At 66.3% G+C, this 223,863-nt stretch carries 215 protein-coding genes, 5 tRNA genes, 1 pseudogene and 1 riboswitch (2 of these 222 running past the window's edge); of the genes and pseudogenes, 108 read left to right on the top strand and 113 right to left on the bottom strand.

All coding sequences use genetic code 11. From position 1 onward, the window contains the following. The 3 genes from AC1RP5_RS10850 to gltX form a co-directional block, all read right to left on the bottom strand. Positions 1–872 carry the 5' portion of a DMT family transporter gene (locus AC1RP5_RS10850; RefSeq protein ID WP_493110651.1) on the bottom strand. 28 nt of this gene lie to the left of the window's left edge, so only the first 872 of its 900 coding nucleotides appear in the window; the start codon lies at positions 870–872; the stop codon falls past the left edge of the window. An 82-nt stretch (positions 873–954) separates the two neighbouring features. Next, the gene (locus tag AC1RP5_RS10855) at positions 955–2,652 is read right to left on the bottom strand and encodes a glutamine--tRNA ligase/YqeY domain fusion protein (protein WP_493110652.1); all 1,698 of its coding nucleotides are present in this window, start codon (positions 2,650–2,652) and stop codon (positions 955–957) included. 14 nt (positions 2,653–2,666) lie between these two features. After that, on the bottom strand, positions 2,667–4,070 hold the full coding sequence (gltX, locus tag AC1RP5_RS10860) for a glutamate--tRNA ligase (RefSeq protein ID WP_493110653.1): 1,404 nt from the start codon (positions 4,068–4,070) through the stop codon (positions 2,667–2,669). 86 nt (positions 4,071–4,156) lie between these two features. Between gltX and AC1RP5_RS10865 the strand changes: the two genes are divergently transcribed. The 3 genes from AC1RP5_RS10865 to AC1RP5_RS10875 all read left to right on the top strand — a co-directional run bounded on the left by AC1RP5_RS10865 (position 4,157) and on the right by AC1RP5_RS10875 (position 8,187). Continuing rightward, positions 4,157–6,286, top strand: a complete 2,130-nt coding sequence (locus tag AC1RP5_RS10865; protein ID WP_493110654.1) for a ComEC/Rec2 family competence protein — start codon at positions 4,157–4,159, stop codon at positions 6,284–6,286. Positions 6,287–6,361: 75 nt separating this feature from the next. Further along, positions 6,362–6,808, top strand: a complete 447-nt coding sequence (locus AC1RP5_RS10870) for a hypothetical protein (protein ID WP_493110655.1) — start codon at positions 6,362–6,364, stop codon at positions 6,806–6,808. Between the two features lie 110 nt (positions 6,809–6,918). Then, positions 6,919–8,187 carry a dipeptidase gene (locus AC1RP5_RS10875; RefSeq protein WP_493110656.1) on the top strand — a complete coding sequence of 423 codons (1,269 nt, stop codon included), beginning with the start codon at positions 6,919–6,921 and terminating at the stop codon, positions 8,185–8,187. A 6-nt stretch (positions 8,188–8,193) separates the two neighbouring features. Here the strand turns inward: AC1RP5_RS10875 and AC1RP5_RS10880 are convergent, their stop codons facing one another. The 7 genes from AC1RP5_RS10880 to trpD form a co-directional block, all read right to left on the bottom strand. Further along, complete coding sequence (locus AC1RP5_RS10880; protein ID WP_493110657.1) at positions 8,194–8,943, bottom strand: LexA family protein; 750 nt, start codon at positions 8,941–8,943, stop codon at positions 8,194–8,196. Positions 8,944–9,008: 65 nt separating this feature from the next. Continuing rightward, the gene (locus AC1RP5_RS10885) at positions 9,009–9,929 is read right to left on the bottom strand and encodes a sterol desaturase family protein (RefSeq protein WP_493110658.1); all 921 of its coding nucleotides are present in this window, start codon (positions 9,927–9,929) and stop codon (positions 9,009–9,011) included. Between the two features lie 91 nt (positions 9,930–10,020). After that, a complete protein-coding gene (locus tag AC1RP5_RS10890; protein WP_493110659.1) occupies positions 10,021–11,073 on the bottom strand; it encodes an AraC family transcriptional regulator in 1,053 nt (350 codons plus the stop codon). A gap of 30 nt (positions 11,074–11,103) precedes the next feature. Further along, a complete protein-coding gene (locus tag AC1RP5_RS10895) occupies positions 11,104–12,318 on the bottom strand; it encodes a molybdopterin molybdotransferase MoeA (RefSeq protein ID WP_493110660.1) in 1,215 nt (404 codons plus the stop codon). An 8-nt stretch (positions 12,319–12,326) separates the two neighbouring features. Beyond that, a complete protein-coding gene (moaC, locus tag AC1RP5_RS10900) occupies positions 12,327–12,827 on the bottom strand; it encodes a cyclic pyranopterin monophosphate synthase MoaC (protein ID WP_493110661.1) in 501 nt (166 codons plus the stop codon). Further along, on the bottom strand, positions 12,824–13,624 hold the full coding sequence (trpC, locus tag AC1RP5_RS10905) for an indole-3-glycerol phosphate synthase TrpC (RefSeq protein ID WP_493110662.1): 801 nt from the start codon (positions 13,622–13,624) through the stop codon (positions 12,824–12,826). Before trpC ends, moaC begins: the two co-directional genes overlap by 4 nt. Continuing rightward, positions 13,621–14,634, bottom strand: a complete 1,014-nt coding sequence (trpD, locus tag AC1RP5_RS10910) for an anthranilate phosphoribosyltransferase (RefSeq protein WP_493113343.1) — start codon at positions 14,632–14,634, stop codon at positions 13,621–13,623. Before trpD ends, trpC begins: the two co-directional genes overlap by 4 nt. A gap of 71 nt (positions 14,635–14,705) precedes the next feature. Between trpD and AC1RP5_RS10915 the strand changes: the two genes are divergently transcribed. The 4 genes from AC1RP5_RS10915 (at position 14,706) to AC1RP5_RS10930 (ending at position 18,297) form a co-directional block, all read left to right on the top strand. Then, the gene (locus AC1RP5_RS10915; RefSeq protein WP_493110663.1) at positions 14,706–14,906 is read left to right on the top strand and encodes a heavy-metal-associated domain-containing protein; all 201 of its coding nucleotides are present in this window, start codon (positions 14,706–14,708) and stop codon (positions 14,904–14,906) included. A 168-nt stretch (positions 14,907–15,074) separates the two neighbouring features. Further along, a complete protein-coding gene (locus tag AC1RP5_RS10920) occupies positions 15,075–15,542 on the top strand; it encodes a MarR family winged helix-turn-helix transcriptional regulator (RefSeq protein WP_493110664.1) in 468 nt (155 codons plus the stop codon). Beyond that, positions 15,535–16,746 carry an HlyD family secretion protein gene (locus AC1RP5_RS10925; RefSeq protein ID WP_493110665.1) on the top strand — a complete coding sequence of 404 codons (1,212 nt, stop codon included), beginning with the start codon at positions 15,535–15,537 and terminating at the stop codon, positions 16,744–16,746. Before AC1RP5_RS10920 ends, AC1RP5_RS10925 begins: the two co-directional genes overlap by 8 nt. Positions 16,747–16,764: 18 nt before the next feature. Next, positions 16,765–18,297, top strand: a complete 1,533-nt coding sequence (locus AC1RP5_RS10930; protein WP_493110666.1) for a DHA2 family efflux MFS transporter permease subunit — start codon at positions 16,765–16,767, stop codon at positions 18,295–18,297. 3 nt (positions 18,298–18,300) lie between these two features. Here the strand turns inward: AC1RP5_RS10930 and AC1RP5_RS10935 are convergent, their stop codons facing one another. The 4 genes from AC1RP5_RS10935 to AC1RP5_RS10950 form a co-directional block, all read right to left on the bottom strand. After that, positions 18,301–19,278 (bottom strand): Bug family tripartite tricarboxylate transporter substrate binding protein, encoded by a 978-nt coding sequence (locus tag AC1RP5_RS10935; RefSeq protein ID WP_493110667.1) that lies wholly within the window; start codon positions 19,276–19,278, stop codon positions 18,301–18,303. Between the two features lie 19 nt (positions 19,279–19,297). Beyond that, on the bottom strand, positions 19,298–19,903 hold the full coding sequence (locus tag AC1RP5_RS10940) for an anthranilate synthase component II (protein WP_493110668.1): 606 nt from the start codon (positions 19,901–19,903) through the stop codon (positions 19,298–19,300). Positions 19,904–19,990: 87 nt separating this feature from the next. Then, positions 19,991–20,977 (bottom strand): hypothetical protein, encoded by a 987-nt coding sequence (locus AC1RP5_RS10945; RefSeq protein WP_493110669.1) that lies wholly within the window; start codon positions 20,975–20,977, stop codon positions 19,991–19,993. Between the two features lie 65 nt (positions 20,978–21,042). Continuing rightward, positions 21,043–22,731, bottom strand: coding sequence for an AMP-binding protein (locus tag AC1RP5_RS10950; RefSeq protein ID WP_493110670.1), 1,689 nt, complete (start codon positions 22,729–22,731; stop codon positions 21,043–21,045). Between the two features lie 82 nt (positions 22,732–22,813). On the opposite strand from AC1RP5_RS10950, the gene AC1RP5_RS10955 reads away from it, so the two are divergent. The 4 genes from AC1RP5_RS10955 (at position 22,814) to ggt (ending at position 29,256) form a co-directional block, all read left to right on the top strand. Next, positions 22,814–23,698 carry an EamA family transporter gene (locus AC1RP5_RS10955; protein ID WP_493110671.1) on the top strand — a complete coding sequence of 295 codons (885 nt, stop codon included), beginning with the start codon at positions 22,814–22,816 and terminating at the stop codon, positions 23,696–23,698. A 4-nt stretch (positions 23,699–23,702) separates the two neighbouring features. Further along, positions 23,703–26,381, top strand: a complete 2,679-nt coding sequence (locus AC1RP5_RS10960) for a bifunctional acetate--CoA ligase family protein/GNAT family N-acetyltransferase (RefSeq protein ID WP_493110672.1) — start codon at positions 23,703–23,705, stop codon at positions 26,379–26,381. A gap of 219 nt (positions 26,382–26,600) precedes the next feature. Continuing rightward, on the top strand, positions 26,601–27,608 hold the full coding sequence (locus AC1RP5_RS10965; RefSeq protein WP_493110673.1) for a divergent polysaccharide deacetylase family protein: 1,008 nt from the start codon (positions 26,601–26,603) through the stop codon (positions 27,606–27,608). Between the two features lie 52 nt (positions 27,609–27,660). After that, on the top strand, positions 27,661–29,256 hold the full coding sequence (gene ggt / locus AC1RP5_RS10970) for a gamma-glutamyltransferase (RefSeq protein WP_493113344.1): 1,596 nt from the start codon (positions 27,661–27,663) through the stop codon (positions 29,254–29,256). A gap of 1 nt (position 29,257) precedes the next feature. Here ggt and AC1RP5_RS10975 read toward each other — a convergent pair whose 3' ends face one another. Then, a complete protein-coding gene (locus AC1RP5_RS10975) occupies positions 29,258–29,617 on the bottom strand; it encodes a TfoX/Sxy family protein (protein ID WP_493110674.1) in 360 nt (119 codons plus the stop codon). A gap of 3 nt (positions 29,618–29,620) precedes the next feature. After that, positions 29,621–31,312, bottom strand: coding sequence for an amidase family protein (locus AC1RP5_RS10980; protein WP_493110675.1), 1,692 nt, complete (start codon positions 31,310–31,312; stop codon positions 29,621–29,623). Between the two features lie 174 nt (positions 31,313–31,486). On the opposite strand from AC1RP5_RS10980, the gene AC1RP5_RS10985 reads away from it, so the two are divergent. The 6 genes from AC1RP5_RS10985 to AC1RP5_RS11010 are packed head-to-tail and all read left to right on the top strand — an operon-like array spanning position 31,487 to position 35,430. Beyond that, positions 31,487–32,464, top strand: coding sequence for a Bug family tripartite tricarboxylate transporter substrate binding protein (locus tag AC1RP5_RS10985; RefSeq protein ID WP_493110676.1), 978 nt, complete (start codon positions 31,487–31,489; stop codon positions 32,462–32,464). 30 nt (positions 32,465–32,494) lie between these two features. Beyond that, positions 32,495–33,166 carry a glutathione S-transferase family protein gene (locus AC1RP5_RS10990; RefSeq protein ID WP_493110677.1) on the top strand — a complete coding sequence of 224 codons (672 nt, stop codon included), beginning with the start codon at positions 32,495–32,497 and terminating at the stop codon, positions 33,164–33,166. A gap of 49 nt (positions 33,167–33,215) precedes the next feature. Continuing rightward, positions 33,216–34,076, top strand: a complete 861-nt coding sequence (locus AC1RP5_RS10995; RefSeq protein ID WP_493110678.1) for an alpha/beta fold hydrolase — start codon at positions 33,216–33,218, stop codon at positions 34,074–34,076. Next, positions 34,073–34,519, top strand: coding sequence for a cupin domain-containing protein (locus tag AC1RP5_RS11000; RefSeq protein ID WP_493110679.1), 447 nt, complete (start codon positions 34,073–34,075; stop codon positions 34,517–34,519). Before AC1RP5_RS10995 ends, AC1RP5_RS11000 begins: the two co-directional genes overlap by 4 nt. 37 nt (positions 34,520–34,556) lie before the next feature. Continuing rightward, on the top strand, positions 34,557–34,928 hold the full coding sequence (locus AC1RP5_RS11005) for an ArsR/SmtB family transcription factor (RefSeq protein WP_493110680.1): 372 nt from the start codon (positions 34,557–34,559) through the stop codon (positions 34,926–34,928). Between the two features lie 4 nt (positions 34,929–34,932). Next, positions 34,933–35,430: an SRPBCC family protein gene (locus AC1RP5_RS11010; protein WP_493110681.1), complete on the top strand. Its 498-nt coding sequence runs from the start codon at positions 34,933–34,935 to the stop codon at positions 35,428–35,430. Positions 35,431–35,437: 7 nt separating this feature from the next. Here AC1RP5_RS11010 and AC1RP5_RS11015 read toward each other — a convergent pair whose 3' ends face one another. Continuing rightward, the gene (locus AC1RP5_RS11015; RefSeq protein ID WP_493110682.1) at positions 35,438–36,766 is read right to left on the bottom strand and encodes an NAD(P)/FAD-dependent oxidoreductase; all 1,329 of its coding nucleotides are present in this window, start codon (positions 36,764–36,766) and stop codon (positions 35,438–35,440) included. Positions 36,767–36,866: 100 nt separating this feature from the next. Here AC1RP5_RS11015 and AC1RP5_RS11020 point away from each other — a divergent pair, with 100 nt between their 5' ends. Then, positions 36,867–38,078 (top strand): acyl-CoA dehydrogenase family protein, encoded by a 1,212-nt coding sequence (locus AC1RP5_RS11020; RefSeq protein ID WP_493110683.1) that lies wholly within the window; start codon positions 36,867–36,869, stop codon positions 38,076–38,078. Between the two features lie 93 nt (positions 38,079–38,171). After that, positions 38,172–39,386: an acyl-CoA dehydrogenase family protein gene (locus AC1RP5_RS11025; protein WP_493110684.1), complete on the top strand. Its 1,215-nt coding sequence runs from the start codon at positions 38,172–38,174 to the stop codon at positions 39,384–39,386. A 6-nt stretch (positions 39,387–39,392) separates the two neighbouring features. Here the strand turns inward: AC1RP5_RS11025 and AC1RP5_RS11030 are convergent, their stop codons facing one another. Then, positions 39,393–40,382, bottom strand: a complete 990-nt coding sequence (locus tag AC1RP5_RS11030; protein WP_493110685.1) for a MerR family transcriptional regulator — start codon at positions 40,380–40,382, stop codon at positions 39,393–39,395. 153 nt (positions 40,383–40,535) lie between these two features. Between AC1RP5_RS11030 and AC1RP5_RS11035 the strand changes: the two genes are divergently transcribed. Then, entirely contained in the window at positions 40,536–41,558 is a 1,023-nt protein-coding gene (locus AC1RP5_RS11035) for an aldo/keto reductase (RefSeq protein WP_493110686.1), read from the top strand. A gap of 30 nt (positions 41,559–41,588) precedes the next feature. Here AC1RP5_RS11035 and AC1RP5_RS11040 read toward each other — a convergent pair whose 3' ends face one another. Beyond that, positions 41,589–41,816, bottom strand: a complete 228-nt coding sequence (locus AC1RP5_RS11040) for a hypothetical protein (RefSeq protein WP_493110687.1) — start codon at positions 41,814–41,816, stop codon at positions 41,589–41,591. 220 nt (positions 41,817–42,036) lie between these two features. Here AC1RP5_RS11040 and AC1RP5_RS11045 point away from each other — a divergent pair, with 220 nt between their 5' ends. Further along, positions 42,037–42,867, top strand: coding sequence for a hypothetical protein (locus tag AC1RP5_RS11045; protein ID WP_493110688.1), 831 nt, complete (start codon positions 42,037–42,039; stop codon positions 42,865–42,867). 35 nt (positions 42,868–42,902) lie between these two features. Here AC1RP5_RS11045 and AC1RP5_RS11050 read toward each other — a convergent pair whose 3' ends face one another. Genes AC1RP5_RS11050 through AC1RP5_RS11080 form a run of 7 tightly spaced genes read right to left on the bottom strand, consistent with a single transcriptional unit; the run spans position 42,903 to position 48,585 of the window. Further along, complete coding sequence (locus tag AC1RP5_RS11050; protein WP_493110689.1) at positions 42,903–44,189, bottom strand: hypothetical protein; 1,287 nt, start codon at positions 44,187–44,189, stop codon at positions 42,903–42,905. 5 nt (positions 44,190–44,194) lie between these two features. After that, positions 44,195–45,073 (bottom strand): TauD/TfdA dioxygenase family protein, encoded by an 879-nt coding sequence (locus AC1RP5_RS11055; RefSeq protein ID WP_493110690.1) that lies wholly within the window; start codon positions 45,071–45,073, stop codon positions 44,195–44,197. A 14-nt stretch (positions 45,074–45,087) separates the two neighbouring features. Then, a complete protein-coding gene (locus AC1RP5_RS11060; protein WP_493110691.1) occupies positions 45,088–46,218 on the bottom strand; it encodes a glutathionylspermidine synthase family protein in 1,131 nt (376 codons plus the stop codon). After that, positions 46,218–46,535, bottom strand: coding sequence for a hypothetical protein (locus AC1RP5_RS11065; protein WP_493110692.1), 318 nt, complete (start codon positions 46,533–46,535; stop codon positions 46,218–46,220). Before AC1RP5_RS11065 ends, AC1RP5_RS11060 begins: the two co-directional genes overlap by 1 nt. A gap of 46 nt (positions 46,536–46,581) precedes the next feature. Continuing rightward, on the bottom strand, positions 46,582–46,992 hold the full coding sequence (locus tag AC1RP5_RS11070; protein WP_493110693.1) for a DUF350 domain-containing protein: 411 nt from the start codon (positions 46,990–46,992) through the stop codon (positions 46,582–46,584). A gap of 13 nt (positions 46,993–47,005) precedes the next feature. Then, positions 47,006–47,758, bottom strand: a complete 753-nt coding sequence (locus tag AC1RP5_RS11075; RefSeq protein WP_493110694.1) for an SDR family oxidoreductase — start codon at positions 47,756–47,758, stop codon at positions 47,006–47,008. Positions 47,759–47,772: 14 nt separating this feature from the next. Beyond that, the gene (locus AC1RP5_RS11080; protein WP_493110695.1) at positions 47,773–48,585 is read right to left on the bottom strand and encodes an enoyl-CoA hydratase/isomerase family protein; all 813 of its coding nucleotides are present in this window, start codon (positions 48,583–48,585) and stop codon (positions 47,773–47,775) included. 124 nt (positions 48,586–48,709) lie between these two features. On the opposite strand from AC1RP5_RS11080, the gene AC1RP5_RS11085 reads away from it, so the two are divergent. Next, positions 48,710–50,284, top strand: coding sequence for an ABC transporter substrate-binding protein (locus AC1RP5_RS11085; protein ID WP_493110696.1), 1,575 nt, complete (start codon positions 48,710–48,712; stop codon positions 50,282–50,284). Between the two features lie 42 nt (positions 50,285–50,326). Beyond that, positions 50,327–51,712 (top strand): amidohydrolase family protein, encoded by a 1,386-nt coding sequence (locus tag AC1RP5_RS11090; protein ID WP_493110697.1) that lies wholly within the window; start codon positions 50,327–50,329, stop codon positions 51,710–51,712. A gap of 157 nt (positions 51,713–51,869) precedes the next feature. Here the strand turns inward: AC1RP5_RS11090 and trpE are convergent, their stop codons facing one another. Continuing rightward, a complete protein-coding gene (trpE, locus tag AC1RP5_RS11095; RefSeq protein WP_493110698.1) occupies positions 51,870–53,402 on the bottom strand; it encodes an anthranilate synthase component I in 1,533 nt (510 codons plus the stop codon). A gap of 11 nt (positions 53,403–53,413) precedes the next feature. Further along, positions 53,414–55,375, bottom strand: coding sequence for a peptidylprolyl isomerase (locus AC1RP5_RS11100; protein ID WP_493110699.1), 1,962 nt, complete (start codon positions 55,373–55,375; stop codon positions 53,414–53,416). Positions 55,376–55,469: 94 nt separating this feature from the next. Between AC1RP5_RS11100 and tpiA the strand changes: the two genes are divergently transcribed. The 5 genes from tpiA (at position 55,470) to AC1RP5_RS11125 (ending at position 60,155) form a co-directional block, all read left to right on the top strand. Further along, positions 55,470–56,225, top strand: a complete 756-nt coding sequence (gene tpiA / locus AC1RP5_RS11105; RefSeq protein ID WP_493110700.1) for a triose-phosphate isomerase — start codon at positions 55,470–55,472, stop codon at positions 56,223–56,225. A 52-nt stretch (positions 56,226–56,277) separates the two neighbouring features. Beyond that, positions 56,278–56,667 (top strand): preprotein translocase subunit SecG, encoded by a 390-nt coding sequence (secG, locus tag AC1RP5_RS11110; protein ID WP_493110701.1) that lies wholly within the window; start codon positions 56,278–56,280, stop codon positions 56,665–56,667. 99 nt (positions 56,668–56,766) lie between these two features. After that, on the top strand, positions 56,767–58,398 hold the full coding sequence (pyrG, locus tag AC1RP5_RS11115) for a CTP synthase (RefSeq protein WP_493110702.1): 1,632 nt from the start codon (positions 56,767–56,769) through the stop codon (positions 58,396–58,398). 61 nt (positions 58,399–58,459) lie between these two features. Beyond that, the gene (locus AC1RP5_RS11120) at positions 58,460–59,224 is read left to right on the top strand and encodes a hypothetical protein (protein WP_493110703.1); all 765 of its coding nucleotides are present in this window, start codon (positions 58,460–58,462) and stop codon (positions 59,222–59,224) included. Position 59,225: 1 nt separating this feature from the next. After that, positions 59,226–60,155: a hypothetical protein gene (locus tag AC1RP5_RS11125; RefSeq protein ID WP_493110704.1), complete on the top strand. Its 930-nt coding sequence runs from the start codon at positions 59,226–59,228 to the stop codon at positions 60,153–60,155. 98 nt (positions 60,156–60,253) lie between these two features. On the opposite strand, the gene AC1RP5_RS11130 is transcribed toward AC1RP5_RS11125, so the two are convergent. After that, positions 60,254–61,330: a tartrate dehydrogenase gene (locus tag AC1RP5_RS11130; RefSeq protein WP_493110705.1), complete on the bottom strand. Its 1,077-nt coding sequence runs from the start codon at positions 61,328–61,330 to the stop codon at positions 60,254–60,256. 13 nt (positions 61,331–61,343) lie between these two features. Beyond that, the gene (locus tag AC1RP5_RS11135) at positions 61,344–62,348 is read right to left on the bottom strand and encodes a tripartite tricarboxylate transporter substrate-binding protein (protein ID WP_493110706.1); all 1,005 of its coding nucleotides are present in this window, start codon (positions 62,346–62,348) and stop codon (positions 61,344–61,346) included. Between the two features lie 102 nt (positions 62,349–62,450). Between AC1RP5_RS11135 and AC1RP5_RS11140 the strand changes: the two genes are divergently transcribed. Continuing rightward, complete coding sequence (locus tag AC1RP5_RS11140; protein WP_493110707.1) at positions 62,451–63,368, top strand: LysR family transcriptional regulator; 918 nt, start codon at positions 62,451–62,453, stop codon at positions 63,366–63,368. A 22-nt stretch (positions 63,369–63,390) separates the two neighbouring features. Here AC1RP5_RS11140 and nthB read toward each other — a convergent pair whose 3' ends face one another. Together nthB and nthA are read right to left on the bottom strand one after the other, a co-directional pair. After that, positions 63,391–64,008, bottom strand: a complete 618-nt coding sequence (nthB, locus tag AC1RP5_RS11145; protein ID WP_493110708.1) for a nitrile hydratase subunit beta — start codon at positions 64,006–64,008, stop codon at positions 63,391–63,393. 16 nt (positions 64,009–64,024) lie between these two features. Then, on the bottom strand, positions 64,025–64,621 hold the full coding sequence (gene nthA, locus AC1RP5_RS11150; protein ID WP_493110709.1) for a nitrile hydratase subunit alpha: 597 nt from the start codon (positions 64,619–64,621) through the stop codon (positions 64,025–64,027). Between the two features lie 122 nt (positions 64,622–64,743). Here nthA and eno point away from each other — a divergent pair, with 122 nt between their 5' ends. The 3 genes from eno (at position 64,744) to AC1RP5_RS11165 (ending at position 67,961) form a co-directional block, all read left to right on the top strand. After that, a complete protein-coding gene (gene eno, locus AC1RP5_RS11155) occupies positions 64,744–66,018 on the top strand; it encodes a phosphopyruvate hydratase (RefSeq protein ID WP_493110710.1) in 1,275 nt (424 codons plus the stop codon). 129 nt (positions 66,019–66,147) lie between these two features. After that, positions 66,148–67,077 (top strand): bifunctional helix-turn-helix transcriptional regulator/GNAT family N-acetyltransferase, encoded by a 930-nt coding sequence (locus AC1RP5_RS11160; RefSeq protein WP_493110711.1) that lies wholly within the window; start codon positions 66,148–66,150, stop codon positions 67,075–67,077. Then, entirely contained in the window at positions 67,074–67,961 is an 888-nt protein-coding gene (locus tag AC1RP5_RS11165; protein ID WP_493110712.1) for a DMT family transporter, read from the top strand. Before AC1RP5_RS11160 ends, AC1RP5_RS11165 begins: the two co-directional genes overlap by 4 nt. Here AC1RP5_RS11165 and AC1RP5_RS11170 read toward each other — a convergent pair. After that, positions 67,958–68,605 carry a glutathione S-transferase family protein gene (locus tag AC1RP5_RS11170; protein WP_493110713.1) on the bottom strand — a complete coding sequence of 216 codons (648 nt, stop codon included), beginning with the start codon at positions 68,603–68,605 and terminating at the stop codon, positions 67,958–67,960. The genes AC1RP5_RS11165 and AC1RP5_RS11170 overlap by 4 nt on opposite strands. A 130-nt stretch (positions 68,606–68,735) precedes the next feature. Here AC1RP5_RS11170 and AC1RP5_RS11175 point away from each other — a divergent pair, with 130 nt between their 5' ends. The 7 genes from AC1RP5_RS11175 to AC1RP5_RS11205 all read left to right on the top strand — a co-directional run bounded on the left by AC1RP5_RS11175 (position 68,736) and on the right by AC1RP5_RS11205 (position 75,855). Beyond that, positions 68,736–69,035 (top strand): FtsB family cell division protein, encoded by a 300-nt coding sequence (locus AC1RP5_RS11175; protein ID WP_493110714.1) that lies wholly within the window; start codon positions 68,736–68,738, stop codon positions 69,033–69,035. Between the two features lie 212 nt (positions 69,036–69,247). Continuing rightward, a complete protein-coding gene (gene pdhA / locus AC1RP5_RS11180) occupies positions 69,248–70,303 on the top strand; it encodes a pyruvate dehydrogenase (acetyl-transferring) E1 component subunit alpha (RefSeq protein ID WP_493110715.1) in 1,056 nt (351 codons plus the stop codon). Positions 70,304–70,307: 4 nt separating this feature from the next. Next, a complete protein-coding gene (locus tag AC1RP5_RS11185; protein WP_493110716.1) occupies positions 70,308–71,687 on the top strand; it encodes a pyruvate dehydrogenase complex E1 component subunit beta in 1,380 nt (459 codons plus the stop codon). 15 nt (positions 71,688–71,702) lie between these two features. Beyond that, positions 71,703–72,995 carry a pyruvate dehydrogenase complex dihydrolipoamide acetyltransferase gene (locus AC1RP5_RS11190; RefSeq protein WP_493110717.1) on the top strand — a complete coding sequence of 431 codons (1,293 nt, stop codon included), beginning with the start codon at positions 71,703–71,705 and terminating at the stop codon, positions 72,993–72,995. A gap of 9 nt (positions 72,996–73,004) precedes the next feature. Continuing rightward, positions 73,005–74,405, top strand: coding sequence for a dihydrolipoyl dehydrogenase (gene lpdA, locus AC1RP5_RS11195; RefSeq protein WP_493110718.1), 1,401 nt, complete (start codon positions 73,005–73,007; stop codon positions 74,403–74,405). Positions 74,406–74,411: 6 nt separating this feature from the next. Next, the gene (gene lipA, locus AC1RP5_RS11200) at positions 74,412–75,371 is read left to right on the top strand and encodes a lipoyl synthase (protein ID WP_493110719.1); all 960 of its coding nucleotides are present in this window, start codon (positions 74,412–74,414) and stop codon (positions 75,369–75,371) included. A 7-nt stretch (positions 75,372–75,378) separates the two neighbouring features. Beyond that, entirely contained in the window at positions 75,379–75,855 is a 477-nt protein-coding gene (locus tag AC1RP5_RS11205) for a type II toxin-antitoxin system RatA family toxin (RefSeq protein WP_493110720.1), read from the top strand. 82 nt (positions 75,856–75,937) lie between these two features. On the opposite strand, the gene AC1RP5_RS11210 is transcribed toward AC1RP5_RS11205, so the two are convergent. Then, positions 75,938–76,429 carry a CinA family protein gene (locus AC1RP5_RS11210; RefSeq protein ID WP_493110721.1) on the bottom strand — a complete coding sequence of 164 codons (492 nt, stop codon included), beginning with the start codon at positions 76,427–76,429 and terminating at the stop codon, positions 75,938–75,940. 7 nt (positions 76,430–76,436) lie between these two features. Then, on the bottom strand, positions 76,437–77,600 hold the full coding sequence (locus AC1RP5_RS11215) for a bifunctional 2-C-methyl-D-erythritol 4-phosphate cytidylyltransferase/2-C-methyl-D-erythritol 2,4-cyclodiphosphate synthase (protein WP_493110722.1): 1,164 nt from the start codon (positions 77,598–77,600) through the stop codon (positions 76,437–76,439). Positions 77,601–77,722: 122 nt separating this feature from the next. Here AC1RP5_RS11215 and dusB point away from each other — a divergent pair, with 122 nt between their 5' ends. The 11 genes from dusB (at position 77,723) to AC1RP5_RS11270 (ending at position 89,439) form a co-directional block, all read left to right on the top strand. Beyond that, positions 77,723–78,730: a tRNA dihydrouridine synthase DusB gene (dusB, locus tag AC1RP5_RS11220; protein WP_493110723.1), complete on the top strand. Its 1,008-nt coding sequence runs from the start codon at positions 77,723–77,725 to the stop codon at positions 78,728–78,730. Further along, positions 78,730–79,839 (top strand): two-component system sensor histidine kinase NtrB, encoded by a 1,110-nt coding sequence (locus AC1RP5_RS11225; RefSeq protein ID WP_493110724.1) that lies wholly within the window; start codon positions 78,730–78,732, stop codon positions 79,837–79,839. Before dusB ends, AC1RP5_RS11225 begins: the two co-directional genes overlap by 1 nt. Then, positions 79,836–81,311, top strand: a complete 1,476-nt coding sequence (gene ntrC / locus AC1RP5_RS11230; protein WP_493110725.1) for a nitrogen regulation protein NR(I) — start codon at positions 79,836–79,838, stop codon at positions 81,309–81,311. The genes AC1RP5_RS11225 and ntrC overlap by 4 nt, the downstream gene beginning before the upstream one ends. A gap of 4 nt (positions 81,312–81,315) precedes the next feature. Beyond that, the gene (locus AC1RP5_RS11235; protein ID WP_493110726.1) at positions 81,316–83,547 is read left to right on the top strand and encodes a sensor histidine kinase; all 2,232 of its coding nucleotides are present in this window, start codon (positions 81,316–81,318) and stop codon (positions 83,545–83,547) included. 31 nt (positions 83,548–83,578) lie between these two features. After that, positions 83,579–84,991 (top strand): nitrogen assimilation response regulator NtrX, encoded by a 1,413-nt coding sequence (ntrX, locus tag AC1RP5_RS11240; protein WP_493110727.1) that lies wholly within the window; start codon positions 83,579–83,581, stop codon positions 84,989–84,991. An 18-nt stretch (positions 84,992–85,009) separates the two neighbouring features. Next, on the top strand, positions 85,010–85,873 hold the full coding sequence (dat, locus tag AC1RP5_RS11245) for a D-amino-acid transaminase (protein ID WP_493110728.1): 864 nt from the start codon (positions 85,010–85,012) through the stop codon (positions 85,871–85,873). Continuing rightward, positions 85,870–86,526, top strand: a complete 657-nt coding sequence (locus AC1RP5_RS11250; protein ID WP_493110729.1) for an HAD family hydrolase — start codon at positions 85,870–85,872, stop codon at positions 86,524–86,526. The genes dat and AC1RP5_RS11250 overlap by 4 nt, the downstream gene beginning before the upstream one ends. A 106-nt stretch (positions 86,527–86,632) precedes the next feature. After that, the gene (gene hfq, locus AC1RP5_RS11255) at positions 86,633–86,881 is read left to right on the top strand and encodes an RNA chaperone Hfq (RefSeq protein ID WP_020696000.1); all 249 of its coding nucleotides are present in this window, start codon (positions 86,633–86,635) and stop codon (positions 86,879–86,881) included. Positions 86,882–86,885: 4 nt separating this feature from the next. Continuing rightward, positions 86,886–88,241 carry a GTPase HflX gene (gene hflX / locus AC1RP5_RS11260; RefSeq protein ID WP_493113346.1) on the top strand — a complete coding sequence of 452 codons (1,356 nt, stop codon included), beginning with the start codon at positions 86,886–86,888 and terminating at the stop codon, positions 88,239–88,241. Positions 88,242–88,312: 71 nt separating this feature from the next. Further along, entirely contained in the window at positions 88,313–88,600 is a 288-nt protein-coding gene (locus tag AC1RP5_RS11265) for a co-chaperone GroES (protein WP_493110730.1), read from the top strand. Positions 88,601–88,605: 5 nt separating this feature from the next. Further along, complete coding sequence (locus AC1RP5_RS11270) at positions 88,606–89,439, top strand: inositol monophosphatase family protein (protein WP_493110731.1); 834 nt, start codon at positions 88,606–88,608, stop codon at positions 89,437–89,439. Positions 89,440–89,509: 70 nt separating this feature from the next. Here AC1RP5_RS11270 and AC1RP5_RS11275 read toward each other — a convergent pair whose 3' ends face one another. The 13 genes from AC1RP5_RS11275 to AC1RP5_RS11335 form a co-directional block, all read right to left on the bottom strand. Further along, the gene (locus AC1RP5_RS11275) at positions 89,510–89,905 is read right to left on the bottom strand and encodes a VOC family protein (RefSeq protein WP_493110732.1); all 396 of its coding nucleotides are present in this window, start codon (positions 89,903–89,905) and stop codon (positions 89,510–89,512) included. Positions 89,906–89,940: 35 nt separating this feature from the next. Beyond that, on the bottom strand, positions 89,941–90,783 hold the full coding sequence (gene mazG / locus AC1RP5_RS11280) for a nucleoside triphosphate pyrophosphohydrolase (protein WP_493110733.1): 843 nt from the start codon (positions 90,781–90,783) through the stop codon (positions 89,941–89,943). Between the two features lie 71 nt (positions 90,784–90,854). Beyond that, positions 90,855–91,457, bottom strand: coding sequence for a hypothetical protein (locus AC1RP5_RS11285; protein ID WP_493110734.1), 603 nt, complete (start codon positions 91,455–91,457; stop codon positions 90,855–90,857). 146 nt (positions 91,458–91,603) lie between these two features. Then, a complete protein-coding gene (locus AC1RP5_RS11290; protein WP_493110735.1) occupies positions 91,604–92,374 on the bottom strand; it encodes an MBL fold metallo-hydrolase in 771 nt (256 codons plus the stop codon). Further along, positions 92,365–93,153, bottom strand: coding sequence for a TatD family hydrolase (locus AC1RP5_RS11295; RefSeq protein WP_493110736.1), 789 nt, complete (start codon positions 93,151–93,153; stop codon positions 92,365–92,367). The genes AC1RP5_RS11290 and AC1RP5_RS11295 overlap by 10 nt, the downstream gene beginning before the upstream one ends. 1 nt (position 93,154) lies before the next feature. Then, on the bottom strand, positions 93,155–94,765 hold the full coding sequence (metG, locus tag AC1RP5_RS11300) for a methionine--tRNA ligase (protein WP_493110737.1): 1,611 nt from the start codon (positions 94,763–94,765) through the stop codon (positions 93,155–93,157). Between the two features lie 174 nt (positions 94,766–94,939). Further along, a complete protein-coding gene (locus AC1RP5_RS11305) occupies positions 94,940–96,070 on the bottom strand; it encodes a DNA polymerase III subunit delta' (protein WP_493110738.1) in 1,131 nt (376 codons plus the stop codon). A gap of 3 nt (positions 96,071–96,073) precedes the next feature. Then, a complete protein-coding gene (gene tmk, locus AC1RP5_RS11310; protein WP_493110739.1) occupies positions 96,074–96,712 on the bottom strand; it encodes a dTMP kinase in 639 nt (212 codons plus the stop codon). Continuing rightward, positions 96,709–97,983 (bottom strand): D-alanyl-D-alanine carboxypeptidase family protein, encoded by a 1,275-nt coding sequence (locus AC1RP5_RS11315; protein ID WP_493110740.1) that lies wholly within the window; start codon positions 97,981–97,983, stop codon positions 96,709–96,711. Before AC1RP5_RS11315 ends, tmk begins: the two co-directional genes overlap by 4 nt. 13 nt (positions 97,984–97,996) lie before the next feature. Next, positions 97,997–99,046: a septal ring lytic transglycosylase RlpA family protein gene (locus tag AC1RP5_RS11320; protein ID WP_493110741.1), complete on the bottom strand. Its 1,050-nt coding sequence runs from the start codon at positions 99,044–99,046 to the stop codon at positions 97,997–97,999. Between the two features lie 59 nt (positions 99,047–99,105). Next, entirely contained in the window at positions 99,106–99,981 is an 876-nt protein-coding gene (locus AC1RP5_RS11325; protein WP_493110742.1) for a lytic murein transglycosylase, read from the bottom strand. A gap of 59 nt (positions 99,982–100,040) precedes the next feature. Then, entirely contained in the window at positions 100,041–101,015 is a 975-nt protein-coding gene (locus AC1RP5_RS11330) for a Bug family tripartite tricarboxylate transporter substrate binding protein (protein WP_493110743.1), read from the bottom strand. 110 nt (positions 101,016–101,125) lie between these two features. After that, positions 101,126–102,268 carry an acyl-CoA dehydrogenase family protein gene (locus AC1RP5_RS11335; protein ID WP_493110744.1) on the bottom strand — a complete coding sequence of 381 codons (1,143 nt, stop codon included), beginning with the start codon at positions 102,266–102,268 and terminating at the stop codon, positions 101,126–101,128. A gap of 131 nt (positions 102,269–102,399) precedes the next feature. Between AC1RP5_RS11335 and AC1RP5_RS11340 the strand changes: the two genes are divergently transcribed. After that, positions 102,400–102,933, top strand: a complete 534-nt coding sequence (locus AC1RP5_RS11340) for a thermonuclease family protein (RefSeq protein ID WP_493110745.1) — start codon at positions 102,400–102,402, stop codon at positions 102,931–102,933. 19 nt (positions 102,934–102,952) lie between these two features. Here AC1RP5_RS11340 and AC1RP5_RS11345 read toward each other — a convergent pair whose 3' ends face one another. The 4 genes from AC1RP5_RS11345 to AC1RP5_RS11360 all read right to left on the bottom strand — a co-directional run bounded on the left by AC1RP5_RS11345 (position 102,953) and on the right by AC1RP5_RS11360 (position 108,282). Then, positions 102,953–105,901: a DUF4114 domain-containing protein gene (locus tag AC1RP5_RS11345; RefSeq protein ID WP_493110746.1), complete on the bottom strand. Its 2,949-nt coding sequence runs from the start codon at positions 105,899–105,901 to the stop codon at positions 102,953–102,955. 94 nt (positions 105,902–105,995) lie between these two features. Further along, positions 105,996–106,940, bottom strand: coding sequence for an amidohydrolase family protein (locus AC1RP5_RS11350; protein ID WP_493110747.1), 945 nt, complete (start codon positions 106,938–106,940; stop codon positions 105,996–105,998). 12 nt (positions 106,941–106,952) lie between these two features. Then, on the bottom strand, positions 106,953–107,924 hold the full coding sequence (locus AC1RP5_RS11355) for a Bug family tripartite tricarboxylate transporter substrate binding protein (RefSeq protein WP_493110748.1): 972 nt from the start codon (positions 107,922–107,924) through the stop codon (positions 106,953–106,955). Positions 107,925–108,039: 115 nt separating this feature from the next. Continuing rightward, positions 108,040–108,282: a hypothetical protein gene (locus AC1RP5_RS11360; RefSeq protein ID WP_493110749.1), complete on the bottom strand. Its 243-nt coding sequence runs from the start codon at positions 108,280–108,282 to the stop codon at positions 108,040–108,042. A 98-nt stretch (positions 108,283–108,380) separates the two neighbouring features. On the opposite strand from AC1RP5_RS11360, the gene AC1RP5_RS11365 reads away from it, so the two are divergent. Beyond that, entirely contained in the window at positions 108,381–109,796 is a 1,416-nt protein-coding gene (locus tag AC1RP5_RS11365) for a DUF1254 domain-containing protein (protein WP_493110750.1), read from the top strand. A gap of 6 nt (positions 109,797–109,802) precedes the next feature. Here AC1RP5_RS11365 and AC1RP5_RS11370 read toward each other — a convergent pair whose 3' ends face one another. The 4 genes and pseudogenes from AC1RP5_RS11370 to AC1RP5_RS11385 form a co-directional block, all read right to left on the bottom strand. Beyond that, positions 109,803–110,234, bottom strand: a complete 432-nt coding sequence (locus AC1RP5_RS11370; protein ID WP_493110751.1) for a hypothetical protein — start codon at positions 110,232–110,234, stop codon at positions 109,803–109,805. A gap of 89 nt (positions 110,235–110,323) precedes the next feature. Then, on the bottom strand, positions 110,324–111,385 hold the full coding sequence (locus tag AC1RP5_RS11375) for an SGNH/GDSL hydrolase family protein (protein WP_493110752.1): 1,062 nt from the start codon (positions 111,383–111,385) through the stop codon (positions 110,324–110,326). A gap of 157 nt (positions 111,386–111,542) precedes the next feature. Further along, entirely contained in the window at positions 111,543–116,906 is a 5,364-nt protein-coding gene (locus AC1RP5_RS11380) for a hypothetical protein (RefSeq protein WP_493113348.1), read from the bottom strand. A gap of 399 nt (positions 116,907–117,305) precedes the next feature. Continuing rightward, positions 117,306–117,563, bottom strand: a pseudogene (locus AC1RP5_RS11385) (hypothetical protein); the annotation flags it as partial. Between the two features lie 253 nt (positions 117,564–117,816). Here AC1RP5_RS11385 and AC1RP5_RS11390 point away from each other — a divergent pair. After that, positions 117,817–119,025, top strand: a complete 1,209-nt coding sequence (locus AC1RP5_RS11390) for a helix-turn-helix transcriptional regulator (RefSeq protein WP_493110753.1) — start codon at positions 117,817–117,819, stop codon at positions 119,023–119,025. Positions 119,026–119,031: 6 nt separating this feature from the next. Here AC1RP5_RS11390 and AC1RP5_RS11395 read toward each other — a convergent pair whose 3' ends face one another. Then, positions 119,032–120,159, bottom strand: coding sequence for a helix-turn-helix transcriptional regulator (locus tag AC1RP5_RS11395; RefSeq protein WP_493110754.1), 1,128 nt, complete (start codon positions 120,157–120,159; stop codon positions 119,032–119,034). A 193-nt stretch (positions 120,160–120,352) separates the two neighbouring features. On the opposite strand from AC1RP5_RS11395, the gene AC1RP5_RS11400 reads away from it, so the two are divergent. The 4 genes from AC1RP5_RS11400 (at position 120,353) to AC1RP5_RS11415 (ending at position 122,804) form a co-directional block, all read left to right on the top strand. After that, positions 120,353–120,442 (top strand) — tRNA-Ser (locus tag AC1RP5_RS11400). Between the two features lie 75 nt (positions 120,443–120,517). Beyond that, positions 120,518–120,715 carry a hypothetical protein gene (locus AC1RP5_RS11405; RefSeq protein ID WP_493110755.1) on the top strand — a complete coding sequence of 66 codons (198 nt, stop codon included), beginning with the start codon at positions 120,518–120,520 and terminating at the stop codon, positions 120,713–120,715. 78 nt (positions 120,716–120,793) lie between these two features. Further along, positions 120,794–121,783, top strand: coding sequence for a Bug family tripartite tricarboxylate transporter substrate binding protein (locus tag AC1RP5_RS11410; RefSeq protein WP_493110756.1), 990 nt, complete (start codon positions 120,794–120,796; stop codon positions 121,781–121,783). A 34-nt stretch (positions 121,784–121,817) separates the two neighbouring features. After that, a complete protein-coding gene (locus tag AC1RP5_RS11415) occupies positions 121,818–122,804 on the top strand; it encodes a Bug family tripartite tricarboxylate transporter substrate binding protein (RefSeq protein ID WP_493110757.1) in 987 nt (328 codons plus the stop codon). Between the two features lie 4 nt (positions 122,805–122,808). On the opposite strand, the gene AC1RP5_RS11420 is transcribed toward AC1RP5_RS11415, so the two are convergent. Both AC1RP5_RS11420 and AC1RP5_RS11425 read right to left on the bottom strand, forming a co-directional pair. Then, on the bottom strand, positions 122,809–122,970 hold the full coding sequence (locus tag AC1RP5_RS11420) for a hypothetical protein (RefSeq protein ID WP_493110758.1): 162 nt from the start codon (positions 122,968–122,970) through the stop codon (positions 122,809–122,811). Positions 122,971–123,098: 128 nt separating this feature from the next. Beyond that, on the bottom strand, positions 123,099–125,765 hold the full coding sequence (locus tag AC1RP5_RS11425) for a tetratricopeptide repeat protein (RefSeq protein ID WP_493110759.1): 2,667 nt from the start codon (positions 125,763–125,765) through the stop codon (positions 123,099–123,101). A 269-nt stretch (positions 125,766–126,034) separates the two neighbouring features. Between AC1RP5_RS11425 and AC1RP5_RS11430 the strand changes: the two genes are divergently transcribed. Together AC1RP5_RS11430 and AC1RP5_RS11435 are read left to right on the top strand one after the other, a co-directional pair. After that, positions 126,035–126,988 carry a Bug family tripartite tricarboxylate transporter substrate binding protein gene (locus tag AC1RP5_RS11430; protein WP_493110760.1) on the top strand — a complete coding sequence of 318 codons (954 nt, stop codon included), beginning with the start codon at positions 126,035–126,037 and terminating at the stop codon, positions 126,986–126,988. A gap of 20 nt (positions 126,989–127,008) precedes the next feature. Then, positions 127,009–128,646 carry a thiamine pyrophosphate-dependent enzyme gene (locus AC1RP5_RS11435; protein WP_493110761.1) on the top strand — a complete coding sequence of 546 codons (1,638 nt, stop codon included), beginning with the start codon at positions 127,009–127,011 and terminating at the stop codon, positions 128,644–128,646. Between the two features lie 12 nt (positions 128,647–128,658). Here the strand turns inward: AC1RP5_RS11435 and AC1RP5_RS11440 are convergent, their stop codons facing one another. From AC1RP5_RS11440 to AC1RP5_RS11455, 4 genes are all read right to left on the bottom strand, one after another. Further along, entirely contained in the window at positions 128,659–129,486 is an 828-nt protein-coding gene (locus AC1RP5_RS11440) for a VOC family protein (protein ID WP_493110762.1), read from the bottom strand. Positions 129,487–129,525: 39 nt separating this feature from the next. After that, positions 129,526–130,071 (bottom strand): hypothetical protein, encoded by a 546-nt coding sequence (locus tag AC1RP5_RS11445; protein WP_493110763.1) that lies wholly within the window; start codon positions 130,069–130,071, stop codon positions 129,526–129,528. A gap of 20 nt (positions 130,072–130,091) precedes the next feature. Then, entirely contained in the window at positions 130,092–131,207 is a 1,116-nt protein-coding gene (locus AC1RP5_RS11450) for an SMP-30/gluconolactonase/LRE family protein (RefSeq protein WP_493110764.1), read from the bottom strand. A 90-nt stretch (positions 131,208–131,297) separates the two neighbouring features. Further along, the gene (locus AC1RP5_RS11455) at positions 131,298–131,840 is read right to left on the bottom strand and encodes a CYTH domain-containing protein (protein ID WP_493110765.1); all 543 of its coding nucleotides are present in this window, start codon (positions 131,838–131,840) and stop codon (positions 131,298–131,300) included. 15 nt (positions 131,841–131,855) lie between these two features. Between AC1RP5_RS11455 and AC1RP5_RS11460 the strand changes: the two genes are divergently transcribed. After that, positions 131,856–132,995: an alanine racemase gene (locus AC1RP5_RS11460; RefSeq protein WP_493110766.1), complete on the top strand. Its 1,140-nt coding sequence runs from the start codon at positions 131,856–131,858 to the stop codon at positions 132,993–132,995. A gap of 1 nt (position 132,996) precedes the next feature. Here the strand turns inward: AC1RP5_RS11460 and AC1RP5_RS11465 are convergent, their stop codons facing one another. Beyond that, positions 132,997–133,764: an SDR family NAD(P)-dependent oxidoreductase gene (locus tag AC1RP5_RS11465; RefSeq protein WP_493110767.1), complete on the bottom strand. Its 768-nt coding sequence runs from the start codon at positions 133,762–133,764 to the stop codon at positions 132,997–132,999. A gap of 59 nt (positions 133,765–133,823) precedes the next feature. Between AC1RP5_RS11465 and AC1RP5_RS11470 the strand changes: the two genes are divergently transcribed. The 4 genes from AC1RP5_RS11470 (at position 133,824) to AC1RP5_RS11485 (ending at position 137,269) form a co-directional block, all read left to right on the top strand. Beyond that, on the top strand, positions 133,824–134,585 hold the full coding sequence (locus AC1RP5_RS11470; RefSeq protein ID WP_493110768.1) for an SDR family NAD(P)-dependent oxidoreductase: 762 nt from the start codon (positions 133,824–133,826) through the stop codon (positions 134,583–134,585). Between the two features lie 50 nt (positions 134,586–134,635). After that, positions 134,636–135,781, top strand: a complete 1,146-nt coding sequence (locus tag AC1RP5_RS11475; protein ID WP_493110769.1) for an MFS transporter — start codon at positions 134,636–134,638, stop codon at positions 135,779–135,781. Further along, entirely contained in the window at positions 135,778–136,437 is a 660-nt protein-coding gene (locus AC1RP5_RS11480; RefSeq protein WP_493110770.1) for a DsbA family oxidoreductase, read from the top strand. Before AC1RP5_RS11475 ends, AC1RP5_RS11480 begins: the two co-directional genes overlap by 4 nt. A gap of 160 nt (positions 136,438–136,597) precedes the next feature. After that, entirely contained in the window at positions 136,598–137,269 is a 672-nt protein-coding gene (locus tag AC1RP5_RS11485) for a TetR/AcrR family transcriptional regulator (RefSeq protein WP_493110771.1), read from the top strand. Here AC1RP5_RS11485 and mfd read toward each other — a convergent pair. Next, positions 137,163–140,660 (bottom strand): transcription-repair coupling factor, encoded by a 3,498-nt coding sequence (gene mfd, locus AC1RP5_RS11490; protein ID WP_493110772.1) that lies wholly within the window; start codon positions 140,658–140,660, stop codon positions 137,163–137,165. The genes AC1RP5_RS11485 and mfd overlap by 107 nt on opposite strands. Then, positions 140,661–140,930 (bottom strand): FAD assembly factor SdhE, encoded by a 270-nt coding sequence (locus tag AC1RP5_RS11495; RefSeq protein ID WP_493110773.1) that lies wholly within the window; start codon positions 140,928–140,930, stop codon positions 140,661–140,663. 99 nt (positions 140,931–141,029) lie between these two features. On the opposite strand from AC1RP5_RS11495, the gene recG reads away from it, so the two are divergent. Beyond that, the gene (recG, locus tag AC1RP5_RS11500) at positions 141,030–143,111 is read left to right on the top strand and encodes an ATP-dependent DNA helicase RecG (RefSeq protein ID WP_493110774.1); all 2,082 of its coding nucleotides are present in this window, start codon (positions 141,030–141,032) and stop codon (positions 143,109–143,111) included. 3 nt (positions 143,112–143,114) lie between these two features. On the opposite strand, the gene AC1RP5_RS11505 is transcribed toward recG, so the two are convergent. From AC1RP5_RS11505 to AC1RP5_RS11540, 8 genes are all read right to left on the bottom strand, one after another. Continuing rightward, complete coding sequence (locus AC1RP5_RS11505) at positions 143,115–145,148, bottom strand: DUF4139 domain-containing protein (RefSeq protein WP_493110775.1); 2,034 nt, start codon at positions 145,146–145,148, stop codon at positions 143,115–143,117. Between the two features lie 92 nt (positions 145,149–145,240). Next, on the bottom strand, positions 145,241–145,648 hold the full coding sequence (locus AC1RP5_RS11510) for an iron-sulfur cluster assembly scaffold protein (protein WP_493110776.1): 408 nt from the start codon (positions 145,646–145,648) through the stop codon (positions 145,241–145,243). Beyond that, positions 145,645–146,865: an aminotransferase class V-fold PLP-dependent enzyme gene (locus tag AC1RP5_RS11515; protein WP_493110777.1), complete on the bottom strand. Its 1,221-nt coding sequence runs from the start codon at positions 146,863–146,865 to the stop codon at positions 145,645–145,647. Before AC1RP5_RS11515 ends, AC1RP5_RS11510 begins: the two co-directional genes overlap by 4 nt. After that, entirely contained in the window at positions 146,862–148,514 is a 1,653-nt protein-coding gene (locus AC1RP5_RS11520; RefSeq protein WP_493110778.1) for an NTP transferase domain-containing protein, read from the bottom strand. The genes AC1RP5_RS11515 and AC1RP5_RS11520 overlap by 4 nt, the downstream gene beginning before the upstream one ends. After that, positions 148,511–149,239, bottom strand: a complete 729-nt coding sequence (locus AC1RP5_RS11525; protein WP_493110779.1) for an XdhC family protein — start codon at positions 149,237–149,239, stop codon at positions 148,511–148,513. The genes AC1RP5_RS11520 and AC1RP5_RS11525 overlap by 4 nt, the downstream gene beginning before the upstream one ends. Further along, complete coding sequence (locus tag AC1RP5_RS11530) at positions 149,239–149,559, bottom strand: XdhC family protein (RefSeq protein ID WP_493110780.1); 321 nt, start codon at positions 149,557–149,559, stop codon at positions 149,239–149,241. The genes AC1RP5_RS11525 and AC1RP5_RS11530 overlap by 1 nt, the downstream gene beginning before the upstream one ends. A gap of 3 nt (positions 149,560–149,562) precedes the next feature. Further along, positions 149,563–150,828, bottom strand: coding sequence for a vWA domain-containing protein (locus AC1RP5_RS11535; protein WP_493110781.1), 1,266 nt, complete (start codon positions 150,826–150,828; stop codon positions 149,563–149,565). Positions 150,829–150,836: 8 nt separating this feature from the next. Beyond that, positions 150,837–151,760 (bottom strand): AAA family ATPase, encoded by a 924-nt coding sequence (locus AC1RP5_RS11540; protein WP_493110782.1) that lies wholly within the window; start codon positions 151,758–151,760, stop codon positions 150,837–150,839. A gap of 118 nt (positions 151,761–151,878) precedes the next feature. Between AC1RP5_RS11540 and AC1RP5_RS11545 the strand changes: the two genes are divergently transcribed. Together AC1RP5_RS11545 and AC1RP5_RS11550 are read left to right on the top strand one after the other, a co-directional pair. Beyond that, a complete protein-coding gene (locus AC1RP5_RS11545; RefSeq protein WP_493110783.1) occupies positions 151,879–152,622 on the top strand; it encodes an SDR family NAD(P)-dependent oxidoreductase in 744 nt (247 codons plus the stop codon). Further along, the gene (locus AC1RP5_RS11550) at positions 152,622–154,025 is read left to right on the top strand and encodes an amidase (RefSeq protein WP_493110784.1); all 1,404 of its coding nucleotides are present in this window, start codon (positions 152,622–152,624) and stop codon (positions 154,023–154,025) included. The genes AC1RP5_RS11545 and AC1RP5_RS11550 overlap by 1 nt, the downstream gene beginning before the upstream one ends. 15 nt (positions 154,026–154,040) lie before the next feature. Here the strand turns inward: AC1RP5_RS11550 and AC1RP5_RS11555 are convergent, their stop codons facing one another. Genes AC1RP5_RS11555 through AC1RP5_RS11570 form a run of 4 tightly spaced genes read right to left on the bottom strand, consistent with a single transcriptional unit; the run spans position 154,041 to position 156,917 of the window. Further along, positions 154,041–154,931, bottom strand: a complete 891-nt coding sequence (locus tag AC1RP5_RS11555) for a DMT family transporter (protein ID WP_493110785.1) — start codon at positions 154,929–154,931, stop codon at positions 154,041–154,043. Positions 154,932–154,939: 8 nt separating this feature from the next. Further along, positions 154,940–155,860 carry a HoxN/HupN/NixA family nickel/cobalt transporter gene (locus AC1RP5_RS11560; RefSeq protein WP_493110786.1) on the bottom strand — a complete coding sequence of 307 codons (921 nt, stop codon included), beginning with the start codon at positions 155,858–155,860 and terminating at the stop codon, positions 154,940–154,942. After that, on the bottom strand, positions 155,845–156,519 hold the full coding sequence (locus AC1RP5_RS11565; RefSeq protein ID WP_493110787.1) for a DUF1007 family protein: 675 nt from the start codon (positions 156,517–156,519) through the stop codon (positions 155,845–155,847). The genes AC1RP5_RS11560 and AC1RP5_RS11565 overlap by 16 nt, the downstream gene beginning before the upstream one ends. Beyond that, on the bottom strand, positions 156,516–156,917 hold the full coding sequence (locus AC1RP5_RS11570; protein ID WP_493110788.1) for an acyl-CoA thioesterase: 402 nt from the start codon (positions 156,915–156,917) through the stop codon (positions 156,516–156,518). Before AC1RP5_RS11570 ends, AC1RP5_RS11565 begins: the two co-directional genes overlap by 4 nt. A gap of 16 nt (positions 156,918–156,933) precedes the next feature. Here AC1RP5_RS11570 and parE point away from each other — a divergent pair, with 16 nt between their 5' ends. From parE to AC1RP5_RS11610, 8 genes are all read left to right on the top strand, one after another. Then, positions 156,934–159,039 carry a DNA topoisomerase IV subunit B gene (gene parE / locus AC1RP5_RS11575; RefSeq protein WP_493110789.1) on the top strand — a complete coding sequence of 702 codons (2,106 nt, stop codon included), beginning with the start codon at positions 156,934–156,936 and terminating at the stop codon, positions 159,037–159,039. Positions 159,040–159,141: 102 nt separating this feature from the next. Next, on the top strand, positions 159,142–159,705 hold the full coding sequence (locus tag AC1RP5_RS11580; RefSeq protein WP_493110790.1) for a hypothetical protein: 564 nt from the start codon (positions 159,142–159,144) through the stop codon (positions 159,703–159,705). 44 nt (positions 159,706–159,749) lie between these two features. Next, complete coding sequence (locus tag AC1RP5_RS11585; protein WP_493110791.1) at positions 159,750–160,793, top strand: quinone-dependent dihydroorotate dehydrogenase; 1,044 nt, start codon at positions 159,750–159,752, stop codon at positions 160,791–160,793. Positions 160,794–160,941: 148 nt separating this feature from the next. Beyond that, a complete protein-coding gene (locus AC1RP5_RS11590) occupies positions 160,942–161,847 on the top strand; it encodes a DMT family transporter (RefSeq protein WP_493110792.1) in 906 nt (301 codons plus the stop codon). A gap of 4 nt (positions 161,848–161,851) precedes the next feature. Continuing rightward, positions 161,852–163,012, top strand: a complete 1,161-nt coding sequence (locus tag AC1RP5_RS11595; protein WP_493110793.1) for a CaiB/BaiF CoA transferase family protein — start codon at positions 161,852–161,854, stop codon at positions 163,010–163,012. Next, positions 163,009–164,556, top strand: coding sequence for an acetyl-CoA acetyltransferase (locus AC1RP5_RS11600; RefSeq protein WP_493110794.1), 1,548 nt, complete (start codon positions 163,009–163,011; stop codon positions 164,554–164,556). Before AC1RP5_RS11595 ends, AC1RP5_RS11600 begins: the two co-directional genes overlap by 4 nt. Before the next feature lie 12 nt (positions 164,557–164,568). After that, complete coding sequence (locus AC1RP5_RS11605) at positions 164,569–165,402, top strand: phytanoyl-CoA dioxygenase family protein (protein WP_493110795.1); 834 nt, start codon at positions 164,569–164,571, stop codon at positions 165,400–165,402. Positions 165,403–165,406: 4 nt separating this feature from the next. After that, on the top strand, positions 165,407–166,843 hold the full coding sequence (locus AC1RP5_RS11610) for a coniferyl aldehyde dehydrogenase (protein WP_493110796.1): 1,437 nt from the start codon (positions 165,407–165,409) through the stop codon (positions 166,841–166,843). An 11-nt stretch (positions 166,844–166,854) separates the two neighbouring features. Here the strand turns inward: AC1RP5_RS11610 and AC1RP5_RS11615 are convergent, their stop codons facing one another. The 5 genes from AC1RP5_RS11615 to AC1RP5_RS11635 all read right to left on the bottom strand — a co-directional run bounded on the left by AC1RP5_RS11615 (position 166,855) and on the right by AC1RP5_RS11635 (position 172,961). Beyond that, positions 166,855–167,358, bottom strand: coding sequence for a hypothetical protein (locus AC1RP5_RS11615; RefSeq protein ID WP_493110797.1), 504 nt, complete (start codon positions 167,356–167,358; stop codon positions 166,855–166,857). 55 nt (positions 167,359–167,413) lie between these two features. Then, positions 167,414–170,095, bottom strand: coding sequence for a valine--tRNA ligase (locus tag AC1RP5_RS11620; RefSeq protein ID WP_493110798.1), 2,682 nt, complete (start codon positions 170,093–170,095; stop codon positions 167,414–167,416). A 70-nt stretch (positions 170,096–170,165) separates the two neighbouring features. Continuing rightward, entirely contained in the window at positions 170,166–170,756 is a 591-nt protein-coding gene (locus AC1RP5_RS11625; RefSeq protein ID WP_493110799.1) for a DUF2497 domain-containing protein, read from the bottom strand. Beyond that, positions 170,753–172,216, bottom strand: a complete 1,464-nt coding sequence (locus AC1RP5_RS11630) for a TolC family outer membrane protein (RefSeq protein WP_493110800.1) — start codon at positions 172,214–172,216, stop codon at positions 170,753–170,755. Before AC1RP5_RS11630 ends, AC1RP5_RS11625 begins: the two co-directional genes overlap by 4 nt. Before the next feature lie 85 nt (positions 172,217–172,301). Further along, complete coding sequence (locus AC1RP5_RS11635) at positions 172,302–172,961, bottom strand: protein-L-isoaspartate O-methyltransferase family protein (protein WP_493110801.1); 660 nt, start codon at positions 172,959–172,961, stop codon at positions 172,302–172,304. A gap of 127 nt (positions 172,962–173,088) precedes the next feature. Between AC1RP5_RS11635 and AC1RP5_RS11640 the strand changes: the two genes are divergently transcribed. The 8 genes from AC1RP5_RS11640 to metC all read left to right on the top strand — a co-directional run bounded on the left by AC1RP5_RS11640 (position 173,089) and on the right by metC (position 178,883). Then, a tRNA-Cys gene (locus AC1RP5_RS11640) sits at positions 173,089–173,162 on the top strand. Positions 173,163–173,257: 95 nt separating this feature from the next. After that, positions 173,258–173,332, top strand: a tRNA-Asn gene (locus AC1RP5_RS11645). A 53-nt stretch (positions 173,333–173,385) separates the two neighbouring features. Next, positions 173,386–174,000: an NUDIX domain-containing protein gene (locus AC1RP5_RS11650; protein WP_493110802.1), complete on the top strand. Its 615-nt coding sequence runs from the start codon at positions 173,386–173,388 to the stop codon at positions 173,998–174,000. An 87-nt stretch (positions 174,001–174,087) separates the two neighbouring features. Further along, on the top strand, positions 174,088–175,089 hold the full coding sequence (locus tag AC1RP5_RS11655) for a cysteine synthase A (protein ID WP_493110803.1): 1,002 nt from the start codon (positions 174,088–174,090) through the stop codon (positions 175,087–175,089). Between the two features lie 10 nt (positions 175,090–175,099). Next, positions 175,100–176,014, top strand: a complete 915-nt coding sequence (locus AC1RP5_RS11660) for a ribokinase (RefSeq protein ID WP_493110804.1) — start codon at positions 175,100–175,102, stop codon at positions 176,012–176,014. Positions 176,015–176,023: 9 nt separating this feature from the next. Further along, positions 176,024–176,725, top strand: a complete 702-nt coding sequence (locus AC1RP5_RS11665) for an alanyl-tRNA editing protein (RefSeq protein WP_493110805.1) — start codon at positions 176,024–176,026, stop codon at positions 176,723–176,725. Positions 176,726–176,748: 23 nt separating this feature from the next. Then, on the top strand, positions 176,749–177,606 hold the full coding sequence (sseA, locus tag AC1RP5_RS11670) for a 3-mercaptopyruvate sulfurtransferase (protein ID WP_493110806.1): 858 nt from the start codon (positions 176,749–176,751) through the stop codon (positions 177,604–177,606). A gap of 119 nt (positions 177,607–177,725) precedes the next feature. Further along, complete coding sequence (gene metC, locus AC1RP5_RS11675) at positions 177,726–178,883, top strand: cystathionine beta-lyase (protein ID WP_493110807.1); 1,158 nt, start codon at positions 177,726–177,728, stop codon at positions 178,881–178,883. 63 nt (positions 178,884–178,946) lie between these two features. Here the strand turns inward: metC and AC1RP5_RS11680 are convergent, their stop codons facing one another. Beyond that, positions 178,947–179,366, bottom strand: a complete 420-nt coding sequence (locus AC1RP5_RS11680) for a Fur family transcriptional regulator (protein WP_493110808.1) — start codon at positions 179,364–179,366, stop codon at positions 178,947–178,949. A gap of 161 nt (positions 179,367–179,527) precedes the next feature. Between AC1RP5_RS11680 and hisI the strand changes: the two genes are divergently transcribed. The 3 genes from hisI to AC1RP5_RS11695 are packed head-to-tail and all read left to right on the top strand — an operon-like array spanning position 179,528 to position 181,599. Further along, positions 179,528–179,941 carry a phosphoribosyl-AMP cyclohydrolase gene (hisI, locus tag AC1RP5_RS11685; RefSeq protein WP_493110809.1) on the top strand — a complete coding sequence of 138 codons (414 nt, stop codon included), beginning with the start codon at positions 179,528–179,530 and terminating at the stop codon, positions 179,939–179,941. After that, on the top strand, positions 179,938–180,411 hold the full coding sequence (locus AC1RP5_RS11690) for a hypothetical protein (RefSeq protein ID WP_493110810.1): 474 nt from the start codon (positions 179,938–179,940) through the stop codon (positions 180,409–180,411). The genes hisI and AC1RP5_RS11690 overlap by 4 nt, the downstream gene beginning before the upstream one ends. 15 nt (positions 180,412–180,426) lie before the next feature. Then, positions 180,427–181,599 (top strand): MFS transporter, encoded by a 1,173-nt coding sequence (locus tag AC1RP5_RS11695; RefSeq protein ID WP_493110811.1) that lies wholly within the window; start codon positions 180,427–180,429, stop codon positions 181,597–181,599. Between the two features lie 7 nt (positions 181,600–181,606). Here the strand turns inward: AC1RP5_RS11695 and AC1RP5_RS11700 are convergent, their stop codons facing one another. Both AC1RP5_RS11700 and AC1RP5_RS11705 read right to left on the bottom strand, forming a co-directional pair. Next, positions 181,607–182,194, bottom strand: a complete 588-nt coding sequence (locus AC1RP5_RS11700) for a cupin domain-containing protein (protein ID WP_493110812.1) — start codon at positions 182,192–182,194, stop codon at positions 181,607–181,609. Positions 182,195–182,447: 253 nt separating this feature from the next. Continuing rightward, on the bottom strand, positions 182,448–183,974 hold the full coding sequence (locus AC1RP5_RS11705) for a M81 family metallopeptidase (RefSeq protein ID WP_493110813.1): 1,527 nt from the start codon (positions 183,972–183,974) through the stop codon (positions 182,448–182,450). 110 nt (positions 183,975–184,084) lie between these two features. Here AC1RP5_RS11705 and AC1RP5_RS11710 point away from each other — a divergent pair, with 110 nt between their 5' ends. The 5 genes from AC1RP5_RS11710 (at position 184,085) to AC1RP5_RS11730 (ending at position 188,138) form a co-directional block, all read left to right on the top strand. Beyond that, entirely contained in the window at positions 184,085–184,465 is a 381-nt protein-coding gene (locus AC1RP5_RS11710; RefSeq protein WP_493110814.1) for a hypothetical protein, read from the top strand. Positions 184,466–184,643: 178 nt separating this feature from the next. Beyond that, positions 184,644–186,065: a sensor histidine kinase gene (locus tag AC1RP5_RS11715; RefSeq protein ID WP_493110815.1), complete on the top strand. Its 1,422-nt coding sequence runs from the start codon at positions 184,644–184,646 to the stop codon at positions 186,063–186,065. Positions 186,066–186,074: 9 nt separating this feature from the next. Continuing rightward, a complete protein-coding gene (locus tag AC1RP5_RS11720; protein ID WP_493110816.1) occupies positions 186,075–186,515 on the top strand; it encodes a response regulator in 441 nt (146 codons plus the stop codon). Between the two features lie 2 nt (positions 186,516–186,517). Next, a complete protein-coding gene (locus AC1RP5_RS11725; RefSeq protein WP_493110817.1) occupies positions 186,518–187,552 on the top strand; it encodes a histidine kinase dimerization/phosphoacceptor domain -containing protein in 1,035 nt (344 codons plus the stop codon). Between the two features lie 307 nt (positions 187,553–187,859). After that, entirely contained in the window at positions 187,860–188,138 is a 279-nt protein-coding gene (locus AC1RP5_RS11730; protein WP_493110818.1) for a hypothetical protein, read from the top strand. Between the two features lie 58 nt (positions 188,139–188,196). Here AC1RP5_RS11730 and AC1RP5_RS11735 read toward each other — a convergent pair whose 3' ends face one another. Together AC1RP5_RS11735 and AC1RP5_RS11740 are read right to left on the bottom strand one after the other, a co-directional pair. Continuing rightward, positions 188,197–189,084: an NAD(P)-dependent oxidoreductase gene (locus tag AC1RP5_RS11735; RefSeq protein WP_493110819.1), complete on the bottom strand. Its 888-nt coding sequence runs from the start codon at positions 189,082–189,084 to the stop codon at positions 188,197–188,199. A 1-nt stretch (position 189,085) separates the two neighbouring features. After that, positions 189,086–189,415, bottom strand: a complete 330-nt coding sequence (locus AC1RP5_RS11740) for a DHCW motif cupin fold protein (RefSeq protein WP_493110820.1) — start codon at positions 189,413–189,415, stop codon at positions 189,086–189,088. A 111-nt stretch (positions 189,416–189,526) separates the two neighbouring features. Between AC1RP5_RS11740 and mdcA the strand changes: the two genes are divergently transcribed. From mdcA to mdcB, 6 genes are read left to right on the top strand one after another with little or no spacing between them, the layout of a single operon-like run. Next, a complete protein-coding gene (gene mdcA, locus AC1RP5_RS11745) occupies positions 189,527–191,176 on the top strand; it encodes a malonate decarboxylase subunit alpha (protein WP_493110821.1) in 1,650 nt (549 codons plus the stop codon). A 10-nt stretch (positions 191,177–191,186) separates the two neighbouring features. Next, complete coding sequence (locus AC1RP5_RS11750) at positions 191,187–191,510, top strand: malonate decarboxylase acyl carrier protein (RefSeq protein WP_493110822.1); 324 nt, start codon at positions 191,187–191,189, stop codon at positions 191,508–191,510. Further along, the gene (locus AC1RP5_RS11755) at positions 191,507–192,382 is read left to right on the top strand and encodes a biotin-independent malonate decarboxylase subunit beta (protein ID WP_493110823.1); all 876 of its coding nucleotides are present in this window, start codon (positions 191,507–191,509) and stop codon (positions 192,380–192,382) included. The genes AC1RP5_RS11750 and AC1RP5_RS11755 overlap by 4 nt, the downstream gene beginning before the upstream one ends. Positions 192,383–192,385: 3 nt before the next feature. After that, positions 192,386–193,126: a biotin-independent malonate decarboxylase subunit gamma gene (locus AC1RP5_RS11760; RefSeq protein ID WP_493110824.1), complete on the top strand. Its 741-nt coding sequence runs from the start codon at positions 192,386–192,388 to the stop codon at positions 193,124–193,126. Beyond that, on the top strand, positions 193,123–193,758 hold the full coding sequence (gene mdcG / locus AC1RP5_RS11765; protein WP_493110825.1) for a malonate decarboxylase holo-[acyl-carrier-protein] synthase: 636 nt from the start codon (positions 193,123–193,125) through the stop codon (positions 193,756–193,758). The genes AC1RP5_RS11760 and mdcG overlap by 4 nt, the downstream gene beginning before the upstream one ends. Beyond that, positions 193,755–194,588 carry a triphosphoribosyl-dephospho-CoA synthase MdcB gene (gene mdcB / locus AC1RP5_RS11770; RefSeq protein WP_493110826.1) on the top strand — a complete coding sequence of 278 codons (834 nt, stop codon included), beginning with the start codon at positions 193,755–193,757 and terminating at the stop codon, positions 194,586–194,588. The genes mdcG and mdcB overlap by 4 nt, the downstream gene beginning before the upstream one ends. On the opposite strand, the gene AC1RP5_RS11775 is transcribed toward mdcB, so the two are convergent. Continuing rightward, positions 194,585–195,208: an HAD-IA family hydrolase gene (locus AC1RP5_RS11775; RefSeq protein ID WP_493110827.1), complete on the bottom strand. Its 624-nt coding sequence runs from the start codon at positions 195,206–195,208 to the stop codon at positions 194,585–194,587. The two genes, mdcB and AC1RP5_RS11775, sit on opposite strands and share 4 nt — an antisense overlap. A gap of 8 nt (positions 195,209–195,216) precedes the next feature. Between AC1RP5_RS11775 and AC1RP5_RS11780 the strand changes: the two genes are divergently transcribed. Further along, on the top strand, positions 195,217–195,807 hold the full coding sequence (locus AC1RP5_RS11780) for a GNAT family N-acetyltransferase (RefSeq protein WP_493110828.1): 591 nt from the start codon (positions 195,217–195,219) through the stop codon (positions 195,805–195,807). Between the two features lie 13 nt (positions 195,808–195,820). On the opposite strand, the gene AC1RP5_RS11785 is transcribed toward AC1RP5_RS11780, so the two are convergent. After that, positions 195,821–196,438, bottom strand: a complete 618-nt coding sequence (locus AC1RP5_RS11785) for a TetR/AcrR family transcriptional regulator (protein ID WP_493110829.1) — start codon at positions 196,436–196,438, stop codon at positions 195,821–195,823. Between the two features lie 115 nt (positions 196,439–196,553). On the opposite strand from AC1RP5_RS11785, the gene AC1RP5_RS11790 reads away from it, so the two are divergent. Continuing rightward, complete coding sequence (locus AC1RP5_RS11790) at positions 196,554–197,180, top strand: LysE family translocator (RefSeq protein WP_493110830.1); 627 nt, start codon at positions 196,554–196,556, stop codon at positions 197,178–197,180. A gap of 4 nt (positions 197,181–197,184) precedes the next feature. Here AC1RP5_RS11790 and AC1RP5_RS11795 read toward each other — a convergent pair whose 3' ends face one another. The 9 genes from AC1RP5_RS11795 to AC1RP5_RS11835 all read right to left on the bottom strand — a co-directional run bounded on the left by AC1RP5_RS11795 (position 197,185) and on the right by AC1RP5_RS11835 (position 203,614). Continuing rightward, complete coding sequence (locus tag AC1RP5_RS11795; protein WP_493110831.1) at positions 197,185–197,601, bottom strand: ExbD/TolR family protein; 417 nt, start codon at positions 197,599–197,601, stop codon at positions 197,185–197,187. 12 nt (positions 197,602–197,613) lie between these two features. Continuing rightward, positions 197,614–198,342 (bottom strand): MotA/TolQ/ExbB proton channel family protein, encoded by a 729-nt coding sequence (locus tag AC1RP5_RS11800; RefSeq protein ID WP_493110209.1) that lies wholly within the window; start codon positions 198,340–198,342, stop codon positions 197,614–197,616. A gap of 10 nt (positions 198,343–198,352) precedes the next feature. Continuing rightward, entirely contained in the window at positions 198,353–199,159 is an 807-nt protein-coding gene (locus AC1RP5_RS11805; RefSeq protein WP_493110832.1) for an energy transducer TonB, read from the bottom strand. A 9-nt stretch (positions 199,160–199,168) separates the two neighbouring features. Further along, positions 199,169–199,945: a PepSY-associated TM helix domain-containing protein gene (locus tag AC1RP5_RS11810; protein ID WP_493110833.1), complete on the bottom strand. Its 777-nt coding sequence runs from the start codon at positions 199,943–199,945 to the stop codon at positions 199,169–199,171. Further along, complete coding sequence (locus AC1RP5_RS11815) at positions 199,945–200,628, bottom strand: Fe2+-dependent dioxygenase (RefSeq protein ID WP_493110834.1); 684 nt, start codon at positions 200,626–200,628, stop codon at positions 199,945–199,947. Before AC1RP5_RS11815 ends, AC1RP5_RS11810 begins: the two co-directional genes overlap by 1 nt. Before the next feature lie 21 nt (positions 200,629–200,649). Then, positions 200,650–202,881 carry a TonB-dependent receptor gene (locus AC1RP5_RS11820; RefSeq protein WP_493110835.1) on the bottom strand — a complete coding sequence of 744 codons (2,232 nt, stop codon included), beginning with the start codon at positions 202,879–202,881 and terminating at the stop codon, positions 200,650–200,652. A gap of 215 nt (positions 202,882–203,096) precedes the next feature. Next, positions 203,097–203,173: transfer RNA gene (locus tag AC1RP5_RS11825), tRNA-Arg, on the bottom strand. Between the two features lie 35 nt (positions 203,174–203,208). Further along, positions 203,209–203,511 (bottom strand): ETC complex I subunit, encoded by a 303-nt coding sequence (locus AC1RP5_RS11830; protein WP_493110836.1) that lies wholly within the window; start codon positions 203,509–203,511, stop codon positions 203,209–203,211. A gap of 26 nt (positions 203,512–203,537) precedes the next feature. After that, positions 203,538–203,614: transfer RNA gene (locus AC1RP5_RS11835), tRNA-Pro, on the bottom strand. A gap of 83 nt (positions 203,615–203,697) precedes the next feature. On the opposite strand from AC1RP5_RS11835, the gene AC1RP5_RS11840 reads away from it, so the two are divergent. Then, complete coding sequence (locus AC1RP5_RS11840; protein WP_493110837.1) at positions 203,698–204,105, top strand: DUF2237 family protein; 408 nt, start codon at positions 203,698–203,700, stop codon at positions 204,103–204,105. A 15-nt stretch (positions 204,106–204,120) separates the two neighbouring features. Here the strand turns inward: AC1RP5_RS11840 and AC1RP5_RS11845 are convergent, their stop codons facing one another. Further along, positions 204,121–205,011, bottom strand: a complete 891-nt coding sequence (locus tag AC1RP5_RS11845) for a PhzF family phenazine biosynthesis protein (protein WP_493113350.1) — start codon at positions 205,009–205,011, stop codon at positions 204,121–204,123. A gap of 1 nt (position 205,012) precedes the next feature. Beyond that, positions 205,013–206,680: a formate--tetrahydrofolate ligase gene (locus AC1RP5_RS11850; RefSeq protein WP_493110838.1), complete on the bottom strand. Its 1,668-nt coding sequence runs from the start codon at positions 206,678–206,680 to the stop codon at positions 205,013–205,015. A 74-nt stretch (positions 206,681–206,754) separates the two neighbouring features. Between AC1RP5_RS11850 and AC1RP5_RS11855 the strand changes: the two genes are divergently transcribed. Beyond that, positions 206,755–207,414, top strand: coding sequence for an O-methyltransferase (locus AC1RP5_RS11855; RefSeq protein WP_493110839.1), 660 nt, complete (start codon positions 206,755–206,757; stop codon positions 207,412–207,414). Between the two features lie 12 nt (positions 207,415–207,426). Here the strand turns inward: AC1RP5_RS11855 and AC1RP5_RS11860 are convergent, their stop codons facing one another. Then, complete coding sequence (locus AC1RP5_RS11860) at positions 207,427–207,945, bottom strand: DUF192 domain-containing protein (protein ID WP_493110840.1); 519 nt, start codon at positions 207,943–207,945, stop codon at positions 207,427–207,429. 82 nt (positions 207,946–208,027) lie between these two features. Further along, positions 208,028–208,129: riboswitch (TPP riboswitch) on the top strand. Between AC1RP5_RS11860 and AC1RP5_RS11865 the strand changes: the two genes are divergently transcribed. The 3 genes from AC1RP5_RS11865 (at position 208,127) to AC1RP5_RS11875 (ending at position 210,512) form a co-directional block, all read left to right on the top strand. Next, a complete protein-coding gene (locus AC1RP5_RS11865; protein WP_493110841.1) occupies positions 208,127–208,834 on the top strand; it encodes an ABC transporter ATP-binding protein in 708 nt (235 codons plus the stop codon). It overlaps the preceding riboswitch by 3 nt. Beyond that, the gene (locus tag AC1RP5_RS11870; RefSeq protein WP_493110842.1) at positions 208,831–209,568 is read left to right on the top strand and encodes an ABC transporter permease; all 738 of its coding nucleotides are present in this window, start codon (positions 208,831–208,833) and stop codon (positions 209,566–209,568) included. The genes AC1RP5_RS11865 and AC1RP5_RS11870 overlap by 4 nt, the downstream gene beginning before the upstream one ends. Before the next feature lie 2 nt (positions 209,569–209,570). Then, entirely contained in the window at positions 209,571–210,512 is a 942-nt protein-coding gene (locus tag AC1RP5_RS11875; protein WP_493110843.1) for an ABC transporter substrate-binding protein, read from the top strand. Positions 210,513–210,525: 13 nt separating this feature from the next. Here AC1RP5_RS11875 and AC1RP5_RS11880 read toward each other — a convergent pair whose 3' ends face one another. Then, positions 210,526–211,044 (bottom strand): cold-shock protein, encoded by a 519-nt coding sequence (locus AC1RP5_RS11880; protein ID WP_493110844.1) that lies wholly within the window; start codon positions 211,042–211,044, stop codon positions 210,526–210,528. Positions 211,045–211,169: 125 nt separating this feature from the next. On the opposite strand from AC1RP5_RS11880, the gene AC1RP5_RS11885 reads away from it, so the two are divergent. Next, complete coding sequence (locus AC1RP5_RS11885) at positions 211,170–212,048, top strand: SDR family oxidoreductase (RefSeq protein ID WP_493110845.1); 879 nt, start codon at positions 211,170–211,172, stop codon at positions 212,046–212,048. 193 nt (positions 212,049–212,241) lie between these two features. After that, entirely contained in the window at positions 212,242–212,874 is a 633-nt protein-coding gene (locus AC1RP5_RS11890) for a hypothetical protein (protein WP_493110846.1), read from the top strand. Between the two features lie 23 nt (positions 212,875–212,897). Here AC1RP5_RS11890 and AC1RP5_RS11895 read toward each other — a convergent pair whose 3' ends face one another. Next, on the bottom strand, positions 212,898–214,688 hold the full coding sequence (locus tag AC1RP5_RS11895) for an IlvD/Edd family dehydratase (RefSeq protein ID WP_493110847.1): 1,791 nt from the start codon (positions 214,686–214,688) through the stop codon (positions 212,898–212,900). Positions 214,689–214,801: 113 nt separating this feature from the next. On the opposite strand from AC1RP5_RS11895, the gene AC1RP5_RS11900 reads away from it, so the two are divergent. After that, complete coding sequence (locus AC1RP5_RS11900; protein WP_493110848.1) at positions 214,802–215,734, top strand: sugar kinase; 933 nt, start codon at positions 214,802–214,804, stop codon at positions 215,732–215,734. On the opposite strand, the gene AC1RP5_RS11905 is transcribed toward AC1RP5_RS11900, so the two are convergent. The 7 genes from AC1RP5_RS11905 to AC1RP5_RS11935 all read right to left on the bottom strand — a co-directional run bounded on the left by AC1RP5_RS11905 (position 215,709) and on the right by AC1RP5_RS11935 (position 222,001). Then, positions 215,709–216,686 (bottom strand): sterol desaturase family protein, encoded by a 978-nt coding sequence (locus tag AC1RP5_RS11905; RefSeq protein WP_493110849.1) that lies wholly within the window; start codon positions 216,684–216,686, stop codon positions 215,709–215,711. The genes AC1RP5_RS11900 and AC1RP5_RS11905 overlap by 26 nt on opposite strands. Positions 216,687–216,693: 7 nt before the next feature. Continuing rightward, entirely contained in the window at positions 216,694–217,701 is a 1,008-nt protein-coding gene (locus tag AC1RP5_RS11910) for a YncE family protein (protein ID WP_493110850.1), read from the bottom strand. 54 nt (positions 217,702–217,755) lie between these two features. Continuing rightward, on the bottom strand, positions 217,756–218,388 hold the full coding sequence (gene eda, locus AC1RP5_RS11915) for a bifunctional 4-hydroxy-2-oxoglutarate aldolase/2-dehydro-3-deoxy-phosphogluconate aldolase (protein WP_493110851.1): 633 nt from the start codon (positions 218,386–218,388) through the stop codon (positions 217,756–217,758). Beyond that, on the bottom strand, positions 218,385–219,125 hold the full coding sequence (locus AC1RP5_RS11920; protein WP_493113352.1) for an SDR family oxidoreductase: 741 nt from the start codon (positions 219,123–219,125) through the stop codon (positions 218,385–218,387). Before AC1RP5_RS11920 ends, eda begins: the two co-directional genes overlap by 4 nt. A 16-nt stretch (positions 219,126–219,141) precedes the next feature. Next, entirely contained in the window at positions 219,142–220,149 is a 1,008-nt protein-coding gene (locus AC1RP5_RS11925) for a TAXI family TRAP transporter solute-binding subunit (protein WP_493110852.1), read from the bottom strand. A 62-nt stretch (positions 220,150–220,211) separates the two neighbouring features. Then, complete coding sequence (locus AC1RP5_RS11930; RefSeq protein ID WP_493110853.1) at positions 220,212–220,958, bottom strand: SIR2 family NAD-dependent protein deacylase; 747 nt, start codon at positions 220,956–220,958, stop codon at positions 220,212–220,214. 11 nt (positions 220,959–220,969) lie between these two features. Next, positions 220,970–222,001, bottom strand: a complete 1,032-nt coding sequence (locus tag AC1RP5_RS11935) for a hypothetical protein (RefSeq protein ID WP_493110854.1) — start codon at positions 221,999–222,001, stop codon at positions 220,970–220,972. Between the two features lie 78 nt (positions 222,002–222,079). Between AC1RP5_RS11935 and AC1RP5_RS11940 the strand changes: the two genes are divergently transcribed. Further along, a complete protein-coding gene (locus AC1RP5_RS11940; RefSeq protein WP_493110855.1) occupies positions 222,080–222,937 on the top strand; it encodes a polysaccharide deacetylase family protein in 858 nt (285 codons plus the stop codon). Here AC1RP5_RS11940 and AC1RP5_RS11945 read toward each other — a convergent pair whose 3' ends face one another. Beyond that, on the bottom strand, positions 222,938–223,729 hold the full coding sequence (locus AC1RP5_RS11945) for a hypothetical protein (protein ID WP_493110856.1): 792 nt from the start codon (positions 223,727–223,729) through the stop codon (positions 222,938–222,940). Further along, positions 223,726–223,863 carry the final stretch of a phytanoyl-CoA dioxygenase family protein gene (locus tag AC1RP5_RS11950; RefSeq protein WP_493110857.1) on the bottom strand. Its footprint extends 744 nt past the window's final position, so the window shows 138 of its 882 coding nt (coding positions 745–882); its start codon lies beyond the right edge, outside the window; it ends in the stop codon at positions 223,726–223,728. Before AC1RP5_RS11950 ends, AC1RP5_RS11945 begins: the two co-directional genes overlap by 4 nt.

Genomic DNA, 223,863 nt, shown 5'->3' on the forward strand with positions numbered 1-223,863 from the left:
ATTCGGCCGTCGATTACCGCGAGGGAGAGGCCGATCAGCACCATCCCCGCGAATTGTCGCGGCTCCAGCCGCTCGCCGAGGATCAGTGCACCGAGCAGGATAGCCGTCACCGGTATCAGGAATGTGACAAGCAACAAGTTGGTCGCCCCGGCCACCGCAAGAATGCGGAAATACAGGAAGTAGGCGAGAGCCGTCGAAAGCAGCGCGAGGCCTGCAAGCGCACTCCAGGTGACCATCGTCGGAAAGGCACCAAGCGACCATGGCTGGTCGACCACCAGCATGATCGGCAGAATCAACATGGCGCTCGCGGTGACCTGTCCCGTGGCGGCATCGAGAGGCGCCACGCCCATCGTCCGGAAGCGGCGCCCATAGACGCCGGCCAAGGCGTAGGAGAGTGCCGCGCCGAGGCAGGCCAGCTGGCCGGCCATGCCCTGGCTCTTCGAGATCACCTCCGGTCCCACCAGCACCGCGACGCCGGCAATACCGATCAGCAGCGCGCCGAGCTTGCGGCCGTCGATCCGTTCGTCGTCCGTGATGAAATGCGCGACGACCAGGGTGAAGAGCGGCGTGGTCGCGTTCAGGATCGACGCCAGCCCGGAATGGATCTGCGTCTGCCCCCAGAAGATCAGTCCGAAGGGGACGAGGTTGTTCAGCAGTCCCATCGTGGCGTAGCTGCGCCATGGCGTGCTGGGCCGGAACAGGCCCTTGCCCGCCAGGGCCAGCGCCAGGTTCAGGGCGAGGGCCGCCAGCGCCACGCGACAGAACACCACCGTGAGCGGCGCCAGTTCGGCCAGAGCCACCTTGGCGAAGAAGAACGAGCCGCCCCACAGGACGGACAGCGACAGCAGCCAGATCCAGACGCGTGTTGTCATCGCCGCAGCGTGATCGCTGCGGCTGGATCATTCTATCCGGCAGCCGCCAGCAATCGCGCCTCGTCTCGGGGCACCGCTGTCCTTAACTCTGGACCTGCACCTTTGCCCAGGTATCCCGCAGATCGATCGTGCGGTTGAACACCAGAGTCCCCGAGCGGCTCGCGAGATCCGGGCAGAAATAGCCCAGCCGCTCGAACTGCACGGCTTGCCCTTCAGGTGCTTCTGCCAATGAAGGCTCCAGCAGTGCGCCCGATACGACTTCGAGCGAGCCTGGATTCAGGTCGGCATCGAGATCGCCACCGAGGCCCGGGTCAGGGCGGCTAAAGAGCGTGCTGTACAATCGGACTTCGGCGGGAAGCGCATCCCGGGCGGATACCCAGTGCAGGGTGGCCTTTACCTTTCGACCGTCCGGCGCGTTGCCGCCGCGGCTCGCGGGATCGTAGGTGCAGCGAAGTTCGACCACGTTGCCGTCTGCATCCTTGATCACCTCGCGGCAGGTGACGAGATAGGCGTAGCGCAGCCTGACTTCCCGCCCCACCGCCAGCCGGAAGAATTTGTTCGTCGGATTCTCCATGAAGTCGTCGCGCTCGACGAAGACTTCTCTGCTGAATCGAAGCGTACGCGTGCCGGCGCCCGGATCTCCCGGGTGATTGACGGCCTCCAGCTCTTCGACGTGGTCTTCGGGAAAGTTCTCGATCACGAGCTTGAGCGGCCGCAGGACCGCCATGCGCCGCGGCGCTGCTCGATTGAGATGGTCACGGATCGAGTGATCGAACATGGCGAGATCGACGACGCTGTTGGCCTTGGACATGCCGATGCGCCGAACGAAGTCGCGGATCGCCTCCGGTGGCACGCCGCGACGGCGCAGCCCTGCCAGCGTCGGCATGCGCGGATCGTCCCATCCACTTACGATGCCGCGTCGCACCAGATCCGTCAGGTAGCGTTTGGAAAGGACCGTGTACCCGATATTGAGGCGGGCAAATTCGGTCTGGCGCGGGCGCGCTGGCACCGGCAGGTGATCGAGGAACCACTCGTAGAGCGGACGATGGTCCTCGAACTCCAGGGTGCAGAGTGAATGCGTGACGTGTTCGATGGCGTCGGACTGGCCATGCGCGAAGTCATAGTTCGGGTAGATGCACCACTGCGTGCCGGTGCGCGGGTGAGCCACGTGCAGGATGCGATACAGGACGGGGTCGCGCAGGTTCATGTTGCCGGAAGCAAGGTCGATTTTCGCCCGCAGCACACAGGCACCGTTCGGAAACTTGCCGGCGCGCATGTCTCGAAACAGGCCGAGATTGGTTTCCACCGAGCGGTCGCGGTACGGCGAAGCGCGACCCGGTTCGGTCAGCGTGCCGCGCATTGCCCGCATCTCGTCGGGCGGGGTGTCGTCTACATAGGCGAGGCCGGCGCGGATAAGGTGCTCGGCCCAATCGTACAACGTCTGGAAATAGTCCGACGCATGGTACAGATGCTCGCCCCAGTCGAAGCCGAGCCAATGTACGTCCCGCTTGATGGCGTCGATGTACTCCTGCTCCTCCTTCGCGGGGTTGGTGTCGTCGAAGCGAAGGTGGCAGCGGCCGCCAAATTCGTTCGCAACTCCGAAATTCAAGCAGATGGATTTTGCGTGGCCGAGATGCAGATAGCCGTTCGGCTCCGGTGGAAAGCGCGTAACGAGACTCTGCACTTTTCCGCTGGCGAGATCCGACTGAACCAGGTCGCGAATGAAATCCCGCGCCTCTTCGTTCGCAGCGGCCTCCGGCATCGGCTTCTTGTCATCCATTACCTGTCTCCCGTTCAAGCGGCGGCCGCCAGCAAACGAACCTTGCTCTCGGCAGGCCCCAGCACGGCCAGCACTTCGAAGATGCCAGGCGAGGCGGTCGAGCCCGTCAGCGCAACTCGGAGCGGCTGAGCGACCTGGCCGAGCTTCAGCCCGTTCGCCTCGGCGAACTTGCGCACGGCTTCTTCCAGCGCCTTTTCGCTCCAGTCGCCCGCCTGCGGCTCCAGCGCCGGCGCGAGCTTTGCCATCACGGCACGGGCGTCGGGTGTCAGCAGCGCCCGGGCCTTGTCGTCGGTGATCGGCGGCGCGCCAGCGCGGGCGTAGAAGGCAAGACTGTCCGCAAGTTCGATCAGGGTGCGCGCGCGCTGCTTTATGCCGGACAGGCCGCGCACGATGCGCTCTCGGCCAGCGGCATCGACGGTGCCGAGCTTCTCCTCGATGCGCGGCAGCACCAGCGGCAGCAATTCGGCATCCGGCGTCTCGCGCAGATAGTGCGCGTTGAGGTTGGTGAGCTTGGCCATGTCGAAGCGCGAGGCCGAACGACCGACACCGTCGAGATCGAACCACTCGATCGCCTGCGCCGTCGAGATGATCTCGTCGTCGCCATGCCCCCAGCCGAGACGCAGCAGGTAGTTGCGCAACGCCGCCGGCAGGAAGCCCATGTCGCGATAGGCATCGACGCCCAGTGCGCCGTGACGCTTGCTGAGCTTGGCGCCGTCCGGGCCATGGATCAGCGGGATGTGGGCATAGACCGGCTCGGGCCAGCCCATCGCACGGATGATCTGGAGCTGGCGGAAGGCATTGTTCAGATGGTCGTCGCCGCGGATCACGTGCGTCACGCCCATGTCGTGGTCGTCGACGACGACGGCCAGCATGTAGGTCGGCGTGCCGTCGGCGCGCAGCAGGATCATGTCGTCGAGCTGGGCGTTCTCGACCGTGACCTCGCCCTGGACGGCGTCCTTGATGATCGTCTGGCCGGTCTGCGGCGCCCTGAGGCGCACGACCGGCTTCACGTCGGCGGGAGCTTCCTTCGGGTCGCGGTCGCGCCAGCGTCCGTCGTAGCGCATCGGCTTGCCGGCGGCCTTCTGCTCCGCGCGCATCTCGTCGAGCTCCTGCGGCGAGGCATAGCAGTGATAGGCGTGGCCCTTGGCCAGCATCTCGTGCGCGACCTCGGCATGGCGGGCAGCGCGGGCGAACTGATAGGTGACCTCGCCATCCCACGGCAGACCGAGCCAGGACAGGCCGTCGAGGATCGCGTCGATCGCGGGCTCGGTCGAGCGGGCGCGGTCGGTGTCCTCGATGCGCAGCAGGTACTTGCCGCCGTGATGCTTGGCGAACAGCCAGTTGAACAGGGCGGTACGTGCGCCGCCGATATGGAGGTAGCCGGTCGGCGAGGGGGCGAAGCGGGTTACGACGGTCATCGGCCTGGGAACTTGTGCTCGGTAAGCGCGGGTTTTGCCGCAATTTTGGCGGAAAAGCGCGCCGTAGGTAGGGGAGCGTCCGGGTAGTGTCAAACCCGCGCGCCTGGATTCTACAGCAGCTGGACGCCGAGCGCGGCCGCTGGATGCTATGGCTGCCCGTGGCGCTGGGACTGGGCATTGCGATCTACTTCGAGCTGCCGAGCGAGCCCGCGCTCTGGGTCGGCCCGGCGCTGGCGGCAAGCGCGCTGGGCGTTGCCGTGCTGGCGCCTGCAGGAAGCCTCGCCCGGGCGCTGGCCATCGGCGCGGTCGCGGCCTCCACCGGCTTTGGCCTGGTCGCCTGGCGCACCGCCAGCCTCGCTGCGCCGACCCTCAGCCGCCCGCTCTTCAGCCTCAACGTCGAGGGCAGGGTGGCCGACATCCAGCGCCTGCCCGACGGCGTGCGCGTCGTGCTTGAGGCGGTCCGGCTGCGCGGCAACGGCGTGCCGCCGCCCGAGATGATGCCAGCCAAGGTCCGCGTCACGCTGAGCCGGGGTGCGCCGCCGCTCGTGATCGGCGACCGGCTGCTGGTGCTGGCCAACCTGTCGCCGCCGGCGGGACCGGCGTCGCCCGGCGCCTTCGATTTCCAGCGGGTGGCCTGGTACCAGCAGCTCGGCGCCGTCGGCTATGCGCTGGCGCCTGCGACGGTGATCGAGCCCGGCAAGCCCGACGGTTTCGTGCGCACCCTCGACGCGCTGCGCGCCGACGTGGCCGCCCGCATCATGAAGGTGCTGCCGGGACCGGAAGGCGGCGTGATCGCCTCGCTGCTGGTCGGCGAACAGACCGCCGTCGACAAGGACGTGGCCCAGGCGATGCGCGATTCCGGCCTGGCGCACATCCTGTCGATCTCGGGCCTGCACATCGTGTTCGTGGTCGGGCTGGTAATGGGGCTCGTGCGCTACGGCATCGCGCTGATCCCGCCGCTGGCCCTCCGCATCGACGCCAAGAAGGTGGCCGCCGTGCTCGCGCTGATGGCGGCGCTCTTCTACACCGCGCTCGCCGGCGCGCCGGTACCGGCACAGCGCGCCTGCGCGATGGCGGCCTTCGCGCTGCTCGCAATCCTGCTCGACCGCACGGCACTGTCGTTGCGCCTCGTGGCATGGTCGGCGGTGATCGTGCTCCTGATCGCGCCGGAGTCCCTGACGGGCGCATCGTTCCAGATGTCCTTTGCCGCGGTGGTCGCGCTGATCGCGGGCTGGGAATCCGCGGCGCCGTTGCGCCGGCGCCTGCACGAGCGCGCCGAACTCGCGCGGCATCGCTGGTTGTGGCGTGTCGGGGCCGCGCTCGGCGCCAGCCTGCTGACGACCCTGATCGCCTCGATCGCCACCGGCGCCTTCGCGGCCTATCATTTCAACCGGCTCTCGCTGCTCGGCGTCGTCGCCAACCTTCTGGGCGTGCCGCTGACCGGCTTCTGGATCATGCCATGGGGCCTTCTGGCCATGCTGCTGATGCCGTTCGGGCTGGAAGCGGTCGCGCTGGTGCCGATGGGCTGGGGCGTCGACTGGCTGAACGCCATCGCCTTCCACGTCGCGGCCTGGCCCGAAGCCGCGATGCTCGTGCCGTCGCTGCCCGGCGCCAGCCTGTGGCTTCTCACCGCCGGCGGGCTCTGGCTCTGCCTGTGGCGGCGGCGTTGGCGCTATGCCGGGCTGCCGGTCATCGTCGCCGGGCTGATGCTCGGCCCGCCACCGCCGCCCGACCTGCTGATGAGCGAGGATGGTCGCGTGCTCGGCCTGCGCGACGAGAAGGGCGTGGTCCACGTCGCCTCGGCGCGCACCGACCGGTTCGTCAGCGACTCCTGGGCGCGCCGGCAGGGGCAGGAGGGCGCCAAACGCTGGACCGTGAGCGCCGACCAGCAGGCCTTGGGGCTAGGCTGCAGCACGGGCCTCTGCCGCTGGCGCAAGGGACCCTGGCGCATCGCGATGGTGAGCGACGAGAAACGGCTCGCCGAAGCCTGCGGCTCGGCCGATATCGTGCTCTCCACGGTCGACGCCCAGGCGCGCTGCCGCGGCCCGCGCCTCGTCATCGACCGCCGCGACGCCTGGAAGGACGGCGCACACGCGCTGTGGCTTGACGATCTCGGCGTGCGGCGCGAGACCGCCAATGCCCGGCGCGGCGATCGTCCCTGGGTGCCCAACAGTTCGATGCGCCAGACCGCGCCGGTGAAAGCGCCGGGCGCCTAGAAGTTTCCGTTTGCGGGCATTTTGAAACGCATCTGCTCAATGCTAGTTGTATCGGCAATGAGGGAGGCGAGACGAATGAAGTGGTTTGTGTTGGCGTTGGTCCTGCTGCTCGCGGCGTGCAATTCGGCAGAGCGGATGAGTTATCAGGTCAAGGGTGTCGGGACGGGCTACGACACGATCAAGGAAGACAAGGTTCCCGGCGCCTTCCGCGCCCAAGGCGTTTACGATCCGAAGGACCCGAAGGCCAGCGCCGACGAAGTGAAATGGCGGACGCTCTGGAACGGGCTGCAGAGCGCCCAGAATGCCGGCTATGAATTGGCCACCTACAGCGGCCCCTCAACGGCGATGCTCACGATCACCCGAACGAGTGGCGGATACAGCTCGGTCGATGCCCGCTTTCCCGGTTTCGTCTACATCGTGCGCGGATACAAATCGGCCGATGAGCACCCCGCCAATGCCCAGTCGATCACTGTGTTGATGGAGGAGGCAAATCGCCGGGCGTTCGCCGCCAAGAAGCCGTAACACTCTAGGCTTCGCCCTGCGGTGCCTCGCACCGATCGGGGGATAGAAGCCGTGGCGCACCGACCCTAGGATTCACTTTCCTGAAAAGTGGATCCCCGGAGGATCGCGCCATGGCCGACAAGAGCATCAACCCGTCCCGCCGCCACGCGCTGAAGCTGCTGGGCGCGGGCGCGCTCCTCGCTTCGACGAAGAGCTGGGCGCAGACGCCGGCACCTGCGCTGGCGCCAAAGCTGCTGATGGATGGGCACGTCCACGTCACCAATCGCGTCTATTGGGAGCTGATCGATCCGTGGCAGCCGCAGACCTACGAGGCCGGCTGGGATTACATGCGCGCGCGTGCTGCGGGCGTAAACTGCATCATCGATAACCTCGGCACCTACGGTTACTGGAACTACAACTACACGCCCAAGCAGGCGATGCGCCTGATCGAGACGGCACACCGCTTTGCCGAACAGCACTCCGACAAAATGGCCATTGCGCTCAGCACCGCCGACGCGCGGCGCATCATCGCCAGCGGTCGCATGGCCGTGTTCCTCGGCAGCGAATCGGGCTGGGATCACGAGGGCGATCTCGACGTGCTGCGCGCGCTCTATCGGCTGGGGCTGCGCACCATCCAGTTCGCGAGCCAGAGCGGCTACAACGCCTTCGCCGACAGCGCGCTGGCGCAATCGCAGGGCGGCCAGCCGCCCGATCATTTCCACGGGCTGAACGATCGCGGCCGCGCGCTGGTCGCGGAGATGAACCGGCTCGGCATCCTGATAGACGTCACGCACGGCACCGAGGAGACCCAGAAACAGATTGTCGCCGCGAGCCGCGTGGCCGTCGTCGCCAGTCACGAGACGCTGAAGTCGGTGTCCGGTACCGGCATGTCCGATGAGATGCTGAAGGCGATCGCGACCAAGGGCGGTTTGGTCGGTATCCATGGCGGCGCGGCCGTGGTCGGCAAGCGTTACCGCAAATGGCTGGCGGACAATCCCGAAAAAGCCGCGGCGGCGGCCAAGGCGCTGCCCAACATGCTGGGCTACAAGCCGGACTTCCCGCGGCCGCCGGGCGATCATGGCGAATATATCCAGCGCTTCGACCGCGAGTTCGGCGAGATCTGGCGAGCCCGTGGCGGCTGGAAGGAATTGCCCGAGCTGGAGCCGCTGATCCCGACGGCCGACGAATGGGCCGAGCAGATCGACTATGCGATCAAGCTGGTGGGAGCGGACCACATCGCCATCGGCCTCGACATGGCTGGCGGCCGTAGCGGTGTGCCGAAGGATGCCAGCGGCTATCCCGACATCGTGGCCGCACTCAATCGCATCACCACGCCGGCAAACGTCGCGAAGATCACCGGCGAGAACTGGTTCCGCGTGTTCGATCAGGCCAGGGCCTGATCGGTCTCAGTGATAGCGGCGATAGAGGCCGGCGAGGCGGCCCTGGATCTTCACGCGATCCGGTCCGAAGATCCGTGTCTCGTAGGCGGCATTGGCGGGCTCGAGGGCGATCGACGCGCCCTTCTTGCGCAGCCGCTTCAGCGTGGCTTCGGTGTCGTCGATCAGGGCCACGACGATCTCGCCAGTCTCGGCGGTGTCGGAGCTCTTGATGATCGCGATATCGCCGTTCTGGATACCGGCCTCGATCATCGAATCGCCCTGGACCTCGAGGCAGTAGTGCGCGCCCGACCCCAGCAGGGAGACGGGGACGTCGACGGTCGTCGAATTGTCGCGCAGCGCCTCGATCGGCGTACCGGCGGCGATCCGGCCATAGAGGGGAAGGCTGAGCGCCTGCGCTTCGTTGGCGGCCTGGATGGCGCCGGCCAGCGGCACGCGGTCGGCGCGTACGATCTGCGGCACGAAGCCTTCGCGGCCTTCGGAGAAACCGGCGCGGCGGGCGTCGGCGAGAAGAGGGGTCACGTTCGGCGCCGGCAGGGCGGCGCTGTCGGGCAGCTTCACGACCTGCAGCGCGCGTGCGCGATGGGGCAGGCGGCGCAGGAAACCACGCTCTTCGAGGCCGGTGATCAGGCGATGAATGCCTGACTTGGACTTCAGCCGCAGCGCTTCCTTCATCTCGTCGAAGGAGGGCGACACGCCGTCGTCGTTCAGCCGCTTGTTGATGAACAGGAGCAGTTCGTTTTGCTTGCGGGTTAGCACCGTCTTCTCCCCAGAACGCCTACCGGATTTAGGAACAAATCCTGAAACCCGACACATGTTCTAGTTTAGTTCCGCCAAAAGGTCAACTTATCCCGAGGCGAACGGGGATCAGTGCCCGTCTGAGAGGCTCGTCCCGCCGCCAATTTGCATGCAGCAGGCCGCCAGTCGGGAGGTCCAAACAGGTAACCAAGAGCATCACGCCAGGAACGGGCGCCACGCAGGTCGTCGAGCAGGTTGAACCACTCGTGGAAGGCAATCCGTATCGGGTTATGAGAAATCAGGGGCTTCACCAGCCCATAGCGGCAGGGCAGATCGGCCCGCTCGATGACGAAGGTGCCGAAGAGCCGGTCGAAGATGATCAGCACGCCGCCATAATTGGCGTCGATGTATTCGCTGTTCGAGGCGTGGTGGACGCGGTGGTGGGAGGGCGTGTTGAGCACGTATTCCAGCCACCCGAGCTTCGGCACCCATTCGGTGTGCAGCCAGAACTGGTAGAGGAGATTGAGCGCCAGCGCCGCGAACACCGCCGGCGGGGCGAAGCCCAGCCAGATCATCGGCACGAAGAAGATGGCATTGCCGGCAAGCCTGCCGGTCCAGCCGAAGCGATAGGCGATACCCAGGTTGAACTCGCTGGGCGAGTGATGCACCGCGTGCGTCGCCCAGAACCAGCGCACCCGATGCGCCGCGCGATGGAACCAGTAGTAGGCGAACTCCTGCCCGAGAAAGAGCAGGGCGAAGCTGGCGAAGCCGTTCAGTTCGACTGTCGCCAGCCGATTCTTCCAGGCGAATCCGATCAGAGGGCCGACGATGCTGATGCCCACGAATGCATAGACGACATACTCCCGCACGAGCACATCGGTGAGCGACGCCGCAAAGGATCGCCAGTCATAGGGGCGTCGGGCGACGAAGGTCAGAACAAGGCCTTCGAGGGTCGCCAGGGCAATCACCACGGGCAACGACCAGGTGAGAACGGTGGACAGGTTCACAGGTGATCCTTCCTGGAGGGAAATGCCTGCTCAAATTGCGTCGCGCTCTCTCTCGGGTCTCGCCGATTTCGGTGATGCGCTGGCCGATTCCTTAAATTGGCCTGTCCGTTCGGGATTCGGCCTGCTTGCGGAAGGCCGTCGGCGTCATGCCGGTATGCGCCTTGAAGGCCCGGTTGAACGGTCCGATCGACTGAAAGCCCGAATCGAGGGCAATGGTCAGGATGGGCACCTCGGCCTGCGCGGGATCGGCCAGCGCAGTCATCGCTTCAGCCAGTCTGTAGCCGTTCACGAAGCTGCTGAAGTTGCGATGACCGAGTCGCTGGTTGATCAGCCGACGCAGCCGGTATTCCGGCGCCCCCAGGAGAGAGACCAGCATGTCCATGCCGAACCCTTCCTGACGATAGGCCTTCTCCTTTTCCATGAGATGGCGCAACCCGGCCATCAGGGCCTCTTCCTGGTCATCGACGGCGCCTGCGGGGATAGCGGCATCTTCGCGGGGCGAAAGTTCAGCTGGAACAGGCGCGGCCTCGAGCAGGGAACGGCTCGCCCGCAGCCCGACCAGAGCAAAGGCGACGGCGAGTGCCGCCAGCACCGACGCCTCGACGATACGGCTGGTCGGATCGAGGGGCTGACCTCTGCCCAGCATGTTCATCAGCAGCACGCCGCCTGCGTAGAGCACCGCCAGGATCACCAGCACCGGACGCAGACGGCGACGCCTCTCCACCAGGTCGTCGCGCAGGCCCGCCAGCACGCGCCAGGCCGTCAGGAAGACGAACGACAGGCCAATCACATCTTCCGCCGTGCCCATCCACGGCCGCCATTGGTAGATGCCCAGAGCTCCAACGACCGGCAGAAGCGCCCATGCGACCGCGTCGCGCCACGACAGTCGAAAATCGTCGACGAATTGAGCGCCCGCCCAGATCCACAGCAGCGCGGGCGTACCCATCGCCATCAGCATGATCGGCCAGAGCCAGGGAGAACGGGCACCGGCAACCGACACGACAGCGGCGGCGGCCACGCTGAGCGCCAGGAGGCTGCCCAGTGGCCCCGTCGTCATGTGCCGGCGATCGCGTAACAGCAAAAGGCCCGTCAGCAGCAGGATCGCCGCCGTTCCGCTCTTGAGGACGAGTTCGATGGGCGGCATCAGCGTATTCGCCCCTCCGAGCCGCCGGCGTCAGTAGCCGCCGGGCAAGCCCTGCAGATCGACGACCTGCACGGTGTCTCCCGCCTTGCGCGCGGGATCGTGGGCGGGGCGGATCATCAGCCCGTTGCAGGCCGCCAGCACCGACAGCATCGAACTGTCCTGCACCGGATGCGGATCGACCGTGAGTGACCCGTCGGCGGCACGGGCGAGACGCGAGCGGACATAGTCCTCGCGCTGGTCGTTCGCCTTCACGTCGACGGCGAGGCGGGCCGGCACGGTCCGCACGAGAGCACCCGACTGACCCAGCATCCGCTCCAGCGCGGGCTTCATGAAGAGGAGCGAGCAGACCATTGTCGAGACGGGATTGCCCGGCAGGCCGAGCACGCGCGCGCGATCCCTGGCCGCGAACATCAGCGGCTTGCCGGGGCGCATGGCGATCTTCCAGAAATCCATGTCGAAGCCCTGGGCCTTCAGTGCACCCTGCACGAGATCGTGGTCGCCCACGGAGGCGCCACCCAGGGTGATGAGCAGGTCGTGCTGTGCGCCGGCGGCGATGCAGCTCTCGATCAGCTTCGCATCGTCGCGCGCGATGTCGAACAGGGTGGGCTCGCCACCCCAGCCGCGAATGAGCGCCGCGACCGCAATGCCCGATGAGGAGACGATCTGGTTCCGCCCGACCGGTTCGCCTGGCATGACGAGTTCGTCGCCGGTCGAGAGGATGGCAACCCGCGGCTTGCGATAGACCGAAAGCCACGGATGGTTCATCGCGGCGGCCAGGGCGACGTCGCGGGTGGTGAGCGTGCGGCCCACCTCGAGCGGCATGTCGCCCACGGAAAAGTCGAGGCCAGCCTTGCGGACGTGCCGACCGAGCCGCGGCGCTTCGAGGATCGTGATCTTCGCGCCATCGGCCTTGGTGTCTTCCTGGATCACGATCGAATCGGCGCCCATCGGCAACGGGCCGCCGGTGAAGATGCGCACGGCCTCACCGGGCTTCAGCGCGTGATCGTAGGAGCCGCCGGCCGGCGCCTGGCCCACGAGTGTCAGGGTCGTCGGCGCGGCGGGCACATCCTCCGCGCGCACGGCATAGCCGTCCATCGCCGAGAGATCCGACGGCGGTTGCGTCAGTCGCGCCTTGGGCGAGACGGCGAGCACGCGACCAGCCGCCTCCGCGACGGAGACGGTCTCAGAGGGAAGCGGCTCGAACGCCGCGATCACGCGGGCGTGGGCATCACGAACCGAAAGCATTCCTGGCTTCATCGTGCTTCCCATGTCCCCGACTTGCCGCCGGACTTGTGGAGGAGCTTCACCTCGGAGATCACCATGCCGCGATCGACCGCCTTGCACATGTCGTAGACGGTGAGGGCGGCGACGGAGGCGGCGGTCAACGCTTCCATCTCGACGCCGGTCTTGCCCTTCAGCTTGCAGGTCGCCTCGATGTCGACCGCCTTGCGCTTAGGATCCAGCGACAGCTTCACGTCGACCGAGGACAGCGACAGCGGATGGCAGAGCGGGATCAGGTCGGGCGTCTTCTTCGCCGCCATGATGCCGGCGAGCTGCGCCACCGCGAGCACGTCGCCCTTCTTGGCCTTCTTGTCGCGGATCAGTTTTAGCGTCGCGGCCTGCATGGTGACGCTCGCGCGGGCGACGGCGACACGTTCGGTAATCTCCTTGCCGCCGACATCGACCATGCGGGCATTGCCGCCCTCGTCGAAATGAGTGAGCGCGGCCGCTTGCTTCTTGCCGGCTCGCTTCATGCCGCCTCGCGCACCAGGATCTCGCGCACCGCCGCTTCGACGTCGGGCTTGCGCATGAAACTCTCGCCGATCAGGAACGCCGAGGCGCCGACCTTGGCCATGCGCGCTAGATCGGCCGGGGAGCCGAGGCCGCTCTCGGCCACCAGCACGCGGTCCTTCGGCACCATCGGCGCCAGCTTCTCGGTCGTGGCGAGATCGACAGCCAGCGTCTTGAGGTTGCGATTGTTCACACCGAACAGGTCGGCATCGATCTTCAGGGCGCGCTGCAACTCCTCGGCGTCGTGCACCTCGACCAGCACGTCCATGCCCCAGTCGTGCGCCAGCTTCGCCAGTTCGGCGGCCAGCGCATCGTCGAGACAGGCCATGATCAGCAGGATGCAGTCGGCGCCCAGCGCGCGCGCTTCCGGCACCTGGTAGGGATCGATCATGAAATCCTTGCGCAGCGCCGGCAGCTTCACCGCCGAACGGGCCTGCACCAGGAACTCGTCCTTGCCCTCGAAGTAGGGCTCGTCGGTCAGGATCGAGAGACAGGTCGCGCCACCGCGCTCATAGGCGCGGGCGAGGGAGGGCGGGTCGAAGTCGGGACGGATCAGGCCCTTGCTGGGCGACGCCTTCTTGATCTCCGCGATCAGCCCGTATCGGCCGTCGGCGATAGTGGCCTTCAGCGCCTTCGCGAAACCGCGCGGCTTGTCGGCCGAGCGGGCGAGGGCTTCTACGTCCGCCAGCGAGCGGCGCGCCTTGCACGCGGCCACATGGACCTTCTTGTCCGCGACGATCTTGTCGAGCGTGTCGCTCATGCGCAAATCCTCTTCAACGTCGCCAGCGCTTCCTTTGCCTTGCCGCTGTCGATCGACTGGGCGGCCATGGCGGCGCCTTCCTTCAAATCCTTTGCCTTGCCCGCGACCATGAGCGCGGCGGCACTGTTCAGCAGCACGATATCGCGGAAGGCGTTCTTCTCGCCGCCCAGCAGCGCGTGGATCGCCTCGGCATTGTGCGCCGCGTCGCCGCCCTTCAGCTGGTCGAGCGTGGCGCGCTTCACGCCAATCTCCTCGGGCGCGATCTCGATCTCGGTCACCTTGCCGTTCTCGAGCGAGGCGGCCCAGCTCGCGGTCGTCGTGGTGAGCTCGTCCATGCCGTCCTGGCCGTTCACGACCAGGGCGCGCTCGAGACCGAGCTGGCCCAGCGCCTCGGCGACCGGCCGCAGCCAGCGGCGGTCGAACACACCCACCAGCTGACGCTTCACCAGTGCAGGGTTCGACATGGGGCCGAGCAAGTTGAAGATGGTGCGCGAGGGCGCGAGCTCCACACGAGGACCGGCCACGTTGCGCATGGCGCTGTGATGGCGCGGCGCCATCAGGAAGCAGACCTTGGCCTCGACCAGCGCCTGCTCCAACGCCTCGATCGGCACTTCCATGCCGATTCCCAAGGCGGACAGCACGTCGGCCGCGCCGGATTTGGAGGTGAAGGCGCGGTTGCCGTGCTTGGCCACCGGGACGCCGGCACCTGCCACGACGAAGGCCGAGCAGGAGGAGACGTTGTAGGTGCCGTGATGGTCGCCGCCGGTGCCCACGATGTCGATCGTGCCCTCGGGCGCTTTCACGCGCAGGACTTTGGCTCGCAGCGCGCGAGATCCGCCGGCCAGTTCCTCGGCCGTCTCGCCGCGGACCTTCAGGCCCATCAGGAACGCGCCCATCTGGGCCGGAGTGGCGTCGCCCGAGGTCATGATCCCGAAGGCCCGCTCGGCCTCGTCGATCCCGAGGGTCTCGCCGTTGCCCACCTTGGCCAGAAGGCCACGAAAATCGTCGATGTCGCCGCTCACCAGAACCCCGTACTTTTTGCCTCTTGCCGGTTCGGCCGGCGGGCGCGAAGCTATATCACATGGCTCAAGAACTCATCCTCAAGGTCACCGGCATGGATTGCGACGGCTGCGTAAAGGCCGTCACCCGTGCCGCCACCGGCGCGGGCACCGCGCCTCTCTCCGTCGATCTCAAGAGCGGGGAGATGCGTCTCCCGGCCGAGGCCGACGTCCCGGCGATCACCAAGGCGATCCAGCGCGCGGGCTTCGGCGTCGCGCCCTGAGCGACCGGAAACAGGCTATTCAACCGCCACCTGCGGCCGATTTCGCATGAGGAATCGGCCGTAATAGGTTGATTGAACACGCTTTCTTCAAAATCCGGATCAAACCCCATGGCATCTCTTGTCAAATTAATAAGCTAGCTTATCTTAAGCTAACCTAGGAAAGAGCCCATGGAACTTCCCGAACGAAATCTCGGCTTCCTGTTGCACGACGTGGCCCGGCTGATGCGCAAGCGCTTCGAACAGAATGCGCGGGGCCTCGGCCTGACGCGCTCCCAGTGTCAGGTGCTCGCGCATCTCGCGCGCAACGAAGGCATCCAGCAGAGCGGCCTGGCCGACATCCTCGAAGTCGAGCCGATCACGCTGACGCGGCTGCTCGACCGGCTGGAGGAGGCGGGCCTCGTCGAGCGCCGTGCCCATCCGACCGACCGGCGCATCCGCCAGCTTCACCTGACCGCCAAGGCGCATCCGTTGATCGCCGACATTTTCACGATCGGAGCCGCGACCCGGGGCGAGGCGTTGGAGGGCGTGGCCGAGGAAGACCGCGACCGGCTGTTCGGCGTGCTGAGCAGCATGAAGGCGAATTTGCTGGCCAAGGCGACCGTGCCGGCCAGCGAGAGGAGTGTGAGTAATGGCTAACCGGAGTATTTTCCGTCGCAGTGAATTGGCCGACGAAGTCGAAGCGCCCGCGACTCCTCAAGTGGGCCCACAGCTCGTTCCCGCCGACGCCGATCAGGCCGCGGCCGAAAAGCTGCTGCAGCGCTTCGAGGTCTCCGCGCCGCCCAAGGCGAAGCTGAAGCCGCGACGCAAGCCCGGCAACCTGCGCCGCATCCTGCTCATTCTCGGACCCGCCGTCGTCCTGGCCGGCAGCCTGTTCGCCTACATGACGGGCGGCCGATACGTCTCGACCGACAATGCCTATGTCCATGCCGGTAAGCTGACCGTGGCAACCGACGTGTCGGGCATCGTGGCCAATGTCGCGGTGCGCGAGAGCCAGGTGGTCGAGAAGGGGCAGGTCCTGTTCACCCTCGATCAGGAGCCGTTCAAGATCGCGCTCGCAGGCGCCGAGGCCAATCTCGGCGCGGTCCGCAACCAGATCGTGACGCAGCAGGCGACCTATCGCCAGAAGCTCGCGCAGATCGAGCAGGCCAAGACCGATATCGGCTTCTACGAGACGACAGCGCAGCGCCAGCAGGACCTGCTGAAGCGCGGCGTCGCGGCCCAGGCGACTTTCGACCAGGCCAAGCGCGACCTCGACACGGCGCGCGAGCGGCTGCTCGTGGCGCAGCACGATGCCGAAGCGGCGTTGGCGCAGCTCGGCGGCAAGGCCGATGCGCCGATCGAGCAGAACGCGAACTATCTCGCCGCGCAGGCGCAGGTCGACAAGGCGCGCCGCGATCTCACACGCACGACCGTGCTGGCGCCAATCCCCGGCATCGTGACCAACGTCGATGCGCTGCAAGTCGGCGAATATCTGCCGGCGGCGCAGGCGGCGTTCAGCCTCGTCTCGACGGCCGACGTATGGGTCGAGGCGAACCCCAAGGAGTCCGATCTCACCAACCTCCACCCCGGCGACAAGGCGACGGTGTCGATCGACGCCTATCCCGGCCGCGAATGGAAGGCGACGGTGACCAGTCTCGCCCCGGCGACGGGTGCGGAGTTCTCGGTGCTGCCGGCGCAAAACGCCACTGGCAACTGGGTGAAGGTCGTGCAGAGGGTGCCGATCCGCCTCAAGGTCGAGATGCCCGAAGGCGCGCCGCCGCTGCGCACCGGCATGAGCGCCTACGTCGAGATCGACACCGGCCATCAACGCCAGCTTGCCGACCTGTTCAGCGGACTCTGATCCGCTGGGCCTCCAGCCATGAGTAACGCCACCTCCAAACCTCTCCCGCAGCACATCGTCCCGCTGACGCTCTGCGTCATGCTCGCGACGATCATGCAGGCGCTGGACACGACCATCGCCAACGTGGCGCTGCCCTACATGCAGGGCTCGCTATCGGCGACGACCGACCAGATCAACTGGGTGCTGACCTCGTACATCGTGGCCGCCGCCATCGCGACGCCGGTCACCGGCTTCCTCGAGGCGCGCCTGGGTCGCAAGAGGCTGTTCCAGATTGCCGTCGCGGGCTTCACGGGCGCCTCGGTTCTGTGCGGCCTCGCGGTGTCGTTGCCGGAGATGGTGTTGTTCCGCCTGATGCAGGGCCTGTTCGGCGCTTCATTGGTGCCGCTGTCGCAGGCGGTGCTGCTCGATTCCTATCCGAAGGAGAGGCACGGCTCGGCGATGGCACTGTGGGGCATGGGCGTCATGGTGGGCCCGATCCTGGGTCCGACGCTCGGCGGCTGGCTGACCGACGTCTACAACTGGCGCTGGGTCTTCTACATCAATGTGCCGATCGGCGTGATCACCTTCCTCGGCCTCTCCGCCTATCTGGAGGAGACGAAGACCCGCCGCGATTCGTTCGACTGGTTCGGCTTCGCGATGCTCAGCATCGCCATCGGCTCGTTCCAGATGATGCTCGACCGCGGCGAGCAGATCGACTGGTTCTCCTCGACCGAGATCGTGATCGAGACCGTGCTGGCCGCGCTCGCCTTCTACCTGTTCCTCGTCCAGACCTTCACCGTGAAGCAGCCCTTCATCGATCCCAGCATCTTCAAGGACCGCAATTTCTCGGTCGGCCTCTGCTTCATCTTCGTGGTCGGCATCATCCTGCTGGCCTCGCTGGCGCTGATCACGCCCTACCTGCAGAACCTGATGGGCTATCCGGTGGTGACCGCCGGCCTCATCCTGGCGCCGCGCGGCATGGGCACGATGGTGGCCATGATGGTCGTCGGCCGCATCATCAACCGCGTCGATCCGCGCATCCTGCTGGCCGCCGGCCTGCTGATCACCGCCGAGGTGCTGTGGGAGATGACGGGCTTCACGCCCAACGTCTCGGAATGGACCTTGATCCGCACCGGCGTGATGCAGGGTATGGGCCTCGGCTTCATGTTCGTGCCGCTCTCGACCATCACCTTCGCAACTCTGCCGGGCCGCCTGCGCACCCAGGGCACCGCGCTCTACAGCCTGATGCGCAACATCGGCTCGAGCATCGGCATCTCGATGGTGATCTTCCTGCTGACGCGCAACACCCAACTCGTGCACGCTGAACTGGCCGGCCACGTGACGCCGTTCAACGATGCGCTGGGGCAGGCGGGGGCCGCGCAGTTCTGGAACATGGCCACGACCGTCGGCCGCGCGGCGCTCAACGCCGAGGTGACCAAGCAGGCCGCCGTCATTGCCTACGCCAACGACTTCAAGCTGATGATGCTGGTGGCGCTGCTGGCCCTGCCGCTGATCCTGCTGCTGCGCAAGGCCAAGGCGCAGGGTGGTGCCGCGCACGCCGTGCTGGAATAGGCGCTATTCGATCTTCACGCCGGCATCGTTGATGATCTTGCGCCACTTGGTGTTCTCGATGGCGATATAGGCCTCGAATTCCTGGCGCGATTCCTTGGCCGGCACGAAGGACAGGCCTTTCATCTTCTCCAGCACCTCGGGATCCTTGAGGATGCGCATGACCTCGGCGCTGATCTTGTCGAGGATCGGCTCGGGCGTCTTGGCGGGCGCCGACAAGCCAATCCAGCCGACGGCGACGACGCCGTAAATGCCTTGTTCCGCGACCGTCGGCAGATCGGGCAGGAAGGGCGAGCGGCGCTCATCGGCAATGCCGATGGCCTTCACCTTGCCAGACTTCACTGGGCCGACCGCACCAGGCACGGCGTCGGACAGGAGCTGGATGTCGCCACTCTGCAGCGCGAGCTGCGCCTCGGCATTGCCCTTGAACGGCACGTGCGTGAGCTTGATGCCAGCCGCGCTTTTCAGCATCTCGACCGCGAGATGGCTGGCCGAGCCGTTGCCGGAGGAGCCGTAGTTGAGATCAGCGCCGGCCTTCGCCTTGGTGACGAGATCGGGGACCGAGTTGATACCGCTCTTCAGGCTGGTCATCAGCACCTGCGGCGTCAGCCCGATATTGGCGATCGGCGCGAAATCTTTCTGCGGGTCGTAGGGCAGCTTCGGATAGAGCGCCGGGCTGATCCCGTGCGTCGAGATCGTCACCATCAACAAGGTGTAACCGTCGGGCGGTGCCTTGGCCGCGACGTCGGCCCCGATCTGTCCGCCCGCGCCGGGGCGATTCTCGGCGATGACCTGCTGGCCCAGAGCCTTGGTGAGCTGGTCGGCCATCATGCGCGCCAGGATGTCGGTCGCCTGGCCGGCCGGAAACGGCACGATGATGCGGATCGGCTTGGCCGGCCATGCCTGCGCGAAGGCCGTCGACGTTGCGAGCGGCGACGCGGCGGTCGCCGCAAGCGAGAGGACAAGCGTGCGGCGATCGATCATGGCGTTTCCTTTCGGCGGATCAGGCCGCCTTTTTCTTGTTCTGCTGGCTGGGGTGATCCCCGGCGATCTTCAGGAAATTCTCGAGGATCTTGTGGCCGTGCTCCGAGGCGATGCTCTCGGGGTGGAACTGCACGCCGTGGATCGGCAGTGTCTTGTGGCGCAGGCCCATGATGATCTCACCGGTCTCGGCGGTGACTTCCAGATCCTTGGGGAAGTCCTTCCGGTCGACGATCAGCGAATGGTAGCGCGTCGCCTGGAAGGGCGAGGGCACGTCCTCGAAGACGCTCTGGTTCTTGTGGGCGACGCCCGACAGCTTGCCGTGCATCGGCTCCGGGGCGCGGACGACATGCCCGCCGAACACCTGGCCGATCGCCTGGTGGCCGAGGCAGACGCCGAACAGCGGCACCTGTTCCTTCGCCGCCGCGCGGATCAAGTCCATGCAGATACCGGCTTCGTTGGGCGTGCAGGGGCCGGGCGAAAGCACGATGCCGGCTGGCTTCAGCGCCAGCGCCTCGTCGACCGTGATCTGGTCGTTGCGATGCACGACGCAGCGCGCGCCGAGGTCGCCCAGGAAGTGGACGAGGTTGTAGGTGAAGCTATCGTAGTTATCGATCAGGAGAAGCATAGCCGGATAATAGCGGTCCGGCGTGCGTTCTCATAGGCCCCTGGAGCTTCCTGCAGGCCGCGGGCAGCGCCGTCAGCCGACGGTCGTTCACTGTGTGGTGGTCGGCGGTCCCTGGTCGAAGCTCTGGGTGTCCTTGTTCCAGATCAGCGGAACCTGACACGTCTTCGTTGGCGCGGGGGCAACGGCGGCGGAGCCGCGGCATTGGTCGCCGCTGCTTCCCAGCCAGACCGTGCTGCCGCGGATTTCCGCCCCGAGGGCGTAACGCGCAAAGACCTTGCGGGCGTGGCCGTTCGGCAGCCCGATGAAAATCTCGACCATGGCGCCGCCACCACCGCCACCGGTCATTCCGGCACAAGCAATACCGCCGGTATTGATCAGCCAGTCGTCGATGCCGCTGCCCGTTAGCCCGATACGGGTGACGTAGTCACCCACTGGTGGCGGCGTCTTGTTCATCACCTGGCAATTGCTCTGCAGGTTGGAAATCTCCTGCGCGACCTCGGGCGGCATCCCGCCCGGTGCGGGAGGTGCTGCGGGAGCAGCAGGCACCGCCGGCGGCTGCGCCGCGGCTTGTGGCGACGGGGGCGGCGATACGGGTGACGCTGCAGGCGGCGGCGCAGCGCTCGCGGCGTAACCCTGCTGGCACAAGGCGGTCGCATTGATCGCAGCCGCACTGCCGTCGAGAGAAAAGGTCGTATAGACGGCGCCGAGCTGAAGGGTGAGCATGTTTCCCTGGCGCAAGGCGTCGACCAAGCTGGTGTCCGGCAGCGGCGTCGAGAACGTCGTGGGACTCGATGTACGAAGCACGAGCGGATAGGGCACGCGATCGATGAACAGCGTCACGGTGACGTCCTGCCCCACGGCGAACTGCCAGCTGGTATTGGTAAAGCCGATCTGCCAGTTGCCCGATGCGGCCTGGCCGATATGCACCAGGGCGCCGCCGCCGTCGCGGGTCGCGTCGCAATAGGCGAACTTGCCGCTGGCGTCGTTGTCCGCCTGTACGATCCAGCTCCCCAATATCTGAACGGATCCGGGAATGGGCGCGGCGTTCGCGGCCCATCCGATCAGCGCCAGCACAGCGGCACTCAGCCCGATCCGTCCAAACATCCTGGCCCCTCTCGCAGTAGCCTCCACACCCGATCCTACTTCGCCAACTCCGGGAAATCCTCTTCACGGAATTCGCCGGCGCCGCGCTGGTTTTCGGCGGCGCGCTTTTCCTCGTCACGGCGCAGTTCGACCCGACGGATCTTGCCGGAAATGGTTTTCGGCAGCTCGGCGAACTCCAGTCGGCGGACGCGCTTGAAGGGGGCCAGCCGGCCACGCAGAAGCTGGAAGATCGACAGCGCCGTGGCGCGATCCGGTTTGCCGCTGGCGGTCAGTGTTATGTAGGCCTTCGGCACGGCCAGACGCATCGCGTCGGGCGCCGGCACGACGGCGGCTTCAGCGACCGCGGGATGCTCGATCAGTACGCTTTCCAGCTCGAACGGGCTGATCCGGTAGTCCGACGCTTTGAACACATCATCGGCACGGCCGACGTAGGTCAGGTAGCCGTCGGCATCACGCGAGGCGACGTCGCCAGTGCGATAGACCGCGCCGGTCAGCGGCGTGATCGAGCCGTCATCCTGTTGGTAGCCCTGCATCAGGGCGGCGGGACGGTGCGCGAGATCGATGCAGATCTCGCCTTCCTCGGCGTCCTTGTCGTCGGCATCGAGCAGGCGGATTTTGTAGCCGGGCAGGGGACGCCCCATCGAGCCGGGCTTGATCGGCTGGCCGGGCGGATTGCCGACCTGCGTCGTGGTCTCGGTCTGGCCGTAGAAGTCACGGATCGTGAGGCCCCAGGCCTTCTCGACCTGCTCGATTACCTCCGGGTTCAGCGGCTCGCCGGCGGCCAGCACCTCGCGCAGCGAGGTCTTGCACGACTTCAGGTCTTCCTGGATCAGCATGCGCCACACGGTCGGCGGGGCGCAGAGCGTCGTCACGTTGTTGGCGACGACTGCGTCCAGCAGATAGCGCGCATTGAAGCGCGGCTGGTTGGCGATGAAGATCGTGGCGCCCGCGATCCACGGCGCGAAGAAGCAGCTCCACGCATGCTTGGCCCAGCCCGGCGAGGAGATGTTGAGATGCACGTCGCCGGGCTTGAGGCCCAGCACGAAGATCGAGCTGAGATGGCCCACCGGATAGCTGCGATGGGAATGCAGCACGAGCTTGGGCTTCGCCGTGGTGCCCGACGTGAAATAGAGCAGCATCGGATCGTCGGCCTGCGTGGGGCCGTCCGGCGTGAACTCAGCCGGATGATCGAGCAGCTTCGCGTAAGCATGCCAGCCGGCCGGCGCATCGCCCACGACGATTCGCGTCAGGTTCTTGTCGAAGCCCTCGAACTTGGCGGCCTCGCCAGCGGCGGCCACGACATGACGCGCGCGGCCACGCTCGAAACGGTCGGCGAGATCGACCGGCGTCAGGAGGGTCGTGGCGGGAATGACGACGGCGCCCAGCTTCATGGCGGCCAGCATCACTTCCCAGAGCGGCGCCACGTTGCCCAGCATCAGCAGCATGCGGTCGCCACGCTTGACACCCAGTGCCCGCAGTCCGTTGGCGACACGGTTGGAGCGTTCCGACAGCTCTGCGAAGGTGAGGCTCGCGGCGCCATCGCCGACGATCGTCAGCGCGGGCTGGTGGGCGAGTGGCCCGCGCGCCAGTTCGGCGTCGAACCAGTCGAGCGCCCAGTTGAAGCGATCCATCTCGGGCCAGCGGAAGTCGCGATAGGCTTTCTCGTAGTCGCCGCGGCTGGCCAGCAGGAATTCACGCGCCGCTTTGTACGCCTCAACCGTCATCGCATGCCTCGCATCTTGTTTCCGCCCTTCTGCGATCTTGGGCACGGGCGTAAGGTGAGGGCAACAAGAAGAAAGTGCCCCCTTGGTCGTCGAGCCCCTGATCGTCGCGTTGCTACTGGCCGCGGCGTTGATGCATGCCACCTGGAACGCCATCCTGAAGTCCGACCAGTCGGACAGGCTGGCGACGTTTGGCCTGATCATGACGACCGGCACCGTGATGGGCCTCTGCATCGTGCCGTTCGTGCCGATGATCGAAGGCGCTGCATGGAAGTACCTGCTTCTCTCGGTCGCGATCCACGTCGCCTATTATTTCTTCCTGCTGAAGGCCTATTCCTACGGCGATCTCAGCCACACCTATCCGATCGCGCGTGGCCTCGGCCCGCTGCTGGTCGCCCTGGTGTCGGGCCGCGTGATCGGCGAGCACCTGCGGACGCAGGACATCATCGGCGTGTTCCTGCTGAGCTTCGGCCTCGTGGCGCTGGCCATCCCGCTGAAGAATGTCGTGCCGCGCCCCGGCAGCCGGCACGGACTTGCAACCTTGTTCGCGGTGCTGACCGGCATCACCATCGCGGGCTACATCATCTCCGACGGTATGGGCGTGCGCGCCGCCGGCGAGACCATCCAGCATCGCATCTCCTACATCGCCTGGCTGGCGGTGCTCGAAGGGCCGTGGCTGCTGGTGCTGGCCTTCTGGAAGCGGCCGGCGACCGTCTGGACCCACATGAAGAAGACCTGGTATCGCGGTGTCGGCGGCGGCCTGATCGCCAATACCGGTTACGGTATCGCGATCTACGCGCTGGCACTGGGGCCGATGGCCCATATCGCCGCCTTGCGCGAGACGTCGGTGCTGTTCGGTGCGCTGATCGGCACCTTGATCCTGGGCGAGCCGTTCGGTGGCCGTCGTGTGGCTGCGGCGTTCGTGATCGTTTCCGGACTTGTGCTGATGAACGGTCCGGCGCTCTTCTAGCGCCATGTCGACCCGCAATCTCGATAGGCTGATGGCGCCGCGCTCGGTCGTGGCGATCGGCGCCAGCGAACGCCCCGGCTCGGTGGGCGCGGCGGTCACGCACAATCTGCTGGCCGGCGGTTTCCAGGGCGATATCCATTTCGTGAACCTGAAGGGCGGCACGATCGCGGGCCGCACGGTGTTCCGCCGGGTTTCCGATCTACCCGCGCCCGCCGATCTCGCCGTGATCATGACGCCGGCCGAGACGATCCCCGGCCTGATCGTGGCGTTGGGCGAGGCGGGCACGCCGGCGGCCGTGGTGATCAGCGCGGGCCCCGGCAACGGGCCCGATGCGGCTTCGGTCAATGCGCGCTGGCGGCAGCGGATCCTGCGGGCGGCGAAACCTTATTTGCTGCGCATCATCGGTCCCAACTGCATCGGCTACGCCGCCCCGCGTCTCGGTCTCAACGCGAGCTTCGGGCCGACGCGCCTCAAGGGCGGCCGCATCGCGGCGGTGGCGCAGTCGGGCGCGGTGCTGGCGGGCCTCGCCGACTGGGGCGTGGCGCAGGGCATCGGCTTCTCGCACCTGATCTCGATGGGCGACATGGCCGATGTCGATTTCGGCGACGTGCTCGACGTGCTGGCGCGCGACTACGAGACCCGCGCCGTGCTGATGTACGTCGAGGGCATCACCCAGGCGCGCAAGTTCATGTCGGCGGCGAGGGGCGTGGCCCGCATCAAGCCTGTCATCGTCCTGAAAGGCGGCCGTCATGCTGCCGCCGCCCAGGCGACGGCGTCTCACACCGGATCGATGGCGGGCTCGGCCGCGGTCTACGACGCGGCTTTCGCGCGCGCGGGCCTCGTGAGGGTCACCGGGCTGGGCGAGTTGTTCGACGCGGCCGAGACGCTGGGACACGGCATCGCGCCGCGCAACGAGCGGCTGGCGATCCTGACCAACGGCGGTGGCGCGGGCATCGTGGCCACCGACCTGCTGATTGACGAGGGCGGCGAGCTGGCGACCCTGCTGGCCCGCACCGTCGCGCAGCTCGACAAGGCGATGTCGCGCGGCTGGTCGCGCGCCAATCCCGTGGACATCGTGGGCGATGCCGACGGAGCCCGTTATGCCGCCGCGCTGAACGGGCTGGCCGACGATCGCGGTGTCGGCGCGGTGTTGGCGATGAATGTGCCGACGGCACTGACCTCGTCGGTCGAAGCGGCGCGCGCCATCGCGGGCGCTGCCGGCGCCAAGGTCGTGCCGGTGATCGGCTGCTGGATCGGCGGCCCGGAGGCACAGGCCGGCCGCCACGTACTGCACGAGGCTGGCATCCCGGCCTACGACACGCCGCTGCGCGCCGTGCGCGGCTTCATGCACATCGTCGAGTACCGCCGCGGCCAGCGCGCGCTGCAGCGCACGCCGCCGTCGGTGCCGGAAGCCCGCTCCGACACCAACCTCGTGCGCTCGATCGTGCAGGGAGCCCTCAACGAGAAGCGCACGGTCCTGACCGAGCCCGAGGCCAAGCGCGTGCTGGCGGCCTACGGCATTCCCGTCGTGCCGACCGAGGTCGTACTCGATGCCGCGGAGGCTGCGGCCGCCGCCGTGCGAATCGGCTTCCCGGTCGCCGCAAAGGTCCTGTCACGCAACATCACGCACAAGACCGATGTAGGTGGCGTGGCGCTCGACCTGATGTCCGAGCAGGCCGTGCTCGACGCGGTGCGCGAGATGACCGGCAAGGTGCTGGTGATGGCCAACAAGGCCAAGATCGACGGCTTCGTGGTCCAGCCGATGATCCGCCGGCCTCACGCCGTCGAGCTGATCCTCGGTGCGGCCGAGGATGCCGTGTTCGGGCCGATCATCCTGGTCGGCCACGGTGGCGTGGCGGCCGAGGTGATCGACGACAAGGCGCTGGCGCTGCCGCCGCTCGATCCGGTGCTGGCCGAGGATGCGCTGAGCCGTACCCGTGTGGACCGGCTGCTGCGCGGCTATCGCGACCGCGCACCCGCGAACCGTGCAGCCGTCGGCGACGCGATGGTGCGCCTGTCGCAGCTCATCGCCGATGTCGGCGAGATCGCCGAACTCGACATCAATCCGCTGCTGGCGGACGCCGACGGCGTGATCGCGCTCGATGCCCGCATCGTCGTGCATCATCCGAAGAAAGGGCAGGAGCGGGCGGCGCGCTTCTCCATCCGCCCCTATCCGGTCGAACTCGAGACCGAGATCGAGCATCGCGGCGAGAAGCTGCGCCTGCGACCGATCCGGCCCGACGACGAGCCGATGCTGCTCGACTTCACGCGGCGCATGACGCCCGAGGACGTGCGCCTGCGCTTCTTCGGGCCCATACGCGAGATGAGCCACGAGCTCGCCGCGCGCCTGACGCAGATCGACTACGACCGCGAGATGGCGTTCGTGCTGCTCGATGGCAAGGAGATGATCGGCGTCGGCCGTCTCGTTGCCGACCCGGATTTCCAGCAGGCCGAGTTCGCACTGACAGTCGCGTCGGACCGACAGGGCCACGGCTACGGTGAGCTTCTGCTGCGGCACGTGCTGCTCTACGGCAAGGCGCGCGGCGTGAAGCGTGTGGTCGGCCATGTGCTGCGTGAGAATCGCAAGATGCTCGACCTCGCCAAGAACCTCGGTTTTCGCCGTGAAAGCGGCCGTTCGGGCGAACCGGACATCCGGGTTTTGAAGTCGCTGGCGGGGCTGTAGCTTTTTTTCGCAGGCGCCCGCCCGGAATTGAGGCGAATAGTGGCCTAGGCCAATAGGTTAGGGCATAACGCTAAGATGGCGTCGAGGAAGAACAGAAGCGGGAAGACGAACAGAAGGAGTCCGAGGCGAGGGCCCGGCTTCGTTGATCGTCTGCTGTTCCGTTACGACGCCCTCGTTGCCTGGATCTCCAGGCATCGTTGGCATTCGATCGCCGTCGCCGTGATCGTACTGTTCTTCGGCAGTCTGTTCGGTGGTTACTGGATCGCCGAGCGCCTCGATCTGCGCGGCAGCGATCGCGTTGCACGCGACACGATCGAGGACATGAAGCGCAGCGCCTCGTCGCAATCGCAGACACCGTCGCTACCTTCGCCGCCCGAAACGAAATACTCGCGCATTGAGGATCTGCCCGGTTTTCCGAAATACACCGAAGCCGAACCCGGCAAACCGACGCCGACGCTCGAAGAGAAGCCGCGCGTCAAACAAGTCGCCGCCGCGATGTCGGCCGAGCAGACCTGGCGTCGCAATGCCGTGCCGTTCCGCGATCTCAACAGCAAGCCGCTGGTGGCGATCGTGATCGACGATGTCGGCCTCGACCGGGCGCGCTCGAAGCGCGCGTGGGAACTGCCGGGGCCGATGACCATGTCGTTCCTTCCCTATGCGAAGGATTTGCCCGAGCAGAGCCGGGCGGCGCGGGCGCGCGGGCATGAGTTGATGCTGCACATGCCGATGGAGCCCAACGGCCGCAATGATCCCGGCCCGGGCGCCCTGATGGTGTCGATGTCCGATGCCGAATTGCGCCAGCGCCTGCTGATCGCGCTGGAGAGCTTCGGCGGGTATGTCGGCATCAATAATCACATGGGCAGCCGCTTCACCGCCGTGAAGCCCGACATGGAACTGGTGATGCGTCAGCTCAAGCCGCGCGGCCTGATGTTCCTCGATTCGCGCACCAGCCCGCAGTCGGTCGGCGACCAGACGGCGCAGGAGATGGGCGTGCCCTCGATCGTGCGCCACGTCTTCCTCGACGACGAGGAGAGCGTCGATGCGGTCCGCCGCAAGCTCGCCGAGACCGAGGCGGTGGCCCGCCGCCAGGGCTTCGTGGTCGCCATCGGCCATCCGCACGACGCTACGATCCAGGCGCTCGCCGAATGGCTGCCCACGGTGCAGGGCAAGGGCCTGGCACTCGCGCCCTCGACCGCGATATTGCGCAAGCGCAACGGTTGGGATTGAGTCGCGCCAACGAAGAGTTGGAGGAAGCGACGTGCGGTACAACAAGCAGGCGATGATCGTGGCCCCGCAGCCCGAGCCGACGGAGGCCGGGGCCGACGTGCTGCGCGAGGGCGGCAATGCCGTCGATGCCGGCATTGCCTGCGCACTGGTGCAGGGCGTGGTCGATCCGCAGATGTGCGGCATCGCGGGCTTCGGTTCCTGTGGCATCTACATGCCGGGCAAGAACTTCCACGGCTACATCGATGCCCACGCGCCGGCGCCGCTCGCCGCGCGGCCCGACATGTGGGCCAACCTGATCGAGAGCGAGGCGCGCGACGGCTACGGCTTCATCCTGAAAGGCCGAGTGAACGACATCGGCTACAAGTCGATCTGCGCGCCGGCCAATCTCAAGATGTACTACGACGCGCACAAGGAGCACGGCAGCCTGCCCTGGTCGCGCATCGTCGAACCGGCGATCGCCTGGGCCGAGAGCGGTTGGACCGTGCGGCCGCACGTGCATTTCTGGTGGGCCGACGATGGCGCCTTCGGCCGCGCCCCGAACTTCGAGCGCACCGGCTTCACGCCGGCGGCACGCGCGCTCTACTGCCGGCCTGACGGCGTGCCGAAGCGGGTGGGCGACCGGGTCGTCAATCGCGACTACGGCCAGACCCTGCGCGCGATCGCCAAGGGCGGCGCCGACGTCTTCTATTCCGGCGAGATCGCGCAGGCGATCGCCGAGGACATGAAGAAGAACGACGCGCTGCTGTCGATCGAGGATCTGAAAGCCTGGAAGACCGTGCGCAACGCGCCGCTGTGGGGCGACTATCGCGGCTACAAGGTCTCGACCAACCAGCCGCCGGGCGGCGGCGTGATGCTGATCGAGATGCTGAACATTCTCGAGAACTTCGACATCGGTGCATTGGAACACGGCTCGACCGAACACTTGCGCATCGTGGCCGAAGCGATGAAGCGGGCGACGATCGACAAGGATGCCAAGGTCGGCGATCCGAAGTTCGTCACCGTGCCGGTCGAGGAGCTGACCTCGAAGGCCTACGCCAAGGCCATGGCGGGCGAGATTGCGCGCGGCGAGAAGGCGAGCGTGACGCGCTTCAATTCGGGCGCAGTCTCGAAGGACACGACGCACATCTCCGTCCTCGACAAGGACGGAAACTGTTTCACCATGACCCATTCGCTGGGCATGCCCTCGGGCGTGATCACGCCGGGCCTGGGCTTCATGTACAACGGCTGCATGGGCGTGTTCGATCCACGCCCGGGTCGTGCCGGCTCGATCGCGCCGGGCAAGGCCCGCTTCAGCTCGGTCGTGCCCTCGATCATCTTCAAGGACGGCAAGCCGCACCTGATCATCGGCGCGCCGGGCGCCACGCAGATCGCCATGGGCGTGCTGCATGTCATCCTGAACGCGCTCGACTTCAACATGACGATGGTCGAGGCGGTCAGCGCGCCGCGCTTCTCCGCGACCTCCGACACGATCGACATCTCCAACCGTATCCAGGGCCGGGTCGAACGCGAGTTGCAGGGGCAGGGCTATCCGGTCGTCCGCAGCCCCTACGGCTTCGGCTTCGCCGCGGTGCACGGCATCCGCATCCACGAGGACGGCCTCGACGGCGGCGCCGATCCCGGTCACGACGGCGTGGTGATCGCGGTCTAGGTTACTTTTTGCCGGACTTCTCCCGCCTCACGGCGACCCGTCGTGCCGCCGCCAGCGCGGCACGGGCCCAGGCCAAAAACTCGTCGGGCTCGTCGAGCAGGCGGTCGGGCAGGGGCCAGTAGGAGAGATCGATGGTGACGCCCTTCTTCACGTAGCTGAGTGGCGGCGCGGCCTCGGCTTCCTTGAACAAGGTGCGGTTCTGGTCGTCGATCCGCAGATAGAGCGTGTCGTCGCTGACGATCCCCAGCATCAGCCCGCGACAGAACACGCCGGTCTTGCCGAACATGCGCCGCGTGGTGATGCGGCCGAGCGGCGCCAGTTGCTCGCGCAGGAACTCCGCGAAGCCGTCGCTCGCCACCATCCGCTACAGCGCCGGCAGGTCCGGCGGCGGGCGGCGCACCTGCGTCGCCTGTTCGTAAGCATAGGCGAGGCGCAGCAGCTTGGCCTCGGTCCAGGCGCGTCCTGCGAAGGTGAGGCCGAGCGGGTAGTCGGGCGTCTCGGTCTTGCCGACGCCTGAGATGAAGCCGGCCGGCACCTGTACACTGGGATAGCCCGGCTTGGCCGCGATGCCTGATCCGCTGGCGCCGGGAAACACCACGGCGTCGAGCCGATGCTGGCTCATATAGGCGTCCATGCCGCGCTCCTTGGCGGCCATCAGGTCCATCGCGCGCGCGGATTTGTATTCCAGCTCCGAGAGATCGCCGCGCGTCGCCTGGGCCGCCAGGAACAGGTCCTGCCCATAGCGCAGCGCCTTGTCGGCGTTGGCCTCGTTGAAGGCAATGACGTCGGCCATCGTCTTGATCTGCGTCCGGGTCGCCCAGTCACGCAGGTAGAGATTGAGGTCGCGCTTCAGCTCGTAGAGGAAGACGACGGAGGCGGTGCCCGGCGTGCCCTTGTTTATTCCGAGCGGATTGCGATTGAGCACCGCCATGGTCGTGCCCGGCCCGCCGATCCAGCCGATTGCCGGGATCGCCGCGCGGATGACCGTGGCGCCGAGGTCCTCCAACACCTTGATCGCCTGCGCCATCACCTCCTTTCCGCGCGACGAGAGCGGGCCATAGAAGGGATCGTTGAGCGGATCGTCCGGATCGCTCGGCACACCGATGCGCGCACCCTTCAGGCCATCCTTGTCCAGGTCCGTGGTGTAGTCCGCCGGCCGCTGCAGAAGGTGGGTCGCCGGATCGTCCGGATCGCGCGCCGCCAGCACGTTCAGCAGGATCGCGGAGTCGCGCACGGTGCGGGTCAGGGGACCGGCCGTGTCCTGGCTGTGCGAGATCGGGATGATGCCGCTGCGGCTGATCAGGCCCACGGTCGGCTTCACCGTGACGAGGCCGTTCTGGGTGGCGGGGCTGAGCAGCGAGCCCGAGGTCTCGGTGCCAATCGAGGCGGCGCAGAGACCGGCCGCGACGGCGACGGCGGAACCGGCGCTCGAGCCGCCCGGCAGGACGACCGGCGCTCCGTCGATCATCAGCCGGGGCGAGTAGGGGTTGCGAACATAGCCGGCGATCGAGCTGTAACCCGACGGCATGCCGATCGCGAGGATGTTCGCGAACTCGGTGAGGTTCGCCTTGCCCAGCAGCACCGCGCCGGCCTCGCGCAGTCGCTTGACCACGGGCGCATCGGCTTTGGCATGGGCGCCGTCGAGGGCCAGCGAGCCTGCGGTCGTCGGCTGCTTGTCGCCGGTGGCGATATTGTCTTTGACCAGGATCGGCAGGCCCGCAAGCGGCTGTTTGGCCGAGGGCTTCACGGCGTCGAGGCCGGCCGCGATCGACAGGACGTCGGGATTGGTCACCCGCACGGAGTTGAGGCCCGGCCCGTTCCGGTCATATGCCTCGATGCGGGCGAGATAGGCGCGGGTCAGGTCGCTCGCCGTGACGCGGCCCTGCGCCAGTGCCTCCTGCAACTCCGACATCGAGGCATTGTCCACGGCGATCGCGGACTGTGCCGATGCCGTGCCTGCCCCTACGGCGCCCAGCACGACCGGCATCATCGCCAACTCGCGGCGGCCGAGGCCGCCGTCGTGGGAAATTCCAGTGCCCTTGGTCGGTTTGGTCACGGCAATCACCTGTGGTTTTCGCTGCCAAGATTTACGGCCCGGCCATCTTTACATGACGAAGATGATCTCACGTAGCGGCTCTCGGGCTCCAATTGCGGTTTCCCTGAAGCCGCCAACACATAGAATGCGGAAAGTCGCCAACCAATGAAACGACCACGAACAGGAAGGAAACAGATGGCCATCGTACTGGGCCGCCGCGCCGCTCTGGCCGGCGCCGCCGCACTCGCCGCCGCTCCGCAGGCTTTCGCGCAAGCCGGATACCCCGACAAGCCGATCCGCATGGTCATTCCGTTCGCCGCAGGCGGGCCGACCGACGTTGTGGGCCGCCTGCTGGCGCCGCGCGTCTCTGAGATCCTGGGCCAGCAGGTCGTGGTCGAGAACAAGCCAGGTGCCACCGGCAATATCGGCACGGCCATGGTCGCCGACGCCAAGCCCGACGGCTACACGATCTGCTTCAGCGCCTCGACCATGGCGATGGCGCCGGCGCTCTATGGCAAGACGCTGGGCTACGATCCGGTGAACGGGCTGGCGGCGATCGCCTATGTCGCGAGCGTGCCGCTGATCCTGCTGGCACCGATGGATGGCGCCAAGACCACGCCGGAACTGGTCAGCATGCTGCGCAAGGATCCCGGCAAGTATTCCTACGCCTCGTCGGGCAATGGCGGGATGATCCATCTCGCGAGCTACCTGTTCGCCAGCCGGGCCGGCGGCGATGCGCTGCATGTGCCGTATCGCGGCTCGGCGCCCGGCATGGTCGACATGATCGCCGGCCGCCACGGCTTCCAGATCGACACGCTGCAGTCGAGCAAGGGCTTCATCGATGGCGGCAAGGTGAGGGTGCTGGGCGTCGCGTCCGACAAGCGCCTGCCGCAGCTTCCCGACGTGCCGACGATCAAGGAGTCGACCGGCTTCGATTACGCCATCAACACCTGGTACGCGGTCTATGCGCCGGCCAAGACGCCGCGCCCGATCATCGACAAGCTGAATGCCGCCTTCAACCAGGCCCTGAAGCAGCCCGACATGATCAAGAAGGCCGACGAGCTGGCCATCGAGCTGGTCGATTCGACGCCCGAGCAGGCCAAGAAGTTCTACGACGACCAGATGGCCTTCTGGGATCCCATCATCAAGCAGTCCGGCGCCAAGCCGGAATAGCGCCCGGCATCGCGAACGACGGAGGAAATCATGATCAAGTTCTATTGGAACACCGCGCCGAACCCGACCAAGGTCGCGCTCTGCCTCGAAGAGATGGGCCTGCAGTACGAGCTGGTCCCGGTCGACACGCGCAAGGGCGAGCAGCACGCGCCGGCATTCCTGGCGATCAATCCCAACGCCAAGGTTCCGGCCATCGTCGACGAGGGCCAGACCGTGTTCGACAGCAACGCGATCCTGCTCTACCTCGCCGAGAAGACTGACAAATTCCTGCCGGCCAATCGCGGCGAGATGCTGTCGTGGCTGATGTTCGTGGCGTCGGGCATCGGCCCTTACTCCGGCCAGTCCGTGCACTTCCGCAACTTCGCACCCGAGCCCAAGGAGTACGCCGTCAACCGCTACACCTTCGAGGCGCAGCGCCACTGGGGCATCCTGGAAGCTCGTCTCGGCAAGCAGCAATTCATGTGCGGCGACTACAGCATCGTCGACATGGCGGTGTGGGGCTGGTCGAGGCTGATCCCGTTCGTGCTGGGCCCCGAGGCACCCAAGCAGTTTCCCAACCTGCAACGCCATCTCGCCGAGATCAGCGCGCGACCGGCTGCGGTCCGTGCACTTGCTCTGAAGGACCGGCACACTTTCAAGACGGAGATGGACGAGGCGGCGAAGCTCGCGATGTTCCCGCATCTCGGCAAGAAGGTCGCCTGAAACCCGATTGTCGCTCGACATCGGCACGTGACGAGCGCAAATCGGTTTCATGACTGAATCGAGCGTACCGGCGCTGCCGGCCGGGTTTCGTGCGCAGCAGATTGCGACGAAGGGTGCAGACATCCATGTCTGGGTAGGCGGCAAGGGACCTGCGGTCCTGCTGCTCCACGGCTATGGCGAGACCAGCGAGATGTGGGGGCCAATGGCCTCTGCTCTCATGGCAAAGCGAACCGTGATTGCGCCCGACCTGCGCGGGCTTGGCCTCTCGTCCAAGCCCGACACGGGTTATGACAAGGCGACGCAAGCGCAGGACATCCGGACCGTCCTCCAGACGCTCGGCGCCGGCCGCGCCGCGATCGTGGCGCACGACATCGGCAACATGGTCGCCTATGCCTATGCCGCGCAGTACCGCAACGACGTCGAGAAGCTCGTCGTGATCGACGCGCCGCTGCCCGGCATCGGCCCGTGGGAGCAGATCCTGCGCAGTCCGCTGCTCTGGCACTTCAATTTCCGCGGTCCCGACGCGGAGCGTCTGGTGGCGGGGCGGGAACGCATCTACCTCGATCGCTTCTGGAATGAATTTTCCGCCGATCCCGCCAAGTTCGGCGAGGCGGCGCGCGAATTCTATGCCGCGCGCTACGCCCAGCCCGGCGGCATGCGCGCCGGCTTCGCCCAGTTCGCGGCCTTCGCCCAGGACGAGATCGACAACAAGCGCTTCGCCGAGACCAAGCTCGCGATGCCGGTGCTGGCGCTGGGCGGCGAGAAGTCGTTCGGCCCGACGATGGCGGCGGTCATGCGCTTCGCCGCCAGCGACGTCACCGAAGGGATCGTACCCAACGCCGGCCACTGGATCATGGAAGAGAACCCCGAGGCGACCGTCGCCCTCGTGGCGAAGTTCCTCGGCGTATGAAGCGCGCCGTTCTCGCCACACTGCTGACGCTGGTGGCGACGGCCGCGCTGGCCGATCCGCCGACCCAGCAGCGTAAGCCGCCCGCCGAATTCGACTTTTCGAGCGCCGCTTCGGCCGGGGCAGGAACGTCGGGCATCGCCGCGATCCAGACGATCGTGCTCAAGGGCGATCCGACCAAGCCCGGCCTCTACACGATCATGCTGCGCATTCCGGCCAACACGCGGATCGCCGCGCATACCCATCCCGACGACCGCATCGGCACGGTGATCTCCGGCACCTGGTACTTCGGCTACGGCAAGGTGTTCGACGCCGCCGCGCTGAAGGCACTGCCGCCCGGCAGCTTCTACACCGAACCGCCGTCCGATCCGCACTTCGCCGAGACGCGCGACACACCGGTCGTGCTGCAGATCACGGGCTACGGGCCGACCGGGACGACGTATTAGGCCCCTCGGAATAGTTAGCCAATACTGAAAGTTTTCCTTGATCGGCATCACGCGTCGATCAATACTTTCCTTTATGGCTAAGTATTCAACAGACCTGGACAGGGCCTTTTCAGCCCTCGCGGATCCGACCCGGCGGGCGATCGTCAGCCTGCTGTGTGACGGGCCGAAATCCGTCAGCGAACTTTCCGAGCCGTTCGAGATGGCGCTGCCGTCGTTGCTTAAGCACGTGCATGTGCTCGAACAGAGCGGGCTCGTCAGCTCCGAGAAAACCGGGCGCGTCCGAACCTGCAGGATCGAGCCGCACGCGCTCCAGGCCACTGAAGCCTGGATCCACCAGCATGTTTCCACGTGGGAGAGACGCCTCGACCGTATGGAGGCCCACATCATGCGCATGAAGAGGAAGAACTAGGACCATGAGCACCTCCAACGCCGCTTCGCCCTGGCAGGACTGGCCTCTCGACCGCGAAATCGTCCTGGGACGCGTGATCGATGCACCCCGCAGCCTCGTCTACGCCGCCTGGACCGACCCGGAGCAAATTCAGGTGTGGTTCGGTCCTGAAGGCTTTGCGATCGAGACCAGGGAGATCGATATCAGGCCGGGCGGCGTCTGGCGTTTCGACATGATCGCGCCCGATGGCACGCGCTACGGCAACCGGATGGTGTTCCTCCGCCTGGAGGCGCCGTCACTCATCGAGGTCGAGCACGGGCCGGATGAGGAAGACGATTCCGGCAAGTTCAGGATGCTCCTGACCTTCGACGAGCAGAGAAACGGCAAGACCGCGCTCACGCTGCGCCAGATGCATCCGTCTGCGGAGCAACGCAAAGGCGCAATCGGCTTCGGAGCGGTGGAGTATGGCGGCCAGACCTTGGCGAAGCTGGCTCACCATGTGGAGAGCTTAAGGAGCCGGTAGACGCTGGCTACATCATCCCCGGTTCGCCGAGATCGGTGCCGTCGATCATGCGGCTGTATCGGAACGGCTTCGGATCGACGATCGGCGGATCGCCGCCGATGAGGTCGGCCGCGAGTCTGCCGGCGCCGGGACCGATGCCGAAACCGTGGCCGGTGTAGCCGGTCGAGAGGAAGAGGCCGGGCAGGGGATCGACCGCCGAGATCACCGGAATGCCGTCGGGCGTCGAATCGATCATGCCGCCCCAGGCATGCGCCACCTTCAGCCCCTTGAGCGCTGGATAGTGCTCGCCGAGGCGCGTGAGGCCGCGCTGGACCAGCACCGGATCGGCGGCGGGATCGAGCGTGCGCTGGCGCTCGAAAGGCGATTCGAGGTCGAACGACCAGTTGGCGAATGATTCGGGCCCTTCGAGGAAGGAGCGGCCGATGCCAAACGTGAGGCCGGCACGGCGCTTCTTGAAGGTCGGCCAGAACTGGCGGGCGTAGAGCAGGCCCTGCGGCGACAGTTCGACGAGGCCGCGCCCGCCCAGTCCGACTGTGTAGCCGCCATCGAGCCGGCGGCGGATCGTGACGTCCGGCATCGACAGGCCGCCATCCGTCACCTCGGGCGCCGCGGTGGTGGCGAAGGAGGTCGAGCGTACGCCGGCCTGGGCCAGCCGCAGATCGTGCCGCCGGCAGAAGAGGGAACTCCAGGCGCCGCCGGCCAGCAGAACGGTCTGGGTGCGGATGATGCCGTGTTCGGTGATCACGCCCGCGACCTTGCCTCCCGCGATGTCGAGGCCGCGCGCGGCGCAGTTCTGGTGAAGCGTGGCGCCGAGCTTGCGCGCGCCCTCGGCGATGGCGGGGCCGGCCAGCGAAGGCTCCGCACGCCCGTCGGTCGGAGAATGCACCCCGCCGATCCAGTTGCCGGTGCTGCCGGGCGTCAGTTCCTTGGCTTCGGCGCCGCTCAGCACGCGGCTGTGCATCTGGTATTCGCGCGCCTTGAGCGTCCACGCCTCCCACTGCGCGAAATCTTCTCGGCGCGTGGTGACATAGAGGAGCCCCGTGCGGCGGAAACCGGTCTCGGCGCCCAGTTCGCGAGAGAGATCGCCCCAGATTTCCAGGCTCTTCATGGCCAGCGGCAGTTCGCGCAGGTCGCGGTGCTGCTGACGGCACCAGCCCCAGTTCCGGCTGGTCTGCTCGCCGCCGATCACGCCCTTGTCGAGCAGGGCGACCTTGTGACCTTTCTTCGAGAGCCAGTAGGCCGCGGTCGTGCCCGCGATACCGGCGCCGATGACCACGATTTCGGCCGATGACGGGAGCTTCTCGTCGCTGACGACGGGCTGGACGGGTGGGGACATCGACCTTCCTGGGGACTGCACGCGTTGCGGAACAGTGTATCGCACGCTTTACGCGCCGGAACCCGGCGCGGTACTTTCCGGACCCTAAAAGGAGCCCCCAATGGACCTGACGTTCGGCAAGGAAGAACTCGCCTTCCAGAGTGAAGTGCGCGACTGGCTGAAGGAGAACCTGACGCCCGAGATCGTGGGCGAGATCAAGGTCGGCCGGAACGCCTATCTGCCGAAGGAGCGCCTGATCGACTGGCAGAAGCGCCTGGCGAAGAAGGGCTGGCTCTGCACCGGGTGGCCGAAGGAATTCGGCGGCCCGGGCTTCACCACGACGCAGAAGTACATCTTCGAGATGGAGCTGGCGAAGGCCGGCGCGCCGGGCACCTCGCCGTTCGGTCCCAAGATGTGCGCCCCGGTGATCATGAAGTATGGCTCGGCCGAGCAGAAGGCGCGCCACCTGCCGCCGATGCTGAACTCCGACCTGATCTGGTGCCAAGGCTACTCCGAGCCGGGCTCGGGCTCCGACCTCGCGTCGCTCCGCACCAAGGCAGTGCGTGAGGGCGACTTCTACATCGTGAACGGTCAGAAGACCTGGACGACGCTGGCGCAGACCGCCGACTGGATCTTCTGCCTGGTGCGCACCTCGAACGAGGGCAAGCCGCAGGAAGGTATCTCCTTCCTGTTGATCGACATGAAGACGCCGGGCATCTCGGTCGAGCCGATCATCACCGCCGACGGCAACCGCGCCGGCACGCAGGAAGTGAACTCGGTGTTCCTCACCGACGTGAAGGTGCCGGTCGAGAATCGCGTGGGCGAGGAGAACAAGGGCTGGACCTACGCCAAGTACCTGCTCGAGTTCGAGCGTGGCGGCAATCCCTACAGCCCGCGCCTGCGCTCGGGCTTCGAGCGACTGAGGCGTCTGGCGCAGTCGATGCCGGAAGGCGAGGACTCGATCATGGCCGACGCGGCGTGGCGCGAGAAGCTCGCCCGCATGGATATCGAGATCTCGGGCCTCGAGATGTTCGAGCAGGAGTTCTACTCGAAGCTCGCGGCGGGCCAGAATCCGGGCCCGCTCTCGTCGATGATCAAGCTGCGCGGCACCGAGGTGATGCAGCAGGTTCAGGAATACGCCGTCGAGGCGGCGGGTTACTACAGCCAGCCGTTCCCCGAGCAGCGCGCCTGGAACGCCAATGTCGAACCGATCGGCCCCGAGGGCGCCGACGTTCTGGCACCGCGCTACTTCAACGGCCGTAAGATGACGATCTACGGCGGCTCATCCGAAGTGCAGCGCGGGATCATGTCGAAGGTGATGCTGGGGCTCTGACCCCTCTGTCGCCAACGCACCAATGAAGCTTACCCACCTCCCCATTCAATTGGGGAGGTGCCCCGAAGGGGCGGAGGGGTCAGGAGAGGAACCATGCGTCTAGCCTTCAACGATCAGGAACTGGCCTTCCAGCAGGAAGTGCGCGACTGGATCAGCGCCAACATGCCGGCGGAAGTGGCCGAGGAAAGCCGCCGCAGCCGCACCAGCCACGTCTCCAAGGAGCGGTTGGTCCAGTGGCAGAAGAAGCTGGCCGGCAAGGGCTGGCTCTGCCCCAACTGGCCCAAGGAATATGGCGGCACGGGCTGGACCTCGACGCAGAAGTTCATCTTTGAGATGGAGATGGCGCGCGCCGACTCGCCCTACCTGTCGTCCTTCAGCATCAAGATGGTCGCGCCGGTCCTGATGAAGTTCGGCAGCGACGCGCAGAAGAAGCGTTTCCTGCCCAAGATCGCCGCCGCCGAGGAGCTGTGGTGCCAGGGCTATTCCGAGCCGGGCTCGGGCTCCGACCTCGCCAGTTTGCGCACCAAGGCGGAGCGGCAGGGTGACCATTACGTGGTGAACGGCCAGAAGATCTGGACGACCAACGCCCATTTCGCCGACTGGATCTTCTGCCTCGTGCGCACCTCGAACGAGGGCAAGCGCCAGGAGGGCATCTCCTTCCTGCTGATCGACATGAAGACGCCGGGCATCACGCTCGATCCGATCTACATGGTCGACGGCACGCGCACGCCGATGCGCCACGAGATCAACCAGGTCTTCTTCAGCGACGTGAAGGTGCCGGTCGAGAACCTGGTCGGTGAGGAGAACAAGGGCTGGACCTACGCCAAGTACCTGCTCGAGTTCGAGCGCGGCGGCCAGGCCTTCGGACCGCGCCTGCGCAAGGCGTTCCGCCATCTCCAGACACTCTCGAAGACACAAATGACCGGTGGCGAGCCGCTGTCGGCCAATCCGAACTGGCGCGAGAAGATGGCCGCGGTCGAAATGGAGATCGACGCCGTCGAGATGAACGAGCTGATGTTCTATTCGAGCCTCAAGACCGGCGACGCGCCCGGCAACATGGGCTCGGTCGTGAAGATGCGCGGCACCGAGGTCGGCCAGAAGGTGACCGAACTCGCGGTCGAGGCGGTCGGCTGGTACGGCACGCCCTTCACCGAGCTGCGCAACTACGACAGCAACATCGTCCCGGTGGGCGGCGAGTATGTCGACGACGTTTCACCGCGCTACTTCAACACCCGCAAGACCACGATCTATGGCGGCTCGTCGGAAGTGCAGCGCAACGTGCTGGCAAAGGCGATGCTCGGCCTTTAGGGGCCGTCAGACAGTCTGCGGCCGCATCGCGACCACGCCCTCCGTGCGCGCCCTGACTTCGGGCGTCGCAAGGCACGAGGCCAGCGCTTCGTAGCCCGGCGTGCCGGGCTGCGCCGCAACGCGCAGCGGTGGGCTGTGATTAGCCGGGCAGAAGAGGATCGTCTCGTCCGGGCCGACGGCATCGAGATCCAGGATCGAACTGGAACGGGTCATCACGAAGAGGGGTGGCGCGCCCGGTGCACGGCGGCGCAGATGGGCGATCAGCGCCTCCTGCGTGGCGCGGTCGAGCCCTTGCTCGATCAGGTCCACGACGACCGGCCCCGGTGTTTCGAGCCCGGTGAGAAGCGCCCGGAGCGACGGCGAGTCGATGGCGCCGTCCTGCACGAGCAAAGCTACCGCCGGTTCAATCTTGGGCTGCAGCGACGGATCGGCCGCTCGATCGAGTCCGAGGAAGACACCGTCGAGTGCTTCAGCGATCTGCATTGCCAGCCGCGTCTTGCCGCTCCCCAGGGGGCCGGTGATGTAGGTGAGGGGACGCACGTCCCGCAGTTCGAAGCGCTCGCCGCCCCATGGCCAGGGAAGATCGAAGGCGAGGCTTGGCCCCGGCGTCGCCGCCAGCAGGCGCGCCAGTTCGGCCGCCGTCGGTGCGCGACCTCGCGCAAGATCGCTGCGCAGCGCCCGCAGCCTGTCGAGCGTATCGGCGAGCTCGCGCAGCCGTCCTTCGAGAGTCGCCTGATGGGCCGCGAGCGCTGGCTCGAGGCCGCGCGCATCGCCGGTCAGCACGCGCGCCACCTGGGCGAGGCTGAAGCCCAGTGCCCGCAGCGCCACGATCTCGGAGGCGCGCTCCATGTCCTTCTGACCATAGGCTCGCCAACCCGCGTCCGAGCGCAGCGGCGCCAGCAGACCGCGCTGCTCGTAGAGCCGCAGCGCCTTGGCGGAGATGCCGAGACGCCGCGCCGCATCGGATGCGTTCAGGAATTCGCCGGAGACAGTCACGATCCACCTCATTCGTCGATCGCAGCCTTATGAAGGCAGCCCCAAGGGCCGGGTCAACAGGCTTTTATGCAGGAGCGGCACGGACCGCTTTTCCGTCCACAGCGGACCGTCATCTGGGGCACAATCGGTGAAACCAATCGAGGATACTCCCATATGGACTATCGCAATCTCGGCCGCGCCGGCCTGAAAGTCTCCGAGATCTGTCTCGGGACGATGACCTTCGGCAACGGCGCGGACCAGGACGGCTCTACGAAGATGGTGAACGCCGCGCTCGATGCCGGCGTCAACTTCTTCGACACCGCGAACTCCTATGTTGGCGGCACCTCGGAGACGATGCTGGGCGTGGCGCTGAAGGGTCGGCGCGAGGAGGCCATCATCGCCTCGAAATTCTTCAATCCGATGGGTGGGCGACCCAACGATTCCGGCATGTCGCGGCTGCACATCAAGCAGCAGATCGAAGGCTCGCTGAAGCGGCTGCAGACCGACTATATCGACGTCTATTACATCCATCACGTCGACCACCACACGCCGCTCGAGGAGATGCTGCGCGCGCTCGACGACCTCGTGCGCGACGGCAAGATCCTCTACACGGCCTGCTCCAACTTCGAGGCCTGGCGCCTGATGGAAGCGCTGTGGATCAGCGACACCAAGGGCTGGGAGCGGTTCGCGGCGTACCAGCCGCAATACAGCCTCGTGGTTCGCGACATCGACGAGGAGATCGTGCCGGTGATCCAGCTCAAGGGGCTGGGCTGCGTGGCCTGGTCGCCGCTCGGCAGCGGCTATCTCGCCGGCAAGTACACGCCGGGCAATCTCAAGGTGCAGGGCAGCCGCTCGGCCGAGGGCTGGGGCTTCCAGAGCAAGTTCTTCGCGCCCAACCACGGCGACATCCTGCAGACCTTGCTCGACACGGCGAAGGAGCTCGGCAAGCCGCCGGCCGAAGTAGCGCTGCGCTGGGTGATGGACCAGCCCTTCATGACCAGCGCCATCGTCGGCGCCCGCAACGCCGAGCAGCTCGGCGAGACGCTGAAGGCCGGCGGCTGGCGCCTTCCGACGGAGGCGCTGGCGAAGCTGAACAAGGTCTCGGCCCAGCCGAACAAGTATCCGCGCGCCTTCGAGGACCCCATGCCCCAGCGGCGTGCAGGCGCGGTGAAGATGCCGGGCGGCATGAAGACTTGATCCCAGGACTTCGACCGGCCCTGTACGACGTCAGCGAAGCTGTGTGTCGTGCAGGCGCCGCCCGTCGCCGCGTCCGTGCCGCTGTTCGTTCAACCAACGCCGTGCTTCATGGATGCTCTTGATGACCTTGCCATAGCCCGGCACGTTTGCCGCGATAAGGGCTTTGGTCGTCTTCATGATCTGGTCAGCCGTCTCCTGACCGCGCGAGACGATCACGACGATCCGGTCGAGAGCCGAAGATTCCATATGGAGAGGCATGGTTCGCTCCCGCACGGCAGGACGATCCGCCTTGCGTTCGGTTCACCCCCCTCGGAGCGAGCGAAGTTGCAACGTTGTGCGTGCAATGTCCGCAATCGGCCAATCGCGATCTTGCAGCGGTATCGACTTGCCGCGTCACCATGCTTGTCGCGCTGCAACAGTCGCGCTAACGCAAAGGAAGGCGGGGTGTTCGTGACTCAATTCGAGAGGCAGGAGCCTGATGGAATTCGTTTTTCTGGGTGTAACGATGGCTGCCGCCGCTGCCGCCGCCGGTATCGTGGCGTTTCTGACGAAGAACCGGACGGGCAGGAACCGCACGCTGCTGGCGGCCCTCGCCGCGGTGATCGTGGGTGGAGCCGCCATCGCCGCAAGGCCGGCTATCGAGCTGCACTTCTTCAACAGCAATGACGACTACGCCTGGTCGCAAATTCGCCAGGAAATCTTCAAGCGCTATCCGCCGGTCAAGGACATGTTCGCGCTCGACCCCAGCATCGAGCCGGACCTTCGGGCGCACCTCGTGCCGGTCCTCCGCGAGCATCGAGCGAACATGCGCGATTCTTCGACCCTCCAGGACGTCGCGAAGGCCACCATGGCGGTCTTTCGCGCGAAGATCGTACCGGTCGCGGTGAAGGGGTCCGACGAGGCGATCGTTGCCTGGGGCGACAGGACGGCGCCGACGCTGCAGGCCTTCAAGAACGCCTCGCCCGATGCATGCGGCGACTACGCCATGACCGGCGTCAATCGCGTCTCGAACAATCCGGCGATCGACAACGCGCTCGCCGACGGCCAGCGCGCCGTGATCGTCGCCTACAAGTCGAGCAACCCCGCCACCACCATGCCGACGGCGGAAGAGCTGGGCGCAGCCTACGAGCAGTCGCGCACGTTGGCGCAGCCACCGTTCAGCGACGCCGACCTGCGCGCTTTCCAGGACCTGAAGAGCCTCTCGAAGGCCCAGCAGTGCGATATGATGATACGCCTGTTCGCTGCCATCGATCGCCTCCCTGTGAAGCAGAAGGCCGCGATCTATCGATCGATCATGCTGGAGAGCTGAGGCGGATCGCCCCATAACCGGACTGCGGCAAGGGTCTACTCGATCGCCACCAACAGCCCATCGCGAACACGGCACAGCCCGCCGTCGGACGTGGAGGGCCGTCCCGTGAGCGCCAGGATGTCGGGCACATAGATCGGCCGGTTGTTGGCGAAGCCGGCGGTCGCGACGAGGCGGGCCTGTTTGCCGGCCTCGGCCTGCGAATAGACCACCGTGACGCCGTTCAGGAGGGCGTACTCTTCCGGCCAGACCAGGCGCAGGACCGTGACCGGGCGGCCGCGCTCGTCGCGGGCGGTCCAGTGTTCGACCGTGGGCGGCGGGCTCGTCTTGCCCACGCCGCGATGAACGGCGCCGTCGAGCGTGATGCCGATCTGGGTCATCTGACCGAGCGACAGCATCGTGTTGATGTCCTCGCCGTTCTGGCCGACCCAGATCTCAAGATGCGGCTGATGGATCCATGATCCGCCAGAAGGGGATGCGGCGGGAACGGGATCGAAGACCTGGACGATCAGCGTGTTGTTGCCGACACCGATCGTCCGGATCTCGGCCGTCTGTTCTGCGGGGGCAAGCTTGCCCCAGATGACGAAGCCGTTGTCGCCGGCGGTCGTCATGCCGGGGATACAATTGCCGAGTGCCGTGCCGGTCGGGATCGTGGCCTGATCGGGAAGGGCCGGGGCCACCACCGGATAGGCGCCGACCGTCTCGGCGTCGATCCTCGCGGCGAATGCCTCCGGCGCTTTGGGCCACAGGGGGCATCCCATGCCGATGTCGCGCTGCGTGCTGTCCTTGCCCAGCACCCGCACGAGCCGCGTGCGATAATCGATGTCGGTCAGCGTACCGCTCTGCTCGGAGACATTGTGGTAGCTGCAATCCTGTTCGGTCACGGCACGGAAGGGCGACAGCGAATAGGTCACGTCCATCGACCAGCGCCATGATGAGCCACCATACTGGTGATGGACAAGGCGATTGGGACCCACCTCGACTTCGTCCTCGCCGACACCGGCCATGCCGTAGCCATCGTTGCAGAGCTGCAGGATTTTCTGGGGGGACATCGTGCCCTCCAATAGCCAGTATTCCTGGCCGCCGTCGCGCTCGTTGCCGTTGATGCAGCCTTCGTCCTGGTCCTTCGGCTTGTCAGCCAGACCGAGTCGTATTTCCACGACGGAGAGCGGCGTGCCGCCCGGCGACTTGCCCGCATCGTAGGTCTTCACGACCTTGCAACTCGCGCGTTGCCCGCAGATCGCGGCGGTTTGCGTAGCATCCGGTGCCGCCGACGCGGCAATGGGAACGGCGAGAAGGAACAACGCCAGCAGAACGCGAAGCATGAGGTTCAGCCTGCCAGCACGGTCTCGCCGACGATCTGCGTGCGATGCATCAGGCGACGCAGGCTCTCGTCGAAGGCGTCGCGGCGATGCATGACGCAGCGATTGTCCCACATCACCAGATCGCCGGCCCGCCACTTCTGGTACCAGGCGAACTTCTCCTGCGAGGCATGTGCCCAGATCGCATCGAGAAGCGCCTCGCTTTCCTCGACCTCGAGCCCGTGGATGTAGGCGCCCGGCCGGCGGCCGAGGAACAGCGCCTTGCGGCCGGTGACGGGATGCAGGCGGACGAGAGGGTGCACGGCGCCCGGCGTGTGGCGAACGTCGATCGTGCGCTGGAATCCCTTGCGCAGTTCGCCGGCCGAGTTGCGGCTGGAATCGTGGATGCAGGTCTTGCCCTCGATCGCGCGCTTCAGTTCGGGCGACAGCGTCTCGTAGGCCGCGTACATGTTGAGAAAGCCGGTATTGCCGCCGTCGGCTGGCACCTCCAGCGCATAGAGCAGCGAGGCGCGCGGCGGCAGCGGGTTGTAGGACATGTCGGTGTGCCAGACGAGTTCGTAGCTGCCGAGGCTGCCCACCGCCTTGCCGTCCTTCTTGACGCTAGCGATCACCGCCACCCATTCGCGCGCCTCGGCCACTACATCCGAATCGGCACGGTCGAGACTGGCCGCCGAGATCGGGACGCGGTCGAGCTCGCCGAAGCGGGCACTGAATTCCATCAGCATCCGGTCGTCGAGCTTCTGGCCGGAAAAACGCAGCACCAGATGCTGGGCCCACGCCTCGGCGATGCGGGTAAAGACCTCGTCGCTGACCGGCTTCGAAAGATCGACGCCATGCACGTCTGCGGCAAGAGCGGCGCCGGTCGGCTGGATCCACAGTTCACTCATCGGAGATACCCTCTCTACTCGAAATAGTGCGGCACGAAGCGGCTGCTGTTGTGCGTGATGCGCCGCTCGTCCTCGCGCATGCCGACGCCGGCCGCCTTGCCGCCGATCACCCATGAACCGACCAGCGCATGATTGCCGTCGAACACCGGCAAGGGCTCGTAGGCCTGCCAGACATAGCCTTCGGCACCGTAGCTGCCGCCCGCGGTATCGAACACACCCGGACCGGTCACCATCACATTGTGCCCCTCGCGACCAAAGATCGGCTTTTTAACAAAGGCGCGACCGAGATCGGGATGTTCGCTGTCGAAGCTCGGCAGCAGATGGGCGTGATTGGGGAAACCTTCCCACAGCAACGGCAGGATCATCTTGTTCGACAGGATCAGCTTCCAGACCGGCTCGATGAAGGCGGTGCCATCCTTTGGTACGAAGGCGCCGAACGCTTCGCGCATCATCCATTCCCACGGGTAGAGCTTGGACAGGACCTGGATCGGGATCTCGTCGAGGTCGGTGAAGCGCTGGCCGTTCCAGCCGATCTCGGCCACGGGGAGCGTCTTGGTGGTCAGGCCGGCCTGCACCGCCGTGTCGCGCAGATATTCCGAGGTCGCGAGGTCCTCGGGATGATCCTCGAAGCGCGCGAAGTGCACGATCGACTGCGGCGAGAGCTTGCCGCCGACGGTCTTCCAGGCCTCGATCAGCTTCTCGTGGATCGAATTGAACTGGTCGGCGGCGGGCTTCACGTCCTTCAGCCAGTACCACTGCACGACCGCGGCCTCATACAGCGACGTCGGCGTATCGGCATTGTACTCCAGCATCTTCGGCGGATTGCGGCCGTCATAGGCGAGATCGAAGCGGCCGGTGATGGTCGGATCCGAACGCCGCCATACCTCGGTGATGTAATCACCCCAGGCAGGCGGGATCTTCATGCGATCCCAGAGCTTGTTGGTGACGACATGCTCAACGGCCTTCAGGCAGAGGGCATGCAACTCTTCGGTCGCGGCTTCGAGTTCGTCGATCTGGTCGGCGGTGAAAGCGTAGCAGGCCTGCTCGGTCCAGTAGGCCTTGCCGTCGAGCGTGTAGAAATCGAAGCCAAGCGCCTCGATCTTGCCCTGCCATCCCGGCCTCGGTGTGACGGTCTCGCGGCGCATCAGCTCGAACTGCTCGAGCTGGAGGTGCCGAAACCGCCGCGCTGACTGGTGCTGCTCGAACTAGCCGCCGGTGCATCCGCCGTGCTCGACGAGCTACCGCTTCGAAAACTGCTGCCACTGCTGCTGGAGCCAGTGGCCTGCTGCTGGCAGGTCGGATTGCCCGGAGGACAGGTCGTCGTTACCTGCTGGCGGTTGAAGGGATTGCCGAGGAACCACAGGAAGGGCAGGCCGCCTACACCGCCTGTCGCAGACGTGCAGGAATAGAGGACGGCCGCGGCGCCGGCGCCCATCAGCGCGAGCTTCACCGTGCGCGACATGCGCGGGGGGCGGGGATCCGGTGGAGGCTCGGACGGCATGGCCATTTCAGGAAGTCAGGCAGGCGGCATTGATCAGCCCGAAGCAGACCGCGAAGCCGCCGGCGGTGACGCCCGAGGCCATCTTGTCCGCTTCGATCGACTGCATCAGGTTCGGCAGCAGGACGCGCAGGCCGACATGGACCAGCGCCTGCACGATCAGCGCCACGCTAGCCCACAACACGAGATCGGTCAGACTTGCCGAGTGCGCGATGGTGTTCGCCAGCGGCAGGCAGAAGCCGAGCATCGCACCGACGAGAGCGATCGCGGCGGAGGTATTGCCCTGGCGGATCAGCACGAACTCTCGCCACGGCGTCAGCAGCGTATAGACCCAGATGAACACGAAGATGAGCGCGAAGCTCACCACGATGTAGCGCGCGAAGTTCGGGAAGGCAGCCAGCAGCCATTGCAGCTCGGGCATCGATTCCTCTCCGTCAGCCGTGCATGGTCAGGCCGCCCGAAACACTGAGGGTCTGTCCGGTGATGAAGGACGCATCATCGCTCGCCAGGAAACAGACCGCACCCGGAATATCCTCTGGCTGGCCGACCCGCTTCATCGGGATCGCGCCGACAAGGGCGGCGCGCACCTTCTGGCCGCGTTCGTCGTCTCCCGCGACAGCAGCGAGCAGCGGCGTGTCGGTCGGGCCGGGACAGACGGCGTTCAGGGTGATGCCCTTGCGGGCGACCTCGCGCGCCACGGTCTTGGTGAAGGCGATGATGCCGCCCTTGCAGGCGGAATAGACCGCTTCCTGCGAGGAGCCGACCCGGCCGGCATCGGAGGCGATGTTGACGATGCGGCCGCTGCCGCGCGTCACCATGCCCTTCAGAACGACATGGCTCATGTTGAGCGGGCCGCGCAGATTGATGGCGATGAGCTGATCCCAGAGGTCGGGCGTCGTGTCGACGAAATTGACGAAGCGATCCCAGCCGGCGTTGTTCACCAGGATGTCCGTCGGCCCGACCTTCTGTTCGAAATCGGCGATCGCCGTGCCGACGGCCGCGTAGTCGGCGATGTCGACGCCCAAAGCGTAGCCACCGATCTCCGCGGCAATCTTCTTCGCGCCGTCGAGGTTCTTGTCGAACACGCCGACACGGGCGCCGTAGCCCGCAAAGCGTCGGCAGATCGCCCCGCCGATCGCACCGGCGCCGCCGGTGACGATGACGCTCTTCCCATCCAGTCCGCGCATCGCATTTCTCCGGATCAAAGCGGCGAATACGGGTCGAATTTCGGCTTGCGCTTCTCGAGGTGCGAGGCGAGGCCTTCCTTCACATCGGGACCGACGAAGCCCAGCATTTCGAGCCCGAGCGAGGTGTCGAAGGTCGGGCCCATCATGCGCAGCCAGTTGTTCAGCGCGTACTTGGTGAAGCGGATCGAGGTCTGCGCGCCTTCCGCAAGCTTGGTCGCGACCTCCAGCCCCTTGGCTTCGAGCTGGTCGTCCTCGACGCAGAGCGACACGAGACCGATGCGCTCGGCTTCCTCACCATCCACGGCTTCGCAAAGCAGCAGATAATATTTGGCCTTGGCCATGCCGCAGAGCAGGGGCCAGACGATGCAGGCATGGTCGCCGGCGGCGACGCCGAGCCGGGTATGGCCGTCGATGATCTTGGCCTTCTTCGAGGCGATCGAGACGTCGGCCAGGATGCCGGCGACGAGCCCTGCGCCGACGGCCGGACCGCGGATGGTGCTGACGATCGGCTTGGAGCAGTTGATCACGTTGTAGACGATGTCGCGCGCTTCCTTCCATGTCCGAAGCAGCGCGTTGTGATCCTTCATGTTCTTTTCGATGATGTCGAAATCACCGCCGGCCGAGAACACCTTGCCGCCGGCGCCCTGGATGATGACGCAGTTCACCGTGTCGTCGCCGTCGATGTCGCGCCACACGTCGACCAGCTCGCGATGCATGATCGCGTCCGTCGCGTTGTACTTCTCGGGCCGGTTCATGGTGACCCGCAGCACCTTGGGGTGCGGGCGGTCGAACAGCAGGCGCTGATAGCGATTTTGCCAGTCGGACATGGGCTTTCCTCCGTTGCCCGGAGGTTAGCACCGCTGGCGCACCCCAAGGAACTCGCACGGCAGAAATGGCATGCCGATTGCGTTCTGGATGCGGGGTGAACCGGGACGAGACAGGGGGGCGGCCATGCGGGCGATGACGTGGGCAATCGGTGCGGCGGCGACGGCGCTGCTGTCGCTTTCCGCTCAGGGGCAGGCACAGGCGCAGACGATCCGTGCGGTCATGCATGCCGACATCAAGATCATCGATCCGATCTGGACCTCGGCCTACAACGTCCGCAACTACGGCTACATGGTCTACGACACTTTGCTGGCCATGGACGAGAAGCTTGCCGTCCAGCCGCAGATGCTCGAAGGCTGGAAGATCAGCGACGACAAGCTCACTTACACCTTCACCCTGCGCGACGGTCTCAAGTTCCACGACGGCGCGCCGGTCACCTCGGCCGACTGCATCGCCTCGCTGCAGCGCTGGGCGCCCAAGGATGCGATGGGCCAGAAGCTCTTCTCGCTCGTGAAGGAGCTGAAGCCGGTCGACAACAAGACTTTTACGATGGTGCTGACGGAGCCCTACGGCCTCGTGCTGGAGTCGCTTGGCAAGCCCAGCTCGACGGTGCCGTTCATCATGCCGAAGCGGGTCGCCGACACGCCGAACAACGTGCAGATCACCGATACCACGGGTTCCGGTCCCTTCGTCTTCCGCAAGGACCTGTGGCGGCCGGGTGAGAAGACCGTCTACGACAAGTTCAAGGACTACAAGCCGCGGTCGGAGCCGGCGTCCGGCCTGGCCGGTGGCAAGGTCGTCAATGTCGACCGGGTCGAGTGGCTCAACATCACCGACGCCCAGACCGCGGTGAACGCGCTTCTGACTGGCGAGATCGATTACATCGACCAGCCTGAGATCGAACTGCTGCCGCTGCTCGCCAAGGACAAGAACATCGTCATCGGCAATTACAACGAGTTGGGCGGGCAGATGAACCTGCGCTTCAACACGCTGCACAAGCCGTTCGATAACGCGAAGATCCGCCAGGCCGCGCTCTATGCGCTGAACCAGAAGGACTTCCTGGTCGCGGGCTTCGGCGACCCGAAATATTTCAAGGAGTGCAAGGCGCTGTTCATCTGCGGCACCACCTATGCCACGGACAAGGGCTTCGAGGACAAGATGAACTCCGACTTCGCGAAGTCGAAGGAGATCCTGAAGCAGGAAAACTATGACGGCACGCCGGTCGTGCTGCTCTACCCGACCGACACGCAGACCGGCCGCCTGACGCCGATCGTGAAGTCGCTGCTGGAGAAGGGCGGATTCGTCGTCGACATGCAGGCGATGGATTGGCAGACCGTGCTGTCGCGGCGCACGCGCAAGGAACCACCGGACAAGGGCGGCTGGCACGCCTTCATCACCACCTGGGTGTCGGCCGATCTGCTCGACCCGATCATGATGTCCTACATCGCCGCGACCTGCGAGAAGGCCAATGTCGGCTGGCCCTGCGACCCGCAGATGGAGAAGCTGCGCGACGCCTTTTCGCGCGCCTCCACCGACGCCCAGCGCAAGGAGCTGGCCGTTGCCATCCAGGTGCGAGCGTCGGAGTATCCGATGTACGCCAATCTCGGCCAGTACATCATGCCCGTCGCCATGCGCAATACGATCAGCGGTCAGCTCACCGGGCCGGTGCCGATGTTCTGGAACATGAAGAAGAAGCAGTAGGCGGTCCGCCACAAGAGCGACCGTCGGTCCAAGGGGGAAACAGTGACCACAGTGATTCACAACGCCGCCATCGTCACCGTCGACGATGCGGACAGCGTCCATTACAACGCGGCCATCGCCATCGAAGGCGACCGCATCGCCGCCATCGGACCCAGCGCCGAAGTGCTGGCGAGCTATCCCGGCGCCGAGAAGATCGACGGCAGCGGCAAGCTCGTCATGCCGGGCTTCGCCAACATCCACACGCATTTCACCATGACCCTGGCGCGCGGCGTGTTCGAGGACCTGTCGCCGTCGCACAAGCCGCCCTTCACCGGCGGCCTGTCGCCGATCCCGCTGCCGGAGATGACGCCCGACGAACGCAAGGCCTTTGCGCTGCTGGGCGCGTTGGAGGCGCTGCGCAGCGGCACCACGCACGTGCTCGAGGATTCCAACGACGTCGATCATTACGCGGGCGCCCTGGCCGATACCGGCATGCGCTTCCTGCTGGCCGAGCGCGCCTACGACCGCATCGGCACGTCGATCGGCGATCCCGCGCCGTACCAGCTCGACCGCGCACTGGGAAAGACGCACATCAAGAACATCGAGCGGAACCATCGAGACTGGAACGGCAAAGCCGACGGTCGGATGCGTATCGCCATCTCGGCCTGGGCGCCCGACATGTGCTCGCCCGAGCTGCTGCAGGACCTGAGCGCGCTGCAGAAGCAGCTCGACACACGCATCACCATCCATCTCAACCAGATCTGGGGCGAGGTGGCCGCCGTGCGCGCTCATCGAAATCGCCTGCCGACCGAGTATCTCGCAGATCTCGACTTCCTGAATGACCGCATCATCTGCGCCCACTGCCGCTGCATGGAACCGTCGGAGGAGAAGCTGCTCGGGCAGGCGAAGGTCAACGTCTCCTTCAACTCCGCCATTGCGGCGCGCCGTGGCCTCAGTCCCCGCGTCGCCGATCTCGAAAAGTACGGCTGCAACGTCGGCATGGGCTCCGACAATATGGCCGAGGACATGGTCGAGGTGATGCGCACCGGCCTGTTCATGGAGCGCGTGCGCCGCGAGGACGGCCGCGAGCCGACGCCCGAGCAGGCGATGCGCTGGGCTTCTCGCAACGGCTACCGGGCACTGGGCGTTTCCGACGGCGGCTGGCTGGCGCCCGGCAACAAGGCCGATCTCATCATGATCGACCTGCAGCGCGCCCACCTGATCCCGGTGCTCCGCGTGGTCTCCGACTTCGTGCACAACGGCCAGGCGCGCGACGTGCAGTCGGTGATGGTCGACGGCAAGTGGCTGATGAAGGATGGTGCGGTGCTGACGATGGACGAGGAGAAGATCCTCCACGATGCCCAGCGCATCGCCAACGAGGCCTGGTCTCGAACCTTCAAGACACGCTTCAAGCCGCCGGCGGGTTTTTCACCGGATGCGCTGCCTTAGCAACCCACAGACCCGTCGTCTCGACCGAAGCTTCGCGAAGCGAAGCGTAGCGGAGAGATCTTCTCTCCACGATTAGCCGGCTATTTGTTGAGAGAAGGTCTCTCCGCTACGCGCCTTCGGCGCTTCGGTCGAGACGACGGGTATTATTGGGTTGGGCTCAACGCCGTGTGTTGCCGGCGGACCATTGGCCGGCGTTGGCGAAACGGACGGCTTCTTCCGCTGCATCGACCAGGGCGCGCGCCTTGAGCACGCTTTCCTGATACTCGGCTTCGAGATCGGAGTCGGCCACGACGCCGACACCGGCCTGGACGTACATCATGTCGTCCTTCACCAGCGCCGTGCGCAGCAGGATGCAGGTGTCCATCGAGCCGTTGGCGGCGAAGTAGCCGGCGCAGCCGGCGTACATGCCACGCCGCACGGGCTCCACCTCGTCGATGATCTGCATGGCGCGCACCTTGGGAGCGCCCGACAGCGTGCCGGCCGGGAAGCCCGCCTTCAGCACGTCGATCGCATCCAGCCCGTCCTCGATCGTGCCTTCCACATGGCTGCTGATGTGCTGGAGGCGGCTGTACTTCTCGATGGTGAACTGCTCGACGACGCGCACCGAGCCGATCTTCGAGACGCGGCCGACATCGTTGCGCGCCAGGTCGACCAGCATCAGGTGCTCGGCATGCTCCTTGGGGTCGGCCAGGAGCTTTTCGGCGAGCTGCTTGTCTTCCTCCGGCGTGGCGCCGCGGCGGATCGTGCCGGCGAGCGGGCGGATGGTGACGGTGTTGTCGCGCAGCCGGACCAGGATCTCGGGCGAAGAGCCCACGATCTGGAAGTCGCCATACTCGAAGAAGATCAGGAACGGCGAGGGGTTGATGCGGCGCAGCGCCCGGTAGAGCGACAGCGGCGGCAGCTTGAACGGCAGCGAGAAGCGCTGCGACGGCACGATCTGGAAGGCGTCGCCCGCGCGGATGTACTCCTTGCAGGTTTCGACCATCTGCTTGAAATCTTCCTTCGACATGTTCGCCTGCGGCTTGGGCAGGGCGTCGAGCATGTCGTCGCTGTCGCGGCGGAAGGGCAGGGTGCGTTCGAAGTCGGAGACGGCGTCGCCCAACCGTTCCTGGGCGGCCTCGTAGGCGGCGCGGGCGCTGATGCCCTTCTGCGGCCAGGCCGGCGTCACCAGGGTCACATTGTCTTCAAGACGGTCGAAGATGCAGATCAGGGTCGGCCGCACCATGATCGCGTCGGGCAGGCCGATCGGATCGGGATTGTTGTCGGGCAGCCGCTCCATGTCGCGGACCATGTCGTAGCCCAGGAAGCCGAACAGGCCGGATGCCATCGGCGGCAAGCCGGCCGGCAGCTCCATCTGGCATTCCTTGATCAGCGCCCGCAGCGTGTCGAGCGGGCGGCCGTCGAGAGTCTCGAAGGCCTGCGCATCAGTGCGGGCCTGGCGGTTGATCTCGACCTGGCCCTTGCGGCAGCGCCAGATGACATCGGGCTTGAAGCCGATGATCGAATAGCGGCCGCGCACCGAACCGCCTTCGACCGATTCGAGGAGGAACGAGTTGGCGCGGCCGTCGGCCAGCTTGAGATAGGCCGAGACCGGGGTCTCGAGGTCGGCGACGAGCTTGGTCGAGACGACCTGGGGCGTGCCGGAATCGTAGCGCGCCGCGAAGGCGTCGAAGTCGGGCGAGATCGACATGGAAGCGTCTTCTATTGCTGGGGCGCGAAGGTCGCCTGGAAGGCTGCTTCGTCGACGGTCACGCCGTACTTGGCGCGGAGCGCCGCCACGAGTTGGAGGATCAGGTCGTTGGCGACCATCGTGTCGAGCTGCTTGCCGAACCGGTCGAGCTGCTCCTTGTCCTTGGTGAGATCAGGCGCCTCGATCGACTTCACGCGCACCAGCACGGACCCTTCGGCCGTGCGCACCGACTGCGTCTTGTCGGCCGGCAACTTGAAGAGTTCCTGCACCACCGGCTGGCTGAGATAGTTGCCGGCATCGGCCTCGAAGCGGGTGACCGGCTTGGCGATGCGCGACTCGAGGCCCAGCTCCTTGGCGAGCGCCACGAAATCGGTGCCGGCGTTGGACTTCTCGACCGCTTCCTTGACCTTCGCGTCCGCGAGCTTGCGACGCTCCTCGCCCTGCCAGGCCTCGACCACCCTGGCCTCAACCTCGGCCAGGGTCGGCGCGCGGGCAGGGGTGATGCGGTCGGTGCGGACGATGAAGTATTCGCCGCGCGGCGTCTCCAGCAGGTCGCTCTCCGCGTTCTCGCGGGTGGCGAAGGCCGCCTGGACCAGCTCGGCCGAAGCCGGCCCGATCACGACCTGCTTGCCGGAGCCGTCCTGGCCGCGCGCATCGACGTTCTCGTAGGCCTTCACCTTGAGGCCGAGATCCTCGGCGGCGGCCTTCATCGACTGCGTCTTGCTCAGCGTGCGCTCGAAGTCGGTGATCAGCTTGATGAGGAGGTCGGGCGCCTGCTGCGCCTTCAGGTCCTTCTCCAGCTTCTCCTTGACCTCGTCGAACGGCACCGACTTGCCGGCCTCGATCTTGTTGATGCGCACGATATGCCAGCCGAGCGGTGACTGGATCGGCGCGGCGGCGATGCCTTCGGGCAGACCGAAGACGCCGTCGGCCAGCGGGCCGGGCGGCAGCTCCTTCTTCGTCACGGAGCCGAGCTTGATGACGCCATCGGCGTTGCCGGTCACTTCCTTGGCCGCGTCCTCCAGCGACTTGCCGCCCTTGGCGGCCGCGATGATCGCCTTGGCCTTGTCCTCGGTGTCGGTCATCGCCTGGTCGACGTCGCGCTTCTCGGGCGTGCCGTACTCGGCGGCGCGTGCGTCATATTCCTGGCGCACCGCGTCGGCGGTGACAGCCACCTGGTTCTGCACGTCGTCGACGGTGATCATGACGTAGGAGAAGTTGCGGAACTCCGGCACCTGGAACTTGGCCTTGTTGGCCTCGAAATAGGTGTTGAGCTGTTCCGGTGTCGGCTTCGGCACGTCGGTGATGATCGCGTCGGGCACATAGATCGTCTCGGCGGTGCGCTTCTCGCTCTCCAGCTTGAAGATGTCGTTGCGCAGCGAGGCCGGCGCGAGCCCGTCCGCGCGCACGACACCGAACAACTGGCTGGCCGCGATCTCGCGGCGCATGTCGATGACGAACTGCTGCTCGCTGATGCGGGCCTGCTGCAGGCGGTTGCGATAGAGCAGGGGATCGAACGAACCGCTGGAGCCCAGGAAGGCCGGGTTGCGCGCGATCGTCGCGCGCACTTCCTCGTCGCTCACGATCAGGCCGAACTCGCCGATGGCGTAGTCAAGGACGGCGCGCTGGATCACTTCTTCGAGGGCGCGCACATGCAGCCCGTAGCGCAGCGCCTGCTCGTTCTCGGGACGCTGGCCAGTCTGGCGCTGGATCGCCTCGAGCTGGCGGTTGAACTGTTCGCGGACCTCGGTGGCGTAGACCGGCGCGCCGCCGACCCAGCCATAGAGGGGAATCTTGGTGCCGCCGACATGCGCCACCTCGGAACTGCGGCCGACCGCCTTCAGCATGTCACCGACACCCCACAGGCCGAAGCTGACGATCAGCATGCCGAAGAGGATGAAAAGGACGAGGAAGCGGGCGTACTTGCGGAACTGATTCACGGGGCCGGACAGGGTTTCTTGAAGGGGCGCCATGCCTACCACCCGTCCCATGCACAGGCAACCAAGCGGCCCTTTGACCGTGAACGCCACCACCTTTAGATACGCCTCAAACAGAATGGGGAATTCGATGGCGCGTTCGAGGCGGCCGCTGATCGCGGGCAATTGGAAGATGAACGGTCTGCGGGCCGATGCCCTTGCGCTCGCCAAGGATGTTGCCGCCGGCGTGAAGCAGGCCGGGTGGACCGACCGTGAGCTGCTGGTCTGCCCGCCGTCGACACTCGTGGCCGCCGTGGCCGAAGCCGCGAAGGGAAGCGGCCTCCTGGTGGGCGGACAGAACTGCCATGCCAAGGCGAGCGGCGCCCATACCGGCGACGTATCTGCCGAGATGCTGAAGGATGCGGGCGCCAGCCACGTGATCGTCGGCCATTCCGAGCGCCGTGCCGACTGCGGCGAGACCGACGCGATCGTGAAGGCCAAGGCCGAGGCCGCCTGGCGTGCGGGCCTGCGGCCGATCGTGTGCATCGGCGAGACCCTGGCCGAGCGCGAGGCCGGCAAGACGCTGCAGGTGCTCGAGACCCAACTGAAGGGCAGCGTGCCGTCCGGCTCGACCGCCGCCAACCTGGTCGTGGCCTACGAGCCGGTCTGGGCGATCGGCACCGGCAAGACGCCGACCGTGGCCGAGGTCGCCGCAGCCCACGCGCACATTCGCAAGGTGCTGGGCGGGCTGACGGGCGAGGCGGCGGGCGTCCGACTGCTGTATGGCGGCTCGGTCAAGGGCAGCAACGCCGCCGAGCTGCTGGCGGCGGGCGACGTCGACGGCGCCCTGGTCGGCGGCGCCAGCCTCAATGCCGCGGAATTTTTGGCTATCGCCAAGGCCGCCTAAAGCGGCTAGAAGCGCCCGCTTGGCGAAGATGCCCCTTTAAGCCCGGAAGAAAATGGACGCCGTAAGACACTTCCTCCACGAATGGCGCCTCGTGCTGCTCGTCATCCATGTCGGTGTGACGGCCGCGATGATCGTCGTGATCCTCCTGCAGCGCAGCGAGGGTGGCGGCTTGGGCATGGGCGGCCGCTCGGACGCGCTGTTCTCGGTGCGTGGCCAGGCCAACATCCTGTCGCGGATGACCGCGATCTTTGCCTCGATCTTCTTCTTCCTGAGCCTCGTGATGGCCTGGAGCATGACCGATCCGGTCCGTGCCACTCGGTCGATCATGGATCGCGCACCGGTCGGGCAGGGCGCACCTGCCGCGCCCGCGGGCAGTGGCGGCATGGCTCCGGCGCCGGGCGCGCCTGCCGCGCCGGCGCAACCCGCCGCTCCCACCCGCTAGGGCTCCCCATGAAATCAGCTTTCTCCCCCCGCCGAAATGTCTCCGGCGGGGTGATATCCCCATGGCTGCACGCCACAACCACTTGTATGCTGTAAGCCCATGACGCGCTTTATCTTCATAACGGGCGGCGTGGTTTCCTCGCTTGGCAAGGGGCTTTCCTCGGCGGCGCTCGGCGCCCTGCTGCAGGCCCGTGGCTACAAGGTCCGGCTGCGCAAGCTCGACCCCTATCTGAACGTCGATCCGGGCACGATGAGCCCCTACCAGCACGGCGAGGTCTTCGTGACCGACGACGGCGCTGAAACCGATCTCGACCTCGGCCATTACGAGCGCTTCACCGGCGTCGACGCCCGGCAGAGCGACAACATCACCACCGGCCGCATCTATTCGACCGTGATCGCGCGCGAGCGCCGCGGTGAGTATCTCGGCGCAACCGTCCAGGTGATCCCGCACGTCACCGACGCGATCCGCGAATTCGTCCTGGCCGATACCGACAAGGAAGACTTCGTCCTGGTCGAGGTCGGCGGCACGGTCGGTGACATCGAGAGCCTGCCGTTCCTCGAAGCCATCCGCCAGGTCGGCAACGAACTCGGCCGCGAGCGCACGATGTACGTGCACCTCACCCTGCTGCCATGGGTGCCGACAGCGGGCGAGCTCAAGACCAAACCGACCCAGCATTCGGTGAAGGAGCTTCTCAGTGTCGGTATCCAGCCCGACCTGCTGGTCTGCCGCAGCGGCGACAAGGAGATCCCGGCCAACGAGCAGCGCAAGATCGCGCTGTTCTGCAACGTGAAGCCGGAGAGGGTCATCGAGGCGCGCGACGTCGACACGATCTACCAGGTGCCGATCGCCTATCACGACCGTGGTTTCGACCGCGAGGTCTGCCGCTACTTCAATCTCCCGGCCGAAGCCGAGCCCAATCTCGACCGCTGGCGTGGCGTCGTGCGCTCGGTGCGCGAGCCCGAGGGCAAGGTGACCATCGCGGTGGTCGGCAAGTACACGGTGCTGCTCGACGCCTACAAGTCGCTGTCCGAGGCGCTGACCCATGGCGGCTTCGGCAGCAATGTGAAGGTCGGCCTGGAGTGGATGGACTCCGAGATCTTCGAGCGCGACGACGCCGTCGCCCGGCTCGAGCACGTCCATGGCATCCTGGTGCCCGGCGGCTTCGGCGAGCGCGGCACCGAGGGCAAGATCCACGCGGTGAAGTTTGCCCGCGAGCGCAAGGTGCCGTTCTTCGGCATCTGCTTCGGCATGCAGATGGCGGTGATTGAAGCGGCGCGGAACCTGCTCGGCATCGAGCACGCTTCGTCGAGCGAATTCGGCCCGACCGACCATGCGGTGGTCGGCCTGATGACAGAGTGGATGAAGGGCAACCAGGTCGAGAAGCGCTCGGCCGAGGGCGACCTCGGCGGCACGATGCGGCTGGGTGCGTACCCGGCCCATCTGCGTCCGGGCACCAAGGTCCACGAGATCTACGGCCAGGACATCATCAGCGAGCGGCATCGCCATCGCTACGAGGTCAACGTCAACTACAAGGACCGGCTGGAGCAGGTGGGCCTGCGCTTCTCGGGCATGTCGCCCGACGGCATCCTGCCCGAGATCGTCGAGATCCCCGACCATCCCTGGTTCATCGGCGTCCAGTACCATCCCGAACTGAAGTCGCGGCCCTTCGCACCGCATCCGCTGTTCACCTCGTTCATCGGCGCGGCCAAGACACAGAGTCGCCTCGTCTAGGAAGCGACGGGGCCGCCGCCAGGTCGCATTTCGGTCACCTTTTTCAGGTGAATTAGGCGTCATGTTCCGCATTGCCGCCCTCATCACGCTCGCCGTCCTGACACTCGGCTCAACGGCCTGGGCGCAGCCTGCCTCGCAGTCGTCCTACGGCAAGGCGGAGCGGCGCGATCCGATCTTCCTGCGCTTCAGCGACATGGCGAACCGCTATTGGGTGAACACCGAGACCAACGCCGCCAGCCATAAGGTCGTGGCGATCCCGATGCCCAAGCAGTGCTCCTTCCTCTATGCCGACGCCTACACGCGCGGCCAGCAGAGCGAGCACGAGGTCCAGCAGACGGCGCTGTCGAACTGCAACCGGCGTCTTCAGGAGCTGGGCCCGCTCGGCGAGAATTACGGCGTCGACTGCCGCTGCCAGGTGGTGATCAGCGACGAGACCTATGTCGTGCCGAAATCGTCCATGCCGGACGACGCCTACGGTCCGGCCTCGATCTTCTATCGCGACGATCGCGGCAACGTCGCGCGTCTGAACGGCCAGGTCCGCTACGGCGCGCTGATCGGCCGGGACCGCTCGGTCACCTTCACCGTCGAAAATCCGCGCGGCGAGCAGGTGTGCAACGGCACGATGACCAACGAGAATCCCGGCAGCGGCCAGTTCTCGCTGTCCTGCTTCGGCGGCAAGTTCGGCGGCCGTGGTTCCTATGAGAGCAAGAACGGCGCGCCCAACGATCACATCATCGCCCGCGGCCAGACCGGACGCGGCCAGCCGGTGACCATGGTGATCGGCCTGCCGGCACAGCTCGCGGCCAACACCTATGGCGGCATGTAAGATGCGCCTCGCCGCAGCCTTCGTCTCCCTCGCGCTGCTGGCGCCTGTCGTAGCCGTCGCGCAGAGTGCGGGCGAGGTCGAGCGCTGCTTCCAGAATCCCGGCGCCTGCGCCGGTGGAAGTGGCGGAGGAGGCGGGGGCGCCGCACCGCCGGCCCACGCGCCCGCACCGCCGCCAGCCCCCATCGCGGCCCGCCCAGCACCCGCGCCCGATTACACGACGGTGCTGAACAGCCCCGAGCCGGACCGCAAGAAGATCCAGGAATCGCTGCGCACGCTCGACAAGTACAACGGCCCGATCGACGGCAACCTGCAGTCCGAAGCCTCGATGAAGGCGATCGGCGACTGGCAGAAGGGCCGCAACACGCCGGTCGTCGGCAAGCTGACGCCGCAGGAAGCAGCCCAGCTCAATGCCGAGGCGAACCGCGCCCCGATCCGCCGTCTCGAATCGCCACCGCCGCAGACCGCCCAGCCGGTGCCTCTGGCACCTCCCAAGCCGTCCAATGCCGACGCGCTCAAGGCCCTGCAGGACAGGCTCGCCGAGCGCCGCAAGGCGGCCGAGCCCAAGGCCAATGCCGCTGCGCAGGCGCTGGTGCACGATCTCAAGGCCTACGTGGCCGCCGATGGCAAGGGCATCGCAGGCGACCAGTTCACCGGCTTCGCCAAATGGTACGCCGACAACAAGACCGCTGGCCGTGCCATTGGTGAGATCACACCGGCGATCGACGACTACGGCGACGCCAAGGCCGGAGCCGCGACCACGGCCGAGATCAAGTTCGAGACCAAGCAGGGCGACAAGACCTACGGCCAGTGCCTGGTCTTCGCCTGGATCGAAGGCACCCCGCGCAAGAACCCGCAGACCTTCGGCTGCGATGACGTCGCCGCGGTCGAGAAGTGGAAGACCGATCAGGCGCTTAAGAGCGCCTGGCGTTAAGTAGGTCCCGTCGCCTCATTGGAGCGGGCCACTCCAGTGGCGCTCATGATCTTGATTGCGCCACTGGAGTGGCGCGCTCCATTGTAACCGCTTCACGCCTAAACGTTCGCCCCCTGGATCGCCTCGATCACGGCTTTCGTGACGTCCACGGTTCTTGCCGTGCCGCCAAGGTCCGGCGTGTGGAAGCGCTTGTCGGCAGTCACACGCTCGATCGCCTTCATCAGGCGCCCGGCGGCGGCCGGCTCGCCGAGATGTTCCAGCATCATCACAGCCGACCAGAAGGTGCCGACGGGATTGGCCACGCCCTTGCCCATGATGTCGAAGGCCGAGCCGTGGATCGGCTCGAACATCGAGGGGAAGGCGCGCTCGGGATTGAGGTTCGCGGTCGGTGCGATACCGAGCGAGCCCGCAAGTGCTGCCGCAAGGTCCGAGAGGATGTCGGCATGCAGATTGGTCGCCACCACCGTGTCGATGCTGCCGGGCTTCATGACCATGCGCATGGTCATGGCATCGACCAGCATCTTGTCCCAGGTCACGTCCTTGAAGTCGGCGGCGACTTCATTGGCGATCTCGTCCCACATCACCATGGCGTGGCGCTGGGCGTTGGACTTGGTGACGACTGTGAGGAGCTTGCGCGGCCGCGACTGCGCCAGCTTGAAGGCGAAACGCAGGATGCGCTCGACGCCGGCGCGCGTGAACATCGACACGTCGGTCGCGGCTTCGATCGGCGAGCCCTGGTGGACGCGGCCGCCGACGCCGGAATACTCACCCTCGGAGTTCTCGCGCACGATCACCCAGTCGAGCTCGTTGCCGTTCACGTGGCGCAGCGGCGAGGTGATGCCCGGAAGCACGCGCGTCGGGCGGACGTTGGCGTACTGGTCGAAAGGCTGGCAGATCGCCAACCGCAGGCCCCACAGCGTCACATGGTCGGGGATGTCGGGATGGCCGGCCGAGCCGAACAGGATCGCGTCGTGCTTGGCGATCTGCTCGCGCCCGTCCACTGGCATCATGCGGCCGTGCTTCTTGTAGTAATCGCCGCCCCAGTCGAAGTGGTCGATCTTGAAGGCGAAGCTGCCCTCGCGCTTGGCAATGGCCTCCAGCACCTCGACTCCCGCCGACACCACCTCGGTGCCGATGCCGTCGCCGGGAATGGCTGCGATCTTGTAGCTCTTCATCACGATCTCCGGATCAATTGGTGCCTTTGACGCCGGCCGCCTTGATCACGGCGTCCCAGCGCTTCACTTCCGCTTCGAGATAGCTCTTGAGCGCCGCCGGGCTGACCTGCGCCTCGGCGACGGGTTCGGTGCCGAGGCCGGCGAAGCGCTCGACCACCTTCGGGTCCTTCAGCGCGACCTTCAGTGCGGCCACGAGCTTGTCGGTGACGTCCTTCGGCAGGCCCTTGGGCGCCCACAGCGCGTGCCAGGCCGAGACCTCGAAGCCGGGAAGGGTGCCGCTGTCGAAGGTCGGCAGGTCGGGCACCGACGAGACCTTGAACTTGGTGGTGACGGCGTAGCCCTTGATGCGGCCGTCCTTGATATGGCCGGTCGTGTTGGTGGTCTGGTCGCACATCACGTCGAACGTGCCGCTGATCAGGTCGTTCATCGCGGGGCCGGTGCCGCGATAGCCGACGCCTTCCATCTTGATGCCCAGCTCCTTCATCAGCATCAGCATGCAGAGATGCGAGGCCGAGCCGATGCCGGCGTGGCCGTAGGTCGCCTTGCCCTGGTTGGCCTTCATCCACGCCACGATCTCGGCGATGTCCTTGGGCGGCAGGCCGGCCTTGGAGACGAGGGTCATCGGCACGTCGGTGATGCGGCCGAGATGATCGAAGTCACTCACCACGTCGTACTTCAGCCCGTCATAGAGGGCAGGGGCCGTGGCCTGCGCGATGTGCCAGACGGCGATCGTGTAGCCGTCTGGGGCCGCGCGGGCGACCTTGGCCATGCCGATGGTGCCGCCGGCGCCGCCGACATTCTCGACCACGACCGTCTGTCCGAAGGTCTTGGTCATCGATTCCGCGATCAGCCGAGCGACCGTGTCGGTCGGGCCGCCGGCCGCAGCCGGCACGATCAGGGTGATCGGCTTGTTGGGGTAGGCGCCTTGCGCCGCGGCGGGGCCGGCCATCGCCAGCGAAGCCAGGCAGGCGGAGGCGGCAACGGCGCTAGTCAGCAGAGTACGACGAAGAAAGCTCATGGTTCACTCCCTTGGGATTCTTGATTTGCTCCTTCCTTACGGCCCCGGCGCGCGGCGGGCAATTGGCGCTAGATTATACAAATTTCTGATATAATCGCCGCCGTGGACCTGCATCAGCTTCGCTGCTTCGTGGCGGTCGCCGAGGAGCTGCATTTCGGCCGGGCGGCGCGCCGGCTCGACATGCTGCCGTCGGCGCTCAGCCGCGACATTCGCCTGCTCGAGACCTCGCTCGGCACGCCGTTGCTGCTGCGCACCACGCGCAACGTGATGCTGTCGCAGGACGGCGCGGCCTTCGTCGACGATGCACGCGCCCTGCTGGCGCGAGCCGATGCGCTGGCGGCCGAAGTCCGCGAGCGCGGTCGGCGACGCTCGCGCAGTCTCATCCGGGTGGGTGCGATCGACACCGCAGCGGCCGGTCTGGTGCCGCCGCTGCTGCACGATTTCCGCGAACTACGCTCGGCCGTCTCCGTCCAGCTGCTCGAGGACAAGACCGTCCGGCTCGTCCCGAAGCTGCTGTCGGGCCGGCTCGACATCGCTTTCATCCGGCCGCCGGCGCGGCTCGACCGACGCATCGAGACCATGATGCTGTTCCACGAGACGCCGGTCGTCGCCGTGCCCACGCGTCATCGCCTCGCGAGCCGGCGCCGGCTGTCGATCGAAGCACTGGCCGACGAACCGATGATCGTGCCCGACCGCAGCTCGCGGCCGCACAGTCACGACCTCACGATCAAGCTGTTTCAGCGTGCCGGCCTGCGTCCCCATCTGTCGCAGATCGCCGAGGAGAAACAGACCATCGTCCAGCTCGTCGCGGCGGGATTGGGCCTGGCCATCGTGCCGCGCTGGGCCTCGCGCCTCGGCATGACCGGCGTCCGCTTCGTGCCGCTGGCTTCCCGCGATGTGGCCGCCCTCGATCTCCTGCCGATGGCCGCCGCCTGGCTACGCAACGCCCGCGACCCGCTACGCGACGAGATGCTCGACCTGCTCCGCCTGCGCCTGCCACGCTACGCGGCGGGGGCGTGATTTCCGTCCAGGGACGCCGACGCTACTCCGCGCGCTCGAGATAGCTCTCGAAGACGCCGACATGGACGAAGGCCTGATCGGCCGTGTCCGACCACAGGTCGCGCGAATCGAAGCGGACGTCGTAGGTCGGCTCGTCCTGGGCCTCGATGCCGTGGCCATGGGCGTCAGGGAACGGATAGGCCGGCGAGATGCCGACCACGACGCCGCTCTTGCCGCGGATATAGCCCGGCATGCGGACATGGCCCGGCACGTAGTCGGTCTTCACCGTGACCTTGTCACCGACCTTCAGCGTCTGGCGCGTGGCGACGTTGCCGCGGCCGGGAGCGCTGGGCGAGGAGAGGGGGAAGGCGCCCTGGGCGCGGCGCTCCAGTTCCTCCTGAGTGAGGATGCCCTTCTCGACGCAGAGCGTCGCGAGGCTGGTCAGCGAGCGCTCGTAGTAGCTGGCCGACAGGTAGTGCCGCGGCTCCATGCGCTCGATGGCGTGGCGGTACTCGTCCATGTTGAAGATGCCGAGCTTCACCGCCAGCGAGTAGAGCGCGTTGACGCGCTTCTCCCACGGCTCATGAAAGGTCTCCGCGCGCAGCGAATAGCGGACGCGGCCGAAGCCCTGCTTGCCGCCGAGATCGTGCATGCCGTCCATGATGATCTCCGCTCTCTTACAGACGCGAGACGCCGATCATGGCGTCCTTGGTGACGAGGCCGGCAAGCTTCTCCTCGGACCAGCCTTCGGTGCCGGCGGGGCGAATCGGCAGCACCATGTAGCGGGTGTCGGCCGTCGTATCCCAGACGCGGATTTCCATGTCTGCCGGTAGCTCCAGGCCCATCTCCTTCAGCACGGTGCGCGACTGGCGCACGACGCGGGCGCGGTATTCCAGATCCTTGTACCAGTCCGGCGGCAGGCCGATGATCGAGAACGCCGTGCACGAGCAGAGGGTGCAGCAGATCACGTTGTGGACCTTTGGCGTGTTCTCCAGCACGACCAGGTGCCGGTGATGCGGCGGCATCGACAGGCCGAGTTCGGTCACCGCCTCGCGGCCATTGGCGAACAGGCGCTCCCGGAACGCCGGATCCGTCCAGGCCTTGGCGACCACGCGGGCGCCGTTCTCCGGGACCCATTCCTCCTCGGCGAGGTGCTTGAATTCGCGGATGAAGTTGGCGGGCTCCATGCCGCGCTCATGGAAGGCGGCCTCGACGGCGTCGGTGCGCGCTTCGACGGAGGCGAGTTCCTTGTGATGGTGGGTCTGATCGGGCATGTCGTTTTCTCCCAGGAGGCGGCAATTCTGGCCTGCAAGTATAGGAAGCGCGTGCCATCGCGTCACTTGCTCCCCGCCGTCCGAGCGGGCTAGACAGGCCGCGCCCAACAGGAGTTTTTCTCATGAGCGCCATAGCTGAAGTCCGCGGCCGCGAAATCCTCGACAGCCGTGGCAATCCCACCGTCGAAGTCGAGGTCGAACTCGACAGCGGCGCGATCGGCCGCGCAGCCGTCCCGTCCGGCGCTTCGACCGGCGCGCACGAGGCGGTCGAACTGCGCGACGGCGACAAGAAGCGCTACGGCGGCAAGGGCGTACTGAAGGCGGTCGCGGCGGTGAACGGCGAGATCATGGATCTGCTGTCCGGCCTCGACGCGCTGGAGCAGATCAAGATCGACCGCGCCATGATCGAACTCGACGGCACCCCGAACAAGGGCCGCCTCGGCGCCAACGCGATCCTCGGCGCCTCGCTCGCGGTTGCTAAGGCCGCCGCCATGGAAAGCGGTTTGCCGCTCTATCGCTATGTCGGTGGCAGCCAGGCCTCGGTGCTGCCGGTGCCGCTGATGAACATCATCAACGGCGGCGCGCATGCCGACAATCCGATCGACATCCAGGAATTCATGATCATGCCGGTGAAGGCGGATCGCTTCGCCGACGCGCTGCGCATGGGCGCAGAAGTGTTCCACGCGCTGCGCGGCCAGCTCCACGACGCCGGCCACAACACCAACGTGGGCGACGAGGGCGGCTTCGCGCCGAACCTCGCGACGGCCGACGAGGCGCTGGCCTTCGTCATGAAGGCGATCGAGAAGGCCGGCTACAAGCCCGGCGAGGATGTCATGCTGGCGCTCGACCCGGCGTCGACCGAGTTCTTCAAGAAGGGCAAGTACGAGATGGAAGGCGAGGGCAAGTCGTTCGATGCCGCCGGCATGGTCGACTACTACGCCGATCTCGTGAAGCGCTACCCGATCGTGTCGATCGAAGACGGCATGGCCGAGGACGACATGAAGGGCTGGAAGGCCATCACCGACAAGCTCGGCAAGAAGATCCAGCTCGTGGGCGACGACCTGTTCGTCACCAACCCGAAGCGGCTGGAGCAGGGCATCAAGGACGGTCTGGCCAACGCCATCCTGGTCAAGGTGAACCAGATCGGCACGCTGACCGAGACGATGGACGCGGTCTCCATGGCGCGCAACGCCAGCTACGGCGCTGTCATGTCCCACCGTTCGGGCGAGACCGAGGACTCGACCATCGCCGACCTCGCCGTCGCCACCAACTGCGGCCAGATCAAGACCGGCTCGCTGTCGCGCTCGGATCGCCTCGCCAAGTACAACCAGCTCCTGCGCATCGAGGAGCAGCTCGGCACCCAGGCGCGCTACGCCGGCACGTCGATCCTGCGCTAGGTCGCGGGGCCGACCGGAATGATCAAGGGTCGCTGAGGCGGCCCTTTTTCATGTCCGGCCTTTGGCTGGACAAATAGTTGACGAAGTCAAACAACTGATTGACCATGGCAACTGTCTTCGGAGGCTGCCATGGCAACGTCGTCGCTCGCGTCCCGCATCGAGGCGGTGCGTCGTTTCTCGCGTTTCTATACCCGCCGCATCGGCGTGCTGGAGGAGACCCTCCTTCACAGCCCGTTCACCCTGCCCGAGGGCCGGCTGGTCTACGAAATCGCCAACCGCGACAAGCCCACCGCGCAGGAGCTTTGCCGCGACCTAGGCCTCGACCCGGGTTATGTCAGCCGCCTACTGCAGGGGCTGGAGAAGAGGGGTTGCCTCGCCCGCACACGCTCGCAGACCGACAAGCGCCAGACCGAGCTCGCCCTGACGGCAAAGGGGCAGAAGCTCTGGGGTGCGATGAACGAGCAGTCGCGGCAGGACATCGCGAAGCTGTTGGCTGAACTGCCGGTCGAGCGGCAGGACAAGCTCGTGAAGGCGCTGGAGACCGTCGAGAAACTGCTCGACGAGCCGCCGGAGAAGCGTACGCCCTTCACCCTGCGGCCACATCAGCCGGGCGACATGGGCTGGATCATTCGCCGTCAGACCCAGCTCTATGCCAACGAGTTCGGATGGGACGGCACTTTCGAGGCGATGCTCGCGGAGATCTCCGCCAAGTTCATCAAGAAGTTCGATCCCAAGTCCGACAATTGCTGGATCGCCGAACGCAATGGCGAGATCGTGGGCTCGGTGTTCCTGGTGCGCGCCAGCAAGACGACGGGCCAGTTGCGCATGCTCTACGTCGAGAGCACGGCGCGAGGCCTCGGCATCGGCCAAAGCCTCGTCGCGGCCTGCATCGAGGACGCCCGCGCCAAGGGCTACAAAAAGCTGATGCTGTGGACCAACGACATCCTCGTGTCGGCCCGCAAGATCTACATCGCCGCCGGTTTCCGGCTCATCAAGGAGGAGACGCACGACAGCTTCGGCAAGAAGCTGGTCGGGCAGTTCTGGTCGATGGACCTGTGAAGCGGCCAGGCCCGCTCTGGGCCGCCGCCGGCACCGGAATCCAGGTCGGCGCCGCCATGGTGGCGACGCGCTACGTCGTCGACGCCGCCGGACCGGGCTCGCTGGGCTTCCTGCGTTACCTCATCGGGCTGATCTGTCTTTTGCCGGCGCTGTGGCTCCGGCCGTGGCGCACCATCGCCGCGCGCGATCTCCTGCCGATCGGCCTACTGGGTATCGGCCAATTCGCAGCGCTGATGGTGCTGCTGAACTACTCGCTGCTGCACATCCCGGCGGCCCGCGCCTCGCTGCTGTTCTCGACCTTCCCGTTGATGACCATGATCCTGTCGGCGCTGCTCGGCCGCGAGCACTTCACGCCGGCCAAGGTCGGCGGCTCGCTGCTCACGTTCGCCGGTGTCGCCATCGCGCTGGGAGGGGCTGCGATGACGGCACAGCCGCAGCATGGATCGGTCTGGCTCGGCACCGCAGCGGCGCTGGGCTCTGCCCTGTGCGGCGCCGTCTGCTCGATTTTCTATGGGCCCTATGTCGCGCGTTACTCCGCCCTCCACGTGACGGCCTTCGCGATGTTCGTGGCGGTGCTGGCGCTCGCCGGTATCGCCACTACCGAAGGCTTCTTCCTCGCCTGGCCGCGGTTCACCGCCGGCGAGGTGGCGGCCATCGTCTTCATCGGCATATCGAGCGGCATCGGCTTCTTCCTCTGGGTCTATGCACTGGGCAATGCACCGCCGACCCTGGTCACGATCTTCCTGGGGCTGGGACCTGTGACGGCGGCGCTGGGCGGCACGTTGCTGCTGGGCGAGCCGCTGCCCATCGCCGCGTTGCTGGGGCTGGCCTGTGTCCTCGCGGGCCTGTGGGTGGCGCTGAAGCCGAGGCCGCGCACCGGTTAGGCGCTAGCCGCCGCTCGCTTCAGATCGGCAGCCGCGAAATGCGCCATCTGGTCGGCATGCGCCTTCCTGAAGGCAGGCCGGTCGGTGACGCGCTTCACATAGGCTTCGCTCGCCGGGCGATTGCCGAGGGTCCGGATCTTGCCGACCCGCAGTACGTCCGCCATCAGCAGATCCGCCGCGGTGAAGCGATCGACTGCCAGCCATTCCCTCTCGGCCAAAACCTTCTCGAGCTGGTCGAGGCGCTTGCCCGTCCAATCTGAAAAACCATTGTCCTTGGCACCGGTGATATCGAGGAACCACCAGGGAAGGGTCACGATCTCGATGGAGTTGAGCGCAGCCAGCATCCACTGGATGGTCTTCGCTTCGCCCACAGCATCTCGCGGCATCAGCGTCTCGCTCTTGCGGGCGATATGCATCAGGCCGGCGCCACTCTCGAACATTTCCAGGTCACCGTCGGTCAGGAAGGGCACCTGCCCGAACGGCTGTTGCGACAAGTGGTTGGTCTCGCGTCCATCGAACGGCACGGTCCGCACCGTGTAGGGAAGGCCTGCTTCCTCGCACGCCCAGCGGAGCCTCAGATCGCGTACGAAGCCGCGCGGCCCCTTCGGCACCCAGTCCAGCGTCCAGATGGTGACGTCACTCATCGTGTCAGGCCTTTCTTCTTGTTTTCCAGTCCTGGTGAACGTCCGGAAGGCCGCTAAAGCCCTCCAATTAAACGAAAAATCTTGACGGAAGGCCACAATATGTTGCCATATGCCTGCAGGAAAGCCGCATATGTTGTTGAGACCACGTCAGATTCTCGCCCCTGTCATCTTCGCCACGGTGTTCGGATATTTCGGATACCACCTGGTGAACGGTGACCGTGGCCTGCTGGCGATGGCTCACCTGCAGCGCGAAGTGCTGATCGCCGAACAGAACCTCGCCGAAGCGGAGACGACCCGGAAGATCTGGGAGCGGCGCGTCTCGGCGTTGCGCAACCAGAGCCTCGATCCCGACATGCTGGACGAGCGCGCGCGCATCCTCCTGAACTTCGCCCGCAAGGACGACGTCATCGTCTTCATGCCGACTCGCTGACGGCCTTCTTTTGATGACGCCTTGATCAATGACGCGTTGATCAAGGTTCGCCTCGCGGTCATCTGAAAGAAACTGTCCGGTGCGATCCACCGTTTGCAAACAATCGCTCAATTGCTGCGCCGCACTCGCGGCGAGTCTGTTTTTTCCTGCTAGATCAACCACATCGCCCTGAGCGATGCTATAAGCCGAGTGCGCTCACGAGGGGATTTGCCATGGCGAAGCCGGCGACAAAGCCGAAAGTCGATACTTCACCCGCCAAGGCGAAGTCGCCGTCCAGTAAGTCGTCCGGGCCGGGCGACAACAGCGTGAGCCCCGACGAGCTCAAGGCCTACTACCGCGACATGCTTCTGATCCGCCGCTTCGAGGAGCGCGCGGGCCAGCTCTACGGCATGGGTCTGATCGGCGGCTTCTGCCACCTCTATATCGGCCAGGAAGCGGTCGTCGTCGGCATGCAGTCGAGCGTGCGCGACAAGGACGCCGTCATCACCTCCTACCGAGACCACGGTCACATGCTGGCCTGTGGCATGGACCCCAAGGGCGTCATGGCCGAGCTGACGGGCCGCAGCGGCGGCTACTCCAAGGGCAAGGGCGGCTCGATGCACATGTTCAGCCGCGAGAAGAGCTTTTACGGCGGCCACGGCATTGTCGGCGCGCAGGTGCCAATCGGTACGGGTCTCGCCTTCGCGCACAAGTACAACGGCGACAAGAACGTCTCGCTGACCTACTTCGGCGACGGCAGCGCCAACCAGGGCCAGGTCTACGAGGCCATGAACATGGCCGCGCTCTGGAAGCTCCCGGTGGTCTACATCATCGAGAACAATCGCTACGGCATGGGCACTTCGGTCGAGCGCGCCTCGGCCACCACCGAGCTCTATCGCCACGGCGAGGCATTCGGCATCCCGGGCGAGCGGGTCGACGGCATGGACGTGCTGGCAGTGCGGGCGGCGGGCGAGAAGGCCATCGAGCACGCGCGCAGCGGGCAGGGGCCGTACATCCTCGAGATGCAGACCTATCGCTATCGCGGCCATTCGATGAGCGATCCGGCCAAGTACCGGACCAAGGAAGAGGTCGACAAGTTCCGCAACGAGCGCGACCCGATCGAGCAGGTCCGCAAGCGCCTGATCGACGGCAAGATCATCGACGAGGCCGGCCTCAAGGCGGTCGACGCGGAGATCCGCAAGATCGTGAGCGATGCCGCCGAGTTCTCGCAACACAGTCCCGAGCCCGATCCTTCGGAGCTGTGGACCGACATTCTGGTTGAGGCCTGATCCCATGAGCATTCAGGTTCTTATGCCTGCCCTGTCTCCCACGATGACCGAGGGCAAGCTTGCGAAGTGGCACGTCAAGGTCGGCGATGCCGTGAAGTCGGGCCAGGTGATCTGCGAGATCGAGACCGACAAGGCGACCATGGAAGTCGAGGCGGTCGACGAAGGCACCGTCGCCAAGATCCTCATCGAGGAAGGCACCGAAGGCGTCGCCGTGAACACGCCGATCTGCGTGCTGGCCGGCGAGGGCGAGAGCGCCGCCGATGCCGAGACGCCGGCGCCTGCCGCCAAGGCGGAAGCCCCCAAGGAAGAAGCGCCCAAGGCTGAAGAGAAGCCGAAGACCGAGGCCGCTCCCGCAGCGCCCGCGATCGCCGCACCGGCGCCCGAGCCGGAATGGAAGGGCGGCACGCAGCACATCACCGTGCGCGAGGCGCTGCGCGATGCGATGGCGGCCGAGATGCGCGCCGACAAGTCGGTGTTCCTGATGGGCGAGGAAGTCGCCCAGTACCAGGGCGCCTACAAGATCAGCCAAGGCCTGCTGGAGGAGTTCGGCGAGAAGCGCGTCATCGACACGCCGATCACCGAGCACGGCTTTGCCGGCCTGGGCGTCGGCGCCGCGTTTGGCGGCCTGAAGCCGATCGTCGAGTTCATGACCTTCAACTTCGCCATGCAGGCGATCGACCAGATCATCAACTCGGCGGCCAAGACGCATTACATGTCGGGCGGCCAGATGACCTGCCCGATCGTGTTCCGTGGCCCCAACGGCGCCGCCTCGCGCGTCGCCGCCCAGCATTCGCAGTGCTACGCGAGCTGGTATGCCCACGTGCCGGGCCTGCGGGTGGTGGCGCCGTGGAGCGCCGCCGACGCCAAGGGCCTGCTGCGGGCTGCGATTCGCGATCCCAACCCGGTGATCTTCCTCGAGAACGAGATCCTCTACGGCCAGTCGTTCGACGTGCCGGAAGATCCCGACTTCGTGTTGCCGATCGGCAAGGCCAAGATCGAGCGCACCGGCAAGGACGTCACGATCGTCGCCTTCTCGATCATGGTCGGCAAGGCGCTGCAGGCGGCCGAGGAACTGGCCAAGGTCGGCATCGATGCCGAAGTCATCAACCTGCGCTCGCTGCGCCCGTTCGACACCGAGACCATCGTGCAGTCGGTCAAGAAGACCAACCGACTCGTGTCGGTGGAAGAGGGCTGGCCGTTCGCCGGCATCGGCTCCGAACTCTCGGCGCTGATGATGGAGCATGCGTTCGACTATCTCGATGCGCCGGTGAAGCGCGTCGCCGGCCTCGACGTGCCGCTGCCCTACGCCGCGAACCTCGAGAAGCTGGCGCTGCCGCAATCGACCCACATCGTCGAGGCCGCTCGCGCGGTCTGCAATCGCTGAGGCGGGAGAGCCGGCATGTCCATCAACATCCTGATGCCCGCGCTGTCGCCCACCATGACGGAGGGCAAGCTTGCGAAGTGGCACGTAAAGGTCGGTGACTCGGTCAAGTCCGGTCAGGTGATCTGCGAGATCGAGACCGACAAGGCCACGATGGAAGTCGAGGCCGTGGACGAGGGCAAGGTCGGCCAGATCCTCGTCGAGGAAGGCACCGAGGGCGTGAAGGTGAACGCCGTCATCGCCGTCCTGCTCGAAGACGGCGAGAAGGACGTCGCCAAGCCGGCGGCGCCTGCGGCTGCCGCACCGGCGCCCAAGGCTGAAGCGAAGCCGGCGGCACCGGCTCCTGCCGTGGCTCCCGCGCCGGCTGCGGCGCCCAAGCCGACCGCACCCGCTGCTTCGAGCGGTGGCACCCGCATCTTCGCCTCGCCGCTGGCCAAGCGCATCGCAGCGGAGAAGGGCATCGACCTCGCCGGCCTCAAGGGCTCCGGCCCGAACGGCCGCATCGTCAAAGCCGACGTCGAGAACGCCAAGCCAGGTGCCGCGCCGGCAGCCACAGCTCCGAAGGCGGCACCGAAGGCTGCGGCACCGGCTCCCGCCGGCGGCCAGCCGGTGTTCGTGGCCCCGGGCGACAGCCGCGTGCCGCACACCAGCATCCGCAAGGTCATCGCGCGGCGCATGCTCGAGTCCAAGCAGACGGTCCCGCACTTCTACCTGACGGTGGATTTCGAGATCGACGCACTTCTCACGGCGCGCACGGCGATCAACGCCGTCGTCGAGAAGAAGGGCACCAAGGTCTCGGTCAACGACATGGTGATCAAGGCCTGTGCCAAGGCGCTGCGCGACCATCCGGAGTGCAACGCCTCGTGGACCGAGGACGAGATGATCCAGTACGGCGCGGTCGATATCTCCGTCGCCGTGGCCACGGATCGCGGCCTCATCACGCCGATCGTGCGCAATGCGGACATGAAGGGCCTGGCCCAGATCTCGATCGAGATGAAGGACCTCGCCAGCCGCGCCAAGAGCGGCAAGCTGAAGCTCGAGGAGTTCCAGGGCGGCGGCTTCACCATCTCGAACCTCGGCATGTTCGGCATCCGCGACTTCGGCGCCATCATCAACACCCCGCAGGCGATGATCCTGGCGGTCGGTGCGGGTGAGGAACGCGTCGTCGTCCGCAAGGGTGAGATGGTCGTCCGCAACATCATGAGCTGCACGCTCGCCGTCGATCACCGGGTGGTGGACGGCGCCATGGGCGCGCAGTTCCTGCAGACGCTCAAGGCGTATGTCGAGCAACCCGCCGCGATGCTGGCCTAGGAGAGAGACATGGCCGAGACCAGTTTCGACCTGATCGTGGTGGGCGGCGGACCGGGCGGCTACGTCGCGGCCATCCGCGCCGCGCAGCTCGGCATGAAGACAGCCGTCGTCGAGCGCGAGAACATGGGCGGCATCTGCCTCAACTGGGGCTGCATCCCGACCAAGGCATTGCTGCGCACATCGGAGGTCTATGGCCTCATCAAGCATGCCGAGGCCTATGGCCTGTCGGTGAAGGACGTCTCCTACGATCACAAGAAGATCGTCGAGCGGTCGCGCAAGGTCGCGGGCCAGCTCAGCAACGGCGTCAAGGGCCTGATGAAGAAGAACAAGATCACGGTCTTCGACGGCACGGCGAAGCTTGCCGGCGCCGGCAAGCTCGCGGTCGCGATGAACGACAAGAGCAACGTGACGCTGGCCTACAAGCACGTGATCCTGGCGACCGGCGCGCGGGCGCGCCAGCTTCCGGGCCTCGAGACCGACGGCAAGCTGGTCTGGAGCTATCGCGAGGCGATGGTGCCGGAGGAAATGCCGAAGTCGTTGCTGGTCATCGGCTCGGGCGCGATCGGCATCGAGTTCGCGAGCTTCTATCGCACCATGGGCGCCGAAGTGACCGTGTGCGAGGTGCTGGACCGTATCCTCCCCGTCGAGGACGCCGAGGTCTCGACCTTCGCCAAGCGTGCCTTCGAGAAGCAGGGCATGAAGATCCTGACCAGCGCCACCGTGTCGAACCTGAAGAAGGGCGCCAACAACGTCACGGCCACCATCACGGTCGGCGGCAAGGCGCAGGAGATCACGGTCGACCGCGTCATCAGCGCCGTCGGCATCGTGGGCAATGTCGAGAACCTGGGCCTCGAAGGCACTAAGGTGAAGGTCGAGAAGACCCACATCGTGATCGACCAGTGGGGCTTCACCGGCGAACCCAACGTCTATGCGCTGGGCGACGTCGCGGGCCCGCCGTGGCTCGCGCACAAGGCGATGCACGAGGGCGTGCTGGTGGTCGAGAAGATCGCCGGCGTGAAGGGCGTGCACCCGATGAAGACCGAGAACATCCCGGGCTGCACCTACTGCCAGCCACAGGTCGCGAGCATCGGTCTCACCGAGGCCGCCGCCAAGGCCAAGGGCCTGGAGCTCAAGGTCGGGAAATTCCCCTTCATCGGTAATGGCAAGGCGATTGCCCTTGGCGAGCCTGAGGGCTTCATCAAGACGATCTTCGACGCCAAGACCGGCGAGCTTTTGGGCGCCCATATGATCGGCGCCGAGGTCACCGAACTGATCCAGGGCTACAGCATCGCCAAGACGCTGGAGACGACCGAGGCCGAGCTGCTGGCCACGGTGTTCCCGCATCCCACCCTTTCGGAGATGATGCACGAGTCGGTACTGGCGGCGTACGGCCGGACGCTCCATATCTAGCCCGTCATGGACGGAACACTCGACAAGCTCTCGCTCACCCGGGCGGAACGCCACCCGGAAAAGGCGCATCGGCCGGATAATCCGATTCAACGGAAGCCCGATTGGATCAGGGTGCGTGCGCCCAACTCGCCGGAATATGCCGAGACGAAGCGGCTGATGCGTGAGCTCAAGCTCACGACCGTCTGCGAGGAAGCCGCCTGTCCGAACATCGGCGAGTGCTGGAAGCAGAAGCACGCGACCTTCATGATCATGGGCGAGACCTGCACCCGGGCCTGCGCCTTCTGCAACGTGGCGACCGGCAAGCCCGGCGCACTGAACCCGCACGAGCCGGCCAATATCGCCGAGGCCGTCGGCAAGCTCGGCCTAGGCCATGTCGTGGTGACCTCGGTCGACCGCGACGACCTGGACGATGGTGGGGCAGGGCACTTCGCCGAGGTGATCACGGCGCTGCACAAGTCGGCACCGACGACCACGGTCGAGATCCTGACGCCCGACTTCATGCGCAAGCCCGGCGCCATCGAGACGGTGGTCGCGTCGCGGCCCGACGTCTTCAACCACAATCTTGAGACCGTGCCGCGCCTCTATCCGACCATCCGGCCGGGCGCCCGCTACTTCACCTCGCTGCGGCTGCTCTCGCGCGTGAAGGAGATCGATCCCGCGATGTTCACCAAGTCCGGCCTGATGGTCGGGCTGGGCGAGACGCGCGAGGAGATCCTGCAGGTTATGGACGACCTGCGCGCCGCCGACGTCGATTTCCTCACGATCGGGCAGTACCTGCAGCCGACGCCAAAGCACGCCGCGCTCGACCGTTTCTGGACGCCGGCCGAGTTCTCGGAGCTTGCCCAAATGGCGCGCGCCAAGGGCTTCCTGATGGTCTCGTCCTCGCCGCTGACGCGCTCGAGCTATCACGCGGGCGACGACTTCGCGCGCCTCAAGGCGGCGCGTCTGGCTCAGCTCAAAGGCTGACGGCTTCTTGGCTACCCGTCACCAGGAACGGCGCGTCGTCCCTTATCAGCCGCTCCAGCTCTTCGACCTGGTGGCCGACGTGGCGCGCTACCCGGAGTTCCTGCCCTGGTGCTTCGCCGGCCGCATCCGCCGCCGCGAGAGCCCGACCGTCGAGATCGCCGAACTGGCGATCGGCTTCGGACCGTTCCACGAGAAGTTCGTCTCCCGGGTCGTGCGCGCACCCGACGATCCCGAGGGCCCGCGCATCGACACGACCGGCATAGAAGGCCCGTTCCGGCTGCTGAAGAGCCGCTGGATCTTCCGGCCCCATCCGGAGGGCACGCAGATCGACTTCGAACTGGAGTTCGATTTCCGCTCGCTGCTACTGCAGAAGACGGTCCAGCTCCTGTTCGCCGAAGCCGTCCGCCGCATGGTCTCGGCCTTCGAGGCGCGGGCGGCGCAGCTCTACGGAAAGCCCGGAGCTGCCAAGGAAGTCCCGGCTTAAGCTCATGCGGACCGCGGGCCTCCCGGCCCGCCTCATGATCATGATAATGAGCGGGCCGGGAGGCCCGCGGTCCGTATGAGGACTATCGCTCCGCCAGTTTGGCCAGCATCGTGAGCGCGGTGATGACCGTGAGGCGGCGGATGCCGTCGCGGTCACCCGGGAAGACGTGATGCTCGGCGATCGTCTCGAAGCCGGTGCGCGCGGCGCCGAAATGGACGAGGCCGACCGGCTTTTCGGGCGACCCGCCGCCGGGACCGGCGACACCCGTCACCGAGACCGAGAGCTGCGCGCCGGAGCGGGCGAGGGCGCCCGTGGCCATGGCGCGCGCCACCGGCTCGCTGACCGCGCCGTGCCCCAGGATCGCGTCCCACGGCACGCCCAGCATCTCGCGCTTGGCCTCGTTGGAATAGGTGACGAAGCCGCGGTCCACCACGTCGGACGAACCGGCGATGGCCGTCAGCGCTGCAGCGATGAGACCGCCGGTACAGGACTCGGCCGTCACGACCTTGAAGCCGTGCTTGCGGCAGGTGAACAGGACGTGCTCCGCAGCTTCCCGCATCTCTACATCGAACATCGCCGCCTCAGCTCCTTGGCAGTTCCACGGTCGCAATGGCTTGGGCCGCGATTCCTTCGCGCCGGCCGGTGAAGCCCAATCCCTCGGTCGTCGTCGCCTTCACGCTAACGCGCTCCGCCGAGATGCCCGCAATGGCCGCGATGCTCTTCACCATGGCGTCGCGATGCGGCCCGACCTTGGGGGCTTCGCAGACGATCGTGACATCGAGGTGAACGATGCGGCCCCCACGCCCGGTCACGAGATCGATCGCGTGGCGCAGGAAGCGGTCGGAGGAGGCGCCGCGCCATTGCGGATCGGACGGCGGGAAATGCTTGCCGATGTCGCCGGCGCCGATCGTACCCAGCACGGCATCGGTCAGCGCGTGCAGCGCCACGTCGGCGTCGGAGTGTCCCGCCAGCGCCTGGCTGTGTGGGACCGCGACGCCGCCGAGCATGACGGCATTGCCCGGTGCGAAGCCATGCACGTCGAAGCCGGAGGCGGTGCGGGTTTCCATGAGATCGGAGTCGAGGTCGCTCGTGGTGGTGATCTTGCGGTTATCTCCGCTGCCCGCGACCATGACAACCTTGAGCCCGGCGCGCTCGGCGACGGCGGCATCGTCTGTCAGTGCGGTCGCTTCCGCATCACCGAGCGACGCGGCCGCGCGGTGAGCGGCGAGTAGTGCGTCGAAGCGGAAGACCTGCGGCGTCTGCGCCCGCCACAAGTGCTGGCGCGGCACCGTCTCCGTGATGGCGTTGCCGTCGCTCACGCGCTTCAGCGTGTCGGCGAGCGGGATGCCCAGGATGGCGCCGTCGATGCCATCGGCTGAGACGGCGGCCATGCAGGCAGCGATATCTGCCTGACGGACGAAGGGGCGGGCGGCGTCGTGGATCGCGACCAGATCAGGCGGTGTCGCGGCCAGCGCCTCAAGGCCGTTCAGCACCGATCGCTGGCGGCTGGCGCCTCCCGGCACGGGTGCGGGCAGTCCCAGGCCCGCAGTCGCGGCCTCATAGTGAGCGTCATCTCCCGGACCGATCACGACCTGGACCCTGTCGATCCCGGGGGCCGCCTGAAAGGCGGCGATGGTCCGGCGCAGGACCGGCTGGCCAGCCAGAAGCGCATATTGCTTGGGCAGTGGGCCGCCGAAACGGCTGCCGCGGCCCGCCGCGACGATCAGGGCAGTGACTCTACGCATTATGCGTAATCTAGCAGGCTTTGACGGGTGCGCACTTGGGCCCCTTGCGCCGGCCGACAGGACCCGCTATTGCTCGCTCAATTATTGTGCACTGCACAAGATGCCTAATAACTGAACAAAGAATGCAAAACGCACACCGCCTCAAACCCGTCGATATCGGCCCCGTTCGCATCGAGGATCCCGTGATCCTGGCGCCCCTGTCGGGTGTCAGCGACTTGCCCTTCCGCCAGATGGTGAAGCGGCGCGGGGCAGGGCTCGTCGTGTCGGAGATGATCGCTTCGGTCGCGATGGTCCGCGAGAACCGCAAGACCTTGCTGATGGCCAAGACCACGCCGGAAGAGTTCCCGATGTCGGTGCAGCTCGCCGGCTGCGAGCCCGAGGTGATGGCCGAGGCGGCGAAGCTCAACGAGGATCGTGGCGCCGCGCTCATCGACATCAACTTCGGCTGCCCGGTGAAGAAGGTCGTGAACGGCCATGCCGGCTCGGCGCTGATGCGCGACGAGGTGCACGCCGCGAAGATCCTCGAAGCCACGGTGAAGGCGGTGAAGCTGCCGGTGACGCTGAAGATGCGCACCGGCTGGGACTCGACCAACCGCAACGCTCCGAACCTCGCGCGCATTGCCGAGGAGTGCGGCATCAAGATGCTGACGGTGCACGGTCGCACGCGCTGCGATTTCTACGACGGTCATGCCGACTGGGCCTTCGTCCGCACCGTCAAGGAAGCGACGAAGCTGCCGGTCATCGTCAACGGCGACATCACCACGCTCGACGATATCGACCAGGCACTCGAACAGTCGGGCGCCGACGGCATCATGATCGGCCGTGGTGCCTATGGCCGCCCGTGGTTCCTCAATCAGGCAATGCAGTATCTGCGCACCAGCGAGCGTCTGCCCGATCCGTCGATGGCCGAGCAGTATGCGGCGGTGCGCACGCATTTCGAGGCGATGCTCGAACACTATGGCATCGAGACGGGCGTGCGCATGGCGCGCAAGCATCTCGGTTGGTACTCCAAGGGCCTGAACGCCTCGGCCGACTTCCGCGCCGCCGTGAACCGCGAGACCGAAGCGGACAAGGTGCGCAGCCTGCTGGCCTCTTTCTTCCTGCCGGCGCTCGAGCGGCAGGCCGCCTGATGTCCGTGCGTCCCCTCAAGCGAAACGGCATGAGCGAACAGTTCCCGACGGCTCTCCTCGACTCGCTCTCCGAGGCGATCATCGTCGTCGAAGCGAGCGGCCTGATCCACTACGCCAATCTCTCGGCCGAGCAGTTCTTCGGCGTCGGCCGCGCGCGCCTGGTCGGCCATCCGCTGACCGAGTTCATTCCCGAGGATGCGCCGCTCTTCTCGCTTCTCGAACAGGTGTTGGTCACTGGTGGCGCCGTCGCCGAGAACGGCGTCACCTTGGCCTCGCCGCGCATCGGCACGCGCTTCTGCGCGCTCCGGCTCTCGCCGATCGTCGACAGCGAGGGGCTGGTCGCCATCTCGCTCGTCGAGCAGACGATCGCCCGCAACATCGACCGCCAGATGTCGCATCGCAGCGCCGCCCGCTCGGTGAGCGCGCTGGCTGCCATGCTGGCGCACGAGGTCAAGAACCCGCTGTCGGGCATCCGCGGCGCCGCGCAGCTCCTGGAACAGTCGGTGCCCGATTCCGAGCGCGAGCTGACCGAGCTGATCTGCGAGGAGACCGACCGCATCGTGGCGCTGGTCGACCGCATGGAAGCCTTCGCCGACGGCCGTCCCATCGAGCGCGGACCGATCAACATCCACCAGGTCCTCAATCACGTCCGCCGCCTGTCGCAGAACGGCTTCGGCAAGGGCGTGCGCTTCGTCGAGACCTACGATCCCTCGCTGCCGGACGTGCACGGCGACCGCGACCAGCTCATCCAGGTGTTTCTCAACCTGGTGAAAAACGCCTGCGAGGTCCCAGGCGACGTCGACCGCGAGATCGAGCTGTCGACCGCCTACAAGCATGGCCTGCGGCTGGCGGTGCCCGGACAGCAGGCGAGGGTGAACCTGCCGCTGGTCGTGTCGGTGCGGGACAACGGCCGCGGCGTGTCGGACGAGATCCGCAGCCACCTCTTTGACGCGTTCGTGACCAACAAGCCCACCGGAACTGGCCTGGGTCTTGCTTTGGTCGCCAAGATCATCAACGACCATGGCGGTGCGATCGAGTTCGATAGCGAGCCGGGGCGCACATCATTCAGGGTCATGTTGCCGTTGCAGTTCCCACAGGCCGCGCCATGAGCGAGGGCACCACGATCCTCGTCGCCGACGACGACCGCGCCATCCGCACCGTCCTGCACCAGGCTCTCGGCCGGCAGGGCCACACCGTCCGCAGCACCGGCACCGCCTCCACGCTCTGGCAGTGGGTCCAGGAAGGCGAGGGCCAGCTGGTCATCACCGACGTGGTGATGCCCGACGAGAACGGGCTCGACCTGGTGCCGCGCATCCGCAAGCTGCGTCCCGACCTGCGCATCATCGTCATGAGCGCGCAGTCGACACTCCTGACCGCGGTCCGCGCGACCGAGCGCGGCGCGTTCGAATACCTGCCCAAGCCCTTCGACCTGAACGAACTGATCTCGGTGGTGAACCGTGCGCTGTCGGCGCCGGCCGCCACCATGGCCCGCTCGCCGTCGCTGCCGGAAGAGGGCGAGCGCCTGCCGCTGATCGGCCGGTCGCCCGCGATGCAGGAGATCTACCGTGCATTGGCCCGCCTGATGGCGACCGACCTCACGGTCATGGTCACCGGCGAATCGGGTGCCGGCAAGGAACTGGTCGCGCGCGCGCTTCACGACTACGGCAAGCGCCGCAAGGGGCCGTTCATCGCCCTCAACATGGCCGCGATCCCGCGTGAGCTGATCGAGAGCGAGCTGTTCGGCCACGAGCGCGGCGCCTTCACCGGCGCGGTGCAGCGTTCGGCCGGCAAGTTCGAGCAGGCCTCGGGCGGCACGCTGTTCCTCGACGAGATCGGCGACATGCCGCCGGAGGCCCAGACCCGCCTGCTGCGCGTGCTGCAGGAAGGCGAGTACATGACGGTCGGCGGCCGCACGCCGATCAAGGCCAACGTACGCATCGTGGCCGCGACCCATCGCGACCTGCGCCGGCACATCCAGCAGGGCCTATTCCGCGAGGATCTGTTCTACCGCCTCAACGTCGTGCCGATCCGCCTGCCGCCACTGCGCGAGCGCCTCGACGACATTCCCGAACTCGCCAACCACTATCTGCAGGCGGCCACCGCCGACGGATTGCCGACCAAGGTCCTGTCGCCCGAGGCGATGGCGCGCCTGAAGCAGCACCGGTGGCCGGGCAATGTGCGCGAGCTCGTGAACCTGGTCCGCCGCCTCTCCGCGCTCTACTCCGAGGAGATCATCGGCGTGGAGACGATCGAGGCCGAGCTGGCTGATGCCGTGTCGGCGATGGAGCCGGGGCAGGCCTCGCACGAACCGTCGGACGACATCTCGCTGGCCGATGCGGTCGACCGCCACCTGCAGGCGATGTTCGCCGCGCATGGCGACCGGCTGCCGCCGGACGGTATGTACGATCGTGTCATTTCCGAGGTCGAGCGCCCCTTGCTCGCTTTGGCGCTGGGGGCTACTCGCGGGAATCAGTTGCGCGCGGCCCGCCTCCTGGGGCTCAATCGCAACACGTTGCGCAAGAAGATAAAGGACCTCGACGTCCCCGTGGTTCGCACGCCGCAGGTCCGCCGAGGCGGGTGATTTCGTGACAGCTGCGCTGGGCGGTTCCCGCTTGGGCGACAAGATGAGCGTGGCGCTGCGCAGCCTCAGTGGCCGCGTCGCCGCCGTCTCCCTGGCCATCCTCGCCATCGCCGCGGGCACGGCGACCTATGCCTGGCTCGCGGGCTTCGTCCCGGAGTCCTTCAGCACACGCGGCTGGATGACGGGTCTTCTCGTCGCCGACCTCGTGATCGCCATCGCGCTCGTCTCGGTGCTCGCCGTCCGCCTGACACAACTCTGGCTCGACCGGCGGCGAGGAGCGGCAGGCTCGCGCCTGCACATGCGGCTGGTGCTGGTGTGCAGCGTCTTCACCATCACGCCGACCGTCATCGTCACCATCATCCTGTCGATGCTGGTCATCAGCCTCACCGACTTCGTGGTGAAACCCTCGCAGGCTTCCTACGAGGCCGCCCGCGCGATCGGCGAGCCGGTCCGGCGTGCCCGCGAGCAGGAGATCCTGAACGACATCGAGGCGATCTCGGGCCCGCTGCAAGCCGAGGGCGTCGACGGCGTGCGCGACCCGGCTGCGACCAAGGCGATGCTGGAGCGCCTGATCGAGGGCCGCCCGATCATCGAGGCGACCGTACTCGATGCCGACAAGGGCGTGATCGCACAGGCACAGGCGCCTGACGCCAAGGGAATGCCCAACCCGGTACCGCCGGCGCAGTTCCTCTGGCAGGCGGTCAACCAGGCTCGGCCCGTGCAGTTCGAATCGCCCAACGGCGCCTACTTCGTGATGCAGCTCTTCGTCGGCGAGCCGCTGTTCCTGGCGACCGGCCACGCCGTCGACCTCAGGGTCGTCGACTACATCAAGAGCATCGAGTTCGCGGGCTCGTTCTATTCGCAGATCGAATCGGCGCTGCGGCGCAGCCAGCTCATCCTGTTCGTGGTCTGCGGCGCCATCGCCTTCCTGATGCTGCTGGCGGCGGTGTGGCTCGCCATCCTGTTCGCGACGCGCCTCACCGAACCAATCGGCGGGTTGATGCAGGCAGCCGAGCGGGTGCGCGGCGGCGACCTCAGCGCCCGTGTGGAGGAGGGACCGCCCAACGACGAGCTGGGCCAGCTCGCGCGCTCGTTCAATCGCATGGCCAGCCAGATCGAGCAGCAACGCGGCGAACTCGTGCATGCCAACACTGAACTCGACACCCGCCGCCGCCTCACCGACGCGGTGCTGGCGGGCGTCTCTGCCGGTGTGCTGAGCGTCGACGGCGAGGGCATCGTCATGCGCTCCAACCGCTCGGCACTGAGCCTGCTGGCGCTGCCCGAAGATGGCGTGCTCGGCCGGCCGCTGATCGCGGTCATGCCCGAGCTCGAGCCGCTGGTCGCGCAGGCCGCCGAACGGCCCGACCGCATGACCCAGGGCCAGGTCGAGATCCTGCAGCGCGGCTCGCGGCAGATCCTGCTGGTCCGCATCAGCGCCGCCTCGGGCGCGGGCTACGTCGTCACCTTCGACGACGTAACCGACCTGATGTCGGCGCAGCGCATGGCGGCGTGGGGCGACGTCGCGCGTCGCATCGCGCACGAGATCAAGAACCCGCTGACGCCGATCCAGCTCTCGGCCGAGCGATTGAAGCGCCGCTACCTGAAGCAGATCAAGGAGGACCCCGAGACCTTCACGATGTGCACCGAGACCATCATCCGGCAGGTCGGCGACATCGGCCGCATGGTCGACGAGTTCTCGTCGTTTGCCCGCATGCCGCGGCCGACGGTGAAGGCGGAAGACGCCAAGGAACTCTGCCAGCAGGCGGTGTTCCTGCAACGCAACGGCAACCCCGACATCCGCTACGTCTCGAACGTGCCCAACCATGCCGTGGCGTTGGATTGCGACCGCCGCCAGGTCTCGCAGGTGTTGACCAACATCCTGAAGAACTCGGCCGAGGCGATCGAGGGCAGGGACGAAACTCCGGACACGCCTTTACCACAGGGCGAGATCACGCTGTCCTTGCGCGAGGACCGCACGGGTGTGCAGATCGTCGTCGAGGACAACGGCCGCGGGCTGCCGAAGGAAGGGCGCGAGCGGCTGACCGAGCCGTACATGACGACGCGCAGCAAGGGCACCGGCCTTGGCCTCGCGATCGTGAAGAAGATCATGGAAGACCATGGTGGCTTCCTGAAGCTGGAGGATCGCGAGGGTGGCGGCGCGCGCATCAGTCTGGTATTCCGGCGAGACGCGAAGGAAATCGCGTCGGCTCCACCGCACGTGACAGCCGCACAATGACCCGCCGTTCCATGCGGGCTGCTTGAGTGTCATGGCCCACGATATTCTGATCGTCGACGACGAACGCGATATCTGCACGCTGATCGCCGGCATCCTCGAGGACGAGGGCCACACCGCGCGCCGTGCCCATAACAGCACCGAAGCGATCGACGCCGTGCGGCAACGCCGGCCGGCGCTGGTCATCCTCGACGTGTGGCTGCAGGGCAGCGAACTCGACGGCCTGCAGATCCTCGAAGTCATCCGCCGCGAGGATCCGCCGATCCCGGTCGTGATGATCAGCGGTCACGGCACGATCGACACCGCCGTGTCGGCCATCAAGACCGGCGCCTACGATTTCGTCGAGAAGCCCTTCAAGGCCGACCGCCTGCTGCTGGTCGTCGACCGCGCCATCGAGGCCGACAAGTTGAAGCGCGAGAACGTGGCGCTGCGCCGGCGCGCCGGCGGCGAGGTCACCTTCGTCGGCTCCTCCGGCGACGCCGGCAATGTGCGCTCCCAGATCGAGCGCGTGGCGCCGACCGGCAGCCGCGTCCTGATCACCGGCGCGTCCGGCTCCGGCAAGGAGACGGTCGCCCGGCTGATCCACCAGGGCTCCAAGCGCTCCGAGGGCCCGTTCGTCGTGGTCAACTGCTCGACGCTGCCGGCCGAACGCCTCGAGATCGAACTGTTCGGCACTGACGGCGACACCGACGCCGATACGCTGCGCGTGTCAGGCGCCTTCGAGATGGCGCATGGCGGCACCCTGGTGCTGAAGGAAGTGGCCGACTTGCCGTTGCCGCTGCAGAGCCGGCTGGCCCGCGTGCTGCAGGAACAGTCCTACGCGCGCGACGGCGGCAAGACCAAGGTCGAGGTCGACGTGCGCGTGCTGGCGACCACGGCGCGCGACCTGCAGGCGGAGATCGCCGCGGGCGCCTTCCGGGAAGAGCTGTTCCATCGCCTCAACGTCGTGAGCCTGCGGGTGCCGCCGCTCAGCGAGCGCCGCGAGGACATTCCCGAACTGGCGCTCGACCTGCTGAAGCGCGTTGCCGACGCGACCGGACTGCCGTCGCGCTCGATCGGCGAGGACACGCAGGCGGCGCTGCAGGGTCACGACTGGCCGGGCAACGTGCGCCAGTTGCGCAACGTCATCGAGCGGCTGCTGATCCTGGCCCCGCCGGGCGGCGCGCCGATCCGTGCCGACGTCCTGCCCAACGACGTGAGCGAGGATGCGCCGTCGGTGCTGCGCTGGGAGAAGGGCGGCGAGATCATGCAGCTGCCGCTGCGCGACGCCCGAGAGGTCTTCGAGCGCGAATACCTGCTGGCCCAGGTGACGCGCTTCGGCGGCAATATTTCGAGGACGGCGACCTTCGTCGGCATGGAGCGCTCGGCGCTGCATCGCAAGCTGAAGTCGCTCGGCCTGCACGGGGGAGCGCTCGACGACCGCAACGGTGTCGAACCGGCGGCCTGAGGAGCGGAGGAGAGCGTTATGGCGCGTTATGCCTATGTAAACGGTCGCTACGTCGACCATCGCGAAGCCAGCGTCCACATCGAGGATCGCGGCTATCAGCTCGCCGACGGCGTCTACGAGGTCGTGGGCGTGCGCGACGGCAAGCTGATCGACGAGAAGCCGCACATCGACCGGCTCGACCGTTCGCTGAAGGAGCTGCGCATCGACTGGCCGGTGTCGCGCAACACGCTGGGCTTCATCCTGCGCGAGCTGATGCGCAAGAACCGCCTGCGCGACGGGCTGGTCTACATGCAGGTGACGCGCGGCGTGTCACGGCGCGACCACGGTTTTCCGACCACGCCGGTCAAGCCCGCCCTGGTGATGACGACCAAGGCCACCAAGCACATCGTGGCCGATGCCGGTCCCGGTGTCGCGGTGAAGAGCATGCCCGACATCCGCTGGGAACGTTGCGACATCAAGACCGTGGCGCTGCTCGCCAACGTGCTGGCCAAGCAGGCCGCCCGCGAGGCCGGTGCCTACGAGGCCTGGCTGGTCGACGCCAAGGGCTGCGTCACCGAGGGCGCCTCGACCAACGCCTGGATCGTGACCCACGATGGCGAGCTGGTGACGCGCCAGACCGACAACGGCATCCTGGCCGGCATCACGCGTCATACGCTGAAGTCGATCTGCAACGCGCTGCAGCTCAAGTTCGTCGAGCGGCCATTCACGGTGGAAGAGGCGAAGAAGGCCAAGGAAGCCTTCATCACCAGCGCCACCTCGTTCGTGACGCCGGTCGTGAAGATCGACGGCGAGACGGTGGGCGACGGCAAGGTCGGCGCCACGGCGCGCCGCCTGCGCGAGGAATATGTCCGTTTCTCGGAGGCGGGCGAGGCCGTGACGTGAGCCTGCCGGACGGTTTGAAGCCGCCGCGCGCCATCCTGTTCGACTGGGACAACACGCTGGTCAACACTTGGCCGACGATCGTCGAGTGTTACCAGGATACCTTCAAGGCCCTGGGCCAGACGCCATGGACCGCGACCGAGGTGCAGGACCGCGCCCATGGCTCGTTGCGCGAGATCTTTCCCGGCCTGTTCGGTCCGCGCGCCGGCGAGGCGGAGAAGGTGTTCTATGAAACCTTCCTGCGCATCCATCTCGAACGGCTGGAGTCGCTGCCCGACGCCGACACCCTGCTGGCGCATTGCCACGCCAGGGGCCTCTACGTCGCGATCGTCAGCAACAAGGTCGGCGACAATCTGCGGGCCGAGGTCGCCCATCTCGGCTGGGGCAAGTGGATCGCCCGCTCGGTTGGCGCGCGTGACGCCGCCCGCGACAAACCAGCACCAGACCCTATCTACCTGGCGCTCGACGGCACGGGAATTGCCCCTGACGACAGCGTGTGGATGGTGGGAGACACCCCGGCCGACCTGAAAAGTGCGCATGCGGCGGGGTGTCTGCCGGTTCTGGTAGGTGGTGCAGAGCAATTGTCTGCAGCACTCCTGGAGCATCCACCGCGGTTGCGAGTGCGTAATTGTCACGAGCTCGTGGCATTGCTTTGAGAAGAAGCTCCCCTATATTTGAGGCAACTCGGTAGCGGGGAGAGACCCCGTACCCCCTAAACCGGCGACCTTGCGGGAGCCGGCCGCCCACCAAGAGGCCAAGAATATGAGCGAAAAGGCACAAAACGTTCAGGACGTCTTCCTGAACCACCTTCGGAAGAACAAGACCCCGGTCACGATCTTCCTCGTAAACGGCGTGAAGTTGCAGGGCATCGTCACGTGGTTCGACAATTTCTCGGTGCTGCTGCGCCGCGACGGTCACTCGCAGCTTGTCTACAAGCACGCGATCTCGACCATCATGCCGGTCACGCCGGTGCAGCTGTTCGACGGCGACAAGGCCGACGCAGCGGGTTGATTTGATCGACGATCCCGAGCAGGACGACTCCGAAAAGCGCATCCGCAAACCGTTGGACACCGTGCGCCCCGCGACGGTGGCCGCGGTCGTGTGTCCCTACACTGCCGGCCCGAGAGGGCGCGGCAGCGATCGCGACAGTGACGCCAAGCTCGAGGAGGCGGTGGGCCTTGCCCGCGCCATCGACCTCGACGTGCGCCTGGCGCAGGTCGCGCCGCTGCGCCAGGTCACGCCCGCGACCCTGCTCGGCAAGGGCGTCGTTGCGCGCATCGCCGCCGCGGTCGAGGAACTGGGCATCGGACTGGTCGTCGTCGACGACAAGCTGACCCCGGTCCAGCAGCGCAACCTCGAAAAGGCCTGGCAGACCAAGGTCATCGACCGCACCGGCCTCATCCTGGAGATCTTCGGCGCGCGGGCCCGCACGCATGAAGGCCGCCTGCAGGTTGAGCTGGCCGCGCTCGACTACCAGCGCGGCCGCCTCGTTCGATCGTGGACCCATCTCGAGCGCCAGCGCGGCGGCTTCGGCTTCATGGGTGGCCCGGGTGAATCGCAGATCGAGATCGACCGCCGCCTGATCGGCGAACGCATCGTGCGGATCAAGCGCGACCTCGAAAGCGTGCGCAAGACGCGCGCCGTCAATCGCGCCGGCCGCAAGAAGGCGCGGCTGCCGACGGTGGCGCTGGTCGGCTACACCAACGCTGGCAAGTCGACCCTCTTCAACCGCATGTCGGGCGCCGAGGTCATGGCCAAGGACCTGCTGTTCGCCACGCTCGACCCGACCATGCGGTCGATCAAGCTGCCGAACGGCAAGGGCTGCGTGCTGTCCGATACGGTGGGCTTCGTCTCCGACCTGCCGACCCATCTGGTAGCCGCCTTCCGCGCCACCCTGGAAGAGGTCATCGAGGCCGACCTGATCGTGCACGTGCGCGACATTTCCCATCCCGACAGCGAACAGCAACGCGCCGACGTCGAGGACGTACTGCGCGAGCTGGGCGCGCTGGACGAGGGGGAAGGGCGCCCGTTTATCGAAGCGCTGAACAAGGTCGATGCGCTGCCCGAGGACGTGCGGCAGGTGCTGCAGACGCGTACCGCCACCGGCGCCGCCCGCGCGCGCCAGTACCCGGTCTCGGCCCTGACCGGCGAAGGCGTCGACGCCCTGCTGGACGCCATCGCCGATCTGCTGAGCGGCGCCGGCGAGGCGCGCGAAGTTTCCGTGCCGCTGGCCGACGGGGCGACAATCGCCTGGCTCTACCGCCACGGCGAGGTCCGCAGCCGCCGCGACGAGGGCGAGACGGCCTGGCTGACGGTCGCGCTGGACGAGGCGGCGGCTGCCCAGTTCGAGCGCCGCCAGCAGGTGCGTTGACACCCCGCGGGCGCACTTCCTATAAGCGCCCAAACACCGGAATGCTCACCACCAAGACGAAGGAAAAGACCATGGGTTTCAAGCCCTTGCACGACCGACTGCTGCTGAAGCCCGTCGCCGCCGAGACCCGCACCAAGTCGGGCCTGATCATTCCCGACACGGCCCAGGAAAAGCCGATGCAGGGCAAGGTCGTCGCGGTCGGCAAGGGCCGCCGCCTTGAGGACGGCCGCCTGCAGGAGCTGGGCGTGAAGGTCGGCGACACCGTCCTGTACGGAAAGTGGTCCGGCACCGAGGTGAAGCTCGGCGGCGAGGATCACGTGATCCTGAAGGAAGAGGACCTCTTCGGCGTCGTCGGCTGAGGCCGATGCTCGACGCCGGCGGCTCGCAACGGGTCGCCGAACTCATGCGCGAGACCGCGGCAGCCGAGCTGCTGCCGCGTTTCCGCAATCTCTCCAAGGACGACGTCCGGCAGAAACGGCCGGGCGACATCGTGACGGTGGCCGACGTCGCGTCCGAGCTGCGTCTGGCGACCAGCCTCGCCAAGATCCTGCCCGGCGTGCCGGTGGTGGGCGAGGAGGCCGTCGAGAAGGACGCGAGCCTTCTCGACCTGATCGCCCGCCCGGGCGAGGCCTGCTGGATCGTCGACCCGCTCGACGGCACCTCGAACTTCGCAGCCGGCCGCGACCGCTTCGCCATGATCGTCTGCCTGGTGCAAGACACAAAGGCGATCGCCGGCTGGATCCTCGACGTGCCGCGCAACCGCATGGCCGTGGCCCATCTCGGCGGTGGGGTGACGTTCGACGGCGCTGCCGTCCAGGTCAAGCCGACCGCCGAACCTCTGAACGGCTTCGTCGGCTACAAGATCGCCAAGGCCTTCGACGAGCAGCTGAGCCCGCAGCATCGCGCACGGCTCGGCCAGATCACGACTCTGCGCTGCGCCGGCGCCGAATATCTCGAAATCCTCGCGGGCCACGCCAATTTCAGCCTCTACCGTATGACCAAGCCATGGGACCACGCGGCCGGCACGCTGATGATGCGCGAAGCCGGCGGCGGCGCCGTGCAGTTCGGTGGTGATCCGTACATGCCGGCACAGGCCCTCAACGCCGGCCTGATCGCAGCCTCGACGACCGAGGCGCTGGACGAGGCGAGGGCGCTCCTCGAAGCGTCCCAGATGCCGCTCCTCACTCCAAAGTCTTAGCCGGACCGCGGGCCTCCAGGCCCGCATCATGATCATGAGCGGGCCTGGAGGCCCGCGGTCCAGATGAGCCTCAGCAGTCCCGACTGCCTTCCGCAGGATCGTTGCAGAAGAGGGCGATCTTGTTGCCCAGCGGGTCGCGCAGGTACGCGACGTAGAAGTGCTTGGTGTATTGCGCGCGGAAGCCTGGCGCGCCCTCGTCGCTGCCGCCCGCCGCGAGGCCGGCCGCATGCAGGCTGCCCACCAGCGCATGGGTTGGCGCACGGAAGGCCGCCATCGAGCCATTGCCGGCGGTCGCGGCGCGGCCGTCATAGGGCGTGATGACATAGACGTCTGGCGTGCCGGGCTTCGAGAAGACCGCGGCATTGCCGTCGTCCTTCCGGGCGTAGCCCAGCGGTTCCAGGATCGCGGCGTAGAAACGGCCCGAGCCTGCGAGGTCGTTGGCGCCGATCATGATGTAGCCCAGCATTCCAGACGCTCCCTGCCGGCGGTTGAGAACGGGCCTCAGGCCTTCGTCTTGGCTTCCTGCCAAAGGGTTTCCATCTCCTCGAGGCTGGCCTCGGCGGGTTTGCGGCCTTGCTCGCCCAGTCGGCGCTCGATGTAGCGGAAACGCTTCTCGAACTTGTCGTTGGTGGCTCTCAAGGCGACCTCGGGGTCGACCTTGCAGTGCCGCGCGAGATTGGCGACGGCGAACAGGACATCGCCAAGTTCATCGGCGACCTTTTCCTGCTCGACCTTTCCGGCCTCCAGTTCGGCCCGCAGTTCGGCCAGCTCTTCCTCGATCTTGTCGATGACAGGCCCGATCGTAGCCCAGTCGAAACCGACCCGGGCGGCCCGCTTCTGGATCTTCTCGGCGCGCATCAGGGCGGGAAGGGCGCGGGCCACCCCGTCCAAGGCGCCGGCCGGCGCCTTGGCGGCTCCCTCGGTGGCTGCCTTGGCTGCCCGCTCGGCAGCCTTCCGGGCCTCCCAGGAGACGGTCTGGGCATCGGCGGTCTTGATATCGAGGTCGCCGAAGACGTGCGGATGCCGGTCGACCATCTTGTCGGCAATGGCGGCCGCCACGTCGTCGAAGTCGAAGGCCTTGGCCTCGCTGGCGATCTGGCTGTGATAGACGACCTGCAGCAGCAGGTCGCCGAGCTCTTCCTTGAGGGCTGGCATGTCGTCGCGCTCGATCGCGTCGGCGACCTCGTAGGCTTCCTCGATCGTATACGGCGCGATGGTCCGGAAGGTCTGGTCGATGTCCCAGGGGCAGCCGTGCTGGCGGTCGCGCAGCCAGGCCATGACGGAGAGGAGCCGCTGGAGCGGTTCCTTGGGCAGCGATTCCGGAGTTGGCCGTCCTGAGCTCATGCCGCGTAACCCATTTCCGATTATCGTATAATATATATTATGACAAATATTGGTTAGTTAGTAATTACCGGCTATTGCCAGTCGATCCGCATGTTCTGGGTGATGAGCGCCAAGAGCGCCAATCCGCGGCCGGCCTCGTTCGCCGGCATGCCCAGGGTCACCAGCAGGCCGAACTTGGCATTCCGGGGATTGGGAATGATCAGGTCGAACACCGTGCGCGGACCGCTACTGTCGTTCGGGCCCTTGGGCACATTCTCGTAGACGATGACGAAGCTGCCGTCGCTGAGCTTGCGGGCCTGGGCCTGGACACCGGGACGGTGCGCCTTGATCGAGCCGGCCTTGGTGGCGGCGTAGTGCTCGGCGTTCTTCACGCCCTCGTAGTCGAAGTCGACCCGCCAGACGATCAGCCGGAAGCGCTTGTCGATCGTGTAGGCGACGCCCCGCTCCCCGTCCTCGCTGGCCTGCCATCCCATGGGCAGCAGAAGTTCGACCTTTACCGAGTTGAAGCGCAGGCGGACCGCTTGGTTGGCCTGATCGATGCCCAGGACACGCGAGAAGCTCTGGCTGGTGCCGCCGCCGACGCTCTGCTCGCCGTGGCTGAAGCTGGCGCCGTTGTCGGGCGTACCGAAATCCCGGAACGTGAGCCCGCCGGTCTCGAGTTTATCCGCCGCCAAGGCTGCAAACGGGCTCGCAAACGAGGCCAAACCGGCCGCCGCGGCCGTCACCAGGAACATCCGGCGACCGGACTCTTTTTGTCCACCATCAGGTGTCAGTTGAGAATTCGTCCGTATCTCACTGATATTTTTCAATAATCTGGCCTTTACAGGTCGATCTGGAGACCATCATGGCACGGCGTTACGTGAGCCGGTGTCGTCCGGTCGAGTTCCGCATAGTCCATATCGACATGGAGGTTGGTCAAGAAGGCCCGGCGCGGCTTCAACCGATCTATCCACTGTAGCGCGCGATCGAGATGGGCGTGCGTGGGGTGCGGGCGGTAACGCATGGCGTCGACGATCAGCACCTCTACGCCCTCCAGGGCCACGAGAGCTTCCTCGGGCAGCTCCACCACGTCGTTGGCGTAGCCGATGCCGCCGAAACGGAAGCCCAGCGACGGGATGGTGCCGTGGTCCTGCAGGAACGGCACCACGGGAACGCCGGCGGCCGTGAAGGGCCCGTCGATCACGCTGTGCCGGTAGATCGGATTGTAGAAACCGCTGCCCTCGGCCTGGAAACAGTAGCCGAAGCGCCGGCTGAGCACGTTGAACGTCCGCTCGTCGGACCAGGATTCGATCTGGCCCTGGCGCAGCGCATAGGGCCGCAGGTCGTCGATCCCGTGGCACTGGTCGGCATGGTCGTGTGTCCAGATCACCGCGTCGACCCGCTCGACCTCGGCGGCCAGCAACTGGGCGCGGACATCGGGTGAGGTGTCGACGAGAAGGGTCTTGCCCCGGTCCTGGACGAGGATCGAGCAGCGGCTTCGGCGGTTACGGCCATCGGCCGGATTGGCCGCCCCCCACTCGCCCTTCCCGCCCGGCCCGCCGGGCCGGGGAACGCCGGCCGAGGTTCCGCAGCCCAGGATCGTCACCCGCACCGGGAACGCTCCGCCTTGGTGAACAGCCGGAAGAAATTGTCCGTCGTCGCGGCCTCGAGCTCGGCCAGGCTGACGCCCTTGAGCTCGGCGACCTTGGCGGCGGTGTGGGCCACGTAGGCCGGCTCGTTGGTCTTGCCGCGCTTGGGGATCGGCGCCAGGTACGGCGCGTCGGTCTCGACCAGCAGCCGGTCGAGCGGCAGGTCGCGCACGATGGTGCGCAGCTCCTCGGCCGCCTTGAAGGTCACGATCCCGGAGATCGAGATGTACAGGCCCAGCGCCAGCGCGCGTTCGGCGACGCCACGGCCCGAGCTGAAACAGTGGATCAGACCGGGGAAGGCGCCCTTCCCGTACTCGTCTTCGAGGATGTCGCCGGTCTCGGCATCGGCGTCACGGGTATGGACGATCAGGGGCAGGCCAGTCTGGCGGGACGCCGCGATATGGGCGCGGAAGCTCTCGGCCTGCTCCTCGCGCGGGCTGTGCTCGTAATAGAAGTCGAGACCCGTCTCGCCGATACCGACCACCTTTGGATGGCGCGTCGCCTCGATCAGCCGGTCGGGCGTGCGCTGGCCCTCCTCCTTCGCCTCGTGCGGATGGACGCCGACCGAGCACCAGACATTGTCGTGGCGCTCGGCGATCGCCCTCACCCGCTCGAACTGGTCGAGCCGCGTGCCGATCGTCAGCATGCCCGCGACGCCGGCCGTGCGGGCGCGCGCGAGCACACCCGCCTCGTCCGTCGTCAGCTCCGGAAAATCCAGATGGCAGTGGCTGTCGATAAGCATGTCAGCCCGCGGCCTTCGGTTGCTTGGGCGCCTTGGGCTGCTTCGGCGGCTTGGCCGGCGCGGCGGCAGGCGCCACCGGCTCGACGAAGCGCGGGAAGACGCCCTGCGGCACGGGCAGCGCCGTGCCGGACACCAGCTCCCGGTCGAACGCCGCATAGACGCGATCGGCCGGCGTCACCGCGAGCTGGTCGAGAATCTTCGCCGTCGAGTCGGGCATGAACGGCTGGATGAGCAGCGTGATCCGCCGGATCGCCTCGGCCAGCACCCACAGGACCGTGTCGCGCCGCACAGGATCGGTCTTGGCCAATGCCCACGGCGCCTGCGCATCGACATAACGGTTGGCATCGGCGATCACTTCCCAAATCGCAGTCAGCGCCTTGTGGAAGGCCTGCTCGTCGAGCTCGGCGCGCACGACGGCCAGCAGGCCCTTCGCACGGTCGAGCAACACGGTGTCGGCTTCGACGAGATCTCCCTTGGGAGGGACCTTCTCGCCGCAATTCTTGGCGACGATCGACAGCACCCGCTGGCAGAGATTGCCATAGGCGTTGGCGAGGTCGGCGTTCATGCGGCCGATCAGGGCGCGGCGCGAGAAGTCGCCGTCGTTGCCGAACGGCACCTCGCGCAGCAGGAAGTAGCGCACCGGATCGAGGCCGAAGGTCTTCACCAGCTCGACCGGGTCGATCACGTTGCCCAGCGACTTCGAGATCTTCTGGCCTTCGTTGGTCCACCAGCCGTGAGCGAACACGCGCCTGGGCGGCGCGACGTCGGCGGCCATCAGGAAGGCCGGCCAGAACACGCAATGGAAGCGGATGATGTCCTTGCCGACCATGTGGAGGTCGGCCGGCCAGTACTTCCACAGCGGATTGGCCTGGTCGGGATAGCCTACCTCGGTGATGTAGTTGGTGAGCGCATCCAGCCACACGTACATGATGTGCTTCTCGTCGCCGGGCACGGGAATGCCCCACGAGAAGCTGGTGCGGGAGACCGAGAGATCCTGCAGCCCGCCCTTCACGAAGCTCAGCACCTCGTTGCGCCGGCTGTCGGGACCGATGAACGAGGGATTCTTCTCGTAGAACTCGATCAGCCGGTCGGCCCAGGCGGAGAGCTTGAAGAAGTACGACGGCTCCTCGACCCACTGCACCTCGGCGCCGGTCGACGTTGCGCGGCGCTTGTTGTCGGGGCCGACCTCGGTCTCGCCCTCGACGAAGTAGGTTTCGTCGCGCACCGAGTACCAGCCGGCATACTTGCCTTCGTAGATGTCGCCAGCCTCGACCAGCTTCTTCCACAGCGCCTGGCAGGCCGCGTAGTGGCGCGGCTCGGTCGTGCGGATGAAGTTGTCGGGGCTGTAGTTCATCACGCCGATCAGGTCGCGGAACGACTGGCTCACCTTGTCGGTGAAGGCCTGCGGCGGCAGGCCTGCGGCAGCGGCGGCCGTCTCGATCTTCTGGCCATGCTCGTCGGTGCCGGTCAGGAAGTGGACGTCGTAGCCATCGAGGCGCTTGAAGCGCGCCAGCACATCGCAGGAAAGCGTGGTGTAGGCATGCCCGACATGGGGCACGTCGTTGACGTAGTAGATCGGCGTGGTGATGTAATAGGTACTACGGCCAGACATGGCGACTGAACTCCGGACTGACATGACGCCCCTACCGGGGCACGAGACTCAAGCGCGATCAGCCCCGCATTCGTTCGCAGGGCAGCGAGTCTCTGATGTCGGACCGGGGCAACATGGGCGGTCTTTTCTCACGCCTAACCCCTTGGATCAAGACTTGGGCCGCTGCGGCGGCGTTCAGCGCGTCGCCGATTGCAGCGCCAGGAAGCTGCCCAGGACCGTCTGCTTGCGGTCGAGATTGACTGCGTCGGCGCGCGAAAAGAGCAGCGCGACCTGCTCCGAAGCCGCCATCCAGCGATCGAGGCTCGCGACCTCCAGCAGCCTCGCCCGGAGCCCCTTCTCCATCGGCACGACGGGTGCAGCTTCCGTGGCAAGGGCTGCCTGCCGCATCAGCCCTTTCAGCCAGCCGTCGAACAGATAGTTGAGCGCGCGCCAGTCGGCGTTGGCCTCCTCGCCGCGTTTCGCAAAACGTTCGCCGAAGGCGTGCAGCCGCGGCATGTCGAGGTCGGGCAGGGTCGCCAGCACTTCGACCATCTCGCGATAGAGATCGAGGCTGCCCGCACCCGACAGTTCCAGCGCGCGGCCGATGCTGCCCTCGGCGAGACGGGCGAGCGCCCTTCTCTCCTCGTCCTTGGTCTCGGGCGCGTAGTCACCCAGCAGCTTCACCACCGTGTCGTCGACCAGCGGCTGCAGCGCGAGGCGCCGGCAGCGCGAGCGGATGGTCGGCAGCAGCCGCCCCGGCGCGTGCGAGACGATCAGCAGCACGGCGTTGGGCGGCGGCTCCTCGAGGATCTTCAGCACCGCGTTGGCGCTGTTGCGGTTCATCTCGTCGGCCGAATCGACGATGGCCACGCGCCACTTTCCCATGGCGGGCGTCATGTGCATGAACTCGCCCAGCCCGCGCACGTCGTCGACGGCGATCTCGGCGCGGATGCGGCCGGTGTCGTGGTTGAGCGAGCGGCGCAGATGGAAGAGATCTGGATGCGAGCGCGCGTCGATCAGGTGCCGACCCGGTGCGTCCATCGGCACGTCGAGGTTCTCAGGGCCACCGCCGAACAGTCCGCCCTGGTCCTGGCCCGCCAGCAGGAAGCGTGCGAAGCGCCACGCCAAGGTCGCCTTGCCGATGCCGCGCGGTCCGGTCAGCAGCCAGGCATGATGCAGCCGGCCGCTCTGCTGCGCCGCCAGCATCGTCTTCTCCGCCTGGTCATGGCCGATCAGCCGATCGTTGCGCCACGGCGGCGGCCAGTCGTAGGGCCATTCGAGCTTCTCGATCGCAGCCGGATCGGACGGCGTCTTGCCGCGCGCCACGTCTCAGGCCTCGGTGTGCTTGGTCACTGCGTCGGCGATCGCCTGGGCAATCTCGTCGATGCCCGCGGTGGCATCGATCACGACGCAGCGTTCGGGATCGGCCGTGGCGATGTCCAGGAAGCCCGCTCTCACCCGTTCATGGAAATCGACGGGCAGCGATTCGTAGCGTGTCTCCGTGCCCCGACGCGCCGCGGCGCGCTTCAGCCCGGTCTCGACCGGCAGGTCGAGGATCAGCGTCAGGTCGGGCCGGAAGTCGCCGACGGCAATGTCGTAGAGCGTGCCCAGCATGGCGCGGTCGGCACCGTGGCCGTAACCCTGATAGGCCATGGTCGAATCGGCGAAGCGGTCGGAAACGACCCAGGTGCCGCTCTTGATGGCCGGCAGCACCGTCGTGCGCAGATGCTCGCGGCGGGCCGCGAAATGCAGCAGCGCTTCCGTCACACCGTCCCAGCGTTCCACCGGCCCTTCGACCAGAAGCTTGCGCACCATCTCCGCGCCCGGCGCGCCGCCAGGCTCGCGGGTGGCGATGCATTTGTGGCCGAGCTTCTCGATCCACTCCTTGAGGCGGGTGACCTGGGTCGACTTGCCGGCCCCCTCCCCACCTTCCAGCGTGATGAAGAGGCCTCCGGATCTTTCCGTCACGAGAGCCAGCCGAACATGTAGTGCTGGATCATCGTGGTCATGCGGCCGAACACGCCCATGCGCGCGACGTCGGCGCCGGCTTCGAGCGGATACTCGACCGTGCGGTTGTCCGGCAGGGTGACGACGGCGGTACCGATCTTGGTGCCCTTGACGATGGGCGCGGCGATCGGCCCGTCGAAGCGCGCGACGACGCGCGGGTTCGCGGTCTGGCCGGCCGGCATGGTGATCTGCACGGTCTTCGGGATGACCAACGGCACCTTGTCCTGCGCCCCCAGCCACACCGGTGCCTCGACCACCATGTCGCCGGCGCGGAACACCGTCGTGTTGGTCGATTCGCGGAAGCCCCACTCCATCAGGCGCGCCGTCTCCTGCGCGCGCTCGGCCATCGAGTTGAGGCCGTTGACGACGAGGATCAGGCGGCGGCCATCACGCACCGCCGAGGTGGTCTGGCCGTAGCCGCCCTCTTCCGTGTGGCCGGTCTTGAGACCGTCGGTGCCCGCCGTGGTCGTGAGCAGCCGGTTGCGGTTCTCCTGGCGGATGTTGTTGTAGGTCCAGCCCTTCTCCGAATAGTACTTGTAGTACTGCGGGTAGTCGTCGATCGTCTGCCACGCCAGCACCGCGAGATCGCGCGCCGTCGTGTACTGGCCCTCGTGCGGCCAGCCCGACGCATTCTTGAACACCGTCTTGGTCATGCCGATCTCGCGCGCCCGCTTGGTCATGCGTTCGGCGAAGGCATCCTCGGAACCGGCCAGCCCCTCGGCGATCGTCACGCAGGCGTCGTTGCCCGACAGGATAATGATGCCCTTGATCAGGTCCTCGACCGTAGCCTCGCTGCCGAGTTCGAGGAACATGCGCGAGCCGCCCATGTTGCGGGCCCGCTCACTGACGCGGAAACGCGTGTCGAGCTTGAGGCGTCCGGCCGCCAGTTCGTCGAAGATGATGAAGATGGTCATCATCTTCGACATCGACGACGGCGGCATCGGCGTCTCGGCGTCCTTGAACAGGAGTACCGTCGAGGTCTGCGGATCGACCATGAAGGCGTGACGCGCCAGGGTGCCGATGCCGACTTGCGATGGCGGCAGCGACTCGGGCTTGGGCGCGGCGGCAGCCGCAGCCGGCGCGGCGGGCTTGGCTGTCGACGCAGCGGGCGCCCTGGGCTTGGCCGGCGGCTTCTGCTGCTGCGCCGGCTTCTTCGGCGGATCCTGCGCCTGGGCGTTGAGCGTCAGGCCGGCGATGCCGGCGGCGGCGACGAGCGCGATAGCTGCGCCCACGGAAACCTTGAGTTTATTCCGCAACGACACGGGCATCCCCATAGCCAGAACGCTTGAGCCGGTCGGCGACAATGCCGGCCGCATCGGAAGTGGTATAGGGCCCCAACCGCACGCGATAAACATCGCGACCGTTGGCCGAGCCCTGTGAAACCTCGGGGTTGCCATAACTGCGTACCGCACCGCGCTGGCGTTCGGCATTTTCAGCCGTCGAGAAGGCACCGACCTGCACGAAGAAGCCGCTGGCGGCCGACGACGGCGCCGCCGTCGAGAGCGAGGCGATGGTGGGCGGAACGGCGCCCGACGCCGACTGCGGCGCACCGAACGGCGTGCCGTTGCTGCGTGGTGGCGTCGCATACACGGTCTGTGCGGGTGCCGCGGGCGGAGGCGGCGGTGGCGGCTCATAGACCGCCTGCGCGACCGGCGGCGGCGCCTGTACGGGCACGGGCGCAGGCGCTGGAGCGGCGGCGGGTGCGCGGTTGCCGCTGGCGAGTTGGGCCAGTGCCGCGTGCTGCTCGGCGGGACCGCCGCCACTCAGCGCCACTTCCTTCACCGTCATGCTCTCGGTCGAAAGCTGGTCGATGCGGACGCGGGCCGTGCCCTTGCCCACCATGTCGATTTCCTGCGCCGCGGTGCGCGACAGGTCGATGACGCGGCTGCGCGCGAAGGGCCCGCGATCATTGACGCGGACCACGGTGCTGAGCCCGTTGTCGAGATTGGTGACCCGCACGACGGCGGGCATCTGCAGGGTGCGGTGGGCGGCCGTGCGGTCGGCCTGGTCATAGCGCTCGCCGTTGGCGGTCGACTTGCCGTGGAAGCCCGGCCCGTACCACGAGGCGACGCCCGTCTCTGTCAGGGTGAAGGTCTCTTGCGGCGTATAGGTGACGCCCTCGATCTTGTAGGGCTGGCCGATCTTATAGGTGCCGCGCTGGGCAACGCTGCCGCTCGCCCCGCCGCCTTTGCTGGACGACCCGCAGGCCGCCAGGCTCGCCAGAAGGGCGACGGCTCCGCACAGGCGGAGGGTCTGAAAGGCAGGAAATCGCTGAATTACCAACGCTAGCGGCATGATGTTCACATCATACATCATCTTGGGCGGCTGGAGGAGCGGCCTCGTTGGCTTTTGGCTCAGGCCGATATCCGGTCCGACAGCAGACCCACTGCGAGGGCGAAAAAATCGCTCTGGTTCCAGCGCAGGATCACCTTGAAGTTCTCGGTGGTCCGGTAGGCCGGGCCCCCGGCTCCCGACGGCCGGACGATGCGCTGGCCCGCCCCCGCCTGGGCGCCGGCGGAAACCTCCTCGCCCCACTTCACCCCCGGCTTCCAGCCAACCTTGCGAAGGTAGTTCACGATCGAGGCGAAGACGTCGACCTTGTTGGTCCAGATATCCTTGCGCCCGTCGCCGTCGCCATCGGCGGCGTAGGCGATGAAGCTGGTCGGGATGAACTGGCACTGGCCCATCGCGCCGGCCCACGACCCCTTCATCGCGTGCAGGCCGACATGGCCCTGCGACACGATCTTCAGCGCCGCGATCAACTGCTCGCGGAAGAACTTGGCGCGGAAGTTGTTGTGGACCAGCGTCGCCAGCGCCTCGACCACCTCGAAATCGCCGAGCCGCGTGCCGTAGTTGCTCTCGATGCCCCACAGCGCGACCGCGACCGAGGGCGGCAACCCGGCCGGCCCCGCGAAGCGTTCGATCGCCGCGCGGTTCTCGGCCAGCAGCGCCTTGCCGCGCGCCACCCTTTCGTTGGAGACGACGCGCTCCTGATAAGTTTCCCACGTCATCTTGAATTCGGGCTGGTTGCGCGCCTGCTCCATCACCTTCGGGACTTCGCGGATGTCGGCCAGCGCCGCATCGAGCGTCGCACGATCGACGCCCGCCCTCAGCGCCTCGTCCCGTATCCCCTGCAGAAACGCCGGCGGGAATTTCGAGCCGCCGCCCTGGGCCAGAACGGGAAGAGGTGCGAGGGCCGCGCCGGCACAGAGAAGTCTGCGTGTGATCATCAACGACCTTTGCCGGTCAATCTTGCAGACACTATGGCGACCTCGCAGGACTTCGCCTCTCAGTCGGCCTTGAGGTCGAGGTCCTTGACGATGGTCTTCCACACCACGAACTGCTCCTTCTGGTACTGAACCGCCTGCTGCCGCGTCGACGGCATCGGCACGAGGCCGTTCTGCAGCATCTTCGCCCGCACCGATTCCGTTTCGAGGATCTTGACCAGTTCCTTGTTCAGCCGGTCGAGGATGTCGTCGGGCGTCCCTGCGGGTGCGACGGCGCACCACCAGCCGCCCATGTCGGGCGGCGTGGCCAGCCCCTGCTCCGAGAAGGTCGCCACGTCGGGCAGCAGCGCGTGGCGCTGGGCCGTCGTCATACCGACCGCCCTCACCTTGCCGGCCCGGATCATGCTCAGCGACGAGGGTACGTCGCCAACCATGATCTGGACATGCCCACTGATCAGGTCGGCCAGCGCGGGCGGCGTCGACTTATAGGGTACGTGCGTGACATCGAGCTGATAGGCGTTCTTGACGTGGCCGCCATAGGCGATCCCGCCGGTGTTGCCGCTCGCGTAATTGTACTTCCCGGGATTGGCCTTGATCAGCTTGATCAACTCGGGCGCCGTCTTCGCGCTGACGTCGTTGTTGACGAGCCAGACATAGGAAACCGACGCCACCAGCGAGATGTAGCTTAGCTCCTTGGCCGGATCGTAGCGCACGCCGCTGGTCAGGCCGGCCGGGCTCGCGACCAGACCTGAATTGGTCAGGAGCCCGAACGTGTATCCGTCTGGCGGCGCCGTCACGACCATCTCGGTGCCCAGCGTCGTGTTGTTGCCCGGCTTGTTCTCGATGACGATCGGCTGGCCCAGCGCCTGGCCGAGTGGCTCGGAAAGGATACGGGCGAGGATGTCGCTGGCCGAGCCCGCTCCGAAGGGAACGATCAGCCTTATCGGTTTGTTCGGATAGAATTGCGCCATGACGGGCGCGGCAACCAAGAGACTGACGGCGGTAGCTACTCCGCTGAGCCAACGAGCGATCTTCATGAGCTTCCTCCATACTCCGCGAATGTTTCGCGATTATTTTTCTTGATGCAGTTCGAGACGCCTCTTGCTCCTTGGGCTGGCCTTTCAACCGGTGAAGGGGAACGGATAATTCAGAACCTGAACCCGAGATCGCGGGCGATCAGGTTCTTCTGGATTTCGCTGGTGCCCTCGCCGATCACGTAGACCAGCGCGTCGCGATGGATGCGGCCAACCGGATACTCGCGCATGATCCCGGCGCCGCCGTGAATCCGGATTGCCTGTTCGCTGACGGACACGGCGGTCTCGCTCGCAACCAGCTTCACCCTCGCGGCGGTGGCCGAATCGAGCGTGTTCTGGTCGACGCGCCAGGCGCCGTAATAGACGAGCCACTTCGCCGCCTCGATCTGGGCCGACATCTCCGCAAGCTTGTGGCCGATCGCCTGGTAGTCGCCGATCCGCTTGTTCGCGACCATCCGGTCGCGCGCGTAGGCCGTGGCCGCGTCGAAGGCGGCCCGCGCCATGCCGAGGGCATTGGCCGCGACCCCGACGCGGTTTTCGCTGAGCGAGTCCAGTATCACCGGATAGGTGCCCAAACGGTCGCCCAGAACGCAGTCATCCGGAACGAACACATCGTCGATGTGGATCAGGCCGGTCTCGGAGGCGCGGATGCCCTCCTTCTTCAGCTTCTCGATGTTCATGCCCTTGGCAGGCAATTCGACGATGAACAGGCTGATGGCGTCGCCGCTCAGTTCCGGCGCGGTGCGCGCTGCGACCAGCAGGAAATCCGCAATCGGCGAATTCGTGATGTAGAGCTTGCTGCCCTTCAGCTTCCAGCCCCCGTCGACCCTTTCGGCGCGGGTCTTGAGGGCGCGAATATTCGAGCCGCCGTCGGGTTCGCTGAGGGCGAATCCAGCAATCTTCTTTCCCTGCACGGCAGGCCGGAAGAACCGTCGGCGCTGCGCCTCCGTGCCGGCCTTCCAGATCGGCCAGATGCCGAGGTGACTGTGCGCCGACCAGCTCGAGGCGAAGCCCTGGCTCATGTAGCTCAGCTCTTCGCGCACGATGCAGTCGCTGATCTTGTCGAGGCCGCTGCCGCCATCGCTTTCGGGATAACGGACACCCAGCAGGCCGAGTTCGCCCCAGCGTGCAAAGACCTCGCGCGGCAGTACCTCGTGTTCCTCCGCGTCCCTCACCAGCTTCTGATGTTCCGACTGACACAGGCGCCTGACGGTATCGCGTACCGCCTCATGCTGTTCCGAAAAGGAGAAATCCATGATCGACAGCCACTCTCTCTTGCCGGTGATTCCCTTGTCGCAGAGACACTGCCAACGAACGAAATTCCGGTCAAACGGCCGCCGCCGATGGTATAAGCCATCGGCTTGGAAAACCCCGCAGGTCCACCTCGTTGAAAACCCTCACCCGGTCGCTCATCGCACTCGCAGCACTTGCGATCACCACGGGCGCCCTCGCCCAGTCCGCGGACGACGACACCGTGCTGCCGGCGGTGCCGAAGCCGCGCTTCACCGTCGTCGACGGCGACACGGTGAAGTTCGGCCCGCAGACCGTGCGCCTGTTCGGCATCGACGCACCTGAACGCAGCCAGACCTGCGACGACGGCCAGTGGCGCGCCGGCGCCCTTGCGCGCAAGGCACTCGAGGATTTCATCTCCGGCCGCCCGGTCAACTGCAAGCTGGTCGACACCGAACGCAAGAGCAACCCGCCGGTCGCGCAATGCTTCGCGGGCGAAGATGACCTGCAGGAAAAGATGGTTTCGGCCGGCTGGGCCTGGGCCCTGCCCAACAGCAAGGACCGCTACGTGCCCGAGGAGCGCGAGGCCGCCCAGCGCAAGCTCGGAGTGCACGGCCACAAGTGCGTCTCACCCGCCGAATGGCGCGCCATCCTCCGCCGCGAGGCACTCAGGAAAGAACAGGGCGGCTGAGGGGGCGATCGGCGGGTCGCTACACCAGCCACCCGTGACCGGACGCGCTCGTGAAGTCGAGCTGGACGACCAGGTCGTTGAAATCGTGATCGCCACCGCCCTTGGTGTCCTCCCAGCCCCAGGTGTTGAGGCCGTAGCTCCACAGGTGTCCCTGCCCGTCCGGGTTGGCCTGCGAGAAGGCGTAGTAGGTGTCGCCCCGGCTCATGTTCGAGAGCGCCATGGCGACGTGATCGCCGGCATCGACACCCTGGATCATCGCTTGCCCGTAATAGCCGTAGCCTGGGCCGCCAAGCAGCGTGCCGCCCGTCGTCAGTTGGTAGGCATTGGCCTGCGCGGCCGCGGCGTAACCCGCTTGGCCCGGCGCGATGCCGTTGATGGTGCCTGCCAGATCGTCGACCTTGTAGAAAGTGACCGCGAGCGAATCCTGACCGTTCTGGCGCAGGCGCACGACGGCCAATTGGTCGTCGGCGCCCAGCGCCGTCTCGGCCACCGCCACCGCGCGCGCCACCCGCACGACGCCGCTCTCGGTCATGAAGTCGGCAAAGCCGAAGGCGTTGCTCAAGGTCGCCTGGATGGCGGCGCCCGCCGCGCCGTTCACCGACACCGACAGGTCGTCGCCCGTCAGCGCGAGCGACTGCACGACCGCGCCTTGCCCGAACTTGTCGAACAGGCGCACGAGATCGGGGTCGAAATCCGACTGCAGTGACTGGCCGGCGAACTGGTTCGTCCAGGCGAAGGTCGCCGACGCGCCGCTCGTGAAGTCGAAGCCGCCGCTACCGAGATGGACATCGATCGCGGCGCCGCCGCCGGACATGGTCTGGAACAGCAGGACCTGGTTGGCGCCGCTGGTCCAGCCGCCACTGCCGTCGGTGTCGAGCATGTCGGGGCTGGAGCTGAAATACATCTGCGAATGGGCGATGGCGCTGAGCGTCCGTGCCAGCACCGTGGCGTTGGGCGAACCCAGGCCGGAGACGAGATCGTAGCCCGGCCCGGCATAGTAGCCGAAGCCGGTCGGTGTCACGTCCACGGTCTCCGCGTCGCCGCGCCGGTCGTAGCCGGTGACGCTGAGATAATCTCCACCCAGAAAGTACGAACCGATATTGTTGCCCATCGACACGTCGTTGAACGACGCTGGCGCGATGGCCGAGGCCGTGTAGAGCAGGTCGTGGGCGTAGCCGAGATCCGGCAGGCCCTGATCATCGAAGATCGTGTCGATCTGCACGATCAGCGAAGCCCATAGCGGCGCGGCAGCGCTGGTGCCGTAATAGAAGCCGCTGGTGAACGACATGTCGGCGTTGGCGAGCATGTAATAGGCGTTGCCGCCGGCATTGGCCGTCACGTCGGGCGCGCCACGGCCGACCTCGTGCAGCGGATCGCTCGTCGTCGGCGTGAGGCCGTAGGCCACCTGATAGCTCGGCGTCGGCTGGGTCGGATCGACGCCGCCGTTGGTCGCGGAGTTGACCGTGTAGCCGGCGGTGACCTGGTAGCCGTCGAGGCCGGCTGGCCCCTGGATGTATCTGGTCCGCTCGCTCGCCGGCACGACGTTGTAGTAATTCCAGGCCGCCTCGACGAAGAAGTCGCTGCCGACGAGATTGTTCGGGAGCTTGGACATGCCGCCGGCCACGAGCTGCCAGATCATTGCGAGATCGCCCGCCATCGCCGGCGCCAGCACCGTGTCGCGCAGCGTCAGGTCTTGCTCGGCCGCCACCAGCAGCGACAGCGAGCTGCCGCCGACCAGCAGGCTGTAGGGCTGCGTGCAGTTGTATTCGAGGTTGGTGAGGCCGTTGGCGATCTCCTCGCTCGCACCGCCGTCGCCCAGCGCCGTGACGGCGGTCTGGTTGGCCAGCACCGTGTCGACATAGAGCTCCTTGTAGGCTTTGTAGAACAGCGAGTCGGGATGCATGCTCTGTTCGTCGCCGAACGAGTCCGACCAGGCCGACACACGCTGCTCGTTCTCCGGAGGGAAGGTCGCGCTCTGGATGGCGGTGTAGGTCGTTCCCTGTCCCAGCCCGTTGCCGCCGGCGCCGTTGAACAGGACGATGTTGCTGTTGGGATTGACGCCTGCCACGACGCTGACGTCGAGCGAGCGCTCGGGAGCGCGGCCGTAAAAGTCGTCGTAGTTCTGCCCGGTGAGACCCTGGACGGACACCTCGCCGCTCCCGCTCGTCCCGATCGCCGTTCGGTAGTCGTTCACGAGTTCGTTGAATTCGCGCAGGCCCTCGCCGCTGGGCAGCGCCGCGCCGATCGCCGGCTCGAGCAATCCGACCGACTTGGTTTGCACCGCAGCCCCGTCGAGCGGGAAATTGTACTGCGCCCCCATGTCTTGCGGCGCGAGGTTGACCGACCGACCATCCCACGGGCGGCTGTTGCCGATGCTCTGCGCCCCCGACGGAAGCACGACCGGCGGCGTGACGTTGGTCATGTTCGTCGCGTTCGGTATCACCGAGGTGTCGACCCAGAGGCCGGCGAGATCGAGTTCGGTGGGCAGCGACAGTTGCCCGTCCCAGAAATAGATTCCGGCCGAGTCCGAGTATTTCAGGTTTGTATTGAACAGCGCCTGGAAGTCGGCCTGGCTTTCGATGGCGACCCAGATCGTGCGCGATTCGGCCGAGGTTACGTAGTTGCTGTTCTGGGCATCAAGGACGGTGAGGCCGAGTGTTCCGGTGACATAGGCCTTGGCGGTGTCGAATACCGTCGGATCGGTGCCGTAGGTCCGCCACAGCGTGTTGCTGGCGTTGAGATCGGCGATCTCCTTCTGGCGGCTGCCCCAATCGCCAGACAGCAGGTTGGTCGGATCGTTGGCGCGCTGCAGCACCAGGGCGACGGCAATACCCGGCGTGTCGGTGGTGGGCGCGAAGAGCCTTCCGTCGTCGAAACCGTAGGCGTTCGCGACGTCCGTCAGACTGGTGACGCGATAGCCGCTGAAATCGAGAAAGGACGAGTTATCGATCTGCTGATAGTCAGGCACCGAACACACCCCAAAGCGCCACTCCCGCAACATCGTAGGCGAGGCGCCCTACCCCGTCATGCCCGACAAATTGCAGCTGATGATGGCTCTGGCTTTACGGAATCCGGTAGAGCGCCCGCGCATTGTCGTGGAACAGCGCGCGGATCTCGACGCGCGGGCGATCGGCCACGGCCTTCTTGAAGGCGGAGAAGATCGTGTGGAAGGAAGCGCACAGGCCGTCGACCGGAAAGTTGCTGGCGAACAGGCACCGCTGCCAGCCGATGATGCCGATGGCGTCACGCACGATCTCGATATTCTCCTCGACCGGCCAGATGCCCGGCGGCACGCCGATGCCGGACACTTTCAGATGAACGTTGGACAGCGGCGCCACCAGCTCGAGCGCACGTCGCCATGCAGCGAGGCCTTCGGGCGAGCGGTCGGACGGCAGGGCCGAATGATTGATGGCGATCGGCGTGCCCGGATGATCGCGCGCGAGGTCGGCGATCTCGGGCAGGTACCAGAACGGCACCTGGACGTCGCAGACGAACCTGTGCCTCGCCAGATGCTCGAAGCCGCGCCGCCAGGCCGGATCGTCCATCGAGCCGGGCTGATTGCGCTGCGCATCGCGCGGATCCTCGCTTTGGCGCGGCTTGGTCCGTACGCCCCGCATGAAATCCTCGCGCGCATGCCCTGCCAGCACCTCGGCGACGTCGGGCTCCTGCAGCTCGGCCTGGCCCAATCCCACGCTCGGCAGCCCCTCCTGCTTGCGCAAGCCCGCGAGCCACGCCGTCTCCCCCAGCGGATTTCCCGGCCAGCCCACCTGCACGTGCACCGTGGCCACGACATTGTGGGCCGCGACGTTGCGCCGGTAATCCGGCGGCATGTAATCGCGCCGCAGCTTCGCCTTGTCGCCGTACCGGAACTGCTGCTGGCTGGGCTCCGTCAGGTTGGGATAGGGATTGCCCGTCGTCAGGTCCCAGAAATGCTGGTGCGCGTCGACGATCGGCACCTCGCGCAGGAAGGTGGTGAGATCGGGATCGCGCTCTTCGGTCGATGTCATGTCACTCCCTGCTCAGTCGATCTGCGCGCCGCTCTTGCGCACCGCGGGCGCCCATTTCTCCACCTCGGCCTTGAGGAACGCGCCGGTCTGGGACGGCGTCATCGGCCGCGTGCGGGCGCCGGCCTGCTCGATGCGCTCCTTCACGCCGAGATCGGCGAGCACCTTGTTGGTCGTTTCGTTGAGCTTGGCCACGATCGCGGCGGGCGTGCCCACGGGAGCCAGCAGGCAATTCCAGCCGAGCGCCTCGTAACCAGGGACGCCCTGCTCCGCGATGGTCGGCACATCGGGCAATTCCGGGCTCCGCTCCAAGCCGGTCACGGCGATCGCGCGCAGCTTGCCCGAGCGAATCTGCGGCAGGAGGCTGGGCGGACTGTCGAGCGTGAACTGGACCGATCCCGCGATCAGGTCGGCGATCGCCGGGCCGCTGCCACGATAAGGTACGTGGGTCATCTGCACGTTCGTCAGACTGCCCAGCAGTGACGTGCCGACATGGGGCACCGAGCCGTTGCCCGAACTCGCATAGTTGAGCGGGCGCTGACGGGCGAGCGCCACAAGCTCCTGGAAGGTCTTCACCGGCAGGTCCGTGTTCACGACCATGATGAACGCGTAATACGAAAGCATCGCGACCGGCGCGAAGCCGCCGATCAGGTCGTAGCCGGGCTTGCGGAACAGGGTCATGTTGATCGCCTGCGCCACGGTCGGCATGACCAGCGTGTAGCCGTCGGGCGCGGCCTGCCCCGCCGCCTCCATCCCGATGTTGCCACTGCCGCCGGATTTGTTGTCGATCACCACGGTCTGGCCAAGCTCGGTGCCCAATGCCGCGCCCACGATGCGCGCGATGATGTCGGTCGCGCCGCCCGGCGCATAGGGCACGATGACCCTGAGGGGCCGCGAAGGAAATGCCTGCGCGCGCACTGAAGGTGCGACGAACATCGAGGCACCCAAGGCAGGCGCGAACCCGATCAACCGGCGACGTGTTGTCATCCGTTGCTTCCTTCCCTTCAATGCTGGCCTTCTCGCAGCGGCATTTTTCGCCGTGCGGCCATCACCTTGTTGTTGGGAAGCACGCTACGCAGCGCAGGCTGCTTCGGCAATGCGCCTACTTTTCGTCGGGATCGTCTTCCGGCTCCCGGATCGCGATGGCATCCGCGAACCGTCTGGCGACGTCGTGCAGGCCTGCCTCCTCCGCCGCCCGCAAGCCTTCCCTGTTGGCGTCGGCCCGGAGAAAATCGTTCGGAGCGGCTGCGGCCAGCGCCTTTTCGATCAGGTCGATAGCCTCGCGGTACTTCTTCTGGCCGCGCAAGGCGGTCGAAACCTTGATGGCGTCCTGCAGGCTGCTCATGATCTCACCTTCTCCAATGCACGAATCCGGACCGTCGGAAACGCGCCAACCGGCTCATTGTTTCGTGTAGGCTCAACCGGAAGCTGGAGGACTGAGCGATGACCCGACTTGCAGCAGGTCTGAGCGTCGTAAGCGGCGCGCTCCTGATGATCTCGAACGTGCATGCGCAGTCCCCGTCGGTCGAGGATTTGCAGCGTCGAGCGGTCGAACGGCGCGCCACCGAGGCGATGATCTGGGGCATGCCGGCGGTGAATGCCGATCTGATGCTGCAGGAGATGTTCGCCAAGACGAGCGCGAAGCAGAACGACGTGCTCTTCTGGTCACGGCCGGCCGACCCGAAGAACCAGACGCTGACGCCCAATCCGGATTCGATCTACTTCATGTCGTTCTGGAACGTGAAGAACGGTCCGGTCGTGATCGACGTGCCGCCCGCCACCGGCGGCTCGATCGCGGGCAACATCGTCAACGCCTGGCAGATGCCGCTCGAGGATGCCGGGCCCGAAGGCGCCGACAAGGGCAAGGGTGGCAAGTATCTGATACTGCCGCCCGGCTACAAGGGCACGGTCCCGCAAGGCTACATCGTGCTGCGCTCCGACACTTTCACCGGGTTCGCGCTGCTGCGCTCTAACCTCGCCAGCCACGGCGACGCCGACGTTGCCAAGTCCGTGGCCTACGGCAAGCGGATCAAGGTCTATCCACTGACGCAGGCCGCCAACCCGCCGCCGACGCGCTTCGTCGATGCCGCCGGGACGCTGTTCGACTCGACGATCCGCTACGACGCAAGCTTCTATCGCAACCTCGACCGCATCGTGCAGACCGAGCCGTGGCTGGCGCGCGACAGAGCGATGATCGACCAGCTCAGGACGCTCGGTATCGAGAAGGGCAAGCCCTATCAGGCCGATGCGACGCGAGAGGCGGCGCTGAACTCCGGTGCGCGCGAGGCGCAGGCCCTGATGGAGCGGCGTTACGACGAGGGCTTCCCGCCGATGGTGCCGGGCAGCCGCTGGTTTCCGGCGGCGATGGTCGACGTGGTCAAGGCAGTCTCGGGCGGCTACGCCGACCCCGACGCCTATCCGGTCGATGCGCGTGGCGTCACCTACACGCTGGGCTTCACCGGCATCAAGCGCCTTGGCACCGCGCAGTTCTACCTGATGTCCAACAAGGACAAGGCCGGCAACGCGTTCGACGGAGCGAAGGCCTACAAGCTCGTCGTGCCCGCCAACGCGCCGGTGAAGCAGTATTGGTCGGTCACCGCCTACGACCGCGAGACGCATGCGCTGATCAAGGAGATGCCGCGCGCCAGCCTGGCGTCGATCACGTCGGGCGTACAGAAGAACGTCGACGGTTCGGTCGATGTCTATTTCGGCCCCAAGGCGCCCGCCGGCAAGGAGGCCAACTGGGTGCCGACCGATCCGAACCGCAAATTCGAACTGCTGTTCCGGCTCTACGGACCGCAGAAGCCGTTCTTCGACAAGGAGTGGAAGCTTCCCGACGTGGAGCGCTTCGAGGGCTGAGGCGCGCTACTTCCCGTTGGCATGACAGAAATCCGCCTTGTCGGAGGAACTGACCACCGTCTTTGCCTTGAAGTCGTAGGTCTCCGTGAAAGCCGGCTTCATCGCGGCGGCGCCCTTCTTCCAGAAGACCGTTCGCTCCAGCGTGGTGCCGTTCAGCGTATGGGAGGCGAAGGACTCGGTCACCGTACCGTCGGCCTCCTTCGAGGTCCCGAGCGTTACCGGTGTGCCGGCCTGCGAGAGCTTCGTCTTGATCGGGCCGCTGATGCCGTAGAGTTCGTTGCCGATCACCTGGTAGGAGGTTGCCTCCTTCATTGGCACGCCGCGATAGAGGAGATGGCAATCCAGCGACAGCGTCGGAGTTTGCGCACGCACGGGCGCCTGCGCCGCAACGGCCATTACCGAAACCAGGGCGATGCCGCCCCACACTCCCAGCTTCATCCGAACCTCCTGAAAACTTCGTCAGGAGTTAATCCGCGAGGCGCACGAAGGTTGCAGTGGGTGGGAAAACCGCTTCTGGCGCGAACCCGCTATTTGCTGGCGTGTCCGGTGGCGAGGTCTTTCCTGACGGCATCGGCGATGGCGGCGGCGATGCGTCGGTTACCGGCGGCGGAGACGTGGAAATTGAAGAAAAATTCGCCCTTCTCTGAACCTTTCACGGCACGGTCGATCGTGTCGTAGGTGTCGAGGGTCGCCATGCCCGCCTTGCTTGCGCAGGCGAGCACCTCGCGGGTCACGCGAATCTCGTCGACCACCCACTGCGGCCGCGGCTCCAGTCGCCACGCTGGCGGCGCATAGAGGCCGACCACGAGCGTGGGAATGCCGAGGTCCGACAAGCGCCGCATCAAGGGACAGGCGAGTGCCTCCCCTGCTCCCCATGGCAAGACGCGCACGCCGGCCGCCTGCCACTCATAAGGATCGCCCACGCGCCGCATGATGGTTTCGAACAGGGCGGACCAACCCAGGAGCGCACGCGTCACGCTCAGTCGCCAGGGGATCACCGCGTCCTGCGGAGCCGGAATGTTTCGCGCGACGAGTTTGCCGCCGGCGAGGTCGAAGTACGGCTTCTCCTTGCCCCACAGGCGGCGATACTCGGTGCGCCGCACGTCGTCGGCAATGAACCCTACGACGAGGAACGCCGGCTTGTATTTTGCCGCCTGCCGCTCGGTGTAAAGCACGATCTGGTCGAGGCCGTAGCCCTCCACTCCGCCGTTCAGCACCCTCTGCTTGAGATCGGCCTGCAACAACGCGGGCCAGGTTTCAGCGTCGGCGACCTCGGAGCCATAGGTGAACGAATCGCCCGTCACCAGGATCGGCGCACCGGTCGTCGAGGGCGAATCGCTTCCCGTCACGCGGAAGCCGTTGGCGTCGTGATTGACCTTGGTCGACCGGAAGTTCGGCCTCGAGACGAAACCCAGATCCGGATCGAAGGCGAACTGGGCCTGCATCTCGCCTTCGAAGAGAGCCTGCTGGTTCATCACGAAATTCGGCCAGCGCACCAGCCATTCGCTTCCCCGATTGAAACGGGTCACGATCTCCAGGCCGCCAAGGGCGATGACGACTGATACCGTCACTAAAACGACCCTGCCCACCCACTCCGCGGCAGGTGACAATCGGCGCTTCGCAGAGGCAGGTGGCATCAGTTCCCGCAGCCCCGTTGACGGTGGGGCCTTATTGCATTTCTGCGGGAATATTAGCGCAGAGCCTCGCGCGTCGCCAGATCGTTCACCCGACCGGCCCTGATCGTCTCTAGACGATCAGGAAGTCCGTGTGGTTCAGCGGTCCGTTCGGCAGCGACTGCATTGTTGCAATGACGACTGGCGCGGCGGCGCCGGAGCCGTCGGAGTCGTACATCACGTTGCCCGTGCTGCTGTCGAAGATGATGCGATCATTCGCGTCCAGAGCCGCGGGTCCGTTGACGAAGGCTGCCGCGGCAAGCGGGCCTTCGGCGCCGAGCTGCGTGAAGATGGCGTTGTCCAAGTTGATGTGATCCTGGCCGTGCGCGAAGTCGACGATCGTTGACACGTTGCCGGCACCGATCGCGGTGTCGAACACGAACACATCCCCGCCGCCATTGCCGGTCAGCCTGTTGAGGCCCGTCCCGCCGTTCAGGATGTCGGCACCCGCGCCGCCGATCAGGACATCGTCGCCGTCCCCGCCGATCAGCGTGTCGTTGCCGTCATTGCCGAACAGAGTGTCGTTGCCGCCGAGACCAGTCAGCGTATCGCCGGAAGCCCCTCCGCTGATCGTGTTGGAAAGCTCATTGCCGGTACCGGAGAAGGACCCGCTGCCGGTGAAGGATAGGTTGGTCGAACCGGCGTCGAGCGTGTAGCTCGCCGCGGAGGTCTCGACCGTTCCCGCGCCTGCAACGCGGACCAGGTCGATGCCCTTCGTGTCGAGCGCGGCGGTCTCGGTCGGCGTCAGCGTCGCGAGCGCGTCGGAAGTGTCGACGAGCTCGACATGATCGGCAGCGGTCAGCGTCACCGTGCCGAGAGCGCGATACTGCGCCAGCGACAGGGTCATCGCATCGTCCGTTGCATCGATCTTGTCGATCCCCTTGCCCGCGAGGGATGCGATGCCCGAGTCGGTGAGCGCATCGATGTGCGCGCCCGTATCGGCCAGGGTCACCACATCGGCACTCGTCAGCATGCCGGTGGCGACTCCGGAGGCCTGGGTCACCGTCAGCGACAGGAGATTGTCGGTGGCATCGATCTTGTCGACGCCCTTGGCGACCAGCGACTGGAAGTCCGGTGTCGAAAGGGCCGCGATATTCGCCCCGATGTCGCGCAGAGTGACGGTATCGTCCGGCGTGAGGACCATGCCATCCAGCGCATGGTACTGGGCGGCGGTGAGGACGAGGGCATCGTTCGTCGCGTCGAGCCGGTCGATGCCCTTGGCGGCCAGATCGCCGATCTGCGCCGGCGTCAATTCACCCAGGCGGCCTCCCGCGTCGGCCAGCACGACGGTGTCGCTGGCGGCGAACGTCAACGTGCTCAGTGCCAGGGCCTGCGCCCTGTTCAGCAGGATCGAATCGTCGGTCGCATCGAGCCGGTCGATGCCCTTGGTCGCAAAGGCCATGAGCTGGGCCGCCGTGAGGGCCGCGATCTCCGCGCCGGTGCCGGTCACCGTGACGACGTCCGCCGGCGTGAGGCTGACCGCGCCCAGGGCCTGCGCCTGCGCGATCGACAGTGCGAGCGTGTTGTTGGTCGAATCGAGCCGGTCGATGCCCCTGCCCGCCAGGCCCGCGATGTCGGTCGCAGACAGCCCAGCCAGCGTCGTGGTGGCATCCGTCAGCGTCACCACATCGCCGCTGTTCAGGGTCACCGCGCCCAACGCCTGCAGTTTCGCCAGCGAAAGAGAAAAGACATTGTCCGTCGCGTTGATCGTGTCGACGCCCTTGCCGGCCAGCGCCATGAGCTGAGCCAGCGTCAGGGTCGCGAGATTGGCGCCGGTATCCGCAAGGATGACCGTATCCTCGGTGGTCAGGGTGACGGTGCTCAGCGCCTGATACTGCGCCACCGAGAAGGTCAGCGAACCGTTCGAACTGTCGATCTTGTCGATGCCCTTGCCCGCCAGCCCCGCGATCGTGGCCGCCGTCATGGCGCCCAGGACGGTGCTGGTGTCGGTGAGCGTGATCACGTCGGCAAGCGTCAGCACGCCCGCGGGCAATCCCGCCAACCTCGAAGCGCTGAGGGAGAGGACATTGTCGGTGGCGTCGATCTTGTCGATGCCCTTGCCGACCAGTGCCTGGAAGTCGGCTAGCGACAGGGCGCCGATATTGGCCCCGGTGTCGCGCATGAACACGAAATCGTCGGCCGCGAGGGAGATATTGCCCAATGCGCCGTACTGGGCGGTCGTCAGGACCAGCGAATCGTTGGTCGAGTCGATCTGGTCGAAGCCCTTGCTCGAGAGCGAGGCAATCTCGGCTGCTGTCAGTTCGTTCAGGCGCCCACCGGCATCCGCCAGCACGGCATGATCGTCCGCCGCCAGCTTGATGGCTCCCATGGCCAGGAATTGCGCCCGGCTCAGGGAAATCGAATCGTCGGAAGCGTCCAGCCTGTCGACGCCGCGGCTTGCCAGGTTCGCGATCTGCACCGAGGTGAGCGCCGCGATCTCCGCGCCGGTCCCGACGACCGTCACGACGTCCGAAGCCGTCAGGTTGGCCGCCCCCAGCGCCTGCGCGACCGACAGGGTCAGGGCGTTGTCGGTGGCGTCGAGCCTGTCGACATAGTTTGCCGCCAGCGCCGCGATCTCGGCCGGTGACAAGCTGCCCAGGTTGGCGCCGGTGTCGGCCAGGACCACCGTGTCCTGCGCCGTGAGACCGATCGAACCGGCGATTGCGCGATACTGCTCTACACTCAGAGACAGCGCGTTGCTGCTCGAGTTGATCTTGTCGACACCGGAAGCCGCCGCTGCGGTCAGTTCCGCCGCAGTCAGGGTCGCGAGGTTGATGCCGGTATCGGTAAGAGTGACCACGTCGCCCGCCGCCACGACGATCGACCCGAGAGCGCGGACCTGCGCCACGGTGAGCGCCAGCACGTCGTCCGTGGCGTCGAGCACGTCGATCTTGCCCGCCATGTCGGTGAGCTGCGCCGGCGTGTAGACCTTGAGATGCGCATTCGTGTCGGCCAGCGTCACCGCGAGGCTGCTCGCGACCGAGGTGAACTTGGCGAACTGGGCCGCGTTCATCCGCACCGAGCCCGTGCCGCTGAGGTTCAGGCTCTCGACGCTGGTCAGGGTCGGGAATACCGCCGCCGCGAAATCGACGGCGCCATTCGCCACCACATTAAGCGTGTCGGTGCCGGTCGAGAGCGAGAAGTTGCCGATGCGGAGGAACTGGTCGGCGTTCACGGTCAGCGTATCGTTGCCGGCCCCGCCCAATGCCTGAAGGCTCTCGACACCCGCCAGGACGGGGGCACCGCCTGCTGAAATATCCACCGCGCCATCGACCTTCAGCTTGATCGCGTCGGTCCCCGCGCCGCCGTCGATCATAGCGAAAGAAGCGAACTGGGCGGCCGTCATGGTGACGGTGTCAGCCCCGGCGCTGCCGACGAAGGCCTCCACACTGGTCACGCTGGACTGCGTGAGATCGAGCGTCGTCGTATCGTACAGCCCCAGCGTATCGTTGCCATTGCCGCCATCGATGACGTAGCCGACCACCGTGCCACCGATATTGATGCGGTCGTTGCCATCACCGCCCAGCAGCGTCTTTACGCCGGTCCCGACAGCGGCCACGTTCAACGTGTCGTTGCCGTCGCCACCGGATGCCGTGCTGGTGCCGTTGGCGGCGAGCAGCAACGTGTCATCGCCGGCATTGCCGTTGAGCTGGTCGTTGCCGCCCCCGCCGCTCAGCGTGTCGTTGTATTGCGTGCCGGAAACCTTGTCGCCGTTCACCGATCCGGTCAGGGTGAGCGCGCCTGCCATTCCATCGGCAAAGGCGAAGACAGAGTGCGATCCGGTGACGCGGGTCGACAGATCGAGGGTACCGCCCGCACCCGACAGCGTCAGGAAAAACTGGCTGTTCGCGTTCTGGCTGTCGGTGATCGTGCTGAAAGCCGCGAATTGCGCGACGGTTCCGGCCATGCCGTCAGGTGCATCGAGAATTTCGACATTGCTGAAGACGATGCTGCCCAGTGAAGCACCACCGCTCACCACCCGAACCGTGTCGATGCCGGCGCCGCCATCGACGGTGCCGCTCGCCGGCAGCCCATACTGGGGGTAGTGCGTGAGGCCGATGAAGTCGTTCCCATCGCCACCCGAGATGCTGTCGACTCCGCCGTTGCTGTAGATCGTATCGTCGCCGCTGCCACCGTCGAGCACGTCGGAGCCTTCCGCTCCGTTGAGCACGTCGTTGCCGGCGCCGCCTCTCAGGGTATCGTTGCCCGCTCCGCCACTGATCGTGTCATTGCCATCGCCGCCGTCGATCGTGTCGTTGTTGACCGAGCCGTGGAGATAGTCGCCATTGGCTGTACCCGTCAGGACGATGGCGCTCGTGAGACTCCCCGCCTCCACAGAGACCGAATGTGCGCCCGTTACCCGGGTCGAAAGGTCGAGAGTACCGCCGGCGCCTCTCAGATTCAGAGCGAGCTGGATGTTCGCATCGCTGCTTTGGGTGATGCTGCTGAAGGCCGTGAGTTGCGCGATTGTGCCTGAGATGCTGTTCGATATGTCCAGAATTTCGACAGTACTGAAGGCAACATCGCCAAGGTCGTTGTTGTTGGCCACGACGGTATCGATGCCCGCCCCGCCATCGATTGTGCCGCTCGCGAAATACCCGAACCGGGGCAAATGATCGATTTTGATGAGGTCGTTGCCCTCGCCGCCGGTGATCGTGTCGTTGCCACTGCCACCGTAGATCGTGTCATCGCCCGCGCCGCCGTCCAGGATATCGTCACCGCCGCCGCCCTGGATCGTATCGTTGCCGCCTGCCCCGTAAATCGTGTCGTTATAGGACGCGCCATTCAACAGATCGCCGTTGTCCGTGCCGGTCACGACGGCCGCGCCCGTCATGTCGTTAGTATAGACGGCGACGGAATGAGTGCCCGTCACGCGCGTCGACAGATCGAGCGTGCCGGCCTCACCTTTCAGGCCGATCTGGATCTGGCTGTTCGCATTTGAACTCTGGGTTATCGTGCTGAAGGCGCCGATTTGGGCGATGGTGCCGTTGATCATTCCGGCCGTGTCGAGAATTTCGACATTACTGAAGCTGACAGTGCCGAAGCCGGCCGCTTCCACCTTGACGGTATCCGTGCCGGCACCGCCGTCGACCGTGCCACTTGCGAAAAAACCGAACGAGGGAGCATGTGTGATCGAAATGGTGTCGTTGCCATCACCGGCAATGATCGTGTCGTTACCGCCGCCGCCATCGATATCGTCGTTGCCGTCGCCACCGTCCAGCACATCGTCGCCATAGCTGCCGCGCAGCCTGTCGTCGCCTGCGCCGCCCTTCAGGAAATCGTCGCCCACGCTGCCGTCGATGATGTCATTGCCATCTCCGCCGTCGATCGTGTCGCCGTAATTCGATCCCGAGATGCTGTCGGCATAGGCGGTGCCTGTCAGGGTGAGGCCACCCGTCATTCCAGTAACGGTGACCGAGAGGGAGTGATCACCCATGCGCGTCGAGAGATCGAGTGTGCCGGCCGGACCTCCCAGGAAAAAGGTAATGGTGCTGTCGCTCGACGTGGTGGAGGAGATGATGGAGCCGAACGAATTCAACTGGTCGACGGTGGCGTTTACGATCCTGTCAATCGTGTCGAGAGTTTCGACGTTAGTGAAAGTGACAGTGCCGAGTCCGCTTGGGCCCGTCTGGACTATGTCGATGCCATCGCCGCCGTCGACGGTGCCGCTCGCGAAGCGACTATTAAAGGGATCGTGATTCACAAGGATGCGATCGTCGCCATCCCCGGCGGTAACCGTGTCGAAACCGCCTCCCGTATCGATCTTGTCGTCACCATTGCCACCGTCGATGACGTCGTCGCCAAACCCGCCATCCAACAGGTCGTTTCCGTCTCCGCCGGTCAGCGTGTCGTCACCGCCCTCGCCATAAAGCTGGTCGGCCAGCACGCCGCCTTGCAGGCTGTCGTTTCCGTGGCCGCCGTAGAGAAAGTTCGAATAGTCGTTCGCAAAGCCGATGAGCACGTCGTCGCCACCCAGGCCCATGAGCGCGACGTAGATATGGAGAACGTCGTGATCTCCATCATAGCTGGTGGAACCAGTGAGGTGGTTGTCGCTGTCGTCGCCATAAAGCGTGTCAAGAACTGACGTCGTCATAGTTCCTCACTGAAAACAATGCTCACTACACATCCAAGAGCTCCCGATTCGGGAATCCGCTGGCAAACCCGATCGTCCCGACACGCCGTTCACGGCGCATTGGCTTCTCCAGGATTCCAACGAGCGGACTCTGTTCCCCAAGAACGGCGCTCCAACCCGGATGCACCATGCGCGACTCTCGCAGAGTCTCTGTCACCCAATTGGGTGACACTTCGCTACACACTGACTGTCGTCTTTTGGTTCGCAACCAAACATGCCGGCAAACTGCGCCACCAAACACGATCTCGTTCGTTCATCTCGTGCGCGTCGTTCTGTTACAACGGCCGCGCTGTTGCGTGCGTATGCTTTGCCTTTTCGAAAATCGGGATTGGCCGTGACGGATCGTGACCTTCTCATTCAGCGCATCTACGAAGCAGCGGTTACGCCGCAAATCTGGCCAAACGTACTGGAGGAATTGGGAAGGACCGTGGGAACACCCGGCCTCGTCCTGCTCACGCGCCGCAGCGATGCCTGGACGGGCTTCTCCGTTTCAAAACCGATGGAGCAGGACTTCCTGCAGTATCTGGCGACCGACATCGTCGGCCGCTCGGCGACCACGTCCCGCCTTCTCGCCAAGGATCATGCCGGCTTCCTCTCCGATGACGATCTCTTCTCGCCGGCCGAGTGGGAGCGGGAGCCCTTTCGCAACGAATGGGGCCGCAAATGGGGCTGGAATCACGCCGCTGCCAGTGCCGTTCACGTTCCCTCCGGTGACTTCCTCGTCTTCCACGCCCAGCGCCGTGAGAACGAGCCGAGCTTCTCGGCGCGCGACATCGCTGCGCTCGATTCCTACCGGCCGCATCTGGCCCGCTCCGGATTGCTCGCTGCGCGCTGGCGCCTGCAGCAGCTGCGCGCCGCCACGGAAGCCCTCGCCATGGTCGGCTTGCCGGCCACGATCCTCGACCAGGATTGTCGGGCACTCGCGGCAAACACCCTGATCGAGGCGATGACGGGCCACGTGCAGTGGCGGGCGCGCGACCGGATCAGGCTGATCGATGCCCAGGCGCACGCCCTTCTCATCCAGGCCATCAAGGACCTGCCGGCACCGCACGACCGGCACGCCTATTCGTTTGCCGCGCGCGCCAAGGCCGGCCCCGCCGTCGTCGCCCACGTCGTGCCGACGACGGGACAGGCACGCGATCTTTTCGGCGGCGGTCTCGCGGTTCTCGTGTTGACGCCGGTGAGTGCCCCCGAAGCACCGGACCTTGCGCTCGTGCGTGGCCTGTTCGACCTGTCACCCAACGAAGCCCGAGTGGCAGGCGCCCTCACCCGTGGCCAGAGACTGAAGGACATTGCCGCGGCGTCAGGAACGAGCGTCGAAACCGTTCGCTCGCAAGTGAAGTCGGTCATGTCGAAGACCGGCACCAGTTGCCAGTCGGAGATTGCCGCCCTGCTCGCCGGCCTGCCGAAACTGAGACCGTGAACGGCGCTACCTGATCCCGCCGATCGCCCCCGCGACGCGCAGCACCAACTCGAGCTGCGTGCGGCACTCCGCCCGCGCCATTGCCCGCGCTAGAAGCGTCCGTACGGTGTTGTGCGTCACGCCGACCTGTCGCGCGAAATTGGGCACGGAGACGCCGGACAGCAAAGCGAGGACCAGTCGCCCTTCCGCCGGCGGAAAACCGAACAGGTCCGTGAGGATGCCCCGGTCGGAGGTAATCTTCGCACCCGGATTGGCGACAAAGATCAGGATGGCCGGAGACGCCAGCCCGCTCATGCCCAGACCAGGCGCCGCGGGCGCCAGCATCACGGCATAAGCGGGCAGGCCGGAGGGCCGCCGGATGCGGACATGACCGCCGGCCGAGCGGACTTCCGGCGAGGCCTGGCCAAGCCTGCCGATCACGTTCTGCAGGCGCCGATCGTCGTCTTTCTGGGCGGCCCGCAGTCCGCCCGGCGTTCTCACGAGGCCGTCGCCTTCGTGCAAGATCGCCTCCGCCGCCACGTTGGCATGCAGGAGTTGTCCCTTGGCGCTGAGGATGATGACGCCGAGACTCAACCGATCGAGGATGGAATGGAGCGACCGGTTCATCTGCTCGGCGAGATCGAGCTTGCGCCTTATCTCCAGGGAGCGTCGCAGATGAGGCAGGAGCAGTTCCAGGCGCCGAGCTTCGTCGGATGAGAAATCCTGCGCGTCGCGCGGACGATGGATGCCCACCACGCCGATATGTCCCTCGTCGAGCTGGAGGACCGATCCGGCGATGTAGTGAAGGTTCATCTTGGGGCGCAGATATTCGTTGTAGATGTAGCTGTTCTCCAGCGTGCGCTCGTCGACGAACTGCGACCCCGCCAGCGCCCTGCCGAACAGGCGCTTCTCCATGAAGCCCGACACCCAGAGATCGTGCGGAGCGAAGTGTGCGTATTCCTGGAGATGGACCTGGCTCATCCCCTGCGTCGCAACGACGTCGACCGAGGGCGACCGCGTATGGAGCACCGACAACAAAAGCGTCGAGCCCTCCATGTGGTTCATCAGGTCGGCGGTGACCGTCTCCCATGAACGATGCCCGACCGCCGCATCGTAGAGGCCATCGATCAGATCGCTGTTGTCTCTAGACGGCATGCTTACTCATTGACTTCACACGCGACGGAACCATGCTACGCGATACATGCGTAAATCTATTGTCACGCACGATTGCGTGGCAACAGGGACCTGCACGCGACGGTGTGGGAAGTCCTGCCCCCGCCCCGTCTCGACGGCGCGTCGGGCGATGCTATAAGGGCCGCCTGCGCGTGATGGCGCAGATGCTGCATATGGATGGGTGGCCGAGCGGTTTAAGGCACCGGTCTTGAAAACCGGCGTGGGTTCACGCCCACCGTGGGTTCGAATCCCACCCCCTCCGCCAGCGACACATTGTTTCAATTGGTTTTTGCCGTCTGGCGATATTCGCCTGCGAGCCAGGCGATGTAGGAGCGTGGCAATGCAGTTCGACCTCTATCGCAGCGATGAAGACCGAAACACCTACCTTGCAACCGAGCCCGGCGCCGGGCTGCCGTCCAGCCCAATTGGTCCAAACGACTGGCGCTTGCTGCCGCCCCTGTCAGGCGCCTACCCGTTCGATGAAGAACTCATCGAAGCCGATATCGCCGACCATGGATTTTGCTTCTTCAAGACTTAGCCGGTCTGCTGCCGCGAGGGATTCAGGATTGGCATCGTGCTAGCCTGACGGCAAAAGCAAAGTCGGGAAGGAAACGAAATGACCAAAACGACCCGCCGCGGGGCGCTCGGAGCGATCGGTGCATTCGCCGCTGCCGGCGCCTGGTCGGCCAACGCCCAGACGGCGCCCTTTCCGTCCCGCACGATCCGGTTGATCGCGCCGCATGCGCCGGGCGGCAACTCCGACACCTTCGCCCGCATCCTCGCGCAGAAGCTCGGCGAGCGGATCGGCCAGCAGGTCGTGGTCGAGAACCGCACCGGCGCTGGCGGCACGGTGGGCAGCGCCCTGGTCTCCAAGGCCGCACCCGATGGCTATACCTTGATGGTGGCCGACAACGGCACGCACGCCATCGCGCCGACTCTGTACGGCAGCAAACTCTCTTACGACGTCTTCAAGGACTTCACGCCGATCATGCTGGCGGCGACCTTCCCGACAGTGATCATGATCCACCCCTCGGTGGCGGCGCAGACACCTAAGGAGTTCGTGGCGCTGGTGAAGAGCCAGCCGGGCAAGCTCACCTATTCGTCGGCGGGCACCGGCAACGGCTCGCATCTCACCATCGAACTGTTCCGGACCGCGGCCGGCGGGCTCGACATGGTGCATGTCCCCTACAAGGGCGGCGCGCCGGCCGTGCAGGCGCTGCTGGCGGGCGAAGTGCAGATGACGGCGGTCAGCGTCAACACATCGCTGCCGCACATCCAGTCGGGCAAGGTGCGCGCGCTGGGCGTCGCTTCCTCGAAGCGCTCGCCGGCGATGCCCAACGTACCGACCTTCACCGAGAGCGGCATTCCCTTCGAAGGCGACAGCTGGCTCGCGATCATGGGCCCGCCGGGGATTCCGGCCGACATCGTGGCCAAGCTCAACCAGGAGATCGCCGCCACCTTGCGCGAGCCCGACACGCGCGAGCGCCTGGCCAAGATCGGCCTCGAAGTGGTGGCCTCCTCGCCAGCCGGCCTCACCGAGGTTCTGCAGCGCGACGTGCCGAAATGGGGCAAGGCCGTGAAGGACTCCGGCGCCGTCGCCGACTAGTCTTCCTTCCAAGGAAAACCGGAGGAGACGAACGATGACCGCAACGACGCGCCGCCGCGCGCTGGCGCTTGGCCTCGCAACACCGCTGCTCGCCTCGGGCGCCGTCCGTGCCCAGACCGCGTGGCCGTCCAGGCCGGTGCGCATCATCGTGCCGTTCCCGCCGGGCCAGGCCGCCGACATCTTCATGCGTATCCTCGCCGAACGCCTGACCGAGATGTGGAAGCAACAGGTGATCGTCGACAATAAGGGCGGCGGTGGCGGCATTCCCGGCACCGAAACCGGGAAGGCGGCCGCGCCCGACGGCTACACGCTGCTGGTCGCGACCAGCGGTACCTTCGGCGTCAATCCCGGCCTCTACCTCGACCTGCCCTACAAGCCGCTGGTCGACTTCAAGCCGATCGCCAAGTTCATCGCGGGGCCGCTGGTGATCGTGGCCCATCCCTCCTTCCCCGCGAACACGCTCGCCGAGCTGATCGCGCTCGCGAAGAAGGAACCCGGCAAGCTCTCCTATGCTTCGGCCGGTCCCGGCACGGCCCAGCATCTCAGCATGGAGCTGTTCAAGCTGAAGGCCGGCGTCGACATCGAGCATATTCCCTACAAGGGTAGCGGACCCGCCATGGCCGATCTTCTGGGGGGCCACGTGAAGCTGATGATGGACAGCACCGCCTCCTCGCTCACCGCGATCAAGGATGCGCGCATCAAGCCGCTGGCGGTCACCACGGCACGGCGCGCGCCGGCGCCGCTCGGTTTCATTCCGAGCATTGCCGAGACCGTGCCGGGCTACGATTCGGCGGGCTGGGTCGGCCTCGCCGCGCCCGCCAAAGTGCCGGACGAGATCGTCATCAGGGTGAACGCCGATGTGAATAGCCTGCTGCGCGACCCCGCCATCGCGCGCCAGTTCGAGGAACGCGCCAGCGTCCCCACACCGGCGACGCCCGCCGAGTTCGTCGAGTTCATCGCCAGGGACATGGCGACCTGGGCGGATGTCGTGAAGGCGACGGGCACGAAGCCCGGCAACTGACGCCTCAGAACGGGCGGATGAAGCGGACCACCGCCCAGATCACCAGCACGATCGTCGCCGCGGCCAGCCACAGGCGCTGGCGCCGCACCAGCCCGAGCAGGCCGAAGATCACCACGAGCGCGATGGCGATGAGGTCGGTAGAGGCGATGTATCCGTTGAAGAACATTCGTTTCCCCCGGTTGGGTTGGGAGGACGCGCGACGGCACGCCGCTCCGGCTCCCTTCATAGGGCCGAATGAAGTCCGGGTTCAATCTATCGGGCGGCGGGATCTGAGGCTCGCGACCCGCCCGAGGCTCAGTTCACGCCGTAGCGTTTGAACTCTTCGGCGATGTTCGGCTGGATTCCGCTGGCAGTCGACATGTCGGAGATGCCGGCCGGGCCCTGGCCATTGCGCGAGCGCGCAAGGCCGCGGCCGTAGAGGGCGCGGGCGCGGTCGGGATCGACCTTGAGCGACATATTGTACTGGGCGATCGCCTTGTCGAACTGCTTCTGCTTCAGATAGATCAGCCCGATATTGTCGTGCGCGTACGGATCGTCCGGCACGAGCTTCAGCACCTCGTTGCAGTCGGCCAGCGCCGCCTCGAGGCTGGAGCCCATCACGGCCCGCGTCAGGCAACGGTTGTTCAGCGCCGGCGCCATCTTCGGATCGAGCTTCAGTGTCTCGTCGTAGTCCGAGACCGCCTTGGCGTATTCGGCCCTGTTGAAGTAGGCGATGCCGCGGTTGAGGAACAGGTTCGGGTCGCGCGGACGCAGGCGGATCGACTGGTTGAGGTCCTCGATCGCGTTCTCGTATTCGCCGAGGTTGCTGTAGAGATTGGCGCGGCTGGCATAGATGCGCGGGTTCTTCTGGTCGGTCTTCAGCGCCTGCGTGTAATCCTCGACCGCGCGAACGGCGTCGCCGCGGAAGGCCATGACCTGGGCGCGATAGTACAGCGCCGTCGGATTGCCCGGCGACAGGCGCAGCGCGTCGTCGATGTCGGTCAGCGCCCGCGCGAAGTCCTTCTTCAGGCCGTAGGCGAAGCCACGCTGGATCAAGGCATTGATGTCGTCCGGGCTGATCTGGAGCGCGGCATCGAAATCGACGATCGCCTCGTCGACCTTGTCCTTGAAGATCTGCGCCATGCCACGGTTGATGTAGGCCAGCGGCTCCTTCGGATCGATCTCGATCGACGAGGTATAGTCGGCGATGGCGTTGTCGTAGTTGTCGATACGGTGATAGGCGGCGCCGCGCTCGAAATAGGCGAAAGCCATACCCGGTGCGAGCTTGATGGCAAGATCGAGATCGGCGACAGCCTCCTTCGTCTTGTCCATCTTGAGGTAGGCGGCGCCGCGGCCGAGATAGGCGCGCGGTTCCTTCTCGTTGATCTCGAGCGCGGCCTCGAAGTCCTTAACGGCGGCCTCGTATTCCTGCTTGTCGATCATCGCCATGCCGCGCTGGTAGTAGGCATTGGCCACCTGGTCGGCGGTCTGCGCCGCAGCCGGGTCCTTCTTCCCGTCCTTGTCCTTCTGCGTCAGCTTCAGGATGTCGGAGGTCTGCAAGCCGAGGCGGACGGCCTCGGTGAAGTCGGTGATGGCGCGGTCGGGATCGTTGCGCTGGCGCCAGGTCACGCCGCGGTTGATGAGGGCGTTCACTTCCTTCGGATTGAGCTTCAGCGCCAGGTCGAAGTCGGCAACGGCTTCGTCGAACTTGCCCTTCTTCGTGTAGTAGACGATGCCACGGTTGACGAGCGGGCCCGGGTCCTTCGGCGTCAGCTCATGGGCGATCGTATAGTCCTCGAGCGCATGCTCGGAATCGCCGATGCGGTGATAGGCGATGCCGCGCTGCATGTGGGCGAAAGCCTGGCCCGGCGCCAGCTTGATGCTCTCCGTGAAGTCGGCGATCGCCTGCTTCAGGTCGTTCTTGTACATGTACGACGCGCCGCGACCGACCCAGGGCGAGCCGTCGCGCGGGTTGAGGCGGATCGATTCCGAGAAGTCGGCGATCGCCTTGTCGTAGTCGTTCTTGTCGTACCAGGCGAGGCCGCGCTGGAAGTGCACGAAGGCGGCCTGCAGCGCGATGCGGTTGGCTTCCTGCTGCGGTGACTTGGCGAGCTGGCTGGTGATCGAATCGGGCACGATCTTGAGCGACACCGGCTCGATCTTCTCCGGCAGGATCTTGATGGCCGTGGTGAAGTCGGCGATCGCCTGGTTAACGTCGCCCTTCTTGCGATAGACGATGCCGCGGTTGGTCCAGGCGCTGATTTCCTTGTTGTTGATCTTGAGTGCCGCGTTGAAGTCGGCGATCGCGCCCTCGTTGTTGTCCTTGCGCGTGTAGAGCACGACGCCACGGTTGATCAGCGGCAGCGTATCGCGCGGAGCCAGGCGGATCGCATCGCTGTAGTCGATGATCGCGCGGTCGGCCTCGCCGATCGTCTGATGCACGACGCCACGCTGGATATAGAGATGCGGGTTCAGCGGCTGCGCCATGATGGCGTCGTTGTACATGCGCACCGCCGTCCGGAAATCGGACTTGGAGCGCTTGTCGCTCTCCGGGCCGCTCCACGACATGCCGCGATGGAGGTAGGCCAGCGCCAGCGCGCCGCCCGAGGCCAGGCTCTTGTCGATGACCTCGGTGCAGGCCTCGATCTTGCCGGCGGCGTCGGCGCCGGTCATGCCGTAGCAAATGTCGAGTTCCGAGGGCTCGCCCGGCTTCTTCTTCGCGGCGGCCGCCTGCTGCTGGCCCTGCGATGCCGGCTGGCTCTGGGCCGGTGGCTTCGCGGCGGTCGAATTGGCAGGCGCGGGCTGAGCGGGAGCGGTTTGGGCCGGCGCGGCGGGCGCCGCCTGGGACGGTCCCTGTGTTGCAGGCCTCTGCTGTGCCGAGACCGGTGTCACGGCAACCGAACATAGCGCGCCCAGGGCGGCGCCCACGGAAGCGCCACGCGCGGCAAGGCGCACTGCGGCCCAACGCTCAAAACCCCACATATCCCAATCCTCTTGCCAGTTGCGGACGGCCCCCAAAGCCATTCGCACCCGATAGGCGAAAGTACCCAATACCGCGCCTTTTCAGATATTTGGAAGGCAGTGGCAAGGCCGCCTGTGCCTAAAACCGGACACAATTCCGGGACTTTCAGGGGCACCGCCACCGACGGCCATCGACGGCAGGTCGCCTTTTTGGCACCCTCCCTGCGCTAATAATGGGACCAAAATATAAAATGACACATGCTATGCGCCCCATCGGGCGCCGTACCCTCATGGGCGGAATCGCCGCGGCCACCCTCGCCGCTCCGGCGATCGTCTCCGCCCAGGGGACCTACCCGAACAAGTCCATCCGCTACATCAACCCGTTCCCGGCAGGCGGCGGCACCGACACGCTCTCCCGCATCTTCTGCGCCAAGATGGCCGAGATCACCGGCCAGCAATGGATCGTCGAGAACAAGGGCGGCTCGGGCGGCAATGTCGGCATGGACACGCTCGCGCAGTCGGCTCCCGACGGCTACACGCTGGGCCTCGGCGGCATCGCCAGCCACGCCATCTCGCCGACGCTTTATGCCAAGCTGCCGTTCAACGCGAGGACCGACTTCACCTTCGTCTCCACGATCTGGGAGCTTCCCAACCTGCTGGTGGTCAACCTCGACCTGCCGGCGAAGTCGGTGCCGGAACTGATCGAGCTGCTGCGCAAGAATCCCGGTAAGTATTCTTACGGCTCGGCCGGTTCGGGCACGACGCTTCACCTCTCCGGTGAGCTGTTCAAGATCATGGCCAAGGTCGACATGGTGCACGTCCCTTATCGTGGCGGTGCACCCGCGATGCAGGACCTGCTGGCCGGGCAGATCAACATGATGTTCGACAACATTCCCAGTGCGCTCGGCCAGGCGAAGTCCGGCAAGGTGCGCGCCCTCGCGGTAACGTCCGCGAAGCGCTCGCCCGTCCTGCCGGATATCCCGACCATCGCGGAGACGCTGCCGGGCTTCGACATCACCTCCTGGACCACCCTTACCGGCCCGGCGAAGCTCCCGCCCGACATCATCGCGCGGCTGTCGGAACTGTCGAAGAAGGCGCTCGAGAGCGACGATCTCAAGGCCAAGTTCCTCGAGCATGCCTCGGTCGCGATCTGGCGCACGCCAGCCGATACCCTGGCCTTCCGCGATGCCGAGGAAGCCCGCCTCGCGCCGATCATCAAGGCGTCGGGCGCGCGCGTCGACTAAAGACGTGTAGACTGGAGGGCATGAAAACGCTCTCGACTGCCCAAACCGTCGTGTCGATGCTGGAAGTGAACGGCATCGACACCCTCTTCTGCCTGCCCGGCGTCCAGAACGATCCGTTCTTCGATGCCCTCTACGACCGCACCAACGCCATTCGGCCGATCCATGCGCGTCACGAGCAGGCCTGCGCCTACATGGCGCTGGGCTATGCGATGGCTGCCGGCAAACCCTCGGCCTATGTGGTCGTGCCCGGTCCCGGCTTCCTCAACACGACGGCCGCGCTTTCGACCGCCTATGCCGTCAACGCGCCGGTGCTGGCGCTCACGGGCCAGATTCAGCAGTCGATGATCGGCCGCAATGTCGGCCTCCTGCATGAATTGCCCGACCAGCTCGCGATTATGCGCGGCCTCACCAAATGGGCCGACCGCATCCCCTCTCCCGCCGCCGCGCCCGGCCTGGTGAACGAAGCCTTCCGTCGGCTGCTGTCGGGGCGCCAGCGTCCCGTGGCGCTCGAATGCGCGATGGATACCTGGGCGCGTCGCTCGCCGGTCGAGTTGATCGCCACGGCGGCGATCGCTGATCCCTGCCCGGTCGACGAGGAGGCCGTCGAGCGCGCCGCGAAGCTGCTGGGCAGCGCCCAGCGTCCGATGATCGTCGTGGGCGGCGGCGCCCAGGGTGCGGGTGAATACGTCCAGCGCATCGCCGAGATGCTCGACGCGCCGGTGATGACCGGCCGCATGGGCCAGGGCGTGATCGACGGGCGGCATCGTCTCTCGATCACGGCGCCGGCCGGTTACCAGTTCTGGGGCGAGGCCGATGTCGTGCTCGCGGTCGGCACGCGCCTGCAGCCGCAGCAGCAGAACTGGGGCATCGACGATACGCTCAAGATCATCCGCATCGATGCCGACAGCGAGGAACTCGATCGCCAGCGCAAGCCCGAGATCGGCATCGTGGGCGATGCGACTGCGACCCTCAAGGTGCTGGCCGATCGCCTGGCCGGCCACAACACGAAGCGCAACGGCCGCGCCGACCATGTCGCCGGGATCAAGGCCGCGGCCAACAAGAAGATCCATGAGACCCTGGCGCCGCAAATCGCCTACCTCGAGGCGATCCGCAAGGCATTGCCCGACGACGGCATCCTGGTCGATGAGCTGACGCAGATGGGCTACGCCGCCCGCTTCGCCTACCCGACCTACAAGCCGCGCACCTTCCTGTCGCCCGGCTACCAGGGCACGCTCGGCTGGGGCTACGCCACCTCGCTCGGCGCCAAGATCGCCAAACCCGACACGGCCGTCGTGTCGATCAGCGGCGACGGCGGCTTCATGTTCACCGCCATGGAGATGGCGACGGCGGCCCAGCACGGGATCGGCGTCGTGGCGGTCGTGTTCAGCGACGGCGCCTTCGGCAACGTGCGCCGCATCCAGCAGCAGTCGTTCAACAACCGCACCATCGCCACCGAGCTGCGCAACCCCGACTTCGTGAAGATGGCCGACAGCTTCGGCATCGATGCCGTGAGGGTCAGCTCGCCCGAGGAGCTGGGCACGGCGATCTCGCGTGGCATCGCCAAGGGTGCGCCGCTCCTGATCGACTGCCCCGTCGGCCAGTTCCCCGACCCGTGGCCGCTGGTCACGCTGCCGCGGATCAGGCCGCCCAGGGGCTGATCCGCCGCCGGCTCATCGGCTGGCGACCAGCTTGGCCCTGGCCTCGCGCGCGCCGTCGAAGACCTGCTTCACCGGGCCGAGCGCCTGTACGAACTCGAGCTGCTCCCCCTCGCAGCCCTTGCAGTAGATCAGCCGCCAGCCGTTCGATTTGCCCTCGGTGATGCCGTTGCTGTTGGCGTCGATCGGCGTCGCCAGCCGCTCTTTCTCGGTCGTGACCGTGACCACGCGGTTGGCGCGGACCTGGGGCATGCCCCGCCGCGCCGATTCCGCCTCGAGATCGGCGATGAACTTGTTGAAGTCCACGTCGTCGCGGATATGGAAGCAGATGTGCATCATGCGCGGAAAGGCCGGGCTCATATGGTCGAGCGGCTCGGCGAAGGAGCCGGCATTGGCTGCCTGCCCGGCGTCGCGGTATTGCAGAAGCTCGATCACGACATTGTCGAACTGGATGAAGCGCACGTCGAGGCGCTGCGCCCCGCCCTTGAGGTCCGGCACGCCCATCGAGCGCGGATTGACCCGGCGTTCGCGCGCTTCAATCTCCTGGTCCGTCAGCAAGGTGTTGTGGATGCGCTCGCCCTGGAAGTCGCCGTCGCGCATCACCTCGGTGCCGCCCAGCACCTCGGTATAGAACTCGTAGGCACGGTCCATGTTCTGCACCGTCAGCCCAAAATGCTGCACGCCGCGCAGCCGCGCGCCCAGCGGCGCGCTGTTGACGCTGCCCTGTGCCAAAGCCGGCGTGGCGGCGGCCGAAGCCACCAGGCCGCCGATCATCGCCGCTCCGGTCGCCACGAGAACATCCCGCCGCGGGAGGCCGGTTTCGTCCCTGTCCTGATTGCTCATGATTGCCTCTTCGTTTTGGTTGTTGTTTGCAGTCCCGGCCTATCGCGGCCTCGCCTTCCACAATCGGATCGTCGCGATCGACGCCTGGGTGTAGCCGGCCGGATCGGTGGCTCCGCCGAAGGCCGCGCGCGACGTCATCGTGTTGGTCGTCAGCAGTCCACCGACATAAGGTGCCGGCAGGCCGCTCAGCACGAGCTGGCAGCGGACGGGAAAGAGGCCGGGCTCGGGGAAGTCGATCATCAGCGCCTGGCATTCGCCGACGCCGCGGAAGGAAACCGATCCCAGCCGCACCTCCGCATAGAAATTCTGCCGCGCCCGGTCGCTGGTCGGACCGAAACACCCCCGTAGCTCGGCGACCTTTTCGCTTTGGGCATCCACAACTTTGCCGGACGCGGCCTGCGAGCTGACGCTCCAGAACGAGAAATGACGCTCCGCGTCGGTCGGATAGGGTTCGAAACCTGTCGTCGACGAACCGCACGAACCGGCCAGCGAAGACTGGTGTTCGCGGATACTGCGCAGGACGTAGATTTCCTCCAGAGCCGCGTCGTCCGCCATGGCCGGCGCAGCGCAGGCCGACAGCATCATCGCCGCGCTCAGCCAGCGCTTCATCGCGGCAGCCATCCGATCGCGTGCGCGTGCAGGCTATGGATGTAGAGGCGATCCGCCGTCTCGGTCGCGCCGGTCGTCTCGGGATAGGCGCCACTGGGATCCTGCAGGTCCTCGACGACCTTGCCGGTCTCGTCGAAGGCGAAGACGTGGCCGTAGGGCTTGCCCAGCGGCAGCAGGAAACGTGGCAGCCGCAGCAGGATCTTGCGCACGAACGGCTTATCGGAGAGCCCGTCCGCGGCTGGATTGCGCGGCCTGAACAGCCCGACCCAGATACGTCCGTCGCGGCCTCGCATCAGGTTGTCGGGATAGCCCGGCAGATTGTCGATCAGCACGCTGGCCTGCGGCGAGCCGCTGCGAATATCGAGATTGCGTGCGCCGCCATCGACTTTCCAGATCCGGTAGCGGCCTGTCTCCGTCACGAACAGCGTCTTGCCATCCGACGAAAGGGCGATCCCGTTGGCGAAGGAAAAGCCGTGCGCCACGATTCGCGTGGTCTTCGTTGCAGGATCGTAGGCCAGCACGCGACCGGTGCTGGACTGCTCCATGATGTCGAGTACGCTGGCGGGATAGGTGCCGCCCCATGCCACCGGCGCAAAGCGCGCCGACGCATCGGTGAAGTAGACCGTGCCGTCCGGCGCCACGACGATCGAGTTGGCATAGCGGACCGGATCGCCTTCACTCACGCGATCGATCAGCAGGGTTACCCGCCCATCGGTGGCGATGGCGAGCAATCCGCGCATCGGATCGGCCGCGATCGTCCGCCCGCTGGCGTCGAAATCGAACCCGAGGACCCGCCCGCCGGTGTTGACGAAGACCCCATGCTTCGCCCCGTCGAGCTCCATACGCAGGATGTCGCCGTTCTCCATTGCGGCATAAAGCTTGCCGTCCGGCCCGATCGCGATGTGTTCGGGGCCGATCTCCGTGCCGATGGCGATCGGGCGCAGGTTCGCCAGGCGCGTGTTGACGGCAAATGGTCCGGTGAAACCAGGCGGCGTCGGCGCCACCCACGACACAGGCTCGGCAGGTACAGGCCAGAAGCAGAGATAAGCAGCCGTGACGGCCAGCAGTACCGCCACCGTGCCGGCGAACCATCGAAGTACTGAAGCAAACACGTCGGGCGTCCCGGGGTGAAATGCGCGAGGGCACTGCAAACTGCCCCCGTATCCGGAACTTCACGAGTTAATTGCGGTGAAACCGCCCCTTTAGACGATCCCGCCCTTTGCCCTGATGTCGGCCAGCAGGCTCGTGGCGTGGACCTGATCGGCGATACGCTTGGAGGTGAAGCGCTGGTCGAAGGCAGGTGCGGCCGCCAGCAGGTACCGGCCCAGGAAATCCGGCAGCGGCGGCGGGTCGGTCTCTGTCTCCGGCATCTCGACCTCGGCCATCGCGAAATACGTCGAACCGTCGTCGCGTTTGAAGAAATCCACGTCCCAGTGATAGCGGCCCTCGGTCCACGAGTAGCGGACCTTCACCAGCGTCTCCTTGCGCTGGGTCCACAGCCTTGCGAAGTCGACGGCGCTGAGGTCGGTCTCGATCTCGACGACCTGCCCCTCGATGGTTCGCTTGTAGGTGAAGACATGGTCGATCTTGCCGTCGCCCTCGAGCGAGCGGATGCGCAGGCCCGGCGCATCGAGATAGGCCTGCCGCAACAGGTGGCGCGCGACGCCCGGCCTGGCGCCAAGCTCGGCTTCCAGCCCCGTGGCCTGTTCGTTCAGGACAAACTTGCGCTCGTTTTCGATCGGCATGCTAGAATCGTCACCATGGCCACACAGACAATCGACGACCTGCCGACTCCCGCCCTCATTCTCGACCGGGCGATCCTGCGCCGCAACCTCAAGCGCATGAGCGAACGCCTGCGTAACGCAGGTGTCATGCTTCGCCCGCACCTCAAGACCGCCAAGTCGGTCGAGATCGGCCGCATGGCCGTCGAGGGCCATGACGGGCGCATCACCGTCTCGACGCTCGCGGAGGCACGCTACTTCGCCGATGGCGGCTTCAAGGACATCCTCTATGGCGTCGGGGTGATCCCGTCCAAGTTGGGCGCGGTGACCGAGCTGCGGCGACGCGGTGTGAACCTGCGGGTCGTCACCGACAACCTAATCGTCGCCAAGGCTATCGCCGCCGCGGCCAAGGATGGCGACACCTTCTCGGTATTCATCGAGATCGACAGCGGCGGTGGTCGCGCCGGTCTTCCCTATCCAGCCCTGCCCGGTCTTCTGGACATCGCCCGCGTCCTGCACGAGGCGCCGGGCGTCGATCTCGCCGGCGTCATGACCCATGCCGGCCATTCCTATCACCAGAGCACTCCCGACGGGATCGCGGGTGTCGCCGAGCAGGAGCGCCTCGCCATCGTGACCGCGGCCGAGAAGCTTCGCGCCGCCGGCATTCCCTGCCCCATCGTGTCCGGCGGCTCGACGCCGACGGCGATGCATTCGCGCGACTTCACCGGCATCACCGAGATGCGGCCGGGCGTCTATGTCTTCAACGACCTCGACCAGGAATACATCGGCGCGTGCGGCGCGGGAGACATCGCGCTCTCGGTGCTGGCCTCGGTAATCGGCCACTATCCGCACCGCAACCAGATGCTGGTCGATGCCGGTGCGCTGGCTCTCTCCAAGGACATCAGCGCCCAGGAGTTCCAGCCCAAGGTCGGCTACGGCACCATCGCCAATCCGCCGGCCGCCGGCATGGCCGTGATCGAATGCTCGCAGGAGCACGGCTTCGTCGCCGCCGATGATCCGCTGCCGTACGGCAACCTGCCCGTGGGTGCGCGCGTCCGCATCCTGCCCAACCACGCCTGCATCACCGCGGCCGCCTACGATCGCTATTACGTCGTCGACAGCGACCTCGACGGCGGCAAGTCGGTCGTAGACGTCTACGACCGCATCAACGGGTGGTGAGCTAGAGCGAACTCACCGTGTGACCGCCGTCGACGGTGATCACGCTGCCAGTCATGAACGCACCCGCCTCGGACGCGAGCAGCAGCAGCGCGCCGTCGAGGTGTTCGGGCTGACCGATGCGGCGCTGCGGGATGCGGTCGATCAGGCGTTGACCGCCGGGCGTCTTCCAGAAGTCGCCGTTCATCTCGGTCTCGATGTAGCCGGGGCAAATCGCATTGACCCGGATCTGGTAGCGCGCCCACTCCATGGCGAGCGCGCGGGTGAGATGGATCAGGCCGGCCTTAGAAGCGTTGTACGGCGCGACCTGGCCGATGGTACGCAGGCCCAGGATCGAAGCGATGTTGACGATCGAGCCCGGCCGCTTCGACGTGACCCAGCGCTTGCCCGCGGTCTGCGTCATCAGCCAGGCGCCACGCAGATTGGTGTCGACCACCGAGTCCCAGTCCGCTTCCGGCATGTCGAGCGCAGGCTTCACGATCGAGATGCCGGCATTGTTCACGAGAACGTCGACCGGACCCAGCGTCGCCTCGACCTTGTCGAAGGCCGCTGCGATCGATTCTGCCGACTGTACGTCGAGATCAACGGCGACCGCCTTGGCGCCGCCCTTCTCCAGTTCCGCCTGTAGAGAGGCGAGCCGGTCAGCGCGCCGCGCCGCGATGGCGATCGAGGCGCCCGCTTCGGCCAGCGTCCGCGCGAAGTGCACGCCGAGGCCCGACGAGGCGCCGGTCACCAGGGCCACCTTGCCGCTAAGGTCGAATCGCTTGGACATGCCGGACGCTCCACTGTTTCATGCCGGCCTTATAGGCGAGCGACCCGTTTGGAGGAAACATGGACCTCGGTCTCAAAGGCAAGCGCGTGATGGTGACCGGCGGCACCAAGAGCATCGGCCGCGCCATCGTCGATACATTCCTGGCCGAGGGCGCCGTCGTGGGCTTCTGCGCCCGCGATGCGGCTCTGGTTAAGGAGCGCGAGGCGGACTGGAGCTCCAAGCAGGGTCGCGTCAGCGGCACTGCGCTCGACGTTACCGACAACAATGCACTCAAGGCCTGGATCGACGGGTTCGCGGCCGACGGCGGCATCGACCATTTCGTCGCCAATGTCAGCGCCCTCGGCACCGACAACACGCAGGAAGGCTGGCGCAAGGCGATCGAGATCGACCTGGTCGCCACGGTGAACGCGGTGCTGGCCGTGCGGCCGCACCTCGAAGCCCGCGGCAAGGGAGCGACGCTCACCATCATCGGTACGACCTCGCTGGTCGAGGTCGCAGGTCCGACGCAGCCCTACCGCTCGGTGAAGGCGGCGCTCGTACCCATGATCAAGTCGATGGCGATCGAACTCGCGCCCAAGGGCGTGCGCGCCAACATGGTCTCGCCCGGCACGATCCTCGAGGATGGCAACACCTGGGGTCGCCAGCGCGACGCCGGCACCGAGCGCTACAAGCGCTCGATGGCGCGCAATCCGATGGGTCGCATGGGCACGCCGCAGGAAGTGGCCAGCGCCGTGGTATTCCTTACCGGTGAGCCCGCCTCGTTCATCACCGGCATCAACATGGTGGTCGACGGCGCCATCACCTCGCGGGTGCAGTACTGACGCCAGCGCGCACGCCGTGGCCGCTGGCCGCCCTGCTGGTGGCGTCCGGCATGGTCGCGGCCTTCCAGGTCGGCAAAGCGCCGCCCGCCCTGCCGTCGATCCGCGAAAGTCTTGGCGCGACGCTGGAACAGGCAGGCTGGCTGCTGTCGGTCATCAACCTGATGACGGCGCTGGGCGGCATGGCGATCGCCCTGACGGCGGATCGCGTGGGCCACCGCAGGCTGGCGATCTTCGGCACGCTGTTGGCCGCCGGTGCGAGCTTCGCTGGTGCTTTCGCGCCCAACGTTGAAACGCTGCTAATCGGCCGCATCTTCGAGGGGCTGGGCTTCATCACCGTTGTCGTGGCGGTGCCGACCATGCTGCTGCGCCTGACGCAGCCTGCCGACCAGCGCCTCGCCATGGCGATCTGGAGCACTTATATGCCGGCCGGGTCAGGCACGATGATGGTGATCGCGGCCATCGTGCTGCCCGCCACCTCGTGGCGCGCTGTCTGGCTGGTTGCCGCCGCCGCTGCCGCTCTGATGGCCGTTGCTCTGCTGTTGCGGGCCGTGCCGCGACGCGAGCTCGATCCGCTGCCGGTCCCGCAACGTTCGGTCCTGTCGGAAATGAAGGAGGTCGGGACCAGCGGCGGACCACTCGCCATCGGCCTCTGCTTCGGCGCCTATGCCTGCTGCTGGTTCGCCATCATCGGCTTCCTGCCGACGCTCCTGATCGAGCGGCTGGGCTATTCGACCTCGACCGCCGCCATCGTCACCGCCGTGGTCGCCATGCTGAACGTGACCGGCAATCTCGGTGCAGGCTGGCTGCTGCATCGTCGCGTGCAGCGGGTCACGGTGATCGTCGGTGCCTGCCTGTCGATGAGCCTGTGCGCCGCTGGCATTTTCGTGAGCGGCGTGCCCGATCTCGCGCGGCTGGTTCTGGCCGGCGTCTACTCCGCGGTGATCGGAGTCGTGCCGGGCGCACTGTTCACGGCTATCCCCAATCACGCCCCGCGAAGGGAATTGGCCGGTGCCTCGACGGGGCTGCTCATGCAAGGCTCAAACATCGGCGGACTTTTGGGGCCGCCGATCACCGGCGCCCTGGTGGCGGCCGGCGGCTGGCCGAGTGCAGCCTGGCTGACCTCGGGGGCGCTCTGCGTGGCGGCCATGGCGGGCCTCTTCCTGCACTGGCGGGAAAGGCATAAGCTTCGCCCATGATCTACGTCGACATCGTCTCCGATACGATCTGCCCCTGGTGCTACATCGGCAAACGCCGCTTCGAACGCGCGCTGCAGCAGAGCGGCCGCACCGACGTCGCGGTCGCCTGGCGTCCCTTCCAGCTCAATCCCGACATGCCGGCCGAGGGCATGACGCGCGACGACTATGTCCGCGCTAAGTTCGGCGGCGGCGACCGGCCGCGCCAGATTTACCAGGCGATCGCCGAGAGCGGCCGCGAGGCCGGCATCGAGTTCCAGTTCTCGCGCATCAAGCGCACGCCCAACACCGTGCTGTCGCACCGTCTCGTGCACTGGAGCGCCAAGAGCGAGCTGCAGGACGAGGTCGTGGCCGAGCTGTTCAAGGCCTATTTCGAGGAAGGCCTCGACATCGGCGATCTCGACACGCTGATCGAAGTCGCCGTCCGCGCCGGCATCGGTGAGGACCTGGCCCGCCATTATCTCTCGGGCGACGAAGGCCGCCAGGAGGTCGTCGCGTCCGACGTCTATGCCCGCCGCCTCGGCATCAACGGCGTCCCCTGCTTCATCGTGAACCGCAAATACGCCGTCTCCGGCGCCCAGCCCCCACCCGCCTTCGTCGAGGTCTTCAACCTCGCCGAACGCGACGCCGCCACCAGCGCGGCGCAGTCGACGGCCTGACACGAGCCACCCGCTACAGTCTCTTTTGTCATCCCGAGCGTAGCGAGGGACCCTTAGGCTGCCCGCAAAGGTCCCTCGTTACGCTCGGGATGACAAGGTGCGCGTGGCGCGCTTCGACGATGATATGTTGATTAACCTATGATATGATAGTCGACATATCATGCCCATCAGCGCCACCCGAAAGGCCGCCATCCGGGCCGAGATCGTCGAGCATGCCGCGCGGCTGTTCCGGTTGCGCGGCCATGCCGGGACGAACATCGACGACATCATGTTGGCGGCCGGCCTGACGCGCGGCGCGTTCTATGCGCATTTCACCTCGAAGGACGACCTGTTCGCCGAGATCGTGCGCATGGGACACGGACTGCTCCCGAAGCTCCGCGCGGCCGAAAAGGTGGATGCCGTGCTGGGTGCTTATCTGGACCGGGAGGGGCTTGCCGCCACCGCCCAGGGCTGCGCCCTCGCCTCCCTCGTGGGCGACGTGGCGAGATCGCCGCTGTCGGCTCGGCTGGCCTATGCCAACGTGCTCCATGGCGTCATTGCCGAGCTGGCGCGCGGGAAGAAGCGGACACTGGATGCCGACGCGACTGCCACGGCGATCCTCGCAGTGGGCGCCGTCACTCTCGCCCGCGCCTCGGGCGACACGCGGCTCAGCGACTGGCTGCTGCGCTGCGCCCGTCGTGCGGCGAAGACCTTGATGAAGCCGAAGCCCCGGCCGAAGAAAGCGCCTAAGCGGCGAGCTTCGCCAAAGAAGAAACGATCGACGTCACGCCGGAAAGCCGCTGGCGCTCGTCCTTCCAGACCCGCTGCACGATCACGCGCTGGTCGGGCCTGACCTTCACCAGCGGCGCGTTCTTCTGGATCCAGCCGATCAGCCGGTCGGGCCGTGCAAACTTGTTGTCGTGGAAAGTGAAGACGACGGCCTTCTCGCCCGCATCGATCTTCTCGACCTGCGCGGCGCGGCACAGAAGCTTCAGCGCCACCGTGTTCAGCAGGAACTCCGCCTCCACCGGCATGCGGCCGAACCGGTCGACCAGCTCGGCGGCGAAGGAATCGATCTCCGCCTGGTTGGTCAGGCTGCCCAGCCGCCGATAGAGGCCCATACGCACCGAAAGATCGGACACGTATTCCTCGGGAATCAGAACCGGGATGCCGAGGTTGATCTGCGGCGACCATTCCGACTTCTCCGCCTCCTGCGAGCGCCCGCGCGCAGCCGCGACGGCCTCTTCAAGGAGTTGCTGGTAGAGTTCGATACCGACCTCGCGAATATGGCCCGACTGCTCGTCGCCTAAAAGGTTGCCGGCGCCGCGGATGTCGAGGTCGTGGCTGGCGAGCTGGAAGCCCGCACCCAGCGTGTCGAGCGTCTGCATCACTTCGAGCCGCTTGGCCGCCGATTCGTTCAGCGCCTTGCCCGGCGGAACGGTCAGATAGGCGTAGGCGCGCGTCTTGCCACGACCGACCCGGCCGCGCAGCTGGTAGAGCTGGGCCAGGCCGAACATGTCGGCGCGATGGATGATCATCGTGTTGGCGTTGCGGATATCGAGGCCGCTTTCCACGATGTTGGTCGAGAGCAGGACGTCGAACTTGCCCTCGACGAAATCCTGCATGGTGTTCTCGATGGCGGTCGGCGGCATGCGCCCGTGCGCCATGCCGAGACGCATCTCCGGCACCAGCTCGCGAATCTCGGCCGCCACCTCCGCCAGGTCCTCGATGCGCGGGCAGACATAGAAGGTCTGGCCACCACGGAACTGCTCGCGCAGCAACGCCTCGCGGATGGTGACGCCGTCGAACGGCGTGATGAAGGTGCGCACGGCCAGGCGATCGACCGGCGGCGTGGCGATCAGGCTCATGTCGCGCACACCGGTCAGGGCAAGCTGGAGCGTGCGCGGGATCGGTGTCGCGGTGAGCGTCAGCACATGGACGTCGGAACGCAGCTCCTTCAGACGCTCCTTGTGGCTGACGCCGAAATGCTGCTCCTCGTCTACGATCAGCAGGCCGAGATCCTTGAACTCGATGCTCTTGGACAGCAGCGCATGCGTGCCACACACGATATTGACCGTGCCGTCCTTCACCCCTTCCTTGGTGGCCTTGGCCTCCTTGGGCGGCACAAGGCGCGACAGGCGGCCGATGTTGAGCGGCATGCCCTGGAAGCGCTCGACGAAGGTGCGATGATGCTGGCGTGCCAGCAGGGTCGTGGGACCGATCACCGCCACCTGCTTGCCCGACATCGCCGCCACGAAGGCCGCACGGAGCGCCACCTCGGTCTTGCCGAAGCCGACGTCGCCACAGATCAGCCGGTCCATCGGCTTGCCCGACGACAGGTCGTCGACCACGTCGGAGATCGCCTGGAGCTGGTCCTCGGTCTCGGCATAGGGGAAGCGCGCGCAGAATTCGTCGTAGAGGCCCTCGGGCGGGCTCAGCGTCTCGCCACGCCGGATCGCGCGCTCGGCCGCGATCTGGATCAGCCGGTCGGCCATGTCGGCGATGCGCTGCTTCAGCTTCGCCTTGCGCGATTGCCAGGCGACGCCGCCCAGGCGATCGAGGACGGCGCCCTCTTCTCCGGCGCCGTAGCGGCTCAGCACGTCGATGTTCTCGACCGGCAGGAAGAGCTTGTCGCCGCCTTCGTAGGTCAGCCGCAGGCAGTCATGGCGTGCATTCTGGATTTCCAGCGTGACCAGGCCTTCGTAGCGGCCGACGCCATGCTCGCGATGCACGACCAGATCGCCGTCGCTGAGCGCCGAAGCCTCGGCGATGAAACGCTCCGACGGGCGACGCTTCTTGGCGGGGCGCGACAGGCGGTCGCCTAAAATGTCCTCCTCGCCGATCACTTCCAGCCCGTCGAGCACGAAGCCGTGCTCCAGCGGCCAGATCGCGATCGCCAGCACGCCGGCCGGCATTGCCTGCACCATCGCGTAGTCGGTGGCGAGCACCGGCGTCGTCGCGCCATGCTCCTGCAGGAGATGTTGTAAGCGTGTGGTCGAGCCGTCGGTGTAGCCCGCGATCACCACGCGACGACCGGCGGCGTTGGCCGCCTTCACATGCTCGGCCACGCGGTCGAACAGGTTCACGCCCTGCGCCGTGCGCGCCTGGGCAAAACCCTCGTGGCGGCGGCCGCCGAGCTCGATCGTGTTCACCGCACCCGGCGCGGCATCGAAGGTCATGAACTGCGCAACGGTGCGGCCGTCCAACAACGCATCCCATTGCGACGGCTTCAGATAGAGTCGTTCCGGCGGGACGGGTTTGTAGTCGGCGCCGCCGGTCATGCCGCCCTTGGCGCCGGTCTTCTGACGCGCGTCGTAGTAATCGGTGATCAGCTCGTAGCGCGCCGCAAAGGCCTCGGCCGCCTCGTGGTCCGACGTCACCAGCGCGCCGGGGCAATAGTCGAGCAGCGTCTCCATATGGTCGTGGAACAGCGGCAGCCAGTGTTCGACGCCGACATGGCGCTGGCCGGCCGACACCGATTCGTAGAGCAGGTCTTCGCCCGAGACATTGCCGAACAGGTCACGATAGCCGGTCCGGAAGCGCTCGATGCTCTCGGGCGTCAGCAGCACTTCGCTGACCGGCAGCAGCACGACCTCGTCGCGATTGCCGGTCGAGCGCTGGCTCATCGGATCGAAGGAACGGATGGCCTCCAGCGTGTCGCCGAACAGGTCGAGGCGCAGCGGTTCGGTCGTGCCCGGCGGAAAGAGATCGAACAGGCCACCGCGCACGGCGAACTCGCCCGGCTCCATGACCGTCTCGGCGCGACCGTAGCCGTTCTCGGACAGGAACTTCGTGAGCCAGGCCACGTCGACCGTCTGGCCCTTGCGCAGGATGGTCGCCGCCTCGGCGTAGAGACTCCGGGGCGGCACGCGCTGCAGCGCCGCGCCGACCGAGGCCAGGATGATGCGGGCCGGCGATCCTGGCGCTTTGGGCGCGGCGAGCCGGCTCAGCGTCTCCAGCCGCTCGGCCACGATGTCGGGATGAGGCGATAGCCGGTCGTAGGGCAGGCAGTCCCAGGCCGGGAAGACCAGCACCTCGCGATCCGGACTGAAGAAGCGCAAGCCATCCTGCAGGCGCTCCAGCCGCTGCCCGTCGCGCGCCACATGCAGAATGTCCGCGCCGCCGGTCGCCCGCGCCAGCTCGGAGAGGATCATCGCATCGGCGCCCTCGGGCAGGCCCGCGATCGTCCACCTGCCGGCCTTGCGCGCGATGGCTGCGAGGGAGTTCACGAGCGGCAGGGCCACCTAGAACCTCACGCGAAACGCCAGCAGCTTGCGCACCACCGATGAATCCTGGTCGGCCGGGACTTCCGTCTTGCCCGAGACCCAGTCGTAGATGTCGTTGTCGCCGACCGCGAGCAGGCGCTCGTACTGATCGAGCTCGGCGGCGCCGAACTCTCCGAGATGGGCGCGCGCGAACTGGCCAAGGAGGATGTCGTTCTCCTTGTTGCCGCGATAGGTGCTGCGGTAGAGCAAACGCTTCCGGCGCGTCTCCAGATCCGTGTCGGTACTCATGTTTTCCCGGCCATGTTTTCCCCAGTACCGGAACAAAAAGGGGCGTAGCATATAGGCGGCGGCGATGGCGAAGTCACGCAGCCCCTGATCAAGCCAACCATGCGCCCGCAAAGCCTCACGCCCCTTTTCGCCCATGTCACGTCCCTGCCCGGCATCGGCCCGCGGCTGGGTACGCTCGTGGAGAAACTGGCGGGCCCGCTGGTCGTCGACCTGCTGTGGCACCTGCCCCTGGGGGTTATCGACCGGCGCAACGCCCCCGACATCGCCCAGGCACGCGGCGGCGAGGTCGCGACGCTTACCGTGACGGTCGACGAGCATCAGGTCCCGCACAGCCCGCGCCAGCCCTACAAGGTCTGGTGCAGCGACGAGACCGGTCGGGTCTGCCTCACCTACTTCAACGGCCGCGAGGACTATCTCAAGAAACTGCTGCCGCCCGGCGAGACGCGGGTGATCAGCGGCAAGGTCGAGATCTACCAGGGCGAGGTGCAGATGACGCACCCCGACCATGTCGTGCCGCTCGAGGAGCGCGAGTCGATCCTGAGGGTCGAACCGGTCTACGGGCTCACGGCGGGGCTCACCCAGAAGCCGGTGCAGAAGGCGATCACGGCCGCCGTCGAGCGCGCGCCCGAATTGCCCGAATGGCAGGACACGGCCTTCCACAAGAAACAAGGCTGGAGCGACTGGAAGATGGCGATCGCGCGCGCCCACGCGCCGGAGGAGCTGGGCGATCTGTCGCCCTCGCGCCCTGCCCGCGCCCGCCTCGCCTTCGACGAGCTGCTGGCGAGCCAGCTCGCCATCGCCTTGGTCCGCCATCACAACCGCACCCTGGCGGGTCATGCCATCAAGGGTGACGGCCGCCTGCGCAAGGCCGTCCTCGCCTCCCTCTCTTTCGAGCTGACGGCCAGCCAGGCGCAGGCCATCGCCGAGATCGCCGAGGATCTCGCCAAGGAAGAGCGCATGGTGCGGCTGCTGCAGGGTGACGTCGGCAGCGGCAAGACGCTGGTGGCGCTGCTCGCCATGCTGATCTGCGTCGAGGCCGGCGCGCAGGCCGCGATGATGGCGCCGACGGAACTTCTGGCGCGCCAGCATTTCGCGACCATCGCACCACTGGCAGAAGCCGCCGGGGTAAAGGTCGCTCTCCTGACCGGTCGCGACGGCCAGCGCGCGAAGAAGCAGACCCTGCAGGGCCTGGCCGACGGCACGATCCAGCTCGTGGTCGGCACGCACGCGCTGGTGCAGGAGGATGTCGAGTTTGCCGACCTCGCCATGGCCGTGGTCGACGAACAGCACCGGTTCGGCGTCCACCAGCGCATGGCGCTCTCGTCCAAGGGACACGCCGTCGACTTCCTCGTCATGACGGCGACACCGATCCCGCGCACCCTGATGCTGGCGGCCTATGGCGACCTCGACGTCTCCAAGCTCACCGAGAAGCCGAAGGGTCGCCAGCCGATCGACACGCGCGCCCTGCCGCTGGAGCGCATCGGCGAGGTGGCCCAGGGCATCGGGCGCCAAATCTCGGCCGGCGCACGCGTCTACTGGGTCTGTCCGTTGATCGAGGAATCCGAGGAGATCGACCTCGCCAACGTGACCGAACGCTTCCAGCTTCTGAGCGACCGCTTTCCCGGCAAGGTCGGCCTGCTGCATGGCCGGCTGAAGAGCGCGGAGCGCGAGGCCGCGATGGCGGCCTTCGCCGACGGGCGGCTGTCGATCCTCGTGGCCACGACCGTGATCGAGGTCGGGGTCGACGTGCCAGCGGCTACCGTCATGGTGATCGAGCATGCCGAGCGCTTCGGCCTGGCGCAGCTCCATCAGTTGCGCGGCCGCGTGGGCCGCGGCAGCGCCAAGTCGACCTGCCTGCTGCTCTACGCAATGCCACTCGGTGAGACAGCCAAGGCGCGCCTCGCGATCATGCGCGAGACCGAGGATGGCTTCCGCATCGCCGAAGAGGACCTGAAACTGCGCGGCGCCGGCGAGCTTTTGGGCACCCGCCAGAGCGGCTTGCCCGACATGCGGCTGGCCGACCTCTCGGTCCACAACGAGCTGCTGGAAGCCGCTCGCGACGATGCACGACTGGTGATCTCGCGCGATCCCGATCTGCAGACGGAGCGCGGCAAGGCCTTGCGCGCGCTCCTCTACCTGTTCCGCCGCGACGACGCCGTCAGGACGTTGCGAGCGGGCTGATCGCTAGCCGAGCTGCCTCACATAGGTGCGCAGCGCGGCGCGAGCCTCGTCCGCGGCCTTCTCGGCGTCGGTGCGCCGCTTGGCGATCGCTTCGAGATCGGTCTCCTGCTTGTCGAGCGTCGCGAGGTAGCGGCGCTGAAGATCGCTGTTGGCCGGCACGCGCGCCAGGTTGTCGCGCAGGCGCGACTGCTCCTCCACGATCGCCTTCCGCTCGGCATCGATCTGAGTCACCTTGCGCTGGGCCTCCGCCGCCGCGTCCTGCAATTGCAGCACGCGGGTGAGCGCCTCGCGGGTCTTGGCGTCGAACTCGCGGGCCTGGGCATAGACCCGGATCTGCTCGGCCGCGCTCTCGACCAGCCGCACTTCCTGCTGCTGCGTCTGCTCCTGCACGACGTCGAAGCTCTGTGTCTGGTCGCCGCCCGGAAGCTGGAACGGGATGCGGTAGTTGCCCTCGCTCAGCTCGACGTCTTTCGCCTCGGGCTTGGTCAGGGTCCAGCCCGGCAGGCGGCGCTGCACGACGACGAGCTGGCGCGGCTCCTTGGCCGGACCGCGCACGCGATAAGTCGTGGTCTGTCGAATGACCTTCGACAGCCGCAGCACACCGTTGGAAATGGCGCCCGTCGCCAGCCGCTCGGTCTGGGCCGTGTCGCGCTCGATGACGATCTTCTCGTCGAGTGCATAGGCGAGAATGCGGGTCTCACCGACCGGGAAACCGGAGAGGCGCGCGTCGCCGACGTAGGAGACGTAAGACGCCTTGTCGCGCTCGTAGAGCGTGATGATGCCCGGCGGCAGGCCCGACTCACCGTCGTTGGTCAGGCGGATCGCGGCCAGTGGATTACGCGCGGCGGTATCGGCCTGATAGAGAGCGAGCCGCTGTGCCGGCACCTGGCGATCGACGATCGGGATCGAGAGCGTGCGGCCGTTCTCGACACTGACGGCGCGCGGGAACTTGAAGATCACCTGCGTGGCAGCGTCGCTCGCTTCGATCGGCTCGGCGGCGGCCGCGACCGTGGGCGGCGGGGGCGGCGGAGCTGCTGGCATTCCCGTGCTAACCGATCGCTCCTGCTGCGCCCGGTACGGCGCAGGCGCCGGCATCACCTGCGCGGCTTTGGGACGCTGCACGTCGGCCGCGACGCCGCCGCGATCGACGCCCGGCATCAGGCGACCGGCGATCTCGACCGGCACTTCGGGCCGCGTCACGTAGTAGGCATTGTAGAGCGCCTGCCGGAAGGCGACCGGACGACCCGACACGAGGGTCAGTTCGACATCCTTCCAATCCTGGCCGCTCATGTTCTCGACGACGGCCCAGCCCTGTAGCGCCGAGCGCGCGGCGGCGGGATCGGCGCCGAGAGTCAGGCGATAGGATGCCTTCCAGACCGGCGCTTCGACGATGTAGGCGACGCGCACCGTGCGCTTGCCCTGCCCGCGCATCGACAGGTCGATGGTGCGGGCATCCTTGGCGCGGTTGCCCTGGATGGCGACCAGCGCCTGCCCGACCTTGTCGCGCAGTGCCGGATCGGTGAACTGGAGGTTCTCGGCTTCCTCCAGAATGAACTGCTGCAGGCCGCGGTCGGTGTAGAGCGTGACCCGCGTGCGCTTCATCGTGCCCTTGTTCTCGGGCAACAGCAGCGTGTCTTCCTCGACCGAAACGACGCGGCCGGTCAACGAGCGGCTACCACCCACGGTGACCTGCGCGCCCTTCAAGGTCTGGAGCAGCTCCGCGGGCGAGCCCAGCGACCCTTGATCGAACGGCAGGTCCTTGAAGGCCTGTGCCAGCGGTTCGCGGCCTGGCAGGCTCAAGCCGCCGACGCCGCCCTTGTCGTCATAGACGACGAGGCTTTTCAGAACGTCGTCGACCTGGCCCAGCGACACCGTGAGCTTCAGGGACGCGTCGCCATCGACGGTCGCTTCGTATTCGAAATAGCCGAGACCGCCCGACGACAGCATGACCCGCTTCAGCGTGAGGTCCTGGGCATAAGCGAGGGTGGGCAACGCAATCAGGCCCAGCAGGGCCACGACGTTCATCAAAAGGCGCATGGTCTCTCCCGGACGTTGCCCGCGTACCGTGCACAGCGACTGTGACACAAGCGCGGCGGAGGCGAGACGAAAGTACGGGTGCGCCTGCCTGCTTACGTCAGCGCATCCTTGAGGGCTTCGAGCGGAAGCAGCACGCAGTCCTGACGCGACTTGTGCGCTGCGACGGGCGCAAAAGCATCGAACGGCTCGTGCGTCTCGCCGGGCTCCCGGCCGAGGGCGCGTTCGGCATCGTGGCGCAGCTCGGCGATGCCCGCCGCGTCGCGACCGATCGCGACTGACGACAAGGCCGAGGCCGAGGCCTGGCACAGGAGGCAGCCACGCACCTGATGGCCGATCTCCGCGATGCGTCCCGCGCCGTCCAGCTTCACGTCGAGGATCACGCGATCGCCGCACAGCGGGTTGTCGCGGCGTGCCGTCTTGGTCGGGTTCTCCAGCTTGCCGGCACCGGTCTTGGCCTTGGCGAGCGCGACGATACGCTCTTGATAGAGTTGGTCGCTCATCGCAGGGTCTTCGCAGCGTGCGCGACGCCGGCCAGCAGCGCGTCGATGTCGCTGTTGTCGTTGTACGGCGCCATGGAGACGCGTGTCGTGCCGTCGAGGTCGAAGCGGTCCATCAAAGGCTGCGCGCAGTGATGGCCGGCACGCACCGCGACGCCGAACGAATCGAGCGTCTGCGCCACGTCGTGCGGATGCACGCCGTCCAGCATGAAGGACACGACCGGGTAGCGGTTCTGCAGGCTCGCCGGCCCGAAGAGCTGCGTGCCGTCGATCTTCTGCAGGCCGTCCATCAGTCGCTGCACCAGCGCCATCTCATGATCGTGAGCGCCCGCCCAGTCGAGCGCCTGCATCCAGGCGCAGGCCGCGCCGAGCCCGATCGCCGGACCGATCGCCGGCGTGCCCGCCTCGAAGCGCCGCGGCGACGGCGCCCATGTGGTCTCGGCCAGGGTCACGCGGCCGATCATCGAACCGCCGCCCATGAACGGCGGCATCGCATCGAGAAGCTCCGGCCGGCCCCATAGCGCACCGATGCCGTTGGGACCGTAGGCCTTGTGGCCGGCGAAGGCGTAGAAATCGATGCCGAGCGACGGCAGGTCGAGCGGCCCGTGCGGCGCACGCTGCGCGCCGTCGAGCATCACCTTGGCTCCAACCGACTTCGCCGCCTCGACGACGGCGCGCACGTCGAGCAGCGCGCCGGTGACGTTCGAAACATGCGCCAGCGACACCAGCCTGGTCTTCGGTGTGAGAAGACGCGGCAGGGCCGAAAGATCGATGCGGCCGTCGGTCGTGACCGGCAGCATGTCGAGCTCGATGCCGGAGCGTGATCGCAGCAGCTGCCACGGCACGATGTTCGAGTGATGCTCGATCTCGGAGATCAGGATGCGGTCGCCGGGCTTCAGCATCGAGCCATAGGAATAGGCCACGAGATTGATCGCCGCCGTGCAGCCGCCAGTAAAGATGACTTCCATCGTCGGCACGCCGAGGAACGCCGCGACCTGGGCGCGGGCGTTCTCATAGGCCTCGGTCGCCCGCTCGGCCAGGCGATGGACACCGCGCAGCACGTTGGCGCGGCTGGTCGTCTCGTAGTGGCGCACCGCGTCGATCACCGTGAGCGGCGTCTGCGCCGAAGCACCGTTGTCGAGATAGTGGACGGGCAAGCCGTCGATGATCTCGGAGAGGATCGGGAACTGGCCGCGGACGGCGGCGACATCAAAACTCATGCCGGTATCCTTGCCCGCCACGCCGCCAGCGCCTCGGGCGTGTCGATGTCGGTGATCGCCGCCTCGCCCGTCATCTCGACTTCGCAAACGAGGTCGGCGTGTTCGCCGATCAGGTGCTTGGCGCCGCTGTCGCCGGATAGTTTGGCCATCTCGGGGAAGAAGCGCCGCGCCCACAGGACGGGATTGCCGCGCTTTCCGCCCACCGTCGGCACGCAGATCGAGCGGCCCTCGACGGGGCTGAAGGCGGCCATCAGGCGATTGAGCAGCGCGCTGCCGACGCCCGGCATGTCGCCGAGCTGCACGATGGCGGCATCGACGTTGGGGCCGAGTGCGGCGATACCGGTGCGCACCGAGGTGCTGAGACCGTCGGCGAAGTCCGGATTGGTGACGAAGCGCACGCGCGCTTTGGCCGGCAATGCCTTCTCGATCGTAGGACGGATTTCATCGGCCATATGGCCCAGAACCACGACGACCTCGACCGCCTGCGAGGCGAGCGCCGCGTTGACCGCATGCACGACCAGCGGCGCGCCGTCGGCTTCGGCTAAAAGCTTGTTCGGGCCGCCCATGCGCGTCGAGCGGCCGGCAGCCAGCACCAGCACGGCGACCCTCGGCGCCTGCTGCGGGCCGGCCTCTTCGGAATCGGTCTCGTCGCGCGGCTGCGGCCGGCTTGGAATTTCCGCGAGCAGGCCGCCCGAGCCCATGCGCACGATCTCGGCGCGACCGACGGGCAGGCGCGCGGCAAGCCGCTCCAGCACCATGTCGAAACCGTTGTACTTGGGTGACTTGGCGCAGCCCGGCAGGCCCAGCACCGGTTTGCCGTCCAGTTCGCCGGTCAGCAGCAGGTTGCCCGGATCGACCGGCATGCCGAAGTGAATCACCTTGCCGCCCGCCGCCTCGATGCCGGCCGGCACCACGTCGCTACGGTCGACGATCGCCGAAGCGCCGGCGATCAGGAACAGGTCGCAGCCCTCGGACTTGAGTTCGGCCAAAGCATCCGCAATCGCCTTCGCGTCATGCGCGACACGGCGCTCGCCGTTCAGGGTGCTGCCAAGTGAAGTCAGGCGCTTGGTCGTCGTGCCGACGGCCTTGTCCAGAACCTTGTCGCGTGTGCCGGGGAGCCTGGTCTGCACCAGACCGGCGCGCATCGCGTGGAATGGCGCGACCGAGATCATCGGGCGGTTCGCTTCCTTGGCGACGCCGACCGCGCGCGCGACGGCGGTTTTAGGCGCGCCATAGGGGATGATCTTCACCGTCGCCACCATCTGGCGCGGTTCGACCCGCGCGAAGGGCGGCAGGGTCGCAACAGTCACTGACTCGTCCAGCTCGTTCAGCGCATCGATGCGCCCCTGGTCGAGGACGGCGAGCCCGGCCTCGCGGGCGAAATGATTGCAGCGGCCGGTGAAGGCTGCTGTGACGTCGATCCCCTCGCCCGCCAGCGCCCTCGCAACCGTCGCGGCGGCCTCGTCCTCGTGCATGTCCTCGGCATCGAGACGCGCGGCCACCACCGTCGAGACACCCGCCTCCTTCAGGCGCGCGACATCGTCATCCGACAGGATGCGGCCCTTGGAAAAATTGATGCCGTCGGTACGCCGGCTATGCGCCAGGATGGCGCCGCTGGCCTCGTCGATCGGTGTGTCGCCAAATCTCACGCTGCGGCGACCTTCGAAGCAGACAGCGCCTCGAGTCGACGCGCCCGAACCTCGATGATCTGGCCCAGGATCGACACGGCGATCTCCGCCGGCGACTTGGCGCCGATGTTGAGCCCGACCGGACCGTGCACGCGGGTGAACATCTCCTCGGTGATGCCGACCTCGGCCAAGCGCTCCTTGCGCTTCGCATGGGTCTTACGGCTGCCGAGAGCTCCAATGTAGAAGACGTCGGACTTCAGCGCCGATTCGAGCGCCGGATCGTCGAGCTTGGGATCGTGGGTCAGGGTCACGACGGCGGTCGAGATGTCGAGGCCCATCGCCTGGAAGGCCTCGTCGGCCCAATCCTTGATCACCTTCACACCGGGAAAGCGCATGGTCGTGGCCCAAGCGCCGCGCGGATCGACGACGGTGACGTCGAACTCCAGCATGGCCGCCATCGGCGCCAGCGACTGCGCAATGTGCACCGCGCCGACGATGATCAGCCGCGGCGGCGGCACGTAGACGTTCAGGAAGATCTTGGCGCCGTCGAGGTCGATGGTCTCGCTCTTGCCGATGTCCATGGCGCGCTGCGCTGCCGAGACGATCGCGGCGTCTCCAGCGAGATCGCCCTTGGCGCCGTCACGATAGACGAGCGCTTCCGCCGCGTCGCTGAGGCGGGTGGCGAGCGTCACCGCCCGCCGCTTGGCGCGCGCTTCCTGAAGAGCGGCAAGAGTCTCGGCCTTCATCAGTTCACCTTCTCGACGAAGACCTGGACCTTGCCACCACAAGCAAGGCCAACGTCCCAGGCCTGCTCGTCGGTGACGCCGAAATCGAGCAGCCGCGGCTTGCCGTCCTTGATGGCATCGAGCGCCTCGCGGACGACCGCGCCTTCGATGCAACCGCCAGACACCGAACCCACCATGTTGCCGGCATCGTCGACGCCGAGCTGGCTGCCGACGGGACGCGGCGAGGATCCCCAGGTGACGATCACCGTGGCGACGGCGACGCCCTTGCCGTCGGCCTTCCACTTGCCGACCTGATCGAGAACTTCCAGCGCGTCGCTCATGATCTACTCCTTGCGAAGTTCGGTCTGCCATCCCGACAGGCGTTTGTCGGCCCCGACGGTGCGGGACCCCAGCGCCGCGATCAGACCGGACAGGCTCTCCAGGTTGTGGACGGGCCTGAATTCGTCGACATGCGGCAGCATGGCCTTGTTGCCCTGAGATTTGGGCTCATAGCCGCCGTACCGCAAGAGCGGGTTGAGCCAGATCATGCGTGAGCAGGACTTATGCAAGCGTTCCATTTCCTCATCCAAGCCGCTCGCGCCCTCGCGATCGAGGCCGTCGGTGATGAGGAGAACGACTGCGCCCTGCCCCAGCACGCGGCGCGACCACTTGTTGTTGAACTCGTGCAGCGCCTGGCCGATGCGGGTGCCGCCCGACCAGTCCTCGACCTGCGAGGAAGCCTTCTGCAGCGCGATGTCGACGTCACGGTTGCGCAACGCGCGGGTCACGTTCGACAGGCGCGTGCCGAAGGTGAAGCAGTAGACGCGGTCGCGGTCGTTGGTGATGGCATGCATGAAATGCAGGAACATCCGCGTATAGCGGGCCATCGATCCCGAGATGTCGCACAGGATGACGAGCGGTGGCGGCCGGCGGCGCGGCTCGCGCCTCGACAGTTCCGTGAGCCCCTCCGGCCGCATCGCGCGGCGCAAGGAGGCGCGGAAATCGACCCGCGGGCCCCGGCGCGCCGGCTGGTAGCGCCGCGTGCGCCGTTCCGGTACCGGCAGCCGCAGCCGAGCGATGGCGCGCAGCGCGGCATCGATCTCGGCCTGGGACATCTGCTCGAAGTCGCGCGTCTGCAGGACTTCGCGGTCCGACACGGTGAAGGTTGCCTCGACTTCGACTTCCGGCGGCTCCTCGGACTGCTCCGGTGCCTCGCCCTGGCCGGGCTGCTGCAGCGCGTCCTGCAGGCGGCGACTGAGTTGCTTGCCGTTCTCCTGCTCGGCCGGCACGCCGACCTGCGGCAGCAGCATGTCCATCATCTTCTCGAGCAGGCGCGGATTGCGCCAGTAGACGTGGAAGGCCTGGTCGAAGATCTCGCGCTGGTCGCGGCGGTTCACGAAGACGGAATGAAGCGTCCAGTAGAAGTCATCGCGGTTGCGCAGGCCCGCCGCCTCGACCGCCTCGATGGCGCGCAGGATCTGCCCCGGCCCGACGCGCAGGCCCGCCGTCCGCAACGTCCGCGCAAAGTGCACGATGTTGCGGGCAAGCTTGCCGTCGCGCGGTTCGCGTCCCGGAGGAGGCCCGGCCGGCGGATCGGGCAGTACATCCATCTGGTGGCTCAGCCCAGTGGCTGGGCGGCGATGTCGGACTTCACCTTGCGCAGGATCTCGGCCGCTTCCGAGCCCTGCAGGCGCTGGATGTCGTCCTGGTATTTGAGCAGCACGCCCAGCGTGTCGTTGATCGTGCGCGGGTCGAGGTCGAGCGCGTCGAGTTCCGACAGCGCCGTCGACCAGTCGATCGTCTCCGCGACGCCCGGCGCCTTGAACAGGTCGAGCTTGCGCAATTCCTGGACAAAGCCAACGACCTGGCGTGACAGGCGCTCGCTGGCGCCCGGCGCCTTGACCTTGAGGATTTCCAGCTCGCGCTTCAGGTCGGGATAGTCGACCCAGTGGTAGAAGCAGCGCCGCTTCAGCGCGTCGTGGATCTCGCGGGTGCGGTTGGAAGTGATGATGACGATCGGCCGTTCCGCCGCCTTCACGGTGCCGAGTTCGGGGATCGTCACCTGGAAATCCGAGAGCACTTCCAACAGATAGGCTTCGAACGGCTCGTCGGTGCGGTCTAGTTCGTCGATCAGCAGGATCGGCGCGCCGCCGGCCTGCGGCTGCAGCGCCTCGAGCAGCGGACGGCGGATCAGGAACTTCTCGTTGAAGATGTCGGCGGCGATCTCGCCGCGATCGTGCACACCCTGCGCCTCGGCGAGGCGAATCTCGATCATCTGGCGGGCGTAGTTCCACTCATACACCGCCGAGGCCACGTCCAGGCCCTCGTAGCATTGCAGGCGGATCAGCGGCCGGTTCAGGGTCTGCGCCAGCACCTTGGCGATCTCGGTCTTTCCGACGCCCGCCTCGCCTTCACAGAACAGCGGCCGCCCGAGCTTGAGCGCGAGATAGAGGACGGTGGCGAGGCTGCGGTCGGCGATGTAGTCGCCGCCCTTCAGCAGCTCGACGGTGGCGTCGATGGACGCCGGCGTGGGCGAAGGCATGAAACTCCTGAAAACACTCAGGGCGCCGAAGCGCCGTTGCGACGACCAGTGTAGCGGATGGTCCAGCGCGCCGATATGGTAGGAATTGCAAGATAATTCAAGGATTTGGGAGGAAGGCATGGAAGCCGGGTTGTTCAAGGGCAGGACCGCCATCGTGACGGGCGGCGCACGCGGAATCGGGCTGGCCTGCGCTGCGAAAATCACCGCCGGCGGTGGGCGCGTCGCGCTGTGGGACCGCGACCTCGACCGCACCAAGCAATCCGCCGCCGCCCTGAAAGGCGCGGTCGCCGTCGCAGTCGATGTGACCAGCGAGGCCGACGTCGCCAAGGCCCTGGCCGAGACCGAGAAGCTGCTGGCGCCGCCCGACATCCTGGTCGCCAGCGCCGGCATCACCGGGCCCAACACGACTGTGGCCAAGTATCCCGTCGATGCCTGGCGGCAGGTGATCGACATCAACCTGACCGGCGTCTTCCTGACCAACCGCGTCGTGGTCGACGGCATGGTGGCACGCGGCTGGGGCCGTATCGTCAACATTGCCTCGGTGGCCGGCAAAGAAGGCAACCCGAACGCCTCCGCCTACTCCGCCTCGAAGGCCGGCGTCATCGGCCTCACCAAGTCGCTCGGCAAGGAACTTGCTACGAGCGGCGTGCTGGTGAACTGCGTCGCACCGGCCGTGGTGAAGACGGAGTTGTTCAGCCAGATGACCGAGCAGCATATCAACTACATGCTGTCGAAGATTCCGATGAACCGTTTCGGCGAGGTGGAGGAAGTGGCCGAGATGGTCGCGTGGCTCGCCTCCTCCCACTGCACCTTCGCAACGGGCGCAGCTTTCGATCTCTCTGGTGGACGGGCTACCTACTGATGTCTCTGCATGAACTCACGCTGACAGAACTTTCCGCCGGCCTCGCTGCCAAGCGCTTCTCCTCGCGCGAGGTGATCGACGCGCTGCTGGCCCGGATCGAAAAGGGCGACGGCAAGCTGCACGCCTTCACCGAAGTCTACGCGAAGGAAGCCCGCGCGATCGCCGACGGCGCCGATGCCGCGCGCGCCTCGGGCTTTCCGCTGCCGGCGCTGCACGGCCTGCCGGTCGCCTACAAGGATCTCTGCGACATCGAGGGCCGCATCGGTACTGGCGGCTCCAAGATGTGGGAGAAGCGCGTCGCGACCGAGACCTCGAACACGGTGGAGCGTCTGACCGCCGCCGGCATGATCCCGCTCGGCAAGCTGCACATGGTCGAGTTCGCGTTCGGCGGCTGGGGTACCAATCCGCTGATGGGCGCGCCGTGGAATCCCTGGGACCTCAAGACCCATCGCACGCCGGGCGGCTCGTCGAGCGGCACCGGCGTTGCCGTGGCGGCACGACTGACACCGGCCGGCATCGGCAGCGACACCGGCGGCTCGGTGCGCATCCCCTGCGCTTTCAATGGACTCGTCGGTCTGAAAGTCACGTTCGGCCGCATCGGCCTGCACGGCACGATGCTGCTGTCTTGGACGCTCGATTCGATCGGCCCGATGACGCGCTCGGTCGAGGATTGCGCGTTGATGCTCAATGCCCTCGCCGGCCCCGATCCGCGCGATCCGACGACGCTCGGCCAGCCGCTGGAGGATTTCACTGCCTCGACGAAAGGTGGCTCGATCAAGGGCATGCGCATCGCCCTGCCCGATGCGTCCGCGCTGCCGGCATGCGATCCTGATGTCATCGCGGCGTGGCAGGCTTCCGCGAAGAAGCTCGAGGAGCTCGGTGCCATCGTCGAGCCGGTGAAGATTCCCGAGTGGTACTTCAATCTCGGCGTCGGCGCGGGCTCGATCTCGGCCTCGGAACTGTGGTCGCTGCACCGCGGCTGGATCGAGGACATGAGCAAGCCGATCGGCGACGGCGTGCGCGGCCGCGCGATGGCCGCCAAGGGCTTCGCCCCTGCTCTCTATGCCGAGGAGCTGCGCCGCATGGCCAAGCGGCGCGCCGAGTTCAATGCCTGGATGGCGCCCTACGAGGCGCTGCTGACGCCGACGCTCGCGTCCGGTGCGATCCCGGTCGCCGAGGTCGACGAGACCTCGCCTGCCATCTCGCTGATGACGCGCCCCGGCAACTATCTCGGCCTCTGCGGTCTCTCCCTGCCGAACGGGTTCTCGAAGGGGCTGCCGGTCGGCATCCAGCTTTTGGGCAAGCCCTATGCTGAGGGCACCGTGCTCAAGATCGGCAAGGCACTGCAGGACGCGACCGACTTCCACAAGCGCGCGCCGGACCTGTCGTCCCTTGGTCTCTGACGGTTCGAGACACGGTCAAACCTTCTGCGGCTTGCGCCCTTGCCAGCCGACCATGAGGCCCGCGCCGATGACCACTGCCGTGCCGAGCCAGGTATAAAAGTCCGGCACCTCGGCGAACATCAGGTAGCCGACGATCACCGAGCCGATCATCTGCGTGTAGTTGAACGGCGCCACGAAGTTGGCCGAGGCATATGTCAGCGCCTTGGCAACGCAGTAGTGGCCCAGTGCGCCCAACGCTCCCAGTGAACACAGCAGCGCCAAGTCGCCCCAACCTGTCGGTGCCTTCCAATGGAACGGCAGCCAGGCCGACATGATGATTGCGCCCAGAAGCACGCTGTAGAAGATCGACGTGGCCGGCGCGTCGATACCCGCGAGGCGCCTGATCAGGATCTGGTACATCGCGTAGCAGACGGCGCTACACAGCAGCAGCAGCGACTGCCACTGGAACACCGCACTGCCTGGCCTGATCACGATCAGCACGCCGATGAAGCCGACCATGACAGCGGCCATCCGGTAAAAGGTGATGCGCTCGCCGAGCAAGGGCCAAGCCAGCAGTACGACGGCGAGCGGCGCCACGAAGGTGACCGCGATCGCCTCGGCGACCGGGATGGACTTCACCGCCGAGAAGAAGAATAGCGTCGAGAGCATCATCATGACCGAGCTGACGAACTGCGTGCCGATGCGGCGTGTGCGCAGCATCCCCAGCCCCATGCGCGGCATGAACACCGCAGCGACCAGCACCAGGTGCAGGATGATCCGGAACCAGACGATCTCCTGCGGCTCGTAGGTCGCGGCCAGCAGCTTTACCAGGCCGTTCATGATCGGGAACAGCGCGCAGGCCGTGCACATGAACAGCACGCCCAGCAGGGGCCGCGACGTTCGGCTGGGCGCCTTCAGTTCGGCCACTCTGGGGCTCAGCGGAAGAAGCGTTCGAGCGAGCCCAGCAGCAAGGTGCCGGCGGTCGCGATCACGATCAGCGAAGCGGCGATCGCGGTGAAGCGGCCGATCTCCTGCGAGCGCCCCTCACCGATGATCAGCCGATGCGCCACCATCGAGGCCATGCCGATGCCGGCCAGCGTGACCGCCATGCCGAGCGCGATGGCGATGACGCCGACGACGCCAGCCCACAGCACATCCAGCGCGATCGACAGAAGAATGATGATCAGCGCGCCAGCGCACGGCGCAATGCCAGCCGCTGTCAGCAACAGCCAGCCAGCGATCGTGCGCTGCGGCGGCTCATGGTCGTGCCCGTGATGATGGTCATGGCCATGGGCATGATCGTCGTGCCCATGATCGCCGTGCCAATGCTCGTGCACGCGGCCGGTGATGCCAGCCCATAGTCGCCAGAAGCCGACCAGCAGGATCAGCGTGTAGGAGACGATCTCGACGTTGCGCACCTCGCGCATCGCACCGAACAGGCCGACGGTCGAGGACAGTTTCAACGCGCCTGCCAGCAGGAGCGCCGCCAATGTGTGGGTGAAGGCGATCCAGCCGCCGGCGAAGATGCCCTCGATCCAGGCGCGAGGCTTCGTGCTGTCGAGGAAGTAAGCCACCACGACGGCCTTGCCGTGGCCCGGCCCGAGCGTGTGCACCACGCCGTAGCCGAAGCAGACGGTGACCAGGGTCCACAGCGCCAGCGAGCCGGTGCCCGACTGGACGTCGCGCAGGGAGGTCGAGAGGACCTGGTTGATGCGGCGCTGATACTCAGCCGAATAGCGCGCGAGCTCGGCGACGCCGTCGCTGAACACCAGCGCGCCCCCCAGGGCGACCAGAAGGAGCACGCCCACCCACAGGAAGGGTGAGCGCAGGGCGGAAGACCTTACGGAAGCTGGCATGTCACCACGTCGGCAAATACGGGATAGCCGCGCACGAACTCGGCCTTGTAGGACGGGTGCTTGCTCAGCGAGCAGTGCGCGGGAACCGAAGCCTTGTCGACTTCGATGCGGATGAAATCCTCGGGATCGTAGGTCGCGATCGAGACGAGCTTGGAGGGCTCGGGCAGCGCGAAACGCATGACGTAGACGAGGTTGCGCGGCCCCTGCTTGCGTGGCCCCTCGGGTTGGTCGACGCGCTTGTTCTGCGGCATCGGCATGCCGGAACTGTCGCCGGCATTGCGATCCCATTCCGGCGGAATGAAGGTCGCGGGATCGTCGATACGGGCGGAGAATTGCGGCGGCTTGGACGGGCGGAAGTCCTTTCCGCCGGTGTTGATCCAACTCAGGTAACCGGACTTGCCGAGTTCCGGCATCATCTCGTCGGCCAGCAACTTGGTCTCGCGCGCCGAGACCTTGCCGTTCTTGTCCTCGTCGATCAGCGGGATCTCAACCTCACTGGAGAACGGATCGAAGCGCCATTCGATCTCGACATGGGTGTACTTGCCGTCCTTGGCAACCACGCGGACGACCTGCTGGACGACGATGTGGGGATGGGCGGAGGCGGCGACCGGCGCCAGCAGCCCGATGCCGGCGAGGACGGAGGCGAGCAGCCGCCTCATGCCGTCGCGACCTGCGGCGGCCCATCCTGCGGGACCGTGCGCGGCTTGCCGTCGTCGTCGATGGCCACGAACACGAAGGTGCCGTGGGTCACTCGGATATCGGTCTGCTCGTGGCGGCGCTGCACCACGGTCTCCAGCCCGATGGTGATCGAGGTGCGGCCGACCTTCACGACTTCTCCGTAGATCGACACCATGTCTCCCACCTTGATCGGCTGGACGAAGGTCATGGCCGTAATGGCGACCGTCGCCACCCGCCCCTTTGCCACCCGGGCCGCGAGCGCCCCGCCCGCGATGTCCATCTGGCTCAGCACCCAGCCGCCGAAAATGTCGCCATTTCCGTTCATGTCGGCGGGCTGAGGGACGGTCCTTACGATGGGATCGCGGCGACTTTCGGACATCAATTCCTCACCGGATATGGTTGCTTTCGCGCGTTTTTGCTACCATACCCATGCCCAACCGGCCACCAAGCGATCCCCTCGCGCGGCCGTGGAAAGACAAGAAGCAGGCATGGCACGAAACGGCGATCTGTTCGATCGGTCTGGCGGCGGCAAGCGTGCCGCGGGGCCGAAGGAAAATTCCTACACGGCCCAGGACATCGAGGTGCTGGAGGGGCTCGAACCCGTCCGCAAGCGCCCCGGCATGTATATCGGCGGCACCGATGAACGGGCCATGCATCATCTCGTGGCCGAGATCCTCGACAATTCGATGGACGAGGCCGTCGCCGGCCATGCCGACACGATCTGGCTGGAGATGCTGCCGGGCAACTACGTCCTGATCCGCGACAACGGTCGCGGCATGCCGGTCGACCCGCATCCGAAATTCAAGAACAAGTCGGCCCTCGAGGTCATCCTCACGACCCTGCACGCGGGCGGCAAGTTCAACAGCAAGGTCTACGCGACGTCGGGCGGTCTGCACGGTGTCGGCGCCTCGGTCGTGAACGCACTCTCGGACGATCTCGTCGTGGAGGTCGCACGCGACCGCCAGTCCTGGACGCAGAGCTTTTCGCGCGGCCTGCCCGTCAACAAGCTCAAGCCGGCGGGCCCTGCTCCCAACCGGCGCGGCACGACGGTCACCTTCCATCCCGATCCCGAGATCTTCGGCAAGCAGCAGTTCGTGCCTGAGCGCCTCTACCGGATGGTGCGCTCCAAGGCGTATCTGTTCCGCGGCGTCGAGATCCGCTGGAAGTGCGACAAGTCCCTGCTCCCCAAGAGCGGCGAGATCCCCGAGGAAGAGACGTTCCACTTCCCCGGCGGCCTCAAGGACTACGTCACCTCCGAGATCGGCCAGCGCGGCACCGTCGTGCCGCAGCCTTTCGCCGGCGAAGCCAAGGGCGATGGCAACGGCAAGGTCGAATGGGCCGTCTGGTGGCCGAACGACGAAGAAGGCTTCGTCCGTTCCTACTGCAATACCGTGCCGACCGCCGAGGGCGGCACGCATGAATCAGGTTTTCGCAGCGCGCTGGTGCGTGGTCTCAAGCGCTATGCCGAGCTGACCGGCAATCGCAAGGGCTCGATCATTACCGCCGACGACGTGATCGAGGGCTCCCTCGCCCTCGTCTCGGTGTTCATCGAACAGCCGCAGTTCCAGGGCCAGACCAAGGAAAAGCTGGTCAGCGTCGAGGCGACCAAAGTCGTCGAGACGATCGTCGGCGACAATTTCGAGCACTGGCTGATCGGCGACAAGGAAGCGGGCAACGTCCTGCTGGAACATGTCGTTGCCAAGGCCGAGGAACGGCTGCGCCGCCGCCAGGACCGCGAGCAGCAGCGCAAGACCGCGACGCGCAAGCTGCGACTGCCCGGCAAGCTCGCCGACTGTTCGAGCTCCGCCTCGATCGGCACCGAGATCTTCCTGGTCGAGGGCGACTCGGCCGGTGGCTCGGCCAAGGCTGCGCGCAATCGCGAGACCCAGGCCATCCTGCCGTTGCGCGGCAAGATTCTGAACGTGGCCAGCGCCACCTCCGACAAGATGCGCGAGAACCAGGAGATCCAGGACCTGATCCAGGCGCTGGGCTGCGGTGCGGGCACGAACTACAACAATGACCGGCTGCGCTACGAGCGTGTGATCATCATGACCGACGCCGACGTCGACGGCGCGCACATCGCCTCGCTGCTGATGACGTTCTTCTATCGCGAGATGCCGAAGCTGATCGAGAACGGCCACCTGTTCCTCGCCCAGCCGCCGCTGTTCCGCCTGAGCAAGGGCGGCCGCACGGAATATGCGCAGGACGACGCGCAGAAGGACGAGCTGGTCCGCACGGTGTTCAATGGCAAGGCCGACATCACCCGCTTCAAGGGCCTGGGCGAGATGCAGTCCGTGCATCTGCGCGAGACCACCATGGACCCGACCAAGCGGGTGCTGCTGAAGGTCGACGTGCCGACAGCCGCCGGGGCCGGCCCGGATGACCGGCTCGAGGAGATGCGGACGCGCGTCCTCGTCGAGGACCTGATGGGCCGCAAGCCTGAGAAGCGCTACGCCTTCATCCAGGAAAACGCCAAGTTCGCCCGCGATCTCGACGTCTGAGCCACCTCACGGACGGATTACGCGCCGCGCGCAATAATGTGACATACGTCCGCGGGGCCCCGGGCGTATGATGGGCCTATAATTCGTGGAGGAGACCGCCCCATGCGTTTCAAGACCAAGATCGCCGCCGCTCTTCTGGCGGTCGTCGCCTTCCCCGCCGCCGTCTACGCGGCCACCATTGGCGGCGTCTTCTACGCGGTGCAGTACGACTATCGCGAATTCTTCGCCGCGACCGACGGCAAGAACTTCCAGGTCGTCCTGGCTGGCGATCCCTTCCCCGGTACCGATCCGGCGATCGTCGCACGCGACCTGCTGCCGATGATGCAGGCGGCCAAGCCGATGCCGCGGCTCACCTTCACCTACGAGGAGCCGGCCGAGAAGCCGCGGCCCGATTACCGGCTGATGCTGGTGTTCAATCCGGCCAACGACCTCAACAGCGACGCGGTCTGCAAGGGCACGACGCGCTTCAAGCCCAACCAGCCGGGCGTGTTCTACGTCTATGCCATCTACTGCCGCAACGACATGACCATGTCGGAGACCACCGCCACGACCCCGGCGACCGGCCCGAACGACCCACGCATCGCCCAGCTCTTCCGTGAGCTGTTCATGGTCGTGTTCACCGACTCTCCCGGCATCCGCCCCAACCAGGGTGGCGATCGCCGCTAGCGCAGCAAAGCGCTCCACAGGGAACCTCTGCTAACCAGACGGGCATGGCCGTCTGGTATTCCCTCCTCGATCTCGCCCTCTCCCGCCTCGACGCCGAGGCAGCGCATGGCCTTGCCATCCGCGCCCTGAAGAGCGGCCTGCTGCCGGGTGACCGGCGTCCCGATCCTGCCTCGCTGGCGACCACCATTTGGGGACGCTCGCTGCCCAACCCGATCGGCTTGGCCGCCGGCTTCGACAAGAATGCCGAGGTGGCCGACGCCATGCTGGCACAGGGCTTCGGGCTGGTGGAGATCGGCAGCGTCACGCCCCGTCCGCAGGAGGGCAATCCGCGCCCCCGCCTGTTCCGGCTGCCGCAGGATCGCGGCGTCATCAACCGCATGGGCTTCCCTGGCCACGGCCTCGACGCCGCCCGCGCCCGTCTCGCCGCCCGTGCCCGGCGCGGCTTCGTCGGCGTCAACATTGGCGCCAACAAGGACAGCACCGATCGCGCCGCCGATTATGTGACCGGCTGCGTCGCGCTGGCGCCCTATGCTGACTACCTGGTCTGCAACGTCTCCTCGCCCAACACGCCGGGCCTGCGCAGCCTGCAGGGCCGCACCGAGCTGGCCGGCCTGTTGAAGCGCGTGCAGGACGCCATTGCCGCCAAGCCGGTGCCGCTGGTGGTCAAGATCGCGCCCGACGCGACCGACGACGATCTCGACGACATCGTCTTCGTCTGCCGCGACCTCAGGCTCGACGGCATCATCATCGGCAACACGACGCTGTCGCGCCCGCCCACGCTGCGGTCCGACCGGAAGGGCGAGACCGGCGGCCTCTCGGGCGCCCCGCTCACGGCGCTGTCGACGGAGGTGCTGCGTAAAGCGGCGATCCGTACCGAGCGCCAGTTCCCCCTGATCGGCTGCGGCGGCATCGGCTCGGGCGCCGACGCCTATGCCAAGATCCGCGCTGGCGCGAGCCTGGTGCAGCTCTACTCGGCCATGGTTTACGAAGGCCCGCCGCTCGTCCGCCGCATAAAGGATGAACTCGCGGCCCTTCTGGCGCGTGACGGCTTCGCTTCGGTCGCCGATGCCGTCGGAGTAGATATCTGATCTCCGGACCGCGGGCCTCCAGGCCCGCCTCATGATCATGAGCGGGTCTGGAGGCCCGCGGTCCATTTGAGAGTACGCATCGCGAAAATCTAAACCGCAGACGGCAGGCTATTGACCCCATACACTCCCGGCAAGGGAGTTAAACGCCGTGCCGCTCTGGATACCGATTACCGTCGCTGCCGCTCTGTGCCAAAACATCCGCACGACGATGCAGCAGAAGATTCGCGGCATCCTGAGCGTCGATGGCGCCAACTTCGTCCGCTACCTCTACGGCGCCCCGCTGGCGCTGGGCATGCTGGCCTTCCTGGTCTTTGTGACCGGCCGGCACGTGCCGTCGATCTCGCTGTATTTCCTGTTGCTGGTGACCATCGCGGGCGTAGCGCAGATCATCGCCACCTCGCTGATGATCCATGCCTTCTCGCTGCGCAACTTCGCGGTCGGCACGGTCTACTCCAAGACCGAGACGGTGTTCGTCGCCCTGTTCGCGACCTTCATCGCCGGTGAGCCGCTGAAGCTCGGCGCCTGGGCTGGCATCCTGGTCTGCCTGGGTGGCGTCGCGATCCTGAGCGTGCGCGGCAAGTTCTCCGACGTACGCGGCGTGCTGGCCGACCTCACCCACAAGGGCGCGCTTTACGGCATCATGTCCGGCGCGATCTTCGCCATCGCCGCCGGCACGATCCGCGAGGCTTCCAAGCTGCTGCCCGAGGGCGACTTCATGGTGCGTGGCATCACCGTGCTCGCGTGCATGAATACCATCCAGGTGATCCTGATGGCGCTCTACCTGTCGCGCCGCGACCGGCCACAGCTCTCCAAGGTCTGGTTCAACTGGCGGTCCTCGATCTGGGTCGGCATCTTCAGCGTGCTGGGCTCCGCTGGCTGGGCCTTGGCCATGACGCTGGAGAACGCCGCGCTGGTCCGCGCCGTCGGCCAGATCGAGCTCGTCTTCACCTTCATCTCCTCCCGCCTCATCCTCAAGGAACGGCCGTCGCTCGGCGAATGGATCGGCAGCATCCTGGTGGTCGGCGGCGTCATCCTCATTCTCGCAACCCGGTGAACACATGACGGACATGACAAGGCCGCTCGACGGCCTGCGCATCCTCGATTTCTCGACCACCATCGCCGGCCCGCATTGCGCCCGCCTGCTGGCCGACATGGGCGCCGATGTCGTGAAAGTCGAATCGCCCGAAGGCGATCTGATGCGCTCACGCCCGGTGCAGCGCGACGGCTTCAGCACGATGTTCGGCCAGCTCAATGCCGGCAAGAAGTCGATCGTGCTCGATCTCAAGAAGCCGGAGTCGGTCGCGGCGGTGAAGAAGCTGATCGCCACCGTCGACATCCTGGTCGAGAACTACCGGCCGGGCGTCATGAAGCGGCTTGGCCTCGACTATGCCGAGCTGTCGAAGATCAACCCGCGGCTGATCTATTGCGCCATCTCGGGCTACGGCCAGACGGGTCCCGGCGCCGGCCGGCCCGCCTATGCGCCGGTCATCCACGCCTCGACCGGCTACGACATGGCGCATCTCTTCTACCAGCAGGGCCGCCAGCGCCCCGACAATTGCGGGATCTTCGTCGCCGACTATGCGAGTGGCGCCTATGCGATGGGCGCTATCCTCGCCGCCGTCCACCAGCGCCACGCCACCGGCAAGGGCCAGATGGTCGACGTGTCGATGTTCGAGACCCTGGTCGGAATGCTGCTGGGCGAGGTCAACCGCGCCCAGTTCGACTTCGAGATGCCGTCGCGTCCGATGTACGGCCCGATCGAAGCCAGCGACGGCTATGTCATGCTGGCGACCGCCAGCGAGAAGACCTTCCAGGACATGGCGACCGCCGCCGGACGCCGCGACTGGCTGACCGATCCGCGCTTCGAGAAATACCACGACCGCCGCATGAACTGGGGCCAGCTCGTCGACGAGCTCGAAGAGTGGTCGAAGAAGATGAGCGTGAAGGATGTCGTCGCCGCGCTGGAGAAGCAGGGCGTGCCCTGCTCGCCCTACGTCACCGTCACCGAGGCTTTGAAAGATCCGCAGGTCGAGCATCGCGGCTCGCTCTGCACCATCGAGGACGGTGGCGGCACCTACCAGTCGCCGGCGCCACCGTTTCGCTTCTCCGGCTCCCCGCTGCAGAGCGGCCCCAAGGTCGCCGCACTCGGCGAAGATACGAAGGCGGTGCTGGCCCAGGCCGGACTCACTCCCTCCGAAATCGAGGCGCTCGTCAAATGATCGATCCGCGTACCCCCATCCTGGTCGGCGCTGGCCAGATCACCGACACGGTCGGCAAGCCATCGAGCGAACGCTCGCGAGTCGCCTTCTGCGCCGAGGCTGCGAACGCGGCGCTCGAAGACACGAAGGCGGCGATCGGCGGCCATGCGCTCGGGCATCTGGTCGACGCCATCGCGGTGATGGAGTTCTTCAGCGACATCAGTCCGCGCTTCGCCTCACCCTACGGCCGCTCGACCAACCCGCCGATGAGCGTCGCCAACCGGCTGCACGCCGACCCGAAGCAGCTGCTCTACACCCACTCGGGCGGCAACATGCCCCAGTACCTGGTGAACAAGTTCGCCGAGCAGATCGCCCGGGGAGAGACCGAGCTGGCGCTGATCTGTGGCTCCGAGCTGCTGCGCAGCACGCAGAACGCGCGCCGCGCCGACATGAAGATCGACTGGAACGAGGATCCGGGCGGCGGCGAGCCGACGCGCATCGGCGATGCCCGCTTCGGCTTCAGCGAGGAGGAAGCGCGCCACGACTTGCGCGCCGCCATCCATTTCTATCCGCTGCTGGAGAACGCGATCCGCGGCGGCCTGAAGCGCGACGTCGACAGCCACATGAAGGCGATGGGCCGCCTGTTCGAGCGCCTCGCCGCCGTCGCCAAGGACAACCCACTGGCCACGCGCCGCGAGGGCTACAGCGCCGAGGCGCTGTCGACGATTTCTCCCGACAATCGCTGGATCTGCTTTCCCTATCCGCGCCTGATGAACGCCAACGCGATCATCGACCAGGCGGCCGCCGTGCTCGTGACATCCGTTGAGAAGGCCCGCGAATGGGGCATCCCGCAGGACCGCTGGGTGTTCCTGCACGGCTGCGCCGACGGCACCGACACCTGGGTCGTGTCCGAGCGCGACAAGCTCGACTCCTCGCCCGCAATCCGCGGCTGCGCCCGCATCGCACTCGACATGGCCGGCAAGAAGGTCTCCGACATCGACGCCTTCGATCTCTACAGCTGCTTCCCCTCGGCCGTCGAAGTGGCGATGACCGAGATCGGCATCCCCACCGACGATCCGCGCCCAATCAGCGTGACCGGCGGCCTTCCCTTCTTCGGCGGTCCCGGCAACAACTACGTCACCCACTCGATCGCCGAGATGATGAACGTGGTGCGCGCCAAACCCGGCTCCTTCGGCATGGTTACGGCCAACGGCAACTACCTCACCAAGCACTCGGCCGGCCTCTACTCCACGGAGCCGACCAAGGGCGCGTGGACGCGCGAGGATCCGAAGAAGTTCCAGGCTGAACTCGACGCCCGCCCCAGGCGCAAGGTCGAGACCAAGCCCACGGGCACCGGCACGGTCGAAACATACTGCGTCACCTACGGCAAGGACGCGCCCGAGCGCGGCTACATCCTGGGCCGCCTCGACAGTACCGGGGACCGCTTCGTCGCCATGACCCCGGACGATCCCGCTCTGGTCGCCGACATGCTGACGCGCGAACAGCTCGGGCGTAAGGTTTCGGTCTCGGAATCGGGCGGACGCAACGTCTTCCGCCCCGTCTAGAGTGAGGAAACCATGCCCAACGTGCTGAGCGCGGCGCAGACCGCGGAGTTCAACGAGAAGGGCTTCACCTACGCGCGCGGCCTGTTCGCGCCCGACGAGGTGAAGCTGTTGACCCGGGCGATGGAGGAAGATCCCGCCGTGCGCGACAGCATCCTCGACCGTCGCGATGGCGAGGGCCGCTCGACGCGCATCGCGCTCTGGAACCGCGCCGGCGACAGCGTCTACGGGCTCGCCGCCCGCGTGCGCCGCATGGTCGACACGTCGGCGTCGCTGCTGGGCGGGCCGGTCTATCACTACCAATCGAAGCTGACGGCCAAGGAGCCCGAGGTCGGCGGCGCTTGGGAATGGCACCAGGATTACGGCTACTGGTACTACAATGGCTGCCTGCGCCCCGACATGCTCTCGGTCATGATCGGCCTCGACCGCACCAACCGCGACAATGGCTGCCTGCAGATCGCCACCGGCTCGCACAGGCTCGGCCGCATCGACCACACGCCGCTGTCGCCGACCCAGAACGAGGTCGATCCCAAGCGCATGCCGCACATCCTGGAGAAGTGCCCGGTCGAGTATTGCGAACTGGAGGCCGGCGACGCGCTGATCTTCCATTGCAACGCGATCCACCGCTCAGACGCCAACCGCTCGCCTAACCGGCGCTGGACCCTGCTGATCTGCTACAATCGCGTCGACAACGACACCTTCACCAAGGTCGACGACCGCTACTACGTGCCGCTCGATCCGGTTGACGACGATGCGATCCGCCATGCCGGCCTGCGGTTTGCGCGCGGCGACGGCCAGGAGCATTTCGCCAGCAAGCCTTACGTCCCGGACCTCAGGAAGGCCTCGTAACGCCATGAACGAGCCGACGCCCGCGTCGTTGAAGGCGATCCTGCAGAAGCAGCGCGACGCCCAGCTCAAGGACGGCGCGCCGTCGGCCGAGATCCGTATCGACCGGCTCAATCGCTGCATCGGCCTGCTGGTCGATCGCCGGCGGGACATCGAAGCGGCATTGTCGGCCGACTTCGGCGCCCGTTCGCCCACCGTGACGGCTTTTGCCGACGTTGCCAGCTCGATCGGTCCGCTGAAGCATGCGCGCGACAGCCTGCGAAGCTGGATGCGCACCGAACGCCGCAGCACGACGCCGCGCATCCTGGGTTTCCTCGGCGCCAAGGCCGAGATCCGCTATCAGCCCAAGGGCGTCGTCGGCGTGATCAGCCCGTGGAATTTCCCGGTGAACCTCACCTTTGCTCCATTGGCCGGCGTTCTGGCCGCGGGCAATCGCGCGATGGTCAAGCCGTCCGAGACGACGCCAGCGACATCGGACCTGCTGAAGACAATGTTCGCCAGCGTCTTCGACGAAAGCGAGATCGCCGTGGTGACCGGCGGACCAGAGGTGGGACAGGCCTTCACCGCCCTCGCCTTCGATCACCTGGTCTTCACGGGCGCGACCTCGATCGGCCGGCATGTGATGCGAGCGGCGGCGGAGAACCTCGTGCCGGTAACGCTCGAACTGGGCGGCAAGAGCCCCGTGGTCGTCGGCCGTTCTGCCGACATGGCCGTGGCTGCAGCGCGGATCATGAACGGCAAGACGCTGAATGCCGGCCAGATCTGCCTGGCCCCGGACTACGTGCTGGCGCCCTCGGACCGCATCGGCGACTTCGTCTCCGAAGCCAAGGCCTCCGTCGCGAAGATGTTCCCGACGATTCGCGAGAGCCCCGACTACACCGCGATCGTGTCGGACCGGCACTATGCCCGCCTCATGGGTTACCTCGACGATGCGCGCGCCAAGGGCGCCGAACTGGTCGAGATCAATCCGGCCGGAGAGGATCTGCGCCAGCAGCCGCACCGCCGCATCGCGCCGACCCTGATCCTCAATCCGACCGACGACATGAAGGTCATGCAGGAGGAGATCTTCGGGCCGCTGCTGCCGGTGAAGACCTATGGCGACGTGCAGGAGGCAGTTGATTACATCAACGCCCATGACCGCCCGCTCGGCCTCTACTATTTCGGCAGCGACGACGCGGAACGCGACCGGGTGCTGAACGGCACGACCTCCGGCGGCGTCACGGTCAACGACGTCGTGATGCATGTCGCGCAGGAAGAGCTGCCGTTCGGCGGCATCGGTCCGGCCGGCATGGGCGCCTATCACGGCCACGACGGCTTCCGCGAATTCAGCCATCGCAAGTCGATCTATCACCAGATCAAATGGGACCTGGCGCCGCTACGCATGCTGCGTCCGCCCTACGGCGCCGGACTGGCGAAATATCTCTCGATGCAGATCAGGCGTTAGCCGCGTAGTCGTCAGGCGGCCTTGATGTTCGAGCGTTGGATGCGATCGAGATTGGTGCCCTCGATGCGCACCAGTTTGGTCAAGCCGTCCCGCTTCGGCGAGTGGACGACGCCGACGTCGTAGAAGTGACTATCGCCCGGCTTCAACGTGTAGGTCTTGGAGGGCTCGACGAGAGTCGGCTCACCGCCCTCACCCTTCTTGACGATCCGCCAGTCAGTCATCTCCGTATCGCCGATGGCGAGGCCGTAGATCGCCCAGCTGGTTCCGTGATCATGTGGCCCGCCGTGTGCGGCAGTCTCGTACACATGCCCGCAGATACAGAAACCCAGCTCCGGATCCTCATACAGGACCTTTCGCGGGCGGCACTGCTCGGCAGTCAGATGCCTCGCGACGAATTCATCGTCGAGCAGGACCTTCGATACCAGCTTGCAGATTTCCTGCTTACCCGCGATCCCGGAATCGGCCTTGAGGGCCTTGCCGATGTCCGCGCTCAGTTGCTCGAGCGTGTAGGTCATGCTTTGCCTCCACCTGGATATCCATAATCGTACGACGGCGTGCCGGAAATCACCACTAAGCGCCCAGCCGCTCCAGCGCCGCGCTGAGCCGCGCGCCGGTCTGTTCGGCCTGCGCCCGGCGTTCGCGCTGTTCCTCGACCACCTCTTCCGGTGCGCGGGCGACGAAGGCGGCGTTGGCGAGCTTGGCGTCGATCTTGCCGACCTCGTCGGCGAGCTTCTTGATTTCCTTCTGCAGGCGGGCGCTCTCGGCCTTGAGGTCGATCACGTCGCCGACCGGCATCGCGTATGTCGCCTCGCCGATCACGATCTGCAGCGACGCCTTGGGCGCCGACGCGGCCGCCTCGACACCCTCGATACGCGCCAGTCGCTCGATGGCAGGACGATGCGTCTCCAGACGCGCCGAGGTCGTGTCGTTGCCGCCGATCACCAGCAGCTTCAGCTTGGCCCCGGCTGGCACGTTCAGTTCGGCGCGGGCCGAGCGGATGTCGGAGATCAGCTTCACCAGCCAGCCCATCTCGGCATCGGCCGCCGCATCCACGGCCGTCGGCGCGGGCCAGGGCTGGCCGATCAGCGGACCGTGCTCGGCGCGGTGGCCGAGCTTGTCCCACAGCTCCTCGGTGATGAATGGCATAACCGGGTGCATCAGCTTCACCGTCTCGCGCAGCACGAAGGCCGTGACGGCGCGCGTCTCGTCCTTCTCCGGCCCATCCGCGCCCTGCACGATCGGCTTGGTCAGCTCGACGTACCAGTCGCAGACCACGCCCCAGACGAATTCGTAGAGCGTGCTAGCGGCCTCGTTCAGCCGGTAGTCAGTCAGCGCCTTGTCGATCGCCTGGTTGGCGCGCGCCAGCTCGCCCAGCATCCACTTGTTGACGGTGAGCTTTGCCGACGCCGGGTCGAAACCCTTGGGCAGCGCCGCGCCGTTCATCTCGGCAAAGCGCGTCGCGTTCCACAGCTTGGTCGCGAAGTTGCGCGCCCCCTCGACGCGAGCCGTCGCCAACCGCAGGCGGCCGGCCTGCGAGGCGGCCAGCGAGGTCATGGTGAAGCGCAGCGCGTCGGCGCCATATTTGTCGATCAGCTCCAGGGGATCGATCACGTTCCCCTTCGACTTCGACATCTTCTGCCCCTTCTCGTCGGTGACGAGGCCGTGCAGATAGACGGTGCGGAACGGCACTTCCTTCATGAAGTGCATGCCCATCATCATCATGCGGGCGACCCAGAAGAACAGGATGTCCCATCCGGTGACCAGCGTGCTGGTCGGATAGTACTTGGTCAGTTCCGCCGTCTGGTCGGGCCAGCCCAGGGTCGAGAACGGCCACAGGGCCGAGCTGAACCAGGTGTCGAGCACGTCGGGATCGCGCTCCAGCACGACGTCCTTGCCGTAATGCGCCCGCGCCTCGGCCTTCGCCTCTTCCTCGGAGAGCGCCACGAACACCTTCTTGTCCGGCCCGTACCAGGCCGGGATCTGATGGCCCCACCAGAGCTGGCGCGACACGCACCAGGGCTCGATGTTCTCCATCCAGCGGAAGAAATCCTCGCGGCCACGGTCGGGCACGAACTTCACGCGGCCGTCGCGCGCCGCCGCCAGCGGCGCCTCGGCGAGCTTCTTCGCATCGGCGTACCACTGCTCGGTGAGATAGGGCTCGACCGGCACGCCGCCGCGATCGCCGTAGGGCACCGCATGAGTATGCGGCTCGATCTTTTCGACCAGGCCCAGCTCTTCCATCTCGGCCACGATCTTCTTGCGGGCGTCGAAACGGTCGAGGCCGCGATACTTTTCCGGCGCCTTGTCGTTCACCCGCGCGAACTTGTCGAAGATGTTGATGGCTTCGAGATTGTGCCGGCGGCCGACCTCGAAATCGTTGAAATCGTGCGCCGGCGTGATCTTCACCGCGCCCGAGCCCTTCTCCGGATCGGAATATTCGTCGCCCACGATCGCGATCCTGCGGCCAACCAGCGGCAGCACGGCGTGCTTGCCGATCAGATGCTTCCACTTCGGATCGTCGGGATGCACGGCGATGCCGGTGTCGCCCAGCATCGTCTCCGGCCGCGTCGTGGCGACCACGATGAACTCATCAGGGCTGCCGTCGATCGGATACTTGAAGTACCAGAGATGGCCCTTCACCTCGCGCGATTCGACCTCGAGGTCGGAGATCGCGGTCAGCATCTTGGGGTCCCAGTTGACCAGTCGCAGGTCCTTATAGATCAAGCCCTGCTTGTAGAGTTCGACGAACACCTTGAGCACGGCCTTTGACAGGCCCTCGTCCATGGTGAAGCGCTCGCGGCTCCAGTCGCACGAGGCGCCGAGGCGGCGGAGCTGGCTGGTGATCGTGCCGCCGGAATAGGCCTTCCACTCCCAGACCTTGGCGAGGAATTCCTCACGGTTCAGCAGCTTCTTGTTGGCGTCGCTCTGCGCGGCACCCCCGACCGCGAGACCGATGCCTTCCTGCTCGAGATTGCGCACCACCACCATCTGCGTGGCGATGCCGGCATGGTCGGTGCCCGGCTGCCACAGCACGTCGTCGCCCTTCATGCGGCGCCAGCGGATCAGCACGTCCTGCAGCGTGTTATCGAGCGCGTGGCCCATATGCAGGCTGCCCGTGACGTTGGGCGGCGGGATAACGATGCAATAGGGCTGCTTCGGCGATTCCGGATGGGCACGGAAAGCTCCCGCGTTTTCCCATTCGGGGTAGCGCCGGGCCTCGATTTCCTTGGGGTCGTAGGTCTTGTCGAGCATTTCTTGGCCTTAAATGAAAAACGCCACGGCTGCGACACCGTGGCGGGAATTTGTAGGTGGCGCCTGGGGGTCAGCGGCGGGTCAGCCGGGCAATCTCGCGTTCAACATAGCGCTCGACCATCGGCGGCAGGTTCGTATCAAGCCAGTCCTTCAGCATCGGGCGCAGCATTTCCTTCACCAGATCCTCAATGGTCTGGCCTCCGACCGACGGGCCGGGATTGGTCGCCGCCGGAGCCGGCACGCTGTCCTGCACCGCCTGGTTCAAACGTGCGAACGCGGAACTGGCCACACCCGCCACGCCGGCGCCGACCAGCGTCTCGGCAGCCGGCTTGTCATTGGCAGGCTTCTCGCTGACGGCCGGCTCGGTCGAAGGCTGCGGCATCTCTGCCGGATTCACAGGATCGACCCGCAGCGGCATGGGCTCGATGTTCGACATGGATTTGGGCTCTTCAACGATATCTGTGAGAAGGAGCACGTCATCGCCCGGCACGGGGCGCGGCGGCATGGGAGGAACGGTGACCGGCGGACGCTGCGACGAAGCCCCCGACCGCGGTCCCGCCCCCTGGGCGCGGGCCTCGTCGTCGGAGATGATCTTGCGGATGGACGCCAGAATGTCGTCCATCGAGGGCTCGTTGTTCTGGCTGCCCCTGCCGTCGCTCATCTATTGCTGCTCCCGACGGGGGCGCTCCCAGCCACGCCAGCCGGCGAGGTCGACGGCGGGATGATGCCCGTGCCCGATTCGCCGCTGCTGCCCCAGCCGATCCAGCGGGAGCCGACGTCCTTGTAGTAGCGCTCTTCGTCGTAATACTCGACGGGCAGCGCCAGCGTGCGCGCCGTGAGGCGGCCGATGCCGGAGAGCACGCCGTAGTAGGAGACCTGCACGTCGTGACGCGCCTGGATCAGGTTGACCTGGGCGTTGAGCAGTTCCTGCTCGGCGTTCAACACGTCGAGGGTTGTGCGCGAACCGACCAGCGCTTCCTGGCGAACGCCGTTCAGCGCGACTTCGTTGGCGCGGACCTGCGATTCGAACGACGTCACGCGCGAGCGCGACGAGTCGAGCTGGCGCCAGGCACGGATGACGTTCTCGGCCACGGTGCGGCGGGCGCTGTCGAGTTCGTTGCGGCGCTGACCGACCAGTTCGCGCGCCGAACGGATACGTGACCATTCGCTGCCGTTCTGGAAGATCGGGATCGTGGCCTGAAGACGGACGGCGTAGTTGTAGTACTTGTCGGTCGGGACCTGCAGGTCGAACTGCTGCTGCAGCGCGCCGACGAGGTTGACCTGCGGCAGCAGATCGCCGACCGCCGAATTGACACCGTAGTTGGCCGCCGTGATCCGGTGCGCGGCCGTGACGGCGCGCGGGCCGCTATCCATCGCCAGTCCGATCGCTTCCTCTTCCGACGACGGCAGGCCGCCGATCAGCGGGATTTCACCCAGCCGGCCCGGCTTCTTGCCGATCGTGCGCTGGAAGGCCGCCTCGGAGATGCGGACGTTGGTCTCGGCCTGGACGAGGTCGGCCTTGGCCAGTTCGAGGCGGGCCTCGGACTGCGACACGTCGGTGATGGTCAGTTCGCCGACCCGGAAGCGTTCGCGCGTGGCGTCGAGCTGCTGGACCAGTACGCGTACGTTGTTGCGGCGGGCATCGGCGATGCCGATGTTCTGCACGAGGTCGGCGTAGGACGTCACCGCCGACAGCAGCACGGTCTGCTCGGTGTCCGCGAGCTGGGCGCGCTGGGCCTGAATGTTCGATTGCGCCTGCTTGGTTTCGGCGACCGTCTTGCCGCCCCGGAACACCGGCTGAACGATCTGCAAGGTCGTGAACTTGCCGTTCAGCGCATAGAACGTGGGCGCCGTTCGCACCGAGTAGGAGTCCTGCTCGACCTTGTTGTACTCGAGGTTGAGCGTGACGCGGGGGCGCCAGTTGGCGACCGCCTGCGACAGCGTTTCATCGGTTTGCCGCAGGATTGCGCGGCTCGCCAGCAGGTCGGGATTGCTGTTGTAGGTCGTCGACAGCGCCTCGATCAGGCTCTGTGACCACGCATTGGAAGCTCCCCCGAGCCCGACCGCGAGGATGCACGCGACCGCGGTGCGGGCATGCCTCAAGCTGGGCCGGATACGCATCGTTCTACCCTCATCTGTGGACGGCACCCTAGCATCAGGCGGAACACTATTGGTAGCCCTCAGCATGCCAAATGCCTGCACGTGTCTAGAAGGTGAACCGGGCGGGAGGCTCGAAGCCCGGCAGCGCCGGCGAACCGGCATCGAAAAGCGGCCTCCCCGACACGATCCCACCCTGCTTCACGAAAAGATGGGCAACGCCCAGGGCGCCGCTCGGATCGGCGATGACCGTGGCCAGCCGGCCGCCCTCGGCGAGCTGGTCGGCAATGGCCTTGGGGACTTCGCGGACCGCGCCCTCGATCAGGATGACGTCATAGGGGCCGGAGGACGCCGCACCCTGCGCCGCCTCGCCGGTGACCTGCTGCACGCCCGAGACGCCCAGCTCCTGCAGGGCCTGCTTCGCGGCGGCGGCCAGGCCGGCATCGGTCTCGACGGCAATCACCGACTTGGACAATCCCGCCAGGATCGCGGCGCCGTAGCCGCGGCCGGCGGCCACGACCATCGCCTTTTCCTCGGGCAGCGGCTGCAGGGTCTGGATCAGGCGGGCCAGCACCATCGGTTCCATCATGAAACGGCCATTGCCGAGGGGCACGTCGTCGTCGGCGTAGGCAACCGAGCGTAGGGCGTCGGGCAGGAAGCGTTCACGCGGCAGATCGCCCAGGATCGCCAGCAGCCCGGCATTATTGACGCGGTTGGGTCGGAGCTGACCCTCCACCATGTTGCGTCGCGCGAGCGCGAAATCCGTCATAGGCTGCCCCCTAGATGTAGCGGTTGTTTTATAGGCGGCGGTGCAGGACAGCGTCAAAGGGCGCTGCGTCGCGCCCGGCTTGACCGGCTCGACGTGCGACGCGTATAGCACCGCGCGCATATTGTGTGGCCCGGTAGCAAAGCGGCTATGCAGAGGACTGCAAATCCTTCCAGGCCGGTTCGACTCCGGCCCGGGCCTCCACAATTTGCACAAATGACAGGTCTTGCGTCGCAACACCGGCTCTGTCACAAGACCGCGCCTTCGCGGCCGACGTACCGCCGTCGTACCGAGTTTATTCCGGAGTAGCTCAGCGGTAGAGCAGGCGACTGTTAATCGCCTGGCCGTAGGTTCGATTCCTACCTCCGGAGCCAATTGGGGCCGTTCCTGCAAAGGGGCGGCCCTTTTTGCTTGTGGAGTGCGAATCATGCCCTCGATCCCCCTGCCCGGCGAAAAGGCCGAACTGATTGGACGGACCGTGGCCTTCCAAGGCTATTTCCGTGTCGCCCGCTATCTTTTCCGTCACAGCCTCTACCAGGGCGGCCAGAGTGGCGAGGTGAAGCGCGAGGTGTTCGAGCGCGGCCAGGCCGCGGCCGTGCTGCCCTATGATCCGATCCGCGACGAGGTCGTGCTGATCCGCCAGTTCCGCGCCGGCACCTATGCCGCCGGTCGCCATCCCTGGTGCTGGGAGATCGTCGCCGGCATCATCGAGGACGGCGAGACGTCCGAGGAGGTCGCCCGCCGTGAAGCGATCGAGGAAGCGTCGCTGAAGATCCTCGACCTCTTTCCCATGCACAGCGTCGTCCTGAGCCCGGGCGCCTGTTCGGAGACCTGCACCAGTTTCATCGGCCGCATCGACTCGACCGGCGTCGGCGGCGTCTTCGGGCTGGAATCGGAAAACGAGAACATCCTGGTCAAGGCCATGCCGTTCGCCGAGATGCGCGCCATGCTCGATCGCGACGAGATCGATAATTCAGTGGCCGTGATGGCGCTGCAGTGGCTCGCCCTGCATCGCGACGAGATGCGAAACCGCTGGCGCTAGATATGGCCGCGCGGGTTGCGTGGCCCCCTGCTCCCTGTCTACCGTCGCGCCGGGAGCACGCGCAGGGTCAAGCACGGTGAGCAGTTCATGAAAGTCCGGTCCGGTTTCATCGATAGCATCGGCAATACGCCGCTGATCAAGCTGCGCGCCGCATCGGCCGCGACAGGTTGCGACATCTACGGCAAGGCGGAATTCCTGAATCCTGGCGGCTCGGTGAAGGATCGCGCGGCGCTGGCGATCATTGAGGATGCGGAAAAGAGCGGCCGGCTACGGCCCGGCGGCGTCATCGTCGAGGGCACCGCCGGCAACACCGGCATCGGTATCGCGCTGGTGGCCAATGCACGCGGCTATCGCTCGGTCATCGTGATGCCCGAGACGCAGAGCCAGGAGAAGAAGGACATGCTGCGCCTGTGCGGCGCCGACCTTCGCCTCGTCCCGGCCGCGCCCTATTCCAACCCGAACAACTACGTCCGCTGCTCCGGCGCTCTCGCCGAAGAGCTGGCAGCCAAGGAACCCAATGGTGCGATCTGGGCCAACCAGTTCGACAACATCGCCAACCGCGGGGGCCACTATCGCACCACGGGACCTGAGATCTGGGACCAGACCGACGGCAAGGTCGATGGCTTCACCTGCTCGGTCGGCAGCGGCGGCACGCTTGCTGGTGTCGCGCTCGCGCTGAAGGAGCGCAACCCGAACATCAAGATCGCGCTCAGCGATCCGATGGGTTCGGCCCTCTTCAACTGGCACACCAAGGGCGAGCTCAAGGCCGAGGGCAACTCGGTCACCGAGGGCATCGGCCAGGGCCGCGTCACCGCCAATCTCGAAGGCGCGCCGATCGACCTCGCCTACCAGATCACCGATGAGGAGGCCCTGCCCGTCCTGTTCGACCTGATCGAACATGAGGGTCTCGTGCTCGGCGGCTCGACCGCCATCAACATCGTGGGCGCCATGCGGCTCGCGCGCGAGCTCGGGCCGGGCAAGACCATCGCCACCATCCTCTGCGACGGCGGCAGCCGCTATCAGTCCAAGCTCTTCAATCCGGCGTTCCTGCGCGAGAAGAACCTGCCGCTGCCGCGCTGGATGAAGTGAGCCCAAGACCATGAGTCGCGTCGTCGTCTGCGGCAGCCTCAACATGGATGTCGTCGTGCAGAGCGCGCGGCGACCCGCGCCGGGTGAAACGATCCTGGGTGCGGAAGTCTCGTTTCTGCCCGGCGGCAAGGGCCTCAACCAGGCGATCGCGTCAGCCCGGCTCGGCGTCCCGACCGCCATGGTCGGCGCCGTCGGCAACGATGCCTTCTCCAACAGCCTGCGCGGTTTCCTGGCCGACAACGATGTCGACAGTTCGGGCGTGACCGAAGTCGAGGGGCCGGCAACCGGCGTGGCCCTGATCCAGGTCACCGAAGGCGACAACTCGATCACCGTGGCCTCGGGCGCGAACATGCACTTCCACACCTCGATGGTGCGCGACCCACCGCGACGCGACGAAGTCTGGGTGGCGCAGTTCGAGACACCGCTCGACGTGACGCAGGAGATCCTCGCCGGCGCCCGCGCGGCGGGCGCGCGCACCGTCCTGAACCTCGCCCCCTTCATGGCGCATCCGGCGGAGCTGATGCAGTCCGTCGACGTCGCCGTCCTGAATGAGATCGAGCTGTCGCAGGCGACCGGCGCCAAGCTCGACGCGGCCAGCCCGCAGGAGAGCGTCGTCGCCGCCTGCAACATCCTGCGCGAACGCGGCGCGCGCGCGGTGATCGCAACGCTCGGCGCGCGGGGCGCCATCGTCGTCAGTGCGACAGGCGTCGATACCGTTCCCGCGTTCCAGACCAAGGTCGTCGACACGACCGGTGCGGGCGACTGTTTCGTCGGCGCGCTGGCCTCGCGCCTGGCGGCCGGACTCACACCGGCGGAGGCCGCGCGCTTCGCCAGCGCCGCCGCCTCATGCTCCGTCGAGAAACTGGGCGCAGCGCCCGCGATGCCGACCGGCCAGGAAGTTGCGGCGCGGCTGGCGAAAGCCTAAATCCCGGTCATGGTCGAAGAACTCTTCAGGCAAGACGCCTACATCAAGGAAGCCGACGCTACCGTGACGATGGTCGAGGAGCGCGGCGTGCGGCTGGACCGCTCGATCTTTTATCCCACCGGCGGCGGACAGCCCGGCGACACCGGCGTGCTTCGCTGGGACGGTGGCGAAGCAAAAATCGTCGATTCCATCAAGGCCGATGGCGGCGACGTGCTGCACGTGCTGGCACCCGATGCGCCGCGACCCGAGGTCGGCACTAAGGTCCACACCACGCTCGACTGGGATCGCCGTCACCTGCACATGCGCATGCACACCGCGCTGCATGTGATGTCGGCCGTCATCAAGGGCAACGTCACGGGCGGACAGGTCGGCGCCGACAAGAGCCGCCTCGACTTCAATCTCGAGGGCGAGGTGCCGACCAAGGAATGGGTCACCGAGGAGGTCAACAAGCTGATCGCCCTCGATCGTCCGGTGCTGCCGCAATGGATCACCGACGAGGAGCTGACCGCGCGCCCCGAACTCGTGAAGACGATGAGCGTGCGCCCGCCGATGGGCGCGGGCCGCATCCGTCTCCTGTCGATCGAGGGCGTCGACCTGCAGGCCTGCGGCGGCACGCACGTCGCCCGCACCGCCGAGATCGGCCGGGTGGAGTGCACCAAGATCGAGAACAAGGGCAAGATGAACCGGCGCTTCGTCATCGCGCTGACTTAAGCGGCAATAGAGGAAGAATTCCGATGGACTACGCAAGGCCCGACGCCCTCGTCAGCACCGAATGGCTCGCCGCGCATCTCGACGCGCCGGACGTGCGCATTGTCGACGGTTCCTTCTATCTGCCGGCACAGAAGCGCGATCCCAAGGGCGAGTTCGCGCAGCAGCACATTCCCGGCGCGATGTTCTTCGACATCGACGAGATTGCCGACAAGTCGACGGCGTTGCCGCACATGCTGCCATCACCGGAGAACTTCGCCGCGCTCGTCGGCGAACTGGGCCTGGGCAGCGGCAACAAGATCGTGGTCTACGACACCACGCCGATGACCGGCGCCTGCCGCGTCTGGTGGATGTTCCGTGCGATGGGCCACAAGGACGTGTCGATCCTGAACGGCGGCCTGCCCAAGTGGATCAGCGAAGGCCGGCCCGTTACCGACGCGCCGACGCCGCCGCGCGATCGCGCTTTCTCGGCGCGCCTCGACGGCTCGCTGGTGCGTTCGATCGACGACGTCTTCGGCCTGATCGATAGCAAGAAGGAGCAGATCGTCGACGCGCGCGCCGCCAACCGCTTCCGCGCCGAAGTGCCCGAGCCGCGCGCCGGCCTGCGCAGCGGCCACATGCCGGGCGCCTTCAACCTGCCCTATAACGAGCTGCTCGATCCGGCGACCAACACGGTGCTGCCGGCCGACAAGCTCACTGCACGCATCGCCGCGTCAGGTATCGATCCCTCGAAGAAAGTGACGGCAAGCTGCGGCTCGGGCGTCACCGCCTGCGTCGTGGCGCTGGGTCTTTATCTCACCGGCGCGCCCGAAGCAGCGGTCTATGACGGCTCCTGGACCGAATGGGGTGGAAGGACCGACACACCCATCGTCACTGGCCCCTGATCTTCATTTGGAGTCAGCGGTTGTGCGTTAGCGAGGTCTATCTCTGGCTCTTGGCGCAAAGCCTGTGCCATAGTTGATTCATGACCTCTAAGAAAACTTATACCCGACCCGACACTGTCTTGGCCGTCGCCGGCCGCGATCCCGACAACAACTTCGGCATCGTCAATCCGCCCGTCTATCACGCGTCGACGATTCTCTCGCCGACGATGGACAAGTTCGAGAATCGAATCCCGTTCGAAGGTTACGGCTACGGCCGCAACGGAACGCCGACGCAGAAGGCGTTGGAAGATGCCGTCGCCGCCATCGAAGGCGCACACCGCTCCATCGCCGTGCAGTCCGGACTGGCCGCCGTCACCGGCGCCATCGTGGGCTTCCTGAAGACCGGCGATCACATGCTGCTGACCGACAATGCCTACGGTCCGGCGCGCCGCTTCGCCAACACCACGCTGAAGGGCTTCGGCGTCGAGACCACCTACTTCGATCCGATGATCGGCGGCGAAGGTCTCGCCAAGCTGATGCGGCCCAACACCAAGGTCGTCTATCTCGAGGCCCCGGGCTCGCAGACTTTCGAAGTGCAAGACGTGGCCGGCATGGCCGCCGTCGCAAAGAAGGGCGGCGCGGCCGTTCTGATCGACAACACCTGGGCGACACCGCTCTACTTCAAGCCGTTCGACCACGGCTGCGATATCTCGGTGCACGCCGGCACCAAATATATCGTCGGCCATTCGGACGCGATGATGGGCATCATATCCTGCGCCACGCGGGCGATGTTCGAGACGGCGAAGACGGCCTGCCAGTCGTTCGGCTTCCACGCAGCTCCCGACGATTGCTACCTGGCCCTTCGTGGCCTGCGTACGATGGGCGTGCGCTTGCGTCATCACGAGAAGAGCGGCCTCGAGATCGCCAACTGGCTGAAGACGCGGCCCGAGGTCGACAAGGTGCTGCATCCCGCCCTGCCCGACTGCCCCGGCCACGAGAACTGGAAGAAGCAGTTCAAGGGCGCGTCGGGTCTGTTCTCCTTCACCCTGCGCGACGGCATCAAGCGTCCGGCGGTGGCGGCGATGCTCGACGGCATGGACATCTTCGGCATGGGCGCGAGCTGGGGCGGCTATGAGAGCCTGATGATCCCCGCGCACCCCGACCAGTACCGCACCGCTGTGCCGTGGCCCGAGGGCAAGCAGCTCCTGCGCGTCCATATCGGCCTGGAAGACGTCGAGGACCTGAAGACCGATCTGGCCGAAGGCTTCGAGCGGCTGAACCGCGCGCACAACGCCTGATCCAAGGCGTCTGTGAAGTCCGACATGACTCCGTCGCCTCAGGGCGGCGGAGTTTTTTTATGATCAGGATGCCTGGCAGTCGCCGCAGGTACCCGTCACTTCCAAGGTCATGTCGCGCGCGGTGAAACCACGCTTGGTCGCGCTGGCGGCGATCGCATCGGACAGGCCCTCGCCCTCGATCTCCTCGGCATTGCCGCACTCGCCGCAGATCAGGAAGAAGCCGCGATGGGCCTCGCCCGGGTGGCTACAGCCGACGAAGGCATTCATGCGCTCGATGCGATGGATCAGGCCATTCTCGATCAGGAAATCGAGCGCGCGATAGACCGTGGGTGGAGCGGAGCCGAGGTCTTCGTTGCGCAGGCTGTCGAGCAGCGCATAGGCGCCGACCGGCTTGTGGCTCGACCAGACGAGTTCCAGTACGCGGCGACGCAGCGGCGTGAAGCGCAGGTCCTTGGCCGCACACAGTTTCTCGGCCGCCGCCACGGCGTCCTCAACGCAATGATTGTGATCGTGAGCGTGCCCGACGGGCGCCGCTTTGGCCGGTTTCTTCACGTGTCTCCCGATTTGCCAACCGAGTAGGCGGCGATTATACGCGCCGTTCCTTCCGGAGGCCAAGGCTCGCCCCTGTGCCCAATGGTGCCCCAATGATGTCCCCGACGACCTACCAGCAGCCCGAAATCGACGCCGCCCTCGCCGTCATCAAGTTCGATGCACAGGGCCTCGTGCCGGCGATCGCCCAGCAGCACGACACCGGCGAAATCCTGATGATGGCGTGGATGGACCGCGACGCCGTCGCCGAGACGATGCGCACGGGCCGTGCATGCTACTGGTCGCGTTCGCGCAAGGGTCCGTGGCGCAAGGGCGACACGTCCGGCCACATCCAGACCCTGGTCGACCTGCGTATCGATTGCGACGGCGACACGCTGCTGGCCCTGGTCGACCAGACCGGCGTCGCCTGCCACACCGGACGGCATAACTGTTTCTTTCGCGCCATCCGCGACGGCGCGCTCGCGGAGATCGCGCCCATCGAGATCGACATGGAGAAGGAAAAGGTTTGAGCAAGTTCGCATCGACGCGCCGCGGCTTCCTGGTCTTCGCCCCTCTTCTGCCACTGGCTGCCTGTGCTCCGCCGCCCTCGCCCCGGCACACGCTCTCACCGCGCGGCGACAAGTTGGTCTCGCTGATCCAGACCACAGGCAAGGACAACATGACGGCGCCCGAGGCCTTCGCGCTGATGGGCATCACCAACGAAGGCCGCGACATCCCGGTGCGCCAGCTTGCCGACAACGGTCCGGACGGCCGCTACGTCGTCAACCTTGTGAACATCCGCAAGATCCACGAATTTGTCTTCCAGCGCCGCCAGGGCGACGTGCTGATCCTCCATTCGGCGGACACGGCCTTCAAACGCCTGCAGAGCGTGCGCTATGCCCGCAACGGCAAGCCTTCGATCATCACAGACACTGCATTCGCCGAACGCGATTTCCAGCAGCAGATCGCCTTTTGGTTCGACCGGATACCGGGTCGCTAGTATTGTGACAGCGAGATGACAATCGCTGTCTCCAACCCCGCTCCCGCCCGACGCACCCTCACCGTCTGCGGCGGCGCGCATGCCCTGCACGACGGCTTCACCGACCTGCTCAACGTGCTCTATCCGCTGCTGCAGTCGCAGTTCGGCCTGAGCTATGGCGCCATCGGTGCGCTGAAGACCTGCTATTCCGGCGCCATGGCCACGGGACAGATCCCGTCGGGCGCGTTGGCCGAGCGCTTCGGCGGCGTGCGCGTGCTGGCGCTGGGTACGCTGCTGATCGCTGGCGGCTACACGCTGGCGGGGCTCAGCGGCTCGCTCTACGGCGTGATCGCCGGGCTGATCCTCGCGGGCCTGGGCGGCAGCACGCAGCACCCCATCGCTTCGAGCCTGGTCGCCGCCGCCTATCACGGCCAGCGTTCGCGGACCGCGCTCGGCACCTACAATTTCTCCGGCGACGTCGGCAAGGTGTTGCTGCCGGCCGTCTTCGCTCTGATAGCGGCCTCGCTCGGCTGGCAGCAGACGCTCGTGGTGATGTCGGCAATCGCCGTCGTCGGCGCCGGCATCATCCTCGCCTCGCTGAAGCCGATCGTGACCCACGGCAAGGCCGAGGCGTCGAAAGCGGTCGCCGGCCAGGACCGGCCGTGGGCCTATTGGCTGCTGTTCTCGATCCACATCGCCGACGACCTGGTGCGCACCGGCTTCCTGATCTTCCTGCCGTTCCTGCTGCGCAACAAGGGTGCCGACCTGCCGACCATCGGCCTAGGCCTGTCGCTGCTGTTCGCGGGCGGCGCGGCCGGCAAGCTGGTGATGGGCTGGGTTGGCCAGAAGCTCGGCGTCGTGCCGTCGGTCTTGCTGACCGAGATCGCCACGACGGTGCTGATCCTCGTGGCCCTGCCGCTGCCGCTCGACTTCGCGCTGCTGTTGCTGCCGGCCGTCGGACTGATGCTGAACGGCACCTCGTCGGTGCTCTACGGCACCATCCCGGAGTTCGTGAGCCCGGAACGGCGCACCAAGGCCTTCGCGGTGTTCTACACCGGCGGCTCCGTCGCCGGTGCGACGGGCCCGCTGCTGTTCGGCCTGCTGGGCGACGTGGTCGGCCTCACCACCGCCCTCATCGCCGTCTCCTGCGTCGCCCTCACCACCGTGCCGATGGTGTGGGCGCTGCGGCCGGCCTTCGCCGACGACTGACGCGCGCTCAGGCGCGCTTGCCGCCGATCGAGACGAAGGCCATGAGGCACGGTTCCGTCAGCGGGTTGCGCCAGCGATGGCGCGTGCCGTTCTGCACGATGCAGTCGCCCTGGCGCAGATGGATCTTCTCGCCATCGTCCAGTTCCAGGGTCATCTCGCCGCGGACGACCACGCCGTAATCGATCGTGTCCGACGTGTGCATGCCCGGCGCACCGCGCTCCATGACGTCGCCCATGCCCGGAACCTTGTCGTTCAATTCCTTGAGTGCGCTCTCCAGGGTGACGCCCGCCGGCGGCTTGTAACCCTCGGGGCGCCGTCCCGGATACGAGATCAGCCGGAACATCGTGCCGCCCGGTCCGGGAAAGGCGATCGTTCCCTTCACCATCGGGTCCGCTTCCTTGCCGGTGAGCTGCGGCACGCCGTCGGTCATGTAGAGTTCGTAGAACGTCAGCCCCGGGTTGGAATCGATTTCGACCACCTTCGGGGTTACGTCGAACGACTTGAACACCGATTTGCCGGCGTCGTTGCGACCGGTCAGGGCGCGCTTGGGCGGCGGCAGATCGCCCGCTTCCTTCGCCTCGGCAGGTTTCGACATGGCGGCGAGAGCACCGCCGCTGGCCAGGACCGACAGTGCCTGGAGCAGCTGACGCCGATCCTTGCTGTCCGTCTGATCGGGCGAACGCTCCCGCCCGCCCCGCGACTCAGTTCTGTTCCACGGCCACCCGCGCCACGATATGATACTCATCTGCTTCCTCCGTTGCGGCGTGCGATTGATTCACCGCCACATTGCCCGCGACAGTAGCAAGGAGGAATGCGGGAGCCGTTCTAGACTTAGGTCGAAGCGCCGGTCAGGCGCCCTGCCAGACCGGCCCCATCGGCTTCAGGCGGATGCCCTTGCGCAGGTGCTTGTAGGGCATGTCCATCGGATCGGTGATGTGCGCGCCAGTCGATTGCACCACCAGGATCGTCTCTGCGATCGGCTGGAAGTCGGCGCGGAAATGCACCGTCGATTTGAGGCCGAGGATTGGCACCTCCGACGGCTCGACACCTACCGCGCGGAACATCTCCTGGTCGGCCGCCTGCACCCGCTTGCAGGCCAGTACCGCCGAGACGCCCGAGGCCTCGTCGGTCACCAGCGCCATCGGTCCGATCTGGAACTTGGCGCCGCCGTAGAACGGGCCGGTACCGGTAAACACGCCGCTACCGAGCTTTGTCACCCGCCAGTCGGCTTCGATCGGCTTTTCCCCGCCATAGCCGACCACGGCCCCGATGCCGCGACGCATGATGTTGCCCTCGCCGGCCTCGACAGCAGCCTTGGCGGCGCCCTCGTCGACGATCATGCCGATCACCGCGCCCTTGGCCTTGTGGCGCATCAGCGCCGCCAACAGGCCGATCGTGTCGGAAGTGCCGCCGGCGCCAGGATTGTCCTGCACGTCGGCCAGCACGATCGGCTTGCTCGCCTTCTTCGACAGTTCGATGGCGCGAAGGGCTGCCTGGTCGGGATCGAGCAGCTCGCCGTCGAACGCCTTCTCCTGCGCCTTCACCGTCGCGGCGAGCTTGTCGGCCGCCGCTTCGACGGCTTCCTTGTCGTGGCCGTAGACGACCAGCGCGGGGCCGCATTGGGCGATGTCGGCCGGCGGGAAGCCCGGTGTGTGGGTGACGCTGACGATGCCCTGGTTGTGGCTCTTCTCGCCGGCCTCGAGTTCGCCCACGAGGTCGAAGATGCCCTTTGCCGGCTCGATGAAGGTGCACTGCCAGACCAGCGGGATCAGGAAGTCGAGCTGGCGATAGGCGCGATAGACCGGGCGCTTCTCGCGCAAGAGCTTGTCTAAAAGCTCGATCGCGCGCTTGCCGGTCACCGCCATGTCGATGTGCGGATAGGTGCGGTAGCCCACCAGCGCCGTGGCGAGCTTCGCCATGTCGGGGGTCAGGTTTGCGTGATAGTCCAGGCTCGCCACGATCGGCAGCTCGTCACCCACGATGCCGCGGATGCGGCGCAGCAACTCGCCCTCGCCGTCCTCGGTATGCTCCGCGACCATCGCACCATGCAGGTCGAGATAGATCGCATCGAACGGTCCGAGCTTGCGCAGGTCCTCGTCGAACAGCGCCCACATTCTCTCGTAGGCATCCTCAGTCACGTACGAGGCCGGGGCCGCCGCGGACCATGCCAGTGGCACGATTTCGTGGCCGAGTTCAGCCAGCTTCTTCACGGCGCCGGCGATCGGGATGTTGAAGCCCTCGACGCCAGGGATCATTTCCGGGCCGCGCAACAGCGGCGGCCAGGCATCCGCGCGCACGAACTCCTCCCAGGTCGCCTGCTGCGGCGCAAACGTGTTCGTCTCATGCTGAAAACCACCAACCGCGATACGCGCCATCCCGTCTCTCCCGAAGGTCTTTTTGCCCTGACGGCAGACCATATCACCGAAAAGCCGGCTAACACGCCCATGTGAGGCAGCGATTGCGAGAGACTCGCGTTGCGCCCTGTATGAGCAGTCTTTCCTGGCCCGCGTTCCTCAAGAATTTCCCGCACGGCCATCTCGTGGCGGCGGTAGCCGTCCATGTCGGCGCCGACGAGATCGGCAGCCGTCGGCTGCGCGGCCTGCGTGACCTGCTCCATCGCGTCATCGGTGGCGTGGTTTCCACCGGCGCCTTCGCGCTCACCGTCTCTCGGGCTGCCGGTTTCCCCGAGATCCTGTGCGGCTTCGAAGCCCGAAGCGACGCTGATGCCTTTGCGGCCCTGAGCCACGCCGCACCGACCGATCGCTACCCCGGGTTCACCACGCAACGCATTTTCGATCTCGATGCCGCACTGGAAGCCGCTCTGCGGGCCAGCCTGCTGAGCGACGGGGACATCGATCAGCGCTGATCTCCGCACGTCCCGAGCAGTGAACGATGCACATGGACGCGCCGCAGCCTTTCCGTATTATCGCGGCGATACCTGAAGGCCCGCAGGTGTCGACAGTGTCCCTGCGAGTCGCTTTCAATCAATGCCTCTTTTCGGTTCAGCATTCGCCCGTCGCACCATCGGATTCCTCGCCGCCGGCGTGCTGGCGCTGCTGGCCATCGTCGCAGTGTCCGTCTGGCTTTCCGTCCGCACCGCGCAGCATGCCGAAGCGGCGGTGACCGAGCGACAGATCCGCACCCTCGCCACCAATCTCCTGACGGCCACGATCGACGCGGAGACCGGCCAGCGCGGGTACCTGCTGACGGGTGAAGCGCGCTATCTCACGCCCTTCGAGCGTGCCCAGCCCCGCCTGCGAAACGATATTGCCTCGCTGCGGACGCTGCTCGCCAATGACCCCCGTCAACTCGCCGTCCTGAACGAAGTCGCCGGCGTCCTCGACGACAAGATGGCCGAGCTGGGCGAGACGATCGAAATGGCCAAGGCCGGCAAGCGCGACGCCGCATTGCAGATCGTGCTGTCCGATCGCGGCCGCCTGCTGATGGACCGGGCGCGGTTGCAGCTCGGCCTGCTCAACTCGAACGCCGAGGGTCGCGTCACCCTGCGTCTCCAGGAGGTCAACGACGGCGCCGAACTCCTGACCTGGGTGACCGCCGCCGGCAGCCTCCTGATCGTGCTGTTCGCCGCCGGCGCCTCGTGGACTGTGGTCCAGTACACGCGCCAGCTGATGGCTGCCCGGGTGGAGCTCCAGGCGCTCAACGCGGGCCTCGAGGAACGCGTGATCGAGCGTACCGAGGCGCTGACCCGCGCCAATGACGAGATCCAGCGCTTCGCTTACATCGTGAGTCACGACCTGCGTTCGCCACTGGTGAACATCATGGGCTTCACCAGCGAGATGGAAGCGGCCATGAAAACCGTCGGCCCCTACGTGGCCGGCGATGCCAACCTGGCCGGCAAGGCGAAGCTCGCCACCGAGGAAGACATTCCAGAGGCCCTGCGCTTCATCCGCGCCTCGACTTCGAAAATGGACGGGCTGATCAACGCCATCCTCAAGCTCTCCCGCGAAGGTCGACGCGAGCTCAAGGCGGAGCCCATCAACCTGGTGTCGCTGTTCGAGAACGCCGCCGCCAATGTTCGACACCAGACCGACGAAGTCGGCGCCGAGATCGCCCTGCCCTCGACCGCGCCCGCGCTCGTGAGCGACCGGCTGGCGATCGAGCAGGTCGTGGGCAATGTCGTGGACAATGCGGTAAAGTACCTGGCGCGGGACCGCCCCGGCCGCATCATCATCACCACCGGGGAAACGGCGCGTCGTGTGCACATAGACATCACCGACAATGGCCGCGGCATCGCCCAGCAGGACCACGAACGCATTTTCGAGCTGTTCCGCCGCGCCGGTGCGCAGGATCGGCCCGGCGAAGGCATCGGCCTCGCCCATGTGCGCGCCCTCGTGCGTCGCCTGGGCGGCGATATCACCGTGCAGTCCGAACTTGGTCGCGGTACGACGTTTCGGATAGATTTGCCGCGGCGGCTCCGGCTCAATGAAAACTCAACGAAAAGGTAGAGGCTCCGAATGAACGCGAAGCCCGTTTCCATTGTCATGGTCGAGGACGACGAAGGCCATGCCCGGCTGATCGAGCGCAACATCCGTCGCGCCGGCGTCAACAACGAGATCGTCGCCTTCAAGGACGGCACCTCGGCGCTGGCCTACCTGCTGGGTGCCGATGGCAGCGGCGAGGAAAGCAGCGCACGTTCGCTGCTGATCCTGCTCGACCTCAACCTGCCGGACATGACCGGCGTCGACATCCTCGCGAAGGTGAAGGCGAACACGCACCTCAAGCGCTCGCCGGTGATCGTGCTCACGACGACGGACGATCAGCGCGAGATCAAGCGCTGCTACGACCTTGGCGCCAACGTCTACATCACCAAGCCCGTGAACTACGAAAGCTTCGCCAACGCCATCCAGCAGCTCGGGCTCTTCCTCTCGGTGATGCAGGTTCCGGCAACCGAGTGACGATGGATCAGGTCAAGGTCCTCTACATCGACGACGATGCGGGTATTGGCCGACTGGTAGAGCGTGCGCTGGCGCCGCATGGCATCAGCATCCGACACGTCAACTCAGGCGACGACGGGCTTGCGCTTCTCGACAGCGAGAAATTCGACGCCATCGCGCTCGACCACAACTTGACCAACGAGACCGGCCTCGACGTGCTGGCGAAGATCCAGCGCATCACCGTCGATGTGCCGGTGGTCTATGTGACCGGTTCGGAAGACGCCCGCGTGGCCGTGGCGGCCCTCAAGGCGGGCGCCGCCGACTATGTCTGGAAGGACGTGCAGGGCCATTTCCGCGAGCTGTTAGGCGCGGCCATCCGGTCGGCCTTGCAGCAGCAGCGACTGAAGGCCGAGGCCGAGGAAGCGCAGCGCACCATCCGCGAGGCTCGCGACCGCGCCGAGCTGCTGCTGCACGAGGTCAACCATCGTGTCGCCAATTCGCTGGCGCTGGTGGCTTCCCTCGCCCGTCTCCAGGCCAACGCCGTCCAGGATGAATCCGCTCGCAGCGCCCTGCAGGAGATGCAGGCGCGCATCATGGCCGTCGCCGGCATCCACCGCCGTCTTTACACCTCCTCCGACGTCCGCATCGTCGAGCTGGGTTCCTACCTGATGAGCCTGATCGACGAGCTGAGCGCCGCCATCGACGCCGCCGACAAGAAGAACGTCGTGGTCCTTCACGCCGACGCCGATATCCGCGTTCCCACGGACAAGGCCGTGTCGATCGGCGTGATCGTCACCGAGTTGCTGACCAACGCCTACAAATACGCCTACCCCGCCGGCATGCGCGGCGAGATCCGGGTGATCCTCCAGAAGGTCGGCGACGATACGATCTCGCTCGCGGTCGAGGACGACGGCGTGGGCTGGAAGGGCACCGGTTCGACGCAGGGCACCGGCCTCGGAACGCGCGTCGTCACCGCGATGGCCGCCAATCTCCAGTCCAAGGTCGAATACGATGCCGGTGTCGAAGGCACCCGCGCCAGCGTCCGGTTCAGGCTTTAACTGCCTCGGCTGCACGATTTACAGGCAGGGATTTTTCGCCCTCCCCGGAACGTTCGAACCGGTTGACCGGTTGAGGAATCACCCAAGGAGAAATCCATGCTGGTGACCAGACCGCAGCCCGTGCCCCGCCCCATGGGCCTTGTCGCTCCCGGCCCAAGTGCCGCGCCGCTCGCTCCGCCCCAACCGTTTGGGATCGTGAGCCACGAAATCCGATCCGAAAGCGCCGCACGCCTCATACCGATGGAGAACGAGAACGACCTCGATCGTCGGAGCTGAAAAAGCCTTCCTCGCTCTGCTGCTGCTAGGGGTGCCGGCGTGCAGCGCGCCTGGCCCATGGCAGAAGCCCGGCACCGGCGCGACGGAAGTCTCCACCGATCTCGCATCCTGCCAGTCGACAGCGAAGGAAACGGCAGACCGTCTCTACGTGTTCAGTTTCCCGTTCCCCTATCCGTTGGGATGGAACGGCGGCCGCCAAATCGGCTATCTCGAGTGGCAGCAGCGCTTCGAGACGATGAAATCCTACGAAGAGAGCCGCCTCGCCGGCGTTTGCATGCATGACAAGGGATATCGCACCTCGCTTCGCTGAGGATGACGAGGCTGAGAAACCATCGACCTCGCTTTGATCGTCAGCGCCCGCCGCAGGCCTATGCCTTGCCGGTCGCGTCCTCGATAGCCTTGAGCAGGACCGGCCAGTATTCCTCGCCATGCCCCAGTTCGACGGCACGCTCCATGACCTCGCGGGCCACATCGGCGCCCAGCGCCGGGATCTTGGCCTGCTCGGCCATGTCGATCGCGTAGCTCAGGTCCTTCAGCGCGTACTTCGTCGAGAAGGCGCGTTCGGGGAACACTGCCGGCAGCATCGCCTTCATGCCGTGGTTGCGCAGCGCGAAGGAATCGGCCGATCCCTTGGTCAGCGTCTCGAACAGCACCTTGCCATCGACGCCGTTGGCGCGGGCAATCGACAGGCCCTCGGCCAGCGCGACGACGGTCTGAAACAGGATCATGTTGTTCAGGATCTTGACCGTCTGGCCCGCACCGACATCGCCGCAATGCGTGACCTCGCTCGCCATGTGGCGCAGCAGCGGTTCGATGCGTTCGAAGGTCGGTTTGGTCGCGCCCACCATGATCGAGAGGGTGCCGTCGATCGCGGCCTGGCGCGTGCGGGCGACCGGCGCGTCGGCAAAGGCCGAGGCCTTGCCCTGGAACTCTTCGTAGAGACGGCGTGCCAGAAGCGGCGGCGCGGTGCTGAGATCGACCACGGTCCAGCCGAGCTTGGCCTTCGAGGTGAGGCCGTTCTTGCCCATGCAGACTTCCTCGACCTCCTTGCCGCCCGGCAGGGACAGGAAGATCGTGCGGCAGGTATCGCCGATCTCGTCGACCGAGGCGGTCTTGACGCCGTCGGCTGCCAGCCGCTTCAGCGGCGCTGCATCGCGATCGGCCGCCAGGACGGTCATGCCGCTCTTGCGGGCGAGGTTGCGGCACATGGGTTCGCCCATCGTGCCGACGCCGATAAATCCGATCAGGTCCGTCATGTCAGTCCACTATGAAGAGTTTGGCGCCCTTGGTCGTACTCGACCGATGACCGAGCGTGTTGTCGGCGACCTGGTAGCTCTGCCCCTGCTTCAGTTCGACTGTGCTGCCATCGGCGAGTTCGGTCGAGAGCTCACCTTCGAGCACCAGCAGGATGTGGCCCTTCTGGCACCAATGGTCGGCCAGATAGCCTGGCGTGTACTCGACCATCCGCACGCGGATGTTGTTGAACGTCTTGGTGCGCCAATAGGCCTTGCCGGTCTCGCCCGGATGCTCCGTGCGCTCGACGCTTGCCCAGTCGGTCGTCCCGAAGGGTATTTCGAACATCAGCATGGTTTCGCTCGACCACTTCGTCGTCAGGGGTAAAAACGCTGGTCAATGCTGCGACCTAACGGTCGCGTCGCCAGCATTGACCACCGGCTAGGGATAGACGAAAAACGAACCATGATCACTGCAAAATCTGCGGCGCGCCGTCAGAACAAGGCGCAGCGCATCGACCGCGTCGGCAAGCTGGCACGCGGCAAGTTCGTGGCTCCCGACAAGGTGCCCGAAGTTCTCAGGCGAATTATCGAGCCCGACGACATCCTCTGCCTGGAAGGCGACAACCAGAAGCAGGCGGACTTCCTCGCCAATCAGCTGGCGACGCTCGGCAAGAAGGACCTGCGCGACATCCATCTGGTCATGTCGTGCATCACGCTGCCCGCCCATATCGAGCTCTTCAAGAAGGGCATGATCAAACAGGTCGACTTCTGTTATGCCGGCCCGCAGGGCACCGCCGTGGCCGAGCTGGTGAAGGCCAAGAAGTTCCCGGTAGGCGCGATCCACACCTACAATGAGCTGTACGCTCGCTACTACATCGACCTGACGCCGAGGGTGGCGTTGATCGCCGCCGCGCAGGCCGATCGCAAGGGGAACCTCTTCCTCGCCGCCAACACCGAGGAAACGCCGGCCATCGTCGAGCCGACGGCCTTCTCCGACGGCATCGTGTTCGCCCAGGTGAACGAGATCGTCGACAAGTTGCCGCGCATCGACATTCCGGCCGACCAGGTCGACTTCGTGGTGCAGGCCCCCTATCCGATGCACCTGCAGGCGCTGTTCACGCGCGATCCCGCCGCCATCACCGACGTGCAGGTGCTGATGGCCATGGTGGCGCTGCGCGGCATCTACGAGAAGTACGAGGTCCAGTCGCTGAACCACGGCGTCGGTTTCAACACCGCCGCGATCGAGCTGCTGCTGCCGACCTACGGCGAGCGGCTCGGGCTCAAGGGCAAGATCTGCAAGTACTGGATGGTCAATCCCCTGCCGACCATGATCCCCGCCATCGAGTCGGGCTGGGTCGAGAGCGTCTTCGCCGTCGGCGGCGAAGTCGGCATGGAGCGCTACACCGCGGCGCGCTCGGACGTGTTCTTCACGGGCCGCGACGGCAGCTTCCACTCCAACCGCGCCATGGGCCAGCTCGCCGGCCACTACGCCATCGACATGTTCATTGGCGCGTCGCTGCAGATCGACATCAACGGCAATTCCTCGACCGTTTCGAAGAACCGCATCACCGGCTTCGGCGGCGCGCCCAACATGGGCTGCCAGCCGACCGGACGTCGCCATCCCACCAACGCCTGGCTGAAGGCCGGTCGCGAGGCGAACCCGGGCCCCGGCTCGCCGCCGGGTCGCAAGCTCGTCGTGCAGATGGTCGAGACCTTCCAGGCCGGCCGCGTGCCGACCTTCGTCGAGGAACTCGACGCGCAGGATCCGAGCATCCGCAAGGCCATGCATGGCGTCGCGCCTGTCATGATCTACGGCGACGACGTCACCCACATCGTCACCGAGGAAGGCATCGCCAATCTCGCGGCTTGCCGCTCCGTCGCCGAACGCCAGGCGGCGATCCGCGCAGTCGCGGGCTACACGCCGGTCGGCCTCAAGCGCAAGAAGCGCGAGACCGAGAACCTGCGGGCACGCGGCATCGTGCAGCTGCCCGAGGATGTCGGCGTCCGCCCGTCCGAGGCGAGCCGCAGCCTGCTGGCCACGCAGGACATCAAGGGTCTCGTGCGCTGGTCCAACGGGCTCTACGACCCGCCCCCGCAATTCGTCGACTGGTAGGACCGACAGAATGGAAAAGTTCGCCAAGGCTTTCCCGTCCAAGCCGCTGCCGTCGAAGACGGCCAAGCCGTGGGCGCTCGCCGGCGTCGTCGGCTCGGGCAATCTCGAAGTGCTGCTGGAGCGCGGCGGCAAGCCGTCCGACGCGATGGAGTGCCACGTCGAGACGTCGATCCCCGGCTACAAGGCCTCGTGGCTCGCCGCCCTCGCCGACTTCGCCCACCATTATCCGGCCGGCGGCACGAAGGTGACGATCAACGACCAGGGCGCCCCGCCCGTGCTCGTGAATCTTCGCCTGCGCCAGGCCTATGATCATCTGACGAAGGGCGACAAATGAGCGCCGCGCTTTTCCATGAACTGACGGCGCGCCAGCGCATCGCAGCGCTCGTCGACCCGAACTCGTTCGCCGAGTTGCTGCCGCCGCCCGAGCGGCTCACCAGCCCCTACCTCGCGCAGCTCGGGATCCCGGTGTCGTTCGACGACGGCCTGGTGATCGGCCGCGCAAAGATCGGCGGAAAGAAGATCTATCTGGCCGCCCAGGTCGGCCAGTTCGTCGGCGGCGCCGTCGGCGAGATCCATGGCGCCAAGCTCACCGGCCTGTTCAAGGCTGCCGCGCGCGACAAGGTGCCGTGTGTGCTGCTGATCGAGAGTGGCGGCGTGCGCCTCCACGAAGGCTCGGCCGGCGAGATCGCCATCGCCGAGACGATGCGCGCGATCTTCGAGTGCCGCGCCCTCAAGGTCCCGACCATTGCCGTCATCGCCACCGACATTGGCGCCTATGGCGGCATCGGCATCCTGTCGACCTGCTGCGACTTCCGCGTCATGACCGAGCATGGGCGCCTGGGCATCTCCGGCCCGATCGTCATCGAGAAGTGGATGGGCAAGAAGGCCTACGATTCGGCCAACCGTGCCCTGGTCTGGAAGACGAGCGGCGGCAAGACCAAGTACCTGCTGGGCGATGCCGATGCGCTGGTGCACGACAGCTCGGAAGCGGTGCGTGACGCGATCGCCAGGCTCCTGACCAAGTCGAGCGCGGTCAGCCTCGCCTCGGTGAAGGCGCGCCAGAAGGACCTCGAGAAGCGGCTGAAGAAGTTCGGCGCGACGAACGATCCCGACGCCGTCTGGAAGGGCATGGGCGTGCGCGACATCGAAGCCGCGTCGCTGGCCTCCGGGCCGGAATTCGCGGCCCTCGCCAAGCGCGGGAAGTAAGCCATGAAGAAGCCGACACCGAAGAAGCCGTCCGCCCGCGCCGTCCTGGCGCGCCTGTTCGGCGCCTCCGCCAAGGGCATCGCCATCGAGAAGTCCGTTCTGACCGGCTACGCCACGGTCGGCGGCAGCAAGGTCTGCGTCTTCGGCACCTGCGACGGGACCTATATCGACAACGCAGCGGCGCTCCGCCTCGCCGCGCATGTGATCGAGTGCATCGAGAAGCACCCGAAGACGCCGATCGTCATGCTGGTCGACAGCGCCGGCCAGGAGCCGAACCGCGTCGCCGAGATGCTGGGTCTCGCCAGCTACTTCGGCCATCTCCTGTCGTGCCTCGAACTGGCGCGCAGGAAGGGCCACAAGCTCATCACCGTCGCGACCGGCCAGGCCGTCGGCGGCGCCTTCATCTGCTACGGCATGTTCGCCGACCGCATCTATGCGCTCGACTCCGCAAGCGTCGGCCTGATGCCGATCGCGGCGATGTCGGCGGTGACGAAGATCCCCGCGGCGGTGCTTCAGAAGCTGTCGAAGACCATGCCGTCGCTCGAATTCGGCGCCGAGCCCTTCGCCCTGCTGGGCGGCGTCGAGGCCGTGTGGTCGGCGAAGGACGATGCGCAGGCCAAGCTTGCACAGGCCATCGCGACTTCCTCGACCGAGGACAATCGCGCCGAGCTCGGCAAGAAGCGCGGCGGCCGCAAGCTCGCCCTCGACATCCGAAAGAAGGTCCTCGCCGAATCGGCGCGATGACCGGCCTCCGACGCCATACGCTGGTCTGGCTGTCGCAGGCGCCTGAAGCTGAAACCGCAGACGACCGCGCTCGCGCGGCCGTCTGGCATGCTGCCGGCCGCCCGTTCGTCGTGACGCGCCGCCGCGACGATGGCAGCGATATCGGCCTCGGCTTCTGCACGACCGATCCCGCCCATCCCGAATTGCGCCCGCGCCGTGTCGCCGCCCGCATCGGTCCGAAGCACATCATCCGCCAGGTGCGCCCTCCCGCCCTCGAAGAGATCGCACGCTGCCCGGCCGCGGCGGCACAGTCCGCTTCGTTCGCGCGCCTGATCTCCGCGGCGGCCGGTGCCGGCCTCGCTCTCCACGTCTACGGCAGCTGGATGTGGCAGGCCCTGACCGGCGAGCGCCATGTGCACGAGGCTTCCGATCTGGATGTGGTGATCAACGTCGCCGGCCTCGACGCCGGGATCCGCGCGGCCGCCTTCCTCGAGCGCGAGGAACGGGACCTGGACTTTCGCATCGACGGCGAGCTGTCCTTTGTTGGTCTCGGCGAGGTCCAGTGGCGCGAGCTGCTGCAGGACAAGGACGAGGTGCTGCTGAAGTCCGTCGACACGCTGCAGCTCGTGCCGCGCACGCGCCTCGCACGATGAGCCCGGAAGATCAGGCACTCGCCCGCGCCGCGGTGACGGCGATGCGCGACGAGTTGCAGGCTTACCCGAAGCCCGGCCTCGTGAGCCCCGTCGATTCCGGCGCACACGCGGACATGGACTTCGCCCTGATGTGCCGGTCGGCCGACTCGCTCTTGCAGCCCTTCGCGGCGCTTGCAGCAGCCGGCCGGGCGGCGCAGTCCTTCGAACAGGCCCTCGTCCCGATCGGCATCGAGGCCGAGCGCGGGATGCTTTTAGTCACCGGCGGCGTCAACACGCACCGTGGCGCGATCTTCTCGGTTGGCCTGATCGCCGCCGCCATCGCGCGCACGCAGGCACTCGCCAGCGCGCTCTCCCCGGCGATGATCCGAGCGGCGTTGAAGGACACGTGGGGCGGTTCCCTGGAAGCCCACGCCACACGCGACGGCGAGACGAGTCATGGCGCGGAGGTACGCCGACGGACGGGCCGCGACGGCGCCCGCCGCGAGGCTGCCCTCGCCTTCCCCAGCGTGTTCGAGACGGGCATCCCGGCCTACCACGCCGCGCGGCAGGCTGGTCTCGACGACAATGCGGCCAGCCTCCAGACCCTGTTCGCCCTGATGGCGGCGGTCGAGGACACGACGGTGCTCTATCGCGGCGGGCTTGAGGCGGGATCGTTCGTGCGCCAGTCGGCAGTGGAGTTCCTCGCCGGCGGCGGCTGCCATCAGCCCGGCTGGTTCGAAAAGGCGGAAGCGCTGCACCGCGCCTTCATTGCCAGAAACCTGTCGGCCGGCGGCTGCGCCGATCTTTTGGCCTGCACGCTCCTCGTCTCGCGCTGCTGCGGCGGCGCCTAGCCCCAGCCCGCCAGAGCGCGTTCGAGGCTCTCGGGGCCGCGATAGAGCATGGCCCGCCAGCCGGCCACGCGCGCACCATCCACGTTGCTCGTCTTGTCGTCGACGAACAGGATCGACTGCGCAACGGTGACGCCCATGCGCGCCTGCGCGTTGGTGTAGAACACGCGCTCGGGCTTGCAGACGCCCAGCGCCGCCGAATAGATGATCTCGTCGAAATGCGCGCCCAGTCCCATCTGGTCGCGCAGGTAGGCGATGCGATGGTGTTCCTGGTTGGTCGCCGCGAAAACGCGACCGCCGGTGCGCTTGCGCCACGCGTCGGCCTGCGCGAGCACGCCGCGGTCGATGTCGGAATCCTTCTCGAACCAGTAGGCGACGAACTCCTCCAGCCGGTCGGCCAGTCCCTTGGTCTCGAAGTATTCGTGCAGCGCCACGTAGAGGTCGAGCCGGCCGCGCAGCACTTCCATGAATTCGGGCTTGAGGAAGAATTCCGGCGCCAGCTCCTCGTCGTGGCTTAGGCCCCAGTCATCCTTCAGGGTGGCGTACCACGGATGCGGCGATCCCGGCTGGGCGAGGGAAACGACGCCGTCGATATCGAGGACGAGGACGGGGCTGGCACTCATGTCCCGCCATGCTACAGCACCCGCCGCCTCAAAAGGAAAGTCCGTTGCAACTCCTCGTGCCCGACCTCGTCCATCTCGACGCCTATGCCGACGCACTTCGCCGCGGCTGGTCGGCCGACAATGTGCGGCTCGAAGTGGCGGCGCGCGAGGAACTGGCGCGCATCGCCCAGGATCCGGCCGCCTTCGTGGCCTCGCTGGACGATCCCGAGGCCAAGGGCGGCCCCATCACCTTGCTGGACGGCACGGTCGTGCCCCGCCTGCCCGGCTATCGCCGCTGGATGTGGGACGGCGAGTTCTGCGGCTCGATCGGCTTTCGCTGGCAGCCTGGCACCGCCGCGCTCCCCGCCTATACGCTGGGCCATATCGGCTACGCCGTCGTGCCGTGGAAGCGGCGCCGCAGTTACGCGACCCTCGCGCTCGGCCTGCTCCTGAAGGAAATCGCCCGGCACGGGCTGCCCTATGTCGAGCTGACGACCGACCCCGACAATCTGCCATCGCAGAAGGTCATCGCTGCCAATGGCGGCGTCCTGGTGAAGCAGATCACCAAGGTCGCGGCCCATGGCGGGACGGAAGTGTTGCTGTTCCGGATCGCGCTCTAAGCGTCCGCTAGCTTCAGGTCCGTCCGGCGAGGACGACCGTCTCGGTCATCGCGGCAAGAGCAGCCAGTCCGCGGGTCTTCAGTGCCCGCGACGAATCACGTCCGCCGATCTCGCCTTCGAGGACGAGGGTGATGAAACCGTGCATGGAGGCCCAGGCGAAGTCGGCCATGCGCTGCCGCACCTCGCCCGACGCATGCGCCAGCACCTCGTCGACGACGGCCGCCTGCAGGCGGCGCACGCCGTCCCCGCCCTGGTCGCCCTCCTTGGCTTCGATGCGGTTGGCTTCGCGGCTGAACATGAGCTGGAAGAGCGTGGGATTGGCGGCCGCGAAGGCCATGTAGCCGACGCCAAGTCCAACCAGCCGCGCCGCCGGCTCGGTTTCGACGCGCTCGGCCTCGGTCGTCATGCTGGCGGTCAGCTCGGCAAAGCCGCGGCGCACCAGCTCGGCCAGAAGATCGTCCATCGACGCGAAATGATGGGCCGGCGCGGCATGGGAGACTTCGGCGCGACGCGCGCATTCACGCAAAGTGAAGCCGCGGATGCCCTTTTCCTCAAGGAGCTTGCGGCCCGAAGCCACCAGCGCTTCCCGCAGGTCGCCGTGATGATAGCCTCGCGGCTTGGAACGGGTCATCTGACCTCCAGCAAGATCGGCTTAGACTCCAATCTTGACGATGGAAAGAGGCCAAATTCCGGCTGACGCCCCGCTTTTTGCGTGGCTTGATCGCCCGGTATCCGATGGAGTTTTCATGACTTTCGAAACCTGGGCCGCCTTTGCCGCGGCGTCGAGCGTTCTTCTGGTGATCCCCGGGCCGACCGTGCTTCTGGTCGTGTCCTACGCGTTGGGTCAGGGCTGGCGCACGGCGCTGCCGATGGCGATCGGCGTGGCGCTGGGCGACTTCACCGCCATGACGCTCTCGATGCTGGGTCTGGGCGCCCTGCTCGCCACCTCGGCCACGCTGTTCACGGTCCTGAAGTGGATCGGCGCCGCCTATCTCGTCTATCTCGGCATCAAGCTCTGGCGCGCCGGCGGCACGCTCGACGCCGCGCCGCGGACCGATGCTGCATCAGCAGCCAAGATGTTGGGACATGCCTGGCTGGTCACGGCGCTCAATCCGAAGAGCATCACCTTCTTCGTGGCCTTCCTGCCCGCCTTCCTCGATCCCAAGGCGGACTTCCTGACCCAGATGCTGGTGTTCGAGACGACGTTCCTGGTGCTCGCCTTCGCCAATGCCTTCGGCTACGCGCTGGTCGCCTCGCGCGCCCGCCGCTTCGCGTCGGATCCGCGCGCCATCGGCGTGGTCAACAAGGTGGGCGGCGGCCTGCTGGTCGGCGCCGGTGTGGCGACGGTGGCCTTCGCCGGTCAGCGGAGCTGATGCTCTAGCGAGCCGGCTCGCTGACGAAGGCGATCTTGGAGAGGCCGCCCTTTGAGGCGTCGGCCAGGGTCTCCATGACGTAGCGATAAGGCACGGTGGCGTCGGCACGGAGATAGACCTCGGGCTGCGGCCGCTTGCGGCCGGCCTCGGCGAACTTCTCCATCGCCTCTTCCCGGGTCAGCCGCTCGCCGCCCCAGTGCAGCGCGCCTTGGGCGTCGATCGCGAACTCGATCTTCTCCGGTTTCTGCACGTCGGCATTGGCCGTTGCCTTGGGCAGGTCGAGCTTGACCACGTTGGTCAGCAGCGGCGCGGTCACGATGAAGATGACCAGCAGCACCAGCACCACGTCGATCAGCGGCACCATGTTGATCTCCGCCATCGGCGAAGACGAGGACTTGCGTTCAAAACTTCCGAAAGCCATTGCCGCCTCTCCCTAGTTCACGGCCGTGAGCGGCACGCCGGGCTTGCGCCCGGCCTGCAGGGCCCGGCCCATCGACAGGAAGGTCAACAGCTCGAAGGCGAAGGCGTCGAGCTTGGCCGTCAGCACGCGGTTGGAGCGCGTCAGCCAGTTGAAGCCCATCACAGCCGGCAGCGCCACGGCCAGGCCGATGCCGGTCATGATCAGCGCCTCGCCCACCGGACCCGCCACCTTGTCGAGCATGCCCGATCCCGACATGCCGATCGCGACCAGCGCGTGATAGACGCCCCACACCGTGCCGAACAGGCCCACGAACGGCGCGGTGGCACCGATGGTCGCCAGCATGGTGAGGCCGTTCTCCAGCGAGGTCGTCTCCTCGTCGAGCACCTTCTTGATGGTGCGCGTCAGGAACTCGGTCTCGCTGCCGGCTTCCTCGAGCTTGGCCGCGCCGAACTTGGCGTGATGGGCCTGGGCATGCAGCGAATGCGCCGTGAGATGGCCGAACGGCTCGCGCACGCCGTGGATGCTGAGCTCGTTCTGGACCTGCTCCAGCGACGTGGCGCTCCAGAAGAAGTTCAGGAACTTGCGGCTGCGGCCCTGCCGGATCACCTGCCCGATCCCCTTGTAGATGATCAGGTACCAGGAGATCGCCGACATCACCGCCAGCACGCCCAGCAGGATCTTCGCGACGATGTCCGCCTGCGCGATGAAATGGCCGAAGCCAAGGGACGTTGCGTCGCCCATGCGTACTCTCCTACCTCAACACAAAATCGATCGGAACGTCGACCAGAAAGGCCCGCGGCACCCCGCCCGGGCTGTACGGGCGGAACTGCGCGGCGCGCACGGCCGCCAGCGCGGCCTGATCCAGATCCGGAAACCCCGAGGACTTCGCCAGCGACACCTGGGACGGACGGCCGGTCACATCGACCAGCACCCGGACATAGGCCTTGCCCTGGTCGCCGGCCCGCCGCGCCCTCATCGGATAGGCCGGATTGGGCCGCACGACGAAGCTGAGTTGCGAGGAGTCGACGACGGCGGGTCCGGGCGGCGCCGCGGGCGCGGCCTGCTGCGCCGTGGCATCGACCGGGGCGGCCGGGCGCGCGGGCTGCGGCGGCCTCTTCTGCACCGGCTTGGGCTCCGGCGGCTTCGGGTCGGGCTTCTTCTCGACCGGGATCTCAGGCGGCGGCGGCTCGTCCGGTGGCGGCAGCTCGACCTTGGCCAGCGGGAACTCCGGCGGCGGCAGATCGGGCGGCGGCGGATCGACGATGGCCGCCACGTCGACCGGCGGCGGCGGGATCTCGACGGGCGGCGGCGGCTCGGCGTTCTCGATCTCGGGTTGGGGCGGCGAATCGGCCGGCACCATGCGCACTTCCATCGGCGCCACGTCGCCCACGATCATCGGCAGCGGTTCGATCTGGGTCAGCGCCCAGCCACCGCCGACATGGAAGAAGACGACGAACGCGACAATGGCCACGCGCGCCGTCGTCGACAACGGCTCGCGCGACGGGCCCGGCGGGCCGGGGTCCGCGACCGGCGAACCCGAAGGAACAGACTCTTGCATCACATCGCCCTACAGCTGCAGCGGGCTGACGGCCAAGGCAACCGTGGCGGCAACAGCCACGGCAAAGATCGTGATGCCGACCGCGCGCTTGCGATGGGTCTCCCACCACAAAATGACACCGCTGATCGACAGGAAGATCATGCTGCCGGCCAGCGTGTCGATCAACAGGATCCACGGCACCGGCATCGCCGTGCCCTTGTGCAGGTTGGTCAGGGTCGCAATGAAGCCATTTTGCGTGGTGCGAACCGACAACGACTTGTTGCCGACCCAGTACTCGGCCTGCACCAGATGGTTCGGTCCGCCGAAGTTCATGACCCAACGTTCCGGTTGCTGCAGCGGGCGGGCAGCGCCCTCTCCCGCTCCGCGCTCTGCGCCACCGGCACGCTCGGCCCCGCCCGCGCCACGCTCCGCACCGCCACGCTGGCCGCCACCGGCTGCCGCGCCGGCCGGACGCTCGGCCCAGGCCACAGGGCGCGCGCGTTCGACGCGGGCAACGTTGGGGCCGCGATCGAGCTTCAATGTCTCCTTCAGCCACTGGCTCATCGCTTCGATGGTGGCCGGTCGCGGATCGGGCAGCTCGATCTGGGCGTTGACCTGCTTCTGGTCAGGTAGTTCCAGTTTCATGGTGCTGCGGTGATTGAGCCAGATGCCGCTCACCCCGAACATGAGACCGAGCAACGCGCCCCACAGACCGAACCAGCCGTGCGTCTTGCGCACCCAGCGCACGAACGTGAGGCGACGGTTCACCTTGTTGCTTCCTTTGGCCGTGGCCGCAGCGACCGACATCAGGTCTCGCTCCATTGCCGCACGAGGTTGTGGTAGCAGCCGATCAACGACCGCCGCGCCAGCTCGTCGGCGTTGGTCTCGTTCAGGCGCTGAATGGCGTTGTCCATGTCGTGCAGCAGAGACCTCTGTATGTCGTCGCGGATCAGGCTCTGCGCCCAGAAGAAGCAGGCCGTCCGCACGCCCCGCGTGATCGGCGCCACCGAGTGCAGGCTGGTCGCCGGATAGACCACCATGTCGCCGGCCGCCAGCTTGACGCTGTGCTGACCATACGTGTCCTCGATCTGCAGCTCGCCCCCGTCATAGTCCTCGGGGTTGCTGAGGAACAATGTCGCCGACACATCGGTCCTGAGCTTGCGGCCGGTGTGCGGGTTGATCCGCACGCTGCCGTCGACATGCGCCCCGAACTTCATGCCCTCGCCGTAGCGGTTGAACATCGGCGGGTAGATCTCGTTCGGCAGCACGGCGCTGATGAAGAACGGATGGACTTCCAGCGCCGCGCCGACGATGCGTTGGCACGCAATCGCCGTTTCAGACCGCTCGTCGATCTGCTGGTTGAACTTCACCGGCGCCCCCTGGTAGCCGGCGGTCACACGACCGTCGACCCAGGCATTGGAGCGCTCCAGGCGCTCGCGCAGGCTGACGAGCTGCGCGGCGTTGAGGACTTGGGGAACACAGACCAGCATGACGGGCGGCGGCTTCCGTCTTCAGAGGCGATAGTTGAGCGTGATCATACCCGTGAGCCCGGATCCAACGGTAGCACGGCCGCCGTCCGATGCGATGACGGCGTCGTAGTACTTGGTGTCGAGCAGGTTGATGATGTTCAGGCGGACATCGTAGGTCGGCTGCTTGTAGGCGGCCGTCAGGTCGATGCGCGCATAGGCCGGGACGACGACCGTGTTGGTGTTGTTGGCGTAACGCTGGCCGACATAGAACACGCCGCCGCCCAGCTCGTAGGTTTCCTTGATCGTATAGGTCGTCCAGATGTTGCCCGAGTCGTTCGGCGTGTTGAGCGGCACCTTGCCGGTCGTGTTGCCTATGCCGTTCTGGAAGTTCAGGCCCTGGGTGATGATGGCGTTGAGGTAGGCGTAGCCACCGGACACCTGCCACTCGGGCGTGATGCGGCCCTGGAACCCGACGCGGTAGCCCTGCACGGTGACGTTGCCCGTCGGGGTGAAGGTGCCGTCCGGATTGGCCGTACGGGCGTTGTTCTTGTCGATCTGGAAGATCGCGCCGTTGACCGACAGGTTGGCGCCCAGCAGTTCGTATTTGACGCCGGCTTCCATGCCTCTGTTCGTTTCCGGAGGCAGGGTCGATGTGCCGGTCGTCGAGGTCAGCTGTTCGAGAGACGGATTGAACGACGTGCTGTACGACACGTAGTAGGATTGCGCCGGGGTCGGCTCGAAGATCACGCCGCCACGGACGCTCGTGAACGTGTCGGTCTGCTGATAGAAGGCCGCCGTCGTGTTGCCCGCCGTGTTGAGGCGGTTGATCGAGTTGCCGATCTGCGCCGTGTAATAATCCCAGCGCAGGCCACCCACCACCTTCAGTTCGGGGATCACCTGGATCGTGTCGTTGGCATAGAAGCCGGCGCCGAAGGCCTGCGAAGAGGCGTAGTTGCCCGGCAGGGACGCCACGTTGCCCGGCGTGTTGGCGCCGACCGTGTAACCCGCCGGCGTACAACCGACCGAGCCGGCCGGCAGCGCGATGCCGTTGCAGGTGCCCGTGCGGGTCGTCGTCTTGTTGGTATAGGACTCGTAGTTGAGATCGATACCCATCAGCAGCGTGTGACCGACGGAGCCGGTGTCGAACTTCGCCAACACCTCGGTCTGGTTCTCGAGCGTGATGTCGTTGATGTTGCGGTCGCGGCTGAGCTGGCGGATCCAGAGATTGCCCAGCGGCGCGCCGCTGTAGGGGATGCCGTTGGGGCCGTTGGCGGCCGCCACGAAGCCGTTGTTCGGTCCGAGCGTGCCGACGAAGCCGCCCGAGGTCTCGCGAACGTCGGTATTCACCCAGATGAACTCGGTCTGGTTACGCAGGTTCAGGTTCGGCGCGAACTTGTGCTCGATCGTGCTCTGCAGGGCGATGACATCCTGCTCGGTATAGTCGTCGTTGAAACCCCAGGCCGTGTTGCGCGGCGCATTGAGGATGTAGCCGTTGAGGTTCGGCGCGCCGTAATTGACCTGGTCCTTGCGGTGCTGAAGGATCGCACCCAGCGTGATCTCGGTCGGTGTGCCGATGCCGAGCTTGACCGTCGGAGCCAGGCCGAAGTCGAGCACGTTGGTCTGGTCGACCGTGGAGGCCTTGCCCACCTGGAACATCGCCGAAACACGGGCCGCGTTATTCTCGCCGAACGGCGTATTCACGTCGGCCGTGGTGCGCACGAGGCCGTTGGTCGTCACCTGACCGCTGAGTTCGGTTGCCTGCTTCAGGAACGGCTTCTTGGTCACCTGGTTGATGACGCCGCCGGTCGAGCCGCGACCGAACAGCATCGAGGACGGGCCCATCAGGACCTCGACCTGCTCCAGCGCGAAGACGTCGCGATAGTACTGGCCGCGGTCGCGCATGCCGTCGAGATAGATGTCGGTACGGGCCGAGAAGCCGTTGATGTTGATGTTGGTGCCGATGTTGCCGCCTTCGGCCGAACCGATCGTGACGCCCGGCGCGTTACGCACGGCATCGACCAGCGTCGTGACGCCCTGCGACTGCATCAGCGCACGATTGATGACGACCACCGACTGCGGCACGTCCATCAGGTTGGCGGCGCCGAGGCGATTGATCGAGGCGCGCGTGGTCTGGAAATCTTCGCTGGGACGGCTGCCCGTGACCGTCACGGTCTGCATCGTCGCGGGGGCGCCCGTGGGGTTCGCCGGCTGGTTCTGGTCGGCTGGATTGGCTGGCGCGGTGGCTGGCGTCTGTACGGTTTCGGTTTGGGCCATGGCTGCCGGAGCAACGAGTAGACCAACCAACGCCGTCTTTACCGGTACGCGCTTCGCCATGACTTCTCCCCAGAAGTATCTCAATCCCCCCTTAATTGAGGAGAATGCGAGTTATTATCATGGAAAGAAAATGGCACTGAGAATGAATCGCATGCGTTGGAGGGAAGCTGCCCTGCAAAAAAATGACACATGGGCTGCAATGGGGATTCTGGGAGTGGCGCGCCCGGTTGGATTCGAACCAACGACCTACCGCTTAGAAGGCGGTTGCTCTGATCCCCTGAGCTACGGGCGCCTGCCGTCGAAAAACCCTGCGCCCGGCATGGACGCTCAGTGCGTCCAGCGGCCGACGCGGGTGTAGGAGAAATTGTCGGCGTAGGCCTTCGCCCTCACCGGCCGGCCGTGCGGCTGCTCGACCGTATATTGCCAGCCGTTCTTCTCGGCATGGGCCTTGGCTTCGTCGAGCGTCGGAAAGAACAGGCGGACCTGCTGCATCGTGTTGCGGGAACTCGTCCAGCCCATCAGGGGGTCGATCTCCTTGCGCGACGGCTCGGGCTCCAGCACCCACTCGTGGGTATTGCCGGTTCCGGACTGCATGGCCGTCTTGGCCGGCTTGAAGATGCGAACCTGCATGGCTTCCGCTACTCCGTTTACGGGCGTGGTCGGGGCGGCCGGATTCGAACCGACGACCTTCTGCGCCCAAGGCAGACGCGCTACCAGACTGCGCTACGCCCCGCCGATACACCTCTTTGACGCGAGGGTTTCTACCAGCGGCCCCGCCGCCTCGAAAGCTCAAATTCCGGATGCTACGGTGAGTTCATGTTCGATCAGACGCCCGAAGAAGGCCGCCCGGGCCGCGCCCCGTCCGTAAATGTGCTGGGAGGCCCACTCGCGCCCTGCTCGACCCAGCCCGTCACTGGCTTCTATCGCGACGGCTGCTGCAACACCGGTTCCGAGGATATCGGCCTGCATACGGTTTGCGTGGTCCTGACCGCCGAGTTCCTCACCTTCTCCGCCTCACGCGGCAACGACCTCAGCACGCCGATGCCGCAATACGGCTTCCCGGGCCTCAAGCCCGGCGACCGCTGGTGCCTGTGCGCCAGCCGCTGGAAGGAGGCGTTCGACGCCAAAGTAGCGCCCCAGGTCGTGCTTGAGGCGACCCATGCCGTCACCCTCCAGGTCGTGCCGCTGGCCGACCTGAAGCAGCACGCCTTCCGGCCGCACTAGCTCCAGGGGCTCAGGTCAGAGCTGCGCCTCGCCGCGCAGCACTGGCACACACTGGCCGGCAATCGTGGCGCGGATCCCGTCGCTCCCGCGGCGCGCGACGACCCGCAACAGGCTCGGCCGCCCCATGACGACACCCTGGTGGATGGAGACGCGAAGCTCCGGCGCGGACGTCAGCGACAGGAGCAGCGCGCCGAGCGGCCCGGCGGCACTCCCCGTGGCGGGATCCTCGATCGTGCCCCCGAGCGGCGCGAACATGCGGGCCTGAACGCTCCCCTGCCCGGCATGGGCATAGAGATACAATCCGAGCCGGCCGTTCAGAGCCGGCGTCTGCTCCACGGTCTGGCGGAACGACGGGAAATCAGGAGTCGCGCGGGTCAGGGCCGACGGCTCGACTTCGGCGATGACGAACGGATTGCCGAGCGACGCGCCAACCGGCTTGTGCGCACCCACGCGGATGTCTGCCGGCGTCAGCGACGCGCAGGCCGCGATCGTCTCCACGGGAAGTTCCGGACCCAGCGACAGCGGCTGCGGCGCGGCTATGGTGGCGCCGATCGGCGCTCCCGACGCATCACGCTCGACGTCGATCTCGACCAGCCCGGCCAGTTCCTCGAACAGGAGCTTGCCTCCCTTGTCCCTGCCCTGCTGCGCCAGCACGTAAGCGGTGCCGACATTGGGATGACCGGCGAACGGCATCTCGCGCGTGCGCGTGAAAATGCGGACGCGCGCGGTGTTCGCCGGGTTCTCCGGCGGCAGGACGAAGGTCGTTTCGCTCAAGTTGAACTCGGCCGCGAGCGACTGCATCTCCGCATCGCTCATGCCGCGCGCATCCGGAAAGACCGCGAGCGGGTTGCCGCCGAAGCGCGTGGTCGTGAAGACATCGACCGTGACGAACGGATAGGTGCGCATCTCAGAAGATCCCATCCACTTCGCCTTCCTCGGTCAGGCGGATCCGCTCCGCCGCCGGCACGCGCGGCAGCCCCGGCATGCTCATGATCTCGCCCGCCATCGCAACGACGAAGCCCGCGCCCGCGGACAAACGCACCTCGCGGATCGGCAGGGTGTGTCCGGTCGGCGCGCCGCGCAGCTCGGGATCGGCCGCGAAGCTGTATTGGGTCTTGGCGATACAGACCGGCAGCTTGCCGTAGCCGGCGGCTTCCAGCGCCTTCAGCCGGCGCTGCGCCGGTCCGGCGATCGAGATGCCCGACGCGCGATAGATCTCCTTCGCGACGGTCTCGATCTTGCCGGCGAGCGGAAGGTCATCCGGATAGAGCGGCTTGAATGCTGCCTTGCCCTCGTCGATCGTCGCAATGGCGGCACGCGCCAGCGCTTCCGCGCCCGCACCACCCTTGGCCCAGTGCTCGCACAGATAGGCCTTGGCGCCCGCCGCCGCGCACTTCGCTTCGATCAGTTCCAGTTCGGCCGGCGTGTCGGTCAGGAAGCGATTGATGCCGACCAGGACCGGCAGGCCGAACTTCCGCAGGTTCTCGACATGGCGCAGCAGATTGGGCAGGCCACGCTCGACGGCGCCGACATCTTCCTTCTCCAGCGCCTTGTCGTCTCCGCCGCCATGCAGCTTGAGCGCACGCACGGTGGCGACGACGACCGCCAGTTCGGGCTTCAGCCCGGCCTGCCGGCACTTGATGTCCAGAAACTTCTCCGCGCCGAGGTCGGCGCCGAAGCCCGCTTCGGTAACGACATAGTCGCCCAGCGCCAGTGCCGCGCGCGTGGCGATCACCGAGTTGCAGCCATGCGCGATGTTGGCGAACGGTCCGCCATGGATCAGCACGGGATTGTTTTCCAGGGTCTGCACGAGGTTCGGCTTGGCCGCATCCTTCAGCACGGCGGCCATCGCCGCGGCGGCCTTGAGATCGCCAGCCGTGATCGGCTTGCCCTCACGCGTCTCGGCGACGACGATCCGCGCCAGCCGCTTCTCGAGATCCTCGAGATCGTCGGCGAGGCAAAGGATCGCCATGACTTCCGACGCCGTGGTGATGTCGAAGCGGGCCTGACGCGGAAAGCCGTTGGCAACACCGCCCAGGCTGACGACCGTGTCGCGCAGCGCACGATCGTTCATGTCGAGCACGCGCGGCCAGAACACGCGGCGGGCATCGATACCCAGCGCATTGCCCCAATAGACGTGGTTGTCGAGCATCGCGGCGAGCAGGTTGTGCGCCGTCGTGATGGCGTGGAAGTCGCCGGTGAAATGCAGGTTGATGTCGGCCATCGGCACGATCTGCGCCTGGCCGCCGCCGGTGGCGCCGCCCTTCTGGCCGAAGCATGGGCCGAGGCTCGGTTCGCGCAGCGCGATCGCGGTCTTCTTGCCGAGACGGCTCAGTGCATCGCCGAGACCGATCGTCGTGGTGGTCTTGCCCTCACCCGCCTTGGTGGGATTGATGGCTGTTACCAGGATCAGGTGTCCGGGCTTTCGTCCCTGCAGCGACTTCACATAGTCGGCATCGAGCTTGGCCTTGTCGCGACCATAGGGTTCGAGGGCATCTTCCGGGATGTCGAGACGGTTCGCGACTTCCTTCATTGGCTTCTTGATTGCGCGCCGCGCGATCTCGATATCCGACATACCTACTCCCAAAGCCCATCGTTTCAGGGACGCGACCCTAGCGAGGCGGGCGGACGGAGCCAACAGGAGAGAACATGAAGAGTTGGCCCAAAATCGATGGCGCTTTCAGCGACTATGTGGACGCCAACTGGCTGCGTGAACCGCCGCTGCGCCGCCGGCTGCGCGAGGAGACCGCCACACTGCCGCGCGCCGGCATGCAGATCTCCGCCCACCAGGGCCAGCAGATCGCCCTGCTCGCACGCACCATCGGCGCACGGCGTGCCGTCGAGGTAGGCACCTTCACCGGCTATTCCTCGCTGTGCATCGCCGAGGCGCTGCCGACCGACGGTAAGCTCTGGTGCTGCGACGTCAGCACCGAGTGGACGAAGATCGCCCGCCGCTACTGGAAGGAAGCCAATGTCGAGAGCCGCATCGAACTCACGATCGGGCCGGCGTTGGGCACGCTCGACTGGCTGTCAGCACAGGGATTGAACGGGCAGCTTGATCTCGCCTTCATCGACGCCAACAAGGACGACTACGACGCCTACTACGAGCGCTGCCTGAAGCTCGTGCGACCGGGCGGCCTAGTGTTGATCGACAATGTCCTGTGGGGCGGCTCGGTCGCCGATCCCAAGGAAGTGGATCGCGACACCGAGGCGCTGCGCGCCCTCAACGCCAAGCTGAAGAACGACCAGCGAGTCGATCTCGCCCTGCTGGCCGTCGGCGACGGCATGACCTGCGCCCTGAAGCGCTAGGCCAGGTCACCGCTAGGCGTTGCCGAAGATCGGGTGGAGGACCTTGTCGCCAGGCTTGATGCCTAAAAGCTTGGCGCTGCCGCCGTTGATCTCGAGGACGGCGCGCACCGGGAACTGGCTGGGGATGGTCTCAGTCGAATGCGGCACGGCGTTGGCGTGGATCGACTTGATCGTGCCGTCGCCCGCGATGAAAACCATGTCGAGCGGGATCAGCGTGTTCTTCATCCAGAAGCTGACCGGCGCATCCTTGTAGAAGTCGAACAGCATGCCCTCATAGGGGCCGAGCTTTTCGCGGAACATCAGCCCCCGAGCGCGCTGCGTGTCGTCGAGCGCCAGTTCGACGTCGAACTTGATCTCGCGGCCACCGGCCACCACGACGAGCGAAGACTTCTTGAAATGGAAATCGCCACCCTGCTGGGCGGCGGCAACGCCACCCGCGAGCACGAGCGGCGCTGCGAGGAAGAGACGCCGGCCGAGATGGGATGCCTGCGGGGATGCGTTCGAGGACGCGCGGGAAACTGCCTGAGCCATGGCCATGGCATAGAGTGTGGATGGCGATTTCGTCAAACCGATGGCGCTCTTGCGTGAACAACGTCACCTAACCATAGTGGCGCCGCTCATCGGGGGGAGCCGCCTGGCGGCTGAGAGGTCCGGAAGGACGACCCCGAACCTGATCCGGTTAATGCCGGCGTAGGGACTGGTGGCTTCGTCGATGGTTTCGCCTGCCCTCTCCGTGCGGTCCGCGCACATCGTCCTCGACGGCCATGTCGTCGCCGAGAACCTGTCGCTCGATTTTGCCGCCGGGCGCACGACCTGCCTGCTGGGCCGCAGCGGCGTCGGCAAGACGTCCCTCCTGCGCCACCTGGCCGGCCTGCTGCCCGGTACCGCGTCCGCCGGACCGGTCGCCTACATGGCGCAGCGCGACCTGCTGCTGCCCTGGCTCAGCGTGCTCGACAATGTGCTGCTGGGGCATCGCCTGCGCCGCGACGATGCAGCCCGACGCGCCGCCGAACCTCGCGCCCGCGCGCTGCTGGCCGAAGTTGGCCTGGGCAGCCGCCTGCAAGACCTGCCGCAGGCTTTGTCGGGCGGCATGCGCCAGCGCGCGGCCCTCGCCCGCACACTCTGCGAGGACCGGCAGATCGTCCTGATGGACGAACCGTTCGGCCATCTCGACGCGGTGACGCGCTTCGATCTGCAGGATCTCGCTGCGCGCCTGCTGCAGGGTCGGACCGTCGTTCTGGTCACTCACGATCCGCTGGAAGCGCTGCGCCTCGGCCATGAGATCCGTGTCCTCTCGGGAACGCCCTTCACCGTCGGTCCGGTGATCGCACCCGCTGGCGCCGTCCCGCGAGATCCGACCGATCCTGCCCTCCTGGCCCTGCAGGCACGCCTGATTGGCGAGTTGAGGCACGGATCGTGAGACCGCTACTCACCGCCCTCGGACTCATCCTCGCCTGGGAGGCCCTGTGTTGGGCGACCGGCGTGCCGTCCTACATCCTGCCGCCGCCCTCGCGCGTCGCCGTGGTGCTGGTGGAGCGGTTCGACCTGCTGGTCGAGCAGGCCCAGTGGACCGCCGCCGAGATGATCCTCGGCCTCGCACTTGGCCTGGTGCTGGGCTCGACGCTGGCCGTGATCTTCGCCGCGTCCGCCACCTGGCGACGCTGGGCGCTGCCGCTGGTGATCGTCTCGCAGGCCATCCCGGTGATCGCCATCGCGCCGCTCCTCGTCCTGTGGCTGGGCTACGGTCTGGCCTCGAAGGTCGCGATGGCCGCCCTGGTGATCTTCTTCCCGGTCGTGAGCAATCTCTATGACGGGCTGCGCCGCACCGATCCGGGCTGGCTCGAACTTGCCCGCACGATGGATGCCTCACCGCGTGCGATTCTGCTGCAGATCAGGCTGCCGGCCGCGCTGCCGGCCTTCGCCTCGGGCGTGCGCATTGCCGCCGCCGTGGCGCCGATCGGCGCGGTGATCGGTGAATGGGTCGGCGCCAGCGCCGGCCTCGGCTTCGTCATGACCCAGTCGCTGGCGCGCGGACAAACGCCCCTCGCCTTCGCCGCCCTCTTCATCCTCTGCCTGCTCGGGCTCGCGCTTTACTACGCGACCGACCGCCTCGCGCGACGGCTCGTGCCCTGGCAATCGTTCCAAGGAGACTGACCATGAAAACGATGATCCGACTGCTCGCCGCGCTGGCGCTGTGCTGCGCCGCCCTTCCCGCCGCGGCGCAGGACAAGGTGCGCGTCCTGCTCGACTGGTTCGTCAATCCCGACCACGCCGCCCTGATCATCGCCAAGCAGCGTGGCCTGTTCGAGAAGCACGGTCTCGACGTCGAGCTGATCGCGCCGGCCGATCCGAACGCGCCACCCAAGCTGGTCGCGGCCGGACAGGCGGACTATGCGCTGTCCTATCAGCCCACCCTGCAGATGCTTGCCTCCGAAGGCCTGCCGCTGGTGCGGGTCGGCGTGCTCGTGGCGCAGCCGCTGAACTCGCTTGTGGCGCTGGAGGATTCTCCGGTGAAGACCATCGCCGACTTCAAGGGCCGCAAGATCGGCTTCTCCGTCTCGGGCGTCGAGGAAGCCGTGCTGGGGGCGATGCTGGAAAGCGCCGGGCTCACGCTCAAGGACGTGACCCTGGTGAACGTCAACTTCGCGCTGACCACCGCGCTGATGAGCAAGCAGGTCGACGGCGTGATCGGCGCCTTCCGCAATTTCGAACTGAACGACCTCGAGCTGAACAAGGCCAAGGGCCGGCTCTGGCTGGTCGAGAAACACGGCGTGCCGGCCTATGAGGAGCTGATCATCGTGGCCAAGCGCGAGACCGTCGATGTCGCGCGCACGAAGAAGCTGCTTGCCGCGTTGAGCGAAGCCACGACCTGGCTGACGGCCAATCAGGCCGAGGGCTGGGCGAGCTTCTCGAAGTACGGCAAGGATCTCGACAACGACCTCAACCGGATGGCGTGGAAGGATACCGTCCCGCTGCTGGCCGCCGATCCGTCCGCGCTCGACCGCACACGCTACGCGACCTTCGCGGAGTTCCTGGTGAAGCGTGGCCTGATCAAGCAGGCGCCGCCGCTCGACAGCTACCTGCGCGAGATCAAATAGAGGGCAAAGTCCGTCAGGCGTCGCGGATTTCGACGACCTGCAGGCCCTTCTGGCCCTCGGCGACGCGGACCATCACCTTCTGGCCGGGCGCCAATGATTCCATGCCGTGCCGCCGCAACACCGCGGCATGGACGAAGATGTCTCCGTCCGCCGCCTCGCGTGTGACGAAGCCGTAGCCGCGCTCGTTGTTGTACCACTTCACCAACGCGGTGATGTAATCGCCCATGGCGATGCCGTCGGGAATGGGCGGTGGTTTCGTAGTCGTGGCAACGGCCGTCGACTGGTCGACGTCAAGCACCCTCATGACCTGCCAGCCCTTGGGGCCGCGGACACCGGCGCACACTACGGTTGCACCGGGCTTGAGATCCTCATGCCCGGCTTGTCGCAGTGTCGTTACATGCAGGAACGCGTCGCTGTTATCGATGTCGAGGGCTAAGAACCCATACCCTTTGACAGCGTTGAACCACTTTACTTTACCACGCAGCTCAACCGTACCGACGTCCCCGCTCGTCTCTCCCTGAAGGGTCGTCATTCAACGATCCCGTGTTGTTATGCGGAAATCGTAAACATGCTTTGTGCAGGAAGCAACAGCGCTTGTAGGGGATTGCACGCTCAAGTTAGACGAATCGCCTGAAAGCGTTTCGGGAGGAGTGACAGATGTTCAGGACCGACCTTTTCAAGGGCAAGCGATTCCTCGTCACCGGCGGCGGTACAGGCCTCGGTCGCATGATGATGGAGAAGTTCGTCGAGCTGGGTGCAGACTGTGTGATATGCGGCCGCCGCGGCAGCGTGCTCGAAGAGACCGCCAAGCAGGTCATGGAGAAGTATCCTGGCCGTCGGGTCGACACCCACGCCGTCGACATCCGGGTCGCCACGGCCGTGGAAGAGATGATCGAGCAGATCTGGGCCACCGGCCCGCTCGACGGGCTGGTGAACAACGCCGCCGGCAACTTCATCTCCCAGACCAAGGACCTGAGCCCGCGCGCGTTCGACGCCATCGCCAACATCGTGCTGCACGGCACGTTCTACATGACCAACGCCTGCGGCAAGCGGTGGATCGCCGAGAAGCGCAAGGCGAGCGTTCTCAGCATCCTTACAACCTGGGTGTGGACCGGCAGCCCCTTCGTCGTCCCCTCGGCCATGTCGAAGGCGGGCGTCGCGGTCATGACCCAGAGCCTCGCTGTCGAGTGGGCCCGCCACGGCATCAGGCTGAATGCGATCGCGCCCGGCCCCTTCCCGACCGAAGGCGCCTGGGCCCGGCTCAACCCGCTGCAGGAGGGCAACGACACCCGCTACAACACGCGCAACCCGATGGGCCGCGTCGGCCGTCCCAGCGAGCTCGCCAACATGGCGGCCTTCCTGATGAGCGAGGAGGTCGAGTACATCAACGGCGAGGTCATCGCGATCGACGGCGCCATGGGCATCATGGGCAACGGCACCTTCTCGAACATGATGTCCTATAGCGAGCAGGACTGGCTTCGCATTCGCGAACAGATCCAGTCGACCAACGCCGCCGACAAGGCCAAGCGCAGCTAGCGTGAGTTGATTCCCGCGCCGTGCCGACCTGTGGCTTTCGTGCCACACGTCGGCACGATTGAGAAAGACCACCCCGCCAAAGTGCTAAACTGCCTGTGTCCATTGGGTCTCCGGCCTCAATTGAGCCAAAGTGTCATGGTGATTTGAGGCTCCCAAAAACAAGCAATTCATCGGGTCCCCGAGAGATCCAATCGTGCAGTCCAGTAACAAGTCGCTCGCCCCTTCCATCCTGCATTTGCCCCGTCGGCAGATGCTGTTGATGGGTGGCGCCGTGGCCGGCGTCTTGATGGTCCCGACGGCCTTCGCGCAGACAATCGAGTCTCGCCACTGGCAGGGCACGACGGCGATTACGCGGCAGCCCGAGCACATCGTCGCCAGCACCATCGCCGAATGGCGCAGCCTCTGGAGCCGCGTCGGCGCCCCCGCTCCCGACATGTTCGAAGCCGGCCGCATGAACGCCGTGGGCATCTTCCTGGGCCGGCGCGGCGGCGAAGGGTACGCCGTCAACGTGATCTCCACGGCGCGCCGCCGCGACCGTATCGTCGTCGTCTTCGAGGAGCGCATGCCCGCCGAGATGATGATGGCCCAGCGCAGCGCCCCCCGGCCGGTCGCCGGTGCACCTCTCGTGAACGGCCCCGTCCCGAGTTCTCCCTCGGGCCTGCCGGCAGGCGCTTCGGGTTTCGCAGCCCCCGGCGCCGCCGCCTCGTTGGCCCCGCCGCCGCCCCCGGCGGCGCGTCCCGTCGGTCAGCCGACCTCCCCGTGGGCGATCATCCTGATCAACCGGGCGGATCTCCCGGTCTCGGTCGAGCAGCGCCTCTTCCGTTAGATAGAGGCGCTGCCCCCCCTCGCTCAGTGCGAGTGTCGCGGCACGCCCTTCGTCTTCGCGATCTTCTGGTAGTTCACCGCGAAGTCGAGGCAGGCGCCGCTCGCCAGCTGGCCGACGAACTTGCGCTGCAGTTCCTGCCACGGCGTCTGGCTCGGCACGATGTCGGGCTTCCAGGCCGCCTTGCGCTTCGCCAGCTCCTTGTCCGTGATCATGATGTTGGCGGTGCGCTTGCCGATGTCGACGCGGACCTTGTCGCCGGTCTTGAGCAGTGCGAGGCCGCCGCCGACCGCCGCTTCCGGCGAGGCATTCAGGATCGAGGGGCTGGCCGAGGTGCCGCTCTGGCGGCCGTCGCCGATGCACGGCAGCAGCAGCACGCCGCCCTTCACCAGCCGGTCCGGCGGCAGCATGTTCACCACCTCTGCGGCGCCGGGATAACCGACGGGCCCGGCATTGCGGATGACCAGGATGCTGTTCTCGTCGATCGGCAGCTTCGGGTCGTTGATGCGGTGGTGATAATCCTCCGGCCCTTCGAACACGATGGCCGTGCCCTCGAAGGCATCGCGGTCGCCCTTGCGCTCGAGATACTTCTCGCGGAACTCCGCCGAGATCACCGAGGTCTTCATGATCGCCGAGTCGAACAGGTTGCCGCCCAGCACGGCGAACCCCGCCTGCCCCAGCATCGGCTGGTCGTAGGTCTTGATCACCTCGCCATCGGCCTTGAGCGCGTTGCGCAGGTTTTGCGCCATCGTCTTTCCGGAGACCGTCATCACGTCGCCGTGGATCTTCTTCTTGTTCAGCAGCTCCTTCATCACGGTCGGCACGCCGCCGGCGCGGTGGAAGGCCTCGCCGAGATATTTGCCGGCGGGCATGCAGTTCACCAGCAACGGGATGTCGTAGCCGACCTTGTCCCAGTCCTTGTTCTCGAGCTTCACGCCGATGTGCCGCGCGATGGCGTTGACGTGCGGCGGGCAGTTGGTCGAGGCGCCGAGCGCGCTTGCCGCGACGATGGCATTCTCGAAGGCCTTGCGCGTCAGGATGTCGGACGGCTTCAGGTCCTCCCACACCATGTCGACGATGCGCTTGCCGGTCTCGTAGGCCATCTGGCCCCGCTCCTTGTACGGACCGGGGATCGCCGCGCAGCCCGGCAGCGAGAGGCCGAGCGCCTCGGCCATGCTGTTCATCGAAAGCGCGGTGCCCATCGTGTTGCAATGGCCGACGCTGGGCGCGCTCGACGCCACCATCTCGATGAACTTCTCCATGTCGATGCGTCCCGCCGCCAGCTCCTGGCGCGCGTACCAGACGATGGTGCCCGAGCCGGCCAGGCCGCCGGCGAAATGGCCGTCGAGCATCGGTCCGCCCGACAGCACGATGGCCGGGATGTCGACGGTGGCGGCGCCCATGATCATCGCCGGGGTGGTCTTGTCGCAGCCGGTCGTCAGGACCACGCCGTCGAAGAAGTAGCCGTAGAGGCATTCGACGAGGCTGAGATAGGCCAGGTTGCGGTCGAGCGCCGCCGTCGGGCGCTTACCGGTTTCCTGGATCGGATGGACGGGAAACTCGATGGGGATGCCGCCGGCGTCGCGGATGCCGTCCCGCACGCGGGTCGCGAGGTCGAGATGGTGCCGGTTGCAGGGCGAGAGATCGCTGCCGGTCTGGGCGATGCCGATGATCGGCCGACCGCTCCGCAGCTCGGCCAGGGTCAGGCCGAAGTTCATGTAGCGCTCGAGGTAGAGCGCGGCCATCGTCGGGTCGCCCTTGGCGTCGAACCATTCGCGGCTGCGCAACTGACGCTTGCCGCTCTTCATTTTTGCCATCCGCTTCCTCCAGATTTGTTGAGACAACCCTGGGAGAAGGCGTTCCGGAAGTCCAGCGCATCGCTTGAGGTTCGCGACTTGAGATTGATTGGGGGCCGTGACAAATCTCGGCCATGACAAGCTCCCCCGACATCGTCTGCCTCGGCGAACCCCTGATCGAATTCAACCGCCCGAAGGAAGGCGACGGCCGCACGTGGCTGCAGGGCTTCGGCGGCGATTCGCAAAACGTGGCGATCGCGGCGGCGCGCCAGGGCGCCTCGACCGGCTACCTGACCGGCGTCGGCCAGGACTGGATGGGTGACGCCTTCCTCGACCTCTGGAAGAGCGAGGGCGTCGACGCTTCGCGGGTCACGCGCCATCCGACGGCGCCCACCGGCGTCAGCTTCGTCACGCACTCGGCCACCGGCCACAAGTTCGACTACCTGCGCAAGAACTCCGCCGCCTCACTGATGACGCCGGACGGGCTGGCCGCCGACTACATCGCCGGCGCCAGGGTGTTCCATCTCTCGGCCATCGGCCAGGCGATCAGCGACAGCGCCCGCGCGACCTGCGATGCCGCCATCGACGTCGCGAAGAAGGCCGGCGTGAAGGTCTCCTACGACACCAACCTGCGCCTCCGGCTCTGGGAACTCGACGTGGCGCGCAAGGTCGTGGACTCCACCATCGCGCGCTGCGACATCGCCCTGCCCAGCCTCGACGATTCCCAGCAGCTCACCGGCCTGCAGGAACCCGAAGCGATCGCCGCCTACTACCTGAAGCTCGGCGCGCCACTGGTCGCGTTGAAGATGGGCTCCGAGGGTTCGCTGATCGCCACCCGCGAACGGCAGATCCGTATCGCGCCGCACAAGGTCGAGGCCGTCGATGCGACGGGCGCCGGCGACACGTTCGACGGCGCTTTCCTGACCCGCCTGCTGGCCGGTGACGATCCAGAGACGGCGGCGCGCTACGCCAATGTCGCGGCGGCGCTTTCGACCACGGGCTACGGCGCGGTGACGCCCATGCCGAGCAAAGCGGATGTGCTCAGCGCGCTGACGCGCGCCGGCTGAACCTCGGCATCAGCGCCCGCACGAAGCGGCCGAACACGGTCACCTGCTGGGCGATCCAGCCGCGGCCGTTGTCGGCATCGACGACCGTATCGTCGACGCCGGTCGGACGATGCTTTTCGTCGTAGATCGCCGTGCCGAACAGGATGTCCCAGATCGGGAAGACCGGCGCGAAGTTATGGTCCTGGATGTGACGCTCGGTCGGCGTCGACAGCGCGTGATGCAGGCGATGGAAGCGAGGGCCGACCAGCAGCCGCTCGCCCAGCCAGCCGAAGGACATGTCGACATTGGCGTGCGACCAGCTCTCGACCAGCCGGCCCACCATCAGGATCACGACATACTCGCCCGGCTGGACGCCCACGAACTGCGAGAACAGCACCAATGCCAGGGTGACGATCAGGTCGTCGATCACGTGGTTGCGGTCGTCGGTCCACACCGTCATGCGGCGCTGGCTGTGATGCAGGCTGTGCAGCGCCCACCACCAGCCGAAGGCGTGTTGGCCGCGGTGCAGCCAGTAGGCGGCGAAGTCGTAGAGCACGAAATAGACGAGGAAGGAGACCAGGTCGTTGTCGCCGATCCAGGGCAGCAGGCGCTCCAGGCGCGGCGGCATGTAACCCCAGGTCCGAACCGTCAGCTCGATCTCCTGCACCAGCGGATAGGTCAGGATGAAGATGGCGAGCGGGATGATGCCGAGCTTGTTCAGCACCGTGTAGACCCGGTCGACCATGATCAGCTTGTCGTCCTTGCCCGCCTTCTCCAGCGGCCAGCGACGCTCGAAGAAGCGCATGCCGATCGCGATCACCGCGATCTGGACAATACCCAGCATGACGAATTCGACGGCGCTGTAGCCCGGCTCGTACCAGGCCATCAGGCCAAAGTGGAAAAGGATCGGGCTGATGAGGGTTTCGAACAGCCAGGCCTGAACGTTGACCCAGATATCGACCAGGTCGCGCACCGCGCGCCTACTTGGGGTCGCCTGCCGTCGACGCCGCGCGGACCGGCACGCCGGCCGTCACGGTCGCCGTGGACTTCAGCATGAAGACGCCGTGCGGGGACTTGCCCACCGGGATGCTGCCGACGACCTTGAGCGTATCGATGTCGACGATGGAGACACGGCGCAGGAAGCGCTGGGTCACCCAAAGCTCCTTGCCGTCCGGCGTGATGTCCATGCAGTCGGGTCCGCCCGGTACGCGGACACTACCCACCACCTTCAGCTCGTCCTTCGTATCGATGAGCGAGACCGTGCCCTCGACGCGATTGCTGAGGAAGTAATGGCGGCCGTCGCCCTTCGGGAAGAAATTGTGCGCGCCCTTGCCGGTCTGCAGGCTGCCCTTCACCGAGCCGTCCTTGGGATCGACCTGGACGATGCCGTCCTCACCGGTCAGCGCCACCAGCAGCCGCTTGTCGTCCGGCAGCATCAACACGCCGGCCGGCGCATTGCCGATCGGCACGTTCCACTTGAGCGCCTGGGTCTCGAGGTCGAAGGCGGCGAGCCGCCCGCTCTGCTGCAGCGTGACGTAGACCGTCTTCGACTGCGCATCGAAGGCGATATGGCTCGGCAGGCCGTCGATGAAGATGCGGCCGGCCAGGCGGAAACCGTCCGAGTGATAGATGTCGACATGGTCGAGCCGGTAGGCCGCCGTGACGAACCACTTGCCGTCCGGGCTGAAGCCCAGATGGTAGGGATCGAGGATGCCCTTCACGACGCCCTTGCGCTCGCCCGTCTTGATGTCGAGGCTCAGCAGCTCGTTGGTCGCGGTCGAGCCGATCAGCACGTCCTTGCCGTCGGGCGAGATGATCAGGTGGTGCGGCTCGCGGCCGACCGGCAGGCGCGCGACTTCAGTGCGCGTGCTGCGGCTCAGGATGCTGTAGGAAGCTTCCTCGGAATTGAGAATGAGTACGGAATCGGCTTGCGCTGTGCCACTCACCACAAGCGAAAACGCCAGCGCCGCGAACGACAACCTATTCATGGGGGTAGCCGGTACTCCTTGCAGCTGTCTTGAAGCACCTTTCCCGGCGTTTCGCTAGCGGCGTTTCAGTGTCGAAGCCGTGGCGGCGAGTCGTTCGACGCTTTGCCAGTCACCTGTTGCAACGGCGTCACGCGGGGCGACCCAGGAACCGCCGACACAGGCGACGTTGGCCAGTGCGAGATAGCCTGGCGCCGTGTCCGCCGTGATGCCGCCGGTCGGGCAAAAGCGAAGATGCGCCAAGGGTGCGCCGACCGCCTTGAGCCATGTCAAACCGCCCGCCGCGTCGGCCGGGAAGAACTTCAGGAGCTGAAAACCCTGATCCGCCAGCACCATGGCTTCCGAGACGGTCTGAACGCCCGGCAGGAAAGGCATCCCCGACGCCCTCGCCGCTTCCGCCAATGCTGCAGTGCAGCCCGGACTGACGGCGAACCGCGCGCCGGCTCGCTGGACTCGATCGAGCTGGCCTGGATTGAGCACGGTACCTGCGCCGACGAAGGCATTGGGTACCTCGGTGGCGATCGCCTCGATCGCCTCAAGGGCTGTTGCCGTACGCAACGTGATCTCAAGGACCGGCAGACCACCCTTCACCAGTGCGCGGGCGAGCGGCACGGCCGCCTCGGGCCGCTCGATCGTCAGGACCGGGATGACCGGCGCCAGCGCGGCGATGGCCGCAATGTTCACCGTCAAACGCTCCAGCCACCGTCGATCACGTTGACCGTGCCGGTGGTGAAGGCCGACTCGTCGCTGGCGAGGTAGGTCGCGAGCGAAGCAATTTCCTCGGCCGCGCCGAACCGGCCGGTCGGCTGGCGTTGCAGGAAGAACTGCTTCGCATCCGCACCGCCGCCCAGGGCCGAGATACGTTCGTCGAGCGACGGGGTCTGGACCGTGCCCGGGCAGATCGCGTTGCAGCGGATGCCCTTGGAGACATAGTCGACGGCCACCGACTTGGTGAGGCCGACGACGGCGGCCTTGGTCGTGCCGTAGATGAAGCGAAGTGCCGCGCCCTTCACCGACGAGGCGGCCGACGACATGTTGACGATCGAGCCCGAGCCCTTGGCGACCATGCCAGGCAGGAAGGCCTGGATCGTCCAGAACATGCTGCGGACGTTCAGATTGAAGGCAAATTGCCACTGCTCGTCGGTGGCGTCGAGCACCGTGCCGTGATGGACGAAACCCGCGCAGTTGAACAGCACGTCGGCGGTTCCGACCTCCACCGCAAGCTGGCCGATCGCCGCCTTGTCGAGCACGTCGAGCTTGCGCGTGACGATGCCTTCCACGCCCTTCAGCGCCTCGAGCTTTCCGGCATCGACGTCGGTCGCCCAGACCTTTGCGCCTTCGCGTGCGAACGCCCGCGCCGTGGCCGCACCGATCCCCTGTCCTGCCGCCGTAACGACGCAGGTCTTGCCCTTCAAACGCATTTCCAGTCTCCCCCGGCCGACCTTATTTGATCAGGCCCTTTTCCCTGTAAAATCTCTCCGCGCCTGGATGCAGCGGAATGCCCATGCCCTGCTGAGATGCTTCGAGCCGGATGATCTTGCCCTTGGCGTGCCCCGAATCGAGCAGCTTGCGGGTGTTGGAATTCCAGAGCGCCGCCGTGATGGCATAGATCAGCGCCTCGGACTGCTTGATCGACGTCGCCCACAGGGCATTGACGCTCACGGTCTTCACGCCGGCGGTGTTCTTGTAGGCATCGTCGGGGATCTCGTCGTTGGCGAAGAAGCTGAACTTCTTCACCAGACCCTCGGCCTCGGGACCGGCGATCGGCACCAGGTCGATGCCCGTCGTCACGGCCAGTTCGGAGATCGCCCCGTTGGGCCAGCCGCTCACGCTGAAGAAGGCGTCGAGTTGTCCGTCCTTTAGCTTGTCGGCCGCCTGCTGCGTCTTCAGATACTCGGCCTTCATGTCCTTCTCGGTGAGGCCGTAGGCTGCCAGGATCAGCCGCGCATCGACCAGGGTGCCGGAGCCCGGCTCGTCGAGCGACAGCCGCTTGCCTTTGAGATCCAGCACCGACTTGATGCCGGAGCCCTTGCGCGCGACCAGCTGGAAACTCTCGGGATAGAGGCTCGCGATGGCGCGCAGGCCGTCGGCCTTGGGCCGCCCTTCGTAGATGCCGGTTCCGTTGTAGGCCCAGTAGGCCACGTCCGACTGGACGAACCCCGATTGCATGGTGCCGGCGGCGATGGCGTTGGCGTTGGCCACCGAGCCATTCGAGGCGACCGACGTGGCGACCAGGCCGGGAACGCCGCACGAGCCGCCCTCGGCGCAGGCCCGCGAGCCCGGCGGGTTGGAGATGGCGTTGGCGATCAGGCCGCCGATCGGGAAGTAGGTGCCGGCGGTCGCCCCCGTGCCGATCCGGAAGAAGGTGATGTCCTGTGCCCAGGCAGACGTCGCGCTTACGGCGGCGGCGCTCAAGCCACCCAGCAGCGCAGTCCTGCGATTGATCCGCATTGGAGTCTCCTTGGCTCTTTGCCGATTAAATCGCGTCCGGCGCAACGCCGCAACGATCACGCTCAATTCACGCCAATAGCTCTGCTCAGGGTGGGTCCGATTTCCTTGTGGATCACGAGATCGGCATCGACATCCTGGTCGGTGGTCTCACGGTTCAGGATCACGAACTTCGCGCCGTTGCGCTTGGCAAGTTGGGGGAAGCCTGCCGCCGGATAGACGACCAGGGAACTGCCGATCACGATGAACAGGTCGGCGGCCAGAGTCTCTTCCTGGGCCCGCAGCATGGGCACTTCCGGCATCGCCTGGCCGAAGGAAATCGTCGCCGTCTTCACGATACCTTCACACTTCTCACACAAAGGCAGCGTGCCCTTCTCAAGGAACGCCTTGCGGATCGGCGCCAGCTCATGGCGGTGCCCGCAATCCAGGCAGGTGGCGTAGGTCGTGTTGCCGTGCAGCTCGATGATCTTCGAATCCGGCACGCCCGACCGTTGATGCAGCCCGTCGACATTCTGGGTGATGATGGCGCTCATCCGCCCCTGCTCCACCAGCTTGGCGAGCGCGCGGTGGCCGGCATTGGGTTCGGCCTTCAGCATGGTCTCGTCGGTGGCGAACTTGCGATGCCAGGACTCGCGACGCATCTCGTCGGAGGCCATGAAGTCCTCGAAGTAGATCGGCTTGTATTTGGTCCAGATGCCGCCCGGTGACCGGAAGTCCGGAATGCCCGACTCGGTCGAGATGCCCGCGCCCGTGAAGGCCACGATCCGCCTGGCCGCACCGACCATCTCACGAAGGCGTTCTGCTTCATCCATCGGCATCCTCCTTAAGGGGCTGGCATGGCGGGATTATGGGCGGCGCAGCCCGAATAGGAACGGCCCTCGCTGCGCACCTCCACGGTATAGGCAAACAACGAGCCGGAAAGGGCATCGACGCACCGACGCTCCTCGATCACCGCCAGGAACTCCGGCCCGTCTGCTGCTGCATAAGTGACGGTCCCGCCGTCCTGGCGCGACAGGCCACCATGCGCGCTTCGTTGCGGCGCCACCCCGCCCATTAGGTTCAGCATCAGGTCCCGGCCGGTGATCTCCAGCCGCCATGACGGCTCGTTGCCCGTGGCGATCCATTCGCGCTGGTCGAAGCGCTCGCGGCATCCCGCCGTCTCGACCGCCGCCCGGCGGATTTCCAGTGCCGCAATGGCCGCCACGGGCCCGCTCTCGCGCCCGCCATAGAATTCCACGAACATCGGCCGTCCCTCCTGGCCGGCGGTCAGTTCGCGCAACGTCCGCCCCAGATCCTGCCCCACGGTCCGATCTTCCAGCGCGATCGGCGCGCCGTCGCAGGGCGAGAACTGCAGCTTGCCGCCGATGTCGCGCACCAGCCCGCGCAGGCGGATGGCCGTTGCCGGCAGCGGCTGGCGCGGCGGCTCGGGTGGTTTCTGGACAGGCTTCGGCGCCAACGCCGTTGTCGCGGCCGGCGGCGGCGGCGCGGCCGGTCCCCGCCCGAATGGCGTCGGCGCACCGCGCGTGGCCGGCACCGGCAGGGCATAGAAGAAGAGCGGCTTGTCAGCGGCATCGAGCAGGCAGACGAACTGCGTCTCGAGCGGAGGTCGGTTGCGGTAGGTGATCCGACCCCGCAGGGTGAGGGCCGCGGCGATTGCCTGCGGGCCCACCTTCGCGTCGAGCTTCTCCAGGGTCGGCGGCGGAAACTCCAGGGCCGCGACCTTCTCGATCGTGCCGTCGAGCTTGCGATACTGCGCATCACCGAACAGCACACATTGCTGCGCGAGATAGGTCTGCGCCGCCGCGGGAAGAGCGGACAGCGCCAGCAGCAGCGCAGGAATAAGGGCGAAGCGCATAAAGAAGGATAGCACCGGGCGATGGGCGCGCGCGACAAACCGGCCTAAACTTCACCGAACCCACGCCGGAGCCGCCGCATGCCGCGCCACATCGTCTGCCTGACCTTCGATCACGACCATCTCTCGGGCTTCATCGCCCGCGGCATGACCTCGCCGACCGCGATTTCACGCGGCGAGTACGACGTCGTGGTCATCCCCAGGTTGGTCGCGCTGATGGAGCGCTACGGGATCAAGGGCACTTTCTTCACGCCGGGCCACACGATCGACAGCACACCTCAGGCCGTGACGCCCTATGTCGAGGCCGGTCACGAACTCGCGCATCACGGCTGGACGCACCGCCTGCCCGTCACCCTTTCGCGTGAGGAAGAAGAGGAAGAAATCGTCCGCGGCAACGAGTCGATCAAGCGCATCAGCGGCCGCACCGCGCGTGGCTATCGCTCGCCCGCCTGGGACCTGTCGCCCCATTCCATCGAGCTGCTGCTGAAACACGGCATCCAGTACGACAGTTCGATGATGGGCCACGACTACGATTGCTACTTCGCCCGCCAGGGCGACGTCGCCGAACTCATGAAGCCGTTCGCGCGCGGCCGGGAAACGCCACTGCTGGAAATGCCGATCAGCTGGTCGCTCGACGATTTCCCGCACTTCGAATACATGCGCCTGCCCAACGGCTCCGTGCAGCAGGGCCTGATGAACGCGACCAACGTGCTCGACAATTTCGTCGACGACTTCACCTACATGACTCGCGTCCAGCCCGACTTCGGCATCCTCACCTACACCTTCCACCCGCACGTCATTGGCCGCGGCCATCGCATGATGATGCTGGAACGGCTGATCCAGCGCCTGATCGAAGGCGGCGCGGTGTTCATGACGATGGAACAGGCGATGGGCGAATGGCTCGCGCGCAACAGCACCACGCGCAAGGCGGCTGAGTAGCTAGAGCGGCCCGCCTCGCGCCACGCGGATCGAGCGGCAGATGGTCACCATCTTGCCGATGGCGTGATCGACGAACAGGCCGACGGCTTCCTCGATTTCAGCGGCCAACACGGGCCGCTTGGCTGAAATCTCCCGGGCGATCCGGCTCGAAAGCTCGGCGGCGGTGTTGCGGTTGTCGAGGATGGCCCGTCGCAGCGAGCCATCGGCCGCGACCGGCGCCAGCGCCCCCTCGACACGTCGGAGGAACGACGGCGCATGCGCCAGATGGCGGTACATGCTGGCCAGGATCAGCGGCTTCGGCTCATCACCGAACTTGTTGAGACGCAGCACCAGCGCCCAGGTGGCGGGATCGACATCTTCCTCGGAAGCAAGCTTGGGCAGGGCCAGGTCGGGCGCCGCCTTGCGCAGGCCCGGCGCCACTGTCCCGTCGCGCGCCACCTCGCCCCTCAACCACGCCCGCAGGGCGCCGAGGGCGAACAGGTTGATCGTGTTGGAATGGTCGTAGCTCGCCAGCACGGCATCGACGCTGGCCGGTTCCTCGCCGGACAACGAGGCCACGCTGGGAATGTCCATTGTCTGGTGGAAGGTCGCCATCGCGGCGTCCGGCAGCCCCTTGAGGTAGAGCGGCTTCACTGCGGCCCATGCCCAAGGCAGCGCGCCGTCCATGGTCGCGAGATGGCGCCACACGAGGTTCACCACGCGCACGCCAACGGTCCTCCGGATGTCGGAAAACAGATCGGCGATCTCCCCGGAGGCCGCGGCCTCCGTGATCGCCGGCAATGGATCACTCACTCGGCAGCCTGCTTTGATTCCTGCCCGATGACGGTGAAGAACGAGGCCGTCTTGGGCTGTTTGGGCAGTTCGACCAGCCCTTCCTTGAGACGCGCGAACCGCGCCTCCTTCCCGCGCACGATACGGCCCTCGTT

Source organism: Reyranella sp. GW821-FHT12G01, assembly GCF_058806575.1.

Excerpts from the sequence above, each read along its gene's own strand:
- AC1RP5_RS11790 (WP_493110830.1), top strand. The coding sequence starts at position 196,554 with ATGACTTTCGAAACCTGGGCCGCCTTTGCCGCGGCGTCGAGCGTTCTT.
- ntrX (WP_493110727.1), top strand. The coding sequence starts at position 83,579 with ATGGCCCACGATATTCTGATCGTCGACGACGAACGCGATATCTGCACG.
- AC1RP5_RS11925 (WP_493110852.1), bottom strand. The coding sequence starts at position 220,149 with ATGCGGATCAATCGCAGGACTGCGCTGCTGGGTGGCTTGAGCGCCGCC.
- AC1RP5_RS11865 (WP_493110841.1), top strand. The coding sequence starts at position 208,127 with ATGGTTTCGCCTGCCCTCTCCGTGCGGTCCGCGCACATCGTCCTCGAC.
- AC1RP5_RS11595 (WP_493110793.1), top strand. The coding sequence starts at position 161,852 with ATGACGGACATGACAAGGCCGCTCGACGGCCTGCGCATCCTCGATTTC.
- AC1RP5_RS10950 (WP_493110670.1), bottom strand. The coding sequence starts at position 22,731 with ATGACGGTTGAGGCGTACAAAGCGGCGCGTGAATTCCTGCTGGCCAGC.
- AC1RP5_RS11895 (WP_493110847.1), bottom strand. The coding sequence starts at position 214,688 with ATGGCAAAAATGAAGAGCGGCAAGCGTCAGTTGCGCAGCCGCGAATGG.
- AC1RP5_RS10995 (WP_493110678.1), top strand. The coding sequence starts at position 33,216 with ATGACTGAATCGAGCGTACCGGCGCTGCCGGCCGGGTTTCGTGCGCAG.
- AC1RP5_RS11135 (WP_493110706.1), bottom strand. The coding sequence starts at position 62,348 with ATGAGCTTTCTTCGTCGTACTCTGCTGACTAGCGCCGTTGCCGCCTCC.
- AC1RP5_RS11665 (WP_493110805.1), top strand. The coding sequence starts at position 176,024 with ATGGTCGAAGAACTCTTCAGGCAAGACGCCTACATCAAGGAAGCCGAC.
- AC1RP5_RS11550 (WP_493110784.1), top strand. The coding sequence starts at position 152,622 with ATGTCTCTGCATGAACTCACGCTGACAGAACTTTCCGCCGGCCTCGCT.
- AC1RP5_RS11780 (WP_493110828.1), top strand. The coding sequence starts at position 195,217 with ATGCTACAGCACCCGCCGCCTCAAAAGGAAAGTCCGTTGCAACTCCTC.
- AC1RP5_RS11710 (WP_493110814.1), top strand. The coding sequence starts at position 184,085 with ATGAGCAGTCTTTCCTGGCCCGCGTTCCTCAAGAATTTCCCGCACGGC.
- AC1RP5_RS11445 (WP_493110763.1), bottom strand. The coding sequence starts at position 130,071 with ATGATGCTGTCGGCCTGCGCTGCGCCGGCCATGGCGGACGACGCGGCT.
- pyrG (WP_493110702.1), top strand. The coding sequence starts at position 56,767 with ATGACGCGCTTTATCTTCATAACGGGCGGCGTGGTTTCCTCGCTTGGC.
- AC1RP5_RS11040 (WP_493110687.1), bottom strand. The coding sequence starts at position 41,816 with ATGCCTCTCCATATGGAATCTTCGGCTCTCGACCGGATCGTCGTGATC.
- AC1RP5_RS11465 (WP_493110767.1), bottom strand. The coding sequence starts at position 133,764 with ATGTCCAAGCGATTCGACCTTAGCGGCAAGGTGGCCCTGGTGACCGGC.
- AC1RP5_RS10960 (WP_493110672.1), top strand. The coding sequence starts at position 23,703 with ATGTCGACCCGCAATCTCGATAGGCTGATGGCGCCGCGCTCGGTCGTG.
- AC1RP5_RS11565 (WP_493110787.1), bottom strand. The coding sequence starts at position 156,519 with ATGAGGCGGCTGCTCGCCTCCGTCCTCGCCGGCATCGGGCTGCTGGCG.
- AC1RP5_RS11395 (WP_493110754.1), bottom strand. The coding sequence starts at position 120,159 with ATGCCGTCTAGAGACAACAGCGATCTGATCGATGGCCTCTACGATGCG.
- AC1RP5_RS11880 (WP_493110844.1), bottom strand. The coding sequence starts at position 211,044 with ATGACGACCCTTCAGGGAGAGACGAGCGGGGACGTCGGTACGGTTGAG.
- AC1RP5_RS11070 (WP_493110693.1), bottom strand. The coding sequence starts at position 46,992 with ATGCCCGAGCTGCAATGGCTGCTGGCTGCCTTCCCGAACTTCGCGCGC.
- AC1RP5_RS10875 (WP_493110656.1), top strand. The coding sequence starts at position 6,919 with ATGGCCGACAAGAGCATCAACCCGTCCCGCCGCCACGCGCTGAAGCTG.
- AC1RP5_RS11750 (WP_493110822.1), top strand. The coding sequence starts at position 191,187 with ATGGAAAAGTTCGCCAAGGCTTTCCCGTCCAAGCCGCTGCCGTCGAAG.
- pdhA (WP_493110715.1), top strand. The coding sequence starts at position 69,248 with ATGGCGAAGCCGGCGACAAAGCCGAAAGTCGATACTTCACCCGCCAAG.
- AC1RP5_RS11840 (WP_493110837.1), top strand. The coding sequence starts at position 203,698 with ATGTTCGATCAGACGCCCGAAGAAGGCCGCCCGGGCCGCGCCCCGTCC.
- AC1RP5_RS11625 (WP_493110799.1), bottom strand. The coding sequence starts at position 170,756 with ATGAGCGACGGCAGGGGCAGCCAGAACAACGAGCCCTCGATGGACGAC.
- AC1RP5_RS11775 (WP_493110827.1), bottom strand. The coding sequence starts at position 195,208 with ATGAGTGCCAGCCCCGTCCTCGTCCTCGATATCGACGGCGTCGTTTCC.
- AC1RP5_RS11185 (WP_493110716.1), top strand. The coding sequence starts at position 70,308 with ATGAGCATTCAGGTTCTTATGCCTGCCCTGTCTCCCACGATGACCGAG.
- mdcG (WP_493110825.1), top strand. The coding sequence starts at position 193,123 with ATGACCGGCCTCCGACGCCATACGCTGGTCTGGCTGTCGCAGGCGCCT.
- mdcB (WP_493110826.1), top strand. The coding sequence starts at position 193,755 with ATGAGCCCGGAAGATCAGGCACTCGCCCGCGCCGCGGTGACGGCGATG.
- AC1RP5_RS11755 (WP_493110823.1), top strand. The coding sequence starts at position 191,507 with ATGAGCGCCGCGCTTTTCCATGAACTGACGGCGCGCCAGCGCATCGCA.
- AC1RP5_RS11495 (WP_493110773.1), bottom strand. The coding sequence starts at position 140,930 with ATGAGTACCGACACGGATCTGGAGACGCGCCGGAAGCGTTTGCTCTAC.
- nthB (WP_493110708.1), bottom strand. The coding sequence starts at position 64,008 with ATGGACGGCATGCACGATCTCGGCGGCAAGCAGGGCTTCGGCCGCGTC.
- AC1RP5_RS11885 (WP_493110845.1), top strand. The coding sequence starts at position 211,170 with ATGTTCAGGACCGACCTTTTCAAGGGCAAGCGATTCCTCGTCACCGGC.
- ntrC (WP_493110725.1), top strand. The coding sequence starts at position 79,836 with ATGAGCGAGGGCACCACGATCCTCGTCGCCGACGACGACCGCGCCATC.
- AC1RP5_RS11000 (WP_493110679.1), top strand. The coding sequence starts at position 34,073 with ATGAAGCGCGCCGTTCTCGCCACACTGCTGACGCTGGTGGCGACGGCC.
- AC1RP5_RS11160 (WP_493110711.1), top strand. The coding sequence starts at position 66,148 with ATGGCAACGTCGTCGCTCGCGTCCCGCATCGAGGCGGTGCGTCGTTTC.
- AC1RP5_RS10915 (WP_493110663.1), top strand. The coding sequence starts at position 14,706 with ATGGCTCAAGAACTCATCCTCAAGGTCACCGGCATGGATTGCGACGGC.
- AC1RP5_RS11360 (WP_493110749.1), bottom strand. The coding sequence starts at position 108,282 with ATGAGCAGCCTGCAGGACGCCATCAAGGTTTCGACCGCCTTGCGCGGC.
- AC1RP5_RS11425 (WP_493110759.1), bottom strand. The coding sequence starts at position 125,765 with ATGTGGGGTTTTGAGCGTTGGGCCGCAGTGCGCCTTGCCGCGCGTGGC.
- AC1RP5_RS11420 (WP_493110758.1), bottom strand. The coding sequence starts at position 122,970 with ATGTTCTTCAACGGATACATCGCCTCTACCGACCTCATCGCCATCGCG.
- dusB (WP_493110723.1), top strand. The coding sequence starts at position 77,723 with ATGCAAAACGCACACCGCCTCAAACCCGTCGATATCGGCCCCGTTCGC.
- AC1RP5_RS11405 (WP_493110755.1), top strand. The coding sequence starts at position 120,518 with ATGCAGTTCGACCTCTATCGCAGCGATGAAGACCGAAACACCTACCTT.
- hfq (WP_020696000.1), top strand. The coding sequence starts at position 86,633 with ATGAGCGAAAAGGCACAAAACGTTCAGGACGTCTTCCTGAACCACCTT.
- AC1RP5_RS11810 (WP_493110833.1), bottom strand. The coding sequence starts at position 199,945 with ATGTCGGTCGCTGCGGCCACGGCCAAAGGAAGCAACAAGGTGAACCGT.
- AC1RP5_RS11635 (WP_493110801.1), bottom strand. The coding sequence starts at position 172,961 with ATGACGGATTTCGCGCTCGCGCGACGCAACATGGTGGAGGGTCAGCTC.
- AC1RP5_RS11525 (WP_493110779.1), bottom strand. The coding sequence starts at position 149,239 with ATGAAGGCCGAGACTCTTGCCGCTCTTCAGGAAGCGCGCGCCAAGCGG.
- AC1RP5_RS11130 (WP_493110705.1), bottom strand. The coding sequence starts at position 61,330 with ATGAAGAGCTACAAGATCGCAGCCATTCCCGGCGACGGCATCGGCACC.
- AC1RP5_RS11805 (WP_493110832.1), bottom strand. The coding sequence starts at position 199,159 with ATGCAAGAGTCTGTTCCTTCGGGTTCGCCGGTCGCGGACCCCGGCCCG.
- AC1RP5_RS11055 (WP_493110690.1), bottom strand. The coding sequence starts at position 45,073 with ATGAGTGAACTGTGGATCCAGCCGACCGGCGCCGCTCTTGCCGCAGAC.
- AC1RP5_RS10925 (WP_493110665.1), top strand. The coding sequence starts at position 15,535 with ATGGCTAACCGGAGTATTTTCCGTCGCAGTGAATTGGCCGACGAAGTC.
- AC1RP5_RS11380 (WP_493113348.1), bottom strand. The coding sequence starts at position 116,906 with ATGGGTGATCACTCCCTCTCGGTCACCGTTACTGGAATGACGGGTGGC.
- AC1RP5_RS11475 (WP_493110769.1), top strand. The coding sequence starts at position 134,636 with ATGGTCGCGGCCTTCCAGGTCGGCAAAGCGCCGCCCGCCCTGCCGTCG.
- AC1RP5_RS11630 (WP_493110800.1), bottom strand. The coding sequence starts at position 172,216 with ATGCGTATCCGGCCCAGCTTGAGGCATGCCCGCACCGCGGTCGCGTGC.
- AC1RP5_RS11035 (WP_493110686.1), top strand. The coding sequence starts at position 40,536 with ATGGACTATCGCAATCTCGGCCGCGCCGGCCTGAAAGTCTCCGAGATC.
- lipA (WP_493110719.1), top strand. The coding sequence starts at position 74,412 with ATGGACGGAACACTCGACAAGCTCTCGCTCACCCGGGCGGAACGCCAC.
- AC1RP5_RS11910 (WP_493110850.1), bottom strand. The coding sequence starts at position 217,701 with ATGAATAGGTTGTCGTTCGCGGCGCTGGCGTTTTCGCTTGTGGTGAGT.
- AC1RP5_RS11295 (WP_493110736.1), bottom strand. The coding sequence starts at position 93,153 with ATGCTTATCGACAGCCACTGCCATCTGGATTTTCCGGAGCTGACGACG.
- mdcA (WP_493110821.1), top strand. The coding sequence starts at position 189,527 with ATGATCACTGCAAAATCTGCGGCGCGCCGTCAGAACAAGGCGCAGCGC.
- trpC (WP_493110662.1), bottom strand. The coding sequence starts at position 13,624 with ATGAGCGACACGCTCGACAAGATCGTCGCGGACAAGAAGGTCCATGTG.
- AC1RP5_RS11740 (WP_493110820.1), bottom strand. The coding sequence starts at position 189,415 with ATGCTGATGTTCGAAATACCCTTCGGGACGACCGACTGGGCAAGCGTC.
- AC1RP5_RS11705 (WP_493110813.1), bottom strand. The coding sequence starts at position 183,974 with ATGGCGCGTATCGCGGTTGGTGGTTTTCAGCATGAGACGAACACGTTT.
- AC1RP5_RS11560 (WP_493110786.1), bottom strand. The coding sequence starts at position 155,860 with ATGCCAGCTTCCGTAAGGTCTTCCGCCCTGCGCTCACCCTTCCTGTGG.
- AC1RP5_RS11875 (WP_493110843.1), top strand. The coding sequence starts at position 209,571 with ATGAAAACGATGATCCGACTGCTCGCCGCGCTGGCGCTGTGCTGCGCC.
- ggt (WP_493113344.1), top strand. The coding sequence starts at position 27,661 with ATGATCGTGGCCCCGCAGCCCGAGCCGACGGAGGCCGGGGCCGACGTG.
- AC1RP5_RS11350 (WP_493110747.1), bottom strand. The coding sequence starts at position 106,940 with ATGACATCGACCGAAGAGCGCGATCCCGATCTCACCACCTTCCTGCGC.
- AC1RP5_RS11935 (WP_493110854.1), bottom strand. The coding sequence starts at position 222,001 with ATGCGCTTCGCCCTTATTCCTGCGCTGCTGCTGGCGCTGTCCGCTCTT.
- parE (WP_493110789.1), top strand. The coding sequence starts at position 156,934 with ATGGTTGCTTTCGCGCGTTTTTGCTACCATACCCATGCCCAACCGGCC.
- AC1RP5_RS11725 (WP_493110817.1), top strand. The coding sequence starts at position 186,518 with ATGGATCAGGTCAAGGTCCTCTACATCGACGACGATGCGGGTATTGGC.
- AC1RP5_RS11335 (WP_493110744.1), bottom strand. The coding sequence starts at position 102,268 with ATGGATTTCTCCTTTTCGGAACAGCATGAGGCGGTACGCGATACCGTC.
- AC1RP5_RS11485 (WP_493110771.1), top strand. The coding sequence starts at position 136,598 with ATGCCCATCAGCGCCACCCGAAAGGCCGCCATCCGGGCCGAGATCGTC.
- AC1RP5_RS11585 (WP_493110791.1), top strand. The coding sequence starts at position 159,750 with ATGGCCGTCTGGTATTCCCTCCTCGATCTCGCCCTCTCCCGCCTCGAC.
- AC1RP5_RS11120 (WP_493110703.1), top strand. The coding sequence starts at position 58,460 with ATGTTCCGCATTGCCGCCCTCATCACGCTCGCCGTCCTGACACTCGGC.
- AC1RP5_RS10920 (WP_493110664.1), top strand. The coding sequence starts at position 15,075 with ATGGAACTTCCCGAACGAAATCTCGGCTTCCTGTTGCACGACGTGGCC.
- AC1RP5_RS11800 (WP_493110209.1), bottom strand. The coding sequence starts at position 198,342 with ATGGGCGACGCAACGTCCCTTGGCTTCGGCCATTTCATCGCGCAGGCG.
- AC1RP5_RS11855 (WP_493110839.1), top strand. The coding sequence starts at position 206,755 with ATGAAGAGTTGGCCCAAAATCGATGGCGCTTTCAGCGACTATGTGGAC.
- AC1RP5_RS11270 (WP_493110731.1), top strand. The coding sequence starts at position 88,606 with ATGCTCGACGCCGGCGGCTCGCAACGGGTCGCCGAACTCATGCGCGAG.
- AC1RP5_RS11410 (WP_493110756.1), top strand. The coding sequence starts at position 120,794 with ATGACCAAAACGACCCGCCGCGGGGCGCTCGGAGCGATCGGTGCATTC.
- AC1RP5_RS10985 (WP_493110676.1), top strand. The coding sequence starts at position 31,487 with ATGGCCATCGTACTGGGCCGCCGCGCCGCTCTGGCCGGCGCCGCCGCA.
- tpiA (WP_493110700.1), top strand. The coding sequence starts at position 55,470 with ATGGCGCGTTCGAGGCGGCCGCTGATCGCGGGCAATTGGAAGATGAAC.
- gltX (WP_493110653.1), bottom strand. The coding sequence starts at position 4,070 with ATGACCGTCGTAACCCGCTTCGCCCCCTCGCCGACCGGCTACCTCCAT.
- AC1RP5_RS11930 (WP_493110853.1), bottom strand. The coding sequence starts at position 220,958 with ATGGATGAAGCAGAACGCCTTCGTGAGATGGTCGGTGCGGCCAGGCGG.
- AC1RP5_RS11845 (WP_493113350.1), bottom strand. The coding sequence starts at position 205,011 with ATGCGCACCTATCCGTTCGTCACGGTCGATGTCTTCACGACCACGCGC.
- lpdA (WP_493110718.1), top strand. The coding sequence starts at position 73,005 with ATGGCCGAGACCAGTTTCGACCTGATCGTGGTGGGCGGCGGACCGGGC.
- AC1RP5_RS10855 (WP_493110652.1), bottom strand. The coding sequence starts at position 2,652 with ATGGATGACAAGAAGCCGATGCCGGAGGCCGCTGCGAACGAAGAGGCG.
- AC1RP5_RS11415 (WP_493110757.1), top strand. The coding sequence starts at position 121,818 with ATGACCGCAACGACGCGCCGCCGCGCGCTGGCGCTTGGCCTCGCAACA.
- AC1RP5_RS11390 (WP_493110753.1), top strand. The coding sequence starts at position 117,817 with ATGCCGGCAAACTGCGCCACCAAACACGATCTCGTTCGTTCATCTCGT.
- metG (WP_493110737.1), bottom strand. The coding sequence starts at position 94,765 with ATGTCTGGCCGTAGTACCTATTACATCACCACGCCGATCTACTACGTC.
- AC1RP5_RS11785 (WP_493110829.1), bottom strand. The coding sequence starts at position 196,438 with ATGACCCGTTCCAAGCCGCGAGGCTATCATCACGGCGACCTGCGGGAA.
- AC1RP5_RS11190 (WP_493110717.1), top strand. The coding sequence starts at position 71,703 with ATGTCCATCAACATCCTGATGCCCGCGCTGTCGCCCACCATGACGGAG.
- AC1RP5_RS11600 (WP_493110794.1), top strand. The coding sequence starts at position 163,009 with ATGATCGATCCGCGTACCCCCATCCTGGTCGGCGCTGGCCAGATCACC.
- AC1RP5_RS11540 (WP_493110782.1), bottom strand. The coding sequence starts at position 151,760 with ATGCCTTCGCCCACGCCGGCGTCCATCGACGCCACCGTCGAGCTGCTG.
- AC1RP5_RS11510 (WP_493110776.1), bottom strand. The coding sequence starts at position 145,648 with ATGAGCGACCAACTCTATCAAGAGCGTATCGTCGCGCTCGCCAAGGCC.
- AC1RP5_RS11570 (WP_493110788.1), bottom strand. The coding sequence starts at position 156,917 with ATGTCCGAAAGTCGCCGCGATCCCATCGTAAGGACCGTCCCTCAGCCC.
- AC1RP5_RS10870 (WP_493110655.1), top strand. The coding sequence starts at position 6,362 with ATGAAGTGGTTTGTGTTGGCGTTGGTCCTGCTGCTCGCGGCGTGCAAT.
- AC1RP5_RS11370 (WP_493110751.1), bottom strand. The coding sequence starts at position 110,234 with ATGAAGCTGGGAGTGTGGGGCGGCATCGCCCTGGTTTCGGTAATGGCC.
- AC1RP5_RS11900 (WP_493110848.1), top strand. The coding sequence starts at position 214,802 with ATGACAAGCTCCCCCGACATCGTCTGCCTCGGCGAACCCCTGATCGAA.
- AC1RP5_RS11265 (WP_493110730.1), top strand. The coding sequence starts at position 88,313 with ATGGGTTTCAAGCCCTTGCACGACCGACTGCTGCTGAAGCCCGTCGCC.
- AC1RP5_RS11050 (WP_493110689.1), bottom strand. The coding sequence starts at position 44,189 with ATGCTTCGCGTTCTGCTGGCGTTGTTCCTTCTCGCCGTTCCCATTGCC.
- dat (WP_493110728.1), top strand. The coding sequence starts at position 85,010 with ATGGCGCGTTATGCCTATGTAAACGGTCGCTACGTCGACCATCGCGAA.
- eno (WP_493110710.1), top strand. The coding sequence starts at position 64,744 with ATGAGCGCCATAGCTGAAGTCCGCGGCCGCGAAATCCTCGACAGCCGT.
- AC1RP5_RS11355 (WP_493110748.1), bottom strand. The coding sequence starts at position 107,924 with ATGACAACACGTCGCCGGTTGATCGGGTTCGCGCCTGCCTTGGGTGCC.
- AC1RP5_RS11535 (WP_493110781.1), bottom strand. The coding sequence starts at position 150,828 with ATGGATGTACTGCCCGATCCGCCGGCCGGGCCTCCTCCGGGACGCGAA.
- AC1RP5_RS11085 (WP_493110696.1), top strand. The coding sequence starts at position 48,710 with ATGCGGGCGATGACGTGGGCAATCGGTGCGGCGGCGACGGCGCTGCTG.
- AC1RP5_RS11580 (WP_493110790.1), top strand. The coding sequence starts at position 159,142 with ATGCGTTTCAAGACCAAGATCGCCGCCGCTCTTCTGGCGGTCGTCGCC.
- AC1RP5_RS11720 (WP_493110816.1), top strand. The coding sequence starts at position 186,075 with ATGAACGCGAAGCCCGTTTCCATTGTCATGGTCGAGGACGACGAAGGC.
- AC1RP5_RS11080 (WP_493110695.1), bottom strand. The coding sequence starts at position 48,585 with ATGTCCGACTGGCAAAATCGCTATCAGCGCCTGCTGTTCGACCGCCCG.
- sseA (WP_493110806.1), top strand. The coding sequence starts at position 176,749 with ATGGACTACGCAAGGCCCGACGCCCTCGTCAGCACCGAATGGCTCGCC.
- AC1RP5_RS11505 (WP_493110775.1), bottom strand. The coding sequence starts at position 145,148 with ATGCGCCTTTTGATGAACGTCGTGGCCCTGCTGGGCCTGATTGCGTTG.
- AC1RP5_RS11620 (WP_493110798.1), bottom strand. The coding sequence starts at position 170,095 with ATGCTCGACAAGACCTACGACCCCAAGGAAATCGAGGCCCGGCGCTAC.
- AC1RP5_RS11735 (WP_493110819.1), bottom strand. The coding sequence starts at position 189,084 with ATGACGGACCTGATCGGATTTATCGGCGTCGGCACGATGGGCGAACCC.
- AC1RP5_RS11530 (WP_493110780.1), bottom strand. The coding sequence starts at position 149,559 with ATGAGCGACGCGCTGGAAGTTCTCGATCAGGTCGGCAAGTGGAAGGCC.
- AC1RP5_RS11610 (WP_493110796.1), top strand. The coding sequence starts at position 165,407 with ATGAACGAGCCGACGCCCGCGTCGTTGAAGGCGATCCTGCAGAAGCAG.
- AC1RP5_RS11470 (WP_493110768.1), top strand. The coding sequence starts at position 133,824 with ATGGACCTCGGTCTCAAAGGCAAGCGCGTGATGGTGACCGGCGGCACC.
- AC1RP5_RS11025 (WP_493110684.1), top strand. The coding sequence starts at position 38,172 with ATGCGTCTAGCCTTCAACGATCAGGAACTGGCCTTCCAGCAGGAAGTG.
- AC1RP5_RS11010 (WP_493110681.1), top strand. The coding sequence starts at position 34,933 with ATGAGCACCTCCAACGCCGCTTCGCCCTGGCAGGACTGGCCTCTCGAC.
- AC1RP5_RS11860 (WP_493110840.1), bottom strand. The coding sequence starts at position 207,945 with ATGGCTCAGGCAGTTTCCCGCGCGTCCTCGAACGCATCCCCGCAGGCA.
- AC1RP5_RS10890 (WP_493110659.1), bottom strand. The coding sequence starts at position 11,073 with ATGCCGCCCATCGAACTCGTCCTCAAGAGCGGAACGGCGGCGATCCTG.
- AC1RP5_RS11015 (WP_493110682.1), bottom strand. The coding sequence starts at position 36,766 with ATGTCCCCACCCGTCCAGCCCGTCGTCAGCGACGAGAAGCTCCCGTCA.
- AC1RP5_RS11045 (WP_493110688.1), top strand. The coding sequence starts at position 42,037 with ATGGAATTCGTTTTTCTGGGTGTAACGATGGCTGCCGCCGCTGCCGCC.
- AC1RP5_RS11435 (WP_493110761.1), top strand. The coding sequence starts at position 127,009 with ATGAAAACGCTCTCGACTGCCCAAACCGTCGTGTCGATGCTGGAAGTG.
- AC1RP5_RS11440 (WP_493110762.1), bottom strand. The coding sequence starts at position 129,486 with ATGAGCAATCAGGACAGGGACGAAACCGGCCTCCCGCGGCGGGATGTT.
- moaC (WP_493110661.1), bottom strand. The coding sequence starts at position 12,827 with ATGAAGCGAGCCGGCAAGAAGCAAGCGGCCGCGCTCACTCATTTCGAC.
- AC1RP5_RS11170 (WP_493110713.1), bottom strand. The coding sequence starts at position 68,605 with ATGAGTGACGTCACCATCTGGACGCTGGACTGGGTGCCGAAGGGGCCG.
- AC1RP5_RS11215 (WP_493110722.1), bottom strand. The coding sequence starts at position 77,600 with ATGCGTAGAGTCACTGCCCTGATCGTCGCGGCGGGCCGCGGCAGCCGT.
- AC1RP5_RS11660 (WP_493110804.1), top strand. The coding sequence starts at position 175,100 with ATGAGTCGCGTCGTCGTCTGCGGCAGCCTCAACATGGATGTCGTCGTG.
- AC1RP5_RS11615 (WP_493110797.1), bottom strand. The coding sequence starts at position 167,358 with ATGACCTACACGCTCGAGCAACTGAGCGCGGACATCGGCAAGGCCCTC.
- nthA (WP_493110709.1), bottom strand. The coding sequence starts at position 64,621 with ATGCCCGATCAGACCCACCATCACAAGGAACTCGCCTCCGTCGAAGCG.
- AC1RP5_RS11065 (WP_493110692.1), bottom strand. The coding sequence starts at position 46,535 with ATGTCGCGCACGGTGAAGCTCGCGCTGATGGGCGCCGGCGCCGCGGCC.
- AC1RP5_RS11820 (WP_493110835.1), bottom strand. The coding sequence starts at position 202,881 with ATGGCCCAAACCGAAACCGTACAGACGCCAGCCACCGCGCCAGCCAAT.
- AC1RP5_RS11325 (WP_493110742.1), bottom strand. The coding sequence starts at position 99,981 with ATGATCACACGCAGACTTCTCTGTGCCGGCGCGGCCCTCGCACCTCTT.
- AC1RP5_RS10975 (WP_493110674.1), bottom strand. The coding sequence starts at position 29,617 with ATGGTGGCGAGCGACGGCTTCGCGGAGTTCCTGCGCGAGCAACTGGCG.
- AC1RP5_RS11100 (WP_493110699.1), bottom strand. The coding sequence starts at position 55,375 with ATGGCGCCCCTTCAAGAAACCCTGTCCGGCCCCGTGAATCAGTTCCGC.
- AC1RP5_RS11225 (WP_493110724.1), top strand. The coding sequence starts at position 78,730 with ATGTCCGTGCGTCCCCTCAAGCGAAACGGCATGAGCGAACAGTTCCCG.
- trpE (WP_493110698.1), bottom strand. The coding sequence starts at position 53,402 with ATGTCGATCTCGCCCGACTTCGACGCCTTCGCGGCGCGCTACGATTCC.
- AC1RP5_RS11320 (WP_493110741.1), bottom strand. The coding sequence starts at position 99,046 with ATGCCGCTAGCGTTGGTAATTCAGCGATTTCCTGCCTTTCAGACCCTC.
- AC1RP5_RS11515 (WP_493110777.1), bottom strand. The coding sequence starts at position 146,865 with ATGAGTTTTGATGTCGCCGCCGTCCGCGGCCAGTTCCCGATCCTCTCC.
- AC1RP5_RS11210 (WP_493110721.1), bottom strand. The coding sequence starts at position 76,429 with ATGTTCGATGTAGAGATGCGGGAAGCTGCGGAGCACGTCCTGTTCACC.
- AC1RP5_RS11545 (WP_493110783.1), top strand. The coding sequence starts at position 151,879 with ATGGAAGCCGGGTTGTTCAAGGGCAGGACCGCCATCGTGACGGGCGGC.
- AC1RP5_RS11655 (WP_493110803.1), top strand. The coding sequence starts at position 174,088 with ATGAAAGTCCGGTCCGGTTTCATCGATAGCATCGGCAATACGCCGCTG.
- AC1RP5_RS11605 (WP_493110795.1), top strand. The coding sequence starts at position 164,569 with ATGCCCAACGTGCTGAGCGCGGCGCAGACCGCGGAGTTCAACGAGAAG.
- AC1RP5_RS11455 (WP_493110765.1), bottom strand. The coding sequence starts at position 131,840 with ATGCCGATCGAAAACGAGCGCAAGTTTGTCCTGAACGAACAGGCCACG.
- AC1RP5_RS10895 (WP_493110660.1), bottom strand. The coding sequence starts at position 12,318 with ATGCTTTCGGTTCGTGATGCCCACGCCCGCGTGATCGCGGCGTTCGAG.
- recG (WP_493110774.1), top strand. The coding sequence starts at position 141,030 with ATGCGCCCGCAAAGCCTCACGCCCCTTTTCGCCCATGTCACGTCCCTG.
- AC1RP5_RS11760 (WP_493110824.1), top strand. The coding sequence starts at position 192,386 with ATGAAGAAGCCGACACCGAAGAAGCCGTCCGCCCGCGCCGTCCTGGCG.
- hisI (WP_493110809.1), top strand. The coding sequence starts at position 179,528 with ATGATGTCCCCGACGACCTACCAGCAGCCCGAAATCGACGCCGCCCTC.
- AC1RP5_RS11460 (WP_493110766.1), top strand. The coding sequence starts at position 131,856 with ATGGCCACACAGACAATCGACGACCTGCCGACTCCCGCCCTCATTCTC.
- AC1RP5_RS11815 (WP_493110834.1), bottom strand. The coding sequence starts at position 200,628 with ATGCTGGTCTGTGTTCCCCAAGTCCTCAACGCCGCGCAGCTCGTCAGC.
- AC1RP5_RS11480 (WP_493110770.1), top strand. The coding sequence starts at position 135,778 with ATGATCTACGTCGACATCGTCTCCGATACGATCTGCCCCTGGTGCTAC.
- AC1RP5_RS11850 (WP_493110838.1), bottom strand. The coding sequence starts at position 206,680 with ATGTCGGATATCGAGATCGCGCGGCGCGCAATCAAGAAGCCAATGAAG.
- AC1RP5_RS11695 (WP_493110811.1), top strand. The coding sequence starts at position 180,427 with ATGACAATCGCTGTCTCCAACCCCGCTCCCGCCCGACGCACCCTCACC.
- AC1RP5_RS11075 (WP_493110694.1), bottom strand. The coding sequence starts at position 47,758 with ATGCGCGGACTGGATGGGAAGAGCGTCATCGTCACCGGCGGCGCCGGT.
- AC1RP5_RS11830 (WP_493110836.1), bottom strand. The coding sequence starts at position 203,511 with ATGCAGGTTCGCATCTTCAAGCCGGCCAAGACGGCCATGCAGTCCGGA.
- mazG (WP_493110733.1), bottom strand. The coding sequence starts at position 90,783 with ATGAGCTCAGGACGGCCAACTCCGGAATCGCTGCCCAAGGAACCGCTC.
- AC1RP5_RS11940 (WP_493110855.1), top strand. The coding sequence starts at position 222,080 with ATGCCGCGCCACATCGTCTGCCTGACCTTCGATCACGACCATCTCTCG.
- AC1RP5_RS11650 (WP_493110802.1), top strand. The coding sequence starts at position 173,386 with ATGCCCTCGATCCCCCTGCCCGGCGAAAAGGCCGAACTGATTGGACGG.
- AC1RP5_RS11275 (WP_493110732.1), bottom strand. The coding sequence starts at position 89,905 with ATGCTGGGCTACATCATGATCGGCGCCAACGACCTCGCAGGCTCGGGC.
- AC1RP5_RS11060 (WP_493110691.1), bottom strand. The coding sequence starts at position 46,218 with ATGCGCCGCGAGACCGTCACACCGAGGCCGGGATGGCAGGGCAAGATC.
- AC1RP5_RS10930 (WP_493110666.1), top strand. The coding sequence starts at position 16,765 with ATGAGTAACGCCACCTCCAAACCTCTCCCGCAGCACATCGTCCCGCTG.
- AC1RP5_RS10990 (WP_493110677.1), top strand. The coding sequence starts at position 32,495 with ATGATCAAGTTCTATTGGAACACCGCGCCGAACCCGACCAAGGTCGCG.
- AC1RP5_RS10935 (WP_493110667.1), bottom strand. The coding sequence starts at position 19,278 with ATGATCGATCGCCGCACGCTTGTCCTCTCGCTTGCGGCGACCGCCGCG.
- AC1RP5_RS11795 (WP_493110831.1), bottom strand. The coding sequence starts at position 197,601 with ATGGCTTTCGGAAGTTTTGAACGCAAGTCCTCGTCTTCGCCGATGGCG.
- AC1RP5_RS11020 (WP_493110683.1), top strand. The coding sequence starts at position 36,867 with ATGGACCTGACGTTCGGCAAGGAAGAACTCGCCTTCCAGAGTGAAGTG.
- AC1RP5_RS11125 (WP_493110704.1), top strand. The coding sequence starts at position 59,226 with ATGCGCCTCGCCGCAGCCTTCGTCTCCCTCGCGCTGCTGGCGCCTGTC.
- AC1RP5_RS11330 (WP_493110743.1), bottom strand. The coding sequence starts at position 101,015 with ATGAAGATCGCTCGTTGGCTCAGCGGAGTAGCTACCGCCGTCAGTCTC.
- secG (WP_493110701.1), top strand. The coding sequence starts at position 56,278 with ATGGACGCCGTAAGACACTTCCTCCACGAATGGCGCCTCGTGCTGCTC.
- AC1RP5_RS11700 (WP_493110812.1), bottom strand. The coding sequence starts at position 182,194 with ATGTCGAAACCTGCCGAGGCGAAGGAAGCGGGCGATCTGCCGCCGCCC.
- AC1RP5_RS11430 (WP_493110760.1), top strand. The coding sequence starts at position 126,035 with ATGGGCGGAATCGCCGCGGCCACCCTCGCCGCTCCGGCGATCGTCTCC.
- AC1RP5_RS11175 (WP_493110714.1), top strand. The coding sequence starts at position 68,736 with ATGTTGTTGAGACCACGTCAGATTCTCGCCCCTGTCATCTTCGCCACG.
- AC1RP5_RS11365 (WP_493110750.1), top strand. The coding sequence starts at position 108,381 with ATGACCCGACTTGCAGCAGGTCTGAGCGTCGTAAGCGGCGCGCTCCTG.
- AC1RP5_RS10940 (WP_493110668.1), bottom strand. The coding sequence starts at position 19,903 with ATGCTTCTCCTGATCGATAACTACGATAGCTTCACCTACAACCTCGTC.